The 206,301-nt window shown below is 62.9% G+C and carries 195 protein-coding genes and 1 pseudogene (1 of these 196 cut by a window edge); 89 read left to right on the top strand and 107 right to left on the bottom strand.

Annotated features, from left to right (window positions below):
- From JKL46_RS03525 to JKL46_RS03510, 4 genes are all read right to left on the bottom strand, one after another.
- On the bottom strand, positions 1 to 1,359 hold a 1,359-nt coding region (locus JKL46_RS03525; protein WP_201830024.1), incomplete at its 3' end, for a tripartite tricarboxylate transporter permease.
- Between the two features lie 25 nt (positions 1,360 to 1,384).
- Positions 1,385 to 1,864: a tripartite tricarboxylate transporter TctB family protein gene (locus tag JKL46_RS03520; RefSeq protein WP_201830023.1), complete on the bottom strand. Its 480-nt coding sequence runs from the start codon at positions 1,862 to 1,864 to the stop codon at positions 1,385 to 1,387.
- Between the two features lie 79 nt (positions 1,865 to 1,943).
- The gene (locus JKL46_RS03515; protein ID WP_201830022.1) at positions 1,944 to 2,939 is read right to left on the bottom strand and encodes a Bug family tripartite tricarboxylate transporter substrate binding protein; all 996 of its coding nucleotides are present in this window, start codon (positions 2,937 to 2,939) and stop codon (positions 1,944 to 1,946) included.
- 60 nt (positions 2,940 to 2,999) lie between these two features.
- Positions 3,000 to 4,022 (bottom strand): 4-hydroxythreonine-4-phosphate dehydrogenase PdxA, encoded by a 1,023-nt coding sequence (locus JKL46_RS03510; protein WP_201830038.1) that lies wholly within the window; start codon positions 4,020 to 4,022, stop codon positions 3,000 to 3,002.
- 211 nt (positions 4,023 to 4,233) lie between these two features.
- Here JKL46_RS03510 and JKL46_RS03505 point away from each other — a divergent pair, with 211 nt between their 5' ends.
- The 6 genes from JKL46_RS03505 to JKL46_RS03480 all read left to right on the top strand — a co-directional run bounded on the left by JKL46_RS03505 (position 4,234) and on the right by JKL46_RS03480 (position 10,217).
- Positions 4,234 to 4,923, top strand: coding sequence for a GntR family transcriptional regulator (locus JKL46_RS03505; RefSeq protein ID WP_201830021.1), 690 nt, complete (start codon positions 4,234 to 4,236; stop codon positions 4,921 to 4,923).
- A 45-nt stretch (positions 4,924 to 4,968) separates the two neighbouring features.
- Entirely contained in the window at positions 4,969 to 5,688 is a 720-nt protein-coding gene (otnC, locus tag JKL46_RS03500; protein WP_201830020.1) for a 3-oxo-tetronate 4-phosphate decarboxylase, read from the top strand.
- A gap of 4 nt (positions 5,689 to 5,692) precedes the next feature.
- Positions 5,693 to 6,499: a hydroxypyruvate isomerase family protein gene (locus JKL46_RS03495; RefSeq protein ID WP_201830019.1), complete on the top strand. Its 807-nt coding sequence runs from the start codon at positions 5,693 to 5,695 to the stop codon at positions 6,497 to 6,499.
- On the top strand, positions 6,496 to 7,761 hold the full coding sequence (gene otnK / locus JKL46_RS03490; RefSeq protein ID WP_201830018.1) for a 3-oxo-tetronate kinase: 1,266 nt from the start codon (positions 6,496 to 6,498) through the stop codon (positions 7,759 to 7,761). Before JKL46_RS03495 ends, otnK begins: the two co-directional genes overlap by 4 nt.
- 78 nt (positions 7,762 to 7,839) lie before the next feature.
- Positions 7,840 to 9,246, top strand: coding sequence for an NAD(P)H-dependent oxidoreductase (locus JKL46_RS03485; RefSeq protein ID WP_201830017.1), 1,407 nt, complete (start codon positions 7,840 to 7,842; stop codon positions 9,244 to 9,246).
- Between the two features lie 11 nt (positions 9,247 to 9,257).
- Positions 9,258 to 10,217, top strand: coding sequence for a bile acid:sodium symporter family protein (locus tag JKL46_RS03480; protein WP_201830016.1), 960 nt, complete (start codon positions 9,258 to 9,260; stop codon positions 10,215 to 10,217).
- Between the two features lie 22 nt (positions 10,218 to 10,239).
- Here the strand turns inward: JKL46_RS03480 and JKL46_RS36235 are convergent, their stop codons facing one another.
- The gene (locus JKL46_RS36235; RefSeq protein ID WP_281399829.1) at positions 10,240 to 10,374 is read right to left on the bottom strand and encodes a hypothetical protein; all 135 of its coding nucleotides are present in this window, start codon (positions 10,372 to 10,374) and stop codon (positions 10,240 to 10,242) included.
- 232 nt (positions 10,375 to 10,606) lie between these two features.
- Between JKL46_RS36235 and JKL46_RS03475 the strand changes: the two genes are divergently transcribed.
- The 8 genes from JKL46_RS03475 (at position 10,607) to JKL46_RS03440 (ending at position 18,413) form a co-directional block, all read left to right on the top strand.
- Positions 10,607 to 10,774: a hypothetical protein gene (locus JKL46_RS03475; protein ID WP_201830015.1), complete on the top strand. Its 168-nt coding sequence runs from the start codon at positions 10,607 to 10,609 to the stop codon at positions 10,772 to 10,774.
- Between the two features lie 544 nt (positions 10,775 to 11,318).
- Positions 11,319 to 12,839, top strand: a complete 1,521-nt coding sequence (locus tag JKL46_RS03470) for an ABC transporter substrate-binding protein (protein WP_201830014.1) — start codon at positions 11,319 to 11,321, stop codon at positions 12,837 to 12,839.
- A gap of 66 nt (positions 12,840 to 12,905) precedes the next feature.
- Positions 12,906 to 13,847 carry an ABC transporter permease gene (locus JKL46_RS03465; RefSeq protein WP_201830013.1) on the top strand — a complete coding sequence of 314 codons (942 nt, stop codon included), beginning with the start codon at positions 12,906 to 12,908 and terminating at the stop codon, positions 13,845 to 13,847.
- Positions 13,847 to 14,710, top strand: a complete 864-nt coding sequence (locus tag JKL46_RS03460; protein ID WP_201830012.1) for an ABC transporter permease — start codon at positions 13,847 to 13,849, stop codon at positions 14,708 to 14,710. Before JKL46_RS03465 ends, JKL46_RS03460 begins: the two co-directional genes overlap by 1 nt.
- A gap of 4 nt (positions 14,711 to 14,714) precedes the next feature.
- Entirely contained in the window at positions 14,715 to 15,938 is a 1,224-nt protein-coding gene (locus JKL46_RS03455; protein ID WP_201830011.1) for an amidohydrolase/deacetylase family metallohydrolase, read from the top strand.
- Positions 15,935 to 16,948, top strand: coding sequence for an ABC transporter ATP-binding protein (locus tag JKL46_RS03450; protein WP_201830010.1), 1,014 nt, complete (start codon positions 15,935 to 15,937; stop codon positions 16,946 to 16,948). The genes JKL46_RS03455 and JKL46_RS03450 overlap by 4 nt, the downstream gene beginning before the upstream one ends.
- On the top strand, positions 16,945 to 17,928 hold the full coding sequence (locus JKL46_RS03445; RefSeq protein ID WP_201830009.1) for an ABC transporter ATP-binding protein: 984 nt from the start codon (positions 16,945 to 16,947) through the stop codon (positions 17,926 to 17,928). Before JKL46_RS03450 ends, JKL46_RS03445 begins: the two co-directional genes overlap by 4 nt.
- Positions 17,925 to 18,413, top strand: coding sequence for an Atu1372/SO_1960 family protein (locus JKL46_RS03440; RefSeq protein ID WP_201830008.1), 489 nt, complete (start codon positions 17,925 to 17,927; stop codon positions 18,411 to 18,413). Before JKL46_RS03445 ends, JKL46_RS03440 begins: the two co-directional genes overlap by 4 nt.
- Positions 18,414 to 18,433: 20 nt before the next feature.
- Here the strand turns inward: JKL46_RS03440 and JKL46_RS03435 are convergent, their stop codons facing one another.
- Positions 18,434 to 19,237, bottom strand: a complete 804-nt coding sequence (locus JKL46_RS03435; RefSeq protein WP_201830007.1) for an IclR family transcriptional regulator domain-containing protein — start codon at positions 19,235 to 19,237, stop codon at positions 18,434 to 18,436.
- Positions 19,238 to 19,362: 125 nt separating this feature from the next.
- Here JKL46_RS03435 and JKL46_RS03430 point away from each other — a divergent pair, with 125 nt between their 5' ends.
- Positions 19,363 to 20,562, top strand: a complete 1,200-nt coding sequence (locus JKL46_RS03430; protein ID WP_201830006.1) for an aminotransferase class V-fold PLP-dependent enzyme — start codon at positions 19,363 to 19,365, stop codon at positions 20,560 to 20,562.
- Between the two features lie 21 nt (positions 20,563 to 20,583).
- On the opposite strand, the gene JKL46_RS03425 is transcribed toward JKL46_RS03430, so the two are convergent.
- The 4 genes from JKL46_RS03425 to JKL46_RS03410 all read right to left on the bottom strand — a co-directional run bounded on the left by JKL46_RS03425 (position 20,584) and on the right by JKL46_RS03410 (position 25,397).
- Positions 20,584 to 21,567 (bottom strand): ABC transporter permease, encoded by a 984-nt coding sequence (locus JKL46_RS03425; protein WP_343074004.1) that lies wholly within the window; start codon positions 21,565 to 21,567, stop codon positions 20,584 to 20,586.
- Positions 21,564 to 22,583 (bottom strand): ABC transporter permease subunit, encoded by a 1,020-nt coding sequence (locus JKL46_RS03420; protein WP_201830036.1) that lies wholly within the window; start codon positions 22,581 to 22,583, stop codon positions 21,564 to 21,566. The genes JKL46_RS03425 and JKL46_RS03420 overlap by 4 nt, the downstream gene beginning before the upstream one ends.
- Before the next feature lie 73 nt (positions 22,584 to 22,656).
- Positions 22,657 to 24,183 carry a sugar ABC transporter ATP-binding protein gene (locus JKL46_RS03415; RefSeq protein WP_201830005.1) on the bottom strand — a complete coding sequence of 509 codons (1,527 nt, stop codon included), beginning with the start codon at positions 24,181 to 24,183 and terminating at the stop codon, positions 22,657 to 22,659.
- 83 nt (positions 24,184 to 24,266) lie between these two features.
- Positions 24,267 to 25,397, bottom strand: a complete 1,131-nt coding sequence (locus JKL46_RS03410) for a sugar ABC transporter substrate-binding protein (protein ID WP_201830004.1) — start codon at positions 25,395 to 25,397, stop codon at positions 24,267 to 24,269.
- Positions 25,398 to 25,738: 341 nt separating this feature from the next.
- Between JKL46_RS03410 and JKL46_RS03405 the strand changes: the two genes are divergently transcribed.
- The 3 genes from JKL46_RS03405 to JKL46_RS03395 are packed head-to-tail and all read left to right on the top strand — an operon-like array spanning position 25,739 to position 31,078.
- Positions 25,739 to 26,488: an ImuA family protein gene (locus JKL46_RS03405; RefSeq protein ID WP_201830003.1), complete on the top strand. Its 750-nt coding sequence runs from the start codon at positions 25,739 to 25,741 to the stop codon at positions 26,486 to 26,488.
- On the top strand, positions 26,406 to 27,911 hold the full coding sequence (locus JKL46_RS03400) for a Y-family DNA polymerase (protein WP_201830002.1): 1,506 nt from the start codon (positions 26,406 to 26,408) through the stop codon (positions 27,909 to 27,911). Before JKL46_RS03405 ends, JKL46_RS03400 begins: the two co-directional genes overlap by 83 nt.
- Entirely contained in the window at positions 27,908 to 31,078 is a 3,171-nt protein-coding gene (locus JKL46_RS03395) for an error-prone DNA polymerase (protein ID WP_201830001.1), read from the top strand. Before JKL46_RS03400 ends, JKL46_RS03395 begins: the two co-directional genes overlap by 4 nt.
- A gap of 95 nt (positions 31,079 to 31,173) precedes the next feature.
- Here the strand turns inward: JKL46_RS03395 and JKL46_RS03390 are convergent, their stop codons facing one another.
- The 6 genes from JKL46_RS03390 to JKL46_RS03365 all read right to left on the bottom strand — a co-directional run bounded on the left by JKL46_RS03390 (position 31,174) and on the right by JKL46_RS03365 (position 41,620).
- Positions 31,174 to 33,354 carry a CHASE2 domain-containing protein gene (locus JKL46_RS03390; RefSeq protein WP_201830000.1) on the bottom strand — a complete coding sequence of 727 codons (2,181 nt, stop codon included), beginning with the start codon at positions 33,352 to 33,354 and terminating at the stop codon, positions 31,174 to 31,176.
- Between the two features lie 126 nt (positions 33,355 to 33,480).
- Entirely contained in the window at positions 33,481 to 36,180 is a 2,700-nt protein-coding gene (locus JKL46_RS03385; RefSeq protein WP_201829999.1) for an Ig-like domain-containing protein, read from the bottom strand.
- A gap of 310 nt (positions 36,181 to 36,490) precedes the next feature.
- The gene (locus tag JKL46_RS03380) at positions 36,491 to 36,922 is read right to left on the bottom strand and encodes a PRC-barrel domain-containing protein (protein ID WP_201829998.1); all 432 of its coding nucleotides are present in this window, start codon (positions 36,920 to 36,922) and stop codon (positions 36,491 to 36,493) included.
- 158 nt (positions 36,923 to 37,080) lie between these two features.
- On the bottom strand, positions 37,081 to 37,980 hold the full coding sequence (locus JKL46_RS03375) for a DMT family transporter (RefSeq protein WP_201829997.1): 900 nt from the start codon (positions 37,978 to 37,980) through the stop codon (positions 37,081 to 37,083).
- Between the two features lie 6 nt (positions 37,981 to 37,986).
- A complete protein-coding gene (locus JKL46_RS03370; RefSeq protein WP_201829996.1) occupies positions 37,987 to 40,377 on the bottom strand; it encodes a PIG-L family deacetylase in 2,391 nt (796 codons plus the stop codon).
- Positions 40,367 to 41,620 (bottom strand): ROK family transcriptional regulator, encoded by a 1,254-nt coding sequence (locus JKL46_RS03365; protein WP_201829995.1) that lies wholly within the window; start codon positions 41,618 to 41,620, stop codon positions 40,367 to 40,369. Before JKL46_RS03365 ends, JKL46_RS03370 begins: the two co-directional genes overlap by 11 nt.
- A gap of 169 nt (positions 41,621 to 41,789) precedes the next feature.
- On the opposite strand from JKL46_RS03365, the gene JKL46_RS03360 reads away from it, so the two are divergent.
- From JKL46_RS03360 to JKL46_RS03335, 6 genes are read left to right on the top strand one after another with little or no spacing between them, the layout of a single operon-like run.
- Entirely contained in the window at positions 41,790 to 43,043 is a 1,254-nt protein-coding gene (locus JKL46_RS03360; RefSeq protein WP_201829994.1) for a sugar ABC transporter substrate-binding protein, read from the top strand.
- A 22-nt stretch (positions 43,044 to 43,065) separates the two neighbouring features.
- Positions 43,066 to 43,995: a carbohydrate ABC transporter permease gene (locus JKL46_RS03355; protein ID WP_201829993.1), complete on the top strand. Its 930-nt coding sequence runs from the start codon at positions 43,066 to 43,068 to the stop codon at positions 43,993 to 43,995.
- Complete coding sequence (locus JKL46_RS03350; protein ID WP_201829992.1) at positions 43,995 to 44,846, top strand: carbohydrate ABC transporter permease; 852 nt, start codon at positions 43,995 to 43,997, stop codon at positions 44,844 to 44,846. Before JKL46_RS03355 ends, JKL46_RS03350 begins: the two co-directional genes overlap by 1 nt.
- 5 nt (positions 44,847 to 44,851) lie before the next feature.
- Entirely contained in the window at positions 44,852 to 46,360 is a 1,509-nt protein-coding gene (gene argH / locus JKL46_RS03345; protein ID WP_201829991.1) for an argininosuccinate lyase, read from the top strand.
- Positions 46,360 to 47,427 carry an ABC transporter ATP-binding protein gene (locus JKL46_RS03340; protein ID WP_201829990.1) on the top strand — a complete coding sequence of 356 codons (1,068 nt, stop codon included), beginning with the start codon at positions 46,360 to 46,362 and terminating at the stop codon, positions 47,425 to 47,427. Before argH ends, JKL46_RS03340 begins: the two co-directional genes overlap by 1 nt.
- Positions 47,427 to 48,326 carry a carbohydrate kinase family protein gene (locus JKL46_RS03335; protein ID WP_201829989.1) on the top strand — a complete coding sequence of 300 codons (900 nt, stop codon included), beginning with the start codon at positions 47,427 to 47,429 and terminating at the stop codon, positions 48,324 to 48,326. Before JKL46_RS03340 ends, JKL46_RS03335 begins: the two co-directional genes overlap by 1 nt.
- A gap of 39 nt (positions 48,327 to 48,365) precedes the next feature.
- Here JKL46_RS03335 and JKL46_RS03330 read toward each other — a convergent pair whose 3' ends face one another.
- Complete coding sequence (locus JKL46_RS03330) at positions 48,366 to 48,842, bottom strand: MarR family transcriptional regulator (protein ID WP_246529108.1); 477 nt, start codon at positions 48,840 to 48,842, stop codon at positions 48,366 to 48,368.
- A gap of 409 nt (positions 48,843 to 49,251) precedes the next feature.
- On the opposite strand from JKL46_RS03330, the gene JKL46_RS03325 reads away from it, so the two are divergent.
- From JKL46_RS03325 to galE, 12 genes are all read left to right on the top strand, one after another.
- Entirely contained in the window at positions 49,252 to 50,982 is a 1,731-nt protein-coding gene (locus JKL46_RS03325) for a type I secretion system permease/ATPase (RefSeq protein ID WP_201829987.1), read from the top strand.
- Positions 50,979 to 52,370: an HlyD family type I secretion periplasmic adaptor subunit gene (locus JKL46_RS03320; RefSeq protein WP_201829986.1), complete on the top strand. Its 1,392-nt coding sequence runs from the start codon at positions 50,979 to 50,981 to the stop codon at positions 52,368 to 52,370. Before JKL46_RS03325 ends, JKL46_RS03320 begins: the two co-directional genes overlap by 4 nt.
- A 371-nt stretch (positions 52,371 to 52,741) precedes the next feature.
- Entirely contained in the window at positions 52,742 to 53,482 is a 741-nt protein-coding gene (locus JKL46_RS03315; protein WP_201829985.1) for a calcium-binding protein, read from the top strand.
- 85 nt (positions 53,483 to 53,567) lie between these two features.
- Positions 53,568 to 55,802: a glycosyltransferase gene (locus JKL46_RS03310; RefSeq protein ID WP_201829984.1), complete on the top strand. Its 2,235-nt coding sequence runs from the start codon at positions 53,568 to 53,570 to the stop codon at positions 55,800 to 55,802.
- Complete coding sequence (locus tag JKL46_RS03305; RefSeq protein WP_201829983.1) at positions 55,799 to 56,635, top strand: class I SAM-dependent methyltransferase; 837 nt, start codon at positions 55,799 to 55,801, stop codon at positions 56,633 to 56,635. Before JKL46_RS03310 ends, JKL46_RS03305 begins: the two co-directional genes overlap by 4 nt.
- Positions 56,632 to 57,918 (top strand): glycosyltransferase family 4 protein, encoded by a 1,287-nt coding sequence (locus tag JKL46_RS03300; protein ID WP_201829982.1) that lies wholly within the window; start codon positions 56,632 to 56,634, stop codon positions 57,916 to 57,918. Before JKL46_RS03305 ends, JKL46_RS03300 begins: the two co-directional genes overlap by 4 nt.
- Positions 57,915 to 58,685, top strand: a complete 771-nt coding sequence (locus JKL46_RS03295) for a hypothetical protein (protein WP_201829981.1) — start codon at positions 57,915 to 57,917, stop codon at positions 58,683 to 58,685. The genes JKL46_RS03300 and JKL46_RS03295 overlap by 4 nt, the downstream gene beginning before the upstream one ends.
- Before the next feature lie 40 nt (positions 58,686 to 58,725).
- Positions 58,726 to 60,912: a glycosyltransferase family 2 protein gene (locus JKL46_RS03290; protein WP_201829980.1), complete on the top strand. Its 2,187-nt coding sequence runs from the start codon at positions 58,726 to 58,728 to the stop codon at positions 60,910 to 60,912.
- A gap of 5 nt (positions 60,913 to 60,917) precedes the next feature.
- A complete protein-coding gene (locus JKL46_RS03285) occupies positions 60,918 to 62,225 on the top strand; it encodes a glycosyltransferase family 4 protein (protein ID WP_201829979.1) in 1,308 nt (435 codons plus the stop codon).
- Between the two features lie 34 nt (positions 62,226 to 62,259).
- Positions 62,260 to 63,447, top strand: coding sequence for a polysaccharide pyruvyl transferase family protein (locus tag JKL46_RS03280; RefSeq protein ID WP_201829978.1), 1,188 nt, complete (start codon positions 62,260 to 62,262; stop codon positions 63,445 to 63,447).
- Positions 63,447 to 64,664 (top strand): hypothetical protein, encoded by a 1,218-nt coding sequence (locus JKL46_RS03275; protein WP_201829977.1) that lies wholly within the window; start codon positions 63,447 to 63,449, stop codon positions 64,662 to 64,664. Before JKL46_RS03280 ends, JKL46_RS03275 begins: the two co-directional genes overlap by 1 nt.
- Positions 64,665 to 64,713: 49 nt before the next feature.
- A complete protein-coding gene (gene galE, locus JKL46_RS03270) occupies positions 64,714 to 65,709 on the top strand; it encodes a UDP-glucose 4-epimerase GalE (RefSeq protein WP_201829976.1) in 996 nt (331 codons plus the stop codon).
- A gap of 96 nt (positions 65,710 to 65,805) precedes the next feature.
- Here galE and JKL46_RS03265 read toward each other — a convergent pair whose 3' ends face one another.
- Together JKL46_RS03265 and JKL46_RS03260 are read right to left on the bottom strand one after the other, a co-directional pair.
- Positions 65,806 to 66,663, bottom strand: a complete 858-nt coding sequence (locus JKL46_RS03265) for a transporter substrate-binding domain-containing protein (protein WP_201829975.1) — start codon at positions 66,661 to 66,663, stop codon at positions 65,806 to 65,808.
- A 49-nt stretch (positions 66,664 to 66,712) separates the two neighbouring features.
- Complete coding sequence (locus tag JKL46_RS03260) at positions 66,713 to 68,152, bottom strand: amidohydrolase (RefSeq protein ID WP_201829974.1); 1,440 nt, start codon at positions 68,150 to 68,152, stop codon at positions 66,713 to 66,715.
- Between the two features lie 261 nt (positions 68,153 to 68,413).
- Between JKL46_RS03260 and JKL46_RS03255 the strand changes: the two genes are divergently transcribed.
- Positions 68,414 to 69,013, top strand: a complete 600-nt coding sequence (locus JKL46_RS03255; RefSeq protein WP_246529107.1) for a GntR family transcriptional regulator — start codon at positions 68,414 to 68,416, stop codon at positions 69,011 to 69,013.
- A 7-nt stretch (positions 69,014 to 69,020) separates the two neighbouring features.
- Here JKL46_RS03255 and JKL46_RS03250 read toward each other — a convergent pair whose 3' ends face one another.
- On the bottom strand, positions 69,021 to 70,184 hold the full coding sequence (locus JKL46_RS03250; RefSeq protein ID WP_201829972.1) for a mandelate racemase/muconate lactonizing enzyme family protein: 1,164 nt from the start codon (positions 70,182 to 70,184) through the stop codon (positions 69,021 to 69,023).
- Between the two features lie 135 nt (positions 70,185 to 70,319).
- Between JKL46_RS03250 and JKL46_RS03245 the strand changes: the two genes are divergently transcribed.
- From JKL46_RS03245 to JKL46_RS03190, 12 genes are all read left to right on the top strand, one after another.
- Complete coding sequence (locus JKL46_RS03245) at positions 70,320 to 71,213, top strand: LysR family transcriptional regulator (RefSeq protein ID WP_201829971.1); 894 nt, start codon at positions 70,320 to 70,322, stop codon at positions 71,211 to 71,213.
- Positions 71,214 to 71,440: 227 nt separating this feature from the next.
- Positions 71,441 to 72,334: a non-homologous end joining protein Ku gene (ku, locus tag JKL46_RS03240; protein ID WP_201829970.1), complete on the top strand. Its 894-nt coding sequence runs from the start codon at positions 71,441 to 71,443 to the stop codon at positions 72,332 to 72,334.
- Between the two features lie 16 nt (positions 72,335 to 72,350).
- Entirely contained in the window at positions 72,351 to 74,963 is a 2,613-nt protein-coding gene (gene ligD, locus JKL46_RS03235; protein ID WP_201829969.1) for a DNA ligase D, read from the top strand.
- Between the two features lie 122 nt (positions 74,964 to 75,085).
- Complete coding sequence (locus tag JKL46_RS03230; RefSeq protein ID WP_201829968.1) at positions 75,086 to 75,400, top strand: DUF6894 family protein; 315 nt, start codon at positions 75,086 to 75,088, stop codon at positions 75,398 to 75,400.
- Entirely contained in the window at positions 75,381 to 75,590 is a 210-nt protein-coding gene (locus JKL46_RS36805; RefSeq protein WP_201829967.1) for a GcrA family cell cycle regulator, read from the top strand. The genes JKL46_RS03230 and JKL46_RS36805 overlap by 20 nt, the downstream gene beginning before the upstream one ends.
- Before the next feature lie 614 nt (positions 75,591 to 76,204).
- On the top strand, positions 76,205 to 76,756 hold the full coding sequence (locus tag JKL46_RS03220) for a sigma-70 family RNA polymerase sigma factor (protein ID WP_201830035.1): 552 nt from the start codon (positions 76,205 to 76,207) through the stop codon (positions 76,754 to 76,756).
- A complete protein-coding gene (locus JKL46_RS03215) occupies positions 76,749 to 77,510 on the top strand; it encodes an anti-sigma factor family protein (protein WP_201829966.1) in 762 nt (253 codons plus the stop codon). Before JKL46_RS03220 ends, JKL46_RS03215 begins: the two co-directional genes overlap by 8 nt.
- Before the next feature lie 20 nt (positions 77,511 to 77,530).
- Positions 77,531 to 78,247, top strand: coding sequence for a Bax inhibitor-1/YccA family protein (locus JKL46_RS03210; protein WP_201829965.1), 717 nt, complete (start codon positions 77,531 to 77,533; stop codon positions 78,245 to 78,247).
- Between the two features lie 109 nt (positions 78,248 to 78,356).
- Positions 78,357 to 78,944 carry a DUF2076 domain-containing protein gene (locus JKL46_RS03205; RefSeq protein ID WP_201829964.1) on the top strand — a complete coding sequence of 196 codons (588 nt, stop codon included), beginning with the start codon at positions 78,357 to 78,359 and terminating at the stop codon, positions 78,942 to 78,944.
- Positions 78,945 to 79,320: 376 nt separating this feature from the next.
- Positions 79,321 to 80,076 carry a TerC family protein gene (locus JKL46_RS03200; protein WP_201829963.1) on the top strand — a complete coding sequence of 252 codons (756 nt, stop codon included), beginning with the start codon at positions 79,321 to 79,323 and terminating at the stop codon, positions 80,074 to 80,076.
- A 73-nt stretch (positions 80,077 to 80,149) separates the two neighbouring features.
- Positions 80,150 to 80,599 (top strand): hypothetical protein, encoded by a 450-nt coding sequence (locus JKL46_RS03195; RefSeq protein WP_201829962.1) that lies wholly within the window; start codon positions 80,150 to 80,152, stop codon positions 80,597 to 80,599.
- A gap of 48 nt (positions 80,600 to 80,647) precedes the next feature.
- Positions 80,648 to 80,899 carry a hypothetical protein gene (locus JKL46_RS03190; protein ID WP_201829961.1) on the top strand — a complete coding sequence of 84 codons (252 nt, stop codon included), beginning with the start codon at positions 80,648 to 80,650 and terminating at the stop codon, positions 80,897 to 80,899.
- 25 nt (positions 80,900 to 80,924) lie between these two features.
- On the opposite strand, the gene JKL46_RS03185 is transcribed toward JKL46_RS03190, so the two are convergent.
- The 8 genes from JKL46_RS03185 to JKL46_RS03150 form a co-directional block, all read right to left on the bottom strand.
- A complete protein-coding gene (locus JKL46_RS03185) occupies positions 80,925 to 82,112 on the bottom strand; it encodes a mandelate racemase/muconate lactonizing enzyme family protein (protein WP_201829960.1) in 1,188 nt (395 codons plus the stop codon).
- 6 nt (positions 82,113 to 82,118) lie between these two features.
- Positions 82,119 to 83,030: a dihydrodipicolinate synthase family protein gene (locus tag JKL46_RS03180; protein WP_201829959.1), complete on the bottom strand. Its 912-nt coding sequence runs from the start codon at positions 83,028 to 83,030 to the stop codon at positions 82,119 to 82,121.
- Entirely contained in the window at positions 83,027 to 83,863 is an 837-nt protein-coding gene (locus JKL46_RS03175; RefSeq protein ID WP_201829958.1) for a carbohydrate ABC transporter permease, read from the bottom strand. The genes JKL46_RS03180 and JKL46_RS03175 overlap by 4 nt, the downstream gene beginning before the upstream one ends.
- A gap of 1 nt (position 83,864) precedes the next feature.
- Positions 83,865 to 84,806 (bottom strand): carbohydrate ABC transporter permease, encoded by a 942-nt coding sequence (locus JKL46_RS03170; protein ID WP_201829957.1) that lies wholly within the window; start codon positions 84,804 to 84,806, stop codon positions 83,865 to 83,867.
- 76 nt (positions 84,807 to 84,882) lie between these two features.
- Positions 84,883 to 86,169: an ABC transporter substrate-binding protein gene (locus tag JKL46_RS03165; RefSeq protein WP_201829956.1), complete on the bottom strand. Its 1,287-nt coding sequence runs from the start codon at positions 86,167 to 86,169 to the stop codon at positions 84,883 to 84,885.
- Positions 86,170 to 86,242: 73 nt separating this feature from the next.
- Positions 86,243 to 87,049: an SDR family NAD(P)-dependent oxidoreductase gene (locus tag JKL46_RS03160; RefSeq protein ID WP_201829955.1), complete on the bottom strand. Its 807-nt coding sequence runs from the start codon at positions 87,047 to 87,049 to the stop codon at positions 86,243 to 86,245.
- Positions 87,046 to 88,143: an ABC transporter ATP-binding protein gene (locus JKL46_RS03155; protein WP_201829954.1), complete on the bottom strand. Its 1,098-nt coding sequence runs from the start codon at positions 88,141 to 88,143 to the stop codon at positions 87,046 to 87,048. The genes JKL46_RS03160 and JKL46_RS03155 overlap by 4 nt, the downstream gene beginning before the upstream one ends.
- Positions 88,144 to 88,171: 28 nt before the next feature.
- The gene (locus tag JKL46_RS03150; protein WP_201829953.1) at positions 88,172 to 89,902 is read right to left on the bottom strand and encodes an SMP-30/gluconolactonase/LRE family protein; all 1,731 of its coding nucleotides are present in this window, start codon (positions 89,900 to 89,902) and stop codon (positions 88,172 to 88,174) included.
- 114 nt (positions 89,903 to 90,016) lie between these two features.
- On the opposite strand from JKL46_RS03150, the gene JKL46_RS03145 reads away from it, so the two are divergent.
- The 6 genes from JKL46_RS03145 to JKL46_RS03120 all read left to right on the top strand — a co-directional run bounded on the left by JKL46_RS03145 (position 90,017) and on the right by JKL46_RS03120 (position 97,153).
- Entirely contained in the window at positions 90,017 to 91,168 is a 1,152-nt protein-coding gene (locus JKL46_RS03145; RefSeq protein WP_201829952.1) for a mandelate racemase/muconate lactonizing enzyme family protein, read from the top strand.
- A 12-nt stretch (positions 91,169 to 91,180) separates the two neighbouring features.
- A complete protein-coding gene (locus tag JKL46_RS03140; protein ID WP_201829951.1) occupies positions 91,181 to 92,092 on the top strand; it encodes a 2-dehydro-3-deoxygalactonokinase in 912 nt (303 codons plus the stop codon).
- Positions 92,093 to 92,261: 169 nt separating this feature from the next.
- Positions 92,262 to 92,936 carry a hydrolase gene (locus JKL46_RS03135; RefSeq protein ID WP_201829950.1) on the top strand — a complete coding sequence of 225 codons (675 nt, stop codon included), beginning with the start codon at positions 92,262 to 92,264 and terminating at the stop codon, positions 92,934 to 92,936.
- 84 nt (positions 92,937 to 93,020) lie between these two features.
- Positions 93,021 to 94,985 carry an amidohydrolase gene (locus JKL46_RS03130; protein WP_201829949.1) on the top strand — a complete coding sequence of 655 codons (1,965 nt, stop codon included), beginning with the start codon at positions 93,021 to 93,023 and terminating at the stop codon, positions 94,983 to 94,985.
- An 11-nt stretch (positions 94,986 to 94,996) separates the two neighbouring features.
- Positions 94,997 to 96,610: an MFS transporter gene (locus JKL46_RS03125; protein ID WP_201829948.1), complete on the top strand. Its 1,614-nt coding sequence runs from the start codon at positions 94,997 to 94,999 to the stop codon at positions 96,608 to 96,610.
- 105 nt (positions 96,611 to 96,715) lie between these two features.
- Positions 96,716 to 97,153 carry a DoxX family protein gene (locus JKL46_RS03120; protein ID WP_201829947.1) on the top strand — a complete coding sequence of 146 codons (438 nt, stop codon included), beginning with the start codon at positions 96,716 to 96,718 and terminating at the stop codon, positions 97,151 to 97,153.
- 49 nt (positions 97,154 to 97,202) lie between these two features.
- Here the strand turns inward: JKL46_RS03120 and JKL46_RS03115 are convergent, their stop codons facing one another.
- The 4 genes from JKL46_RS03115 to JKL46_RS35350 form a co-directional block, all read right to left on the bottom strand.
- On the bottom strand, positions 97,203 to 98,099 hold the full coding sequence (locus JKL46_RS03115; protein WP_201829946.1) for a DMT family transporter: 897 nt from the start codon (positions 98,097 to 98,099) through the stop codon (positions 97,203 to 97,205).
- 150 nt (positions 98,100 to 98,249) lie between these two features.
- A complete protein-coding gene (locus JKL46_RS03110; RefSeq protein WP_201829945.1) occupies positions 98,250 to 99,560 on the bottom strand; it encodes an HlyD family type I secretion periplasmic adaptor subunit in 1,311 nt (436 codons plus the stop codon).
- On the bottom strand, positions 99,557 to 101,299 hold the full coding sequence (locus JKL46_RS03105; RefSeq protein ID WP_201829944.1) for a type I secretion system permease/ATPase: 1,743 nt from the start codon (positions 101,297 to 101,299) through the stop codon (positions 99,557 to 99,559). The genes JKL46_RS03110 and JKL46_RS03105 overlap by 4 nt, the downstream gene beginning before the upstream one ends.
- Before the next feature lie 119 nt (positions 101,300 to 101,418).
- A complete protein-coding gene (locus JKL46_RS35350; RefSeq protein ID WP_246529106.1) occupies positions 101,419 to 108,594 on the bottom strand; it encodes a peroxidase family protein in 7,176 nt (2,391 codons plus the stop codon).
- A 411-nt stretch (positions 108,595 to 109,005) separates the two neighbouring features.
- Here JKL46_RS35350 and JKL46_RS36540 point away from each other — a divergent pair, with 411 nt between their 5' ends.
- The 3 genes from JKL46_RS36540 (at position 109,006) to JKL46_RS03075 (ending at position 111,955) form a co-directional block, all read left to right on the top strand.
- On the top strand, positions 109,006 to 110,424 hold the full coding sequence (locus tag JKL46_RS36540) for an ATP-binding protein (RefSeq protein ID WP_201829943.1): 1,419 nt from the start codon (positions 109,006 to 109,008) through the stop codon (positions 110,422 to 110,424).
- Positions 110,414 to 111,067, top strand: coding sequence for a response regulator (locus JKL46_RS03080; protein WP_201829942.1), 654 nt, complete (start codon positions 110,414 to 110,416; stop codon positions 111,065 to 111,067). Before JKL46_RS36540 ends, JKL46_RS03080 begins: the two co-directional genes overlap by 11 nt.
- A 222-nt stretch (positions 111,068 to 111,289) precedes the next feature.
- Complete coding sequence (locus tag JKL46_RS03075; RefSeq protein WP_201829941.1) at positions 111,290 to 111,955, top strand: LuxR C-terminal-related transcriptional regulator; 666 nt, start codon at positions 111,290 to 111,292, stop codon at positions 111,953 to 111,955.
- Positions 111,956 to 111,969: 14 nt separating this feature from the next.
- Here the strand turns inward: JKL46_RS03075 and JKL46_RS03070 are convergent, their stop codons facing one another.
- The 8 genes from JKL46_RS03070 to JKL46_RS03035 form a co-directional block, all read right to left on the bottom strand.
- A complete protein-coding gene (locus JKL46_RS03070) occupies positions 111,970 to 112,755 on the bottom strand; it encodes an HpcH/HpaI aldolase family protein (RefSeq protein ID WP_201829940.1) in 786 nt (261 codons plus the stop codon).
- A 39-nt stretch (positions 112,756 to 112,794) separates the two neighbouring features.
- A complete protein-coding gene (locus JKL46_RS03065) occupies positions 112,795 to 113,514 on the bottom strand; it encodes a ribonuclease activity regulator RraA (RefSeq protein ID WP_201829939.1) in 720 nt (239 codons plus the stop codon).
- A 144-nt stretch (positions 113,515 to 113,658) separates the two neighbouring features.
- Positions 113,659 to 114,354, bottom strand: coding sequence for a LuxR C-terminal-related transcriptional regulator (locus tag JKL46_RS03060; RefSeq protein ID WP_201829938.1), 696 nt, complete (start codon positions 114,352 to 114,354; stop codon positions 113,659 to 113,661).
- A gap of 51 nt (positions 114,355 to 114,405) precedes the next feature.
- On the bottom strand, positions 114,406 to 114,741 hold the full coding sequence (locus tag JKL46_RS03055; RefSeq protein WP_201829937.1) for a DUF1236 domain-containing protein: 336 nt from the start codon (positions 114,739 to 114,741) through the stop codon (positions 114,406 to 114,408).
- A 121-nt stretch (positions 114,742 to 114,862) separates the two neighbouring features.
- Positions 114,863 to 115,621, bottom strand: coding sequence for an anti-sigma factor family protein (locus tag JKL46_RS03050; RefSeq protein ID WP_201829936.1), 759 nt, complete (start codon positions 115,619 to 115,621; stop codon positions 114,863 to 114,865).
- A 31-nt stretch (positions 115,622 to 115,652) separates the two neighbouring features.
- Positions 115,653 to 116,144, bottom strand: a complete 492-nt coding sequence (locus JKL46_RS03045; RefSeq protein WP_201829935.1) for an RNA polymerase sigma factor — start codon at positions 116,142 to 116,144, stop codon at positions 115,653 to 115,655.
- 179 nt (positions 116,145 to 116,323) lie between these two features.
- Positions 116,324 to 116,731: a DUF1236 domain-containing protein gene (locus JKL46_RS03040; RefSeq protein WP_201829934.1), complete on the bottom strand. Its 408-nt coding sequence runs from the start codon at positions 116,729 to 116,731 to the stop codon at positions 116,324 to 116,326.
- A gap of 413 nt (positions 116,732 to 117,144) precedes the next feature.
- Positions 117,145 to 117,492, bottom strand: coding sequence for a hypothetical protein (locus tag JKL46_RS03035; protein WP_201829933.1), 348 nt, complete (start codon positions 117,490 to 117,492; stop codon positions 117,145 to 117,147).
- A gap of 315 nt (positions 117,493 to 117,807) precedes the next feature.
- Here JKL46_RS03035 and JKL46_RS03030 point away from each other — a divergent pair, with 315 nt between their 5' ends.
- The gene (locus JKL46_RS03030) at positions 117,808 to 119,013 is read left to right on the top strand and encodes a S8 family serine peptidase (RefSeq protein ID WP_201829932.1); all 1,206 of its coding nucleotides are present in this window, start codon (positions 117,808 to 117,810) and stop codon (positions 119,011 to 119,013) included.
- Positions 119,014 to 119,031: 18 nt separating this feature from the next.
- On the opposite strand, the gene lpdA is transcribed toward JKL46_RS03030, so the two are convergent.
- From lpdA to JKL46_RS02975, 11 genes and pseudogenes are all read right to left on the bottom strand, one after another.
- Positions 119,032 to 120,429: a dihydrolipoyl dehydrogenase gene (lpdA, locus tag JKL46_RS03025; RefSeq protein ID WP_201829931.1), complete on the bottom strand. Its 1,398-nt coding sequence runs from the start codon at positions 120,427 to 120,429 to the stop codon at positions 119,032 to 119,034.
- A gap of 3 nt (positions 120,430 to 120,432) precedes the next feature.
- A complete protein-coding gene (locus tag JKL46_RS03020) occupies positions 120,433 to 121,758 on the bottom strand; it encodes a dihydrolipoamide acetyltransferase family protein (protein ID WP_201829930.1) in 1,326 nt (441 codons plus the stop codon).
- A 1-nt stretch (position 121,759) separates the two neighbouring features.
- Positions 121,760 to 122,773: an alpha-ketoacid dehydrogenase subunit beta gene (locus tag JKL46_RS03015; protein ID WP_201829929.1), complete on the bottom strand. Its 1,014-nt coding sequence runs from the start codon at positions 122,771 to 122,773 to the stop codon at positions 121,760 to 121,762.
- Positions 122,774 to 122,776: 3 nt separating this feature from the next.
- The gene (locus tag JKL46_RS03010; RefSeq protein ID WP_201829928.1) at positions 122,777 to 124,009 is read right to left on the bottom strand and encodes a 3-methyl-2-oxobutanoate dehydrogenase (2-methylpropanoyl-transferring) subunit alpha; all 1,233 of its coding nucleotides are present in this window, start codon (positions 124,007 to 124,009) and stop codon (positions 122,777 to 122,779) included.
- 129 nt (positions 124,010 to 124,138) lie between these two features.
- Positions 124,139 to 124,429, bottom strand: a complete 291-nt coding sequence (locus tag JKL46_RS03005; protein WP_201829927.1) for a hypothetical protein — start codon at positions 124,427 to 124,429, stop codon at positions 124,139 to 124,141.
- Between the two features lie 81 nt (positions 124,430 to 124,510).
- Complete coding sequence (locus tag JKL46_RS03000) at positions 124,511 to 124,894, bottom strand: SPW repeat protein (RefSeq protein WP_201829926.1); 384 nt, start codon at positions 124,892 to 124,894, stop codon at positions 124,511 to 124,513.
- A 41-nt stretch (positions 124,895 to 124,935) separates the two neighbouring features.
- Positions 124,936 to 125,769, bottom strand: coding sequence for a universal stress protein (locus tag JKL46_RS02995; RefSeq protein ID WP_201829925.1), 834 nt, complete (start codon positions 125,767 to 125,769; stop codon positions 124,936 to 124,938).
- An 87-nt stretch (positions 125,770 to 125,856) separates the two neighbouring features.
- On the bottom strand, positions 125,857 to 126,582 hold the full coding sequence (locus JKL46_RS02990) for a DUF2270 domain-containing protein (protein ID WP_201829924.1): 726 nt from the start codon (positions 126,580 to 126,582) through the stop codon (positions 125,857 to 125,859).
- A 68-nt stretch (positions 126,583 to 126,650) separates the two neighbouring features.
- Positions 126,651 to 127,529: pseudogene (locus JKL46_RS02985) on the bottom strand (MBL fold metallo-hydrolase); the annotation flags it as partial.
- 115 nt (positions 127,530 to 127,644) lie between these two features.
- Entirely contained in the window at positions 127,645 to 128,307 is a 663-nt protein-coding gene (locus tag JKL46_RS02980) for a peroxiredoxin (protein WP_201829922.1), read from the bottom strand.
- A gap of 109 nt (positions 128,308 to 128,416) precedes the next feature.
- Positions 128,417 to 129,133 (bottom strand): GntR family transcriptional regulator, encoded by a 717-nt coding sequence (locus JKL46_RS02975; protein ID WP_201829921.1) that lies wholly within the window; start codon positions 129,131 to 129,133, stop codon positions 128,417 to 128,419.
- 127 nt (positions 129,134 to 129,260) lie between these two features.
- Here JKL46_RS02975 and JKL46_RS02970 point away from each other — a divergent pair, with 127 nt between their 5' ends.
- The 10 genes from JKL46_RS02970 to JKL46_RS02925 all read left to right on the top strand — a co-directional run bounded on the left by JKL46_RS02970 (position 129,261) and on the right by JKL46_RS02925 (position 139,323).
- A complete protein-coding gene (locus JKL46_RS02970) occupies positions 129,261 to 130,256 on the top strand; it encodes a sialic acid TRAP transporter substrate-binding protein SiaP (protein ID WP_201829920.1) in 996 nt (331 codons plus the stop codon).
- A gap of 70 nt (positions 130,257 to 130,326) precedes the next feature.
- The gene (locus JKL46_RS02965) at positions 130,327 to 130,911 is read left to right on the top strand and encodes a TRAP transporter small permease (protein WP_201829919.1); all 585 of its coding nucleotides are present in this window, start codon (positions 130,327 to 130,329) and stop codon (positions 130,909 to 130,911) included.
- Positions 130,911 to 132,317, top strand: a complete 1,407-nt coding sequence (locus JKL46_RS02960; protein WP_201829918.1) for a TRAP transporter large permease — start codon at positions 130,911 to 130,913, stop codon at positions 132,315 to 132,317. Before JKL46_RS02965 ends, JKL46_RS02960 begins: the two co-directional genes overlap by 1 nt.
- Before the next feature lie 43 nt (positions 132,318 to 132,360).
- Entirely contained in the window at positions 132,361 to 133,878 is a 1,518-nt protein-coding gene (locus JKL46_RS02955) for a UxaA family hydrolase (RefSeq protein ID WP_201829917.1), read from the top strand.
- 890 nt (positions 133,879 to 134,768) lie between these two features.
- Complete coding sequence (locus JKL46_RS02950; protein ID WP_343074003.1) at positions 134,769 to 135,230, top strand: Tat pathway signal protein; 462 nt, start codon at positions 134,769 to 134,771, stop codon at positions 135,228 to 135,230.
- 10 nt (positions 135,231 to 135,240) lie between these two features.
- On the top strand, positions 135,241 to 135,927 hold the full coding sequence (locus JKL46_RS02945) for a MotA/TolQ/ExbB proton channel family protein (RefSeq protein ID WP_201829915.1): 687 nt from the start codon (positions 135,241 to 135,243) through the stop codon (positions 135,925 to 135,927).
- On the top strand, positions 135,927 to 136,373 hold the full coding sequence (locus tag JKL46_RS02940) for an ExbD/TolR family protein (protein ID WP_201829914.1): 447 nt from the start codon (positions 135,927 to 135,929) through the stop codon (positions 136,371 to 136,373). The genes JKL46_RS02945 and JKL46_RS02940 overlap by 1 nt, the downstream gene beginning before the upstream one ends.
- A 17-nt stretch (positions 136,374 to 136,390) precedes the next feature.
- Positions 136,391 to 137,293, top strand: coding sequence for an energy transducer TonB family protein (locus JKL46_RS02935; protein ID WP_201829913.1), 903 nt, complete (start codon positions 136,391 to 136,393; stop codon positions 137,291 to 137,293).
- Positions 137,294 to 137,494: 201 nt separating this feature from the next.
- A complete protein-coding gene (locus tag JKL46_RS02930; RefSeq protein ID WP_201829912.1) occupies positions 137,495 to 139,099 on the top strand; it encodes an FAD-dependent oxidoreductase in 1,605 nt (534 codons plus the stop codon).
- Positions 139,096 to 139,323 (top strand): DUF2783 domain-containing protein, encoded by a 228-nt coding sequence (locus JKL46_RS02925; protein ID WP_201829911.1) that lies wholly within the window; start codon positions 139,096 to 139,098, stop codon positions 139,321 to 139,323. Before JKL46_RS02930 ends, JKL46_RS02925 begins: the two co-directional genes overlap by 4 nt.
- Before the next feature lie 187 nt (positions 139,324 to 139,510).
- Here JKL46_RS02925 and JKL46_RS02920 read toward each other — a convergent pair whose 3' ends face one another.
- From JKL46_RS02920 to JKL46_RS02900, 5 genes are all read right to left on the bottom strand, one after another.
- On the bottom strand, positions 139,511 to 140,215 hold the full coding sequence (locus tag JKL46_RS02920) for an ATP-binding cassette domain-containing protein (protein WP_201829910.1): 705 nt from the start codon (positions 140,213 to 140,215) through the stop codon (positions 139,511 to 139,513).
- Complete coding sequence (locus JKL46_RS02915) at positions 140,208 to 140,990, bottom strand: ABC transporter ATP-binding protein (protein ID WP_201829909.1); 783 nt, start codon at positions 140,988 to 140,990, stop codon at positions 140,208 to 140,210. The genes JKL46_RS02920 and JKL46_RS02915 overlap by 8 nt, the downstream gene beginning before the upstream one ends.
- Positions 140,987 to 141,934: a branched-chain amino acid ABC transporter permease gene (locus JKL46_RS02910; RefSeq protein WP_201829908.1), complete on the bottom strand. Its 948-nt coding sequence runs from the start codon at positions 141,932 to 141,934 to the stop codon at positions 140,987 to 140,989. The genes JKL46_RS02915 and JKL46_RS02910 overlap by 4 nt, the downstream gene beginning before the upstream one ends.
- Position 141,935: 1 nt before the next feature.
- Positions 141,936 to 142,808, bottom strand: coding sequence for a branched-chain amino acid ABC transporter permease (locus JKL46_RS02905; RefSeq protein WP_201829907.1), 873 nt, complete (start codon positions 142,806 to 142,808; stop codon positions 141,936 to 141,938).
- 77 nt (positions 142,809 to 142,885) lie between these two features.
- Positions 142,886 to 144,007 (bottom strand): ABC transporter substrate-binding protein, encoded by a 1,122-nt coding sequence (locus JKL46_RS02900; protein WP_246529121.1) that lies wholly within the window; start codon positions 144,005 to 144,007, stop codon positions 142,886 to 142,888.
- A gap of 272 nt (positions 144,008 to 144,279) precedes the next feature.
- Between JKL46_RS02900 and paaG the strand changes: the two genes are divergently transcribed.
- Genes paaG through JKL46_RS02880 form a run of 4 tightly spaced genes read left to right on the top strand, consistent with a single transcriptional unit; the run spans position 144,280 to position 147,537 of the window.
- Entirely contained in the window at positions 144,280 to 145,071 is a 792-nt protein-coding gene (gene paaG / locus JKL46_RS02895) for a 2-(1,2-epoxy-1,2-dihydrophenyl)acetyl-CoA isomerase PaaG (RefSeq protein ID WP_201829905.1), read from the top strand.
- The gene (paaI, locus tag JKL46_RS02890; protein WP_201829904.1) at positions 145,071 to 145,532 is read left to right on the top strand and encodes a hydroxyphenylacetyl-CoA thioesterase PaaI; all 462 of its coding nucleotides are present in this window, start codon (positions 145,071 to 145,073) and stop codon (positions 145,530 to 145,532) included. The genes paaG and paaI overlap by 1 nt, the downstream gene beginning before the upstream one ends.
- 26 nt (positions 145,533 to 145,558) lie before the next feature.
- The gene (gene paaK, locus JKL46_RS02885) at positions 145,559 to 146,893 is read left to right on the top strand and encodes a phenylacetate--CoA ligase PaaK (RefSeq protein ID WP_201829903.1); all 1,335 of its coding nucleotides are present in this window, start codon (positions 145,559 to 145,561) and stop codon (positions 146,891 to 146,893) included.
- An 8-nt stretch (positions 146,894 to 146,901) separates the two neighbouring features.
- Positions 146,902 to 147,537, top strand: coding sequence for a TetR/AcrR family transcriptional regulator (locus JKL46_RS02880; RefSeq protein ID WP_201829902.1), 636 nt, complete (start codon positions 146,902 to 146,904; stop codon positions 147,535 to 147,537).
- 14 nt (positions 147,538 to 147,551) lie between these two features.
- Here JKL46_RS02880 and JKL46_RS02875 read toward each other — a convergent pair whose 3' ends face one another.
- From JKL46_RS02875 to JKL46_RS02845, 7 genes are all read right to left on the bottom strand, one after another.
- On the bottom strand, positions 147,552 to 148,355 hold the full coding sequence (locus JKL46_RS02875) for a Phenylacetic acid catabolic protein (RefSeq protein WP_201829901.1): 804 nt from the start codon (positions 148,353 to 148,355) through the stop codon (positions 147,552 to 147,554).
- Positions 148,356 to 148,372: 17 nt separating this feature from the next.
- Positions 148,373 to 149,449 carry a 1,2-phenylacetyl-CoA epoxidase subunit PaaE gene (gene paaE, locus JKL46_RS02870; protein ID WP_201829900.1) on the bottom strand — a complete coding sequence of 359 codons (1,077 nt, stop codon included), beginning with the start codon at positions 149,447 to 149,449 and terminating at the stop codon, positions 148,373 to 148,375.
- A gap of 17 nt (positions 149,450 to 149,466) precedes the next feature.
- A complete protein-coding gene (gene paaD / locus JKL46_RS02865) occupies positions 149,467 to 149,982 on the bottom strand; it encodes a 1,2-phenylacetyl-CoA epoxidase subunit PaaD (RefSeq protein WP_201829899.1) in 516 nt (171 codons plus the stop codon).
- Positions 149,983 to 149,995: 13 nt separating this feature from the next.
- Positions 149,996 to 150,754, bottom strand: a complete 759-nt coding sequence (paaC, locus tag JKL46_RS02860) for a 1,2-phenylacetyl-CoA epoxidase subunit PaaC (protein ID WP_201829898.1) — start codon at positions 150,752 to 150,754, stop codon at positions 149,996 to 149,998.
- On the bottom strand, positions 150,754 to 151,044 hold the full coding sequence (gene paaB / locus JKL46_RS02855; RefSeq protein ID WP_201829897.1) for a 1,2-phenylacetyl-CoA epoxidase subunit PaaB: 291 nt from the start codon (positions 151,042 to 151,044) through the stop codon (positions 150,754 to 150,756). The genes paaC and paaB overlap by 1 nt, the downstream gene beginning before the upstream one ends.
- A 14-nt stretch (positions 151,045 to 151,058) precedes the next feature.
- Positions 151,059 to 152,054 (bottom strand): 1,2-phenylacetyl-CoA epoxidase subunit PaaA, encoded by a 996-nt coding sequence (gene paaA, locus JKL46_RS02850; RefSeq protein WP_201829896.1) that lies wholly within the window; start codon positions 152,052 to 152,054, stop codon positions 151,059 to 151,061.
- Between the two features lie 231 nt (positions 152,055 to 152,285).
- Entirely contained in the window at positions 152,286 to 153,179 is an 894-nt protein-coding gene (locus JKL46_RS02845) for a PaaX family transcriptional regulator C-terminal domain-containing protein (protein WP_201829895.1), read from the bottom strand.
- A 200-nt stretch (positions 153,180 to 153,379) separates the two neighbouring features.
- On the opposite strand from JKL46_RS02845, the gene paaZ reads away from it, so the two are divergent.
- From paaZ to JKL46_RS02830, 3 genes are read left to right on the top strand one after another with little or no spacing between them, the layout of a single operon-like run.
- The gene (gene paaZ / locus JKL46_RS02840; RefSeq protein WP_201829894.1) at positions 153,380 to 155,407 is read left to right on the top strand and encodes a phenylacetic acid degradation bifunctional protein PaaZ; all 2,028 of its coding nucleotides are present in this window, start codon (positions 153,380 to 153,382) and stop codon (positions 155,405 to 155,407) included.
- The gene (locus JKL46_RS02835; protein WP_201829893.1) at positions 155,404 to 157,479 is read left to right on the top strand and encodes a 3-hydroxyacyl-CoA dehydrogenase NAD-binding domain-containing protein; all 2,076 of its coding nucleotides are present in this window, start codon (positions 155,404 to 155,406) and stop codon (positions 157,477 to 157,479) included. Before paaZ ends, JKL46_RS02835 begins: the two co-directional genes overlap by 4 nt.
- Positions 157,480 to 157,533: 54 nt before the next feature.
- Positions 157,534 to 157,959 (top strand): PaaI family thioesterase, encoded by a 426-nt coding sequence (locus JKL46_RS02830; RefSeq protein WP_201829892.1) that lies wholly within the window; start codon positions 157,534 to 157,536, stop codon positions 157,957 to 157,959.
- Between the two features lie 211 nt (positions 157,960 to 158,170).
- Here the strand turns inward: JKL46_RS02830 and JKL46_RS02825 are convergent, their stop codons facing one another.
- Positions 158,171 to 158,626 carry an Lrp/AsnC ligand binding domain-containing protein gene (locus JKL46_RS02825; protein WP_201829891.1) on the bottom strand — a complete coding sequence of 152 codons (456 nt, stop codon included), beginning with the start codon at positions 158,624 to 158,626 and terminating at the stop codon, positions 158,171 to 158,173.
- A 162-nt stretch (positions 158,627 to 158,788) separates the two neighbouring features.
- Here JKL46_RS02825 and JKL46_RS02820 point away from each other — a divergent pair, with 162 nt between their 5' ends.
- Positions 158,789 to 162,259, top strand: a complete 3,471-nt coding sequence (locus JKL46_RS02820; RefSeq protein WP_201829890.1) for an indolepyruvate ferredoxin oxidoreductase family protein — start codon at positions 158,789 to 158,791, stop codon at positions 162,257 to 162,259.
- 274 nt (positions 162,260 to 162,533) lie between these two features.
- Here the strand turns inward: JKL46_RS02820 and JKL46_RS02815 are convergent, their stop codons facing one another.
- From JKL46_RS02815 to JKL46_RS02805, 3 genes are read right to left on the bottom strand one after another with little or no spacing between them, the layout of a single operon-like run.
- Positions 162,534 to 162,971, bottom strand: coding sequence for a response regulator (locus JKL46_RS02815; RefSeq protein ID WP_246529105.1), 438 nt, complete (start codon positions 162,969 to 162,971; stop codon positions 162,534 to 162,536).
- A gap of 46 nt (positions 162,972 to 163,017) precedes the next feature.
- A complete protein-coding gene (locus JKL46_RS02810) occupies positions 163,018 to 163,440 on the bottom strand; it encodes a response regulator (protein WP_201829889.1) in 423 nt (140 codons plus the stop codon).
- Positions 163,441 to 163,485: 45 nt separating this feature from the next.
- Positions 163,486 to 163,893 (bottom strand): response regulator, encoded by a 408-nt coding sequence (locus tag JKL46_RS02805; protein WP_201829888.1) that lies wholly within the window; start codon positions 163,891 to 163,893, stop codon positions 163,486 to 163,488.
- A 105-nt stretch (positions 163,894 to 163,998) separates the two neighbouring features.
- On the opposite strand from JKL46_RS02805, the gene JKL46_RS02800 reads away from it, so the two are divergent.
- On the top strand, positions 163,999 to 164,496 hold the full coding sequence (locus tag JKL46_RS02800; protein WP_343074002.1) for a response regulator: 498 nt from the start codon (positions 163,999 to 164,001) through the stop codon (positions 164,494 to 164,496).
- 21 nt (positions 164,497 to 164,517) lie between these two features.
- Here the strand turns inward: JKL46_RS02800 and JKL46_RS02795 are convergent, their stop codons facing one another.
- On the bottom strand, positions 164,518 to 166,188 hold the full coding sequence (locus JKL46_RS02795; protein WP_201829887.1) for a methyl-accepting chemotaxis protein: 1,671 nt from the start codon (positions 166,186 to 166,188) through the stop codon (positions 164,518 to 164,520).
- Positions 166,189 to 166,375: 187 nt separating this feature from the next.
- Here JKL46_RS02795 and JKL46_RS02790 point away from each other — a divergent pair, with 187 nt between their 5' ends.
- Positions 166,376 to 166,969 (top strand): hypothetical protein, encoded by a 594-nt coding sequence (locus tag JKL46_RS02790; RefSeq protein WP_201829886.1) that lies wholly within the window; start codon positions 166,376 to 166,378, stop codon positions 166,967 to 166,969.
- Positions 166,970 to 167,050: 81 nt separating this feature from the next.
- Here JKL46_RS02790 and JKL46_RS02785 read toward each other — a convergent pair whose 3' ends face one another.
- Positions 167,051 to 167,587 carry a transglutaminase-like cysteine peptidase gene (locus tag JKL46_RS02785; protein WP_425493234.1) on the bottom strand — a complete coding sequence of 179 codons (537 nt, stop codon included), beginning with the start codon at positions 167,585 to 167,587 and terminating at the stop codon, positions 167,051 to 167,053.
- 343 nt (positions 167,588 to 167,930) lie between these two features.
- Positions 167,931 to 168,068, bottom strand: coding sequence for a hypothetical protein (locus tag JKL46_RS02780; protein ID WP_201829884.1), 138 nt, complete (start codon positions 168,066 to 168,068; stop codon positions 167,931 to 167,933).
- A gap of 199 nt (positions 168,069 to 168,267) precedes the next feature.
- Here JKL46_RS02780 and JKL46_RS02775 point away from each other — a divergent pair, with 199 nt between their 5' ends.
- A complete protein-coding gene (locus tag JKL46_RS02775) occupies positions 168,268 to 168,756 on the top strand; it encodes a hypothetical protein (protein ID WP_201829883.1) in 489 nt (162 codons plus the stop codon).
- Here the strand turns inward: JKL46_RS02775 and JKL46_RS02770 are convergent.
- The 21 genes from JKL46_RS02770 to flgF all read right to left on the bottom strand — a co-directional run bounded on the left by JKL46_RS02770 (position 168,688) and on the right by flgF (position 186,495).
- Positions 168,688 to 169,473, bottom strand: coding sequence for a DUF1217 domain-containing protein (locus JKL46_RS02770; RefSeq protein ID WP_201829882.1), 786 nt, complete (start codon positions 169,471 to 169,473; stop codon positions 168,688 to 168,690). The genes JKL46_RS02775 and JKL46_RS02770 overlap by 69 nt on opposite strands.
- Positions 169,470 to 170,108, bottom strand: a complete 639-nt coding sequence (locus tag JKL46_RS02765) for a hypothetical protein (protein ID WP_201829881.1) — start codon at positions 170,106 to 170,108, stop codon at positions 169,470 to 169,472. The genes JKL46_RS02770 and JKL46_RS02765 overlap by 4 nt, the downstream gene beginning before the upstream one ends.
- A gap of 76 nt (positions 170,109 to 170,184) precedes the next feature.
- Complete coding sequence (locus JKL46_RS02760; RefSeq protein ID WP_201829880.1) at positions 170,185 to 171,342, bottom strand: flagellin; 1,158 nt, start codon at positions 171,340 to 171,342, stop codon at positions 170,185 to 170,187.
- Positions 171,343 to 171,736: 394 nt separating this feature from the next.
- Positions 171,737 to 172,588 (bottom strand): CheR family methyltransferase, encoded by an 852-nt coding sequence (locus tag JKL46_RS02755; protein ID WP_201829879.1) that lies wholly within the window; start codon positions 172,586 to 172,588, stop codon positions 171,737 to 171,739.
- The gene (locus JKL46_RS02750) at positions 172,585 to 173,700 is read right to left on the bottom strand and encodes a protein-glutamate methylesterase/protein-glutamine glutaminase (protein WP_201829878.1); all 1,116 of its coding nucleotides are present in this window, start codon (positions 173,698 to 173,700) and stop codon (positions 172,585 to 172,587) included. Before JKL46_RS02750 ends, JKL46_RS02755 begins: the two co-directional genes overlap by 4 nt.
- Before the next feature lie 4 nt (positions 173,701 to 173,704).
- Entirely contained in the window at positions 173,705 to 174,088 is a 384-nt protein-coding gene (locus JKL46_RS02745; RefSeq protein WP_201829877.1) for a response regulator, read from the bottom strand.
- A gap of 55 nt (positions 174,089 to 174,143) precedes the next feature.
- Entirely contained in the window at positions 174,144 to 174,593 is a 450-nt protein-coding gene (locus JKL46_RS02740; protein WP_343074001.1) for a hypothetical protein, read from the bottom strand.
- Positions 174,590 to 174,928, bottom strand: a complete 339-nt coding sequence (locus tag JKL46_RS02735) for a magnesium transporter CorA family protein (RefSeq protein WP_201829876.1) — start codon at positions 174,926 to 174,928, stop codon at positions 174,590 to 174,592. The genes JKL46_RS02740 and JKL46_RS02735 overlap by 4 nt, the downstream gene beginning before the upstream one ends.
- Before the next feature lie 49 nt (positions 174,929 to 174,977).
- Positions 174,978 to 175,439, bottom strand: coding sequence for a rod-binding protein (locus JKL46_RS02730; protein ID WP_201829875.1), 462 nt, complete (start codon positions 175,437 to 175,439; stop codon positions 174,978 to 174,980).
- 50 nt (positions 175,440 to 175,489) lie between these two features.
- Complete coding sequence (locus tag JKL46_RS02725; protein WP_201829874.1) at positions 175,490 to 175,888, bottom strand: hypothetical protein; 399 nt, start codon at positions 175,886 to 175,888, stop codon at positions 175,490 to 175,492.
- A gap of 6 nt (positions 175,889 to 175,894) precedes the next feature.
- Positions 175,895 to 176,650, bottom strand: a complete 756-nt coding sequence (fliR, locus tag JKL46_RS02720; RefSeq protein WP_201829873.1) for a flagellar biosynthesis protein FliR — start codon at positions 176,648 to 176,650, stop codon at positions 175,895 to 175,897.
- Positions 176,647 to 178,722, bottom strand: a complete 2,076-nt coding sequence (flhA, locus tag JKL46_RS02715; RefSeq protein ID WP_201829872.1) for a flagellar biosynthesis protein FlhA — start codon at positions 178,720 to 178,722, stop codon at positions 176,647 to 176,649. The genes fliR and flhA overlap by 4 nt, the downstream gene beginning before the upstream one ends.
- Positions 178,723 to 178,822: 100 nt before the next feature.
- Positions 178,823 to 179,089, bottom strand: coding sequence for a flagellar biosynthetic protein FliQ (locus JKL46_RS02710; RefSeq protein ID WP_201829871.1), 267 nt, complete (start codon positions 179,087 to 179,089; stop codon positions 178,823 to 178,825).
- Between the two features lie 2 nt (positions 179,090 to 179,091).
- Positions 179,092 to 179,493 carry a flagellar hook assembly protein FlgD gene (flgD, locus tag JKL46_RS02705; protein WP_201829870.1) on the bottom strand — a complete coding sequence of 134 codons (402 nt, stop codon included), beginning with the start codon at positions 179,491 to 179,493 and terminating at the stop codon, positions 179,092 to 179,094.
- Between the two features lie 16 nt (positions 179,494 to 179,509).
- Entirely contained in the window at positions 179,510 to 179,920 is a 411-nt protein-coding gene (flbT, locus tag JKL46_RS02700) for a flagellar biosynthesis repressor FlbT (RefSeq protein ID WP_246529104.1), read from the bottom strand.
- Entirely contained in the window at positions 179,917 to 180,264 is a 348-nt protein-coding gene (gene flaF, locus JKL46_RS02695; RefSeq protein ID WP_201829869.1) for a flagellar biosynthesis regulator FlaF, read from the bottom strand. The genes flbT and flaF overlap by 4 nt, the downstream gene beginning before the upstream one ends.
- Positions 180,265 to 180,280: 16 nt before the next feature.
- Positions 180,281 to 181,342, bottom strand: a complete 1,062-nt coding sequence (locus JKL46_RS02690; protein ID WP_201829868.1) for a flagellar hook-associated family protein — start codon at positions 181,340 to 181,342, stop codon at positions 180,281 to 180,283.
- Positions 181,343 to 181,345: 3 nt separating this feature from the next.
- Positions 181,346 to 182,812 (bottom strand): flagellar hook-associated protein FlgK, encoded by a 1,467-nt coding sequence (gene flgK, locus JKL46_RS02685; protein WP_201829867.1) that lies wholly within the window; start codon positions 182,810 to 182,812, stop codon positions 181,346 to 181,348.
- A 34-nt stretch (positions 182,813 to 182,846) separates the two neighbouring features.
- On the bottom strand, positions 182,847 to 184,343 hold the full coding sequence (locus JKL46_RS02680) for a flagellar hook protein FlgE (protein WP_201829866.1): 1,497 nt from the start codon (positions 184,341 to 184,343) through the stop codon (positions 182,847 to 182,849).
- 95 nt (positions 184,344 to 184,438) lie between these two features.
- Positions 184,439 to 185,761, bottom strand: coding sequence for a flagellar protein export ATPase FliI (fliI, locus tag JKL46_RS02675; protein WP_201829865.1), 1,323 nt, complete (start codon positions 185,759 to 185,761; stop codon positions 184,439 to 184,441).
- Positions 185,762 to 185,769: 8 nt separating this feature from the next.
- A complete protein-coding gene (gene flgF / locus JKL46_RS02670; protein WP_201829864.1) occupies positions 185,770 to 186,495 on the bottom strand; it encodes a flagellar basal-body rod protein FlgF in 726 nt (241 codons plus the stop codon).
- Positions 186,496 to 186,690: 195 nt separating this feature from the next.
- Here flgF and motA point away from each other — a divergent pair, with 195 nt between their 5' ends.
- The 8 genes from motA (at position 186,691) to JKL46_RS02630 (ending at position 192,642) form a co-directional block, all read left to right on the top strand.
- Complete coding sequence (motA, locus tag JKL46_RS02665; protein ID WP_201829863.1) at positions 186,691 to 187,572, top strand: flagellar motor stator protein MotA; 882 nt, start codon at positions 186,691 to 186,693, stop codon at positions 187,570 to 187,572.
- Between the two features lie 2 nt (positions 187,573 to 187,574).
- The gene (locus tag JKL46_RS02660; RefSeq protein ID WP_201829862.1) at positions 187,575 to 188,504 is read left to right on the top strand and encodes a flagellar motor switch protein FliM; all 930 of its coding nucleotides are present in this window, start codon (positions 187,575 to 187,577) and stop codon (positions 188,502 to 188,504) included.
- A complete protein-coding gene (locus tag JKL46_RS02655) occupies positions 188,485 to 188,799 on the top strand; it encodes a hypothetical protein (protein WP_246529103.1) in 315 nt (104 codons plus the stop codon). The genes JKL46_RS02660 and JKL46_RS02655 overlap by 20 nt, the downstream gene beginning before the upstream one ends.
- 111 nt (positions 188,800 to 188,910) lie before the next feature.
- Complete coding sequence (fliN, locus tag JKL46_RS02650; RefSeq protein WP_201830029.1) at positions 188,911 to 189,186, top strand: flagellar motor switch protein FliN; 276 nt, start codon at positions 188,911 to 188,913, stop codon at positions 189,184 to 189,186.
- 32 nt (positions 189,187 to 189,218) lie between these two features.
- Complete coding sequence (locus JKL46_RS02645; protein WP_201829861.1) at positions 189,219 to 190,229, top strand: flagellar motor switch protein FliG; 1,011 nt, start codon at positions 189,219 to 189,221, stop codon at positions 190,227 to 190,229.
- A gap of 131 nt (positions 190,230 to 190,360) precedes the next feature.
- Entirely contained in the window at positions 190,361 to 191,425 is a 1,065-nt protein-coding gene (flhB, locus tag JKL46_RS02640; protein WP_201829860.1) for a flagellar biosynthesis protein FlhB, read from the top strand.
- Entirely contained in the window at positions 191,422 to 191,922 is a 501-nt protein-coding gene (locus JKL46_RS02635; protein ID WP_201829859.1) for a hypothetical protein, read from the top strand. The genes flhB and JKL46_RS02635 overlap by 4 nt, the downstream gene beginning before the upstream one ends.
- Before the next feature lie 3 nt (positions 191,923 to 191,925).
- Positions 191,926 to 192,642 (top strand): AprI/Inh family metalloprotease inhibitor, encoded by a 717-nt coding sequence (locus tag JKL46_RS02630; RefSeq protein ID WP_201829858.1) that lies wholly within the window; start codon positions 191,926 to 191,928, stop codon positions 192,640 to 192,642.
- Positions 192,643 to 192,669: 27 nt separating this feature from the next.
- On the opposite strand, the gene JKL46_RS02625 is transcribed toward JKL46_RS02630, so the two are convergent.
- The 16 genes from JKL46_RS02625 to flgB form a co-directional block, all read right to left on the bottom strand.
- Positions 192,670 to 193,179 (bottom strand): transglycosylase SLT domain-containing protein, encoded by a 510-nt coding sequence (locus tag JKL46_RS02625; RefSeq protein WP_343074005.1) that lies wholly within the window; start codon positions 193,177 to 193,179, stop codon positions 192,670 to 192,672.
- Between the two features lie 52 nt (positions 193,180 to 193,231).
- Positions 193,232 to 194,623: a flagellar hook-length control protein FliK gene (fliK, locus tag JKL46_RS35340; RefSeq protein ID WP_246529101.1), complete on the bottom strand. Its 1,392-nt coding sequence runs from the start codon at positions 194,621 to 194,623 to the stop codon at positions 193,232 to 193,234.
- 14 nt (positions 194,624 to 194,637) lie between these two features.
- Positions 194,638 to 195,882, bottom strand: a complete 1,245-nt coding sequence (locus tag JKL46_RS02620) for a chemotaxis protein MotC (RefSeq protein WP_201829856.1) — start codon at positions 195,880 to 195,882, stop codon at positions 194,638 to 194,640.
- A gap of 5 nt (positions 195,883 to 195,887) precedes the next feature.
- A complete protein-coding gene (locus JKL46_RS02615) occupies positions 195,888 to 197,090 on the bottom strand; it encodes a MotB family protein (RefSeq protein ID WP_201829855.1) in 1,203 nt (400 codons plus the stop codon).
- 6 nt (positions 197,091 to 197,096) lie between these two features.
- Entirely contained in the window at positions 197,097 to 197,741 is a 645-nt protein-coding gene (locus JKL46_RS02610) for a hypothetical protein (RefSeq protein WP_201829854.1), read from the bottom strand.
- Entirely contained in the window at positions 197,741 to 199,384 is a 1,644-nt protein-coding gene (gene fliF / locus JKL46_RS02605) for a flagellar basal-body MS-ring/collar protein FliF (protein WP_201829853.1), read from the bottom strand. The genes JKL46_RS02610 and fliF overlap by 1 nt, the downstream gene beginning before the upstream one ends.
- Positions 199,385 to 199,483: 99 nt before the next feature.
- Positions 199,484 to 200,206, bottom strand: a complete 723-nt coding sequence (gene fliP, locus JKL46_RS02600; RefSeq protein ID WP_246529118.1) for a flagellar type III secretion system pore protein FliP — start codon at positions 200,204 to 200,206, stop codon at positions 199,484 to 199,486.
- A 68-nt stretch (positions 200,207 to 200,274) separates the two neighbouring features.
- Positions 200,275 to 200,784 (bottom strand): flagellar basal body-associated FliL family protein, encoded by a 510-nt coding sequence (locus tag JKL46_RS02595; RefSeq protein ID WP_201829851.1) that lies wholly within the window; start codon positions 200,782 to 200,784, stop codon positions 200,275 to 200,277.
- A gap of 24 nt (positions 200,785 to 200,808) precedes the next feature.
- Complete coding sequence (gene flgH, locus JKL46_RS02590; RefSeq protein ID WP_201829850.1) at positions 200,809 to 201,507, bottom strand: flagellar basal body L-ring protein FlgH; 699 nt, start codon at positions 201,505 to 201,507, stop codon at positions 200,809 to 200,811.
- Positions 201,504 to 202,004, bottom strand: a complete 501-nt coding sequence (locus tag JKL46_RS02585; RefSeq protein ID WP_201829849.1) for a MotE family protein — start codon at positions 202,002 to 202,004, stop codon at positions 201,504 to 201,506. Before JKL46_RS02585 ends, flgH begins: the two co-directional genes overlap by 4 nt.
- Before the next feature lie 11 nt (positions 202,005 to 202,015).
- Positions 202,016 to 203,113, bottom strand: a complete 1,098-nt coding sequence (gene flgI / locus JKL46_RS02580; RefSeq protein ID WP_201829848.1) for a flagellar basal body P-ring protein FlgI — start codon at positions 203,111 to 203,113, stop codon at positions 202,016 to 202,018.
- The gene (flgA, locus tag JKL46_RS02575) at positions 203,113 to 203,577 is read right to left on the bottom strand and encodes a flagellar basal body P-ring formation chaperone FlgA (RefSeq protein WP_201829847.1); all 465 of its coding nucleotides are present in this window, start codon (positions 203,575 to 203,577) and stop codon (positions 203,113 to 203,115) included. The genes flgI and flgA overlap by 1 nt, the downstream gene beginning before the upstream one ends.
- A 24-nt stretch (positions 203,578 to 203,601) precedes the next feature.
- Positions 203,602 to 204,390: a flagellar basal-body rod protein FlgG gene (gene flgG, locus JKL46_RS02570; protein WP_201829846.1), complete on the bottom strand. Its 789-nt coding sequence runs from the start codon at positions 204,388 to 204,390 to the stop codon at positions 203,602 to 203,604.
- Positions 204,391 to 204,400: 10 nt separating this feature from the next.
- Positions 204,401 to 204,727, bottom strand: a complete 327-nt coding sequence (gene fliE, locus JKL46_RS02565) for a flagellar hook-basal body complex protein FliE (protein WP_201829845.1) — start codon at positions 204,725 to 204,727, stop codon at positions 204,401 to 204,403.
- Position 204,728: 1 nt separating this feature from the next.
- On the bottom strand, positions 204,729 to 205,145 hold the full coding sequence (flgC, locus tag JKL46_RS02560; protein ID WP_201830028.1) for a flagellar basal body rod protein FlgC: 417 nt from the start codon (positions 205,143 to 205,145) through the stop codon (positions 204,729 to 204,731).
- Positions 205,145 to 205,531, bottom strand: a complete 387-nt coding sequence (flgB, locus tag JKL46_RS02555; RefSeq protein WP_343074000.1) for a flagellar basal body rod protein FlgB — start codon at positions 205,529 to 205,531, stop codon at positions 205,145 to 205,147. Before flgB ends, flgC begins: the two co-directional genes overlap by 1 nt.
- Before the next feature lie 336 nt (positions 205,532 to 205,867).
- Between flgB and JKL46_RS36535 the strand changes: the two genes are divergently transcribed.
- On the top strand, positions 205,868 to 206,301 hold the 5' portion of the coding sequence (locus JKL46_RS36535; RefSeq protein ID WP_201829843.1) for a PAS domain S-box protein. The gene runs 2,314 nt beyond the window's last position; 434 of the gene's 2,748 nt are visible here — the first part of the coding sequence; it begins with the start codon at positions 205,868 to 205,870; its stop codon lies beyond the right edge, outside the window.

Genomic DNA, 206,301 nt, shown 5'->3' with positions numbered 1-206,301 from the left:
TTGGCGGAAGGCATCCTCCGCCTTGTCGCCGAGCACCATCGCCAGCACGAGCGGCGCGATCGGGTAATCGAGCTTCTTGAACAGATAGCCGACGATGCCGAAGGCGAGCGCCAGCCACAGGTCGAACGGACGACCTGCCACGGTGTAGGCCCCGACGAAGCACACGACCACGATCACGGGCCCGATGATGGCGAACGGAATGCGCAGGATCGAGGCGAAAAGCGGGATGGTGGCGAGCACCATGAGCACGGCGACAATGTTGCCGAGATACATGCTCGCGATCAGGCCCCACACGAAATCCGGACGCTCGATGAACAGCATCGGCCCCGGGTTGAGACCCCAGATCATCAGGCCACCCATCATCACGGCAGCGGTCGCCGAGCCGGGAACGCCGAGAGCGAGCATCGGCAGGATGGCGCTGCTGCCGGCGGCATGATCCGCCGTCTCCGGAGCAATGACGCCTTCCGGCTCGCCCTGCCCGAAGTTGTCCTTGCGACGGGAGAGGCGCTTGGCGATGCCGTAGCTCATGAAGGATGCGGCGGTCGGCCCGCCCGGCGTGATGCCCATCCAGCAGCCGATGGCGCTGCTGCGCAGGAGCGTGACCCAGTAGCGCGGCAGGGTCGCGATGGTCTTGAGGACGTCGCGAACCTTGACCCGGGCACGGATGCCGTCGAAGCGAAGCCCCTCTTCCATGGTGAGCATCAACTCGCCGATGCCGAAGAGGCCGATCACCGCGATGAGGAAGCTGATGCCGGACAGAAGCTCGTTGAAGCCGTAGGTGAGGCGCAGGCCGCCGGACACGGTATCCATGCCGACCGCCGCGAAGGCGAAGCCGAGGCCCATCGAGACGACGGTCTTGAAGGGCGATGCGGCTCCAAGGCCGATGAAGCTCGCGAAGGCCAGGAAGTAGACGGCGAAATATTCCGGCGAGCTGAAGCGCAGCGCGAACTTGGCGACCCAGGTCGAGAGCACGGTGATGAGGATGACGCCGACCAGAGCGCCGAAGCCCGCCGACAGGAAGGCCAGCGTCAATGCCTGCGTGGCCTGACCCTGACGCGCCATGGGATAGCCGTCGAACGTGGTTGCGACCGATGATGGTTCGCCTGGAATATTGAAGAGGATGGATGTGGTCGAGCCGCCGAAGAGCGCGCCCCAGTACATGCTGGTGAGCAGAATGATCGCGGCGACCGGATCCATGGTGAAGGTCAGCGGCAGCAACAGCGAAACGCCGTTGGGAGCGCCGAGTCCCGGAAGCACTCCGACGAGAATCCCCAACAGGACTCCGATCATCATCAGTGCAACGTGATAGGTCGACAGCGCGACGCCGAACCCATGAAGAAGAGATGCAAAATTTTCCACGGCCTGTCCCCGTCAGGTTTAGAGGCTAGTAGAGGCCCAGAGCAGCTTCGAGCGGGCCTTTCAGGAGCGGAACCTGGAACGCCACTTCGAGCACGAGATAGAAAGCGATGGCTGCCGCAATGCCGGAGGCAACGGATATGACGAGGCGATACTTGCCCTGCGCCCACATGACGAAGGAGATGTAGAGAGCCGTCGCCACATAAAGTCCGAGCAGACGGGCCACGATCACGAAAGCGAGCATCGGCAGGAAGAAGGATGCGACGCGCTTGGCTTCCTCGCGATGGATGAAGACGGATTGCAGTCCGCGGCGGCCGATGGTCGCCTGGACCAGAGTTCCCATGCTGGCAGCGATGACGAGAAGTCCGATGTAGAAAGGAAATGCGCCAGGCTCGGGCCCGGCATCGCCCCATCCGATCCCGAATTCCAGTGCGCCGACAACGGCGGCAAGACCGAGGCCCGCCGTCAGAGTCGCGGTTCCGATTTCAGCCGTAAAACGAGAAATCATGGCGTCCGTTCCGGTTCCGTGGGTGCCGCAAAGAGAAATGCCGGCGGAGAGAACTCCGCCAGCAATGAGGGTCTCGCAATCAGCGGACGACCCAGCCTTCCTGCTCGAAGACCTTGCGGTTCTTCGCATCGTCGGAAGCGATGAAGCTCTTCAGCTCGGCGCCTGCGATGAAACGGTTGGTCTGGGAAGTGCGGTCGATATATTCCTTCCACTCCGGCGTCTCGCTCACTTTCTTGAGCACATCGGCATAGAAGGCGACAGCCTCGGCCGGCACGCCGCCGGGCAGCCACACGGTGCGCGGCATCTGGAACTGATCGATCGGAATGCCGGCTTCCTTGCAGGTCGGGATATCGGCCCAGCCCATGGTCGCCGTGACCTTCGGGCCTTCCTGCAGACGCGACGGGCTGAACACGCAGAGCGGCGTGACGGCACCGGCCTTCCACTGCCCGGCATTTTCGTTCGGGTTGTTGGTGTTCGAGTCGATGTGCCCGCCGGCCAGTTGCACGCCGGCCGCGCCACCGCCCTGGAACGGCACGTAGATGAACTTGGTGCCCGTGGCATCCTGGATCAGGCTGGTAAGGGTCTGGTCCGTGTCCTTCGACTGGCTGCCGCCCATCTTGAACGAATCCGGCTTCGCCTTCACGGCTTCGATATAGCTCTTTGCATCCTTGTAAGGGCCATCCGCCTTCACCCAGAGCAGGAACTCGTCCAGCGCCATGGCGGCGACCGGTGTCAGCTCATCGGGCTTGTAGGCGAGCTTTGCCACGTAGGGCAGGAGATAGGCATTGTTCGTGCCGAAGGTGAGCTTGTTGGCGTCGCCCGCCGCCACCTTGGCGTAGATGAAGCCTTCCGCACCCGAGCCGCCACCCTTGTTGGTGACCACGACCGCCTGGTCCATCAGCTTGTGCTTGGCGATGATCGACTGCACGACGCGGGCGAAATTGTCGGTGCCGCCGCCGGGAGCCGACGTGACGACGAACTCGACGGGCTTCGTCGGCTTCCAATCGGCCTGCGCCGCTCCTCCGAAAGCCACCGCGAGGGCCGTGGCTACCAACAGGGACGTCTTTTTGAGCATCGTTCTTTCCTCCATTTTGATATTTCCGACCGATGGCGTCGGTCCTGCGGAACGGAATGTTTAGGAATTGACGGCCGACAGACGAGGCTCGCTCTGAGCCTCTGACCGACGGGCACGCACTTCCGTGCCCATGCGGATGGCGAGCAAGAGTGCCTCGCGGCTTGCGCCGAGATTGGCGATGCCGCGGCCGGCGATCTCATAGGCGGTGCCGTGGGCAGGCGTGCAGATCGGGAACGGGAAGCCGCCGATCATCGTCACGCCGCGATCGAAGCCCATCAGCTTCATCGCGATCTGGCCCTGATCGTGATACATGGTGAGAACCGCATCGAAATCGCCGTTCTTGGCGCGCAGGAACACCGTATCCGACGGGAACGGACCCTCGACGGTGAAGCCCTTTTCCTTCGCCTGCAGAACCGCCGGCTCGATGACGTCGATTTCCTCGGTGCCGAAATTGCCGCCATCGCCTGCATGGGGATTGAGCCCGGCGACGGCGATGCGCGGAGGATTGAAGCCCGCAGCGCGCATGCACTGATCGGCGAGCGTCAGCGAGCGCAGGATCGATGGCCCGGAGATCGCAGCGGAGACCTGCGACAGCGGGATATGCGAGGTCACGCGCGCATTCCAAGTCTTGCCCAGAACGTTGAACTCGCTCGCGGCCACCGATGTCTTGAGCACATCGCGCACGAAGCGGATCTCGTCGTCGTAGCCGTCATAGGCGAGGCGCATGGCCTTCTTGTTGAAGGGCGTGAAGAACACGGCATCCGCGCGGCCCGACTGGGCGAGAAGCAGCGCGCGGCGGAAATTCTCGGTCGCGAAAAGACCGCCCTCGAGGGTCGCCGTCGCCGGCGTGACCTGATCGGGACTCAGATTCTTGAGATCGACGAAGACGGGACGGGCAGAGCCTTCCGGAACCTCATTCTCCGACGCAACCACCTCGACGTCCACATCGACGCCGGCGACCTTGGCGCCCTGCTGCAGGATCCGCAGATCGCCGAAAACGACGAGATTGGCCCCGGCGCGAAACTCTTCGGCGGCAAGAAGCTTGGCAGCGAGCTCAGGGCTGATGCCGGCGGGATCGCCCATTGCGAACGCAACAGTGGGCTTTTCTGACGTGGTCGATGACGTGTGGGCGTTCACAGCAGCCTCATTCTCAAGATGACGGAGGGACACTAGCAGTCCGGAATGCCGTACACAAGTATGCTGTATGCAGAATTTTGTTTGCATGGATTTAGGAAAGGGTTGTATAAAAATCCGGCGCCCGTCCGACACGGGAGAACAAACAACGGAACCAGTCATGGCACTTGAGGCTGCAGACCTGCCGATCGGCGACTTCGATACGCGCGGTCCGATCCTCCGCCCGACGCTTCATGACGCCATCGTGGCGCGCGTCCGCGACATGATCATCGAGGGCGAGCTCGCCCCCGGCACCCGGCTCCATGAGGGCAACCTCGGCAAGATGCTCGGCGTCTCACGCACGCCTCTGCGCGAGGCGGTCAAGTTCCTGGCAAGCGAAGGCCTGCTCGAGCTGTCGCCAGGCAAGGGCGCCGTGGTGCGCCAGTTCACTGCGAAGGACGTCCACGACAGCCTCATCGTGCTTGGCAACATGGAAGGACTTGCCGGGCAGCTCGCCTGCCAAAACGCCAGCGACGCCGACATCCGCGAGGTGCGCAACCTGCACGACCGCATGATGGACATGTACGCAAAGCGGGACCGCCTCCCCTATTTCAAGCTGAATCAGAACATCCATTCAGCCATTCTCCGGCTGTCGAAGAACGAGGCGCTGATCTCGGTTCACAACATCCTGCAGGCTCGGCTGAAGCGGATCCGCTACATCGGCAACGAGGGGCCGGAGAAATGGGCCGGCGCGGTGGCGGATCACGAGGAGATGATCGAGGCCCTCGAGGCACGGGACGGCGAGCGCCTGTCCAAGGTGCTGATTGCGCACATGGACAAGACCTGGGAGCGGGTCAAACACGCTGTCTGACTCACAAACCTAACTTGCCACCTTTAGCATTCAGAGAGCCTCGACATGAGCGCTGAGAGCGAACTTCGAGAGATGATCTGCCGGTTCGGGCGCTCCCTGTTCGAGCGCGGACTGACGGCAGGATCCTCAGGCAACATCTCGGTCCGGCTGAGCGACGGGGGTTGGCTCGCAACCCCTACCAACTCTTCGCTCGGCTTTCTCGACCCCGCGCGCCTGAGCAAGCTCGACGATGAAGGGCGGCTTCTGTCGGGCGATGCTCCGACGAAGGAGCTGCCGCTTCATTCGGCGCTCTATGCGACACGCCAGGGTTCCGGCGCCATCGTCCATCTGCATTCCACCCACTCCGTCGCGGTCTCGATGCTGCCGGATGTCGACCCCGTCAATGCGCTTCCACCGATGACGGCCTATTATGTCATGCGCGTCGGCCGCACCGCGCTCGTGCCGTATTACCGGCCGGGAGACCCGGCGGTCGCCGACGCGATCCGCGGGCTTGCAGGGCGATACAGCGCCGTTCTCCTCGCCAATCATGGACCCGTGGTCGCCGGCAAGGATCTCGAGGCCGCCGTCTATGCCACGGAAGAGCTGGAGGAGACGGCGAAGCTGCGTCTTCTCCTGCATGGGCTCAATCCCCGTCTCTTGAGCCGGGCGCAGGTTCGGGACCTCGTCTCGCATTTCAATCTCGACGAGGCGATCGCCGAGGATAGCCCCGAGGACGAGCGGAATTGCTGCGCTCACGCCCATCACCCTTCCCACACATGCGGATGAATTCATGCCCCGCTTTTCGGCCAATCTAGGCTTTCTGTTCACCGAGCATCCCGAAATCGAGCGCGTTGCCGCGGCTGCGGCATCGGGCTTCAAGGCCGTTGAAATGCACTGGCCCTATCAGGTGCCGGCGGCGGAGATGCGCAATGCGCTCGAGCGCAGCGGGGTCACGATGCTGGGGCTGAACACGCCTGTCGGCAATGCGGCCGCAGGCGATTTCGGGCTCGGTGCCTTGGCCGGACGGGAGAGCGAATTCCAGCAGGCAGTCGACCAGGCGGTCTCCTACGGCCATGCCATCGGAGCATCGGCGGTTCATTGCATGGCCGGTGTCGCATCCGCCGATGCCGCGGCCGCTGCAGAGCGCACCTTCGTCGAAAACCTCAAGTCGGCAGCGGACAAGGCTGCCCAGGCGGGGATGATTGTTCTGCTCGAGCCGATCAATCACCGCGATCGGCCGGGCTATTTCCTTCACACGATCGAACATGCGGCGGCGATCATCGGTCAGGTGGGGCGGCGGAACGTGAAGATCATGTTCGACTGCTATCACACGCAGATCATGCAGGGCGATCTGACGCGGCGGCTCAAGGATCATCTCGACCTGATCGGCCATGTGCAGATCGCCGCGGTGCCGAGCCGTGCCGAGCCCGACGAGGGCGAGATCGACTACCGCACCATTTGCCAAACCCTCGACCGCATCGGCTACGACGGCTGGATCGGAGCGGAATACAAGCCTCGCGGCCGGACGGAAGACGGCCTCGCCTGGCTTTCCGCATGGACCGACGATCGATCGATCTCCCGCGGAGACGCAGCATGAGACTTGGATGCATCGCAGACGATCTGACCGGCGCCTCGGATCTCGCCCTCATGCTGGCCCGTGAAGGGCTGCGGACGATCCAGACGATCGGCGTGCCGCGCGAGGATCTCGATCTCTCCGGCGCGGATGCCGTGGTCGTCGCCCTGAAGTCCCGGACGATCGCTCCGCAGCAGGCCATCGAGCAATCACTTGCGGCGGCGACGGCCCTGCGCAAAGCCGGCGCCTCCCACCTGTTCTTCAAGTACTGCTCTACATTCGATTCGACGGACGAAGGCAATATCGGCCCCGTGACCGAGGCGCTTCTCGCCTTCACCGGCAGCGATTTCACCCTCGCCTGCCCTGCCTTCCCAGCCAATGGCCGCACAATCTACAAGGGCCATCTGTTCGTGAACGGCGTGCCGCTTCACGAGAGCAGCATGAAGGATCACCCGCTCACGCCGATGCGGGATTCCAACCTCGTCCGCGTCCTGCAGCGACAGACGAAACTCTCCGTCGGCCTCGTCGCATATGAGGATGTGGAGGCAGGCCCGGATGCCATCCGCTCGGCATTCGCGCGTGAGCGTGCGGCCGGACATCAGGTCGTGATCGTCGATGCGGTGAGCGATGCGCATCTCCGCTCCATCGGCGCGGCGGCAGCCGATTTGCCACTGATCACCGGTGGCTCTGGCGTCGCGATGGGGCTTCCCGCCGCTTATCGGCAGGGCGGCACATCCTCTGTTGCTCCGAGCAGCGGTGGATTTGATGCACCCCAAGGGAGACAGATCATCCTGGCAGGTTCCTGCTCCAGCGCGACGCAGGGCCAGGTCAAGGCGGCCATCGACGCCGGCGTTCCGGCTCTCCGGCTCGACCCGATGGAGCTCGCATCCGGCGATACCACTGCGCAGACCGCACTCGACTGGCTGGCGGACCAGCAAACGAGCGGCCCGGTTCTGATCTATTCCACATCCACGCCAGACGATGTGCAGGCGGTGCAAGGCAAGCTCGGTCGCATGAATGCCGGCGAGATCGTCGAGAATGCCCTCGCGGACATCGCGCGCGCTCTGCCCGGCCTCGGCTTCACGCGGATCATCGTCGCAGGCGGCGAAACATCCGGTGCCGTGGTGAATGCGCTCGAGGTTCAGGCGCTCACCATCGGCCCCGAGATCGATCCCGGCGTGCCGTGGACCCGCTCCCTGGGCGGCACCGATCTCGCGCTCGCCCTCAAGTCTGGCAATTTCGGCGCCCCGGACTTTTTCCTCAAGGCCTGGACCATGCTTCGGTAGGGCCGAAGCGACAGGCCTTCACATCTCGCAGACACGACAACCGGTGACGCCCTGCACACCGGATGGGAGAGACATGCCATGAACTACCACGACCATTATGCGAAGGCTGATCGCCCCGTCGAAACCTGCGTCGTCGGCACCGGCGGGTTCGGGCAGAGCTTTCTTGCTCAGGCGCGGCATGTGCCTCTGATGAATGCGCGCATCGCGGTCGATCTGACCGCGGAGGCCGCCGCCGCGGGCCTGAAGGCGGCCGGCATCGATCCGCGCATCATCCGGATCTGCGAATCCGCGAGCGACGCGAAAGCCGCCTGGGACCGCGGAGACTTCCTCGCCGCCAGCGATCTCGCGCTCGTCACTGAACTTCCCTTCGATGTGGTTGTCGAAGCGACCGGACGCCCGAGAGCGGCCGCCCGCCACGGCCTCCTTGCGATCGAGGCCGACAAGCATCTCGCCCTCGTGACCAAAGAAGCCGACAGCGTGATCGGCCCTGAATTGAAGGCCCGTGCAACCGAGCGTGGCCGGGTCTCGACCACCGTCGACGGCGATCAGCCGAGCCTGCTCATCGGGCTCGCCACCTGGGCAGAAGTCATGGGCTTCCACCTGGTCGCGGCGGGAAAGTCGAGCGAGTACGACTTCGTTTTCGATCCTGCGACCGGCCGTCTCAGCAGCAATGAGCGCTCCGCCGACAATGTCGACCTCGCTCCTCATTGGGATCTTGGAACGAGGAAAGTCTCGGAGCTTCTCGAAGCCCGCCATGCCGCGATCTCCGGCTTCCCTCAACGGGCCGTGCCGGATCTGTGCGAGCTCATGGTGGTCGCCAACGCCACCGGCCTGCAGCCGGACCGCCTCGATCTCCACGCTCCGCTTGCCCGCATCGGTGAAGTGCCGACGATCTTTTCTCATCGGGAAGGAGGCGGCATCCTCTCGGGCGATCGCCGCCTCGACGTGTTCCACTGCCTGCGCAAGCCGGACGAGATCAGCTTCGCGGGGGGCGTCTTCGTGGTCGTGCGCTGCGACGATGCGACGAGCTGGGAGATGCTGGCACAGAAGGGCCATATCGTGAGCCGCACCGGCGACACCGCTATGATCTTCCTGCCGCGCCATCTGCTCGGGCTCGAGGCTGCCACAAGCATTCTCGACGCCGCAATCCATCGCCAGTCGGGATATGGTTCCGACTACCGGCCGCGCTATGACCTCGTGGCCGTGGCGACGGAAGACCTTGCGGCCGGCACCGTGCTTTCCATGGGCGGGCATCACCACACGATTGCCGGCGTCACCGCAGAATTCCGACCGGCGCAGTCTCTTGTGCCCTCCGCGCCGGCGCCGTTCTACCTCGCTTCCGATTGCCGGCTCGCCGCACCTGTTGCGAGAGGACAGGAGATCCGCATGCGCGATCTTGAGATGGAAGACGGACTGGCGCTGATGCAACTCCGCCGCGACCAGGACTCGCGGTTCTTCGGACATCGTGCACAGGCCGCGATGTGAGTTCACGGGCGATGTCAGTGCTGTCCCTTCTGCGTCCCGACCGCTTCACACTCGCTCTCGTGGCGACGGCGATCGCCGCCACGATCCTGCCGGCAACGGGAGTGGGCGCTCCTGTCCTGAAGGTCGTGATCGCAGGCTCGATCGCTCTCCTGTTCTTCCTGCAGGGGGCTCGCCTCTCCCGCGAGGCGATCATTCAGGGCGCCGTCCACTGGCGCCTCCATCTGATGGTGTTCGCCGCGACCTTCCTGCTCTTTCCGGTTCTGGGACTGCTGACCAAGACCTACCTGCAATCCTACCTCGCGCCCGGCATCGCCCTTGGCGTCCTCTATCTCTGCCTTCTTCCGTCCACGATCCAGTCCTCGATCACCTTCACGTCGATTGCCGGCGGGAATGTCGCCGCAGCCGTATGCAGCGCGTCCGCCTCCAATGTCATCGGCGTTTTCCTCACCCCGCTCCTCATGGGATTTCTCACGCAGACGCAGGGCGGCGTATCGCTCAATGCCATCGGCGAGGTGGTAATGCAGCTCCTCGTGCCGTTCCTCATCGGGCATCTCATGCGTCCCTGGATCGGAAGGTGGGTGGAAAGCCAGCGGGCTTTGACGAGCATCGTGGATCGCGGCGCGATTCTTCTGGTCGTGTATTATGCGTTCGGCGAAGCGGCCATCGCCGATCTGTGGCACCAGCTCGCCCCAAGCGATCTGATCGTTCTCGTGGTTCTCAACTGCGTGCTCCTCGCTCTCGTCCTGATCATCACGACCGGGGCAAGCCGTCTGCTCGGCTTCTCGAAGCAGGATGAGATCGCGCTTGTCTTCTGCGGCTCGAAGAAGAGCCTGGGCAGCGGCGTGCCGATCGCGAGCATCCTCTTCCCGGCAAGCATGATCGGCGCCGTCATCCTGCCGCTGATGCTGTTTCATCAGATTCAGCTCCTCGTCTGCGCCGTCCTGGCCCGGTCTTACGCCGAGCGCCGCTGATCGCGAGGCGTTTGCTCGCGTTTCAGCCGGTTTGAGCGGCAGCACCTGTCGGCGTATCGCGCTGAACACGATCGAGGAGCCTCCGCAGCATTGCCTTCACGTGCTCTTTAATGGCCTGGCTACTCGGTTCGGCGGCGTCCGGCTTCGGTTGTGTCATGCCCCGCCCCCCAAGATCTGCAGCGAGTTGATGATCTCTCAAAGATAGATGGGCATAGAAGCCTAGCTGTGCTGCAGCACACATACTTTGGGGTTAGGCCTCACCGGGATGCCGGAAACTATCCCTTCGGTCGTCGGGCTACCACCTCCGGAATGCTGCAGATGCGAGATCATACTGTTACGCTACTGGGACTAAAGGGGGACGGGATATGCAGCGTTTTGAAGTCGTTCAAATGCGTGAAGATCTCTGGTCTGTGATTTTCCAGGGGCAAACTCTGTACCAGTATACGACCGAGGAAGAGGCCCGTTGGGCCGCTTTGGCTCTTGCGACGAATTCCTGCGAGACCGGATCCCAGGCATCGGTCGTCATTACGCCGTCCGGCATGAGCGATCGGATCTAGCTCCCGCACAGTCCCTCGCCGATCAAGCCTCATCGGCATGGAGTACGAAGGTGCGGGGCTTCCTGCGTCCTAGTCCACTCATCACGCGCCTTAAAGCGCCGTGAAGCGGGTCGTTTGCACGGATCACAGGACCGCTTCGCCGACGTCATAAGAGTATCGTTGCCATGAAACTGGTCCATGCCGATGTCTTCGAACTGCTTTTCCAACTGGTCCTGGTCGTCAGCGGCGTGGCAGCGTTTGCGATGATCACCGTGGCTGGCTACATGGTTTAGAACGCAGCTGCTATCTCCACGTCCACAATCCTCACATTGACCGCTACCTGACCGGCACAGCCGAAGAACCGGGTCGCGATGCGTGCTGAGCAGCACCCCGCGCCGGCGCCAATACTTGCCTTTGGCAGCAAGGCACAGAGCCTTCCCCACACAATGATGCGCACAGACCCCATGCCCGACGGCTATGGGAACTCTTGACCTTGCCCTCGCACTGGCTCACTATCTCATAACTAAAGCAACTAATCCATAATTATAGAGCAAGAGGGTGAGAAATGAGGATCAAGGAAGTGTTGCTGTCCAGCCTGGTCATCCTTGGATCAGGACCAGTCCTGGCTCAGTCAGGAGGCGTCATCAACGTGGCGACGATCGGCGAGCCGCCGACCCTCGATCCGATGGTTTCGACCGCGGATCTCGTCGGGATCGTCACCCAGCACTTCTTCGAGACTCTGTTCACTTTCGACAAGGATTGGAAGGTCACGCCCCTCCTTGCAGCGAGCATGCCCGAGGTTACCGACGGCGGAAAGGTCTATACGATCAAGCTGCGGGACGGCATCAAGTTTCACGACGGCTCGGACATGACCTCCGAAGACGTGATTGCCTCGCTGAAACGCTGGATGGAACAGGGCTCCCGCGGCAAGCAGGTCGCCGGCAATGTCGATAAGCTGGAAGCGGTCGACCCCTCGACCGTGCGGCTGACGTTGAAGACGCCCTACGCTCCTCTGCTGGCCCTTCTGGCGTTCAACAACTCCGCGGCAGTCATCATGCCTGCGGAGAAGATGGACGTTCCGATGAAGGACCCGGTCGGGACCGGCCCCTACAAGCTGAAGGAGCGCAAGCCGGATCAATACATCCAGCTCGTTCGCAACGAAGCCTACAAGCCCCTCGAGGGCGCCGGCAATGGCTATGGCGGAGCGCGCAAGCCCATCCTCGACGAGATCCGCTTCGTTCCGGTTCCAGATCCCAATACGCGCGTCGAGGGCGCGATTTCCGGGCAGTTCGACTATGTGGATTCGCTCCCGGTCGAAGCCTATGATCGCATCAAGAACCTGCAGACATCGAAGCCCGTCATTCTCAAGCCGTTCGGCTGGCCGGTCTTCGTGATGAACACGAAGCAGGGTGTGATGGCGAATGTCGACGCGCGCATGGCCGTGCGGCTTTCGCTGAGCATGGAAGACATGCTGGCAGCTGCCTTCGGCAATCCCGAATTCTATTCGCTCGACGGCGCCATGTATCCGAAGGGCTATGTGTGGAATTCGGATGCGGGCGTCGACGGCCGCTACAATGTCGCCGACCCCGACAAGGCCAAGGCGCTGCTGAAGAAGGCCAATTATTCGGGCGGGCCGCTGCGCATCCTCACCAGCCGCCAGTACGAGTTCCACTACAAGATGGCGCAGGTCGCGGCGGAGTATCTCAAGCAGGCCGGCTTCGCGGTCGATCTTCAGGTCGTCGATTGGGCGACCCTGACGCAGCGGCGCGGCGATCCGGCGCTTTGGGACATCTACATCACGCACAGCCCGTTCCTGCCGGAGCCGGCTCTCATCGGTCAGCTGTCCGAGAGCTCCCCCGGCTGGTGGTCGTCCCCGGAACGCAAGAAGGCCGTCGATGCCTTCAACACCGAGAGCGACCCGCAGAAGCGCCCCGCTCTCTGGGCCCAGGTTCAGAAGGTCATTTACGACGAGACGCCCAGCGTCAAGATCGGCGATTTCAACGCTCTCTCGGCACAATCGCCGAAGCTTGAAGGTGTCGTGCCCGCACCCTGGCCGTACTTCTGGAACGTATCGGTCAAGAAGTAACACCACAGCAAACCGGGGAGCGCATCTGCGAGCGCTCCCCGACTCCTCTTTTATGCATATGGACGCATGAGCCGTTACGTCATTCAACGCTTTCTCGGCATGCTCGCCGTGATGTTCGTCGTGGTCACGATCGTCTTCATCATCGTGCGCATCGCCCCCGGCGATCCCGCGGCCGTCATGCTCGGGCCGGATGCCACCGCACAGGATGTTGCGTCCCTGCGCGCCCGCCTCGGCCTCGATCAGCCGCTCATCGTGCAGTACGGCATCTTCTTCGGCCAGCTGCTGCAAGGCGATCTCGGCGAATCGATCTTTCTCAACCGCCCCGTGCTCTCCGCATTGGCGGACCGCGCGGAGCCGACCTTCTTTCTGACGCTGTTCTCCATTTTCATTGCGGGCCTGATCGCCATTCCGGTCGGTATCCTGTCGGCATATTGGCGCGGATCGCTCTTCGATCAGGTCTCAACGACCTTGGCCATGCTCGCCGCATCCGTTCCGAGTTTCTGGCTCGGATTGCTGCTGATCCAGTTCTTCGCGGTGCGCCTCGGCATCTTCCCGGTCTCCGGCTATGGCGGCCCCGGCGCGAGCCTCGCCACGCGGCTTTCGCATCTCGTCCTTCCCGCTCTCTCGCTCGGCATCGTCTCGTCCGCGCTGATCCTGCGCTTCACCCGGGCCAGCATGCTCGACGTCCTCAATGACGATTATGTCCGCACCGCGCGCTCCAAGGGCATGGGCGAGTTTCGCGTCGTCATGAAGCATGCCTTCAAGAACGCACTCATTCCGGTTCTCACGGTCATCGGCCTGACGGCGGCGCTTCTCGTCTCCGGCGCCGTGGTGACGGAAACCGTGTTCGGCCTTCCCGGCGTCGGCAATCTCGTCGTCTCTGCCGTCCTGCGGCGCGACTATCCCGTCATCCAGGGCGCTCTTCTGATCGTTGCCGCACTTTATGTGCTCATCAACTTCCTGATCGACATGCTCTATCTGCTCGTCGACCCGCGGGTGCGCTACTGATGGCCGCCGTCAGCTCCCCTGCCATTACTGAGGCCAGCTTCGTCTCGCGGCTGATCACGCGCAGGACGGTCATGGCCGGCATTCTCATCCTGCTGATTGTTGCGACGCTGGCGATCCTGGCGCCCTTGATCGCGCCCTACTCGCCGAGCCGCCTGTCAGTGGTGAACCGTCTGAAACCGCCGAGCGGAATCTACTGGTTCGGCACGGACGAATTCGGCCGGGACGTCTTCAGCCGCACCATCTATGCCGGCCGCCTTTCCCTGCTCGTCGGCGTTTCGGTGGTGGCGTTCGCAGCAATCTTCGGCGTCACGCTCGGCCTCGTCGCCGGCTTCTTCCGCCGTCTCGACACGCCGATTGCCCGCATCATCGATGCGATGATGGCCTTTCCCGACATTCTCCTGGCGATCGCGCTCGTTGCCGCATTGGGCCCGTCCCTCGTCACGGTCATCGTAGCGCTCGGGATCGTCTATACGCCGCGCCTCGCCCGCATCGTGCGCGCCTCGACGCTCGTGATCCGCGAGTTGCCCTATGTGGAGGCTGCCCGTGCGCTCGGAGTGCCCACATGGCGCATCATGAGCCGGCACGTTCTGCGCAATCTCGTGTCTCCCATTCTCGTCCAGGGCACCTTCATCTTCGCCTACGCGATGCTGGCGGAAGCAGGCCTGTCGTTCCTCGGGCTCGGCGTAAGCCCGGAGATTCCGACCTGGGGCACGATGATTGCCGCCGGGCGGCAATATATCGGACAGGCCGACTGGATGACGCTGTTTCCCGGCATTGCCATCATCCTCTCCGTTCTTTCATTGCAGATGGTCGGCGACGGCTTCCGAGACCTTCTCGATCCGCGCCTGAGAAAGGATCTTTGATCTCATGACTTTTCATGCGGACGCATCTCCCCTGCTGATTTCTGGCGCAAAGCCCGTCGGCTTCGGCAAGGGTGTGCCTCAGGAAGCGACCGACATCCTGGTCGGCGCGGACGGCAACATCGCCGGCGTCGGCTCGTCGCTCGCTGCACCCGATGGAACTCGCCGCATCGACGCCAGGGGCGCCTATGTCTCGCCCGGCTGGGTCGATCTGCATGCCCATGTCTGGCACGGCGGCACCGACATCTCCATCAAGCCGCAGGTCTGCGGCATCGAGCGGGGCGTGACCACCATCGTCGATGCCGGATCAGCCGGAGAAGCCAATTTCCATGGCTTCCGCGAATACATCATCGAGCCGGCCAGGGAGCGCATCAAGGCATTTCTCAACATCGGCTCGATCGGCCTCGTCGCCTGCAATCGCGTCAGCGAACTGATCGACATGCGCTCCATCGACATCGACCGCACCATCGCCTGCGTCGAGGCCAATCGCGACATCATCATCGGCATCAAGGTGCGTGCGAGCGGCGTCATCGTCGGTGCGTGGGGCATCACGCCCGTGAAGATCGCCAAGAAGGTCGCCAAGATCCTGAAGCTGCCGCTGATGGTGCATGTGGGCGAGCCGCCTCCGGTCTTCGACGAGGTTCTCGAGGTTCTGGGGCCGGGCGACGTGGTGACCCATTGCTTCAACGGCAAGGCGGCCGCCAACATCATGGAGGACGAGGACCTGTTCCAGCTCGCGCAGCGCTGCGCGAAGGACGGGATCCGCCTCGATGTCGGCCATGGCGGCGCCTCGTTCTCGTTCAAGGTCGCCGAACTTGCGATCCAGCGCGGCCTTCTGCCCTTCTCGATCTCGACCGACCTGCATGCGCGCTCCCTCGACAACCCTGTCTGGGACATGGGCACGACCATGTCGAAGCTTCTGTCGGTCGGGATGCCGTTCGAGGCGGTCATCGACGCCTCCACGCGTGCGCCGATGGAGGTGATCGGGCTTCCCACTGAGAACCTGCTCTCCCCCGGCACCCGCGCCGAATTCACATTGTTCGAGGTCAACGACAGCGATCTGCGGATCGTCGACTCAATGGGCTACAACGCGCATCTGCCTCGCCTGATCGAGCCGATCTGGACGATCCTCGGCCAGGAGGCCGTCAAGGCGAGCCGCTATGCCCCGCCGCGGAAATCCGCTCTGGAAAGCTCCGCCTGTCCGCATTGCGGGTGGATCAACGCCCGATGACGGTGCTTCCCGACGATATCGTGCTCAAGGTCTCGGATCTGCAGACGCATTTCGAGCTCGGCGGCCGTGTCGCCAAGTCGGTCGACGGGGTGAGCTTCGACGTGCGGCGCGGCGAGACGGTCGCGGTCGTCGGCGAATCCGGATCGGGCAAGTCCGTCACCAGCCTGTCGATCATGCGCCTCCTGTCATCGCCGGGGCGGATCGTCGGCGGCAGCATCCTCTATCGCACGAGCCAGGGCCAGATCGTCGACATCGCCGCTCTGCCTGAGAGGAAAATGCGTGCCATCCGTGGCCGGGAGATCGCCATGATCTTTCAGGAGCCGATGACGAGCCTCAACCCGCTCTACACGGTCGGCGACCAGATCATGGAGATGATCCGGCTTCACGAGCCTGTCTCGGCAGCCGAGGCGCGCCAGCGCGCAAAGAAGATGCTGGATCTTGTGGAGATTCCGGCGGCAGACCGTAGATTGGACGAGTACCCGCATCAGATGTCGGGCGGCATGCGCCAGCGCGTGATGATCGCTCTCGCACTCTCCTGCAATCCCAACCTGCTGATCGCGGACGAGCCGACGACCGCACTCGACGTGACCATCCAGGCCCAGATCCTCGATCTGCTGCGCAGGCTGCAGCGCGAGATCGGCATGAGCATCCTGTTCATCACTCACAATCTCGGCGTCGTGGCGGAGATCGCTCACGATGTAGTGGTGATGTATACCGGGCGCGTGGTCGAGAAGAGCCCCGTCTCGGGCCTCTTCGCACATCAGAAGCATCCCTATACCCGCGGCCTTCTGGCCTGCATCCCCAATGCATCGCGGGACCGTGGCGCCGCCGGTGAAAGGCTTCGGCTCAATCCTATTCCCGGAAACGTGCCGAGCGTGACCGCCCTGCCGCCGGGCTGCAGCTTCGCGCCACGCTGCTCCTACCGCATTCCGCATTGCGATGAGGCCCCCCCACTCATGACGGCCGGCCCGTCCCATCTGAGCCGATGCTGGAGGCATGAGGCCCTATGAGCACGGAAACTCTCTTAAGCGTCCAGGGGCTCACCAAGCAGTTCCAGACCCGCAGCGGCACCGTCAGGGCTGTCGATGGCGTGAGCTTCGACGTGAAGCGCGGCACCATCGTCGGCCTCGTCGGCGAATCCGGATCGGGCAAGACCACGGCGGGCCGCTGCACGCTCCGGCTCGTCGAGCCGAACGAGGGCCGCATCGTCTTCGACGGTGTCGATCTGCGCACGTTGCCGGAGCGGGAGATGCGGGCCTATCGCAGCCGTCTCCAGATCATCTTCCAGGATCCCTATTCCAGTCTCAATCCGCGCTTGCGCATCGACCAGATCATCGGCGAAGCGCTGGATATCCACCGACCCGTCAAGGGCAGCGCCCGGCGAGACCGCATCGCGGAACTGCTCGAGCGGGTTGGCCTCAACCCGGATGCGGCGCGCCGTTTTCCACATGAGTTCTCCGGCGGGCAGCGCCAGCGCATCGGTATTGCGCGGGCGCTCGCCGTGGAGCCCGATTTCATCGTGGCGGATGAGCCCGTCTCCGCGCTCGACGTGTCGGTGCAGGCGCAGGTTCTCAACCTGATTCAGGATCTGCAGCAGAGCTTCGGCCTGACGATGCTGTTCATTGCGCACGATCTGTCGGTGGTGGAATATCTCTGCGACGAGGTCGTCGTCATGTATCTCGGGCGCGTCATGGAGCGTGGGCCGAGCCGCGAGATCTATGCCATGCCGCGCCATCCTTATACGCAGGCGCTTCTCTCCGCGGCTCCGATCCCCGACCCGGCGGCGAGCCGACAGCGCATCGTTCTGAAGGGCGATATTCCAAGCCCGATGAACCCGCCATCCGGCTGCGTTTTCCGCACGCGCTGCCGCTATGCGGTCGAGGCCTGCGCCGAGATCGTTCCTCCCCTAGAGGATATCGGATCGGACCATCACGTCGCCTGCATTCGGCAGGGCGATTCTGAAGTGATTTCTCAAGGACTGACATTGTGAACGAAGTTCAATATCTGACTACGTCGAACCCTTACGAGCGCCTAAGGGAGCTGGGCATTGCCCTGCCGAAGCCCCCGAGCCCGATCGCCAATTTCGTGACCCATGTGCAGGAAGGAAACCTCCTGTTCCTGTCGGGACAGGGACCGCAGGAGATCGATGGCTATCTCCATACCGGAAAGGTCGGCCTCGACGTCGATCCCGACGAGGCCTATGAGCACGCCAAGCTGACGGGGATCAATCTACTTGCGGTCATGCAGGATGCGCTGGGCGACCTGTCGCGGGTGAAGCGCGTCGTCAAGCTGCTGGGCATGGTGAATGCGACGCCGGAATTCGGCGAGCACCCCAGAGTGATCAACGGGTGCTCCGATCTCATGATGGCGGTGTTCGGAGAGGCCGGGCGGCATGCCCGCTCCGCCGTCGGCTTCGGCTCTCTGCCCAATAACATCACCGTCGAGATCGAAGCCATCGTCGCCGTCGAGGAATGAGGCTTTTCCTCATGCGTGGATCAGCGCCAGCCCAATGTTGCCTCGATCCTTTCGGACGCCGTGCGCACGGCCGTGGTGTAGCGCTCGCGGTCCTGCACCACGCGATGCTCAGGCAACACGATGGAGATCGTCGCGATGCATTCGCCGGAAGGCTGACAGATCGGCGAGGCAATGCAGGCCACCGAGAAATCGGATTCGTTGATCTGGATCGACAGGCGCTCCCGCAAGGCAGCCACCGAGGCTTCCGACAGGGTTTCAGGATTCGTATTGGCGCGGCCGGTGGGCGACACTTTCGCCGCGTGCCTGAAGACACCGAGGCGCTCCGCATCGGGAAGGTGGCCCAGGAGAAGGCGCCCGGAAGCCGTCCAGTTCAGCGGCACCCGCGAACCGACCTTGGACGTCACCCGGAAATGCCCCGGTCCGTCGGCCATGGCCATCACGACCATATGGTCGCCGTCGCGCCCGCAGATCTGGATGGTTTCCTCCACCTCCCGGCACAGGTCCTGCATCTCATGCGTCGCGATGTTGAGAAAGTCGAGGGACTGGGCATAAGCGAGGCCGTAATGATAAAGCCGCGGCCCGAGCCAGACTGTCCCGTCGCTGCGGCGCTGCAGAAGCCGCTTCTCGACCAGGTCCTCGATGATCACATAAACCGTCGAGAGCGGCGCCCCGACGGCCTTGGCCACCGCATAGGCGCCGACCGGCTTCATTTCCGCCTGCAGAAAATCCAGGATCTGCAAGGCACGGTCGATGCCGCTGACGCGCGCCCCACGGCTGCGCTTCTCGGGCGCGGCCTTCGCAACATCGGGGAACTTGGTGTCCACTGGATCTCCTCCGAACTTCGGGAATTGCGACCCGCCATCACGCTTGGCTGCGTCCCGTTACATACTTCCTCAATAGTGGAATAACCGCCATTCCGGCAACATAAAATGTAGAGACAAAGAGCCCCATGACCCAGCAAGACATCCGCCCTGCCCTCGGCCTTCGCCCCATCATCAACGTCTCCGGCACGATGACGTCCCTCGGCGCCTCCATCGTCGTCCCCGAGGCTGTCGCGACCGTCTCGGGGATCCTGCCGCAATTCGTCGAAGTCGGCGATCTTCAGAAGAAGGCGAGCCGCACGATTGCCCGCCTGTGCGACACCGAGGCCGGTTTCGTCACGGCGTCCTGCTCGGCGGGAATCACGCTGGCCGTTGCCGGCGCCATGACCGGCTGCGACCTGGCGGCCGTCGAGCGGCTTCCCAATACGGAAGGCCTCAAGAACGAAGTGCTGATCATGACCGGCCACATGGTCGGCTATGGCGCGCCGGTCGAGCAGGGAATCCGCCTGTCGGGCGCGAAGGTCGTGCCTGTCGGACAGGCCACATCGGCCCATGGCTATCAGCTCAACGGAGCCATCAACGAGCGGACGGCTGCTGCGGTTTATGTGGTCTCCCATCACACGGTGCAATACGGGCAGATCCCGTTGAAAGAATTCGTCGAGATCTGCCACGCGCGCGGCGTGCCGGTGATCGTCGACGCGGCGTCGGAATACGACCTGAAGGGCTTTCTCGCCACCGGCGCCGATATCGCGCTCTACTCGTCCCATAAGTTCCTCGGCGGTCCCACTGGCGGCATCGTGGCAGGACGAACCGAGCTCGTGCGTGCAACCTACATGCAGAACATGGGCATCGGCCGCGGCATGAAGGTCGGCAAGGAGGGCATCCTCGGCACCATCGTTGCGCTCGAAGCCTGGGAGAAGCGCGACCATGCGGCCGTTCGCGAACGCGAGACGCGCTATCTCGAACTCTGGGAGCAGACACTTTCCGGCCGCCCCGGCGTGACGCCGATCCGCGAGGCAGACCCGACCAACAACCCGCTCGACCGTCTTAAGGTCGCCATCGAGCCGAAGGGCGCGCATATCACGGCCTGGGATCTGGCCGATGCCCTCGCAACCGGTCAGACACCGATCATCGTGCGCGACCACGAGGTCGAGCATGGCTACTTCTATCTCGATCCCTGCAATCTCCATCCCGGTCAGGAAAGAATCGTCGCGGAGCGCATCGTCGAAGAGTTGGAGAAGGCCCGGCGGTCGAACGAGATCATCGCGACCCCACTCGAGGGCCGGCGCAATAGGGCTTCGCAAGCCATCATGCGCTGGCCGGACTGATTGGAAGGATAGCGGGCGAGCCTATCCGGTTACGCGCTCGCCCCTTCCGTAGACGAGCAGCATCGCGATGATGACGGTGCCGTAGATGATCTGGCGGCCGGCCTCGGGCATCTGCATGATCGAGAGCACCGAATTGAGGAGCACGATCAGGATGACGCCCACGAGCGTGCCGAGATAGCGCCCGCGCCCACCGAGGATGTTGGTGCCGCCGATCACGACGGCGGCAATCGCCGGCAGCAGGTACGGATCGCCCATGCCCTGATAGGCCTTCGTGGAATAGCCGGCGAGAAGGACGCCGGCGAGGCCCGCCGCAGCGCCCGAAAGGGCAAAGGCGATGAGGATCACGCGGTTCGTGTCGATGCCTGAGAGATAGGCGGCACGCTCGCGATTGCCGATGGCATAGATCGCACGCCCGAGGGTCGTGCGTGTGAGAATGACGACGACCAATGCCGAGACCGCAAGCCAGACGAGGAGCGCGACCGGGATCACGCCGCCGATGCGCGCGACCGCGAGATACTGCATCAGGTCGGTCGCCGCCGTCTGCGGTGCGAAACCGCCCGTATGAGCCACCATGAGGCCGCGCATCACGGCGTTCATTCCAAGCGTGAAGATCATGGACGGCACCCGCAGATACGCGACGCCAAGCCCGTTGACGATGCCGACGAGAAGACCGATTCCCAGCCCAACAGGAATGGCCCACGGCCCGCCGACGGCGGTTGCCATCATGGCGGCCGCGGTCAGGGTCCAGGGCACCGAGAGATCGATATGGCCGAGCAGGATCACCAGCATGAGGCCGGCCGCTACGATGCCTAGGAAAGATCCCACCTGAAGCTGCTGCAGGAGATATTGCGGCTGCAGCAGCGGCGCGCTGCCCTGCGTCAGCATGGTGTAGCCGGTCCCGACGAGCAGGATGAGCAGCACGAAACCGGCTGCGAAAATGACAGGCTTATCATCAGGCTTCAGGCGGAAGCCCTGCGGCGCAGGTATCGTGGCGGTCTTGCTCACCGGAACACCTCGAGCTTGTTCCTCAGGCGCAGCAGCTTCAACCCGCCGAGGCTCACGGCGGCGAGAAGGACGAGGCCCTCGAAGAGCGGCTGGAGAAGAGGTGCCACGTCGAAGATGCGGAAATTGAACGAGATGGTGCGCAGCACCAGCGCACCGATCACGGAGCCGATGGCGCTTCCGCTGCCGCCCACGAGGGACGTGCCGCCGATCACCACGGCAGCGATGGAGTTCAGCGTATAGGCTCCCGCCTGCGGGATGTCGGCATTGCCGGAAGATGTCTGGAGCGCGAGAAAAAGTCCTCCCAGCCCGGCAAAGAGGCCCGCCAGCGTGAAGGCAGCGAGCTTTGCTCGGTTGATCGGCAGGCCCGACATATAAGCCGCGCCCTCGGCGGATCCGATGGCATAGACTGTGCGCCCTGTGACGGAACGGGTGAACGGCACCCAGACCAGAAGGATGATGAGGGCGAGCAGGATCAGCGGCACCGGAATCCACGCGAATGGCTGCAGCCAGACGGCCTCGCCATCGGAAAAGAGCCCGAAGGTTGCCGCGAACTCCCTCACGTCGCTCGTGACCGCCCAGGACAGGTCCTCGTGCACCTTGCCGCCGGGCGTCGGCCGCAGGATGAGCGCGAAGCCCATATAGATCGCGCTCGTGGCAAGCGTTGCGATGATCGGCTGGATCCGTCCATAAACCACCACGCAGCCATTGGCGAAGCCGCAGGCCGCGCCTGAAGCGATGCAGATGACGATGCCGAACGCGATTTCCGCTGGGCTGCCGTTGACGAGATGGCTCGCGATGCAGCCGACGAGCGTCATCACCGCGCCGACGGAGAGGTCGAGGCCCGCCATGAGAACGGGCACCGTCTGAGCCATGGAGACGAGAGCCAGTGCGAAGGCCTCGTTGGCGTTCTGAATCAGGATCTGCCCCGTGAAACCGCGAGGATGGTTCGCCTGATAGAAGAGGTAGAGCGCAAGGAAGAGCGCAAGTCCGCCGAGGATGCCCGCATGCTGCCGCATCCGCGCGCCGAAGCCCCAGCGCCTTCTTTGAGCTTTCTCCAACGGCTCCGCTGCATCGGAGGTAAGGGCCACATCAGCCATGAGCCGGCTCCCGCTGACCGACGATGTTGAGCGCGCTCGCGATGAGATTGCGCTCGTTGATGGCCTCATCCTCGAGGGCGCGAACGATGCGGCCGTCATACATGACGCAGACCCGGTCGCAGCAGCCGATCAGTTCCTCGTAATCGGTCGAGTAGAACAGAATGCAGGCACCCGCGTCGGCAAGCTCGCGCATGAGGCGGTAGAGCTCCTGCTTCGTTCCCACATCGATGCCGCGGGTCGGATCGTTGAGAAGGATCACGTCAGGCCCGGTGGCGAGCCATTTGGCGATCACCACCTTCTGCTGGTTGCCACCCGACAGGGTCGCGACCGGATCGCCTGCATCGCCGATCTTGATCCGCATCTGCTCGATGGCCTCCTGCACGACCGCGCGCGTGCGGCGCGCACTGAGGAAAGGACCGCGGGCAAGGCGATCGAGAGAGGCCATGGCAAGGTTGTCGGCGATCGACATCGAGAGAATGAGCCCCTCGCTCTTACGGTCCTCCGGCACCAGGGCCATATGGGCACGGCCGCTCTTCGCCGCGCGCGGCGAGGACATGGCCATGGTCCTGCCCTCCACCGTCACCGTACCGCGTACGCCGCGCAGCACACCGAAGAGAGCAAGGAGCAGTTCCTTCTGTCCCTGCCCGTCAAGACCGCCCAAGCCGACGATCTCGCCGCGTCCGGCTTCGAGCGTCACGCCATTGAGGCGGCTTTCCCATGAGAGATCGCGGATCTCGATGAAGGGTGCCGGGCGCGGCCGCTCGGGCTTTGGCGGGAACTGCCCTTCGATCTCGCGGCCGATCATGAGGCCGATGATCTCGTCGCGGCTTCGCGTCCCCTTCGTGAAGGTCTCGATATGCCGCCCGTTGCGGAAGACGGAGCAGCGATCCGCCAGAGCCTCGATCTCGTGCATGCGATGGGAGATGTAGAGAATGCTCAAGCCCCTCGCTTTCAGGTCGAAAAGCATGCGGTAGACGAGGTCCACGTCGGCCGCCGTGAGTGCGGAGGTCGCCTCGTCGAGAATGAGAAGCTTGGGGTTGCGCCCGAGAGCCTTCGCGATCTCCACCATCTGCCGGCGGGACAAAGGCAGATCCGCAACACGCGCCGACGGGTCGATGTCCTCGCAGCCGACGCGGGCGAGCAGTTCCTCCGATCGCCGGCGCTGTGCACGGCCGTCGATCAGCCCGAAGCGACGTGGCGGGCTCGACAGAGTGATGTTGTCGGCCACCGTGAGCTCCGGCATCAGCGAGAGCTCCTGAAAGATGCAGACGATGCCGGCGCGGTTCGCCGCCGCCGGACCGGGAAACATCACAGGCGTGCCCTCGAGGGTCATGCGACCTTCATCGGGCTGCACGACGCCGGCCATGATCTTCATGAGCGTCGATTTGCCGGCGCCGTTCTCTCCCAGAACCGCGTGGATCGAGCCGCGGCTGCATGCGAAATCCACATCCCGCAAGGCATGGACGCCTCCATATCGCTTGGAGACGTTCTCGAGGGCGAAGAAGGGCGCAGGTTCCATAGGACCCCTTCGATGCTCGGAAGCTGAAGCTCCCTCCCCGACATATGCCGGGGAAGGAACGGATGCGCGTTGGCCTTGTGGCTCTACTGGGTGTTCTTGGCATCCTTCGCCATGATTTCCGGTGCGGTGACATTCACGCCGCAGGCAGGAAATTCATTGGCCGCGAAGAAGTTGTCGGTGAGGTTCGACCAGAAGTTCACATTGTCCTTGAGCGTCGTGTAATCGACCGCGGGGATCGGGACCGAGATGAGCTGAGGCATCGGATTGCCTTCCAGCGCCGAGATCGCGGCCTTCATGGAGATCGACACGAGCCCAGGCGACTGGCTGTAGGAGTAGCCTTTGAGGCCGTCGCCCGCATGCTTCGCGATAAGCTTGCGATAGCCGTTCTCACCCTCTCCCGCCATCGGCACGAAGGGATGCTTTGCGTCCATCATGGCGCGTACGGAGCCCGTGGAGCCTCCTTGCGTGAACACCGCCTCGAACTTGCCGTGCACGGCGAGCGCATCGGCGGTGGCCTTCTGCGCCGTGCCGTCGTCCCAGTTGCCGACGACTTCGACGATCTGGAACTTGCCTTCCTTCTCCATCAACTCCCTAAAGCCGAGATGACGGTCGCGGTCGACCGAGTTGCCGGGCAAGCCACGCACCTCGAGAATCTTGCCGTCGCGCTTCTGACCCAGCTCCTTCAGAAGGAAGCGTGCAGAGGAGCGGCCGATCTCGAGCTGATCCTCGTTCACCTGCATGACCTTGTCGGTATCGAGCACGTTGTCGAACGGGACGATCACCACATTGTTGCGGTCGGCTAGGCGAATGACGCGGTCGAAGCCGTCGGGCGCCACGGCGATGGTGATGATCGCGTCGAAGCCCTGATTGATGAAGTCCTCCATGGCGCCGAGCTGCGCGGCCACGTCGGTGCCGGTGGAGACGACCTTCAGCTCCTTGATCTTGTCCTTGATCCCGGCCTGCTCGGCAAAGGCCTTGGCCGTCTGGATCATCTGGATGCGCCAGGTATTGCCGACGAAGCCGTTGACCACCGCGATCCGGTAGGGTCCGGGCTTCTTGTCCCATTGCATGTACTTGGTCTGAGCGTTCCAGGGCTTGAAGCAGTTCGGATCCGGTCCTGGGCCGGAGACCGATTTCGGAGCCGCGACGGCGGCAACGGATGAAAGCAGGAAGCCGGTGAGTGCGAGAGCGGAGAGGCGAGCGACACGAGTCATCTGATCCTCCTAAGGCAACGTTCTTCCCTGGTCCGGTTCGTCTGTCGCGAACCCGAACCAACTAGCATGTTAGGGCATCGCAGAGGTGGGACAAGCGGGGCCCTTCCGCGATCGACCATATAGTCATCGGTGGAAAGCGGGCCGGTTCTTGGTAAGGGAGAAGCCCTGCAGTGATGGCCTCGCTTTGGTGCTGACAGGAGGGTCAGCCAGTAAGGCCATTGACCTCACGAAACATTCTTCTCCCCAAAATCCACAGCTACCGCTGCGTGCATTTGACTCACCCTCGAATGAGAACATAATAGGAACATCATCAACACGAGATTGGCTATTGGCGCGGATCCATGGAACCCGGGCGACAGGACAGGCTTGCCGATTTGCGGCTGCAGATTGCCCGGCTGGAAAGGCCTCACAAGGCCAAACCCCTGCCCTTCGGTCTGCGCCCTGTCGATGGCCATCTGCCCGGAGGCGGCTTGGCCCGAGGCGTGCTCCACGAGATGATCGAAGCGGGGCCTGCTTCCGAATTCGCCGGCTGCACAACGCTTTTCACGGCCGGCATCGCCGCCCGCCTCAAAGGGCCGGTCCTCTGGTGCCTGACACGCCGTGATCTGTTCGCTCCCGGCCTCATGCGTGCCGGACTGCATCCGAAGCAAGTGATCTATGCCGAAGCCCGGCGCGAGCGGGAAGTCCTTCCCCTCATAGAGGAAGGCCTGCGCGAGAAGGGGCTTGGGGCCGTCATCGGCGAGGTTTCGCGCCTGGGCCTGACAGCCTCGCGCCGCCTGCAACTTGCCGCTGAATCGACCGGCGTGACCGCGCTGGTCATCCGGCGCTGGTGGACGGTTTCCGAAAAGGAGCTGGTCGACAGCCCAACGGCTGCCGTCACCCGCTGGCGCATCGCCCCTGCCCCGTCCGAAGCCATCCCCACCCCCGGCATAGGCCGGGAGCGCTGGCAGATCGAGCTTCTGCGCTGCCGCAATGGTGAACCCCATACCTGGATCCTGGAGGCCTGCGATGAGAAGGGTCGTCTCGCTCTACCTGCCGACCTGGCCGACCGACCGGATCAGGCGCCGCAAAGGCGCGCCGCCGCAGGATGAGCCCCTTGTCACCGTAAGAACCGAAGGCTCGCGGCGTCTGGTCGGCGCCGTCGATCAGGCCGCGCATGCTCTCAGCCTGCGCCCCGGACAGACCATTGCCCATGCTCAGGCCATGGTGCCGGGTTTGCACATCGTCGATGCGACGCCGGAGGAGGATGAGGCTTCTCTGCATGAACTGGCGCGCTGGTGCATCGGCTATTCGCCCATCGTCGCCCCCAACCCGCCCGACGGCATCTGGATCGATATCGCTGGCGCATCTCACCTCTTCGGAGGCGAGGAGCAGCTCGTTACCGATCTCGTCCAGCGTCTCCGCTCGCAGAGCATCAAGGCCGATGCCTGCGTCGCCGATGCACCGGGCACGGCCTGGGGCATGGTGCGGTATGGAAAGCAGGCCATCGTTCCGCCGGGGCGCTCCATCGAAGCGGTCGAGGGACTGCCGCTTCCGGCTCTGCGCCTGCCGCAGGCGACGGTCGAGGCGCTTCATCGTCTCGGGATCGAGCGGATCGGCCAGCTTGCGGCAATGCCGCGTGCGCCAATCGTCCGACGTTTCGGGAAAGAGATCGTGCTCCGGCTCGATCAAGCGTTCGGGCACGTCGTCGAGCCGCTCAACCCGCTCTTGCCCAAGGATGTGCCGGCGCGACGTGTCACCTTCGCCGAGCCGGTCGGGCGGCTCGAGGATCTGCAGAGCATCGTGAGGCGGCTTGCAGATGGGCTCTGCCGCGATCTCGAACGGCTCTCCCTCGGCATACGCCGCCTCGATCTGGTCTTCGAACGGATCGACCGCTGCAGCGTCGCCCTCCGTATTGGAACCGCAAGAGCGACACGCGAAGCAGATCATCTCGCCAGGCTCTTCGATGAACGCCTGCAGACAATCGATCCCGGCTTCGGCATCGAAGCTGCCGTGCTCATTGCCGGCAAGGTCGAGCCGTTGAGCGAGCGGCAGATCGAAGCGAAGGAGTTGAAGGAAGGTGATGCGGACCGGGTGGATTTGAGCCGTCTCGTCGACCGGCTCAGCGCACGTCTCGGGCCGAAGCGTGTCTATCGCCTCGCTCCGGTCGAAAGTCGCGTGCCCGAGAGGACGATGAAGCGCATTCCGGCTCTCGCGCCCGCGCCGGATGCCCATTGGCCTGAGGATCTGCCGCGACCGGCCCGCCTCCTCGATCCGCCGGAGCCCGTGACGGCAATGGCCCTTCTGCCGGATCACCCGCCGGCCTTCTTCGTCTGGCGCAAGGTGCGCCATCGCGTGGTCAGAGCCGACGGTCCGGAGCGGATCACCGGGGAATGGTGGACATCCGAACGCGAGCGCTCGTCCTTGCGCGATTACTACCGCGTCGAGAGCGAACAGGGCACGCGCTTCTGGCTCTTCCGCGACGCGCCGACCGCCGAGGGCGGACGCTGGTGGATGCACGGGTTCTTCGCATGAGTTATGCCGAGCTGCAGGTCACCACGCATTTCTCGTTCCTGCGCGGCGCATCAAGCCCGCGCGAGCTGTTCGAGCAGGCCAAGCTCCTCGGCTTGTCCGCGCTCGGGATCGTCGATCGCAATTCGCTTGCCGGAATCGTGCGCGCCTATGAGGCGTCGAAGGAAACCGGCGTGCGGCTCGTGGTCGGTTGCCGGCTCGATCTCACCGACGGCACGTCGCTTCTCGTCTATCCGACCGACCGTGCCGCCTATTCCCGGCTCTGCCGGTTGCTGAGCCTCGGAAAGAGCCGGGCGGGCAAGGGCAAATGCAGCCTCGATTGGGAGGATGTGGAAGCCTGGAGCGAGGGCCTGCTCGCAGTGCTGCTGGGAGATCATGTCGATGAGGCCATGCAGATCAATCTGCGGCGACTGAAGCGCGCGTTCGGGAATCGCGCCTACATGGCCCTGATCCGGCGCTTTGCTCCCAACGAGCATCTGCGCCTGTGGCAGGTCGAGCAGGCGGCTCAAGTCGCAGGCGTGCCGAGTGTCGCGATGGGTGATGTTCTCTATCACCATCCCTCGCGCCGCATGCTGCAGGATGTCGTTTCATGCATCCGTCAGGGCTGCACCATCGACGAGGCCGGATTCCGTCTTGAGCGGCATGCGGACAGGTTCCTCAAGGATCCGGCCGAGATGGCGCGCCTTTTCGAGAGACATCCGGAAGCTCTGGCTCGCACGGGTGAAATCGTCAGGCGCTGCCGGTTTTCTCTCGATGAGCTTTGCTATCAATATCCGAGCGAGACGGAGCCTGGCGAGACTGCACAGGAGAAGCTGGAGCGCCTGACCTGGGAAGGTGCCAAGGGGCGTTATGGCGAGGACCTGCCGAAGGAGGTGACCCAGCAGCTGAAGCACGAACTCGCTTTGATCAGAAACCTGAACTACGCTCCGTATTTCCTGACCGTCCATTCCATCGTGAACTTTGCTCGTAGCAAGGACATTCTGTGCCAGGGGCGGGGCTCGGCGGCGAACTCCGCTGTCTGCTACGTACTCGGCATCACCTCCATCGATCCCATTCAATCCGGACTTCTCTTCGAACGCTTCATCTCCCAGGAGCGCAACGAGCCGCCCGATATCGACGTCGATTTCGAGCATGAGCGGCGCGAGGACGTGATTCAGTGGATCTATGACACCTATGGCCGCACGCGGGCCGCACTCACCGCAGTCGTGATCTGCTACCGCACCCGCGGTGCTGTGCGCGAGGTTGGCAAGGCGTTGGGAGTGCCGGAGGATGTAACAAGTGCTCTGTCCGGCCTCGTGCGGGGCTGGAGCACGGAGGGCGTCAGCGCCAGCGACCTCAAGGACTTGAACCTCAACCTGGACGACCCGCGTCTTCGCCTCACATTGGAACTTTCGCGCGACCTGATCGGCGCCCCGCGCCATCTCTCGCAGCATCCGGGCGGCTTCGTCCTGACGCAGGACCGGCTCGACGAGCTCGTGCCGATCGAACCGGCAGCCATGGAGAACCGCCAGGTCATCGAATGGGACAAGAACGACATCGAGATCCTCAAGTTCATGAAGGTCGATGTGCTGGGCTTAGGCATGCTCGGCTGCATGCGCCGGTCGTTCGAACTCCTGCAAAAGCACAAGAACGTCGGTCACGATCTGGCTTCCATTCCTCCCAACGATTCTGCAACCTACGACATGATCTGCCAGGCAGATACGCTCGGCGTGTTCCAGATCGAGAGCCGGGCGCAGATGGCGATGCTACCGCGGCTGAAGCCGAGAGAATTCTACGATCTCGTGATCGAGGTCGCGATCGTCCGGCCCGGTCCGATCCAGGGTGACATGGTTCATCCCTATATCCGCCGGCGTGAAGGTCGTGAGGAGGTGTCTTATCCAACCGAAGAGCTGGAACGGGTGCTCGGCAAGACGCTGGGCGTGCCGCTGTTCCAGGAGCAGGCCATGCGTGTCGCCATCGTTTGCGCAGGCTTCACGCCCTCGGAGGCCGATCAATTGCGCCGGGCCATGGCAACCTTCAAGGCCAAGGGCGATGTCTCGCAGTTCCAGACCAAGCTGCTCCAGGGCATGCGGGAGCGCGGCTATACGCAGGAATTCGCCGAGCGCATTTTCAAGCAGCTCGAAGGTTTCGGCTCCTATGGCTTTCCTGAAAGCCATGCTGCTTCCTTTGCCTTGATCGCCTATGCCTCGTCCTGGATGAAATGCCATCACCCCGATGTGTTCGCTTGCGCCCTCCTCAACTCGCAGCCCATGGGGTTCTACGCCCCAGCGCAGATCGTCCGCGATGTCAGGCAGCACGGCGTCGAGGTTCGACCCGTGGACATCAATCTCTCGCATTGGGACTGCACGCTGGAACGAACTGGTTTTGAGAAGTATCTCGCTCTCCGCCTCGGGCTTCGGATGACAAAAGGCCTGTCCGAAGCTGATGCCGATGCGATCGTTCAGGCCCGCCAGGACAAGCCATTCGCATCGGTCGAAGATCTATGGCTCAGGGCGAAGCTGCACATCGCTCCTCTCGAACGCCTGGCCGAGGCCGATGCGTTCGGCTCCTTGAGCCTCAATCGACGGGATGCTCTGTGGAAGATCAAGGGATTGAGCGATACACAGCTTGCACTCTTCGGAGCCGCGGACGAGCGCGACGAACAATTCCGCCCGGAAGCGATCGAGCCGGATGTCTCCCTGACGCCGATGACAGCCGGACGTGAAGTCGTCGAGGATTATGTCTCGAAGGGCCTCACGCTGAGGCGTCATCCCATCGCCTTCCTGCGCGAAGAGCTGACACGCCGCCGCATCGTCCCCTGTGCCGATCTCAAGAGCATTCGCCCCGGCCAGCGCATCACAGTTGCCGGGCTCGTTCTCGTGCGTCAGAAACCGGGCTCCGCCAAGGGCGTGATGTTCATGACCATCGAGGATGAGACGGACGTCGCCAATCTCGTGATATGGACATCCCTGTATGAGAAGCACCGCCGCCTGATCCTGTCATCCGGCATGATCGGCTGTCGCGGCCAGCTTCAGCGCGAAGGCGATGTGATCCATCTGGTAGCCGAGTACCTGATCGACCTGTCGGATCTTCTGCGCTCGGTCGCCAATCGTGACGATACACTCCATCTGCCTCAAGGCCACGGCAGCAAGGAGCCTGTCATTAAACTAACCACACGGGACTTCAGGTAACAGAGGACAAGGGTACAGGTCGCCGATGATCAGAAAGTCGGCTCTTGTGACCGCTGCCATCGATTTGGCTCAAGCTTCGGTGCAATGAAGGGAACTCAGCTGGACGAGACCTGCGTATCGATCAGGTGCCGGATTCGCTGGACATAGAGATCGTAATAATCGTCGAGCCCGAAGCTCTTGCCGAGTTCCTTGCAGAGCAGGATCATTTCGAGCGCCTGTGACCATTCTGCCGCGCGATAGGCCGCAAGCATCGTGTTGTTTCTCTCATTCAATGTCAGGTAGGCAGCGCTCTCGGCCACTTCCACGCGTCCTAGGAGTGTGAAAATGCGCTCCAGTTCCCACTTTCCCCGCACCTGAAGATGATCGATTTCGAGAACGGCGAACTGACCCCGCACAGCCTGGGCAGTTCTCTCTCCAATGATGATGGGAACGCCGTAATGCTTCGTCAGCCCTTCGAGGCGGGAGGCCAGGTTGACCGTATCTCCGATGACGGAATAGTTGAAGTGAAGCTCGGATCCGAAATTGCCGACGACACATACGCCTGTGTTCAGGCCGATTCCGATCTTCATCGGTGGAATGGATTCACTCTCCTCGCTCTGGCGCTCTTCGTTGAGCTCGTTGAGGCTGTCCAGCATCGCGAAGGCGGCCTCGCAGGCGTTTATTTCGTGAATTGGGTCGTCCAGCGGAGCGTTCCAGAACGCCATCACCGCATCGCCCATATATTTGTCGATCGTCCCGCGATGCTCGATGATGTCCTTCGTCAGCGGCGTGAAGAGCCGGTTGATGAGGGTGGTCAACCCCTGAGGGTCGTCCTTATAGTGTTCCGATATGGTCGTGAACCCACGGACGTCGGAGAAGAGCACCGTCAGCTCGCGCTGCTCTCCGCCGAGCGTCAGCTTCTCCGGCGAATGCGCCAGCTGCTCGACCAGATCGGGCGAGAGGTACTGGTTGAAGGCCGACCTGATCCGATAGCGATCAGCCGATACGCTCACGTAGTTCGTGCACACGAGAACGGCATAGACCAGAAGGCTTGCCATCAACGGGAAGGTACAGTCGATGAGGAGATCGCGGAACGTGAAGAAATACCAGGACAGGCTCAAGGTCACGACCGCGGTCGTCCCACCGAGGAGGAAGAGCGTACCCGCATTCAATCGCGGTGCAAAGGCAATCAGGATCAAACTCAGCACGGTCGCCAGAACGAGTTCGATCACGGCGGTGTAGCTCGGCCGGCTCAGCGTCGTTCCGGTCAGAGCACTCTCCAGAAGTTGGGCGTGCAATTCGACTCCGGGTAGCGCCGGATGGATCGGAGTGACCTTGAGATCGAGCAGACCGGCGGCCGAGGTCCCGATCAGAACCATTTTCCCGGCAAGGCTGCCAGCCGGTATTCTCCCCTGCAGCAGATCGATCGCCGAGACGTATCGTCCCAGATTGGGAGGCGAGAAGTGGACCCAGACGCGCCCTTTGCCGTCGGTGGGAATCTCGATCGCGTCGACGCCGACACTCCGGACGCCGCTGGCATCGGTTTTGATGAGAACCGCACTCGATCCGGTCAGGACGCGCAGCATCTCGAGCGAAAGGGATGGCACGATCGTGCCGTCTGCAACCGCAACCACGGGCACGCGGCGGACGACGCCGTCTCGCTCGGGTATGATGGAGAAGATGCCATGTCCGTCCGCGGCCCCATCGAGGAGGGGTAGATTCCGCAACAGGTGCGGAAAATCGACGAGGTAGAGGCGCGGATCCGGGCCAATGGTCGCGATCCCGGTCTGGATCGGCGGATGCGCGATCGGCGCTCCTCCCGCGACACGATAACCCGACTGCCCGAGCACAACCTTTGACCGGCGAATGGCATCCGCGAAGATCGCGTCGTTGCCGGGCAGACGACTGAGCGCTTCGCGCATCGCAGGGTCGAGACCTTGGAATGTCTCGGCGGCAACTTCCGGAGAGCTGCGGTCCGGCTCCGGAAAGAGAACGTCGAAGCCGATGACCGTGCCGCCCTGCTCGGCGATCTTCGAAACCATCTCCGCCATCACCGTGCGCGGCCATGGCCATTGCCCCAAGGCCTGAAGGCTGCGCTCGTCAATATCGATGACTGCAACCAGCTCCTGCCGAGCCACGCGCGGATACATCAGCTGATAGATGTCGAAGGACTTCAGGCGCGTCGTCTCCGTGAGACCCGGGTCCCAGATTCTCAACGCGAGCAGGCTTAAGAGGAGCAGGAGGCCGAGAATTCTCCCGCCCCCGAATTGGCGCGTCCTCTTCAGAAGATCGATCACAACGGCCAATCCAGAAAGCGATAGGCCCGCTCCGTATCGGCCCGAGATCCGCGCGGCGAATGTCGCTTCTCCTGCTGGACGAACCCTCTCATACTAAGCGGATACGCCATGCGATGCATCGTATCCTCACAAGATGAAGTCGGTGGAACGGGGCAGTGCGCCCGCGATGTTCAACTGCGTCGAAAGCGTTTCCCCGCTCGTGAAAGTGATGGTCGCTGATACGACATTTGCGTCTCCGGCAAGTCGCCTGAGCTCGCCGATCGGAGCAATGAGGACCAAGCCATTGGGCGTTGCGACAAGATCCTCCGGTCCGATCTCGATGATTTCCCTTCCATTGACGAAGACATCGATATCGGCCACGGCCCCACTCGAAAGCGGCCGTCCGAGAACCGAGATATCGATCTGTTCGGGCGAGGTGAGAACGGAGGCTCCGCCCGTATTATCGATCTCGTTCAGCCGGGAGAGGTTGGCATTCTCGCCGACCCCAAGGGCGGTGATCTTCGCTCCATACACGTCATTCAACGTTGCAAGTTCGCCCCCGATCGCACCCTGCCCGGCACCGTCGGACAGGAAGTACAGGAAGTTGCTTTCCCCACCCTGATCGAGGATTCCCAATCGATCATTGGCTGCTCTCAGGGCATTGGCAAAATTCGTTTGTCCTCCCGCATCGAGGCCTCTCAGGTAATCCGCAATCGCAGCATCACCCGTTTGGCCGAGACTGAACGTCGCCGCGCTTACATTTCCTTCCGCCGCGGCATTTGCGGGGTCAGAGGCACCGTTGAAGGGAATTACGGTGACGGAGACGTCGGAGGGCGAGAATCCCAGTCCCCGGACCCTGTCCGTCAAAGCGATCAGGCTCGCGATTTCGGCGTCGAGGATCGTATTGGACCTTCCGTCGCCGTTGAGATCGCCGACCGGTGCACCGTCGAAGACGGCGGAAGTGCTGCCTGAGATGTCGATCAGGTAGACGATGTTCATCTGCGGCTGCAGAACCTGCCCGAGACCGATGGCCAGACCGAGATTTGCCGTCGAGGTTGTCGTCGCCGTGGGTGCGTCGACCGTCAGCGAGACCGACTGGCCGTTGAAGCCGAGAACGGCATTGTCCGAATCCGATTGACTTGGCGATGTGAAGGTTCCCGTGCCGCGGACCTGCAGGGTGACGCTCGCGGTATCCATCGCTCCATGAGCATCGGAGAGCGTGTAAGTGAAGGACACCGTCGCGGTTTGTCCGGCGCTGAGAGCCTGAAAATCGTCGCCGGGATCGAAGACCAGATCGCCGGAGGAGTTTCGAATGAGGGAGCCTTCGAGCAGAGCCGTCCAAGCAACGACGCGAACCGAATCGCCGTCCACGTCGCGATCGTTGCTCCTCAATGCAAGGAGCGTGCGCCCCGTCTCGCCGATCGCAGCGATATGATCGGCTGCGGCAACGGGGGCATCGTTCTGCCCCGTCACGGTCCAGGAGGCCGTAGCCGGAACGCGGGTGCCATCTTCACTCACCAAGGTATAGGAGACAGTGACAATCTCCCTCTCACCTGCACCGAGATGCTGATAGGCCGGATGTGACGGGTCCAGGGTGAAGCTTCGCGTGCCGGCCATATACCGTACGCCGGGAGGCAGGTCCGCCGACAGGAGAACGATAGGGGCGGCTGATGAAGAGGCCGCATCCGTCAGGGCGCTCAACCGTATCAGCGGACCGTCTTCGATACCCCTGCCGCGGATCGTTTCCGTGACCGACGGCTGCAAGGGCAGGACGATATCTCGGGGCGCTGCCGTCTCTCGGATGAAAGGCGAAACGGCCAGTTGCGAGGGATCGAGCGGATTGAGCTTCTCTAGCAGATTGACAGGGATGATTGATTTATCGCTGGGATCGCTGCTGCCGCGCCTCTGAGGCTCAGGCGAGAAGACCTGAAAGAGATCCCTTACCAGGTCGTTCTCGCCGCGGATTTCGTCGGTGGATTTCGTGATTTGCGTGATGCGCGGATCGGTGCCCGCGACAGGCGTCAGGAGCGTGGAGACCCGGGCATCAGAGATCGACGTTATCACCCGCGAGGGGTTCGTTCTGTCCAGCAGAAGGAACGACCCCACGGTCCCATCCGGCTCGGTGAGGAGGGAGAAGCGGGTCTCTCCGCTGAACGCCGAGATCTCTGTGTGAACCGCCGTGCCCCTGATCGCCATAGTGGCGACGGGGGTATCGACCTTGAGGTCGCCGGTCTTGGCGATCCGCCCGGCGACGAACCCGATGACGCCCTGGACAAGTGTGAACAGGGCCGAGTTCGCGCTCGAATCCGCAGCGTAGACCATGTCGTTCAGCACCATGCGGGCATTGGACGACAGGCTGAAGACCGTTCCATCGTTGAACTTGATCGTCAGGGACGAGCCAGATCCCGTCTGGACGACGTCGCCCTTGGCAACAGCATCGCCGAGACGCAGCTCAACCGATACGCCATTGCGCATGACCGTGACGGCACCGGATGCTTTCTCAACGCGCCCAATGACGATCCGCCCGTCCGGAACGCTTGTTATCTGAGCATATTGTCCTGGCGTCTCGGACCCCGCCAGAGCATCCACCGTCGCCCCGGAGAGACCCGACCCTTCGCGCGTTGCAAGGCCAGGGCGCCGTTCCTCCTTGTAGTAGCCAAGAATGACAGCGTTCTTCTCGGGGCCGAGGAGCAGAAGATCGTCACCCGATTTTTTGTAGTCAGCTGTGAAAAGCAGGTCTTTGTCGGGAAAAAGGATCGAGGAATCCGGGTCAGCACCACGACTCGACGCGTCTGCAGCATCGATCTGAATGTCGAAGGCGCCGGCGCCGTCCCCGGATTGGTACACAGCGGATCCCTTGGGTTTCCAAAATGATATCCTTTTCGCTGCGCCATTCCTACCGGAATGAAATCTCAACTCGCTAAGTAAATCAGGAATGATACCTTAAAATTTCTGAAAGCGAGAAGTATTATACCACGTTAGAGGTAAGCCAATAGTAGAGCACGCAGTGTTTTTGCTCGCTCCCACCTGCGGATATGCGGCACGAATTGTCTCGCGCTACTTTGCTACTATTCTTCCCGGAGCAGCCCAAGCGGAAGGCTTGGTACAATGGCACCCTTGTCCTGCTCGACCTTCCTTAGCACGGCACATGGTAAGATCAGGCCGTCGGCGTGATCCGATAATAGGCGTCGACGCGGGCGCCATACTCGTCGTCCGTGAAAGGATCCTCATCGGCTCCATATCGAGGCGCACCGGCGAGACGATCTTTATCGATGTCCACCACATAGCCTCCAAGCCGCGTGTCGTAGGTCAGCGCCCGCCAGGGTAGCGGATGATAGCTCTCTCCAATGCCGAGAAACCCGCCGAAGCTCATGACGACGTAGGCGACTTGGCCCGAAACCTTGTCGACCATGAAATTATACACCGTTCCAAGCTGCTCCTCTGCCCGGTTGAACACCGGCGTGCCTTCGACCTTGCTGGAAGCGATCAACCGCCGCGTTTCCTCGATGGCGACACCCTCGCTCGACGGATCGAGTTCCATGGATCCCGGCTGGCGCATCTCTCTTTCGTTCGGCAGCTTTGTCGGCATAACGTTCTCCTCCGGTGAGAACGCCACGGCGCTGGAACCCGTTCCGATGTCCCGACGCGACAATGTTTTGGCTCAAGCCAGCAAGACTGCCCCTTTGCCTTTCTTTATTGGGCCGCATGGGGGATGGCGATGTTCTGCGTACCCCTTATCCACCTCGCTTAAGCGCTCCGCCTGCCCTTGAGCCACCTCTCGGCGGGCGTTGCCAGCATCGTGGTCAGGATGACGATCACGGCGCCGATGCACAGAGACAACGACGGGATTTCGGCGAAGAAGAGCCAGCCTGCCAAGCCCGAAAAGATAATCGAGAGATAGCCCAAAGGTGCGAGGAGCCGCGCCTCCTGCTTCTGGTAGGCTTGGAGCCAGCAATATTGACCAAGCTGTGCAAGCACGCCGACAAGGATGATGCTCGGCGCTTCCGACCACGGGATCGGCACCCAGACGAGAGCTGCAGGGATCGACGTCAGCAGCGTCAATCCCACCGTATAGAACAGCATCAGGACAACGGTGTTCTCACCGGCGAGGCGTCGCGTCTGTACCACGGCAAGAGAACCGAAGAGCACCGATCCGAAGGCGGCGAGCAATCCCACGTCCCATGAAATCGCATCCGGCCGCACCATGATGATGACACCGATGAAGCCCAGGACCGTGAAAAGATAGCGTATCCTGCTGACGCTCTCCCCCAGCATGATTGCGGCCATGACCAGAAGCATGAGTGGCCGGGTAAACCCGATCGCCGTCACCAGTGCGAGCGGCAATGCGGCAAAGGCGGCAAAATTGAGGGTCAACGCGATCGAGTTGAATCCGACGCGCGTGAGATGTCCGCGAATGTTGGACAAGTTGGTCAGCTTCGCGCGATGACGCCATACGAGCGGTGCCACGGAAACGAACCCGACAAGCGACCGGAGAAACACAAGCTGGATCGCGGGATAGGTCTCGCCTTCTGCCTTGACGATCGCCTGCATCACGGTCACAAGCGCCATGTCGAGGAGCAGCCACCCCGCACTGCTCCACAGCGGCACGGGAGGCCGAATCGGGCTCGTTTCGGCTTCGGTCGTCATGTCCTCTCAGGCAGGCTGAACCAGATTGGCGAGAAGACGGAACGCGCCAGGCACCAGCTTGTCCAGCTGGTGATGCAGCACGAGCGCCACATGGGTGTGGCGGCCTTGGCCGATGCGGGCGGAGATCAACGCACCCTTGAGCGGCTGCTCGCCTGCGTCGTTCATCGACAACAGCTCTTCATATGCAGCGTCATACTCAGAGGCGAAATACAGGCCTCTCTCCTTGTCCCATCCTTGCCAGTCACCGGCCTCGATGCGGTTCGGATAGGCCAGCAATGAATTTTCCGGCAGAAGAACCGTGACGGGCGCGTCAGGATCGGTCACGCGCCAGCGAAGCGAGGGCGAACCGATGACGAGACGGCGAGGCGGCGTGCGCTCCGGATCCCAGGCATCGGTCGGGCGGTGATAGAGCGTCACCAGATGGCCACCCTCCTCCACGAACCGGTGCAGCCGCTCGGTTGCGACCTTGAGATCGCGCCTCAGACCAAATGCGAAGGTGCCGACGACAATGGTGGTGAAGCCCGCAAGCGATCCCGCAGTCAGGTCCGCCTCCCCGAGCTCCGTGACGTCGAGACCGAGGCGACGCATATGCGCGCCGACATTGTCGCTTCCGCCTCCGACATACCCGATGCGTGCGCCGAGAGGCAGAGCGACGTCGAGCGCCAGAATCCGGAGATCCGCTAGCGCAATGAAAGCGCGCTGCTGAATATGAGGATAGGCGATTGTCCGCACGGCGTTTGCCGGCCGGCCATCCACCATCGGTACCAGCGTGGCAAGACCAGCGACGCCCTGCTCGGGCGGCTCGACAATCCACTGTTCCTCATGCCGCCGCACAGTCCATCCGTCAGGTGCCTGCCAGCCTGATATCTCCGTGCCGACGGATCGAAGAGAGATGCTCGACCGCGGCGCTCCGACCCTGACGATCACAGTCGATGGATCGAGGGATAGGGATTGCGAAGGTCCGATGATGAACGGCTCCTCCGGATCGAGATCGACCCTGACGATGCGTCCGTCGATCTCGCCGGAGACGCGGATGCCAGCAGCGCCGTTTCCCCTCAACGAGTCGAAGGCTGGAGGATAATTCCCGGTCAGGGATACCGATGCGGGAATCTCGATTGCATAGTCGGTATTGCTGTCAGAAAGCGCAGTGGCTGACACCCCATCGGGAAGTCGTGGACTAATCGCCAGGTTTGCCAGAGTGGGCGCATCGATGCGAACTTCGAGCACAGGCCGGGATCCCGGATGAGACGAGCCCTTGAAGACCGCACGAGCTTCGTTGACGCTCGCCTCGAATATTGCGACATTGATCTCCCGCAGCTTGCGCTCGAGCCGATGCCTGATCTGATCGATTGCGTTCGGAGCAATCCCGTCTCGTGTCTCTTCGATAAGGGACGCGGCCCAAACGAGTGCCTTGACGATTTTCGTTCGATCAGGAAATGCCGCAATGGCGGCATCGATATGCTCCTGAGCCTCCCGCAACTTCACGGCAACCGCATTCGGCATATTATAGGTGGCGGCGAGATCGGCGAGCGTCCCGGGCAGATGATCGCGGATATCTCGCTCTTCGACGGGTGAACCGCCTGCCCGCAGCTTCACGTGCAGGCTCCATCGGTCAACCGGGTTGTCGCGCCATACGCCCATCCCCTGGGATGCATGCGCCGCGCGAGACCATTCGCCAAGCTGTCGGTAGGCGAGGCCGGTCACCTCGTCTCGGCCGGACGCTTGAACGATCAGCGTTGCCGGCGGAGGCGGCACCTCGTCATCATAGGCATAGCCGGCGCCCGACCAGGCAGGGAGATAGAACTTGCAAACCTGCCACGGCCGAAGCCCCAACTTTTCATGCTCTGGAAACGCCGCGGCATCGGCTGCCATGAAGAATGCCTTTTCAGCGGCGCGCGTCATGGCACGGTGGTGGCCGTGCTGCCCTGGAACATCCAGAAATGTCGGGATGACGATGTCGGGTCGATACTGCCGATAGGCCCGGACGAGACGCTCAACGATACGCTCTTCGCCCCATCGCCGCAGCGTGTCCTCGCCGTTCTTCGAGAAGCCGAAATCGTGAACAGGGTCATCAGGTCCGTGGCCGAGCCATGCCACATCGGCATCCATGCGCCGGGCAGCCTCCTCCATTTCGGCGGTTCTGAGCACGCCAAGCGCCGCACCGCGCTCAGCCCCCAAAGCATTCTGCCCGCCCTCCCCGCGCGTGGAACAGGCAACGACGACACGCATTCCCATTGCAAAACGCAGCGCCGACAACATGCCGTTGATCTCGTCATCCGGATGCGCACCGGTATTCATGACGGTCAGCACCGACCGCAGGCGGCTCAAGGAACGGTGCAGACGGACGAGCGCCGGCTGATGAACGGCACGGGCCAGACGGCGATGATCATCCAGCAAGAGACATCTCCTCATTCGGTTGTTCACGGCGAGCCGCATGAGCGGTGTCGAGCCGGGGGGTCATGGTTTCCAAAAGCGGCAGGGCGGCGGCTCCAAGGGCAGCAGTCAGCCGGCCCGTGCGCCCTTGGATGAGGCGAGCTTCGTTGCGATTCCTACGGCTCGCGACGGACAAGGGGAGCGGCTGCATCGCCTGGATCAGATCGTCCAAGAGGCTGGGCGGTAGAGCACCGCCAATCACGATGGCTTCAGGATCGAAAAGGTTTTCGAGCATCGCGACCTGAGGCGCGAGATAGCCGGCGGCCTCCTGAACCCACGTAGCAATGACGGGATGCTTCTCGCGGTGAAGCTGCTCCAGCCGCGCATAGTCGAGATCCGTGACCCCGGCCGCAGACAGCTTCTCCGTCAGCGCCTGAATGGACGCATAGGCCTCGAGGCAACCATGCTGCCCGCATGAGCAAAGGTTGCCTCCCTTCTTCACCAGCACATGACCGATTTCGCCCGCATTGCCGTTGGCGCCACGGAACGGACGCCCGTCGATCATGATGCCGAGACCGAGCCCTTGGCCGAAATAGATGAGACAGAAATTCTTCAGATCCTTCGCCGCGCCATGCAGCCGCTCGCCAACGGCGGCGGCAGTCGCGTCGTTCTCGAGGGTAATAGGCGCGCCCATCATGTGCCCGATGCTGCCGGCAGCATCGAAGTCCAACCACCCTGATAGAGTCGTCGGGCCGACCGACGACATTCCCTCGACATTGAAAGGGCCCGGCATCACGACACCGATCCCGAGGAGTTGCGGCACGGGAGGGTTCAATTGCGCCTGTGCCGCTTCGATCTCTGCCTTGATGACCGGAAGGACCGCCTCGGGATTATTGCGTCGGATCGGAACGCTTCGCTGCGCGCGAATACGGCCGCCGATATCGACGAGAAGGGTGCAGATATGGTCAGCGGCGATCTCCACGCCGGCGGTCATGCCCCCATTGGGATTGACGGTGAATTGCATCGGCGGCAGGCCACGGCCTGCTCGCAAGCGTCCGGCCCCAATCAGCAACCCGTCGGCGACGAGTTCCTCGACGATATTGGACACCGCCTGCGTGCTGAGATGCGCGTGCCGCGAGATCTCCATGCGTCCGACCGGCCCGAATTGGCGAACGACATCGAGCACCACCCGACGGTTGTGTGAACGGTTGCGCTCCGGGTTGCTCCCGATTGTCGACGGCGTTCCTGCTTTCGATTTTCTGGGCATCACCATCACTCCAGGGCCCAACGATGGCGCGCCTCAATGAATAACTCAAGTGAATTATCTTATTGACAGGCCGCCGAGTCTGGTGGAGCCTTCAGGCCGGAACGGTCCTTCGGGAGGCCGCTGCCAGAGAATGATGGGTGTCCAGAGCCCAGCAATAATGGAGAGGGATATGCGTTTTCGTCACATGCTAGCGAGCGTCGCAATAGGCGTCGCAACTCTCGCTTCGACCGGCGTCAAGGCCGTCGAGATCGAATACTGGCAGTATGTCTTCGACACCCGCGTCAAGGCGATGACCCAGCTGATCGCCAAGTTCCAGGAAGCCAATCCGGATATCAAGGTCAAGCAGACGACCTTCCCCTATGCGGACTACCAGACCAAGGTTGCCGCAGCGATCCTCGCGGGACAAGGCCCCGACGTGGTGCAGCTCTTCTATGGCTGGACCGACACTTTCATCGCCGGCAAGATGATCCGCCCCTTGCGCGCGGAAGCCTTCCCCTCGGCCGACATCGAGCGTGACTTCTTCCCGATCGTGAGCGCGATGAAACGCGGCAACGATTATTACGGCCTGCCGACCGCCGTGCGCTCCCTGGCGCTGTTCTACAACAAGAAGATCTTCAAGGATGCGGGCCTCGATCCCAATAATCCGCCCAAGACGCTCGACGAACTCGTCGCGGCAGCCGAAAAGACCACGAAGCGCGACGGCAGCGGCAACATCGTCTCCGCCGGCATGACGCTCGACATGGGCGGGCAGGATCACCAATGGTGGCGCGAGGTGCTGATCCGTCAGTTCGGCGGGACGCCCTACACGGACAACGACACGAAGGTCACCTACAACGATGAATCCGGCCTGAAGGCCCTCACCTTCTACACAGATCTGCAGAAGAAGCACAAAGTCGGCCAGACCGGATTCATGGACGAAGGCCAAGCGGCCTTCCGGGCCGGCCTCGCCGCAATGACCATCGACGGCACTTTCCGCCTCGGCTCCTTCGGCACGATCAAGGCCTTCGAGTGGGGCGTGGTCGAACTGCCCGCCAACGCCCAGGGACTTCGCAGCAACTATGCCAGCTATTTCGCCAACGCGATCACCAGCAAGGCGGAAGGCGAGAAGCTGGCGGCGGCCGAGAAGTTCCTGAAATACGTCTCCTCTCCCGAAGCCATGAAGGTCTGGATGGAAGTGGTCGGCGAACTGCCGGCCCGTCGCGCCGCGGCGCTCACGCCTGAAAACGCCGCTCACCCGATCTATGGTCCCTTCCTCAAGGGATTGGAATACGCCCACACCACCCTGTTCAAGGACGAACTCGCCCAGCGGCAGGTCGCTATCGATATGGTCAACCGCGTCATCATCGGTGGCGAGGAGCCCAAGGCGTCGCTCGCCAAGGCCGCCGAGGCCGAGCAGGCGATCCTCGACCGCGCCAAGCGCTGATCCACGTCGCGAGGATCGAACCATGTCCGTCGTCGCACATCGGGAGGTCGCCGCACCAGGCGGCCTCTGGTCTCGGTTGAGCCTGGGACAGAAACAGGTGATATGGGCGTGGGGCTTCCTCGCGGTTCCTCTTGTCTTCTATGTGGTGATCCGTTTCTGGCCGACCTTTCAGGCCTTCTATCTCTCGGTCACGGACTGGACAATCACGAAGCCTGCCTCCTTCGTAGGTTTGGAGAACTACAAGCGGCTTCTTGCCGACCCGCTCTTCTGGCAGGTGTTCCGCAACACCTTCATGTATCTGATCCTCGGCACGCCGATCAGCCTGCTGATCTCGTTCGTCATCGCCTATTATCTCGATCGGGTGCGGTTCATGCACTCCTTCATCCGCGCCCTGTATTTTCTCCCGTTTCTCACGACGGCGGCGGCGATGGCATGGGTCTGGCGCTGGTTCTATCAGCCGGTTCCGATCGGCGTGATCAACGATATTCTGTCCTCTTTCGGTATTCCGCAGCAGCCCTTCCTCCGCTCCACCACGCAGGCACTTCCGGCGGTGCTGGCACCGGCGGTCTGGGCGGGACTCGGCTTTCAGATCATCATCTTTCTCGCCGGCCTGCGCGCGATCCCGGTCACCTATTATGAGGCGGCGCGGATCGATGGCCTGTCGGAGGGAGCCATTCTGCGGAAGATCACGCTTCCGCTGCTCAAGCCGACGCTCGTCTTCCTGGTGGTCTTTTCGTCGATCGGCTTCCTGCGCATCTTCGATCAGGTCTACAACATCAACACGAACGATCCCGGCGGGCCGCTGAATTCGACGAAGCCCCTCGTGCTGATGATCTATCAGACGGCCTTCAGCTCCTACGAAATGGGATATGCAGCGGCTCAGACCGTCGTGCTGTTCGTCATCCTGCTCGTAATCTCCCTCGTCCAACTGCGCATCATGAGAGACCGCTGATGAAGGAAGCCGCATCCTCCCCGGCTCTTGTCCTGTCGCGCGTACGGCCCGGCAGAATTGTCGCCTGGACGCTTTTGTTCATCGGCGGCGTCATCATGGTGACGCCCCTCCTCTTTATGCTATCCACGTCGCTCAAGGATGCTTCGCAGGTCTACGATCTGCGGGTGATCCCGGCAGCGCCGACGCTCGACAACTACGTCGAGATCCTGGGAGACGGCCGCTTCACGCGCTGGTTCATCAATTCGACGATCATTGCCGTGATCGTTACTCTCTCGAACGTCTTCTTCGACAGCCTCGTCGGCTACACGCTGGCGAAGTTCCAATTCCGTGGCCGCTACATCGTCTTCATCGCCATCCTGTCCACCTTGATGATCCCGACCGAGATGCTGGTGCTGCCCTGGTACCTCATGGCCAGCCAGTTCGGATGGATCGACAGCTATTGGGGCATCATGTTCCCCGGCATGATGACGGCCTTCGGGACCTTCCTGATGAAGCAGTTTTTCGAAGGCGTACCGGACGACTTTCTGGAAGCGGCCAGGATCGACGGGCTCAACGAGTTCACCATCTGGTGGAAGATCGCCATGCCGCTCGTGACCCCCGCCCTGTCGGCGCTTGCGATCTTCACATTCCTCGGCAACTGGACGGCCTTCTTCTGGCCGCTCATCGTCACCACGAGCGCGGAGCTCTATACCCTGCCGGTCGGCCTCTCCAGCTTCGCGGTGGAGCAATCCATCCAATGGGAGAAGATCATGACCGGCGCGAGCATCGCGACGCTTCCCACCCTCATCATCTTCCTGTTCCTCCAGCGCTACATCGTCCGCGGCGTGATGCTGGCCGGACTCAAGGGCTAAAGCCGATGATTGCAGGCACCTTCAACGACACCTCCGTCTTTCCCGATCCGGTCTACAAGGAAACCGTCCTCCGTCCTCTCTTCGACGGGGCGAAGGATCACCATGTGGAAGGCTTTCGCCTCATCGACCGCGCCCATCTGGTGATGCTGCACGAGACGGGCATCCTGACCATCGAGCAGGCAAGGCCGATTGCGCAGGCGCTGGAATCCATCGACCGCGAAGTCGACGTCGGCACGCTGACCTATACCGGCGAGGTGGAGGATTTCTTCTTCCTGATCGAGAAGGAACTGCGCAAGCGCCTTGGACCGGATCTCGCAGGCCGTCTTCATACCGCACGCTCCCGCAACGACATCGACCACACCCTGTTCAAGCTCGGTCTCAAGCATCGCATCGATCCTCTGCTGGAACGGATGACAAAGCTTGCGGAGACACTGGCCGCGGTGTCGGAGCGAGAGAGCCATACGCTCATCGTCGCCTATACCCACGGACAACCGGCGCAGCCGACCGTCTTCGGCCATTACCTCTGTGCCGTCCTGGAGACGCTGCTGCGCGATATCGCCCGGCTCGAAGCCGCGCGGGATATCGTCGACCGGTCTCCCATGGGTGCGGCCGCCATCACCACGAGCGGTTTTCCCATCGACCGGGACCTGGTGGCCCATCTCCTGGGCTTCAGCCGGCCGTTGCAGAATTCCTATAGCTGCATCGCCTCGATCGACTACATCACTTCGACCTATTCGGCGATCGAGCTGACGTTCCTGCATCTCGGCCGCTTCATTCAAGACCTGCAGTTCTGGACGAGCTTCGAGGTCGGTCAGGTCTATGTGCCCAATGCGTTCGTGCAGATCAGCTCGATCATGCCGCAGAAACGCAATCCCGTTCCCATCGAGCATATGCGCCATCTGGCGTCGCAGACTGTCGGACGGGCACAGGCGATGCTCACGATCCTGCACAACACGCCCTTCACCGACATGAACGACAGCGAGGGCGAGAGCCAGGGCTTCGGTTACGGCGCCTTCGAGAGCGCCGGGCGGGTTCTCGACCTCCTCGCGGCGCTTGTTCCAGCCTTGCGGATCAATCCGGATCGCGTCCGGCAGAATATCCGCCGCAGCTGCATCACCGTGACGGAGCTCGCCGACAGCCTCGTTCGCCTGGAAGGGCTGTCCTTCCGCGAAGCGCATGAGATCGCGGCGGAGGTCGCCCGCGCCGTGGTCGCCATCGAAGGCGATATCGCGGCCGACGGATATCAGGCCTTTCAGGAGGCTTTCGAACGCTGCGCGGGCCGGCGGACGCAGGTCGACCCGGAACGTTTCGCCACGATCGTCTCGCCGGAGAATTTCGTCGCCGTTCGAGACCGTTTCGGCGGCCCCGCCCCGAAGGCGCTTTCCTCCGCAATTGACGGATACAATCGCGAGCTCTCGGATATCCGCAACCGGGTGCGAAACATCGAGCAGCGTGCCGAGGCCTCAGCGCAGGACCTTCAATCCCGATTCACCGCCCTTCTCGGAGCCCGCTAATGGCCACCATCGAGCTCGACAGTCTTGTCAAACGTTACGGACAGACAACCGTCGTCCACGGGATCGACCTTGCGATCCAGGAAGGCGAGTTTGTGGTCCTGGTCGGTCCTTCCGGATGCGGAAAGTCGACGACCCTGAGGATGATTGCCGGACTTGAAGAAATCAGCGGTGGTCAGATCCTGATCGACGGGCGTATCGTCAACGAGCTGCAGCCGAAGGACAGGAACATCGCCATGGTGTTCCAAAACTACGCCATCTATCCCCATGTGACGGTGGCCGACAACATCGCCTTCGGTCTCTACCGCTCGAAGCTTTCGAAGAGCGAGAAGCGGCAACGCGTCGAACAGGCCGCGGAAACGCTCGGTCTCTCACATCTCCTGGAGCGCCGGCCCTCGGCTCTCTCTGGCGGACAGCGCCAGCGCGTCGCCATCGGCCGGGCGATGGTTCGCGACCCGGCCGCCTTCCTGTTCGACGAGCCCCTCTCCAACCTCGATGCTCAGTTGCGCACCCAGATGCGCATCGAGATCAAGCGTCTCCATCACCGGCTCGGCACCACCTCGGTCTTCGTGACCCACGATCAGGTCGAAGCGATGACGATGGCCGACAGGATCGTCGTGATGCGGGACGGGCGCATTCTTCAGGTCGGAACGCCGCTGGACCTGTACGAGAAGCCGGTCGATGTCTTCACCGCTCGCTTCATCGGCAGCCCGACGATGAATCTGGTACCCGCCACTCTGCGTGATGGCCGGGCCGATTTGTCATCAGGCGGATCCGTTCGTGTTCCGCCGTCATCCGCCAAGACGCCGGATATCCTGGTCGGCGTGCGTCCGCAGGACCTCGTCCCGACGCAGGCGGATTCGGCGGGCCTCACCGTGTCAGGCCCGGTCGCCGTCGTGGAGACCCTGGGCTCGGAGACGCTGGTTCATATCGAGACCGCGGGTCAGACCCTCATCGGTTCTGCGCCCGGGCGGCAGATCCCGCAGATCGGCGAGCATCTGACGCTTCATGCTCCGTCCGAGCGGCTCTATTATTTCGACAAGGTCACAGAAAAGGCATTGGCAGCCTAATGATCGGGAAGCCAGCGGGGCGGCACAAGGTTTTGTGCCTTGGACGGACCTATTGCGACATCATTTTCACGGGCCTGCAGGATATGCCGGTGCTCGGCCGGGAGCGTTTTGCCGAGGATGTCGCGATCGCGGCAGGCGGCGGCGCCTATATCACGGCGGCTCATCTGTCTTCCCTTGGGCGACCGGCGGCACTTCTCACGCGCCTTGGAACCGATTCTCTCTCGCGCAGCCTTGATCCCGAACTCGAAGCCAGCGGAATCGATCTCTCCTTCATCGAGCGCTCCGAAGATGCCGGCCCACAGCCGACCGTCGCGCTGAGCAAGGGCGGCGAAAGAGCTTTCATCTCCCGACGCGCCGGCACCTCCCGCCCTGCCACACTGGAAAGGGCCCTGTCGGCATCTGATATCGCTCACCTGCATATCGCGGAGTTTGCGACGCTTCGGGACAACCCGGATGTGATCGCACTGGCGCGCGACAGAGGCCTGACGATCTCGCTCGATCCGAGCTGGGACGATCAGCTGATCCGGCGGGATTCGGATTTCTTTCGACTTTGTGAGGGAATCGACATCTTCCTCCCGAATGTCGAGGAGGGCGAGGCTCTGACCGGCGAGACATCTGACGACATGATTCTGCGCCGGCTGAGTGAAAGCTATCCTCTCGTCGTGCTCAAGCGCGGTGAGCAGGGAGCCTTGGCCTGTCATGGATCGACCGTTGCCAGTGCCGGCGCTCGCCCTGTCGACGTGGTCGACACGACAGGCGCCGGCGATGCATTCAACGCCGGTTTTCTCCATTCCTGGCTAGGCACATCCAATCTCGAGGCGAGCCTGGCAGCCGGCGTCGAAGCAGGCTCCCTCTCCGTGCAATCGGCCGGCGGCGCTCCACCAAGACGACGCGACTGAGTACTTTGTCCGAGCTGCCGTCACACGCTGGTGACGGCGCTACTCATCCGACGGAAGCTCCCGGTAGCGCAACGCACTGCTCCATGCCTGCTCGAGCCGTTTGAGCGTGCGGAAGGTGGATTCCAGTTCCCGGGCTTCCGCCTCGTTCCGCACGACGAGCTGGTAGTAGCCCTTGTCGATCTGCCGAATGAGGTCACAGAGTTGGCGGCCTTTTTCCGACAGGCGAATGCGGGCCGAGCGCCTGTCTCGCTCAGAGGCGGTTCGAATGATGTAATCGGCTTCGACGAGCCGCTTGAGGCTGTATGAGGCATTCGAGCCCAGATAGTAGCCACGCTCGATCAGATCCCGAACCGACAGCTCGCCCGGTCCGATCGTGAACAGCATCATCACCTGCGAAGGGCTGAGATCGTCGACACCCGCCTGGATCAGATCGGCTCGGATCAGATCGAGCGATCGCCTGTGCAGGCGCTCTATGGCGCGGACGATGTCGATATGCGTAACGCCGGACGTATCCATGCGAGGCAACCCCTGACTCGAAGCCGAGGTCCAGGATGCCATGTCCCCGGTCGAACCGGACCGGGGCACATCGGCACCTCGAACTTCTCTATTGTCAGATTCCCGCCCAGATCCGGCAGTCAAGACGTCGAATGGATCTCGCATCTTAATTCCCATGATTTCTGAATAAAAAATAGTTCGAAATTCGAATTAAATTCAGTCACGGGTCTGTAACATAGTTATTCATGACACTGCCCCTATATAATACGCTGCATTTACAGCTCTCTTTTTATTCGAAACTTTCATTTAGTTTTCGAATCATACTTTATGGGTAGACGCTTTACCATTCTTGTCTCATAACTCACTTCGAATAAGTTTTAGGCAAAATTTAGATTTGCCGGAAAATTGCCTCTTTTGGAGTCAGCTTTGCATGACCAAGCCGGCCAATACGGAAACCATGGATCTCCTTCATCAGGGGCGTAAGGCATTCGTCTCTGGTCTTGCTTACGCGGCCATCCTCAGTGCGATCATCAATGTGCTTCAGCTGACGGTGCCGCTATTCATGCTGCAGGTCCATGACCGTGTCGTGAACAGCCAGAGCACCGACACGCTCATCATGCTGATCGTCGTGGCGGCGGTCGCGCTCGCGACCTATTGTGCCCTCGATTATGTCCGCGCGCTGACCTATCAGGTGATGGCCAGCAAGCTGGTGCGCAAGCTGAACCTCCCCATCCTGCAGGCTGCGGTATCTGCCTCCGTGAACCAAAGCGTGACGCAATCGGCTCAGGCGATCCGCGACCTCAACGACATCCGTTCCTTCGTCGTGGGAAATGCCATCAGCGTCCCGCTGGAGGCGTTCTGGGCCCCAATCTTCCTCGGAGTGCTTTTCGCCCTTCACTGGCTTTACGGCCTCGTGGCCCTGATCTCGGCGATCATCATCCTTTCGTTCAGCCTGCTCTCCGATTTCCTGACACGGCGGGCGACGAAGCGCGCCAACGAATCCGCTCTTCAGAACATCGGCGAGATCAGCGGCAGCCTACGTCACGCCGAGGCGATCGAGGCGATGGGCATGCTGCCCGCCCTTGCCAGCCGGTGGCGCCGCAGCCAGCTCCACACCCAGGATCTTCTCGACGTCACGACGCGCCGAAGCCGCGCTCTCGCATCGGTGACTCGCACCTGCCGCTACATGATGCAGATCGCCGTCCTATCGGTCGGCGCGATCCTCGTCATCAACCAGGAAGCCAGCGCCGGCTCGATGGTGGCCTCGAGCATCATCATGGGTCGGATGCTCCTGCCGTTCGACTCGATGGTTGACGGCTGGCGGCAATGGGTCATCGCCATGACAGCATGGAAGAACGTGCAGGACCTCCTGCAGAACCAGGCCCCCAAGCGGGAGACAAAGCCTACGCCGAGAACTCAAGGAGATCTCAAGGTCGACCGCCTCGTCTTCGCACCGCCCGGTTCCGACGTCCCCGTGCTGAAGGGACTGTCGTTCCAGCTTTCTCCTGGAGAGGTTCTCGGCATCGTCGGCCCCTCGGCCGCGGGAAAATCGACCCTGGCGCGCATGCTCATCGGCGTCACGAAGCCCACGACAGGCGGCGTCTACCTCGACGGCAACAATGTCTATCTCTGGGAGAGAGGCTCTTTCGGCGACATGGTCGGATACCTGCCGCAGAGCGTTTCGCTGCTCGACGGAACGATCAGGGACAACATCGCCCGCATGCGTGATGCGGATCCCCGTCTCGTTCTCGATGCGGCACGGCAGGCCGACGTCCATGACATGATCGGACGCCTGCCGCTCGGCTACGACACCCGCTTGGGCGACGGTGGCTACCTCCTGTCCGGCGGCCAGCGGCAGCGCATCGGCCTCGCCCGTGCCATCTATGGGCGGCCGCGGCTCGTCGTCCTCGACGAGCCCAACGCCAATCTCGATACGGACGGCGAACGGGCTCTCATTCGCGCCATCGAGGCCCTTCGGGCCGATGGGGCGATCATCGTCCTGATCGCCCATCGCCCGTCGATCATGCAGGCGGCCGACAAGATCATGGTCCTGCAGGAGGGCAAGATCAGCCAGTTCGGCCCGCGCAGCGCCATCGCCGGCATGATTGCGCCAGGGGAAAAGAGCGTCGCCGCCGTGACCAATCTCAGGGGGACCGCATGACGAAGGCTGTCGAAATCGTCAGAAAGCCTTCGTCGAGCGTGATGCCGTATGTGAAGGTCGAGCCGACACCTTGGACGGACCGCATCGTCGAAAACGACTTGCGTGAGCCATCCTATCGTGGACCGCTGATCGCCGGCTTGGCAACGATCTTCCTTGGCATCGGCGGACTGACCACCTGGAGCTTCTCGGCCCAGCTCGACAGCGCGGCGGTGGCATCCGCGACCGTTGTGGTGGATTCCAAGCGCAAGACGATCAGCCATCTGGAAGGCGGAATCCTCAAGTCACTGATCGCGCATGAGGGCGCTGCGGTGAAAGCCGGCGAACCATTGCTGCGGCTCGACGATACGCGGGCGAAGGCTGACTTGGAGCAGTTGCGCTCGAAGCGGATCGGCCTCGAGGCGCGCCTTGTCCGCCTTCGAGCCGAGCAGGCGAACGAGACGGGCAGTTTGAATTTCCCCGCCGACCTCCTCACCTCCGGCGGCCTGACGGCAGCAGATATCCTCAATGCCGAACGGCGTTACTTCGTGGCGCGGCGTGAGATGTTCGAGCGCAAGGTCGATATTCAGCGCAAGACCATTGAGCAGCAGATTGCCGAGCTCGATGCCGTGAAAGCTCAGACCGACGCCAATACACGGCAGGCGGAACTGCTCGATCGAGAGCTAAAGGCCGTCGCGTCCCTGGTCGAGAAGGGCTACGCGCCCCGGCCGCGTCTGACGGAAATGCAGACTCGGGAGAGCCAACTGGCGGGACAGGCCGGCGAACTCGCCTCTCGCCGCGCCAAAGCCGATCAGGCCAGGGCCGCCGCAGAACTTGAGATACTCTCCCTAGGCAACGACTTCCAGCAGCAGGTCGCTTCTGACATCCAGACCGCACAGCTCGAATTGGCCGATACGCTCGAGCGCATGAACGCCGCCAGAGACGTCCTGCGCCGCATCGAGGTGGTTTCGCCCGAAAATGGCATCGTCACGAATATCCGCTATCACACGCCGGGCAGCGTGATCACCGCCGGCCAACCGATCCTGGATATCGTGCCGGAAAACGAGCCGCTCATCGTCGAGGCAAAGGTGGGCCTACGAGATATCGACTCGGTTCATGTCGGCGCTCCGGTGCAGATCCGGCTTACCGCCTACAACAATCGGAGCACTCCGCCGCTCGCCGGAAAGCTAACCTACCTCTCTGCCGACCAGCAGATCGACGATCGCTTGAACGCTGCCTATTTCGTCGCGCGGGCGGAAATCAATTCCGAAAGCCTCAAAGCCAGCCCGGCCACGAGTCTCTATCCGGGAATGCCGGCGGAGATCCTGATCCTCAACAAGCCGCGGCGCGCCGTCGACTATCTTCTGGCTCCCATCACCGAGAGCTTCAACCGCGCTTTCCGCGAGGAATAAGCGCAGCTTCACTTAACCCTTATTGTCAAATTTCCAAGGTCGTGCGAGAGCAATCGCACGACCTTATTGCATTTATATCGGTTGAAACAAATTTGAATTTCGAACTAAATTAGTTACTCATAAAATTTAAATACAAATACATTTGCTACTACTATTTCAATACGCTCCAATCCCGTCATTTAATCTATAATTTGTGCGTTGCGAACATTTACAAGACGCAATTCTACATTTACTAATATGTTTGTTCGGCACTGCAACATGCAATTTCTACCGCCGGACCTCTCCTCTGCGCAGTCAGCGCTTCAACAAAGCTCGATGACAAAACCGGGCGTGCGGTCGCGCGCTTCGGTTGAAAAACAAGGATACGAGACATGGCAACAATTGGAGGCGGTGCTTTCGACGACACCCTGCACGGAACGTCAGGTCCGGATGTGGTGTTCGGTAATGCCGGTGATGACTTGATCTTTGGTGGCGGCGACAGCGATGCGCTCTCCGGAGACGACGGCAATGACATCCTGTTCGGCGGTAACGGCGACGACTGGATGTCCGGCGGCAACGGCGACGACATCCTGTTCGGCGGCGTTGGAGCCGACGTGCAGCAGGGTGGCGCCGGTGACGACATCCTGTTCGGCGGCAACAGCGACGACATTCAGCTCGGTGGCGCCGGAGATGACTATCTTCGCGGCGGCAACGGCAACGACATCCAGCTCGGCGGCGACGGCAACGACGTGATCGAAGGCGGCTCCGGCGACGACATCATGCAAGGCGGCGCTGGCGACGACATCCTGCGCGGCGGCTCCGGCGACGACATGCTCAGCGGTGGCGCAGGCGACGATGTTCTCCACGGCGGTTCGGGTGGCGACACCTTCGTCTTCACCGGCGGCGGCGGCAACGACGTGGTGCTCGACTTCAAAGTCGGCCAAGACATTCTGCAGATCTCGAAGGGCATCAACGGCACCGATATCGCATCGGCCGAGGATCTCGCGAGCCGTGTTCATCAGGTTGGATCGAACACCCTCGTCGATCTTGGAAATGGCGACAGCGTCACTCTGGTGAATATCGACGCCGACGACGTCAACACCAACCCGAACGACTACTTCTTCGTCCACTAGGGTCGTCGGCGCGCTCCGAATCATGGATGCCGCGGCCCCAAAGCCGCGGCATCGCTTTTTTCAAGGCTAGCTTGGCAGTAAATGCATGTCCGACTGTGCCACGATGACCACGCCGACGGATCACATCACGCGTCCAACGGTTTCCAGCCTGGGCCGGGATGCAATCCTTATCGCATGGGATGTGCCGCAATCAGCCCGCTTCACCTCTCCGAAACTGAGCGGAGATGCCGATTGGATTTCTCCGCTCGCCTCCCTGAAGCTCTCGCGCAGCGATGGCGGATTTCGGTTGCTCTGGGTTATCCGCCGTCCAAAGCACGAGCAGCTCGACATCGAGCTCGCAACCGGGCCTGTCGGCCTGCGTACAGACGTCGTAGTCGCAAGCGACACGATGGTCCCCACCGTCGCTGCCGACGATCTGCTCGAAGATCTGACCGATTCGAGCCGCGTCGCGCTCATCTCCGCACTGTTCAACGTGTGGAGCGCCATGTTCTCCCTGCAGAGAAACGCGACATTTATCCGCATTCTGAACGAGATTCTCGCGCAGGCCGCGCCGCATCCGGGAGCGGCTTCGGCAGTCGCCGTCGTGGCCGACGATCTGATCCTGCTCGAGACCGCAATCTCCAAATCGTTCGGCAAGATCGACGCCATCTATATCCTTGGATCGAGGGGGCCCGAACGCGTAAAGTGCCGTTCACACAAAACCGCTTCCGGGCGAGGCGAGCGGGAAGCCGTTCATGTTCTGGCCGAGCGTGCTCTCGTTCCCGCGCATGGCGCCCTGCTGATTCTCATCGGTCCGGACGGCCTTTCCGTTCGCAGGCTGCAGCAGAGCGCCACGCGGCTTCCGTCGATCGAGCATTGGTTCCGAGCTCACGCATCCACCGCTTCAGGCCTGCGTGAGTCTCTGCTTTCCGATATCGCCTCGCGCTCCGCGTCGGGGCGCGCGCTGGCACTTGAACTGCAGCTACGGTCGCCGCTCAAGCCGATCCGTGTCTCGAGCAGCCTCAACACGCCATCCGCGGAAATCGTATCGGCTCTGTCGACGGCGACAGGGACGCTCGTGACGGGATGGTATCGGGATCCCGCCGACCTGTTGGCAGGAGTCGAATTCATCGATCCAATTCTTGGACCTCGGGATCTCACGAACGAGCTGCACCGTTTTCCCGTCGAGGTCGCAGGCCCCAAGAAAGGATCGCGCCTTCAGGCGACAGGCTTTGCCGTGCTGGCGCCCGCTGCCGAGATCTCGGTCCCGCTCCTTCAACCTCGCTTTCGCCTGCGCCTGAAGTCCGGATCGTACCATTCGCTCGTACCGCCGGTTCAGCCTTCCGACCCTGTCGAGGCGAGAGCGTCGGCCCTGCGAGCCGTACCGCCGCAGCATGTGAATGATCCCATCCTGACAGACGTTCTCTCGCCCGTGATCGCCAGCCTGCACACGCAGGCTCGGCAGCGCATCGGAGCGCCTATCGTGCATGAGATTGGGCCACCGGTTGCGCGCCCACGTGTATCCGTCATCATTCCTCTCTACAGAACGTTGGAATTCCTCCGCTTTCAGATCGCCGCCTTTGCGACCGATCCCTGGCTTCGAGCCAATGCTGAGGTGATCTACGTTCTCGATTCTCCGGAGCAGGCACAGGAAGTTCAGCACCTTCTGGGTGGATTCCATCTGATCTATCGCCTTCCGATCACGCTTGTGGTCATGGAACGCAACGCCGGCTATGCGCGCGCCAACAATGCCGGCGTGTCGCAGGCTCGTGGTGACGTGTTGGCCCTCGTCAACTCCGATATCATCCCCACGGGACCCGGCTGGCTCGAGATCTTGACGGCCCGCCTGAACGGTCGCCGCCGCATCGGAGCCGTCGGTCCGAAACTCCTCTTCGAAGATGACTCGATCCAGCACGCAGGGATGTACTTCTCGAAGGATCATCGCGGGCGCTGGCTGAACCAGCATTTTCATAAGGGCATGCCGCGCGATTACGCACCTGCCTGCGAGGAGCGGCTCGTGCCGGCGGTGACGGGGGCTTGCCTTGTGACGCTGCGCAGCGTGTTCGAGGCCGTTGGCGGCTTTACCGAGGATTATGTGGTCGGCGATTACGAGGATAGTGACCTCTGCCTCAAGATCGCCATGACTGAGCGCAAGATCGCCTATGTACCGGATGTCGAGCTCTATCATCTCGAGCGCAAGTCGATGTCCCTCAATGCCGAATACATGCGCGGCATCGCCTGGCAGTACAACTGCGCCCTGCACACAGAGCGGTGGGATTCTGCGATGACCGCAACCATGCATGTCAGCCGCCAGCGCAAGACGAGGAATGCAGCAATATGAATGCCCATTTCGATGCCAGAACGGGAACGCAGGAAGTCACGCCGCCTGCCGACGATATGTCCCAACTGGCGGAATTGATGCAGAAAATCGCGCAGGACGATTCGCTTCCGGCACCCGCTCCCGAGAGCGTTTTCGTCGGAGATGGCGACTATCGTGCCATCGGCCTCGAATATCTCGGACATTACGTCAATATAGGCGGCCTAAAGCCGACCGATCGTGTGCTCGACATCGGCTGCGGCATTGGCCGCATGGCCGTTCCTCTGACGCAGTATCTCGATCCCGACACCGCTTTCTACGAGGGCGTAGATCCCGTCAACGAAGGCATCGAATGGTGCGTTCAGAACATCACCTCGGATCATCCGCATTTCCGGTTCTGCCGCGTGGACGTCGCGCATGAACTCTACAATCCGGGCGGAATGATTCCCGGACGCGAGATCGTCCTCCCGTTCGCGGGGGCAAAGTTCGACTTCATCACCATGGTCTCGGTGGCAACCCATCTGCCCGCCGACGAAATCGCTGCTTATGCCCGCGAGGTCATGCGGCTTCTGGCCCCTGGCGGCCGTCTCTTCCTAACAGCCTTCCTGGTCGCCCCCGAGGATCTGGACCGTGCGAATGCCCGTCCTCGCTTCCTGAAAGGCAAGGATGCCGGCAGCTGGATCGCGGATCCTGCGGCGCCTCTCGGCGCCATCGGCTTCGACGCCGGTCTCGTCGAATCGCTTGTTCGGCGGGCCGGTCTCGACATCAGCCGCATCAGCCTCGGCCATTGGCGCGGGATCGAGAGCTCGCATTACCAGGACATCATCATCGCCGTGAAGCCGGAGGATATCGCTTGACCTTGCGTGTCCTCGTCGTCGCTCACAACCATCCCGACTTCCACCCTGGAGGAACGGAAATCTTCGCGCACGATCTCTTTCGCGAGTATCGTGGCCGCGCGGATGTGGAGACGCTCTTTCTGGCAGCGACGAACCGCCTTCATCGTGAGCAGCGGCCTGGTACGAGCTTCCAGGCGGTGGGGCAGGCAACCGACGAGGTCATTCTCTGGAGCGGGCATTTCGACCGCTTCTACATGAGCCAGATCGACAGCTACGGCACCGTACCGCATCTCGTGAGCCTCCTTGAGGAGTTCCGGCCGGACGTCGTGCACATCCATCACATGCTGCTGATCGGTGCCGAGTTCATCGCTCTGGTTCGACGCGTCGTACCGAATGCACGCATCGTGATGACCCTGCACGACTATTATGCCATCTGTTCGCATGACGGACTGATGATGCGAACGAAGGGCCGCGAGCGCTGCGACCGGGCGAGCCCGACCCGCTGCAGCACCTGTTTCCCCGACATCTCCGCCGACAAATTCCTGCTCCGGGAGCGCTTCCTGAAAACGCTTCTCGGCCAGGTCGATCTCTTCATCGCGCCGAGCCGGTTCATCAAGGAACGCTTCGTGGAATGGGGATTGCCGGCCAATACCATCGATGTCCTGCCGAACGGCCGTCCCGCAGCCGAACCGGCGGCACATCGACCGTCGCCCGATGGACGCCGACAGGTCTTCGGATATTTCGGCAACCTCAATCCCTGGAAGGGAGTCCCAAGTCTTCTCAAGGCGGCTCAGAGGCTGATCGCGACAGGCAACGAGGATTTCGAGCTGCGGCTCCATGGCGGCGCGCCGTTTCAGGCGAAGGATTTCGTCGACAGCATCGACTCTCTGATCGAGGACACCGATCCCCACGTCGTGCGCCTGGGCCCCTACCAGCGCAGTGAAATCCCGAGCCTCATCGCTGCCGTCGACTGGGTGGTTGTTCCGTCGATCTGGTGGGAGAACGCTCCACTGGTGATTCAGGAAGCCTTTCTCCACCGCCGTCCGGTTATCACCAGCAATATCGGCGGCATGGCCGAGGCGGTCCGGGATGGGATCGATGGCCTGCATGTCAGGCCGGACGACCCGATCGCCCTCGCCAACACCATGCGGAGAGCCATGGATTCTCCCAAGCTTTGGGACGACCTCGTCTCCGGCATCAAGCCTCCGGCAACGATCACTGAGATCGCCGACCGACATCTTGCAGCCTATCGCGGCATCGGGCGGCGCGGAGAAGTCATCCAATTGAAGGCGAACGCGGCATGAGCGCATCACCGTCCAAAAACGTCGTTGCAGTCAACGATACGCCGTCCCCCTCTCAGATCCAGGGACGGCTCGACGCCATCGAAGGGCGCAGGCTCTTCGGCTGGGTCTGGGATCGCGCCTATCCCAACGAGCGTCTCCTCGTGCGCATTCTGCTCGAAGGACGAATGGTGGTTTCGGCGACGGCGGACCTGCCCCGCGTCGATCTGCGCCGCAACGGCATCGGCGATGGCGGCCATGCCTTCGAGGTCGAGCTGCCCGAAGCCCTGGCCGGCGTCACGGAAAGCCTGACGGTCGTCGCCGTGTCCTCCGTCACCGGCGAGGAGATCGTGCTTCGTTCGCCAAGCCAGGATGAGCGCGCGGCGGAGGCGGCTGTCAGCGGCCCCCTGAATCGGGTTCTCGACCGTCTCGAAATCCTGATCGAGGCGCAGCGCCGGTCTCAGATCCTGCAGCGCGACGTCGTCGAATCGATCCGCACGACGTCCAAGCAGGTTGACGAGATCGTCAGCCAGGAAGACGGCATCGGCGCGGCTCTGGAGCTGGTGCGATCCAGCCAGACGGAAATCACCGAGAAGATCTCGGGCATCGAAGTGTTCCATATGCGCTTCGACAAGGTTCTCTCGGATTTCGACAAGCGCATCGGGGAGCTGACGACGGCAGCCGATCGCCCCATGCGCCGCGCCGTCGCGCTTCTGATCGCCTTCGGCGGCCTTTCCGCCGTCAGCACCATTATCACCCTCGTGGTCGTTCTCCGCCACGGGCTGCGATGAACATTTGAGAGAGATCCCGAACCGGGACCGAGGAAGAGAGATGGACGGGGCAGTGTCAGTGGAAAGCCAACTTCACCTTCCGATCGATGGCGAAACCGCGCTCGCCACGCCGATCGGCGACGATCTCGCGCTGATCGCCGGCGTTGCCGATGTCATGTCGGACAATGTCGAAGTTCTTCTGAACGGCGATCCTTCCATGACGATGCGGGCGCGGGTCATCAGCTGGACGCGTCACGACGCGCCTGCGGAGGCCGCAATCGGCTTTCTTGCCGTCGTGCCCATCCGGCTGGTGGGGCGGGTTCGCCTGCGCTCCATCGTCATGCGCCGGAATGGCCAGCCGGTGCGCTACACGCTCGTGCGCTCGGCCCTGTCCCTGGCCGGCCTGATGCAGATCGTATCCGAGGATGCGGCAACGCAGTTCGCGGACATCACTGAGGACGTCGTGCAGGCGCTCGCCCTGGATCGGACGAATCAACGTCGGATGGCAGCTGCCCTGTCGATTCTAACGGATGTCGCCAGGAACGACGGTTGGATCGAGGTCATGGGTTCGATCGATACGGGCGAGGTCTTCCTTCAGGGCTGGGCTGTCGACCTTCCGTCGGAACAGGTGCGCGTGCTCGTGGCGCATGACAGTGTGCTGCCCGCCGAGTTTCGGGCCGCCTCCGTCGAGCGAAGCGACCTCTTGGGCAAGGGCCGCGGCTTCATCGGAATGCTCGATACGGGACGCACGACGCTCGACCCGGAGAAGATTCAAAAGCTGTTCTTCCGCGCGAAGGACGGCTGGCGATGCCTCGATGTCTACAATCGCCGCGTGCTTCTGCCGACCACGGATGTTCCGGCCCATGTCCGCGACGGGCTTGCCCGCGCATCGGCCAGCCCCGAGACTTTGCGCATCCTTCGCCAAGCCGGTGAGCGCTTTGACGGGCGCGACACGGTGTCGGTTCTGAAACAGCCTGTGCGGATCGGCATGGACATGGTGGTCGAGGTTCCAGGTGGCGGCTTCCTCGTCGCCGGCTGGATCCTGGACCCGGAGGGCCATGCGGAATCGATCTCCCTGCGAACCGGCTCGGACAGCGCCAGGATAGACGACAGCTGGACGCGGCTCCCGCGACACGACGTGACCGCAGCCTTCCTGCACCATGAGCTGTTTGCCGGACGGCTCGACCCGCAACGAGGCGACCACGGTTTCCTCGCCTTCGTGCCGGATCTCTCGCGAGCGGGCGATGCGCCGGTCTATTTCGAGTTCAAGATCGGCGAAAGCGCTGCATTCTATCCCCTGAACCCTGCGCGCAACCTGTCGCGGCGTTCCCTCGAGCGTCTCATCGCACCGTTGGATCCGCGAACTGCGGCGGCCGGTACGGCGATCGAACGACACATCGGACCGATGATGCAGGCCCTGGCGGCGCCCGCGATCAGCATCGTCGAGATCCGGGATTTTGGCTTCGACGATACCGCGGCCTCCAAGGCGATCGTCGTGGGAGCAGGCTTCGATGTAGAAGAGGTCAGCGCCGCACTCGTGCTGCTGGCACTCGACCCGGAAACCTGCGGCGTCCCCATCATCGTCTCGGCTCCGGTCGAGGTCTTCGGCAGCATGGCGCCGGAGGTGGAGCGGCTGACGCGCTTCTACGGGCTCACCGTACGGATGATCGGAGCCGAGGGCGTCCAGGACCCCTGCGATGCCCTCGAGGCCGCCGTTCAAGCGACGAGAGCGGATGCGCTGGTGTTTCTGTCGGCGGGTGTCCTGCCGCGCCAGGCCGGTTGGCTGTCGGTTATGGAACGGGCCTATCGGGCACGGAACGGAAAGGCTCTGGTCAGCCCGACCATCGTCTTCGAGGACGATTCGATCCGGTTTGCGGGAACGTGGTTCGACAACGAAGAGCAGAAGCTCGTCGACCGCTTCATCGGATATCCGCGCGACGTGGTGCATGGTTCCGAGCCTTCGGAGGTCATGGCCGGCTCCACGGCCTGCTGCATCGTCTCGAAGAGCGCCGTCGAGGCGGCAGGCGGTTTCACCCGGTCCTATCTCGGGGTGAGCGACAAAGGGCGCGATCTCTGCCTCAAGCTGCGGCTTGCCGGAACCATGTCGGTGTGGCTGCCGGACGTCGAGATGATTTCGGCAGAGGATGAAGCCAGCGGACCCAACCTTCCCATGCGCCGTCTGGCGCAGCGGATCGACCGCTGGAGCTTCGATCGGAAGTGGTCCCTTCTCGTGAACAACATGCGGTGACAACCATGCCCAAGACCTTCCCTCGCGTTCTGGTCGTGTCGCACGGCCACCCCAGCTACTCCCTCGGCGGCGCGGAGATCGCGGCCTACAATCTCCACAAAGGCCTCAATAAGATCGAAGGCGCCGAATCCCGCTTCCTGGCCCGCGTCGGCTATCCGGTCGTGCGCCACAGCGGCACCGCGCTCATGAGCCTGCGCCAGAATGGCGGAGACATCCTCTACCACGCCGATGAATACGACCACTTTCTGATCTCGAACCGGAATACCGAGGAAATCGAACGTGACTTCCTGCGTGTCCTGCGCGATCTCAAGCCGGACGTGGTCCATTTTCATCACTTCATCGGTCTGGGTCTTGAGACCATCTATGCGGTTCGCCGCGCTCTTCCGGACTGCGTGATCGTGATCACGTTCCACGAGTTCCTGTCCATCTGCCACCATCACGGGCAGATGGTGAAGACCGGCGGCACGAAATTGTGCCAACGATCCTCGCCGGCGGATTGCAACAGCTGCTTTCCCGAAATTTCCCCGGCCCGGTTCCTGCGTCGCGAGCACTTCGTGCGCGGGCTCCTGGAGGTTGCGGACTACTTCGTCTCGCCAAGCCAGTTTCTCGTGGACCGCTATGTCGACTGGGGACTCGATCCGTCGCGGTTCATCGTGATCGAGAACGGTCTAGACATCGCGGAACCGACGCCTCCGCGTCCCCTGCCGACGAAGAAGGATCGCCGGTCCCGCTTTGCCTATTTCGGCCAGATCACCCAGTTCAAGGGCGTCGACGTGCTCCTCGATGCAGTGGCGCGAATTCCTGACGCCATCTGGGGCGACGATGCGCAGCTGATGATCTTCGGCGGCAACCTCGAGCGGCAGCCCACCTCCTTCCAGGAGAAGATCGAGAAGCTAGTGGAGCGGGCAGGAAACCGCGTCCGCTTCTACGGCGCCTATCAGAACAGCGAGATGCCGCGGCTGATGCGGTCCATCGACTGGACGATCATTCCCTCCATCTGGTGGGAGAATTCGCCCATCGTCATTCAGGAATCCTTCTTCCACGGCCGCCCGATGATCTGCAGCAATATCGGCGGCATGGCGGAAAAGATCACCGACGGTGTCGACGGCCTGCATTTCCGCGTCGCCTCCTCGGAAGACCTTGTCGACCGGATGTCGGAGGCGCTCACGAATCCGGGGCTTTGGGATCAGCTCCGGGCCGGCATCAAGACCCCAATCAGCTACGAGGAATGCGCCCGGCAGCACCTCGCCCTCTACCACGATCTTGCAGCTCAGAAGGCGAAGGGAATTCCCACAGCCGCCCTGACCGCTTGAGACACATTGAAGACACTTAATTGGAGATCAACCCATGAAGCGCGTTCTCGTCATCAGCCCCTCCGGTGAAGTCTACGATCACGACAATGTCCGTTGGTACAACTACAAGGATGTTCAGCGGAGCATCAATCACTACCACAACATCGGCGACGCCTTCGTCTTCGATTCATCCCTCAAGCTCTTGAACTTCAGCAAGCTCAGCGCGCTTGAGATCATCAATCCCAAGCTCGAGGACACGGACCGCATCAACGCGGAGTACGACTTCGTCTTCCTGCGTGGCTCGAACTACGTTCACAAGGACATGCGCTGGAGCCAGACAGCCGAGGTGCTCAAGCGGCTCAAGATCCCGGTGATCGCCTGGGGTATCGGAGCCCAGGCACCGGTGAAGGGCAAGATCGAGTTGTCCGACGAGACGAAGACCGTCCTGCGCATGATGGCGGATTCCACGACCTCGATCGGCGTCCGCGGCGCCTATTCGGCTCAGGTCCTGTGGGACATCGGCATCAGGAACGTCCGCATCGTCGGCTGCCCGACCGCGTTCCGCCGCAACAACCCCGACCTCAACATCCAGCTTCCGTCCCTCGACAAGATCCGGACGGCAGGCATCACTCTTCGCCGCGAGGTGTCCTCGACCTATGCGCAGGACATCAAGCAGTATCTCACCTTCCACCGCGATCTGGTGAAGGATCTCGCCAACCGCTTCGACGTGGTGCTGATGGCGCAGGGCGAGGTCGAGGAGAAGAAGATCGTTTTCGGCACGCCGGAGCAGAAGGAAGAGGCATTCGCTGCACTGAAGGCCAACAAGACCGTCAAGGACTGGTATCTCGACGAGACGATGGAGAAGCTGCATCGCGAGCGGCTGTTCTATTCCGACGTCGTGGCGGATTACGAGAACCTGGTTCAGCAGAAGGATCTCGTGCTCGGCTATCGTCTGCACGGCAACCTGATGGCTCTGGCGAACAACGTCCCGTCGATCTACTTCACCTACGACAGCCGGACGGTCGAATTCGCCGAGACCTATCAGATCCCGAGCTTCGACGTGTTCTCGGGCAAAGAGTTCCGGCTCGAGGATTACTGGGATCAGTCCCTCTTCGACAAGTTCAACCGCGCCTACCACCACACCTACCGCGAGATGCGCCAGTTCCTCGTCGAGAACGGCGTCGACACCAAGATGGTCGACGCGATGGCAAAGCCTGAAAAGGCTCAGCTGAAGGCGGCGTAATGGCTTTCCCGCGCAAGGAGAAGCGAGGATATCTCGTCGCCATGCTCCTGGCGGCGGGATGCCTTTTCACCTCACAAATCAGAGCGGAGGGAGGCGGCCCGCCTCCCCTCGCCGTCAAGCCGTCCGGCGCCATGGAGACCGTGTTCGACTGGTCCCAGGATGCCTGCGTCAAGTCTCACGTGCCTGATGCACCGGCGCGTGCCTTCCGGGATGCGCAAGGTAAGATTCATCTCATCATCAGCCACAACGACAACCGGGCCCATATCGGCCCGACCCTCGATACGGTCGAACGCAACTGTTCCGTGATCCACGAGGCGCACCGCTCGCCCGTTCTGGCGCAGTTCGACGATCTGAGCTGGATCAGCGGGGTCTATACCAAGGACGGAAAGACCGTCTACGCGCTGGCCCACACGGAATTGCGCGGCGAGCGGATTCCGGGGCAATGCCCGGCGGGCAAGTATTCCGCCTGCCTCCTGAACACGGTAACCGGCCTCGTGTCCACCGACGGCGGCCGTTCCTTCCTACCTGCCAGTAATGGTGGACGTCCTCCGGTCGTGGCGACTTTGCCCTATGCCTATCCCACCGACCGGACCTCTCGGGTGGGATATGCCAATCCGACGAACATCATCGAGCGGGACGGATGGTACTACGCCTTCATGTTCGCCGACGCATACAGGGGGCAGAAGCGCGGCAACTGCCTGATCCGCACGAAGACGCTCGAGGATCCTGCCTCCTGGCGTGCCTGGGACGGCAAGGGTTTTTCCGTGCGCTTCGTCGACCCCTTCCGCGATACGGCGCAGGATCCCGAAGCCCATGTCTGCGCTCCCGTCGCACCGCAGGTCATCAACCGCATGATCGGCGGGCTCGTGACCCATAGGGCGAGCGGAGCGGTCATCGCCATCTTCGGCGACAAGCGACCGCAACCGGATGGGCGCGTCGTCGAAGGGATCTTCACCACCACCTCCCGCGACCTGCTGACCTGGAGCAAGCCTTCGCTCGTCATGGAAGCGGAGCTGCTGTGGGATCTGGGGTGCGGAGAACGAGAGGTCTTCTTCTATCCGAGCCTGATCGATCCGGCAGCCAGGACGCCGTCTTTCGAGGATTTCGGCGAGAGCGGATTTCTCTACCTCGCTCGCTACCAGAACTTCAAGAACTGCAAGGTGACCTGGGACCGGGACCTCGTCCGAGTGCCTGTCCGCCTTCAGCAGAACCCATAAGCGACATCTCCTCCCTGCTCTGGGCTCAGAGCCGAAAACAAGGTGAAACATGACCGTATTGGTGACCGGCGGTGCCGGCTATATCGGAAGCCACATGGTTCTTGCTCTCGTCGATGCCGGCCAGAGCGTCGTCGTGCTCGACAACCTGAGCACCGGGTTTCCGTGGCTGGTCCATCCCAAGGCCCATTTCGTCAAAGGTGATTGCGGCGACGAGGGCCTTGTTGCCGAGATCATCCAGGAGCACGGCATCGACGCCATCGCGCATTTCGCAGGCTCGATCGTCGTTCCGGATTCCGTCACCGATCCGCTGGGCTATTACTTCAACAACACCGTGAAATCGCATGCCCTGATCCGGACCGCGGTCCGCAACAAGGTCGGCCGTTTCATCTTCTCGTCGACGGCGGCGGTCTATGGCGATGCCAAGGACAACCCGATCAGGGAATCCTCGCCTCTCAATCCGGTCTCGCCCTATGGCACATCGAAGCTCATGACGGAGCTGATGCTGCGGGACACCGCGGCTGCCCATGCGCTGAACACCGTGGTGCTGCGTTACTTCAATGTGGCAGGAGCCGACCCGCAGGGACGCAGCGGGCAATCCAGCCAGCGAGCGACACATCTCATCAAGGTTGCGACGCAGGCCGCTCTTGGCGAGCGCAGCCACCTCGACGTGTTCGGAACGGATTATCCGACGCCTGATGGAACATGCCTGCGGGACTATATCCACGTCTCGGATCTCGCGCACGCCCATATGCTGGCGCTCGACTATCTTCGGGCCGGGGGTGCCAGCACGACACTCAATTGCGGCTACAGCCGCGGCTATTCCGTGCTTGAGGTGATCGAGGCGGTGAAGCGAGTCTCCGGCGTCGATTTCGAAACGCGCCTGCAGGACAGGCGCGCGGGCGATCCGGCGATGCTGATCGCCGGCGCTGAACGGATCCAGCAAACGCTTGGATGGAAGCCTGCTCTGGACGACCTCGAAGCCATCATCGCTCATGCGCTCGCCTGGGAGGCCTCCCTGAAGAAGCGCACGACGCAGGCGGCGTAGCACCCGGCTCCAAACGCAATGCGGCGCCGGAGTGGCTTTCGCTCCGGCGCCGCAATGGAAATATATCGTTCTACGTCAGGCTTTCAGGCCGCTCGCTCAGCGAGGCGTGACGTCGAACCCAAAGTACTTCATCGAGAGCTTCTCGATGGTTCCATCGGCCTTCGCTTCGGTGATGGCCTTGTCGAACAGGGCCTTCAGCTCCGGATCGGACTTGCGCAGGCCGACCGAGCTGCCGCGACCGAGCATGCCGCCCTGGAAGCGCGGTCCCACGAGGGTCATTTCCTCGTTGCCGGATTTCGCGGCCGAGCCGGAGAGATAGGCGGTCGACGCCATGATCGCATCGATGCGGCCAGCGGTGAGGTCGAGATCGTGCTGCTCGGTGGTCTTGTACTCGCGGATCTCGGCCGTACCCTTGAGATACTTGTCGAGGAAGTTCGCCGCGATCGACGAGCCCTGCACACCGATCGTCTTGCCTTTCAGGACCGGCTTCAGCTCCTCGATGGCAGCCGCGGCGCCCGCTTCGTTGGTCGCCAGCGAGAAGACCTTGCCGTTCAGGGGCATCTTCGCAAGCTCGCCGGTCTTCAGCACGGCGAAGGTCTGGCCGGTCGTGCCGTAGGCCTGGGTGAAGGCCATCACCTCTTCGCGCTTGGCGGTTGCTGACATGCCGGCCATGATCGCATCGAACTTACCGGCGTTGAGAGCCGGAATGATACCGTCGAAGGACTGCGCCTCGATCGTGCACTCGACCTTCATGCGGGCGCAGAGGTCCTTGTAGAGATCGATCTCGAAACCGTCGAGCGTGCCGTCCGGCTTGGTGAAGTTCCAGGGTGCGAAGGCGCCCTCCGTGGCGATGCGAACCTTGGTCCAGGTCTTTTCCTGCGCGATGGCGCCCGATCCGAGTGCGAGCGTGGCGCCGGTGAGCGCGAGTGCGAGAATCTTGCCGATGGTCTTCATGGAGTGCCCTCTGTTGGTCGTGTCATGCAAAAGGTTGAGATCGGTGTTCTTAAGACGCGAGACGTTCCGCCTGGTCAGCGACCGGCGGGTTCACATCGTCGGGAATCGGATTGACGAACGGCGTGCCGGCGAGCCGCTCACGGAAATCGGCCTTGGCGGCATCGATCAGAGCGGGATCGCGGAGGAGATCGACGGCCGTGCCGGCCATGACCTTGGCGGCGTGCTCCATGCCCTTGTGCGCGGCAGGCGCCTTGCCCTGCGCCACGAGCTGCCAGGAATGGCCCGGCGTCCCGATGGCGTAGGTGGCGCCACGCATCTGGACGGTGGGCACGACCCAGCTGACAGTGCCCACATCGGTGGAGCCGACGAGCGTTCCATCACCGCTTTCCGGCGGGAAGATCGTGTCGCAGAGCGAAACACCCATGCGCGGCTTCAGGCCGAACCGGGCGAAGGAGGATTTGATGTCCTCGTCGGTCAACGTCTTCTGAATCTCCGCCGCGAAAGCACGATCCTGATCGTCGTAGACCGGCGGGCCGAGGCGCTCGAGGTTCTGGTGCATCAGCTGCTCGAGCGGCGTATTGCCGACGAGATTGGCATCGCCGCTGACGATCTCGCTGCGCACGCTCGTTTCCGTCATCAGCGCCGCGCCCTCGGCGATCTTCTTCACCCGGCGGAGCAGCCCCTGCATCTCCGGCAGGTCGCGGGCGCGGATCAGGTAGCGCACCGTCGCATTGGCCTGCACGACGTTCGGCGCCGATCCACCCGTATCGGTGATCGCGTAGTGAATGCGGGCCGTGCTCGGCATGTGCTCGCGCATGTAGTTGACGCCCACGTTCATCAGCTCCACTGCGTCGAGCGCGCTGCGCCCCAAATGGGGCGATGCCGCCGCATGGGAGGCGCGGCCGCTGAAGTGGAAGTTGATCTCGTTGCAGGCGAGCGAAATCGGGTTGTTGACGCCGGCAAAAGGCGCGGGATGCCAGGAGATCGCGACGTCGACGTCGTCGAACACGCCAGCCCGCACCATGAAGCCCTTGGCGGAGCCGCCCTCCTCGGCCGGGCAGCCATAGTAGCGCACGCGCCCTTTCAGGCCGTGAGCCGCGAGATAGTCCTTCACCGCCGTGGCGGCCATGAGGGCGCCGCTCCCGAGCAGGTTATGGCCGCAGCCGTGACCGTTGCCGCCGGCGACGATGGGCTTCTGCTCGGCCGTCCCTGCCTCCTGGCTGAGACCCGGCAGGGCGTCGTATTCGCCCAGGATGGCGATCACCGGTCCGCCCTCCCCCGCTTCGCCCATCACGGCCGTCGGGATGCCCGCCACCCCGTGCACGATCCGGAAGCCCTGCTGCTCGAGCATTGTCGTGTGCTCGGCACAGGAGCGGTGTTCCTCGAAATTGAGCTCCGGCATCTCCCAGACCCGGTCGCTGAGAGCGAAGAAGGCCTCTCGCTTGGATTCGACCAGATCCCAGATTTCCGAGGAATTCTTTGCAGACACGATGGAATCTCCATTAGCCGGACGACGGCCTCTTCCCTCCGAGATGAGCGCGGGAGGCGTGAAGCGGCTAGATGTTTGCCAAAATTGGTGCCAATATGATGCACGCTCAAAAACGGAGGCGCAAGGGGCTTCGCGCCGATTGATTTGCGGTCCTTGCAGACTTCGCCTCATGATCGGCCTTCCCCGGGAGTCGCAGGGATCGATGGATATAAAGTATCGCCCATGGACGCATTGACGGACGCACCTCGGAAGAAGGCATGGATGGACGTCGCGGACGATATCGCCCGCGACGTCAGGTCCGGCGTCTTTGCACCCGGCATGTGGCTGAAGCAGATCGATCTGGAGCAGCGCTACGGATGCGGACGGACGGAGGTGCGGCGCGCATTGGACTATCTGGCGCAGAAGCGCCTCGTACAGCATGTTCCCAATCGCGGGTACCACGTCTTCCTGCCGGATGGCGACCGCGCCGCCCATATCCTGGAACTTCGCGTCATCCTGGAAACGGCCGCCGTCGACAGCGTCATCGCGCAGTCGACGGCGGCCGAGATCGAGCGCATCCGCGGCTTGGCCCGGCAATTCGACGAAGCGATCCTCAACGGAACGATTTTGGATCAGTACGAGGCGAACCTCGCCTTCCATCGCGGGCTTCTCGGCCTTTGCCCCAACCCGGAACTCCTCAATCTCGTCACGGAGCTTCGCGGCCGAACGTCATCGGCTCTGGCCGGGCAATGGAGCACGCGGGCCCGCGTCGAGCAATCGAGCCGCGAGCATCATGACATGGTCGATGCGCTCGCGGCCGGAGATGCGGAGCGGCTGAGAGACGTCATCGCCACCCATATCCGCCAGCCGCAGCGAAAGTGAGTGCGCCTCACTCCGCCAGTTCGCGCATGACCTTGATCAGGTCCGACTTGCCTTCGAAGCCGATGCCGGGCAGTTCCGGCATGATGATGTGGCCGTTCTCGACGCGTACGCTGTCCGGGAAGCCGCCATAAGGCTGGAATAGATCCGGATAGCTCTCATTGCCGCCGAGGCCGAGGCCGGCCGCGATGTTGAGCGACATCTGGTGGCCGCCATGCGGGATGCAGCGCGAGGGCGACCAGCCGAACTGCGCCAGCACATCGAGCGTGCGCAGATATTCGACGAGGCCGTAAGCCAGGGCGCAGTCGAATTGCAGCCAGTCGCGATCCGGGCGCATGCCGCCATGGCGCAGCAGGTTGCGGGCATCCTGATGCGAGAAGAGGTTCTCGCCCGTCGCCATCGGGCCGGGATAGAATTCGGTAAGCGCTGCCTGAAGCGAATAGTCGAGCGGGTCGCCCGCCTCCTCGTACCAGAAGAGCGGATAGTTGCGCAGCATCTTGGCATAAGCGATGGCGGTTTCGAGATCGAAGCGCCCGTTCGCATCGACCGCGAGCTGCGCCTGGGATCCGATCTCGGCGAGCACCGCCTCGATGCGGCGCTGGTCCTCGGCGATCGAAGCGCCGCCGATCTTCATCTTCACGACATTGTAGCCGCGATCGAGATAGCTGCGCATCTCGGCGCGCAGGGCGCCGTCGTCCTTGCCGGGATAGTAGTAGCCGCCGGCCGCATAGACGAAGACCTTTGGGTTGGCCTCGCGGCCCTGGCGCTCGGCCAGCAGGCGGAACAGGGGCTTGCCGGCGATCTTGGCCGTGGCATCCCAGATCGCCATGTCGAGAGTGCCGACCGCCACCGAACGCTCGCCGTGGCCGCCCGGCTTCTCGTTCTTCATCATCGTCGCCCAGACTTTGTGCGGATCGAGGTTGGCACCGCTCTCGTCGAGCAGACTCTCGGGAGCGGCCTCGAGGATCCGGTCGCGGAAGCGCTCGCGAATCAGCCCGCCCTGGCCATAGCGTCCATTCGAGTTGAAGCCGTAGCCGACGACGCGACGCCCGTCGCGGACGACGTCCGTCACCACGGCGACGAGGCTCGTGGTCATCTTCGAGAAATCGATATAGGCGTTGCGGATCGGGGATGCGATCGGCTGGGTGATCTCGCGGACGTCGACGATGCGCATGGGGACTCCCTTGATGTGATGTTGTCTGCAAGGTCTTTCCCGACCCCGCTCCATTGCCGGAAACCGCGATACCCCTGGACGCAGCCGTCTGGCCAATGCCAAGATCGGTTCGCGTCATGCGTAATCGGCATCGGTATGGATCTCGACTGGCTCAAGGACTTTCTCGCACTGGCCGAGCAGAGGAGTTTCTCCCGCGCGGCGGAGGTGCGGAATGTGACGCAACCGGCCTTCAGCCGCCGCATCCGCGCCCTGGAGGACTGGATCGGCACGCCGCTCTTCGTGAGAAGCGCTCAAGGAGCGAGCCTGACGCCGGCCGGCACTCATTTCCAGCCCATGGCCGAGGATCTGCTGCGCAGCCTGCAGCGCATCCGCCGCGAGACGAGGACGGTGGGCGAGCGCGCGACCGGCGCCCTTTCCATTGCAGCGACGCATGCGCTCTCCTTCACGTTCTTCCCGGGCTGGATCCGCCGGCACATGCAGTTCGAGGCGCTCGGCGCCCTCAACCTCATCTCGGACAGCATGGAGGCCTGCGAGCAGATCATGCTCGCGGGCGAGGTGCATTTCCTTCTCTGCCACCATCACCCGGAGGCTCCGACGCGGTTCGAGGCCGGCCGTTTCGAGAGCATATCCGTCGGGCAGGATAGCCTGATACCGGTTTGCGCGCCGGATGCGGACGGCCTGCCACGCTGGTCGCTTCAGGACGGGGCGACGCCGCACCTCGCCTACAGCCAGGCCTCGGGCCTCGGCCGCATCCTCGCCGCCCGACAGGCGGAGAACGAGGAAGCGCTCAGGCTCGAAACCGTCTTCACCTCGCATCTTGCCGCCACGCTGATGACCATGGCCCGCGAAGGGCATGGCCTCGCCTGGCTTCCCCAGAGCCTGGCCGAGGACGATCTCACGCGATTGCGTCTCGTGCGGGCCGCGCCGGGAAACTTCGACATCCCGGTCGAGATCCGGCTGTTCAGGTCCCCCGATTGTCGCAACCACGCCGCCGACGAATTGTGGGATCGGCTTCGGAGCCGGGACTGATCTCGGCCGCCACGCTTCGGCATTAAGAGCACGGCTCGGCCCGTCAGAATTCACCATCCGCCGCCGTCGCCCCGAAGAGTCCCCGCAAGTATTCGCCCATGAGCCGAGAGTCGAAAATGATTCGGAACGACTCGTCGAAGAGTCGCGTTTGAGTCGAACCCGAGGCCGCTCGACTCAGGCACGAGCCGAAATGACTCTGGGATCAAAGTATTCTTCAGGAGTTCATCATGGCGCCGCGCGCAAATTGGAAGGGATACTTGAAGTTATCTCTGGTTTCCTGCGCAGTCGCACTGTATCCGGCGACCTCGGCATCGGAGAGAGTCCGGTTTCATACGCTCAACCGGGAGACGGGAAACAGGGTAAAACGCCAATTCATCGATGCCGAGACCGGCGAAGTCGTCGAATCCGACCAGCAGGTCAAAGGTTACGAGATCGGCAAAGGCTCGTTCATCATCATGGAAGACGAGGAACTGGAAGCCATCCGGATCGAGAGCACCCATACCATCGACATCGAGAGCTTCGTGCCGCGCGAGCAGGTGGATGAACGCTATCTCGATACGCCGTATTATATCGCGCCGGACGACAAGGTCGCGCAGGAGGCCTTCGCCGTCATCCGCGACGCCATGCAGGAGAAAGGGCGCGCCGGAATCGCCCGCGTGGTCATGGCCCGGCGCGAGCGGATGATCCTGCTCGAACCGCTGGGCAAAGGCATCGTGGCGACGCTGCTGCGCTACCCTTACGAGGTTCGCAGCGAGGATGCCTATTTCGAGGGCATCCCGTCCCTAAAGCTGCCGGCCGAGATGAAGAACCTCGCCGGACACATCATCGAAACCAAGGCGGCCGATTTCGACCCGTCGCAATTCGAGGATCGCTACGAGAAGGCGGTCGTCGACCTGATCCAATCGAAACAGGGCGGCCGCGCCCCGAAAACACCCCAGGCCCCCAAGCCCTCCAATGTGGTCAACCTCATGGACGCTCTGCGCAAAAGCGTCGATGCGGACCGGCCCAAGGGCAAGACGAAGGAGACCGCGCCTCAAACGAGCGCGCGCCGCGCTCCTGCCAAGTCGGCAGCCCGCAAAAGCCGCACGTCTGCGCGTGGCCAAACCCGGAAGGCAAGCTGAAGGTTGAGTCCCGTCGATGGCCCGCGCAAAGAAGACTGCATCCTCGAGCAAGACCGCCTCGCGACGCAGTGCCGCCGATCCTGCACGGCACTCCGCCCCGCTCGAAGCCTATGCGGCGAAGCGAAATTTCGCGGAAACCTCCGAGCCGAAGGGCAAAGTCGCGCGACAGCGAGCGAACCGCTTCTGCGTTCAGCGACACGATGCCCGCCGCCTGCACTTCGACCTCCGGCTCGAGCTCGACGGCGTCTTGAAAAGTTGGGCCGTGACGCGAGGCCCGAGCCTCGTTTCAGGCGAGAAGCGTCTCGCCGTGCACACGGAAGACCACCCGATTGAATACCTCACCTTCGAAGGTGTGATCCCGCGCGGCGAATATGGCGGCGGCACGATGATCGTATGGGATGAGGGAACATGGAAACCGATCGGTGATGCGCATCGAGGCTATGCGAAAGGGCATCTCGAATTCGAGCTGGCCGGGCAGCGGTTGAAGGGCCGCTGGCATCTCGTTCGCATGCGCGCAAAGCCCCGCGAGAGCAAGGAGCAATGGCTTCTGATCAAGAGCGACGACGAATATGCGAGGACCAAAGACGATCCGGAGATCGTCTCCGCCGAACTGACCTCCGTCCTCACCGGCAAGACGAATGACGATCTCGCCAAGGCCGATCAGATCAGGCCGGACCATGCGGCGCGCGCGAAGGCAACCGGCACGAAGCCGAGGCCGCTTCCCGCACTCGCACGCCTTCCGAATGCGCGCAAAGGGCTGCTGCGGACCTTCCTCGAACCCAGCCTCGCCACTCTGGTCGATGAAGCTCCCGATGGGGATGAGTGGATTCACGAGATCAAGTTCGACGGCTATCGCCTGCAGGCGCGGATCGATGGCAAGGGCATCAAGCTCCTGACCCGCAAGTGTCTCGACTGGACCGCAAAATTCAAGCCGGTTGCAGCCGCGCTCCGAAACCTGAAGCTCGGCTCGGCACTCCTCGACGGGGAACTCGTCGTCGAGGAGGAATCCGGACTCTCGAGTTTCGCATCGCTGCAGGCCGATTTGAAATCGGGGCGCACGGATCGGATGGTGTTCTACGCCTTCGATCTGCTTTATCTCGACGGATTCGATCTGACGAGAATGCCTCTCATCGAGCGGAAGACGCTTCTTGCGACGCTGCTGGAGGACGCGCCTGCCGGCGGGATCCTGCGCTACAGCTCGCATCTCGAGGGTGACGGCGAAACCATGATCCGCCACGCCTGTCGGCTAGGCCTGGAAGGGATCGTCTCGAAGCATCGCGACAAGCCCTATCTCGCCGGTCGCGGCATGCACTGGCAGAAAACCAAATGCACGCAACGACAGGAATTCGTCATCGCAGGCTACGTGCCCTCGACCGTGTCGCCGAAGGCCATCGGCTCTCTCGTTCTAGGCGTCTATGAGGACGTTCGCCTTGTGCATGTAGGACGCGTCGGGACCGGCTTCTCCGCCACGCTCGCGCGCGATCTCTGGGCCGATCTGGATCGATTGAAGCGACCCGCCTCCCCTTTCTCGGCGGCGCTCTCGCGGGACGCCGCACGCGGCGTTCGCTGGGTGAAGCCGGAATTGGTGGCAGAAGTCGAGTTTCGCGGATGGACCAATGACGGCATCCTGCGCCACGCGTCCTATAAAGGTCTCAGGGAGGACAAGGAGCCGAGCGAGATCGTTCGCGAGACGGCGAAGTCTGCCCCGCCCCACGCAAACTCCCTGCCAACATCGTCGTCGTTTCACCTTACCCACCCAGACCGGGTGCTCTGGCCCGATACGGGTCTGACCAAGCAGGGGCTCGCCGAATACTACGCGGATATCGCGGGGTGGATCCTGCCTCACGTCGCGAACAGACCCCTTTCGCTGGTCCGCTGCCCGTCCGGAACAGGAGGATCCTGCTTTTTTCAGAAGCACGCCTGGAACGGCATGAGCAAAGCCGTGCGCCACAAGATTGTCGCCGGCGAAGAAGTCCTGTTCATCGACGACGTGGAGGGCCTGATCGCGCTGGTGCAGTCCGGCGTTCTCGAGATTCATGCCTGGGGCTCTTCGATGCAAAAGCCCGAGGCGCCGGATCGGATCGTCATGGATCTCGATCCGGCAGAGGATGTGCCCTGGACGGATCTGATCGACGCCGCCCTGGAGGTTCGCAAGCGGCTTGCCGATGCGGGCCTGGAGAGCTTCGTCAAGACGACCGGAGGCAAGGGACTGCACGTCGTCGCGCCGCTCCGGCCCAAGGCTGGGTGGGACGACGTGAAATCCTTCGCGCAATCTCTTGCGGTCGCCATGGCGGGCGACAGCCCCGACAGCTATGTCGCCACCATGTCCAAGCGCGCCCGCGCGGGAAAGATTTTCGTCGATTTTCTGCGCAACGGGCGCGGCGCGACGGCCGTCGCGCCCTATTCCACACGCGCCCGCTCGGGTGCCCCCGTATCGACACCGCTGGCCTGGAACGAGCTCTCCGCCTCGCTCCGGCCGGATCACTTCACGGTCTCCAACATTCCGACCAGCCTTGCCCATCTGCGAGATGATCCTTGGGCAGGTTTTCTGGAGCTGGATCAGAAGCTTCCGTTACGAAATGCCTCATCTCGGAAGCGCGATCGGAGCGGTTCAGGATCGAAGAATTGATGTGAATCCAGTGGAAAACGGGGATAAGGCTCCGGCCGAGCGAAACCACCCTGACCGTTTTGCCGACGAACAACGTTGCAGACTCGATGGCACAACGTCTAGGGGGCCGGGGGAGCACATCGATGCGTTATCATTTTCATTGTACCGACGGCAGGGAGCTGATCCTGGATCGCCGCGGCCGCCCTCTCCGCACCGATGGCGATGCGCAAAGGCAGGCCGAGGCGGTCGCGCGGCGCCTCATGGCCGAGCTTCTGATCGCGGCCGATTGGCGCCGCTGGATGGTGTGCATCCATAACGAGCTCGGCGAGCAGGTTGACATCGTGCCGTTTCCGACGACCTCATTAGACGATCAGGAATGGAACGCGATCTCGGATTATTCCAGTTCAGCCAAGCGGCTGATCCTTCGAGGAGGGATGAATGACAATCCAGTCCGTTAGCCTTCTGGACCTGTCGACCGACTCCTGCCGGTGGCCCATCGATGACGGTTCCGCCACCTTGTTTTGCGGCGATACCGCGCTGGTGGGCTGCTCCTACTGCACCACACATCGAGCCCTTGCCTACACGCCGGATCGGAAACGGCAGGCTTCCGGCCTTCATGGAGGGAGTGCGAGCCCGAGCCGCTCTTAAACACCCGTCTTCAGGCGGCCTTCTGAGCAGTCTATCTACGACTTTTGGCGTAAGGACTTTCCGCAGTTTAAGTGTTGCCCAAGTGGCGCTGCGTGAATACTCTCTCGCCAAGAAAAAGGGCCGCTCACGAAAGCGGCCCGAAGTTTAGGGAGGAAACGCCCTAGAAAGGGCGGCAGACAGATAACGCCAATTACCTGTGCTGCATTGCAAAAAGATACTTCTTGCCGCAAAAAGCGGCAAGTATAAACAGGCGGCTTAGCCGCCTTTCTTTTTGGGCTGTATCTCTCCCGCAACAGTTTCTCCGGCCCGAAACCGCGACGCGGCCCATTGCACCGCGAACGCGTAATCCCTACTTCAGCTTTGCCTTAGGGTCCGGGCCCCTCTGGCGAGCGGGTCGCCGCTCGCGATGTCGGACGCCTTCTTTTGCCCTTGCGCCCACGAGCGCGACAGCAACGGGAGGATCCGCTTATGGATTCCATCTCTCGAAGAGCATCCGATCCGGCCGTCTTCGCGGCTCGCCTGCCCTCCCTCCGCGTCCACCTGACATGACGGAGGAGGCGAAAAATTTTGGCATGCGTCCGGATGAAGATCCCGTCGGGCTTCGTATACCTGCCATGAACGACAAGAAGCATACGGATGTCATCGGCCTGCTCGGCCCGCTGCGCCGCTATGCGCGATCGCTGACCCGCGACGAGACCCAGGCGGAGGATCTCGTGCAGGATGCGCTCGTGCGCGCCTATGAGCGGCAGGGCTCGTTTCGTTCGGGCGGGAACCTGCGCGGCTGGCTGCTCTCGATCATGCACAACACCTTCATCGATGGCCGGCGCCGCCATCGGGCAGAGGCGCGCCGCGTCGAGCAGGCCGCAGTCACGGTCGAGTCAGCGGTGCCCCCGGAGCAGGAGAGCCGGATCCGGCTTCAGCAGATCCAGGCCGCCTTCATGGGTCTGCCCGACGAGCAGAGAGCGGCTCTGCATCTCGTTGCGATCGAGGGGCTGCCTTACCAGGAAGCCGCGACGGCTCTCCGCATTCCGATCGGGACATTGATGTCCCGCCTGGGCCGGGCCCGCGCCGCCCTGCGCGCCTTTGAGGCCGACAATGCGATTCCGCAGACGCATCAGGGCACTGCGAGGCCCAACTTACGCATCATCGGAGGATCCGATGTCTGATCCCATCACCGAAACCGATCTCCTCGCCTATGTGGACGAGCAGCTGGATGCCCCGCGGCGCATCGAGGTCGAGGATTACCTTGCCCACAATCCGGAAGCTGCCATGCAGGTCATGGCGGACCTGAAGGACCGCGATGCCCTCCGGCTGGCCTATGCCGCCCCGCTGCCGCGCCCCTCGGAAGCCATGCTTCACGCCGCCCGCCGGCTGGAGCGGGGCCTTGCCTGGCAGGGGATCGGCTTGAAGCTCCGCCGGATCGCCGCCGTCGCCGCGCTGATTGGGTTCGGCTGGTTCGCCCATGGGCAGGTTGGCCTCGGCATCACGGACAGCGAGGCCTCGCCCAAGCCGCCCGCCTTCGTCGAGGATGCCCTGCATTCGCACGAGACAGCCCTGCTGCGCGCACGCATGACCTCGCAGCCGCAGACGGCGGCCTACGACCCCGCCGAAATTCTGTCCGAGACGGGCATCCAGCTCCCGCAACTGCCGAAGGAATGGCGCGTGCTCGATGCGCAGGTTTTCCCGTCCCGGGACGGCCACAGCGTCGAGATCGCCATCGAGGCCGGAGATATCGGACGCGTCTCGCTGTTCGCATCCCGCGTGCCGGTCTTCAACGTCATCGCCCCGACGCTCGCCCGTTTCGACGGCGCGACGGCGGCCTACTGGCAGACGGGACCGCTCGCCTATGCCCTCACCGGCACGGGCAGCGACAAGACCATCGAGCGGGCTGCGATCCAGCTCTCCCGCAAGCTTCAGTAAATCCAACAGGAGGACCAAGGATGAATTCACCCTATGCCTGGCAGGCCGCGACGGCCCGCCCCAGCGGCGCGATCTTCGACGAGGGCCTGCGCCAGCACATGCTGCGGGTCTACAACTACATGGGCATCGGCCTGGTGGTCACGGGCCTCGTCGCCTTCTTCGTGGCTTCGACCCCGGCCCTTTACGTGCCGCTGTTCCAGACGCCGCTCAAATGGGCCGTGATGCTGGCACCGCTCGCCTTCGTGTTCTTCTTCTCGTTCCGCATGCACGCCATGACGGCCTCTGGCGCCCAGATGGCCTTCTGGGCCTTCTGCGCCGTGATGGGCCTGTCGCTCGCCTCCGTGTTCCTGGTCTTCACCGGCACGAGCATCGCGCGCACCTTCTTCATCACCGCCACCATGTTCGGCGCCACCAGCCTCTTCGGCTACACCACCAAGCGCGACCTGTCGAAGTTCGGCTCGTTCCTGATCATGGGCCTGATCGGCGTCATCATCGCCTCGCTGGTCAACATCTTCGTCGGCTCGAGCGTGCTGCAATTCGCGATTTCGATCATCGGCGTGCTCGTGTTCACGGGACTGACCGCCTACGACACGCAGGCGATCAAGGAGCAATACGCCGAAGGCTACGGACACGAGGCCAACAGCAAGATGGCCGTGTTCGGAGCGCTCTCGCTCTACCTGAACTTCGTCAACATCTTCCAGCTCCTGCTCAGCCTTACGGGCCAGCGGGAGGAGTAACCGGCGCATCTTGCGCCAGCCAACAGTAGGAGCATCGGAATCGATCCCGAAAGTGGGTTCACTTTTGGGGCCGATGCTCCGGCGTCCATTTCAGAAAGGATCGATTTTCATGGACCATCAGGATCGTCAGGCCATCGAGCAGCTCTTCGGCAAGATCTCGCAGGTCGAGCGCCAATCGACGGCGCCGGATGCGCAGGCTGCGGATTTCATCCGCTCCCAGATCAACCAGCAGCCGAACGCGCCCTACTACATGGCCCAGACCATCGTGGTGCAGGAGCAGGCGCTGAGCGCCGCGCATGGCCGCATCCAGCAGCTCGAGCACGAAATCGCCAGCCGGCCCGCGGGCGGAGGCGGCTTCCTCTCCGGCCTCTTCGGCGGAGGCGCCCCGCAGCAGCGTCGCGCACCGCAGCCCAACCCGATGATGCAGCCGGGGCAGCCATCCGGTCCCTGGGGCGGTGCTCCGGGCGGCCATCCGCAGGGCATGATGCCCCAACGCGCAGGCGGCGGCTTCCTCGCAGGCGCAGCGCAGACGGCCATGGGCGTCGCGGGTGGCGTGGTCCTCGGCAACATGCTTGCCAGCGCCTTCTCCGGTGGGGATGACGCGAAGACAGCCGATTCCGGCCAAGCGGAGCCGCAGCAGGCGGCAGCCGACGATTTCGGCGATGGCGGCGACGATTTCGGTTTCGACGAGGCTTGAGTTTCGATGACTACGGGACCGGGCGCCGACAGGCGCCCGGTCCCGCACCTACCAGACACGCGTTGCCAACCGAAGCGGACGCAACACGCCGCCTCTTCCCGCTTCTCACACTATCCCGGGATCTAGACGCGCTTTAGGCTGTTGGATGGTACGGACCTGAAGGCAAGATCGCACCATGAAGGCTGCCCCATCTCCCGTCCGATCCAGAGAGGATCTTCGCGCGCCTCCGCCTGTCCGGAGCGCCGCGCTCCCGGCGTCGCGCATTCTCGCCGCCCGACCGCGGGACGGCGATAGAGTGCCGAGCAGGCAGGACTTCTCCCCCTATCCACCGACCGAACCGATGTCGTCCGGCCTCCGGACCGAAAGGAACATCTGAATGGACTTCTCCTGGCTTTCCGATCCGACGGCCCTGGTGGCGCTCGCCACCCTGGTCGTGATGGAGGTGGTGCTCGGCATCGACAACCTGATCTTCATCTCGATTCTCACCAACAAGCTGCCCGAGCATCAGCGCTCGAAGGCCCGCCGCATCGGCATCGGCCTGGCGCTGATCCTGCGCCTCGGATTGCTCGGCACCATCGCGATCATCGTGACCCTGACAGAGCCGATCTTCACCCTCTTCGGCCATGCCTTCTCCTGGCGTGACCTGATCCTCATCGGCGGCGGCCTCTTCCTGGTCTGGAAAGCCACGAAGGAGATCCACCACAGTGTCGACCCGATTCCGTCCGACGATGTGTTCGACACAGCCAAGGCGACGATGACCTTCGGAGCGGCGATCACCCAGATCCTGCTGCTCGACCTCGTCTTTTCGCTGGACAGCATCATCACCGCTGTCGGCATGACCGATATCGTGATGATCATGGTGATCGCGGTCGTTGCCGCGGTGACGGTGATGCTGCTCGCCGCCAACCCGCTCGCGACCTTCATTCACAACAATCCGACGGTCGTGATGCTGGCGCTGGGCTTCCTTCTGATGATCGGCATGACGTTGATCGCGGAAGGTTTCGGCGCCCATGTGCCGAAGGGCTACATCTACGCCGCCATGGCGTTCTCGGCGCTGATCGAGGGCCTGAACATGCTCTCGCGGCGTGCCTCCCGCCGCAAAGCACCGGGCACGACGGCGCCGAAATCCTAAACGGCAGACGGAGGCGCAATTCATTGCGCCTCCTCCTCGTCCCATCAGATCGCTTCTACAAGGAAACAACTCGATGTTTTTCCCGAAGTCTCTCGGCATGGTTGCCGCATGCGCATTTGCCGTCGCTCCGCTCGGGACGGGAGCCGTTGCGCAAAACAACACCACCCACCGGAGCGCGGATGCCGTCGCCGGCAAAGTCCATCGGCTGGGTGTCTACGGCAATGTGCAAAAGGATTGCACCGCGGGCTCGCTGCCGACAATTCGCGTCGTCACACCTCCCAAGAATGGCGAATTGAACGTCAGGAGTGGAAAGCTCAAGGCCGGTCGCATTGCCCGCTGCCCCAGCCTGCAGCCGACGGCACAGGGGGTCTTCTACAAGGCCCATGCCGGCTACAAGGGAACGGAAGAGGTCAGCTACGAGGTGAAAACCGCCAGCGGCAAGGTCGAGTTGCACAATGTCAGGATCACCGTGGCTGCGGCATCCCCCGCAGAATCCAAGCCCGACCAGGACGGCGAATTCTGATGCCTGTATGCGGCTGCGGCTCGATCGCTCCTTGACGGTGCAGGACGCATGCCCGAAGCATGGGACGTCAAACTGCGAAGCACCATGATCGCTCTCGACCTCGACAAGGATCAGCTGCGTGTGCTCAGGCGGGCTCTCGAAGCGCGGGTGCGCGACATGCAGCTGCGTCTGGGCGGCGACCCCGGCGATGACGGGTTTCGGCGCGAAGTGGCCCTCGCAACAACCCTTCTCAGACGGGTCGAGGCCCTGGAGCGACGCGCGGGACTGAGCCGATGGAGCGCGGGCGACAGCGAATCCTGACTGGCGGTGTGCAAGTCCAGCGCCGTCAGCGCCGGCCCTCGGCGACCACGTAATCGAACAGGCTGTCCTTGGGCTCGACACCGAGCCCAGCCCCGGTCGGCACCGTGTAATGCCCGTCGGCGCAGCCCATATCCCCGGTGGTGAAGCTCAGATTGCGGTCGAAAACCGAGTGCTGGTACTCGTGATAGGGAACCCGCTGAAGCGCCGACGACGTCACGAGGCTAGCCGCCATGAAGATGCCGACGCTGATGGAGGCGTGCGGGATCGTGTTGATGTGGAAGGTCTGCGCCATCCGGCCGATCTGGATGAATTCCGTTATGCCGGTGTGGCCGATCTCGGGCTGGATCACGCCCATGCAGCGCGCTTCCAGCCGGGGGCGGTATTCATAGACCGTCCGCCATTCCTCGCCGAGAGCCAGCGGCACGCCGATCCCGCGCGCCACACGGGCCTGGCCTTCGAGATCTTCCGGCTGGCAGGGCGCCTCGGCGAAGTAGAGATTCGAGGCTTCGAGCCGCCGGATCAGGCGCACCGCTTCGGATGCCTCGAATTTCCAGTGCAGGTCGACCATGAGATCGATGTCGGGTCCCACGGCTTCGCGCAAAGCCTGCATCTCGCGGACGATGCCCTCGTCCGACACCACCGCCGCGAACTTGATGCCGCGATAGCCCTTCTTGACCCATTCGACGGCGAGGTCGCAGCGCTCCTGAAGGGTGGCGCGGGGCAGGCCGGAAACATAGGCCGGAATGGTGGAGTGCCGCCGCCCGCCGAGCAGCGTCGAAACCGAAACGCCGAGATTCTTGGCCGCAAGATCCCAGAGCGCGAGGTCGACGCCGGCAAGCGCATCCACGTAATAGCCGCCGAAGAACCCGCGAACCCGCATGAGATCGTAGAGGTCTTCATGGATCACGACCGCATCTCCAGGGTCGCGCCCGATGATGACGGGGCCGAGCACATCGTCGATGATGGCCTTCGTCGCCTCCGGTGCCACGATCCCATAGCACTCGCCCCAGCCGACGTGTCCGCTCTCGCCCGTCACCTTGATGAGCAGGGTCATGTCCGTCGAGGGATAGATCGTGCGGTTGCCCTTGCGCACCAGATAACCGCGCTCGTTGATCCGCTCGCCGTCCTTCAGAGGTCCGAGATACGGCACCTCGCGCGGGATCGAGATGATGAAGGTTTCAACCTTGACGATGGAATCGACCGAATTACTCATGAGCGTTCAGACCGGGCGGTGATGCTTGTAGGGAAGCAGCGCCTCCTGAAGAAGAAGTGAAAGCTCGGCGCGATCCCCGTCGTCGAATTTCGGCCCCTTTCCGCGAACGAAGGTGTTGCGGATGACGCCGCGCCGGCGCAGGACTTCCTTGGTCATGTGCATGCGGAAGATCGCCTGGAAGTTCAGCAGCGGCAGCGAGGCGGAATAGAGCTTGCGTGCGGTTGCGATGTCGCCCTCGCGCCATGACTTCATCATCATGGCATGAATGTCGGCAAGCTCGCAGGCCGGCATGGTGCCGGCGGCGCCGCGCGCCATCTCGTCCATCACGTAACGCCCGCCGGCACCGCCGAAAATCGCATCGACGGAAGAGCCGGCTGCGTTCTTGATGCGCGTGAGGTGCTGGCCGCAGGGAGGCGTTTCCTCCTTGACGTAGCGGATCATGTCCACGGCGGAAGCCACGGCCGCGACCTCCTCCGGCGTCAGGCCAGCGCCGATGGGCTTCGGCTGGTTCTGCAGCATGATCGGCACGCCGGCATCGGCTGCGACCTGCTGGAAATACTCCGTCTGGGCCGCAATCGAGTTGCCGAGATGCCCGGGCGCCATCACCATCGCCGCAGCGGCACCGATTTCAGCCGCATGGGCGACGTGACGGGCGGCGATGGCGGGATCGGGATCGCTCGCGCCGATGATGATCGGGATCCGGCCGTCGATCTCCTTTGCCAGGAGGTTGACCTGGCTTCGCCGCTCCTCCTCGCTCAAGGTATCCACCTCGCTGGCGACGCCCGGATAGACGACGCCGTCGACGGCGCTGTCGACTGCGAATCGAATGAGTGCGATGAAGTCGGTCTCGTCGATGGCCCCGTTGGAGCGGAAGGGCGTGGGAAGAACCGGAAAGGCTCCGGCAAGCGGGGTCTTCATTTAACAGCTCCTGCTGTAACGCCTTGAATGAAATAGCGCTGGAGAAAGAGGAAAGCGGCAACGATGGGAGCAGATGCTAAGAGCGAAGCCGCCATGGCGCCACCCCAATCCGAGTTGACCTCGTTGAGATAGGTGAGCAGCAGGCCCGGCCCGATGGTACGCTTGTCGTCGGAGACGATGAGCGTCATCGAATAAAGGAGATCGTTCCACGACCACATGAAGGAATACAGGAATACGGTCACGATGGGCGGGATCGAGATCGGGATCACGATGGTGTGGAAGATGCGCAGGTCACTCGCCCCGTCCGCCCGCGCCGCCTCGATCAGCTCGTCCGGCACCTGCGAGAAGTAGCTGTAGAGCATGTAGGTGGAGACCGGCAGCGCAAAGACGATGTAGCTGAGGATCAGGCCGGGCCTCGTATCGAGCAGGCCGACTTCGCTCATCAGCGGATAGATGCTGATCAGTAGCAGTCCGAACGGAAACATCTGCGCGGAGAGCATGAAGAGCATGACCGGCTGACGCCCTGTGAAGCGGTACTTCGCGAAGCTGTAGCCAGCATAGAGCGCCAGCAGCGTGTTGAGGGCCGCGCTCGACCCCGACGCGATCAGGCTGTTGACCAGATACATCGGCAGCTTGCCGGTCGTCAGGGCGGTGATGAAATGCGTCAGCGTCGGCGCCAGCGGGAACGGCGTCGGGACGATGCTGTAGAGCTCGGCATTCGACTTCACAGAGGAGATGATCAGCCAGTAGAGCGGGAAGAACAGGAAGAGGCCGATCAGCGCGAGCAGCAGGCCGAAGACCACCTTGGAGACGGTGCTGGACAGATCGAACATGTTAGGCGCCTTTCACCAGCATGCGCAGATACAGGAAGGCCGGCGGCAGCAGGGTCGCGACCCAGAGCACGCCGATGGCGGACGCAAAGCCGATATCCCACTGCTCGAAGGCGCGGCGATAGACCTCGACCGAGAGAACCGCGGTGGCGCGGACCGGCCCGCCGCCAGTCAGGGCATAGATCGTGTCGAATTGCTGCAGGTTGCCGATGACGCCGAGAACCACCACCACGATCAGCACGGGACGCAGATGCGGCAGCACGTGATCGCGCAGGATGGCCCAGTTATTCGCGCCGTCGACGCGGGCCGCATCGACCTGCTCGCGGTCCATGTTCTGCAGACCAGCCAGGAAGAACGCCATGAACAGCGGGATCGACAGCCAGATCTTGGTGATGATCACGGCGATCATGGCCCCGGTCGATGTGGACAGCCAGGCCTGCGGCATGTCGATGAAGCCGAGTTCCAGCAGAAGAGCGTTGAGCACGCCATAGCGGCTGTTGAAGATCCAGCCCCAGATGAAGGCGCTCACGGTGCTGGGCAGTACCCAGGGCAGCAGCGACATGGAACGCAGCAATCCCCGGCCTCGGAAAGGCTGGTTGAGAATGAGCGCCCAGGCGAGACCGAGGATCAGCGTCCCCGTCGTCGTGAAGAACACGTAGATCGCCGTGGTGGCGAAGGCCTGCCAGACATCGGGCGTCGCCGCGATCTTGGCGAAGTTGGCGAGGCCGGTGAAGCGCGGCGCCGGGGTCTCGAGCGTGTACTCGAAGAGCGAGAGCGCCAGCGCCTGCAGGAACGGATAGAGGATGACGAGACCGAAGGCGATGGCCGCCGGCAGCAGCAGCAATACGCCGATGCGACGCTGGCCGGCCTTCAGCCCGCCACGCACCGCGTGAGGGGAAACCCTGGCCGATGAAGGCGCTGTCGTGATGTCGGCGGCTAGGCTCATGGGATCATCATCTGCAAAGGAAAACTGCTTGAGGAAGTCGGCTGGCCGCACCGGAGAGCGCAGCCAGCCGAGAAGATCAGTTCTGCTTGTTGACGTTGGCCATCGACGTCTCGAGGCGCTTCTGCATCGCCTGGATCGCATCGTCGGCGCTCTTCTGGCCGAGCAATGCGCCCTGCACTTCCTCGCCGATGACCTGCGTCAGCTCGGCGGCGTTCGACCAGATGCCGACTTCGTTGCGCTTCGGCTTGCCGGCGGCCTTGGCCCAGGCGGCGAGGAATGAATCGCCCGTCACCTTCGGATTGGCTCGGCCCGATTTCGTCACGGGCAGAGCGCTCTGCTCGAGCGGGAACGTGGCCTGCGCCGCATCGGAGGTCAGGTACGAGATGAACTTGCTCGCCGGCGCATCGGCATTCGCCTTGCCGTCCGCCGCGAACTGAACCAGCAGGTGACCCCACTGGATCGAGGCCGGCTCCTTGCCATTCGCCGTTACCGGGGTCGGCATCGGCAGAACATTGGCATCGAAGGCAGCGCCCTGGCCGGAGAAGCTGCGCAGGTGCGTCCTGGCCTGCGGCGCGTCGAAGAAGAAGGCGGAGGCGTTCTGCGCCACGAGACGACGGGCATCCGGCCGGTCGATCTCGGGAGCAGCCAAGCGGTCCTTCATCAGGCCGACCATGAAACTGAGCGCCTGCTTGCCGGCATCACCGTTGCCGACCTTCACCTTGCCCTGCTCGTCTATGATCTCACCGCCGAAGGTCCAGTTCCAGATCATGAAGTCGAGCAGGATCGAGCCGTTGTTCTTGGTCGCCATCGTGTAGGGCACCGAGTTCGGCACCTTGTCGCGAACCGCGACCAGCGCCGTGCGGAATTCATCGACCGTCGTCGGCAGCTTGGTAATGCCGGCCTTTTCCAGCACCGCCTTGTTGCCGATGAGGCCAATGGAGCCCGAGATCAGCGGCAGCGCATATTGCTTGGAGCCGATCTGCCCCATGGCGAGCGCATCGGGAGCGAAGATCTCGGCGAGCTTGTCCTTGCCATAGACCTCGTTCAGATCGACGAGGCCGGCGACATTGGCGAAGCTCGGTAGCCAGCGCTCGGAGAGCTGCGCGACGCCAGGCAGCGTCTTGGAGCGTGCGCGCAGAAAGATATTCTTCTGCATGTCGCCCCAGGCATAGCCGAGCGGCTCGACCGAAAGCTTGGTCTGGGCCTCAAAACCCTTCAGCAGCGCCTCGACGGAAGGCTTGGCGGCCTCCTCGGCATAGCTGAAGCTCATGAAGCTGACATCGGCCGCCTGCGCGGCCTGGCCGGAGAGGCCAAGTCCCGCGGCTATCACGACGGCTGATGCCATCGACTTGAAGTTTTTCATCGTTTGTCCTCCCGATACGGAGCCTTGACTCCATATTCCCGCACACGCTTTTTCCCTTGAGGGCGGCCGTGCGCTACACCACCCCTCCGTCGACGATGAAGGTCTGCGCGGTCACGAGACGTGAGTCGTCGGCAGCAAGCCAGAGAGCCATCCGGGCGATGTCAGGCGGCAGAAGATGTTCCTTGAGGCACTGCACCTCGAGATATTCGGCGAACTTGCCTTGATAGATGCGCTTGGCGCGCTCGACCTGGCGCTCGGTGAGAACCCAGCCGGGCGCGATGGAATTGACGCGGATGTTGCGCTCGCCGACCTCGCGCGCGAGCGACTTGGTCAGGCCCATCACCGCCGATTTCGCCGTGGTGTAGAAGATGAGGCCGGCGGCGCCGCGCATCCACGAGATCGAGCCCATATTGACGATGGAGCCGCCGCCCGCCTGGGCCATGGCGCCGATCACCGCCTGCGCGGCGAAGAACTGGTGGCGCAGATTGGTCTGGAAGCGCTCGTCCCAGTAATCCGGCGTCACGTCCTCGATCGGCAGCCTATCGTCGTTGCCGGCATTGTTGACCAAAACACGAATGGTCCCGATGCGCTCCGAGAGCGCGCTGATGGCGGAACGCAGCGCGCCGATGTCGCGAAGGTCCACGGCCTCATAATGCGGCCGGTTGCCCGTCCTCGACTCGATGAGACGGGCGGACTCTTCCGCATAATCCCGGTTGAGCTCGATGAAGCCGACATGGGCCCCTTGCGCGCAGAAGTGCTCGACGAGCGAGGCTCCGATCCCCGATCCGCCGCCTGTGATCAGCACGCCCCTGCCCTTGAGGCTCGGATAGACCGCGCCTTCCACCGATACGCGCGGGATGAGTTCCTGATGTACGGTCATGCCGCATTCCTCGCCATCGGCTTGGCGGAAACGAGCGTCCTTCCATCGGCGGAGAACACGTGCACCGCATCGGGATTGACGAACACGCCAACCTGCTCGCCCTGCCTGATCGAGCGCTCGCCTTCGAGGCGGACGACAATCATCTCTTCGGCTCCCTCGAGCGACACATAGGCGTAGGTGTCGCTTCCCAGATGCTCGGTCATGGCGATCCGACCATCGAGAGCGTTGCTGCTTCCCGGCGCGCAAAGCTGCAGATGCTCGGGACGAACGCCGATTTCGCTCGGCGTGTCGTGCGGAAGCGTGTTCAGGCTCACCGTCCCGCCATTCACCCGGACGCGGCCACCCTCGTGACGCCCGCCGTGCACGGCGAGGAAGTTCATCCGCGGCGAGCCTATGAAGCCGGCAACGAAGCGGTTGACCGGGGCGTTGTAGAGGTCGAGCGGCGATCCGATCTGCTCCACTTTGCCGGCATTCAGCACGACGATCTTGTCGGCGAGGGTCATGGCCTCGATCTGGTCGTGGGTGACGTAGATCATCGTGGTGCCGAGCCGCTCCTTCATGCGCGCGATCTCGATGCGCATCTCGACCCGGAGCGCGGCATCGAGATTGGACAGGGGCTCGTCGAAGAGGAAGATCTGCGGTTCGCGCACGATGGCGCGACCGATGGCGACGCGCTGGCGCTGGCCGCCGGACAATTGCCGGGGCTTGCGCTTGAGATAGTCCGAGATGCGCAGGACCTTCGCGGCCGCCTCGACACGGCTTCGGATCTCCTCCTTCGACGTCCCGGCGAGCTTGAGCGCGTAGCCCATGTTGTCGGCGACGGACATGTGCGGATAGAGCGCGTAGGACTGGAACACCATGGCGATGCCGCGCTTCGCCGGCGGCACGTCGTTCACCACCTGCCCGTCGATGATCATCTCGCCGGAGCTGATTTCGTCGAGTCCGCAGATGAGACGGAGAAGCGTCGACTTTCCGCAGCCCGAGGGGCCGACGAAAGCGGTGAACTCGCCGTCTTCGACGGTCAGGTCGATTCCCTTCAGGACATCGACAGGGCCGAAGGATTTGCGGATCTGTTTCAGCTCGAGCCTGGCCATTTCGGTTGCTTTACCCTCGCAATATGTCTCAGCCGCCGAAGAGGTTTTCGGGCAGGCCCTTGATTCCGGTGTCGATGGCGAAAACGCTGCCCGACATCGGCGCATCGGCGATCTGCGCGGCGGACAGCCTGATGCGCGCGGAGGTCACGAACAGCGTCTGCATGTCGGCGCCGCCGAACACGCAGCTCGTCGGGCGCGGCACGGGCAGATTGATGACGCGCTCCACATGCCCCTCGGGGTCGTAGCGCGTGACGCACCAGCCATCCCAATGCGCACTCCACACGAAGCCTTCGGCATCGATGGTCAAGCCATCCGGCTTGCCTTCGCTTTCCGGCACGGTCACGAAGACGCGGCGGTTTTCGATGGCGCCCGTTTCGCTGTCGAAATCGTAGACGTAGATCGTCTGCTTCGCCGTGTCCGTGAAGTAGAAGAGCTTGTCGTCGGGGCTCCAGCCCAGGCCGTTCGACACGTGGAAGCCACGATCCATCTCGTGCACCTTGCCGTCCGGATCGAGCCGCCAGAGCGAACCCTGGCCCGGGGTCGTGTCGATGGCGAGCGTGCCCGCCCATAGCCGGCCTTTCCGGTCGCACTTGCCGTCGTTGAAGCGGTTGCCGGGCCTGCTGGTTTCGGGCCTGACGAGCGCCACGCTCTCGGTCATGGATGGGCTGATCGCCCGCAGCTCGCTCTGCATGCCGGCGACGAAGCCGCCTCCTTTCCGCGGAATGAGGAAGCTCGTGAGCTCCGGCATGGCCCAGGACCGGTAGGATCCTTTTTCCGGATCGCCGATGCAGACCGACGGCGCGAGGATGTCGACGAAGGAGAGCTGCTGATCCTGCACGGACCAATGCGGCCCCTCTCCGAGGAAGAGGCTGGCAGGAATGGCGCAACGCACGTCCTCCCGGTCGGGCCCGAGCGGACGCGGGTTGATATTCAGCGACATCGCCACCTCGCCAATATTTCCGGAAATCCGCCGGGCCGCCTCGATGACGTCGCGCCCGAGAGCATGCAGGCGCTCCGGCGGCAGCCGGAAGGACGGACCGATGACGCCGATCGCGCCGAGAGGCTTGGCCTCGTGATCCAGGATGGGGGCTGCAACGGAACTGATGCCGACATTCTGCTCGTCGATCGAGACGGCATAGCCGCGGGCCTTGGTGAGATCGAGCTGGCTGATCAGCTCGCCGAAATCAGCGATCGTGTGCGGCGTCAGGCGCGCCAGCTCCGCATCGCCGAGAAGCTTGCGGCGCATCTCGAGGGAGAGATGCGCCAGGATCGCCTTGCCGAGGCCGCTGGCATAGGGCTTCGCCCGGCTGCCCACCCCGTTGCTGAGGCGCACGGGCTGCGGCACCTCGCGCTGATCGATATAGAGGATCTCGTCGCCGTCGAGGATGCCGAGACGCACCGTTTCGCCGGTGAGATCGCGCAGACGCTCCAGCTCGGGCTCCGCCGCCCCGCGCAGGTCGAAATCGTCCCAGACCCGGTGCGCCCACTGGAACAGCCGCGAGCCGAGCCGGTACGTCTGGTCGCGCCCGTCGAGCTTGAGCAGCCTCTCGTCGACGAGCGCCTGGAGGATCCGGTGCAAGGTGCCCTTCGGCATGCCGGTGAGGTCGAGCAGGTCCGTGAAGCGCGGCGGCGTGGCGGCCGAGGCGACGAGATCGAGAAGCTGGATGCCCCGCGTCAGCGCCTGCACGCCGGGCACGGGCCCGGAGGCGCCCGAATCGGCATCCTCGTCGATTTTCAGCTCTGCCTGCGTGCGTGCCATCGAAGCTCCGTCCAAAGGATGATCCGGCTGCCGGATTGACCCTTCGTGATGGCTGCGATTATGTTGGAACTCAGTTCCAAGTCAACCCGCCTTTCGTTGAAGAGGCTTTTTGCGATGAAAATCACCGCCATCCACCACACCCTGGTCAGGGTCCCGTTCACGGAAGATATTCTCTGGGGATCCGGCCGGCGGATCGGGACCACGCGGCTCATCTGCCGCATCGAGACCGATGCCGGGATCGTGGGCTGGGGCGAGACGATCTCGCTCATCGCGGCCGTTCCGGCGGTCTTCTCCGACATCGTCGCCAAGGTCGGGCTGGGCTATCCGGTCGCCGACGTGGAGCGCCTGCACCGGCATGTGCTCGGCGCCGGCTATTACCACCACAAGCGTGCGGCCGTGATGGCGATCGCGGCGCTCGAGATGGCCATGTGGGACGCTCTCGGCAAGCAGGCGAAGCTGCCTCTGTCGAGCCTCTGGGGCGGGCGCTGGCGCAAGGACGTGGAGGCCGCAGCCTATCTCTTCACCAAGGATACGAAGCAGCTGAAAGACCGGATCGGCCGCTTCCTCGATGCCGGCTACGAGACCTTCAAGGTCAAGATCGGCTTCGACGAGGGAAGCGACATCGCGCTGGCGCAGGCCTCCCGCGAGGCCATCGGCTCACGGGCCTTGCGCCTCGACGTGAACGGCGCCTGGACGCCGGGCACCGCCAAGCGGCAGATGGAGCACCTGCGCGCTTTCGATCCGGCCTATGTCGAGCAGCCGCTCGAACTCGACGATCTCGCCGGCCACGCGCTCCTGCGCCAATCCACATCGATCCCGATCGCCCTCGACGAGAGCGCCTACACCCTGTCGGATATCGGCAACATCGTGCGCGCCAATGCGGCCGATGTGGTTCTGCTCGACCCGCATGAGGAAGGCGGCTTGTGGCAGACGATCAAGGCGGCCGCCATCTGCGAAGCGGTCGGCATTCCCGTCACCCTTCATTCCGGCGCTGAGCTTGCCCTGTCGCAGGCGGCCTATATTCACCTCGCCGCCTCGATCCCCAACATGTCCCTCGCCATCGACACGGAGCGCGCCTATCTCGGCGGCGACATTTCTCCCGCACCGCCCGCGATGCTCTCCGGACGCTTCCAGGTACCGGATGCACCCGGCCTCGGCGTCGAGGTCGATGAGGATGCCGTGCGCCGCTACGCCGTCGACGGCATCGTCGGCGCCTATCTCGACGGCGAGCGGCAGGACTGGTTCCCCGTCAAACCGGCTTATTGAAGGAGCCTCCTCGTGATTCTTGCCATCGAATGGACGTCCGCAGCCTTTCACGCTTTCCTTTTCGGAGACGATGGAACGCTGATCGCTCAGCGCCAGCATGCGCGCGGCATCAACCACATCACGGACGGCGCCTTCGAGGCAGCATTGAGGGAGATGGCCGGCGATTGGGCGGCGCAGGCAAGCCGTGTCTATCTCGCCGGCATGATCACCAGCCGCAACGGATGGGTCGAGACGCCTTATGCGCAAGCACCAGCATCGCTCAATGACATACTCGCGAAGGCTGTCACGAAAAAGGTCGATGGCCTGGCGCCGCTGATCTTCCTTCCTGGCGTGTCCGTGCAGCATCCGCTTCCGGACATGATGCGCGGCGAGGAGCTCAAGATCATCGGCGCCATGGCCCAGGGCAGCGGGCTCGTCACGCTGCCGGGAGCCCACACCAAATGGGCGATTGTCGAGGATGGAGCCATCGCACGTTTCGCCACCTACATGACGGGTGAGATCGGCACTCTGCTCAAGGCGAATTCTCTCGTCGGACGCCTCATCCCGGCGCAATCCGCCGACAATCCGGAGGCTTTCCTGCGCGGCGTGAAGCTTGCCGGGAATCGCGGCATCGGCGGCAATGTCCTGCGCCGGATTTTTTCGGCTCGCAGCATGGTCCTCTTCGACGAGCTCGCCCCCGCCGACATCAGCGATTATCTCTCAGGTCTTCTGATCGGCGCGGAGATCGATGAAGTTCTTCAGGAATTCGGGCATCCCGACAAGCACGTCACTCTGATCGGCCCTGCCGCTCTCTGCAGTCGCTATGCCCTTGCCCTCCATGAGGCAGGCATGACGTCGACGATTGTGGAGAATGCGGGCGCATCGGCTTTTCGAGCCCTTGTTCTCCGCGAACGGCAGCTCCAGGCCGTTGCTTCGACGGTGTGATGCTTCGGGGATGGCGCCTCGCCTTGCTTGAGCGATTTCACTGACGCTAAGATGGCGGGATCGCCTGCTCGTCTATGATCGCACCTATTTGACTCTCGCTTTGCAGAGGGGTGCGCTACATCGGGCTTTCAGTGAATCGCTGCGTTCGCACGTCAACAAGGGGAAGGCCATGCCCATCAAAGCGACACCGACACCGGGCTCGACGCTCATCAATCCTGACGATCACGTTCTGATTCTCATCGATTTCCAGTCGCAGATGGCCTTTGCAACGAAGTCCATCGACGCCGTCGCGCTGCGCAACAATGCTGCGCTGATCTCCCATGCGGCGGCCGGATTCGGCGTTTCCACTATTCTCACCACCGTGGCGGAGAAGAGTTTTTCCGGGCCGATGTTCAGCGAGATCACCGAACCGTTCCCGCAGCAGGCACTGCTCGACCGCACCTCGATGAACACCTGGGAAGACGCCGCCGTGATCGAGCGCGTCAATGCCATCGGCAAGGGCAGGATCGTTCTCGCCGGCCTCTGGACTTCCGTCTGCATCGTCGGCCCGGCCCTGTCGGCCCTCGATCAGGGCTTCGAAGTCTATGTCGTCACCGATGCCTGCGGCGATGTCTCGGAAGAAGCACATGAGCGCGCCGTCGAACGGATGATCCAGGCTGGCGTGCGCCCGATGACGTCGCTGCAATACCTGCTCGAACTCCAGCGCGATTGGGCGCGGGCCGAGACCTACGATCTCACCACCGGCATCGCCAAGAAATACGGCGGCGCCTACGGTCTCGGCATCATCTATGCCAAGACCATGTTCGGCGCCAGCGAAGGCGGGCACGCACAGGCGGCCGAATGAATGCCCGGTTCGGCAGCGGACAGGACACGTCCGCTGCCGAACGCCTGCTTTCCATCCCGGCACATGCTGCGCAGGAGACCGACCATGGCGAGCACACCTGACCGGCGGAGCATTGTCGGCGGGCTCGGCGCCTTGGCAGGAGGCCTCGTCTTTCCCGATTATCCGAAGGCACAAGCGATGAACGAACCGGCGGATCTGATTCTCTACAACGGCAGGATCACGACCCTGAACCGGCAGCAGCCGGAGGCCTCGTCGGTTGCCATCCGCGACGGCCGCTTCATCGCGGTCGGGACCGAGCAGGAGGTCATGCAGCTTGCCGGGCCCGAGACCCGCCGCATCGATCTCGAAGGACGGCGCGCCATTCCCGGTCTGATCGACAGCCACATGCATATCATCCGCGGCGGGCTCAACTACAACATGGAGCTGCGCTGGGACGGCGTACGCTCGCTCGCAGACGCCATGCGCATGCTGAAGGAACAGGTCGACCGCACGCCGGCACCGCAATGGGTGCGCGTGGTCGGCGGCTTTTCCGAGCATCAATTCGCGGAAAAGCGCTTGCCCTCCCTCGACGAGATCAATGCGGTCGCTCCAGATACGCCGGTCTTCATCCTGCACCTTTACGATCGCGCGCTGCTGAACGGCGCTGCCCTGCGTGCGGTAGGCTACACCAGGGACACGCCGAATCCACCCGGCGGCGAGATCCAGCGCGATGCGGCGGGCAATCCCACGGGCCTGCTGATCGCCCGGCCCAATGCCACGATCCTCTACGCGACGCTTGCGAAAGGCCCCAAGCTTCCGCCCGAATACCAGAAGAATTCGTCGCGCCATTTCATGCGCGAGGTCAACCGGCTCGGCGTCACCGGCGTGATCGATGCCGGCGGCGGATTCCAGAACTATCCGGACGATTACACGATCATCGAGGAGCTGCACCGGGAGGGGCATCTGACCGTGCGCCTCGCCTATAACCTGTTCACCCAGAAGCCGAAGGAGGAGCTCAAGGATTTCGAGACCTGGGCAAAGCAGGTCAGGCCGGGCCAGGGCGACGATCTCTACCGCCACAACGGCGCCGGTGAGATGCTGGTCTACACGGCCGCCGATTTCGAGGACTTCAAGGTCGAGCGGCCGGAGATGCCGCCTTCCATGGAAGGCGATCTCGAGCCCGTCGTGCGCCTGCTCGCCGAGAACCGCTGGCCTTGGCGGATGCATGCCACCTACAACGAGACCATCACCCGCGCGCTCGACGTGTTCGAGACGGTGAACCGGGATGTGCCCTTCGACGGCCTGCATTGGTTCATCGACCATGCCGAGACCATCGACGAGCGCAATATCGACCGCATCGCGGCTCTCGGCGGCGGCATCGCGGTCCAGCATCGCATGGCCTATCAGGGCGAGGATTTCGTCGCCCGCTACGGCAGCCGCGCCGCCGAACGGACTCCGCCGGTCCGGCGCATGCTGGAGGCCGGCGTGCCGGTGGGTGCCGGCACGGATGCGACCCGCGTCGCCTCCTACAACCCTTGGGTCTCGCTCTCGTGGCTCGTCACCGGCAGGACCGTCGGCGGATTGGCGCTCTACCCTGCCGCAAACCGTCTCGACCGCGAAAGCGCCCTGCGCCTATGGACGGAGGCCAACACCTGGTTCTCGACGGAGCAAGGCAAGAAGGGCCAGATCAAAGTCGGGCAGTTCGCCGACCTCGCCGTGCTCTCCGACGATTACTTTGCCGTCCCCGAAGACCGGATCCAGGACATCACCGCGGTTCTCACGCTGCTCGGCGGCAAGCCGGTTCATGGCGATGGCGCGTTCAAGAACCTCGCGCCGCCCCTGCCCCCGCCCATGCCCGACTGGTCGCCTGTCTCCCGCTTTGGCGGCTACCGGCAGAGAGCAGAGGCAGACGAACGGCAGAAATACGCCTTCGCGGCAGCGGCCTGTGGCTGCGCCAGTGCCTGCGGCGTCCATGGCCATGCCCATGCGGGTGCCTGGGGCAGCAGCCTGCCGGCATCGGATGCACGAAGCTTCTGGGGCGCCCTCGGCTGCTCCTGCTGGGCGTTCTGAGGGAGGCTGGCATGAGCGGCGTGGCTGAGACGGCATCGCCTCCCCCATCGGGCACCTTCACGCCTCTCCGCCACCGCCTGTTCGCGGTGCTCTGGGCCGCGACCGTTCTCGGCAATATCGGCACCTTCATGCGCGATGTGGCATCCGCCTGGATCGCGACGGAAATTTCGTCGTCGCCGGCGGCGGTCGCCATGATTCAGGTTGCTGGCACATTGCCGGTCTTCCTATTGGCAATTCCTGCCGGCGTTCTATCAGATATCCTCGACCGCCGCCGGTATCTCATCGGCATTCAGATCGCGCTCGGATGTGTCAGCTCGCTCCTGGCCCTTCTCGTCTTGACCGGCGGCATCTCCATCGAGAGCCTCGTCGCCCTCACCTTCCTAGGCGGCATCGGCGCCGCATTGGCGACGCCCGCGTGGCAGGCGATCACTCCGGAACTCGTGCCGCGATCCGACCTGAAGGGCGCCATCGCGCTCAATTCACTGGGTATCAACATTGCCCGCTCCATCGGGCCGGCTCTCGGCGGCTTTCTGCTCGCCGCGCTTGGCGCTGCAGCTGTCTATGGCATCGACGTTCTCACCTATGTCGTCGTGAGCTTCGCTCTCCTGTGGTGGCGCCGTGCAGCCGATGCCGATGACGGTCTGCGGGAGCAGTTCGGGGGCGCGCTCCGCGCCGGCCTGCGCTATGCCCGCGCCAGCAGCGATCTTCACCGCATCCTGTGGCGGGCCGTTGTATTCTTCGCCTTCGCCAGCGCCGTCTGGGCTCTCCTGCCCATCGTGGCGCGGCAGGAAATCGGCGGCGGCCCGGGCTTCTATGGCCTCATGCTCGGCAGCGTCGGCGCAGGCGCCATCGCCGGCGCGATCCTGATGCCGCGCGTGCGGGCGAGGCTCGGACAGGATGGTCTCGTCCTCGCCGCAACGCTCCTGACCGCCGCATCGACGACCCTGCTCGCCCTCACGAACTCGGCCATCCTCGGAATCGCATCGACATTCGCCCTGGGCATCGCGTGGATCGCGATGCTGACCACTCTCAACAGCACCATGCAGGCCATCCTGCCGAACTGGATCAGAGGCCGCGGCCTCGCGATCTACCTCACCGCCTTCAATGGCGCGATGGCGGCCGGCAGTCTCGGCTGGGGTCTTCTCGCTCAGGAGATCGGGGTCGACATGACCCTGGTTGCCGCCGGCCTCGGCCTCGCCGTCGTCGGCGTGCTGGCCCATCGTGCGCCCCTGCCGAGCGGGGAAGGCGATCTGACGCCCTCGATGCACTGGCCGGAGCCTGCCGTGTCCGAGCCGGTGGCGCATGATCGCGGGCCGGTCATGGTGATGGTGACCTATCGGATCCAACCATCCGACAGAGAGGCCTTCCTCACGCTTCTCAAGCGTCTCTCTGAGGAGCGCCGGCGCGATGGCGCCTATGCCTGGGGCGTGTCGGAGGATGCGGCGGATCCGGAGCACATCGTCGAATGGTTTTTCGTCGAGTCCTGGGCGGAGCATCTGCGCCAGCACCGGCGCATCTCGAAAGCAGATGCGGATATCCAGGCCGAGACGCGGCGCTTCCACCGCGGCGATGAGCCTCCCGCTGTCCAGCACTTCCTGGCCCTTGCCCCACGCCGCGACAGTTAATTTGCAATAATGCAATTTAAGTGATGCGATCATCACCGTTGAATTGCACAACGGAAAAGATCAGGTTCTGCCCAAGCGGACCACAGGGGTCCCGGAGACAAAACCATGATCGACACCCGTCTTGCTCCTTACGGCGCCTTCGCCATCCGTGCGGCTCTGGGCGTCATGTTCATCGCCCACGCCTATCTGAAGATCGCCGTGTTCACCGTTCCCGGCTTTGCCGGCTTCCTGACGCAGACCGGCTTTCCCGCCTTCCTCGCCTGGCCGATCATCCTGGCCGAGCTGATCGGCGGCATCGCCATCCTGCTGGGGGTCTATGGCCGTGCCGTATCCGTGGCGCTGCTGCCGGTTCTGCTCGGCGCCGTTATGGTGCATGCCCCGAACGGCTGGCTGTTCAACGCTCCCAATGGCGGCTGGGAATATCCCGCCTTCCTGGCGGTGGCGGCCATCGCTCATGTGCTGATCGGCGACGGCGCCTGGGCTTTGAAGCCCCTCGCGTCTTCCATCCAGCCTGCCGTCTCGCTGCGGCCGCGGGTCGGCTAAATTTCGTACAATCTCAGAAATGGCCGCGCCTCGCGCGGCCATTTCCGTTTTAGCGAAACCGATCCCAGACCAAAGCCGCGAGAGGCATGACGTGGTTTCGCCTCAGGGCGATGATCAGGACGCCACACAGCGCGATGCTCGTGCCGAGAGCCATGCGGCCATCGAACTGATCTCCCGTCACCAGAATGCCCAGGACGACAGTCAGCAAGGGATTCATGATGGTAAGGGGTGCGATCAGGTTGGCAGGGTACTTGCCGATAAGGCCGTAATAGATCGAGTGGGCGATCAGCGACACGATCAGGGCGGAAAACAGCAGGGCCGCCACGAAGGTCCATCCCGCCTCCGTCGCCTTCGATATCTGTCCCGTCTCGAGACTCAGGGTCAAAGCGGTCAGGGGCACGACGGAGGCCATCCCGATCCAGGCCTGGAACTGCAGCGGGCGGACGCCGCCGATCTGCTTCATCATCACCGCCGCGAGCGAGCCCGTGAGCGCGGAGCCGAGGATGAGGATCAGCCCGAGCGAGAGCGGGAAGCCGCTGCCCGGATCCCACATCACGATCACGCCTCCGATGAAGGTCAGCACGATTCCGAGGCCGCGCCGCCAGAAGATTTTCTCTCCCAGCATGAAGACCGACAGAAGCGTGGTCATCGGAAGCCCGAGCTGGCTCACGACGGCCGCCGTCGACGGACTCGCCGTCTTGATCCCGAGGAAGAACAGGGCAAAGCCGCCGCCGCCCATCAGGAACCCGACGACGAGGATGCGCCAGCGCGGCCTCGGGGCAGGCAACAGCCAGGGAATTGCGAGGAGCGCCACGATTCCGAAGCGGATGGCCGCATAGAACAGCGGCGGGATTTCCAGATCCGACACGACGAGCTTGCTGACGACGGTATGCGCCGCCCAGACAAAGCAGACCAGAATCATCAGAAGGAAATCGCGGAGGGCCATCGCTCTCCCGATTACTGCAACTTTGCAGCGAGTCGCAAATACCGGAACCGGAGGTCTGGTATGACACCCATGCCGCCGGTCGCCGGCCCTTGTTCATGTACCGTTAGGAAAGAATCGGAGCGCGCCCCGCTCCGACTCCTTGGAAAACGATCACTCTTCGCGGAAGGCTCTCGCCATGTTGTCCGCGACCGGCTTGGTCAGGTAGGAGAACACGGTGCGATAGCCGGTCTGGATCAGGCCCTCGACGGGCATGCCCGGAACGAGCTTCACGGCGCCGAGTCGGTCCCGTTCGCCCGCGGCGAAGGCCACGCGCACCGGGTAGTACTGAACGCCCGAGCGCTGATCGGTCACGAGGTCGGCCGCGATCAGGCTCACCCGCCCCTTCAGTTCCGGCGTCGTGCGCTGGTTGAAGGCCGACAGGCGCAGCACCGCGTCCAGACCCGGCTGCAGCTGGTCGATATCCTGCGGCAGGACCTTCACCTCGATCGAGAGCTCGTCGGATTCTGGCACGATCATCATCAGTGGCTCGCCCGCATTGATGACGCCGCCGACCGTGTGTACGATCGACTGGTGCACGAGGCCGTCCTGCGGCGCGCGGATGTCGATCCGCTTCAGCTGGTCCTCGGCCGCGACCCGGCGTTCCACAAGCTCGGCGACCCGCCCCTGGACCTCGCGCAGCTCCTTCGAGACCTCGCTTCTGAGATCCTGGTCGATCTGCATGACCTGCAGCTCGGTCTCGCTGATCTTGCCCTTGGCCTGGGCCACGTTCGAGATCAGCTGCCCGCGCTCGCCGCGCAGCCGCGTCTCCTCGCGCCTGAGCGCGGTGACGCGGGTGATCGGCACGAGGTTCTTCTTCCACAGCTGCTCGACCCCGGTCAGCTCATCCTGGATCAGCTGGATCTCGTCGCCCTTCGCCGAGGCCTGGAGCTTGAGGCCGTCGATCTGCTCCTGCAGCTGCGCGATGCGCTCCTTGAGCTGCGCCTTCTGGCCGGCCCGCGCCTCGCGGCGGGTCTCGAAGAGATGGCGCTCGCCGCCGACCAGACCGGCGAGCTCCGGCTCGGCGAGACGGCCGGTCAGGGCCGGCGGGAACGACACCTGATCCCGGCCGTCGCGCTCGGCCTCGAGCCGGCCCTGGCGCGCGGCGAGCTCGTCGAGGCTCTTGGCCACCATCGCCAGGTTCGCCCGGGCGACCGTCTCGTCGAGGCGGATCACGATGTCGCCGGCCCGGACGCGGTCGCCGTCGCGGGCAAGGATGTCGCCGACGACGCCGCCGGTCGGGTGCTGCACCTTCTTGACGTGGCTGTCCACCACGACGGCGCCGGGCGCGACGACCGCGCCGGACAGTTCGGTGATCGCCGACCAGCCGCCGAGACCGACGACGAGGAAGAGAGCGGCGGACAGGCCGAGCCGAGTGTGGCGGCGGATCGAGGAGCGGGCGCTCATGCTCTGTTCGGTCTTCATGATGCAACTCCCAGATCTTCAACCACCTTCAGAGGCGTGACCGCCGCATTGCGCGCCGGCACCGGCCGCAGCACCTTGCTCAGAACCTCGTCCTTGGGACCGAAGCTCTGCATGCGTCCGTCGCCCATCACCAGCACCAGATCGACGCCGGCAAGGGCGCTCGGCCGATGCGCGATCACCACGACGATGCCGCCGCGGGCCCGCACATTCATGATCGCGGCGGTGAGCGCCTGCTCACCCTCGTTGTCGAGGTTCGAGTTCGGCTCGTCGAGCACCACGAGGAACGGCTCGCCGTAGAGCGCGCGGGCCAGGGCGATGCGCTGGCGCTGGCCACCGGACAAAGCCGCTCCGGCCTCGCCGACCTGAGTCTCGTAGCCGTCCGGCAGCTGCAGGATCATCTCATGGACATTCGCTGCCCGGGCGGCCGCGATCACCGCCTCGGCCTTCGGCTGCGGCTCGAAGCGGGCGATGTTCTGCGCCACCGTTCCGGCGAACAATTCGACATCCTGCGGCAGGTAGCCGATGTGCCGGCCGAGATCCTCGGGCAGCCATTGCTCGATCGCCGCGCCGTCGAAGCGCACCTTGCCGCGCCAGGTCGGCCACACGCCGACGAGCATGCGGGCAAGCGAGGACTTGCCGGAGGCGCTCGGGCCGATGATACCGACGCCGCTGCCGGCCTTCAGCTCGAAGGCGACATCCTGGATGACGAACTTCTGGGCGCCGGGCGCGCCGACGCCGGCATTCTCGACGGAGAGAACAGCCTGCGGTGTCGGCAGCTTCAGCGGCTCGTCGCCGCGGGCCTTGCCGTCGAGCAGCGTCGTCAGGCGGGCCCAGCCCTGACGGGCGGAGACGAAGCCCTTCCAGTTGCCGATCGCGAGCTCCACGGGAGCGAGAGCGCGTGAGGTCAGGATCGAGGAGGCAATCATGATGCCGCCCGTGGCCTGGCCGTCGATGACGAGATAGGCACCGACCGCGAGCACGGTCGATTGCAGCAGCATGCGCAGCACTTTCGAGATGGCGCCGAAGCCGCCCGACACGTCCGAGGCCTTCTGCTGGAACGCCAGGTAGCGGGCATTGGCATCGCCCCAGCGCGTGCCGATGCGCTGCGCCATGCCCATGGCATGAACCACTTCCGCATTGCGGCGCGCGCCCTCGGAGATGCCGTTGCGGGTCAGCGCCGCGCCGACGGCGGATTTGGAGGCCTCGCGCGTCATGAATTCGGTGAGGATGGTGATCGTCACGAGGATGAGCCCGCCGCCGAGCGCGACGATGCCGAGCCAGGGATGGAAGGCGAAGCACATGAACAGGTAGAGCGGCATCCACGGCAGATCGAACAGAGCCGAGGGACCGCCGCCGGCGAGAAAGGCGCGGATCTGATCGAGATCGCGCAGCGGCTGCTGGCCGTCGCCCTCGACACGGCCGTCGATCGGCGCGCGCAGCTGGCCCTGGAAGATCTGCTGGCTCAGGTCCTCGTCGAGCGCCGCGCCGACGCGGGCGAAGATGCGGCCGCGCAAGGTGTCGAACAGGCCCTGGAACAGGTAGAGCACGACGATGATGACGGAGAGGCCGACCAGCGTCGGAATGCTTCGGCTCGGCAGCACCCGGTCATAGACCTCCATCATGAAGATCGAACCGGAGAGATAGAGCAGGTTGATCAGGCCGCTGAGCACGGCGACGCCGAGGAGCGCACCGCGACAGGAGGCCATGATGCTGAAGCTTTTGTTGAGGGAGCGGGCCATGGACGTTGCCTCGAAGGAGTGCGGCGCCTCTGGTGAGCGCCGCGTTTCTGCTGTCTGGGATCCCGCCGGGAGCAAGGGGGAATGCTCCCGGCGGGCCATCCAATCTCAAGTCAACCGCATCAGAAGATGAAGTCTGCGTTGTCGAGATCGGATACGTTGACGCCCTTGAGGACGAGGATGTCGGTGCCGTGCTCGATGACGGTGTCGTTGTCGACCTGCATGACGCGGAGATCCGCCATGCTGTCCACTCCGGCAAGCCGGCTCGCGTCGATCCGGTCGTGATCGGCCCGGAAGTCCGTCACCACGTCGCGGCCGCCGCCCTTCTGGAAGACGAAGGTGTCCTCGCCGGTACCGCCCGAGAGGGTGTCGTTGCCGGCACCGCCCTTGAGCACGTCATTGCCGCCACCGCCGGAGAGACGATCATCGCCGGAACCACCCGCCAGCTTGTCATTGCCGGCGTTCCCATAGAGACGATCGTTGCCGTTGCCGCCGTCGAGGTTGTCGTTGCCGCGACCGCCCTCCAGTCGGTCGTCGCCCGCCCCGCCTGAGAGACGGTCATCGCCCGCCCCACCGGAGAGCTTGTCGTGGCCCTTGCCGCCATCGAGGCGGTCATTGCCGGCGCCGCCGTCGAGACGGTCATTGCCATCGCCACCCTTGAGCGTGTCGTTGCCGGATCCGCCCAGGAGCTTGTCGTGGCCGCGTCCACCATCCATCCGGTCGTTGCCGTCGCCGCCGCGCAGCGTCTCGCTGCGGCCATTGCCGGTGAGGACGAGATTGGCCGGCGAGACCGGGCCGGAATTGGCCGGCGGGATCGGATCGGCCGGGGTGACCGGGTCGACCGGGGTCACCGGACCGGGCTCCACGGGATCCACCGGATCCGTCGGCTGCTGCGGCTCCTCGGGGACCTGGAGGTCCGGCCGGCCGCCCTCACACTTGAAGGTCACCTTGTGGGTGCCGCAGGTGATGGTGGTGGTGCCGTCCTCGTTGTCCTCCCACTCGTATTCCTCGACCGTGCGGCCGGGCTCGAGCTCGATCACGTCCTGAGGCCGCAGCGTGCCGACGATGGTGTCATTGCCGCCGCGAGAGCGGAACACGATCCGGTGCGCCGAGGTCAGATGCGAGATGTCGACCGTGTCATCACCCGCATCGCCATCGATGGTGATGGTGCTGAGGGCAAGGCTCGTCTGATCGAAGTTGCCGAAGATCCTGACGGTATCGCCGGGACCGGCACCGCCGGGGACGGGATCGGTCGTCTGCGTGCCAATGCGGATCTCCTCGATGTTGTCGAGCTCGGCGATGATGGTCGCCGGCCCCTCAGTACCGTTGGTGACGACGGCACGGGTGATGACGATCTCCGTGTCGCCCCTCAGATCGGTGAAGCCGGCAGCGACGGCTGCGGCATAGGTATAGACGCTGTAGACTTCGTTCTGACCCTGACGGGTGTTCACGTCGAAGGTGTCCGTTCCCGCCTGACCGTCGACATAGTCCCGTCCGTCGGTGTTGCCGTTGGCGTTGGCATTCCACACGATGGTGTCGTTGCCGGCGCCGGCGAGGACGATGTCGTTGCCCGTGCCGCCGTCGAAGGTGCTTGCAGAGCCGTCGCCGACCAGGATGTTGTTGCCCGTCGTGCCTTCGATCGGGTTGGTGTCGCGGGTGACCGTGACATTGGCCGTGTCAGTGCGGACCGGGCTGCCGCCGTCGCTGACGGTGTAGGTGAAGGAGCCGCCGGCCGTTCCCGTATCCGTGAAGGTCACGGAGCCGGGGTTGGTGGTCAGCGACAGGCTGCCGAGGCCATTGGCATTGCTGAGACCAGTGATATCCAGAGTCGGCCCATCGGCATCGGTGTCGTTCGCGAGCAGCACCCATTCCGGGATCACGATCGAACCGGTCGTGATGTTGGTGATGATGCCGTCATTGCCCGCGTTCGGAGCATCGTTGACCGAGACCACGTTGACGGTGGTGACGGCGACGTTGCTGTCCATGAAACCGTCGTTCACCGTCACATGGAGGACGCGGTCGACCGTGCTCGGATTCTGCGACGTGCTGGTGAATTCGACCTGCTGAAGGGCGGATTGCCACTGGGCGATCGTGCCGGTCCCGGTCAGATTGACGATGATCTGGCCCGGCACCGAACGGTCGATCGCGCTGTCGATATTGCCCGGCAGGTTGTTCGGGATATCGAAGTCGTCGCCGTCCTGAGCGTTGGTGAGCACGATCCGGGCCGAGACGATCTCGCCGCTATCCTCGACGATCAGCGGATTGACGGCGATGTCCTGATCGGCACCGTCTTCCGTATAGGTCGTCTCGTAGTTCACGACGGGTGGAGCGGTCGGGAACTCGATGGAGAGATTGTCGATGATGACGATCTCGTTGGTGTTGTCCATCGCACTGCCGACGAACCGGATCTTGGCATTGGCGGCGAACGGTCCGCTCAGCACGTGCTCGTAATCCACCGCGCCGCCGTTGCCGGTGATCTCGTTGAGCGACACGAAGTTCACGCCGTCGGCGGCGAACTCGACCCGGACATACTCACCCGCATCGAGGTTGTCGGGATTGGCCGAGTAGCGGATGGTCGCAGTCGAGCGGCCCGACAGGTCGACGTCACGGGTGATCGTGGCGCCGTCGCTGGTGGCACCGCCCACGAAGCGCAGCTGGTTGGTGGTGAAGAAGATGAGCTGCGTCTCGTCGATGCGGATCTGACCGCCTGTGACTGTGTTGCCGGTGGTCGTATCGCCGCTCTCGACCCAGTCCGGCCCCCAGTTGACGGTGCCGTTGGAGTTGCCCCAGCTCGCCGTCTCGAAGTTGTCCGCATAGCGACCAACCGTCGGGCCCTGCAGATAAAGCTGAGGAGGCGTGAGTTCCACATCCCCGTCGGCAAAGCGCAAGACCTCGATGTTCCAGAGCTTGTCCGTGCCGTCGGAGATCAGGTTTGCGCCATCCGGGAGGTTGTTGGGATCGAAACCGGTATGAGACACCAGGATCGAGCCATCGCTGTCGCGGGTGATCGTGTACTCGTCGCGATTGCCGGAGAACACGGCGACGTCCTTGTCGCCCACACCGTCGTCCTTGACGACCTCGCGGACGATGGAGAGCTGGCCCGGGTTGAGGGTGCGATCGAGCATCAGGGCATCGAGCGTCTTGCCGCCGAATTGAGCCACGGCTCCGGCCCTGACCACGCCCTCCACGAAGTCGCTCGCCAGATACACCTTGCCCGCCATGCTCTCGGCGCTGTAGATGCCCCCGTTCGCATCGATCCGGATGCGGACGTTCAGCCAGCTGTCGCCGTCGATCACGTCGTTACCGCCGCGACCTTCGATGATGTCGGTGCCGCCGCCGCCGAGCAGGATGTTGCCGTCGTCGAAGGCGATCTGAGCCTCGCGGTCACCTGCCGCCGGCGCACTGACCCAGCTGCCGAGCAGTTCGCGCATGCCGTCGATGCGATCGACGCCGGCCTGGGTCAGTTCCTGCTTGACCATGGTGGCTTCGGCGCCTGCAAGATCCGGATTGCCTTCGACCTCACCGCCCTCGGCCGGAGCTGCGGAGCCACGATCGTCGCCCTTCAGGACGTCGTTGTGGTTCCAGCCCGACAGGCCTTCGACCTGATCGTAGCGGTTGCGCAGGATATCCTGTTGATCGGTGGTGAAGATCGGGCGCTTGAGATCTGCGTCGGCAGCCTTCGTGGTTCCTTTATGGATGGCCCAGTCGAAGCCCCACATGCCCTCGTTGCGCATGACGCTGTCGCCCTGGACCATGATGTCGTCGCCGGATTCGGCGTCGAAATCATGTTCGTTCTGGCCAGCGAACATCACGTCGTGGCCGATGATCGTGGAGTTGAAGAACAGCTCCGAGTTGTCGCCGGCCGTGGTGTCGAAACCGTTTCCGGCCTCGAGCCAGTCGTCGCCCTCGTTGCCGAGCAGGAAGTCGCCACCCTCGCCGCCGAGGATGAAGTCGTTACCCGTGCCGCCAAACGCCTCTTTGCCGTCGGGGCCGGTGATGATGAAGTCCTGCCCCTGGTTGCCGAAGACCAGTGCGAGGCCGCTGCCGCCATGGATGACGTCGTTGCCTTCCTCACCATGCAGCATGTCGACTTCGCCGATATCCGTGCCGGAATTGGTGATGATGTCGTCACCCTTGCCGCCATGGATCTTGTCGACGCCGTAGCCGGCCTCGATCCTGTCGTCGCCGTCCCTGCCCCAGACCGAGTCGTCGCCGCCGCCGGCCACGATATGGTCCGCGCCATCGGTGCCCTGAATCAGGACGTGGTCGTTGGTGTTGACGCGAATGTACTCCGCGATCCCATCGTTATTGGCGTCGATGCGCTCCACGAGCTTGGAGATCGCCTGGAGGTAGGGATCGTCATGGACCGGATCGGCATGGCCGAAGCGGACCTGCATGTTATGGTCGACATAAAGGACGTGGTCCGGAACCGAGAAGATGTCGCCGGGCACCGCGTAGCCGGTCTCGCCCAGATCGGTGTTGTTCAGCACCATCTTGGCGAAGGAGTTGTTCTCCAGCTCGTTGAGCAGGTTCAGGCCCTGGACGCGCGAGAGGTAGTAGAACCGGTCGCCGTTCTGCAGGTTTTCGAGCTGCAGTTCGAAGACGAACGAGAAGGTGGAGCCCAGCATGCCGCCGAATGCCATCTTCTTCTCGGCGAGGCCGCCGACCCAGAGGTCCACGTCCTCGAGGCCGCCGAGCTTGCCGCCGGCATAGGCACCGGTCGCATTCAGGAAATCGAGACGATCGGTATAGGTCACGCCATTGATGGTGATGCCGTCGGCATCGCTGCCATCGCCGAACACCAGCGCCATGGCCGCATCGCGCTTCGCCTCAGCCGTCGTCGCGGACGTGATCGATGCATGCGTTCCATAGGCGGCGATGAAGTTGACGATGGAGGCAGGGTTCTTGAGATTGAGGGCAAAGTCGGTCCAGCTCGTATAGGGATCGAGCTGAGTATCGCCATTGGCCGCCTCCTTGAACTGGCGGCGCGCCTCGTTGAGCGGCGGGATTCCGGTCTCGCGGCCGCGAGCGATGTTGATGGCGGCAAGGTCGAGTGGAATGCCGACGAGCTGGTTGCGCAGAACGTGAGTGACGAACTCGTCGATCTCGTTGCCGCGCTGCGCCGTCATGCCGCGCACGATGGCGCCGGCGGCGGCGGCGTGATCCATCGTTTCGGATCCGAAGGCCAGCGGATTCAGGAAGGCATCGAACAGCGTCATGCTGCTGTCGGAGCCATCCACATTGATGCGGTCCACCGTTTCGTTCAGCATCGAGTGGCCGAAGCGGTAGATTACGTGGGCGAACTCGGCGAAGATCGCCGGGTCGATGTCCGTCGACGGGTTGAAAACGAAAGCGTCGACGTCCGGCTGCACCTTACGGGCGAATTCCTCGAACACCAGGTGCTGATACTGCATCTCGGTGGTGAAGCGCGCAGCCTGGAACAGGCGCTCGCCGTCCCAGACAAGGCCCGCAGCCGATGTCGGGAAGGTGGTCACGTCGACGGCGAGCCACTCGTTCAGGAAGGCAAGATCGCCCGACTCGAGCGCCTGTGCCTTGATCTGGTCGACCGTGTGGTTGTGCTCCGAGTGGAAGACGTGGTGGACGGCCGAGAGACCGATATTCTCGTTGCCGCGCCCATCGCCCGTGATGTAGTGCGCATCGAGCATCTCGTTATCGTAGAAGCGGTTGGCCGCCAGATATTGCGGATTGCTCGCGCTGATCGGATTTGCGCCGTTGAAGGCCGGATTGGCCGCCACGAACTGCGTGGTCTCCATCAGATAGGTCGGCGCGCCGACATGCGCCGGATTATAGTTCGGGTTCTCGACGAGGGTCACGCCGACACCGATGGCATTGTCGCTGTCCGCGTACATGACTTGGCCGCGATCGTTCACGGTCTTCGCAGCATGAGCGATGTCGTCCAGGAAGGCGTGGCCGGTGCGGATCGCGCCGGTATAGGTGACGCCATTCACCACCGTCGACACGGTCCAGGGATTGACCGGAGCTGCCGGGTTCCCTTCGACCATCACGTCGTCACCGCCGCCGAACTTGCCGTCGGCGCCGAGGCCCAGGATCAGCTGCGGATAGCCGTTCGGGCCGCGGATGAATTCGCCGTAGGCGTCCATCGCGAACATCGGGACATTGCCGACATCGGCATCGGTCAGATCGATGCCGAGCATGGTGCGGGCCTGCTCCTTGACATCGGCCCATGTCGCAAGGCCGCGGTCGCCCTCGAGCAGTCTGCCGGTTGAGACGGGCTTGCCGCTCGCATCAAGCGCGTATTCCCGCAGAAACATCTGGTGCGAGGCATTCGACGTGTAGGTCTGGTTCTGGTCGACGTAAGGCGTCGTCAGGTTCTCGGCATCGGGATCGGTGCGGGTCAGCACCATGAAGTTGGTGCGCGGGCTTGCCGGGTTATACAGTGGATCGTCCGGGCTGAGCGGAATGTAGATCGTGCCGCCTTTCTTGGCGACCAGATCGAGACCGTGATCGAAGAACTGGCCGAACAGCGTGAACCAGGAATTATAGGGAGCGGACAGGCCCTCGTCCGGCGCCACGTTCGGAATCAGGATGCTGTTGCCCTGCATCTCGATTCCGTAGCCTGCGGCAACGGTCTTCGCGTTTTCGAATGCGGCAGGAGCAGCGGATTCCAGCGCATCCGCCGCGGCATCGAGCGCTGCCCACGCGACCGGATCGATGGGCTGGCCGGTGGCGGGGTTCGTCGCGGCATTGGCTGCTGCGCGGGCGATGGCGGCGTCCTTGACCGGTTCGTAGGCCGCGATGATCGCGTTCATCGCGGTCGTCAGCGCAGCGCCGGATAGGCCGGCATGCACGAGACCCGCATAGATGGCAGCGGGATTGCCCAGGGTCTGGTCGACGATCAGGTTGGAGATGAGGCGCGGATCCGCGTCGACGACGCCGCCCGCCTGGCCGTAATTGTTGTTCTGGTCGTTCGGGCCACTGGGAATCGTGTTGTCCGCAGGCACGTAGCCCGGAAACGGCATCGCGTCGTCGTCCTCGTCGCGCCAATACGGATCGGTGATGCGCGGGAACGGCTGGTCGGAGGAACCCCATTGATCGCGGTCGGCCGTGAGATTGTTGTAGCTGCCGTCGACCGTGCGCAGGCCGTAGGGAACGAGCGGATCGCTGATCGCCAGCACTGCGCCGGGTGTTCCGGCCGGTACCACATTGCCGTTTGCATCGATATAGATCTCCGACAGCGGCGTGCCGGCCGAATGCGCCTCGGCAATCTTGATCTGCTTGAGGATGAATTCGAGGTCGTGTTTGACGAGACTTACCATTGTCGTTCCCTCCAAATGACTGCCGCAATGTCGACGGCACCTGGACACATTCTGGGCAGATTGAGGGGGGCTTAACTATACGGGCTGAAGTCCCAGTGGCGGAGGGGGCACCAAGGTCTCGGGCCGACCTCGGACTTTGGTCGGGCTACCGACGATGGTCGCATGAGCCTCGTCGACTTGCCTACGAATGGCTCCCGTAACGCCGCGCGATATGAGACTTTAATCCGCAAACGCCGCTCGATGTACGATGCATTTGGCGTGAATTTTCGGGCATCGCACCCGTTTGCTCCGGAGGCACTACCTCCTTGGTATAGGCTTTACCTGTTTGTGACAGGAGAATTACCTTAGAATGCCTCCAGCTCCCGGCGTCACGTGACGGCTCAAGGGTTGGCGGCCGGGGGGATAGTTACAGTGTATGCTTCTTATGACGTGGCGCTCGGTTCGTCTTCGGAAGCGCAGCCGCGGAAAAGAAGAAGCCTCGCCAGCCAGTTCCTGATGGTGGCCTTCGCGGTCATGCTGCTCGGCATGCTGGCTTTGGGAACTCTCGTCTCATGGCAGATCGAGAAGAGTGTGGCCGAGGTCAAGGCCTCCTCGACGGCGCTCTATATCAACACCGTGCTTGCGCCGCATCTGCAGGAGATTGCGCCGGACGACGCCCTCTCCGATCAGACCATCGATGAACTGCGCCTCGCCCTGAGCCGCCCGGACCTCCAGGCCCTCGTCGCCTCGGTCAAGGTCTGGAACAAGGCCGGACTGATCGTCTACAGCAGCGACAGGGATGTCATCGGAAAGGCGTATGCTCCCGGCATTCCCCTGAAGCGGGCCTGGGCCGGCATTATTTCCGCGCAGTTCGACGAATCCTATGACGAGGCCGATGCCGGCCCGCATTCGACCGGCCGTCCGATACTCAGAGTTCTCGCTCCGATCCGCGATGTGAACACCGGCAATGTGATCGCGGTCGTCGAGTTCCACGAACGAGCCGATGCGCTGAAGGCGGAACTGGCGGCATCGGAATGGAAAGCCTGGCTTACGACTGCGCTGATCACCCTCAACATGATGGGCTGTCTCTTCGTCATCGTCGCCAACGGCAGCAAAACGATCGACCGCCAGCGCGAGGCCCTGAGGCGGCGCGTGGCGCAGCTCTCCGAGCTACTGCATCAGAACAGCGTCCTGCAAAGGCGGATCGAGCGCGCCGCACGCAATGCCACGGAAGACAACGAACGCCTTCTGCGCCGCATGGGCTACGATCTGCACGACGGCGTCGCGCAGCTGATCAGCCTCGCGCTTTTGCGGATCGACCGCGTCAAGGGCACGAAGAGCGACCACGATAACCTGGAGAAGATCCAGAAGGCGCTCTCGGACGCACTCAACGACACGCGCAACATCTGCAGGGGCCTTCTGCTGCCGGAAATCCAAAGGATGACGCTTCAGGAAGCGCTGATGTTCATGATCCGGCAGCACGAGCGCAGGACCAATGCCGATATCGCCTGCAACATCCGCACACCCTTGCCGGATCAGGCGCCGCAATTCGTCAAGATCGCTCTGTGCCGCCATATTCAGGAGAGCTTGAACAACGCCTTCAAGCATGCCGGCCGGCGCGGGCACGAGGTCAATATCGAATGGGACGGCACGGCCATCTCGGTGGAAGTGGCCGACAAGGGCCCTGGCATCTGCAGTGCCGGAACGAGGCATGACGAGCCGCGGCTGGGATTGTCCGGTCTCCGCGACCGCATCGAAAGCATCGGAGGGGAGTTGAGCATCAAGAGCGCACCGGATGCCGGAACCCGGATCCGAGCATCTCTACCCCTTGGAGGACAGGATGCCGCCTAAGATCCGGGTCGGTGTCGTCGACGATCATTCCCTTTACCGGGACGGCGTGGTGTTCGCACTGGAATCGGAAACCGATATCGAGGTTATCGGCCAGGGCGAGACGGCAAGCGACGCCATCCAGATCGCCCATGAGCACACCCCCGACGTGCTCCTGCTGGACATGAACATGCCGGGCGGCGGGGTCAATGCGGTCTCCAAGATCGCGCTCAAATATCCCTCGACGAAGACCCTGATGCTGACGGTCGTGGACGACGAGGACGAGGTCCGCAGCGCCCTGAGGAAGGGCGCGAAGGGTTACCTGCTGAAAGGCACCAGCAGCTCGGAGCTGGTGAATGCCGTCCGTCTCGTCAGCAAGGGACAGAACTATGTATCGCCGAGCTTCGCCGCCAAGCTCATCGTGTCGAGGCGGGAGGAAGCCGATCCCGCCAGCATGACGCGCCGTTTTCCCGAACTGACAGTGAGGGAAGAGCAGATCCTGATGCTGATCCTGCGCGGCCTCAGCAACCGGCTGATCGGCGAAGAGCTGGGCCTGTCCGAGAAGACCGTCAAAGGCTATCTGACCGCCATCATGGAGAAGCTCCATGTCCGCAATCGCGTCGAGGCGGCCATGCTCGCCTCCGAGCGCGTGTCGGAGAAGCGCTGATCCGGGCAACCCTCCCCTATCGGATAAGCGCCCTACCCCTTCCGTGATAACACCCAAGAGGCCCCTAAGACAGGTTTCCCCTCACCTTGGAGACATTGCCTAACGGAAAGTAAATTCAGTATTCTTACCTAAGGCACTAGAGCTTCATGGAAAAAGCTGTAGCGCCAAGGACAATTTAGCGCCGCTCTTGCGGTGGGACGTGATTGGATCTGGGGGGCTCCAATGGCAGGGGGAATTCGTGTCGGTGTTGTGGACAGACACCCGCTCTATCGCGACGGGGTTGTCCTGGCACTGAACGCCCAGCTGGATATCGATGTTGTCGCGCAGGGCATCTCGGTCTGGGACGCGTTGGAAATCGCTCAGGAGAAACAGCCTGACGTGATCATTCTCGATGCGGGCACGCTCGATCGCAGCATGGGCGCGGTGGAATCGATACTCCAGCAGCATCCGAACATCGGTATCCTGATCGTTGCCGAGACCACCGACGAGGAGCAGGTCTATGCCTCCCTCAAGCGCGGCGTGCGCGGCTATCTGCTGAAAGGCACGAGCGCCGGCGAACTGGTGCAGACGGTCCGCGTGATGAGCCAGGGCCAGAGCTACATCGCGCCGAACCTCGGAGCGAAGCTCCTCATGCGCTCCGCTCCTGCTGCCGCCCGGGACGCAACGAGCGAAGGCCGGCTCCCGCATCTCACGCCGCGCGAGCAGCAGATCCTATCCATTCTTGCTCAGGGACGCTCGAACAAGGAGATCGGCAACAAGCTGGAACTCAGCGAGAAGACGATCAAGCATCACCTCACCAACATTCTTCAGAAGCTGCGGGTTCGCAATCGCGTCGAAGCCGCGCTCTTCGTTTCCAACCACATGCCGAACGGCCTCCTGGCCTCCTGATCGGCTCCCTATCGCTATCCCTGCGCAGCGATCAGTCGGCGTGCATCCGCAACGCTGGCGCTTGCGGCATTGGCAAGAAGCCTGACATCGTTGGGGAGCGTGACCAGGTCGAAGCCCCAGCCGACCGCCTTCGCCGCATAGGCGGGAGAGCCGCAGTGGAGTGCGGCGCGGATGCCGGCCTGATGCGCTTTCGCCAGGATCGCATGGATGGCTTCGAGCATCTCCGGCTCTTCCCGATCGAAGCCGACGGGATGGCGCTTTCCGGTCAGGCCGAGCGTCAAGTCGGCCGGGCCGATATAGACGCCGTCCAGCCCGGGCGTCGAAACGATGTCGTCGAGATTGCGGAAGGCTTCAGCCGTTTCGATCATCGCAAAGCAGAGGATCTCGCCGTCGGCCTCGGCCGCATAGTTCGAACCGGCCGAAAAATTGGCGCGCGTCGGTCCGAGGCTTCGCGTTCCGTCCGGCGGATAGCGCACATAAGAAACGAGCTTCGCCGCTTCCGCGCGATTGTTGATCATAGGACAGATCACGCCATAGGCACCCGCATCGAGTGCCCGCATGATCGCGGCAGGATCGAGCCAGGGCACGCGAATCAGAGGCGTGACGTCGCTTGAGCGCATCGCCTGCAGCATTCCGACGGCCTCCTGATAGCCGATGACGCCGTGCTGCAGATCGATCGTGATCGAGTCGTAGCCCTGCTCCGACAGAATTTCTGCCGTGAACGCGTTGGCGATCGACAACCAGCCATTCAGCACCGGCTTGCCGGATGCCCATTGCGCCTTGATCTTGTTAGGCTTCATTTCGTCTCCTCGAGTGCGATCGGAACCTCGTGCTGATGATCACCGGCCCGTCGCCTTGCGCCAGGCTGCAAAGTCGACATGGGTCTGCTCATCCGTCGGCGGATAGAGGCCGAGAATCGAGCGACCCTTCAGCACCTCCTCCTGCACGAAATCCTCGAATGCGGTCATCTCCACCGCCTCGGTCGCAATCTCGTCCGCCAGATGTGCCGGAATCACCACCACGCCATCACCATCGCCGACAACGACATCGCCGGGCCAGACCGGAACGTCGCCGCAGCCGATCGGTACGTTGATGTCGAGCGCCTGGTGATGCGTGAGGTTCGTGGGGGCGGAGGGACGGTTGTGATAGGCAGGGATCGCGAGTTTTGCGATCTCGGGCGAGTCGCGGAAGCCGCCATCGGTCACGACGCCCGCAACACCCCGCTTCATAAGGCGCGAGACCAGGATGCCGCCGGCGGAGGCGGCCCGGGCATCCTTTCGGCTGTCGATCACCATCACCGCGCCGGGAGGGCACTCCTCGACCGCCTTGCGCTGCGGGTGGGCGCGATCCTGAAACACGCTGATCGGATTGAGGTCCTCGCGGGCCGGGATGTAGCGAAGGGTGAAGGCCTCGCCCACCATGGTGCCGAGATCGGGATTGAGAGGGTGCACATCCTGGATGAACTGATTGCGCAGGCCGCGCTTGTAGAGAGCCGTGCAGAGCGTCGCGGTGCTGACGCTCTTGAGCTTCTTGCGGGTTTCCGGCTTCAGCGTGGTCATCGTTCTCTCCCTGTCCCGGTTTGCCCGGATTAAGGGAGGATCACCATAGGATTGCCGCGCTGTCCAGATTCCCGCTCAAGGTCCTGGCGGAGGCCGGACGATGTAACGCTCCGCCGATCCAATACCGGAGGCAGGATCGCCGGATCAGGTTGCCGCCAGTTCTATGCCAGCATATCTGCGTGCCCACAGCGCCGCCTGCGTGCGGTTGCAGACCCCGACCTTCCTCAGGATGGCCTTGATATGGACCTTGACGGTGGCCTCGGACAGATTGAGCCTGCGCGCAATGACCTTGTTGGGCGACCCTTCCTTCAGGAGGGCGAGGATTTCCACCTCCCTGTTGGACAGTTTCCCGCGTTCCAGATGGACGTCTTCCTCATGCTCGCTCGCGATCGCGAGAGCGATTTTGGAGGGAAGAATGGACTCTCCCAGCATCACCAGCTCAAGCGACGTGACGAGGATGTCGTGCGGATAGGTGGACAGACAGAAGCCATCTGCTCCCGCTCTCCAGGCAGCGGACACGAGCGCAGGATCGAATTGATCGGCCAGCAGAACGATCTTCGCCTCGGGAACGTGCGCCTTCGCCTTCCTGATCAGATCGACTGCCCCTTCGGCAAAACGGTTGGCATCGATAACGAAAAGAACGGGCGATTCCGTCGGAACCTCCGGTAAGCCAGTATGATCGTCGATCATATCGCGATGGACGACATAGCCAGCATCCGTCAGGGTCGTCTCCAACCCCAGACGAAGCAGCGGGCTTGTGCAGATTGGGAACACGGCGACCTGAGCCACCTGCTCATTGGCAGCCATCAGCCTGTGTCCGTTCAAGCTGTGCAATGACATGAGTTCCTCGCACTTTCTCCAGCGGAGCGCCTGGTCTCGAGCGCCCGTCGTTTATCGGATGACGTAGACGACTTTGCGGGACATCGCGTCGACGACGAAGCGATGGTCGTCGACGACGGCGTAGCGATAGGTTTCATGGTTCGGTATGGAATGCAGTTCGACCGTATCAGGCAGGCTCTCACCGACCGACAGGCCCCTGCCGAAACCGGCCTCGGACGCGAGTTCCCTTGCATTGAGCCTCGCCGAGAAATCGGCAGCGATATTGCGAACGGCCTCGGGTATTTCGGTCAGGGATCTCGCCGTGTTGGTCGCGTTCGGCGCCGTGGTGGGCATCGCAGCGGCGCCGAGGGAGAATACGGCAAAAGCCAGATAGGACGCGGCTCTCATTCTCATTCTCTATCACTCGCCAAGTTGAACAGAGAACGGAACGGCGAGCGGGTTTATTCCCCTCACCCTAGAAAAATTCTCAAAGCTGCGAAGGCCTGGAAAAATGCAGCTTTCCGTGACCTTACCGGGCAATGTCCATCATTGCTTTGGTCTCGGCTTCGTCCACGAGCGGCTCCCCTGCTCCGACCGATTGCAGATAGGCCGTCATCGCATCGCCGCCGCCGTCGCTCGGCACATAGCCTGAGCCGGCGGTCTCACCGGTCAAAGCGAAGGTCACATTCCATCCGTCCCGGCGGCAGGCGACGGCATCGGCAGCCTCAGCAGTCTGGGTGAGTTTGAACTCGCGACAAAGAACACCATCCTCGAGCCGATAGGACGAGATTACGCGCAGGCGGCCGAACGGCAGATCGACCTCGTTCCCGGATGCAACCCTGCTCAGTTCGCGATGGACGGCAGGATCCTCCAGCCGCGCCATGAGAGTGTCGGTTCGCTTGCTGGCGTACGAACCTGTCCAATAGCCGATGCCGGCCGCGACGACGGCGAGCGAAGCTGCCAAGGCCATGGGCGGAAACGAGAGCGCTCCCCAACGCCTGGTATCACGTACCTTTCCTATGTCCGTGACGACGGCCCGAGGCTGCTTCGCCTCATAGGCTTCGATCTGGGCCGACACGGCGGCATGCAAGGCTGGCGGGACCTCCGGCATAAGCGCGCCGGAAAAGGCAGACCGCATGAGCCGTCGGCTCTGTTGGAAATCGACGATCCGGCGCGCGATCCCCGGATCGTCCACCATGGCCTTTGCAACCGCCGCCGCGACGGGTTCGTCCAGCTCGCCATCGGCGAAGGCCATCAGGATCTCATCAGTGAGATGCAGCTCTGACATGATCATGGCTCCATGCCTGCGTACCCGGATTCTAGGCCGCCGCCGTCAGTTCCACGAGCCGCTTGCGGGCTCGCGCGAGGCGGCTCATCACCGTGCCGATGGGAACGTTCAGAATTTCTGCTGCCTCCCGGTATGTCAGGTCTTCGCCGCAGACGAGAGCCAGCACCTCACGCTGGTCCTGAGGCAGGCTGTCGATGGCGCGCTGCACCTCGGACAGAACCAGCCTGCTGAGGATCGGCCCCTCACCGGGGTCGCCGATCAGTTGCGTCTGGGTTGTGACATCTTCCGCCATGCCTTCGGCTCTCATTCGTCTCAGGTGGTCGATCCAGTGATTACGGAGGATACGGAACATCCAGGCGTCGAACCGGGTCCCCGGCGTCCAGCTGTCCGCATTGGCCAGCGCGCGCTCGCATGCCCCCTGGACGAGATCGTCGGCAAGAGATTGAGAACGGCAGAGCACCAATGCGAAACGCCGCAGCCGCGGCAGAAGCGCCACCAGTTCCTGTCCTATGGCTGTCGGCATTCCTGCTCCGCCTGGCCCTTTGGTATCATAACGGAAGAGCCGGCGGTTTTATTCCACATTCGGGAGAAGAGATCGACGCGGACGCAATAGAAACATGGGCCTCGCGATTTTGAGACCGTGGAAAGAGAAATGGACGGCCCGAAGGCCGTCCACCCATTCAACCTAGGATCTTTCGATCGTTAGCGGATGATCTGTACGATCTTACGGCTGCCCGGCTCGACCAGAACGGGGGTGTTGTTGACGACCGTATAGCGGTAGCCCTTCACCTTGTACTGGGCAGGAACCTCGTGATAGGTCACGCCGGCCTCGGGGAGGACCGCACCGACGCGCACCTCTTCGCGATAGGCGTAGGACGGCACTTTCTGCGTGGTGACATACTGGCGGAACTCAGGCTGCTGCTGGTCGGCGATGCCGCCCACGATCGCGCCCGTCACGCCGCCGACGGCAGCACCGACCGGGCCGCCGACGATGGCGCCACCCACCGCGCCCGTCGCGGCGCCGGCGGCGGCACCACCGGACTGAGCGAAGGCAGCAGCAGGCGTAAGCGCAGCAATGACAATACCGGCGAGAAGGATCTTCTTCGACATAAGCTTACTCCTGTATGAACATGTGGGCTTGTCGCCCCGCAGCAAACAACGCGCAATCATCGGAGTGGTTTCATAGCAAGAGGCGACATTTACACGTAACGTGGCAGGTTATTTTCAACATGAATGGAAGATGAATATTTATTTTCTCCAACATTCACCTTCCATTCACAAAACACTGCTTGGCAATATAGCGCACCGCCCGACGATCCCGTTAATATGGACGCTGACATACCCTCTGGCTTTCCGCGCGTTTATCGAACAAACCCGCCGCTCAACGATTGTCTAGAACTGAAGGCATTTTCCGGATCCCCACTGCTGAACCCGTTGCGTGTTGGAGAGCGACCGGCGAAGGACGAGCATCATCGATGATGGCGAGACGACGGCCCCTCCTGATTGCGGTTTCCTGCCTCGCGTTAGCCTGTCCCGTCAGGCTTCAAATCGATCTCGGCCAAAGCTTGAGCATTGCAGTCGCGGGATCCGCCGCCACGGCCAAAGAGGGCAATAACGGCAACGGGAATGAAGGCAACGGAAACGGCGGCAAGGGGAATGGCAACGGAAACGGGAATTCCGATAATAACGGCAACGGAAATGGGAACGGAGGCTCGAAAGGTAACGGGAACGGAAATAATGGCAACGGCAACGGGAACGGGGCCAAAGGCAGCGCGGGTGGGAACGGCGCCGACAACGGAAGTGGCAAGGGTAATGGGAATGGCAACCAGGGCAACAGCTCGAATGCCGGGCAATCGAACGGAAAGGGCCAATCTTCGGGACAGAACAGCTCGTCCAACGGCGGACAATCGTCCGGTCGGAAAGCCTCCAATTCACAAGGCGGTCTCCGCTCGTCGCAATCACCTGTAACCGGATTGTCGGCGCTCTTCGGCGCCATCGCCGCAAGCCTGCGCACGCCTCCCCCTGATCCCGTGACGTACAAGCGGACGAGCACGCGCAAGACCGAAAAAGCCAAAACCGCACGGACCAGATCCGCCTCTGCCAAGGTCGGTTCTCAACAGGCACCCGCGCGCCGGGAGATGCAGGAGAATCGAACGAAAGCGGGCAGAGCCGTCGATCGATCGGGCATGATGGCAGGTGGCGCGGGCGCCGCATCGTCGGGGCCGGCTGCCGCCTACACGCCTGCCGGCTCGGCTTTGCCGAAGCCTGCACGGGCGGAGCGCTCGATCATCGCGGCGGAACTTTCGCCGCTGGGATTGAATCGTCTGAAGGCTCAGGGCTTCCACGCGGACCTGCAGACGCGAGGAACGCTCGCCAGCGTGACCCGGCTGGTTCCCCCGCGCGGCATGTCGCTGAATGAAGCGCGGCGCAGGGTTCTTGTGACCGATGCGGGAGCGACAGCCGATTTCGATCATTTCTATTACACCGATGAAGGCTCAACCTGCACAGGACCCGGCTGCGAGGCGGTGTCCCTCGTCGGCTGGAACATGCCGCCTCAGCAATGCGGCCCCGTTCCCACCATCGGCCTCATCGACACGGGCATCGACCAAAATCACGAAGCGCTGCAAGGCCAGTCGATCGATGTGCTGCCGATGCCGCAGTCGCGTGGCGCCCCATCGCAGCGCGATCACGGCACCGCGGTCGCAGCGCTGCTCGTCGGGCGAAGCGGCAGCAGCGCTCCCGGCCTTCTCCCCCAGGCCGATCTCATCGCAGTGGATGCATTCTATCGCGATGGCGGAACCGCCGACCGCACCGATGTCGCGACCCTCGTCGCGGCGCTGGAAGCCTTGAGCGAACGCAATGTGCGGATCGTCAACCTGAGCCTGTCGGGTCCTCCGAACGAGGTGCTGAAACGCGCCATCGCATCGGCCCAGGAGAAGGGCATGATCATCGTGGCTGCCGCAGGCAATAACGGCCCGGGTGCAGCGCCTTCCTATCCCGCGGCCTATCCCGGCGTCATCGCCGTAACCGCTGTCGACCGCAAACTCGCCATCTACAGCCGGGCAACGCAGGGCGAATACATTGACCTTGCGGCACCGGGCGTGGATCTGTGGGTTGCCGTCCCGGGCGGAGGCGGCACGGCGAAAAGCGGCACGTCCTATGCGGTGCCCTTCATCTCCGCTGCCGCGGCCATCCTGAGCGTCTCCGATACCTCACCGGATGCTGCGAGCGTGCGGAGAACGCTTGAAGGCAGAACGCTGGATCTGGGCAAGCCGGGACGCGACAAAACGTTTGGATACGGCCTGCTTCAGGCAGCGGACCTGTGCCGGCCCAGCCAAGACGAGACTCCGGTGGCGCAGTCGACGGCAGCACCGGGCATCGAGGTCCCCTGACGCCGCGTTCTTCGGCAGTCAGATATGGAGCTCTTGGCCCAAGGCCTTGAGGGCAGCTTCCTGGAAGGCCTCGCCTTCCGTCGGATGGGCATGGATGGTCCCGGCAATGTCTTCGAGCCGCGCGCCCATCTCGATCGCCAGCCCGAAGGCCGCCGCCAACTCAGAGACTCCCTGCCCCACGGCCTGGATGCCGAGCACCAGGTGATTATCGGCGCGGGCAACGACGCGCACGAAGCCGTCCTCGCCCTGCTTGGTCATCGCCCGGCCGTTCGCAAGGAACGGAAAGAGGCCCAGCTTGGTCTCGCCGCCGGTCTTCTTCGCCTCGTCCGGGGCCAGCCCGACCGAGACGATCTCCGGGTCGGTGAAGCAGACGGCCGGGATGGCGCGCTTGTCCCACGCCCGTTTATGCCCGGCAACGATCTCCGCAACCATCTCGCCCTGGGCCATGGCGCGATGGGCCAGCATCGGCTCACCGGTCACATCGCCGATGGCGTAGATCCCGCGCATGGAGGTCTGGCATCTCTCATCGATCCGAATGAAAGCTCCTTCCATATCGAGGACCAGTTCTTCCAATCCCCAACCCTGGGTAACCGGCCTGCGACCGACGGTGACGAGGATCTTGTCGGCCGGGAGCGATATCTCCGTGCCGTCCTCCGCCTCGACCAGCAAGGCTCCGCCCGACTTCGCCAAACCGCGTGCCTTGGCACCGGTCATCACTTCGATACCAAGGGCCTTCAGCCTTTTCGAAACGGGGCGGGTCAGTTCGGCATCGTATTGCGGCAGGATACGGTCCTGCGCTTCGACGATGCTGACCTTTGCGCCCATCTTGGCGAACGCGGTCCCGAGTTCGAGGCCGATATAGCCACCGCCGACGACGACAAGGCGGTCAGGAACGGCGCTCAGCGACAGCGCCTCGGTCGAGGAGATGACCGTGCCTCCGAAGGGCAGGAAAGGCAGTGCGACCGGCACCGATCCGGTCGCGATCACCACATTCTCCGCCCGGATGATCTGGCGGCCCGTCTCCGTCTCAACCTCCACCGTCTTCCCGTCGCGGAAACGCGCCCGGCCTTGCACCACCTTCACCTTCGCCCGCTTGAGCAGACCCGAGACGCCGCCGGTGAGACGGCCGACGATGCCGTCCTTCCAGGCGATGGTCTGAGACAGATCGATCGCAGGCTTCGTTGTCGTGATACCGAGCGCATTTCGACCGGACGCGAGGTGCGCGATCTTGTCGAATTCCTCCGCCGCGTGAATGAGCGCCTTGGAAGGAATGCAGCCGATATTGAGGCAGGTGCCGCCGGGCTTCGCCATCTCGACGATCACCGTGTCTATGCCGAGTTGTCCCGCGCGAATGGCGCAGACATAGCCTCCGGGGCCGGCGCCGATGACGAGGAGCTTGCAGGAAATGTCCTTCATCGGTCAGGCCTCTACGAAGATCATGGCAGGTGTCTCCAGGAGCGTCTTGATGCGCTGTATGAAGACGGCCGCATCCCAGCCGTCGATGATGCGATGATCGAAGCTGGATGACAGGTTCATCATCTTGCGCGGAACGAAGGTCGAGCCATCCCAGACCGGCCGGACCACCATCTTGTTGACGCCGACGATGGCGACCTCCGGATAGTTGATCACAGGCGTCGTCACGATGCCGCCCATGGCGCCGAGCGACGTGATCGTGATCGTCGAGCCGCTCAATTCCTCACGGCTTGCCAATCCGGCCTTGGCGGCTTCCGCAAGCCGGTTGAGCTCCGCGGCGCACTCCCAGAGATCACGTGCCTCCGCATGCTTCACCACCGGTACCATGAGGCCCGATCCCGTCTGCGTCGCAATGCCGATATGCACCCCGCCATGCTGATGCACGATGCCGGCATCGTCATCGTAGATCGCATTCAGGTGCGGCTGCTCGGCGATGGCCTTCACCATCGCGCGCATCAGGAACGGCAGCAGCGTCAGCTTCGGACGCTCGGAACGCTTGTTCGCATTGAGCGCGGCGCGCAGCTCCTCGAGCGCCGTCACATCGATCTCCTCGACATAGGTGATGTGAGGGATGCGCGACTTCGCAAGCGCCATCTTCTCCGCAATCTTGCGGCGCAGCCCAATGACCTTGACGTGCTCGACCGAATTGTTCTGAGCAAGGCCCGGCGCCTTGGCGACCTGCCGCCCATGGGTGAAGAAGACGTCCAGGTCCTCATGGGTGATCCGGCCCGCCGGGCCGGAGCCGGGAACCTGGCGCAGATCGATTCCAGCCTCGCGTGCCCTCAGCCGTACGGCGGGCGAAGCGATGGGCCTCTCGCCCTCCGCGCGTGCAACCGACGGCAGATGCGTGCGCACCGGAGGTCTCTGCGGCGGCTCGGGCGGGCGCGGTGGCGGGGCGCTCTTGCCCTGCCGTTCGACGATGGCCTCCGATGATTTCACGGCACCATCGGCCTGAGCTTCGATGTCCTTGGGCCTCGCGGGAGGCTCGGCCGCCTTCTCGTCCTGGCCGGCGGGAGCGACGCTATCCTCTCCCTCCACCTTCAGGCGGATCAGGGGCGAACCGATCGCCACCACGTCGCCGATCTCCGCGCCGAGCCAGAGCACTTCCCCATCGACGGGAGAGGGAATCTCGACGGTGGCCTTGTCGGTCATGACGGCGGCCAGGACCGCATCTTCACGAACGAGATCGCCGACCTTGACGTGCCACTCGACGAGTTCGGCCTCGGCGATGCCTTCACCGACATCGGGCATCTTGATCAGGTGCTCGCCCATGTCAGGCCTCCATCGTCTCGACCAGAGCCCGCCCGACACGCGCAGGCCCCGGGAAGTAGTCCCATTCCTGGGCGTGCGGATACGGCGTGTCCCAACCCGTCACGCGGACGACCGGCGCTTCCAGATGGAAGAAGCAGGACTCCTGGACGAGGGCCGACAATTCCGCGCCAAATCCGGAGGTGAGCGTCGCCTCATGAACGACGACGCAGCGCCCGGTCTTGCGGACCGATGCGGCAATCGTCTCCATGTCGAGCGGCAACAGGGTGCGCAGGTCGATGATCTCGGCGTCGATACCGGTTTCCGCGGCCGCGGCCTGCGCGACATAGACCATCGTTCCATAAGTCAGCACGGTCACGCCCGCGCCCTCGCGCACGATCGAGGCCTTGCCGAGCGGCAGACTGAAATGGCCATCCGGCACCTCGCTCAGATCGCTCTTCGACCAAGGCGTCACAGGTCGGTCGTGGTGGCCGTCGAAGGGGCCGTTATAGAGCCGCTTGGGCTCGAGAAAGATCACCGGATCCGGATCCTCGATGGCCGCGATCAGAAGCCCCTTGGCGTCATAAGGGTTGGAGGGAACCACCGTTTTCAGCCCCGACACATGGGTGAAGAGCGCCTCCGGGCTCTGGCTGTGCGTCTGCCCGCCGAAGATACCGCCGCCGGTCGGCATGCGCACCACCATCGGGCAGGTGAATTCACCGTTCGAGCGGTAGCGCAGGCGCGCCGCCTCGGACACGATCTGGTCATAGGCCGGATACATGTAATCGGCGAACTGGATCTCGATGCAGGGGCGCAGGCCATAGGTTGCCATGCCGATGGCGGTGCCGACGATGCCGGCCTCGCTGATCGGCGCATCGAAGCAGCGCGTCCTGCCGTATTTCTGCTGCAGGCCCGCCGTGCAGCGGAAGACGCCGCCGAAATAGCCGACATCCTCGCCGAAGACCACGACCTTCTCGTCGCGCGCCATCATCACGTCCATCGCATCGCGAATGGCCTCGATCATCGTCATGCGCGCCATGGATCAAACCCCTGCCTGCTGACGCTGCCGGCGCAGATGCGGCGGCATCTCGGCATAGACGCCCTCGAACATCTCGCGCGCGGACGGCTTGGCGCCCGCATGAAGCGTGCCGAAGCTCTCCGCCTCTTTCTGAGCGGCGATCACCGTATCGAGAATTTCGGCCTCCGCCTGCTTATGCCGTTCCTCCGACCAGGCGCCGCGCAGGATGAGATGGTTCTTCAGGCGGATGATCGGATCGCCGAGCGGCCAGGCATCGGATTCGGTCTTGGGACGATAGGCTGATGGATCGTCCGACGTGGAATGCGCGCCGACCCGATAGGTGACGTATTCGATCAGCGTCGGCCCGAGATTGCGCCGGGCGCGCTCCGCGGCCCATTTCGCGACCGCGTAAACGGCAAGATAATCGTTGCCGTCGACCCTCAAGGACGGGATGCCGAAGCCGAGCCCTCGGGCGGCAAACGTCCCTGCCCCGCCCCGGGCGATGCCTTGGAAGGTGGAGATCGCCCATTGGTTGTTCACGATGTTGAGGATGACCGGGGCCTTGTAGGTCGAGGCGAAGACGAGAGCGGCATGGAAGTCCGATTCCGCCGTCGAGCCGTCGCCGATCCAGGCCGCAGCGATCTTGGTGTCGTTGGAGATGGCGGAGGCCATCGCCCAACCGACGGCCTGCACGTATTGCGTCGCGAGATTGCCGGAGATCGTGAAGAAGCCGTGCTCCTGCGAGGAATACATGACCGGCAGCTGGCGGCCTTTGAGCGGATCGCGGGAATTGGAATAGATCTGGCACATCATGTCGACCATGGAATACCCGCCCGCGATCAGCAGCCCCGCCTGCCGATAGGTCGGGAAATTCATGTCTCCCGGCTGCAGCGCCATGCGGAAGGCGCAGCTGACCGCCTCCTCGCCCAGATGCTGCATGTAGAAGGAGGTCTTGCCCTGGCGCTGGGCGATCAGCATCCGGGCATCGAAGGTGCGCAGCGTCATCATGTGCCGCATGCCCGCGACGAGCTCCTCGTCGCTCAAGAGCCCCGCCCAGGGACCGACAGCCTCGCCGTTGCGATTGAGGACGCGGATGATGGAGAAAGCGAGATCGCGGATGGTTTCCGGTTCCACGTCGATCTCCGGCCGGGGCACGGCCCCGGCCTTGGGGATCTTCACGTTCGAGAAATCGGGCGTTCCTCCCGGCCGAACGGCCGGTTCCGGCACATGAAGCGTCAGCTTTCCGTCTGTGGTCATGGTTTTTCGCTCTCCCGCGCTAGAAACTAGAAGCGAAACACCATCCGGCCATAGGCTCGGCCGTTTCTTATCCACGAGGATCTCGCTTACCGCTCCTTCACACCGACAGGTTCACACGAGCGAGAATAGCTATGGCTTCACGCTGGCCAGGACCTCGCCGACGGTGATCTGCGGCTCTCCTTGGATCAGGTCCGCTAGGCTGGCACGGATCCAGGTCATGGCCTTCTCGTTGGCGGCGAGAGCGGCCTCCTTGCTGTCGAACAGGGTGATCGACCCGCCGGTGCCGTTGCCACTGTCGAACACGTGATAGCCCTGAAAGCCTGGAGACTTCCGCAGGATCTCGCCGAGCCCGCTTTCGGCCCGGCGCGCAGCCTCGGGGACGGACCGCATGTGGTCGAATTTCCGAATGACGACATACATCGATGCCTCCCATCGCAGTCGACGATCGCCCCTGGCGCCCCATTGTCGTTGAAGCTTCCAGCCTTTGTGATGCAGATCCTGCTAACGAGTCCGGCGGCCTTCTGCCGCCGGTCGATCGGGCGCGTGGTAAAGCCGATAAAGTTCGAAAGCGGCGATCCCGACGATGCAGAACCCGACGGCGACATGAACCCAGCGCGCGGCGAGCACGCCGTCGAACCAGAGGAGCCAGGGCGCTCCGATGATCCAAAGACCCGCGATCACGTTGAGCCATTCCTCCCAATCGTAAGCGCGGACCGTTGCGAGGAGCGCGAGCAGGACTACGAAGCCTCCGGCGAGCCGCGCGTTCAGGACGGCCCATGGCTCGCTGCTGAAGCCGAACAGCCACGGCGATATGAACAAGATGATTCCGAGAACCATATTGGCCGAGTTGATGGCCATGTCGGAACGGTTGTTGGCGATGTTCATCGACGCCTCCTCTCGACGCGCCGTCTCAGCAGGCCCCGGGCTTAGTGAGCCATCAGGACCGGGAGCTCGGCATGGGCGAGGATATGGCTCGTCGCTCCGCCGAAGATCATCTGTCTCAGGCGGCTCTGGGTATAGGCGCCCTTGACCAGCAGATCCACACGAAAGCCCGCCGCCTCCTCCAGAATGGCCTCGCCCGGGTTGCGCGTGTTCAGCCGGCGTGTCACGGCCTCCGCCCGGATGCCGCTCCGGGAGAGGCGCGAGGCCAGTTCGGCGCCGCTCGGCCCGTCCACGTTCCAGCCGTCCAGGGTCAGCACGATGACGCGCTCGGCCCTGGTCAGGATGGGCATCCCGAGCGCTACCGTCCGGGCCGTCTCCGTGCTCGCGTTCCAGGCGATCATGACCGTTTCGCCGATGACTGCCGGAGATCGGGGCGGCACGATCAGGACGGGGCGCCCGCCCTCGAACAAAGCCGACTCGAGGGCGCTCTGGCGCGGCGGCTCATCGTGCGCCCCCGGCCGCCCGAGAACGATCAGGTCGAAGACCCTGCCATAACTTCCGATGGAACTGTCGCCGAAGAGCTGAGGCCCGACCCAGCTGCAGGAAGGATCGTCTGGCCCCCTGCTCTCCCGCGGCACGGCGCAGGACGCCATGAACTCCTCGAACAATTGGCGGGAGCGCTCGATGAGCTCACGCTGCTCCTTCTCGCTCAAGAGAGTCCAGCCGACCGGAACGTCGAAGGCGATGATGTCGGGGATGTCAGGGCCGAGTGCGAGACCTTCGATGTGGCTCCCGAAACGACCTGCGATCAGCACCGTCGCGTCGAGGACCGAGCGCATGAAACCGTGTTGCTCGACTGGAACCAGAATGGCCTTCATGGCAACCACCTCGGCAGCCGTTTAGCCCTCTACAGGAAACACTATACTCCCGAAACCTGGATCAAGCATGTCTATTCTTCGGTATCGTCAGACATGTACATTGCCGAAGGCCAGCTCACCCTCCCCGACCGGCTTGCGCAGGCTGGCATAGAGGATCCAGCTATAGAAAACTGCCACGGCGGCAATCACGAACCATCCTGGCAGTGGACCAATGGCGGCGTTTCGCATCCATTCCCCGACCGACGTGACGAGATGGGCATCGACGGCACTCTCCTGCATCCGGATGAACGTGGTCTTGACCAGCCAAGCGAAGAGAAGAATCAGAAACATCCAGCAATAGTTGCGCCTCAGGCGGCGCGACAGAGCCTGGCTGGTCGATGTGAGGAACAGGGGCTGCCTGAGATCCTCGCCGAGCTTCACGATCCAGTCGTTCGTCGTGCCGTCCTCTGGCGCGAAGATCTGCGCGTAATAGTTGCGTTCCAAGCGGCGCACGCGATTGCGGTAAACGTCGAAGAAGCGATAGCGGCGCGCCTCGATCACGAGGAGCAGCAGGACCAGCACCATCGCGAAGATCAGCACGCCATGATGCGCGGTCGGTGTCGACAGGGAAACCGACAGCATGGCAGCGACCACGGTGATCGCCCAATTGGTCGTCCTGTCGATCCGGTCGCGCCAGCCTGCCATGCGAGCGATCTCGGCGCGATGGTAGTGCGCCAGGACGTTGATGAATTCGGTCGAGGTGCTGGGAAAGACCGGCGCCGTGATCGGCGGGCGGAGATTTTGGACGACGTTCTGATCGTTTTTCGGCAGCATGGCATCGCTCCCTGCGGAGACAACGTTCCGGCAGGGGCTTCCGATCCCACAGATGTCCGACTATGAGGCTAATCCCAGACGGCGTAGGGCAGTGCGTCGAGAGGAATCTTGAGATAGCGCGTGCCGTTCGCCTCGGGCGCCGGCAAATGTCCGCCGGTGATGTTGACCTGGAGGGCGTGCAGGATCAGCTTCGGCATCGGCAGCTTCGCATCCCGCGCCTGACGCAGCGCAGCAAACTCGTCCTCGTTGCAGGCCTGCGCGAGATGGACATTTTGGGCCTTCTGGCTGGCGACCGTGCTCTCCCAGGCCGGCGGACGGCCTCCCGGCATATAGTCATGGCCCGAGAACAGGCGGGTCTCGTCCGGCAGGCCGAGAATGCGCTGGATCGTGCGCCATAGGGCTCTCGCATCCCCGCCGGGGAAGTCGCATCGGGCGGTACCGAAATCCGGCATGAAGAGCGTATCGTGGATGAACGCCGCATCCCCGACGACATAGGTGATCGAGGCCAAGGTATGGCCCGGAGAGAAGATCACGCGCACATCGATCTCGCCGATATGAAAGATATCGCCGTCGGCGAACAGATGGTCCCATTGCGAGCCGTCCGCCTTCAGGGAATCGAGATTGTAGATCTCCTTCCAGAGCTTCTGGACATCGACGATCCGTTCGCCGATGCCCGTTCTCGCGCCTGTTCGCTCCTTCAGATAGGCGGCCGCAGACAGATGATCCGCATGCGGATGCGTGTCGAGGATCCACTCGACAGTGAACCCCCGGTCGCGCACGAAAGCCAACAGGGCGTCTGCCGATGCGGTCGCGGTGGATCCCGACTTCTCGTCGTAGTCGAGAACGGGATCGATAATGGCGCACATCCCCGACGCGGGATCGGAGACCACATATTGAACGCTGCAGGTCCGCTTGTCGAAGAAGGCTTCGACAAGCGGCCTGCCTCGCGAATGGTCGGCCGTCGATTGCGGGAAAGCCGCTGTACTCATTGCTCCTGCTCCCTGGAGACGCACGTTTGCGATCGCATCGGCGTTGAGCCGTTCGGTTCGAAGAAACGTCCCGTCAGCCCTGAGGATGCGGCACAATTCGGATATAGGGTTTCGGCGCTTTCCAGCCCTGCGGATAGATCTTTTTGGCCTCGTCGTCCGACACCGAGCCTGCAATGATCACGTCCTCGCCCTGCTTCCAGTTGGCAGGTGTCGCAACGCGATGCTTGGCGGTCAACTGGAGCGAGTCGACGACGCGAAGCACCTCATCGAAATTGCGACCCGTGGTCATGGGATAGACGAGAACGAGCTTGATCTTCTTGTCGGGCCCGACGACGAAAACATTGCGCACGGTCTGGTTGTCCGCCGGCGTCCGGCCCTCGGATGTCCCGCTCGTGCTCGCAGGCAGCATGCCGTAGAGCTTGGAGATCGTGAGATCGGAATCGCCGATCATCGGATAGTTCGGCGCAGTCCCCTGCGTCTCCTTGATATCCTCCGCCCATCGCGCATGATTGGAGACCGGATCGACGCTGAGCCCGATGACCTTCACGTTGCGCCGGTCGAATTCGGGCTTGATCTTGGCCATGTATCCCAGCTCCGTCGTGCAGACGGGCGTAAAATCTTTGGGATGAGAGAAGAGCACGCACCAGGCATCGCCGACCCAGTCATGGAAGCGGATTCGCCCTTCGGTCGTCTCGGCTTCGAAATCCGGCGCAACTTCGCCGATCTGGAGTGTCATTGGTCATTCTCCTGCAAGCGAGGTCCCTTACCGGCCGATAGGTATATACCCGAAGAAATCTGCGGTGAAGTGTCGCTTCCGAGGGAGAAATCACCGAATTCAACCGGCTTCAAACGTGAACGAAGACCTCTGCGTGCTCGACTGAGAAGCGCCCCAGTTCCTCCATGACGGCCTCCAGATGCGCATCGACCGCGCGCCGTGCCGCCTGCGCATCGCGAGCCTCCAGCGCTCGGAAAATCTCCCGATGTTCGGCGAGCGTCACCGCATGGCGGCGAGGCGAGGACAGCAGACGCCGCACACGGTCGATATTGGCGCGTGACGCATCGATCGCTGCGGCGACGCGCGGCAGCTGCAGCCCCTGGACGAGGATCATATGGAAATCGAGATCCAGCACGTAGAAGCCGGGACGGTCGCCACGCGAAACAGCCTCCTGCTGTGCCTCGAGGTTGCCGCGGAGCGCCTGAAGAGTCTCGGGCGGCAGGCTCCTCGCAGCGATCTCGGCCACCATGCCCTCCAGGGCCTGGCGGATCAGCATAGATTCCTTGATCTCCGACAGGCGGATGCGGGCGGCGCGTGAGCCACGCTGCGGCAGGATCTCCACAAGCCCCTCTGCCGCCAGGCGGGCCAGAGCCTCGGACACGGGAAAGCGGGACACCCCGAGCGCGGCACAAACCGCCCCTTTGTCGATGAATTCGCCGGGTGCAAAATCAAGGGCCACGACCGCGGCGCGGAGCGAGCGCTCCACCTGCTCGGTTGTATTGCCCCTCGGCCCGCGCTCCAGGGGAGCGAGGAAAGCGTAGTTTTTTCTCTTGTCGAGCGCGTCCATTTGCCTAACATGTTAGTCGAGCCGATGGGCGAACGCCACCAGCCTGTCGGATCTCTTAAGCGAGCACAGCCGCTCGTGGGAACTCGAAATCCGGCCCCAAAGCCGGAGCTTTGGGAGGATTTTCGATATGATACACCATACGAGACGCTTTCTGCTCGGATTATCCGCTGCTGCCGTGCTCGCCCTGCCTGCAGTCCCAGCTGTGGCACAGACCAAGCTCAAATGGGCTCACGTCTACGAGACATCCGAGCCGTTCCATACCCAATCCGTTTGGGCAGCGCAGGAAATCGGCAAGCGAACCAACAACCGTTACCAGATCGACGTCTTTCCCGCCTCCCAGCTCGGCAAGGAGAGCGATATCAACCAGGGCCTGTCGCTCGGCACCGTCGACATGATCATTTCCGGGCCGAGCTTCGCCGCCCGCAGCTACCCGCCGATCGGCATCGGCTATTACCCCTACATTTTCCGCGATGCAGCCCATCTGCTGGCCTTCGCCAAGAGCGACGTGTTCAAGGAACTCAGCGCCGGATATACGGACAAGACCGGGCACCAGATGCTGGCGCTGACCTATTACGGCATCCGCCACAGCTCCACCAACAAGCCCTTCAAGACCTGCGCCGAGATGAAGGGACTGAAGATCCGGGTGCCCGATGCGCCGGCCTATCTGGCAATGCCACGTTCCTGCGGCGCCAACACCTCGCCGATCGCCTTCGCGGAGGTCTATCTGGCGCTCCAGAACGGAACCGTCGATGCGCAGGAAAACCCCCTGACCACGATCGAGGCCAAGAAGTTCTACGAGGTCCAGAAGAACATCGTCCTCACCGGCCATATCGTCGATCATCTTGCCACCATCGTCTCGAAGCAGCTCTGGGCAAAGCTTTCCGATGAGGACAAGAAGATCTTCGGCGCCGTCGCTCAAGAGGCGGCCGCCCGCGCCTCGGCCGAGATCCAGGCGAAGGAGAAGGAGCTGGTCGAGACATTCAAGCAAAAGGGCCTGACGATCACCGAGGTCAACAAGGACGACTTCAAGGACGCGGTGATGAAGAGCGTATCCCTGGAATCGCTCGGTTACCGCAAGGCCGATTACGACAAGATCCAGGCCTTGAAGGCGGAAGGTCTCTGAGGCTTCACGAGCGGGCCGCCCCAGGCGGCCCGCATGCCGTTTCAAGCCCCAAGGGTGACCGACATTGACCATGAAGACCGAAGTCCATACCCAGGTCAGCGCCGAGGAACTGGCGCACACCTTCGACGAGAGCGAACATGCGCCGGTCGACCTTTCCGGATACGCCTTCGAGGATTGGCTGGCCCTCGCCCTGTTCTGGGCGATGGCGCTCGCGGTATTCGTCCAGTTCTTCTCCCGCTATGTGCTGAACGATTCCTTCGCATGGACCGAGGAGATCGCCACCAACCTCAACGTCGCTCTCGTCTTCGTCGGCTCCGCCATGTGCGTGCGCATGAGCCGGCACATCCAGGTCGATTTTCTCTACCGCTATCTCTCGCCCGGCATCGGCCGCTTTTTGGCGACTTTCATCGACCTCGTCCGCATCGCCTTCTTCACCTACGGCGCCATGCTGATCTGGCAGTTCATGAGCATCGTCGGCGACGAGAAGATGACGACGATCGAGCTGCCGAAAAATCTCAGCTATGCCTTCGTCTTCATCGGCTTCGTGCTGATGTGCTTCCGTTCCGTTCAAGTCGCCATCGCCAACTGGCAGCGCGGATATTCCGTGCTCGAACGTCCTGAAGCCTTCGATGCTCCTTTACCGGCGGAAACCTGATGCTCATCCTGATCGGCTCCTTCCTCGTCCTGATGATCCTCGGCCTGCCAGTGGCGCTGTCGATGGCCGTCGCCTCCCTGCTCTACATCCTCGCCAGCGGCACCGTGCCCGACGTGATCGTGGCGCAGCGCATGATCGCCGGTGTGGAGAGCTTCCCGCTCCTCGCCGTCCCGTTCTTCATCCTCGCCGGCAATCTGATGAACATCGCCGGCGTGACTGGCCGGATCTACTCGTTCGCGGTCGCTCTCGTCGGCTGGATGAAGGGTGGTCTCGGGCAGGTGAACATCATCGGCTCGGTGATCTTCTCCGGCATGTCGGGAACGGCGATCGCCGACGCCGCCGGCCTCGGGACCATCGAGATCAAGGCCATGAAGGACCATGGCTATTCGACGGAATTCGCGGTCGGCGTCACCGCAGCCTCAGCGACGCTCGGGCCGATCATTCCGCCCTCGCTGCCCTTCGTGATCTACGGGATGATGGCGAATGTCTCCATCGGCGCGCTCTTCCTAGGCGGTCTCATCCCGGGCATCGTGATGACGCTTTTAATGATGGCGACCGTCGCCTATTTCGCTTACCGGAACGGCTGGGGCGCGGATACGCCCTTCTCCTGGCGCCAGCTCGGCAATGCCAGCATCGAGGTGATCATCGTCCTCGCCTTTCCCGTTGCCGTGTGGCTGATGATTCAGGCCGAGATCTCCCCGAACGTTGCTATCGGCATCGCCCTTGCCGTGCTGCTCGCGCTCGACTGGTATTTCGACTTCTCCGCCGTGATGGCGCTCATGGCACCCGTCATCCTGATCGGCGGGATGACCTTGGGCCTGTTCACCCCGACGGAAGCCGCCGTCGCGGCAGTCATCTGGTCGCTGTTTCTGGGTCTCGTCCGCTATCGCTCGATGACGTTCAGGAGCCTTGCCAAGGCAACCTTCGACACGATCGAGACCACCGCCTCCGTGCTCTTCATCGTCACGGCGGCGTCGATCTTCGCCTGGCTGCTGACCGTCACGCAGGCGGCCCAGACCCTGTCGGATGCGATCCTGGGATTTACGCAGAACAAGTGGGTGTTCCTGCTTCTCGCCAACATCCTCATCCTGTTCGTCGGCTGCTTCATCGACACCATCGCAGCTATCACCATCCTCGTGCCGATCCTGCTGCCCATCGTGCTCAAGCTCGGCATCGATCCGATCCATTTCGGCTTGATCATGACCCTGAACCTGATGATCGGCCTGCTTCACCCGCCCCTAGGGATGGTGCTCTTCGTGCTGGCACGGGTCGCAAGGCTCTCGGTCGAGCGCACCACGATGGCCATCCTTCCCTGGCTCGTCCCCTTGATGCTCGCACTCATCGCGATCACCTATATTCCGGAATTGACACTGTGGCTTCCGCAGAAGATGGGTTTGGGACGGTGATGGCGACCTCTATCAACCCATCCATTTGAAACATGTGACACCCATGAGCACTCCGCGCACCATCCGCCTTTCGCCCGATGACAACATCGTCATTGCCATCGACCTCGTGAACCAGGGCGCCGATGTCGCCGGTCTGACCGCCCGCGAGCGGATCCTGCGCGGCCACAAAATGGCCGCTGAGCCGATCCGCGAGGGCGAGCCGATCCGTAAATTCGGCCAGATCATCGGCTTCGCCAAGACGCATATCGCGCCGGGCGAATGGGTGCATGAGCACAATGTAGGCCTGCACGATTTCGAGCGCGACTATGCCTTCTGCGTCGAGGCGCGAGACGACGACCTGCTCGCGCCGGACCTGCGCGCTACCTTCCAGGGCTACCGTCGCGCTTCCGGACGCACCGGCACCCGCAACTATATCGGCATCCTCACCTCCGTGAACTGCTCAGCCTCCGTTGCGCGCTTCGCGGCCGCCGAGGTCGAGCGCTCCGGCATCCTGCGCGACTATCCCGGCATCGACGGAATCGTGGCGATCGTCCACGGCACGGGCTGCGGGCATGCGGCCTATGGCGAAGGTTTCGACATTCTCCGCCGCACCCAATGGGGCTATGCGAGCCATCCGAACTTCGCCGGCGTGATCATGGTCGGCCTCGGCTGCGAGGTGTTTCAGATCGGGCGGATGAAACAGGAATACGGCCTGACGGAAACGGACACCTTCCGCACGCTGACGATCCAGGAGACGGGCGGCACGCGGCGCACCGTTCAGGCCATCGTCGATGCGGTGAAAGATATGCTCCCGATCGCGGCGAAGGCGCAGCGCGAAACCCGTCCCGCCTCCGAGCTTGTGCTGGCCCTCCAATGTGGCGGCTCTGACGGCTATTCGGCGCTCACGGCGAATCCTGCTCTCGGCGTCGCCTCGGACCTGTTGGTCCGGCATGGCGGAACATCGATCCTCTCCGAGACGCCGGAAATCTATGGCGCCGAGCACCTGCTCACCCGCCGCGCCGCCACCCGGGAGATCGGGGAGAAGCTAGTCTCGCGGATCAAGTGGTGGGAGGATTACACCGCCCGCAATGGCGGCGAGATGAACAACAATCCCTCGCCCGGCAACAAGGCCGGCGGGCTCACCACGATCCTTGAAAAGTCCCTGGGTGCCTCGGCCAAGGGCGGACGCTCGACGCTTCGCGCCGTCTATGAATATGCCGAGCAGGTCAGGGACCACGGCTTCGTCTACATGGACACGCCCGGCTACGATCCCGTGGCAGCGACCGGTCAGGTCGCCGGCGGGGCGAACCTGATCGCCTTCACCACCGGGCGCGGGTCAGCCTTCGGTTGCAAACCGGTGCCGTCCCTGAAACTCGCCACGAATTCCGACATCTATCGCCGCATGACGGACGACATGGACATCAATTGCGGCGATATCCTCGACGGCATTTCTCTTGAGCAGAAGGGCGAGGAGATCTTCCAGATCCTGCTGCGCGTCGCATCCGGCGAGCATACCAAGTCGGAGACCCTCGGCTACGGCGATCTCGAATTCGTTCCCTGGCAGGTCGGCGCCGTCATGTGATGGCGCCGCAATAATAGATCGCGACAGAAGCAGGCTATGCACGGGTCTGCGCTCGAATATTCCCTAGAGGAAGATTCACGTTAACCGATTGTTAACCGTGCCTGGCCGATCATCCTCTCGACCGATCCGGCAAGGGGGTCGGGGACTCTCCCAAATGCGAGCGGGGCGCGGATGTACCGCCTCGTTTCGCTTTGGGATGCAGGCCAGCTAGAGCATCGGACCCAAAAGTGGGTCCGCTTTTGGGATCCAATCCGATACTCCACTCTTTGACGAGCGCATCGTTGGGTGCGGACCCAGCGGGTCGCGCACGCGAAAACCGGATCCACTTTGTGCACGATGCGCTAGCTTTCAGCCAAGGACGTAGTACGCCGCTCCGACGGCGGCGACCGCAACGGCGAAAGCGTAGGGAAACCAAGAGGGAAAAGGTCTGTCGTGACCGTCGAAGCTCACGCGTGATCTCCTGACTTCTGGATCGGAAACTCCTCCTCTCGCGGCAAAACGGTATTTTCGTGGAATTCGTTCGCGCCGCTCACAAACGATTGATCGCAGGTGTGGAATAGCTGTTCAGACGACCCATTAGCCGTGCGCCTGCCACAGGCGGGGACAGTCAAGACAAAGAAAATTACTTTCAAATCCTTTTAAAGAGGCGAATTCTTCGCCGATCTCAACGCTATAGCACCTGTTTTAGAACGCCTCTTATTTTTCTCTAAGCCCTTGATCTATCTGAATTCTTTCAGATATCTGATCCCGTTGCCCGCGGGAAACCTCCCGGCTTTGGGCGAGGCTGGACGTGCTGATCGGTTCCGATACCGGCGCCCTCGTGAGAGGCCCGGATATGCGTATCGCGTCCGGCCGCCGTTTGCCTGCACGAGGAGAAAGAGCGCATGGGCATGAGCACATGGAATGAGCCTGGATTTGCCGTCGGCAGCGTCTTGACCTGCCTGACGCTGCTCCTGCCCTTCAGCGGGACGGCTCTGGCTCAGGACAAGGCTCCGGCTCAAAGCCCCCTGCGCATCGAGTTGAACAAGGTCGAGGCGGCGGGCGAGAGCTGCCGGACTTACTTTCTCATCGACAACCAGAAGGGCGAGAACTGGAAGTCTCTGAAGCTCGACCTGTTCGCCCTCGACACCGACGGCATCGCGGCCAAAAGACTCGCCGTTGAAGTCGGTCCCGTGCCGTCCCGCAAGACCCTCATCAAGCTCTTCGATTTTCCCGGTCTCCACTGCACCCGTTTCGGGCGCGTTCTCCTCAACGACGTCCTGACCTGCGAAGGCACGACGGCCTCGCGGGAGGATTGCCTGTCGGCGATCGAGACGGCGTCCAAGATCGACGCCATTTCCTTTGTGAAGTGAGATTGCCCTCATGAACGAAATTGCTCCCGCAGCAGCGCACGACATGTCGTTTCTCGGCCTCTTTCTGCAGGCCGACCCGATCGTCAAAAGCGTCATGATCCTGCTGGTGCTGGCCTCCCTCGGCTGCTGGACCATCATCTTCGAGAAGCTCCTGCGCATCCGCAGCATCCGCCGCCAGGCGCGCGCCTTCGAATCCGCCGCGCGCACGGGCGAGAAGCTTCATCCGCAGATGGGCGGAGCCGCAGGGCGGATCGTTGCCGCAGGCCACGAGGCCTGGCGCGATCAGGATGCCTCCGAGAGCCGCGCCGAGCGGCGCGAGCGGATCGAACGCGCGATGCGTGGGGCGCTCTCCGCCGACATGCGCCAGCTTCAGGTCGGCCTGCCGTTTCTCGCGACCACGGGATCGGCCGCGCCCTTCATCGGCCTGTTCGGCACGGTCTGGGGCATCATGAACTCGTTCTCGGCGATTGCCGCGAGCCAGGATACGAGCCTCTCGGTCGTGGCGCCGGGCATCGCGGAAGCGCTGTTCGCCACCGCCATCGGCCTCGTCGCGGCGATCCCGGCAGTGATCGCCTACAACAAGCTGACGACGGATCTCGGCCGCCTCCAGCAATCCTTCGGCGCCGGCATCGTCGTCCTCGGCGATCGTCTCGCCCGCGACCGCAAGCCCCATGTCCGGGCGGAGGCTGCCGAATAATGGGCATGGGTTCTTTCCAGTCGCAGGACACCGACGACGAGTTCGGCGCGGCGCCCCTGTCGGAGATCAACGTCACGCCACTCGTCGACGTGATGCTCGTGCTGCTCATCATCTTCATGGTGGCAGCCCCCCTCATGACGGTCGGCGTCCCTGTGCAGCTGCCGAAGACGGCTGCCGCGAAGGTGTCGCAGCCGAAGCAGCCCGTGGTGGTCAGCATCGATGCGCAGGGCCAGCCCTTCCTCGACAAGGAGCCGCTCGCGCCCGAGACCATAATGCCCCGTCTGCGCCAGCTTGCGGGCGTGGACCCGAGCCAGGTCGTCCTGGTTCGCGGCGACAGGGCTGTGCCCTATGGGCGCATCGTCGAGATCATGGGGCAGATCAGCGCTGCCGGATTCAGCAAGGTCTCGCTGATCGCGCAGGCGCCGAGCGGTACCCCCGCCCCGTAGGATCTGCAGCACATCCAATGTCCGTTCAGACCCTCAGACCGCCGCAGGAGCCAAGCCGTCTTGGATTGGCCTTTCTGACCGCCCTGCTTCTGCATGCCGGTGCGCTGACAGCCGTGACCCTTTGGCCGCACGACAAGGCAGACCTGCCGGGCGAGCAGGAGATCACGATCGATCTTGCTCCTGCCATGGAAGAGCTGGCGGCCACTGCCCCCGACGCGCTGGCCGCGCCGGAAATTCCGCCCGTCGAGACAGAAGCCTTATCGGTCGAGGCGGAAGCAATCGAAACGAAGCCGCCCGAGGAGATTGTCGAGGTCCAGCCTAAGGAGCCGGTCGAGGTTCAGGAGCCCGAGCAAGTGACGGAAGCAGCGCCCGTCGAAGCACTTCCGCCCGAGCCTGAAGCGCAGGAGACGGAGATGGCCGTCATTCTTCCTCCGCCGGATGCCGTCGTTGCAAAGCCGCTTGAGGAGCCTCCGCCACCCGAGAAGAAGCCGCCTCCGAAGCCGGTGGAACGCAAGCCTCCGCCGCGCCCCACCGTCGTCGAACGCAAGCCACCTCCGTCTGAGCTGCGCCAGGGGCAGGTCTCGTCCTCGCGCGAGAACACCGGCGGCCAGGCGGCCGCGGCCGATCCGAATGTCCTGAACCGCTACAAGGCGAGCATCGTCTCCGCCCTGCGGAGCCGGCTGCGCTATCCGAACATCGCGAGCAGCCAGGGCGTCACGGGCATCGCGACAATCAGGTTCACCATGAGCCGTTCGGGGCAGGTCATCAGCGCGACTCTGGTCGACAGTGCCGGTCATCCCCAGCTGGATCAGGCAGCCTTGGCCGCGGCGCGGCCGGGCTCGTCCCTGCCGGCCGCGCCGGATGCGATACCGCAGCAGCAATTCACGTTCTCGGTGCCCCTGCGCTTCAACCTTCGCTGAGCCTCGGTTCAGGCGTGATCGCGCAAGGTTGACGGTTACATATTCGCGCCCGACCCTGCCTCTCAACAATGGGAGCCATCCGCTTTAAGATCCGACCCGGGCACAAGGGCCGGGCTTGGCTTCGCATCTCGCGAGAGGGAGAAACGCCATGGCTGAAATTCTGTCAGCGTTGCCGACAACATTGGTGTCGGGAGCGACGTCGTGAACACCCGCAAGATTCTCTACCAGTTCGGCTATCAACGCTGCCGCGATCAGGACAGCCCCTCTCCCGTCCGTCATCCCATCGTCGTCGTCGGGGCAGGCCCCGTCGGGCTCTGCACGGCCATCGATCTGGCGCAGCGCGGCGTGAAGGTGGTGCTGCTCGACGATGCCGACCGGATCGGCGAGGGATCGCGCGGCATCTGCTACGCCAAGCGCACGCTCGAAATTCTCGACCGGCTCGGTGTCGCGGAACCATGCCTCGAGAGAGGCGTGACCTGGAAGCTCGGCAAGGTCTTTCAGCGAGACGAATTGCTCTATGCCTTCGATCTGCTGCCGGAGGACGGGCATAAGATGCCGGCCTTCATCAATCTGCAGCAATATTATCTCGAGCACGCTCTCGTCGAACGCGCGGCCGAGCTGCCCAATCTCGACATACGCTGGCGCAACAAGGTGATCGCCATCGAACGCCGGGACGATGGCGCCATGCTTACCATCGAGACGCCCGAGGGTGCCTACAGCATCGATGCCGATTGGGTCGTGGCTGCGGACGGAGCGCGCTCGGCCCTGCGTGACATGCTCGGCCTCGCCTTCCAGGGCGAGGTCTTTGAAGACCGCTTCCTGATCGCCGACGTGAAGATGCAGGGCGACTTTCCGCCCGAGCGTTGGTTCTGGTTCGATCCGCCGTTCCACGAGGGACGCTCGGCCCTGCTGCACAAGCAGCCGCACGATGTCTGGCGCATCGACCTGCAGCTTGGATCCGACGCGGATGCGAAGGCCGAGCAGGCGCCGGAGCGCGTGATCCCCCGCATCCGGCAGATGCTGGGCCATGACGATTTCGCGCTCGAATGGGTATCGGTCTATACGTTCCAATGCCGGCGCCTGGAGCGCTTCACGCATGGCCGCGTGGTGTTCGCAGGCGATGCCGCGCATCAGGTTTCGCCGTTCGGCGCACGCGGCGCGAATTCCGGTATTCAGGATGCGGAGAATCTCGCCTGGAAGCTTGCTCTCGTCGTGAAGGGCGAGGCAACGGAAAGCCTCATTGACAGCTACGATCTCGAACGCTCCGCGGCAGCCGATGAGAATATCGGGCATTCGACCCGCTCGACCGACTTTATCGCCCCGCGCTCCGCTCAGGAGCTGCGCTTCCGCGATGCCACGCTTGCACTCGCGCGCCATGCGACCTTCGCCAAGCGGATGGTCAACTCAGGCCGGCTGTCGATGCCCTCGACTTACGAGACGCCTTTGTCGACACCGGATGTGGATGACTGGTCGGGCTCGGCTTGCCTCGGCGCTCCGCTTCCCGATGCGCCGATGCGCGATCGCGACGGCCAGCCTGTCTGGCTGCTCGAGGCGCTCGGCAACGAGGAGGTTCTTCTGCATGTGCCGAACGGCGAACCGCCGCCGGCAGGCTCGAACGTCATCGTCATCGGCAGGGATCTTATCGACGAGACAGGGCTGTTCGCGCAGCGCTTCGATGCACGTCCGGGCAGCACCTATCTCGTGCGCCCCGATCATCATCTCGCCGCGCGCTGGCGGCATGCGACGCCCGCTCTGATCGCAAATGCCTCCCGTCGTCTCCGGGGTTTTGAGGGAGAACAAGCATGAATGCGCTCGTCACGGAAAGCCGCTTCGCCGATCCCGACCGGGCCTATCGCGGTCTCATCGAAGCCCATCGCGGGCTGACTGATGAACAAAGCGCCGCCCTCAACAGCCGCCTCGTGCTGATCCTCGCCAATCACATCGGCGACCACGCCGTGCTGCGGGAAGCGCTTGAACTGGCGAAGCGCCATGACGATTCAGGGACGGGAAACAGTTGGGACGGCTCGTAGCGATCACCTATCCGCGTATAGCGCGGGTTCACCTCTCCTTGAGGGAGAGGTCGACGCGCGTCAGCGCGGCGGGTGAGGGGTTACAGGTCTATCCGGATAGGGCGGTACCCCCTCACCCGCCGCGCTCGACCTCTCCCCACCGGGGAGAGGTGAAGGCTATGCCAGCGTCCATAGACTCCGAAGCGTCTCAGTCGATACCCAGATAAGCCGCCTTGACCTGCGGATCGGCCAGCAGCGCGGAGCCCGCTCCGCTATAGGCGACCTTGCCGGTCTCCAGCACATAGCCACGATCGGCGATGGCGAGGGCAGCAGAGGCATTCTGCTCGACGAGAAGCACGGTGATCCCGTCCTTCTTGAGCGAGACGATCGCGTCGAGGATCTGGTCCACGAGAAGCGGCGACAGGCCGAGGGACGGCTCATCGAGCAGCAAGAGCTTGGGCTTACCCATCAGCGCGCGGCCGATCGCCAGCATCTGCTGCTGGCCGCCCGAGAGACCGCCGGCCAGAAGGCTCCGCTTCTCCGCCAGCACGGGAAACATGGTGAAGACGCGGTCGCGGTCCTCATCGATGGCCTTGTCGCGCCGGCGATAGGCGCCGAGCCGCAGATTGTCCTCCACAGTGAGCGGCCCGAATACCTGCCGGCCTTCCGGCGATTGCGTGATGCCGAGCTGCACCCGTTGATGCGGCGGCAGGCGATCGATGCGCTGGCCGTTGAAGCGGATTTCACCGCCCGTGGCTGGCTGGACGCCTGAGAGCGTGCGCAGCAGCGTTGTCTTGCCCGCACCGTTCGAGCCGACCAGCGCCACGATCTCGCCGGCCTTTACGTCGATGCTGACGCCCTTTAACACCTCGATGCGACCATAGGCGCTTTTCAGGTTGGCGACCTCAAGCACGCGCTGCCTCCCGCGCTCCATGCTGTCCGAGATAGGCCTCAAGAACCCGCGGGTCGTCGCGCACCTCGCGCGGCGTCCCCTCCACAAGCGGCCGGCCGCGCTCGAGAACAAGAATCCTGTCGGAAATCTTCATGACGAGCTTCATGTCGTGCTCGACGAGCACGACCGCCACGCCCCTATCGGCGACCTGCCGGATCAGATGATCGATCTCTTCCGTCTCGACCGCATTGCAGCCCGCGGCCGGTTCGTCGAGAAGGAGCACGCGCGGTTCGGCAGCGAGCGCACGGGCGATCTCGAGACGCTTGCAGGCGCCGTAGGGGAGCGAGCCGGCGGGAATGTCGGCTGCATCTTTCAATCCGACATCCTCCAGAAGCGCGAGTGCCGCCGCGCGCGTCTCACGGTTCTGGCGCGTGACGGAGGGCGTTCTGAACAATGCGGGCAGAAGACTGCATCGTTCCCGCAGATGGCGACCAACCATCACGTTCTCGCAAGCGGTCATGCGCTGGAAGATCTGCAGGTTCTGGAAGGTCCGCGAAAGACCGCGCTCCGCCAGCCTGTGCGGGGCAAGACCGGTCACGTCCTCGCCGGAGAGGCGGATCGCGCCGCGGCCCGCCGTATAGACGCCGGACACGACGTTGAACAATGTCGTCTTCCCGGCACCGTTCGGACCGATGATCGAGAGGATCTGCCCCGGGCCGACCGAAAAGCTTACGCCGTCGACAGCCTTCACGCCGCCAAAGGAGATGCCGATATCCGTTGCTTCGAGGATGATCATGAGCGCGCCTTCCGGACAAGCAGGCTTGAGAGGCTCGGCACGATGCCGTTGCGCATGAAGATCATCGCCACGATGATGATGAGGCCGAGCAGAAGGTGCTCGTATTCCTGGAACACCGTGAGCGCCTGCGGCAGCGTTATCAGAACGGCCGCGCCGACGATGCTGCCGAGAACCGATCCCAACCCGCCGAGCACGACCATGGTGACAAGCTCCACCGAATGCAGGAAGCCGGCCTGATCCGGATTGATGAAGCCGTTCATGAAGGCAAGGGCCGATCCCGCGAGCGAGGCATAGACGGCGGCGATCACGAAGGCCTGCAGCTTGAACCGGGCAACATCGACGCCCACGACCTGAGCCGCCACTTCGCTGTCGTGCAGCGCGCGAAAGGCCCGCCCGGTCGGCGTCTCGTCGAGATTGAGCGCAATCCAGGTGCCGACGAGGAGAAGCCCGCCCGTCACCCAGTACCAGGTGGAGGATCCGCTGACGCGCCAGCCGAACAGGGTCAGCCGCTCAACCGGCATGCCGTCGGGCCCACCGGTCCAGCTGCTCTCCGTGGTAATGACGAGCGCGACGAGAACGCCGAGGCCCAAGGTGGCGATGGCGAGATAATGCCCTTTGAGCCGCAGGATCGGGCGTCCGACGAGATAGGCGAGAACCGCCGAGAGCAAGGCTCCGATGAGCAAAGCGGCCCAGGATGGAATGCCCAGATGCGCCGGACCGATCGCGACCGCATAGGCCCCGATGCCGAAGAAGGCCGCATGCCCGAGGCTGACCTGCCCCGCCTGTCCCATGAGAATGTTCAGGCCCACCGCTGCGAGCGCCGATACCCACACGAGCGATGCCACGCGGAAGTAATAGCTTGAGGGAAAGACAAACGGGAGTACGGCGATCACCACCGCAAGAATGGCGAGCGTGAGGAAGCGCTGATTTGCAAGAACGCGCATCTTACACCCTTTCCACGACGCGGCGTCCGAAGAGGCCTTGAGGTGCGGCGAACAACACGATGAGGATTACGAGGAAGGCAAAGGCATCCTTGTAGGTGGAGCTGAGATAGCCGGCGCCGAAGGCTTCCAGCAGTCCCAGCAACAGCCCGCCGACGACCGCGCCGACGGGGTTGCCCATGCCGCCCAGCATGGCGGCGGCAAAGCCTTTCAAGGCGAGCAGCGTGCCGACATCGTAGCTCGTCAACGTGATCGGCGTCACGAGAATGCCGGCGATCGCGCCGATGGCGGCGGAGCCGCCGAAGGCGAGCGCCATGATGGTGGTCGTATTGATGCCGACGAGGCGCGCCGCGAGCCGGTTCGCAGCGGTGGCGAGAACGGCCTTGCCCGTGATCGTGTGTTCGAGGAAGACGTAGAGCGCCAACACCACGACCGCCGTGCCGCCGAGCACCCAAAAACTCTGCGGCTGGACGGCCGCGCCCATGATGTCGATGGGGGTATCGCCCGTGAAGGCCGGGAGCTTGTGGAACTGCTTGTCGAAGACGATGGCCGCAAGCCCGCGCAGCAGGATCGATGCACCGATGGTGATGATGATGAGCGTCACCGCGGATGCGCCCCGGGCCGGTTCGATGGCTAGGCGATGCAGCAGGAGCCCGATGGCTACGGCAGCGGCGATGGCAATAAGCGCCGCAAGCAGTAGGGGAATGCCGGCGGCAGCGGCGAAGACAGTGACCATGCCGCCCAGCATCACGAACTCGCCCTGCGCGAAGTTGACCACGCCCGATGCGTTGTAGATCAGCGTGAAGCCGAGCGCCACCAGCGCGTAGACGGCGCCCACCGTCAGCCCGGAGAAGAGGAACTGGAGGAACTCGGCCATGCTGCTGTCCCAAGACCTTCAGGTTGCCCGACGGGAGACGCTATACGGCCTCCCGTCCGATAAGTTCTCGTGCGAAATCAGCTTCCCGATGCCGCCAGGTTCCAGTCGCCACCCTTGATCTCGAGCATGCGGAACGCCGAGAGATCGAGGCCGAGATGGTCGGTGCCCGTCATGTTCACGATGCCGCCGGTGCCGACGAAGCCCTTGGTCTTCTCGATCTCGTCGCGGATCTTCTGCGGGTCGGTGGAATTCGCGCGCTTCATCGCCTCGACGAGGATGAAGAGACCGTCATAGGCATGGCCGCCGAAGGTCGAGACAGGCTGCTTCGTGGCGCCTTCATAGGCCTGCTTGTACTCCGTCACGACCTTCTTCTGCGGATCGCTGTCAGGCAGCTTGTCACCGACGAGAAGCGCCGCCGCCGGTAAGCGGACGCCTTCGGCCGCAGCACCCGCGAGCTCGATGAAGCTCTTCGAGGCGACGCCGTGGCTCTGGTAGAACGGGATCGCGTTCATCCCGAGCTGGGCATAGTTGCGAGTCACGATGGCCGGGCCCTGGCCGAAGCCCGGATTGACCACGGCCTGCACGCCGGCGGTGTTCTTGATCTTCGTGAGCTGAGCCGTCATGTCGCTGTCGCGCGGGCCGTAGGTCTCATCGGTGAGGATCTGCATGCCGTAATTCGGCGCAACCTTGACACATTGCGCGCGCATCGAAGCGCCGAACCCGTCGGTGCCGGAGATCATGCCGATCTTGGTGAGATTGCGCTTCTTCAGATCCTCAAAAATCTTCTCGCAGGCCATCTTGTCGGTGTGCGGCGTCTTGAAGACGAACTTGCGGACGGGGTCGACCACCTCGATGGCGCCGGCAAGCGAGATGAACGGAACCTTGGCCTCTTCGAAGACCGGGATCATCGCCATCGTCGAGCCGGTGGTCGTGCCGCCGACCATGGCGATGACCTCGTCGTCCTCGAGAAGGCGAGTCGCGAAGGTGCGCGCCTTGTTGGCATCGCCACCGTCGTCATAGATCACGAGCTCGATCTTCTTGCCATTGACGCCGCCCGCCGCGTTGATCTTGTCGACATAGAGCTTGAGCGTCTTGTCTTCCGGCTCGCCGAGGAACGAGGACGGCCCGGTAACGGAGAGAACCGATCCGATCTTGATCGTGCCCTGCGCGAGCGCGCCTTGGGAGACGCCGAAAGCCATGACACTGGCAGCCAGCAGGGTTTTGAGATTTGCCTTCGCGTTCATCCGTTTCCTCCAGGTTTCGTTGTCGTTTGTCGTTCTTATTGTTGCGCAACGGACCGAACGGCCAAGAGCCGGCCGATCATTGCGGGTCGAGCGCCGCGCCCCGAAGGGCCGAGCTTTGGCTCATTGACGCCATTTCGCTCATCAATATAATTGACCGGACGGTTGGTCAATAGTAAACAAGTCGCAACAGAAGCCGCTTGCTTCAACGAAAATCCCGGGAGGACTTGGTGGAGAACGACGTCATCCTCATCGAACGGCGGGACGGATATCGGGTCGTCACCCTCAACCGACCGGATCGACTGAACTCGTTCAATGAGACGATGCACGAGGCGCTGATGAATGCGCTCCTCGATGCGGAAGCCGACACCGATTGCCGCGCGCTCGTGCTGACCGGCGCCGGACGCGGTTTCTGCGCCGGCCAGGATCTGTCCGACCGCGTCTTCAGCCCGGGCCAAGTGCCGGACCTCTCCTCCACCATCGAGCGGTTCTACAATCCGCTCGTGCGCAAGCTCCGGGCGCTGCAAATGCCGGTGATCGGCGCCGTCAACGGCGTCGCGGCCGGGGCGGGAGCCAATATTGCTCTCGCCTGCGACATCGTCATCGCCTCCCGTTCGGCCAAGTTCATTCAGGCCTTCGCGAAGCTCGGCCTCGTGCCCGATTCGGGCGGAACCTGGTTCCTGCCCCGCCTCGTCGGACCGGCGCGTGCCCGCGCCCTCGCGCTTCTGGCCGAGCCTGTCACCGCCGAGCAGGCGGAAGCCTGGGGCATGATCTGGAAATGCGTCGACGACGCGGTTTTGATAGACGAAGCGCACCGCCTCGCCGCGCATTTCGCAACGCAGCCGACGATCGGCCTTGGCTTCATCAAACAGGCTCTTGATGCATCCGAGACGAACGATCTCGACCGCCAGCTCGATCTGGAGCGGGACCTGCAGGGACGTGCGGGCCGCACGCCCGATTACCTGGAAGGCGTCACCGCCTTCTTCGAGAAGCGGCAACCAAAATTCAGCGGGAGAAATTGATGGACGCGCGGCCAACATCTTCGAGCAAAGACCCGCTCGACATCGCCGAGGCCTGCGCGGAGGCCATGTGGGCCGAGGACCGGGCGAGCCAGGGTCTCGGCATGACGATCGAGCGCGTCGCCCCGGGGGAGGCGATCATCACCATGACGATCCGCGCGGACATGACCAACGGCCACGGCATCTGCCATGGCGGCTTCATCTTCGCGCTGGCCGACTCGGCTTTTGCCTTTGCCTGCAACACCTATGATCAGCGCACGGTCGCTCAGCATTGCGCCGTGACGTTCCTGCAGCCGGGACGGCGCGGCGATACGCTGAAAGCCCATGCCGTGGAGCGCAATCGGTCCGGCCGTTCCGGCATCTACGACGTGACGGTGCGCAACGGAAAGGGCGAAGCGGTCGCCGAGTTCCGCGGACATTCGCGCACCATTTCCGGCACGCTTCTTACGCCAAAAGACGATTAATCAAGAAAAACGATTGGGAGGTTTCCGTGCATCAGATCCCACTTCGCAAGCTTTCCGAACTCAAGCCTCAAGCTGCTATTCTCGACGGCACCGAACTGGCGTCCCGGGACGAACTCGCCAATCTGCAGCGCGAGCGCCTTGCCTGGACCCTGCGCCACGCCTACGAGAACGTCCCTCACTACAAGGCGAAGTTCGACGCAGCCGGCGTTCACCCGGACGACTTCAAGGAGCTGAAGGATCTCGCCAAGTTCCCGTTCACAAGCAAGGCCGATCTGCGCGACAACTATCCCTTCGGCATGTTTGCCGTTCCGCAGAACCAGATCGCCCGCGTGCACGGATCGTCAGGCACCACCGGCAAGCCGACGGTCGTCGGCTACACCAAGCGCGACATCGATACCTGGGCCGATGTGGTGGCCCGCTCGATCCGCGCCAGCGGCGGACGCCCGGGCATGAAGGTGCATGTGGCCTACGGTTATGGCCTCTTCACCGGCGGATTGGGCGCGCATTACGGCGCCGAGCGACTCGGCTGCATGGTCATTCCCATGTCGGGCGGCATGACTGAGCGGCAGGTACAGCTTATCCAGGACTTCCAGCCGGACATCATCATGGTGACGCCGTCCTACATGCTCGCGATCCTCGACGAGTTCCGCAAGCAGGGCCTCGATCCGCGAAAGTCCTCGCTGAAGGTCGGCATCTTCGGCGCGGAGCCGTGGACGAACGCCATGCGCGGGGAGATCGAGGAAGCCTTCGACATCCACGCGGTCGACATCTATGGTCTCTCCGAGGTCATGGGGCCGGGCGTCGCCTGCGAATGCGTCGAAACCAAGGATGGCCTCCACATCTGGGAAGACCATTTCTATCCCGAGATCATCGACCCGCTTACAGGGGAAGTCCTGCCTGACGGCGAGGAAGGAGAACTCGTCTTCACCTCGCTGACCAAGGAAGCGATGCCGGTCATCCGCTACCGCACCCGCGACCTGACGCGTCTCCTGCCCGGCACGGCCCGGACCATGCGCCGCATGGAGAAGATAACCGGCCGCACCGACGACATGATGATCATCCGCGGCGTGAACGTTTTCCCCAGCCAGATCGAGGAAAAGCTCCTGGCGATTCCGGCCCTCTCGGGGCATTACCAGATCATCCTGACCCGCGACGGACGCATGGATCAGATGGAAATCAAGGCGGAGATCCGGCCCGACTCCGATTATCCGGAGACCCGCAAGGCGGCGGCCGAGCGGCTCGGACAGGCGATCAAGGATACCATTGGCATCACGGCTCGGGTAAATGTGCTCGATCCCGAAGGTATCGAACGCTCTCTCGGTAAGGCGAGACGGGTGATCGACCACAGACCGAAAGAATAGACGAACCCATGGCCCGCACCCGTGCCACCGATTACGGCGACAAACGCCGGGCGATCCTCGATCGCTCGGCCGAACTCTTTGCCGAACATGGTTACGACCGTGCCTCGATGAGCAAGATCGCTGAAGCCTGCGGCGTCTCCAAGGCCAACCTCTACCACTATTACAAGGACAAGGAAGAGCTGCTCTTCGACGTCATCCGGTTCCACCTCGAGGAATTGCTCGAAGCGGTGGAAGCCGCCGACAGACCCGACCATGCCCCGGAGGCCCGCCTCAAGGAGCTCGTCACCGCCCTGCTCGAAGCCTACCGCGATGCGGACGCCCAGCACAGCGTGCAGATCAACGGCTTGCGGCTTCTGCCGAGCGACCGTCAGGGCGAACTGAAGGCAATGGAGCGCGATCTGGTGAAGATCTTCTCCGATGCGGTCGCCGGCGTGGCGCCGCAGATCAAGGGAACCAAGCTGCTCAAGCCGGTGACCATGTCCCTCTTCGGCATGATCAACTGGCACTATCTCTGGTTCAAGAGCACCGGTGAGGTGACGCGCGCCGATTATGCCGAGCTCGTCTCGCAGCTCATCGTCGACGGCACCCGCAATCTCCGAGCGGAACCCGCTGCGCCGTCACGGCAGGTCAGCGCCGCCGAATAGCTTTCCTTCGCACATCACTGCAGAGACACTTGCTCGCCGATCTCGGACGGTTTGTGTCCGGGAACGTTCAGGCCGAACCGCGAGAGGATCGGGTGAACGCGGCTCTGCCATTGGGCGATGAGCCCGTCCCGGCCCTTCTGGCGCAGGCCGTATTTCCGATGCTGCGCAAAATGATCCGATGTGCTGCTGCCGAAGCTGTCGGCGACGCGCGGATACCAATAGTTCACCGAAGCCTGGGCATCGATCGGGTCATGTCCCCTGTCGAGGGCCGCCTTCAGCCCGTGCTCCCCAAGCTCCGCGTGACGCGTTTCGGCAGGCAGGATCTCCGACAGCGCATCCGCGAGAGGCTGATAGGAGCCGCGGGTCAGCTCGTCGAGCTGCACCACCGTCGCCTGCCCCATCAGGCAGTTCATGACCACGGAATCGACCCAGCCATTGATCGGGTAATGAAATACGTTGAGGCGCATGTCGCCATCGATGCGCCTGGTGCCGAGATCGACGCTGCGGTCGAGGCGCGCCGCCCAGGGATGGGCGCCGACATACTGCGTGGTATTGGCGCCGAACTGCTCCATCAAGTCCAGGATCCGCCGCGCATGGTTGAACTTGTCGAAGACGATGCGCGTCGCCGTGATCCGCTCCTTCAAGCCGGGAGCGAGATTGATGCAATCGGCGAAACCGGAGGCGCCGGCCATTTCGGAATCGACGAAGATCGCCATCAGGCGCATGAGCTCGCCGCGATAGCGCGGCGTGACGTTGTCCGGCGCGCTCAACCGGCCGCCGCCGACCACGAAGCTGACGAGGCTCTCTTCATCGACCATGGGATCGTCTCCCCTTATCACTTGTCGAAATCGACCAGGATCTTGTCGCTCACCGGATAGCTCTGGCAGGTCAGGATGTAGCCGCGCGCGATCTCATAATCTTCGAGCGCGAAATTCGCATCCATGTCGACCTCGCCCTCGACCAGCATCGCGCGGCAGGTGGAGCAGACGCCGCCCTTGCAGGCATAGGGCAGCTCCATCCCCTCGTGCATGGCGGCATCGAGCACCGAAGCCGTGCCTTTCTCGAAGGACAGGGTGCGAGAGCGCCCGTCGATGACGATGGTGGCTTCGCACAGATTCTTATGGTCTTCCGCAGCCGTCTCCTCCGGCCTGCGCTGGCGGCGGCTCGGGGTCGAGGTGGCGAAAAGTTCGAACTTGATCTGCCGCTTGTCGAGCCCGTGCTCCTCCAGGCTCTGGGCGACGCCCAGCATCATGTCCTGCGGCCCGCAGATGAAAGCCGTGTCGATGGACGACACGTCGATCCAATGGTCGAGGAGCTGGTCGCACTTCTCCCTGCTCAGGCGCCCGTTGAACAGATCGATGTCCTGCTGCTCGCGGCTCAGAATATGGATGAGGCTGAAGCGTTCGAGGTGTTCGTTCTTCAGATCCTCCAGTTCCTCGCGAAACATGATCGAGCTCGAGGCGCGGTTGCCGTAGAACAGGGTGAAGGAGGATTGCGGCTCGGCGACGAGAGTCGTCTTGACGATGCTGAGCAGCGGCGTGATTCCGCTGCCGGCGGCAAAGCCCACGAAATGCCGCTTGCGGGTCTGATCGAGCGGCACGAAGAAATTGCCCATGGGCGGCATCGCCTCGATCGTCTGACCAGGCGACAGCTGCTCGCTAGCCCAGTTCGAGAAGGCACCGCCCGCGATCTTCTTGATGCCGACCCGCAGTTTTCCTTCCATCGGAGCGGCGCAGATGGAATAGGAGCGCCGCACCTCGTCGCCGTCGATCTGGGTGCGCAGGGTCAAATACTGTCCCGGCGAGAAATGGAACGCGTCCTTATGCTCCTCCGGCACGTTGAGGGTGAGAACGATGGCATCTCGGGTCTCGCGCCGCACATCGGCGACGGTGACGGGATAAAACCTGGTCATGGAGCGTCCGCTCGTTGTCAAATGCACTTGAAATAGTCGAAGGGCTCGAGACACGCACGGCACTGGTACTGCGCCTTGCATGGGGTCGAGCCGAACTCGCTGATCCGAGCCGTGTTCTCCGAGCCACAGCGCGGGCAGGCGATCGTCAAAGGCTTGCGCAGGAAGCGGTCGAAGGGCGACGGCTTGTCCGCCTTCTCCTCGGCCGGCGGTGCGATGCCGTAGGCCTGCAACCGCTGCCGACCTTCCTGCGTGATCCAGTCCGTCGTCCAGGGCGGCGAGAGGCGCCGCTCGATCCGCAGGTTGTTGAGGCCCTTCGCCCGCAGCGCCATCTCGATGTCGAGCGCGATGACGCTGGTCGCGGGGCAGCCGGAATAGGTCGGCGTGATCGCGACGACAAGCTCGTCGTCGTCCCAGCGCACATCGCGGACGATCCCGAGATCCGTCACCGAGACCACCGGTACTTCCGGATCGGGGACGTCATCCAACCAGGTCCTGATCTGATCCAGGTTCGGGCGCGTCAGGCTATCCGTCATGGCATCCCGCTCCTTACCATGTCGCGTTAGGATAGGCCCGCTGCAGGAACTGGAGATCGGCGAGAATATAACCGAGATGCTCGGAATGGAGGCCCTGCTTGCCGCCCTTCTGCGCCCAGCCCGGCTGCGGCAGGCTCAAGGTCGCCTCCTCGGCCGTCGCGCGCACGAGGCCGAGCCACAGATCGCGCAAGCTCGCAGGATCGGGACCCAATCCGTCGCGGATGATCGCTGCGTCGACCGCATCGGCGTCGAACAGCTCGCCGGTATACACCCAGAGGTCGTCGATGGCTTCCTGCATGCGGCGATGGCTCTCCTCCGTGCCGTCGCCGAGGCGCAGCACCCATTCCTGGCTTCGCTCCAGGTGATAGGTGACTTCCTTGAGCGCCTTTGCCGCGATCTCCGCGATGCGACTGTCCGTGGAGCCGGTGAGTTCGCGCAGCAGCAGGTAATGCCAGGCGTCGAAATAGAACTGGCGTGCCATGGTCACGGCGAAATCACCGTTCGGCTGCTCGACCAGAAGCACGTTGCGGAAGTCGCGCGCGTCGCGAAGATAGGCGAGCTTGTCGGCATTTCGCCCCTTTCCTTCGACCTCGCCCGCAAGGTTCAGCCAGAGTTGCGTTTGGCCGATGAGATCGAGAGCGACATTGGAGAGCGCGAGATCCTCCTCGAGCGCCGGCGAATGACCGCACCATTCGGACAGGCGGTGCCCCAGGATCAGGGCATTGTCGCCGAGGCGCAGCAGATACTCGAAAAGCGCATCCTGTCCGGCCATCACATGTGCCCCAGCTCTTCAGGGATGTCGTAGAAGGTCGGATGGCGATAGACCTTGCTGTTGGCGGGATCGAAGAGCGGACCCTTCTCGCTCGGCGAGCTCGCCGAAATGTCGGACGCCCTCACGACCCAGATGCTCACGCCCTCGTTGCGGCGCGTATAGACATCGCGCGCATTCATGATCGCCATCTCGGCATCCGGCGCATGCAGGGAGCCCACATGCCGGTGAGACAGACCATGCTGGCTGCGGATGAACACCTCCCAGAGAGGCCATTCCTTCTTGTCGGTCATCGATGCTCTCCCGCTTATGCCGCCTTGGCCTTCGCCCGTGCCGCCTTCTTCGCCGCATAGGCGTCCGCGGCATCGCGTACCCATTGGCCCTCTTCGTAGGCCTTCACCCGCGTACGCAGGCGCTGGCGGTTGCAGGGGCCGTTGCCGGCGATCACCTGATAGAATTCGTCCCAGTTGATCTCGCCGAAATCGTAATGCCCGCGCTCCGCGTTCCACTTGAGATCCGGATCGGGAACGGTAAGGCCGAGATACTCGGCCTGCGGCACGGTCTGGTCGACGAATTTCTGGCGCAGTTCATCGTTGGAATTGATCTTGATCTTCCAGCGCATGGATTGCGCGCTGTGAACCGATTCCGCATCGGACGGCCCGAACATCATCAGCGACGGCCACCACCAGCGGTTCAACGCATCCTGCGCCATCTGCTTCTGCTCGGGCGTGCCCTGGGCGAGCTTGGTCAGCGCATCATAGCCCTGGCGCTGATGGAAGCTCTCTTCCTTGCAGATGCGGATCATAGCGCGCGAATAGGGACCGTAGGAGCAGCGCTGCAGCGGCACCTGGTTCATGATCGCAGCACCGTCCACGAGCCAGCCGATGGCGCCGATATCGGCCCAGGTCAGGGTCGGATAATTGAAGATGCTTGAATACTTTGCCTTGCCGTTGTTAAGCTGCTCCAGCAATTCGTCGCGGCTCACGCCCAGCGTCTCGGCGGCGCAGTAGAGATAGAGGCCGTGGCCGGCCTCGTCCTGCACCTTGGCGAGCAGGATGGCCTTGCGCTCGAGGGTTGGCGCGCGGGTGATCCAATTGCCCTCCGGCTGCATGCCGATGATCTCGGAATGAGCGTGCTGGGAAATCTGCCGGATCAGGGTCTTGCGGTAGGCCTCCGGCATCCACTCCTTGGGCTCGATCTTGATGTCGGCATCGACGCGCTCCTGGAAGGCACGCTCCTCCGGAGACATCTCTTCCTTGGACTGAATGTGATCGACGCCCGTCTTCACCATCTGTGCGTACACGGCGCTTCTCCCTGTCTTCTTGAAACCTGTTCCGTCGCTCCGGCGCGGGTCGGGATCCGCTCAAAGGCCAAGTTGGCCCCAAGGGCACGTCCCATCAGCCTTGAGACTAGCTATTCAACGCAAATCGGGCGTCCGTCGCCTCATCCGCGCGCAAAATCCCTTGCCGAATCCTATATCGAGCTCAATATGTCACAAAAAAATTTCTTTTCAATATTTTTTGTAACGCTTTTATCAGACAGCCTGTCGTGGAGCCAAAGGGCGGATCGCCGCAAACCTTTGCCTGAAGTCCCGATCGACCTCCGGTAAAGGTCCCTGATCGTTCTGGGCATGGGCATCGAGCCACCGCTCTGCGGCCGGAAGCAGGGTCTTGTAGATCGCGCCGCAGAGGTCCCGCGCGGCACTTCCCGCCCACGGGTCCGGCAGAAGCTGGGCAGGCAGCAGCGGATCCTTCAGAACCGCCCTGCGGTAATCGTGGATCAGGAGGATTCGAACGAGGAGCGCGTCGAGGGTGGTGAACGAAGCACCCCGTTCGAGTGCAGCGAGCGTCTCCGAATAGGTGTCGATGAAGCGCCTGTAGCGGCTCTCGATCTCGGCAAGGGGCCAGGCTCGCTCGGCGAGGCGCCGGGCGGTTGGGAGATCGGATGGGATCCCCGACAGGCGCAGGAAGGCGCCGTTCTCGGCCGCCATTGCAGGAGCAATCAGAAGGTCGGGACCGAGAGACCCGTAGCCGGCCACTGACAATTCACTGCGAAGGGGACCTCTGTCCTGGCCATTGTCGAGCAGAAGGAGATCGAAGGCGCCCTGCCAGTCCTGTGGCGGATCGGCATAGATCCGCAGGGTTGCCCGTGCGAAGGCTTCATGTCCTTGGCCCGTGAGCCGGTAGTAGCTGTTGCGCCCCACCTTCCAGCGCTCGAACCAGCCGTCACTGACGAGGCGAGACAAGGCCGTTCTCACAAGGGTGTCGCTGATGCGGAAGGCACGCATGATGTCGTGCAGGGAGCTTAACGACAGCACCCCTCCCCTCGGAACCACCGCGTCGCCGAACACGGTGACAATCAGGGAACCGGCCCGGATCGGCGTCCGCTCGTGGAATGCGTCCAGGAGAGTTTCGACAAACGCGGCCATTCGGCCTCACTCCAGTTCCTCAGTCCCTGACGCTCCAGGCGCCAAGCCCAACCCCGTCTATCCGCAGCCGACTGCAACTGTCGAGCCGAACACCGCTGCGGGCAACCCCAAAATTCCTTGACTAACCGGCCGGTCGGTCAATAATACGGCGAGGACGCAGCATCGCCCACACGGCTGCGCATAAAACGCCAAGGTGCCCCATGAGACTTGAAAGCTTCATTCGCGGAAGTTGGATGTCGCCCGGCCAGGATCTGGCCCAGATCCACAGCGCCGTCACCGGCGACGTGGTCGCAGAGGTGGCGAGCGGTGGTCTCGATATGGGCGAGGTGCTCGCATACGCCCGGCAGGTCGGTGGCCCGGCCCTGCGGCGGATGACCTTCCATCAGCGCGCGGAGATGCTGAAGCGTCTCGCCGTCTACCTTTCGGAGCGCAAGGACCAGCTCTACACGCTGTCATTCCAGACCGGTACCACCCGCATCGACAACTTCATCGACGTGGACGGCGGCATCGGCACCCTCTTCGTCTATGCCTCCAAGGGACGGCGTGAGCTGCCCAATACCACTTTTCTCCTGGATGGCAATGTCGAACCTCTCTCCAAGGAAGGCACTTTCGTCGGCCAGCATGTGATGACGCCGCTCAACGGCGTCGCCGTGCACATCAACGCCTTCAACTTCCCCTGCTGGGGCATGCTCGAAAAGCTCGCGCCGGCGATCCTGGCCGGTGTGCCGGTGGTGACGAAGCCGGCGACGATCACCTCCTATGTGGCGCATGCGCTCGTCCGCATGATCGCCGAATCCCGCATTCTCCCCGATGGCGCGCTTCAATGCATCGTCGGCTCCACCGGCGATCTCTTCGATCACCTGACCTGCCAGGATGTGGTGTCCTTCACGGGTTCCGCCGACACGGCGCAGAAGCTGCAGCGGCATCCGGTGATCGCGCGCGAGTCGGTGCGCTTCATCGCCGAGCGTGACTCGCTCAACGCGGCGATCCTCGCGCCCGATGCCGGACCGGGCACGCCGGAATTCGACCTCTTCATCAAGGAGGTCGCCAAGGAGATGACGGTGAAGGCCGGCCAGAAGTGCACCGCCATCCGGCGCGCCATCGCGCCGAACGAGCATGTGCCTGCCGTGATCGCTGCTCTCGGCGAGCGACTCTCCAAGATCAAGGTCGGCAATCCGGAACTCGAGAGCGTTCGCATGGGCCCGGTCGTTGGCCTCGGCCAGCGCCGCGATGTGCTCGCTCAGTTGGCGAAGCTGCGCAGCGAAGCGGATATCGTCATCGGCAATCCCGACGACTTCACCGTCGAAGGGGCCGATCGCGAGCGCGGTGCGTTCCTTCCGCCGCTCGTGCTGCACTGCCCGGATCCGATCCGCGCCACCAACGTGCACAGCGTCGAGGCTTTCGGTCCGGTTTGCACCGTGATGGGCTATGACGGGCTCGATCAGGGCGTGGCGCTCGCCAATCGTGGCGACGGCAGCCTCGTCGCCTCTCTCTATACCTACGATCCCGCCGCCGCGGCCGATCTGGTCTTCGGTGTCGGTGCCTTCCACGGCCGCCTTGTGCTGATCGACCGCGACTGCGCCAAGGAGCAGACCGGTCATGGCTCGCCGATGCCGCACATGGTCCATGGCGGCCCGGGTCGCGCCGGCGGCGGCGAGGAGCTAGGCGGCATCCGCGGCGTGCATCATTACATGCGGCGCACCGCGCTGCAGGGCTCGCCGGCCATGCTCTCGCGCGTGACGAAGACCTGGATCAAGGGCGCGCCGACCATCGAAGAGGGAAAGCATCCTTTCCGCTATTATTTCGAGGATCTCGCCATCGGCCAGACCTTCGTCTCGAAGGAGCGCACGATCACCCTCGAAGACATCGAGCACTTCGCCGAATTCACCGGCGACACCTTCTACGCGCATATGAGCGAGGAGGCGACGAAGAACCATCCGTTCTTCCCCGGCCGCGTCGCCCATGGCTATCTGCTTATCTCCTTCGCGGCAGGCCTTTTCGTCGATCCGGATCTCGGACCGGTGCTTGCCAATTACGGTCTCGATTCCTTACGGTTCATCAAACCCGTGCAGCCGGGAGAGACCATCAAGGTCCGGCTGACGGCGAAATCGAAATCACCGCGCAACGAGCAATACGGCGAGGTACGCTGGGACGTGGAGATCATGACGGACAAGGGCGAGACGGTTGCAACCTATGAGCTCCTCACGATGAACGCGGTGCGTCCATGACCGCGGGCGACGGTCCCGTCCGGCTCACAAGCACCTCTCCTGTGGCGTTGATCGAGATCGACAACCCGCCCGTCAATGCCACGTCGCAGGCGGTCAGAGCGGGATTGCTTGCAGCGATTCAGGAGGTCGAGCGCAATCCGCAGATCGAGGCCGCCGTGATTGCCTGCGCCGGACGCACCTTCGTGGCCGGCGCAGACATCCGCGAGTTCGGTCAGCCTCCGCGCGAACCGCATCTGCCCGACGTGATCGACGCCATCGAGGACAGCTCCAAGCCGGTCGTCGCAGCCGTTCACGGCACCGCACTTGGCGGCGGCTGCGAGATCGCCCTTGCCTGCCATGCCCGCATCGCCGAGCCGAGCGCAAGTTTCGGGCTTCCCGAAGTCAAGCTCGGACTGGTTCCGGGAGCGGGCGGAACGCAGCGCCTCCCAAGGCTCGTCGGCCTCGAGGCGGCTCTCGATCTCGTCTCCAGCGGGCGCATGGTGAAGGCGGCGGAAGCCTTGCGTCTTCGCCTCATCGACCGGATTTCCTCCCGCGATCTCCGTCAGGAGGCGACGGAACTCGCACGGGAGCTGATCGGCAAGCCGATCCGACGCACCGGCGAACAGGTTGTTGCCGGCATCGATAGCCAAAGCGCTTCCGCAAAAGTCGCGGAGATCCGCCGCAAGGCCAGAGGCGCCGAAGCGCCCGGCAGGGCAGCGGAACTCGCTCTGCTCGCTGCGGACCTGCCGCTGAAAGAGGGGATGGCGCGCGAGCGCGAAACGTTTCTGGCCCTGCGGGGATCGGAGCAGTCGGCGGCCCTGCGGCACGCCTTCTTCGCTGAGCGGGAGGTCACGCGACTGCCGGGCCTCGATGGGGTTGAGCCGCGCCCGGTCCAGAAAGTGGGCATCGTAGGCGCCGGAACCATGGGTTCCGGCATCGCCATCGCCTTTGCCGATGCGGGTTTCGACGTCAAAGTCGTCGAGACGAGCGAACAGGCGCTCTCCGCGGGTGAGGCGCGCATTACCGACACCTATGAGAAGCAGTTTGCGAGCGGCCGGCTCTCGGCTGCGGCAAGGGGTGAGCGCCTGCAGGCCATCGGGTATGCGGTTGGAACGAGCTCCCTGTCGGATCGCGATCTCGTCATCGAGGCGGTGTTCGAGGATCTGGACGTGAAACGGGCGCTTTTCCGCGATCTCGATACGATCCTGAAGCCTGGAACAATTCTGGCAACGAATACCAGTTACCTTGATATCAATCTGATAGCCGCTGCCACTTCACGGCCGGCCGATGTGGTGGGGCTGCATTTCTTCAGCCCTGCCAACGTCATGAAGCTGCTCGAGATCGTGCGGACCGATGCGACGGCCGACGATGTCGTCGCCACGGGCCTCGCTCTCGCCAAGCGTCTGCGCAAGATCCCCGTTGTCTGCCGGGTTTGCGACGGCTTCGTCGGCAACCGTATCCTGTCGCGTTATCGCCAGCAGGCGGAGTACCTGCTCGAGGAAGGCGCGCTGCCGCACGAGGTCGATGCGGCGCTCGAATCCTTCGGCTTCCCGATGGGTCCCTTCGCCGTGTCGGACCTCGCCGGCCTCGATATCGCCTGGGCGCGCCGCAAGCGTCTGGCCCCCAACCGCGATCCGCGCGAGCGCTATGTCGACATCGCCGACCGACTCTGCGAGGCAGGACGTTTCGGTCGCAAGACGGGAGCGGGATGGTATCGCTACGAGGGCGGCAAGCGGGAGATCGATCCTGTCGTGACGGCCCTCGTCGAGGAGGCCTCGCAGCGGCGCGGGCTGACGCGGCGCACGATCTCGGCGGAGGAGATCCAGTCCCGCATCCGCACCGCCATCGTCAACGAGGCCTGTAAGATCCTGGACGAGCGCATCGTCGAGCGGCCGCTCGACGTCGATGTGGTGATGATGAACGGCTATGGCTATCCGGCCTGGCGCGGGGGCCCTCTGTTCGAAGCGGATCGCGTGGGGCTGCAATTCATCCTCGATCAGGCGAAGGAACGGGCCGAACTGGACGGTCCCGGCTGGGAGGTCGCCGAGGGCCTTGTCAGGCGCGTGGCTTCGGCGGAAAAATTCTATCCGTAAACCCGCGCCTCGAGAGCGCCGGATGAACCACAGAAGCAATGGCTGGGGCAAGACATGACCACGTTCGACCGCGCGACCGCCGAGGAGATGATCACCGGCGTCTTCGCGCCCTGGGTGCAGGAGCTCAACCTCTCCATCGAGGCTCTCGACAAGGACGGCGCGACCTTGCGCATGCGGTTCTCCGACAGACTGTGTCGCGACAACGGGGTGATCTGCGGGCAGGCGCTCATGAGCCTTGCCGACACGGCGATGGTGTTCGCCGTGTCGTCCGCGGCCGGTGCCTACAGGCCCATGACCACGGTCGACCAGACGATGCATTTTCTCCGCCCTGCCATGAAAACGGACGTGCTGGCCGAGGCGAAGGTCGTGCGCCTGGGGCGCACCATGGCCTTCGGCAGCGTGACGCTTACAGCCGAGGGCGATCCGCGCCCCGTGGCGATGGCGCAGCTCGCCTATGCGCTTTTGTCGGAGAACAAGTAGCGTCTCAGGAACGCCGTCGCGATGGGCGCCATTCCCATCCACTTCGCTTCAATCGGGAAGGACAGTGGCGTACCGCCTCCCACGTCATGGCCGAGCTTGTCCCGGCCATCTCGATAAGAAAAGCCCGGCGCTTCACAGCATCGGGATCACCGGCACAAGGCCGGTGATGACGTAGCAGTGTAAGTATTGATGATATTGTTGGGCACCGCGCTCAAAACGGCAGCGCCACGCTGGTCTTGATCTCCTTCAGGATCACGTTGGTGCGCACATAACGGATGCCGGGCAGGCGGAACATGAACGCGTCGAGAAACTCGTTGTAGGCCTTCATGTCGCGCACCACGACGCGCAGGTGATAATCGGCATCGCCAGTCGTCGCGAAGCATTCCATCACCTCGGCGCGTGCTGTTACACGTGAAACAAATTCGTCGACGAATTTCGCGTCGTGCCGCTCGAGCGAGACATGCAGGATGGCGGAGGTGGTGAAGCCCGCCTTTTCACGATCGACCAGGGCCGCATAGCCGACAATCACGCCCGTCTCTTCGAGCGCTCGCACGCGCCGCCAGCAGGCGGAGGTGGACATGCCCACATCATCCGCCAGCTGCTGGTTGGTGGTGCGGCCCTCCTTCTGCAGCTGGGCCAGAATGTGCTCGTCCTGCTTCTCGATCACAGCGGCCTCCCACTTCGGTAATTTCTACCATTTATAATGCCCTTTTGCTGAATTTCTACCGAGAATGGCCGGAGGAAGGGATAGATAGGAAACTCCTACCAGCAGTTCAGGATTATTCTAGAGAAGCCGGCAAATGGCGCTTTTCGTTCCGGGAACAGGCTCATGGACCACGCCCCCTCACTTGACTCCTATCGGCTCGCCGACCGGTACAACCGCGACACAGGCAGGGTCTTCCTGACAGGCACCCAGGCCCTCGTCCGCATCGTTCTCGATCAGGCCAAACGGGACAAAATGGCTGGCCTCGACACGGCGGGCTTCGTTTCCGGCTATCGCGGCTCGCCGCTGGGCGGGGTCGATCTCGAGCTCTGGCGCGTGAAGGATCAGCTCAAGGAGAACCGCATCGAGTTCCTGCCCGCCGTCAACGAGGATCTTGCCGCAACCGCCGTGCTCGGCTCGCAGCAGGTCGAGACCAATCCCGACCGGCAGGTCGACGGCGTATTCGGTCTCTGGTACGGCAAGGGGCCCGGCATCGACCGTTCGGGCGATGCGTTGAAGCACGGCAACGCCTATGGCTCCTCGCCTCATGGCGGCGTTCTGGTGATCGCCGGCGATGACCATGGCTGCGTCTCCTCCTCGATGCCGCATCAATCCGACGTCGCCTTCATGAGCTGGTTCATGCCGACGCTGCATCCGGCGAGCGTCGCGGAATATCTCGAGTTCGGCGAATACGGCTATGCGCTGAGCCGCTTCTCCGGCATGTGGGTCGGCTTCAAGGCCGTGTCGGAAATCGTCGAATCCGGCGTCTCGGTCGAGCTGCATGCGCCGCGCCAGTTCGTCGAGCCCGAATTCACAGCCCCGCCCGGCGGCCTGCATTATCGCTGGCCGGATCTGCCGGGACCGCAGATCGAAGAGCGCATGGAGGCGAAGAAGCACGCGGTCTATGCCTTCGCCAAGGCGAACCCCATCGACCGGCGCATCTACGACATCCCGCAGGCGACCTACGGCATCGTCACCGCCGGCAAGGCCCATCTCGATCTGATGGAGGCGCTCCGCCTCATCGGTCTTAACGAGGTCGCCTGCCGCGCGCACGGCATCGACATCTACAAGGTCGGCATGGTCTGGCCGCTCGCCCTGCACGACGCGCTGGAATTCGTGAAAGGCAAGCGCGAGATCCTCGTCGTCGAGGAGAAGCGCGGCATCATCGAGAGCCAGTTCAAGGAGTACTTTTACGACTATCCCGGCTCCAAGCCCGAGCGCATGGTCGGCAAGCACGACGAGGCGGGCAAGCGGCTCATTCCCTGGACTGGCGAATTGTCCCCGCGCTTCCTCGCCGGCGTGCTGGCGCAGCGCCTCGATGCCATCTTCCCCGATCTTAATCTCGCGAAGCGCGTGGCGGCGCTTAACCCGGATCCCGAGCGCACCATCGTTGTGCCGGGCGCGACCCGCACGCCCTATTTCTGCTCCGGCTGCCCGCACAACACCTCGACGAAGGTGCCGGAAGGCTCGAAGGCGCTCGCCGGAATCGGCTGCCATTTCATGGCGAGCTGGATGGACCGGGAGACCTCGTCGCTGATCCAGATGGGCGGCGAGGGCGTGAACTGGGCGGCATCCTCGCGATTCACCGGCCAGGGCCACATCTTCCAGAATCTCGGCGAAGGCACCTATTATCATTCGGGATCGATGGCGATCCGGCAGGCCATCGCGGCGGGCGCCAACATCACCTACAAGATCCTGTTCAACGATGCGGTCGCCATGACCGGCGGGCAGCCGGTCGACGGCCCCGTGAGCGTGCATGCCATCGCTCATAGCGTGCGCGCGGAGGGCGTGTCGCGGATCGCGCTCGTGTCGGATCATCCGGAGAAGTTCGAGCTCGCCGATCTGCCGAACGGCGTGACGATCCATCCGCGCGAGGATCTCGATGCGGTGCAGAAGGAACTGCGCGAGATCTCCGGCGTCACGGTGCTGATCTACGAGCAGACCTGCGCCACGGAAAAACGCCGGCGCCGCAAGCGCGGACAGATGGAGGATCCCAAGCGCTTCGCCTATATCAACGACCTCGTCTGCGAAGGCTGCGGCGATTGTTCGGTGGCGTCGAACTGCCTGAGCGTCGAGCCGAAGGAGACGCCCTTCGGCCGCAAGCGCAAGATCAACCTCTCCACCTGCAACAAGGACTTTTCCTGCCTCGAAGGCTTCTGCCCCAGCTTCGTCACTGTGGAGGGCGCCGCACGCAAAGCGAAAACGACATCCGGTTTCGATGCGCATGCCCATGCCGCAACGCTCCCATTCCCTGCTCTACCCGCTCTCGGCAAGCCGTTCGATCTGCTTGTCACCGGCGTCGGCGGCACGGGCGTGGTCACCGTCGGCGCGCTCATCAGCATGGCGGCACATCTTGAGGGCCGCGGCGTGTCGGTGCTGGACTTCACCGGCTTCGCCCAGAAATTCGGGCCTGTGCTCAGCTACCTGCGTATCGCGGCAAAGCCTGACGAACTGCATCAGGTCCGCATCGATCAGGGCGCGGCCGATGCGCTGATCGGCTGCGATCTGGTGGTCAGCTCATCGCCGAAGGCGTCCGGCACCTATCGGCATGGCACGCGCGCCGTGGTCAACACGGCGGAGATGCCGACAGGCGACGTGGTGCGCTTCCGCGATGCCGATCTTGCGAGCCGCACGCGGCTTCGCGCCATCGAACGCGTCATCGGCAACGGCAACATGGCAACGGTCGATGCCAATGCGCTTGCCGATATGCTGCTCGGCGACACCGTCTATGCCAATGTGATGATGCTCGGCTTCGCCTGGCAGCAGGGATTGGTGCCCGTATCCTTCGAGGCGCTCGCGCGCGCGATCGAGCTCAACGGCGTCGCCATCGAGCGCAACCGCCAGGCCTTCGCCTTCGGCCGGCTGCTCAGCGCCGATCCCGACGTGGTGCATCGGGCTGCCGGCGACAAGCCCGCGGAACCCGAGACCCTCGACCAAATCATCGCGCGCCGTGCCACCTTCCTGACCGCTTATCAGAATGCCGCCTATGCCGCCCGCTTCGAGGCAATGGTGGCGCGCGTTCGCAAGGCGGAAGCCGTCATCGGTTCCGAGACGCTGACCGACGCCGTGGCACGTTCCCTCTTCAAGCTCATGGCCTACAAGGACGAATACGAGGTCGCGCGCCTGCACATGGAGACCGGCTTCCTCGATGAGCTGAAGCGCGAGTTCGAGGGCGATTACACGGTGCATTACCACCTCGCGCCTCCGCTGCTGCCGTCCAAGCTCGACGCGCGCGGCCGTCCGAAGAAGCGGAGTTTCGGTCCATGGATCCAGACGCCGATGAAAGTGCTCGCCCGCCTGAAGGGCTTGCGCGGCACGCCTCTCGACATCTTCGGCTACACCGCCGAGCGGCGCACCGAGCGGGCGCTGATCGGCTGGTATGAAGAGCAGGTCGAGACAATCCTCGCCGGCCTCACACCGGAGCATTTCGGCGAGCTTCTGGCGATCGCCAAGGCACCGATGGACATCCGCGGCTACGGCCCAGTCAAGGAGGCTGCGATCCACAAGGTGAAGACGGAGGTCGAACGCCTGTGGGAACGCGTCGAGACGGAGACGACCGTCATAGATTCGCGCAGGCCGCAAGCAATACGTGTCTGAGGCAGGCGGCCGCCGCATTGTGTCATCCCCGGCGCACGAAGTGCGGGAAGGGGATCCGTAGCGCTGAGCATGCGGGAGGATTCTCTTTCCTCGCTCCGCTCGCCGGGAATGACACCCTCCACCGTCATCCCCGGACTTGTTCCGGGAACCCACGTCTTTACAGCGTGACGGCTCCAAGACGTGGGTGGCCGCAACAAGTGCGGCCATGACGGCGAGTTGGCATTCTTGTCGGCCTTTAGGACGCGAATGACACCGATCCCAACGAATGGCCTGACTACATCTCCGAAGTCAGCGACCCTTGCGAATGCGCCGCCATCACCTTCCGAAGCGCGGCGACGAGATCATCTGGCAGGATCGGCTTGTGAAGGAAGTCGACATTGGGCGGCAGATCGCCGGGGCCCGGCCCGGTCTTGCCGGAGATGACGAGGACGCCGACCTCGGGCCAGCCCTGGCGGACGAGGCGGGCGAACTCGAAGCCGTCCATGGATCCCGGCATGTTCACATCGGTGAGCACGGCTCGAATGTCGGGCCTGGTCTTCAGGAGCTCGAAGGCCTCGTCCGCATCCTGTGCCTCGACCACCCAGATCTCCGCCTCACGCAGGATATCGACCTGGGTGAGACGAACGAGCGTCTCGTCTTCGACCAGAAGGACGACAGGCTGGTTCACGATGCGGCGGTGCGGCTTCATGTAGCGGAAACGAGCGTGCCACAATCCAGTTCCCGCCTGTCGTCAAGGCGTGAAACTTTCGGCCAAGCTTTCAGGAGCGCTTCGCCCTCGCGGCGAGTTGCCGGATGCGATCGACCACATCCTGCGAGGCATAGGGCTTCTTCATCAGGGGGCCGGCTTCGCACAGGGTGGCAGCGATATCCGCCGAACGCTCGGCTCCCGATGTGAGGATGACCTGCAGTCCCGGCTTGTTGGCCCGGACCCAGCGCGCCAGGGCGAAGCCGTCCATGTCTCCCGGCATCTCGACGTCGCTGAACACCACATCGATGGACACCTCCGGGGCCTGGAGGATCGCGATCGCCTCCTCCCCGCTTACCGCCTCGTGGACCTTGTAGCCGCACTCGCGCAGGTAATCCGCGATGACGAGACGGATCAGCACCTCGTCCTCGACCACTAGAACGGTCGGCGCGGGCGCGTCGGCCCGAAGGGGGATATTGGTCGATGTCGTGCTCACGGCAACCTAACCGCAGAGCTTCAATCTTTGTTCCACCGATCCGCGTCAGGCCGGCGCTTCCGGCCAATTGAGCGTTCGGATGACGAGTTCGACGATGTCGGACGTCTGATAAGGCTTGCTGAGGATGAGGCCGAAATCCTCCGCGGCCGCCTTGGCGAGCATGCCGTCGCCGATGGCGAGGATGACCCGGGTCGGCATTCGCCGCATGCGGACGAGACGAGCCACCTCCAGGCCGCTTTGCTCTCCGGAGGGGTCGAGCGCGATGAAAAGGAGGTCGATCCGGACGGCATCGAGCACCGTCAGGGCATCCTCGGCATGGCTCGCCTCGAGCACCTTGAAGTCGGAGGCCCGCAATTCGTCGCTCACGAGGCACCGGATCCGAACATCGTTCTCGACCACGAGAATAGAGGGTGGAGTCCGGCGTGGGAGGACCGTGACGGATGCGGCGTTCATTCTTGCCCCTGCGTGCTTCGACACGCGGACAACGTGTAGCGGCCGGAGGGGTTCTACCGAAAATCATGCGCCGGGACGTCGCCAGGCTGGCCCGATCGGGCGAATGTGTATAAGGAAGACCCTCGCCCCGTTCCCGACACCGAACTGGCCATCGTGTCCGATCAGCAATCCGCAGGCGTCATTCTTCTCGTGGAAGACGAGCCCTTGGTTCGGCTGGTGGCGGCCGACCTGCTCGCCGATTCGCATTTCCAGGTGATCGAAGCCGCCAGTGCGGAGGAGGCCCTGACCGTCCTCAGAGCCGGGGTCGCGGTGGACGTGCTGGTCTCGGATGTGGAGATGCCGCCCGGGATCGACGGCTTCGACCTTGCATGGGAAGTCCACCGGCGCTGGCCCACGATTGCGATCCTCATCGCCTCGGGCCGCAAATGGCCGGCGGAGGGCGATCTTCCGCCGGGCGCCGGCTTTCTGGCGAAGCCCTATTCGAACGTCACCCTGGTGACCCGCGCTCTGGCCGCGGCGAAGACGGCGCAGGCCGCCCGGGCCGCGGCGGAAGCGAACGGCCCGGACGGCGATGCCGATGGCACCGTGCCGAAGACGGCCTGAGGGCCGCGCTCCGGCATCGGCTCAGGCCGCTCTGACGCCCTGAAGGAAGCCGTCGACCTCCCGCGTCAGGGCATGGGAGTTGGCCGTGAGCTCGCCGGCGGCGGCCAGCACCTGCGACGCAGCCGAACCGGCATGAGTCGCAGCGCCCTGGACCTGGACGATGCTTTCGCTCACATCCTGCGTGCCGCGCGCCGCCTCGCTCACATTGCGGGCGATCTCCTGCGTAGCGGCCTGCTGCTCTTCCACAGCCGCCGCAACGCTGGTCGCGATCTGGTGCACCTCCTCGATGGTGAGGCCGATCTCGCGGATCGCTTCGACGGCGCCCGTCGTCGATTGCTGGATCTGGTTGACATAGGCGCTGATGTCTTCCGTCGCGCGCGAAGTCTGGTTCGCGAGTTCCTTTACCTCGGCGGCGACGACCGCGAAGCCCTTGCCGGCCTCGCCAGCGCGTGCCGCTTCGATGGTGGCGTTGAGCGCGAGAAGGTTGGTCTGGCTCGCGATGGTGTTGATCAGCGCGACCACCTCGCCGATCTTCTGCGCGCCCTCGGCCAGGGTCTCCACGAGCGCGTTCGTCTTGCGCGCATTGGCCACCGCCCTCGCCGCCGCGCTTGAGGTCTGGGCCACCTGCGAGCCGATCTCGTTCGAGGATGCCGCCAGCTCCTCCGCCGCAGCTGCGACCGCCTGCACGTTGCTCGAGGTTTCCTCCGCAGCCGCGGCCACGGAATTCGACTGCTGATTGGTCTGCTCGGCGGTCGTCGCCATGGAGCGGGCTGTCGCTTCCATCTGCTGGGCCGCGACGGAGAGATGCTGCACGAGGCCGCCGACGCTGCCCTCGAAGCTCTGCGCCAGCGCCATCATCTCGTGCCGGCGCCGCTCGACCGTCTGCTTCTCGGCATCGGCCTGCGCCTGCCGCAGCATCTCGGCCTCCTGCATGGCGCCCGCGAAGACCTGCGTCGCCTTCCAGATGTCGCCGATCTCGTCCCGGCCGACGTTCGCCTTGGGCAGATTGTAGTCGCCGGAGGCAAGCCTCTGGATCGCTTCCGTCACCGCCTTCAGCGGCCGCGCGATCTGCCGGTGACCGACGAGCCATCCGATGAGAAGCGAAACGAGCGTGCCGCCGAGCGCAATAGAGACGAGCAGCGTGAAGCGCTGATCCTGCAACGCGGTCGCGTGCCGGTTGACCGCCTCGATGTCCTCGCTTCCACGCTTCGTGAGCGCATCGATGCTGACCTGGAAAGCTTTTCGATTGGCGCGGTTGGCGTCGTTGTTGCCCTGCGCATTGGCCGCTGCGGGCGAAACCTCTGAGCCGAGGCGAACCGTCTCCGACCTGAAGGCCTTGAACTCGGCGGCGTCCTTGACGACGGCATCGAACAGGGCCTTGTTGGAGGCAGGAACCAGGGGCTCCCACTCCTTGAGCAGGCCATCGATGTCCTTCAGCGTCGCGACAAGCCCCTCGCCGAACTTCTGAGCTTCCTTCGTGTCCTTCGAAGCGTAGATGCCGCGCGCCTCCATGACGACATGCGTGACCAGACGGTTGAGGCGCTCGCCGTAGAACGCGCGGGCGGCTGCATGCCTCACGTCATCCACAGCTTGATTGTAGGCCTGCAGGGTGTTGATGCCGACGGCAGCGGTGACGATCGCAACGAAACTCAACATGGCAACGAGCGCAAAAATCTTGGTTCTAATCTTCATTGATCACCTCAAAGGAGCAGCGCCAACGCAATACCCATGACTGGCACTTCCCTCTTAATGCGCGAATGCTTGTCCGAGGCTTGCTTCGTTTCGCGTCATAAGGCCAAGTTTCTCTGCACCGAGTGACGGAATGTTAAGCATAGCAGCCTAGGAATGATTGCACCCGATTCTAGTTGCGGCGGTTTCCATGGGCATTCGGTTCGATAAGGTGTTGGAGCAGGTGGCCCGCGCGGCCAATGCGAGAGGAGACGCCGTCGATCGAAGGGCGCAGAAGGTTCAGCGGCTCGAGGAACTCATCCGCGCCAAGGAGGCGATGGGCGACCGCATCGTGATCTGCCTCGGCCTCGTCCTCGCGCTCTCCGCCGTCGCCCTTCCCGTCTATGCGGTGCATTTCAGCGACGGCCAAAGCTATCTCCACATCGCCGACAGCAGCACCGCGACCGGCAAGGGCACGAACACGACGCAGGCCCGTACGATCGAAGCAAATCCCGCGACCACGGGTTCGCTGAGCAGGCAGGCCAGGGAATCGGATCTCGCACCGGGCAACAAGGGCGAGACCGCACCGCGAATCCTCGCCCGGGCCGCGCCGTTTCAGCGCTACGTCATTCATCGTGCGACGGGAGAATCCGCGCTGATCGAAGGACCTGAAGGTCTGTGGTGGGTAACGCCCGGAATGACGCTTCCGGGTATCGGCCAGGTCATCTCGATCGAGCGTTCCGACGCTGGCTGGGTGGTGCTGACCACCGAGACGATGATCACGCAGCCGTCGACGTCGAGCTGATACGCTTGAAATCATTGCGAGCATCGGATCGATCCGATGCTCGTCGCACTGTGATGAAGCCGAGCCTTTCGCGGATGCGATCTACTTCGTCGCCGTCATGATCGGCGCGGAGAGATTTCCGAGCCAGACCCAGGCTGCATTGTCCGAGCCTTCCCGCTTCACATAGCGATAGCCCGTCTCCTGCCAGGGCAGAACGGCCTTGCGCTTGTTGTCGAGAATGAAATCGCCGCGGTCGGTCCGCGCCATGAGAACGGCATGCCCCGCTCCCAGCTCGTCGATCACGACCGTCATGCGCAGGGCCCGATGCGGCAGGCCTGCTTCGGTGAGCAGGCGGCGCTTCAGGAGCTGGATGTCCTCGCAGTCGCCGAGGCCGTCATCCGGATAGTCCCAGCGGTCGGCGACGCCCCAATGATCCTGATCGGTGACCGGGATGATGGTGTCGTTGACGCGCTCGTTGATCTCGACGATCGCCTTCCAGGTTGCCGGATCGAGAACGATGGTGGCCGGCTCGGACATGTCATAGGCGCATTCGTTCGGCATTTGCGCGCAGAAGGCGATCCATGCCGGCGTCGGCCCGGCATGGCCGGCGGTGTGGATCGCATCGGCCGAAACCGGCATCACGGTCTGGGCGGTGGCGGAATTGATCCCTGCCGTGCCGACGAGCATCGCGGAGGAAAAAGCCGTCAGTGCGAGGAAGCGATTGAAGCGCCCTTGCCACTTTGGAGAAATCTGAGAAATCATCCCGCACATGCCCCGCACCTGATCGCTTTTTCTTTTTTTACAAAGTTGTCAGCAGCGGAACCTCTCGGCAAGGGAGAACTCGAGGTAGACAATACGACGTGTCATTACTGTTGAGTTCAAGCAACAGAACGGGAAGTGCACCCCTTCGAATGGAGAGGTCTTCTCATAAGATCGGTTCGCCGAGGGGACGGCGATGGCAGACGGAAAGCTGCGGGAGGCTTCAGGAGCGGCTCTGTACCATGCTGCGGGATCTCGCCCAGTCGCGGGCTCGCGCCGACGAGACCATGAGACGGATCGCGGGCGTTCCGATCAGCCCGACGAGCGACGCGGCAATCACCGGCACCAGAACGACGGACATCGAAGCTCTCCCTCTCTCCTGCGGGATCATGAAGATCCGGAGAACATCATGACGCGCCAGGCTTGCGCGAGACTGACGGGACAGAAGCTTCGCTCCAGCGACATGATTCACCATGATCGCGCGAAGTCCTCAAGTGAACTCAAATTGAGATTATACTCGCAGACGATTTCGACTGGGGTTTCGCTTGAAAAAGCTTGTCATGATGTTAGCGATCACCGCCGGTGCCGCCGGATGCGCTCCGACCGTGCAGGATGCCGTCGCCCTGTCATGCTCTGACCATATCGGGAAGCCGATCAGCACCCGCATTGCCGCCCTCGGCCCGCCGCGAACCGTCTATCGCATCGATCCGCTGCAGGTCGGCTATGTCTTCGAGAGCCGCGAGACGACCTTCATCGGTGGGGAACCCTATTACACCGTGAACTACCTGATCGGCGCCGACAAGCATCGCACACCGATCCGTCCGGTCACGACCACCTGCACGGGCGTCGTCTTCGTGACCCGGGCCCCTTCGAACGCCACACCGGTTTCCGAGCGGATCATCGTCGACGTGATCCCCGCTGATGAGCCGCGCCGCAAATATGGGACGCTAAGGGTGCACCCGCTTCTTGGGACTGGTAACTCAGCCCCCGAGCCTGAGCTTTGCGATGCTCATCATCAGGTCGACGCTGAATCCCTCCTGCACGGCTGACTGATCGAAGAGGGTGAGCACCGGCGCAGCCATGGTCGTGCTGGCATTGTTGACGTCCCACATGGCGCTGAAGCGCTGAATGAGCTTGTCGACCTTCTTGGGGTCCTGAAGATCCTTGATGTTCAGATGCTTCTCGAGGTTCCTGACCTGGATGTCGAGATCGGCCCTCGATGCCGCCTCGGGGATGCCGAACGTGGTCTGAACGAATTTCAGCAGTGCCTTGTCGGCAAGGAAGCCCATGGTCGTGGTGACCGACGAGGCTTTGCGCTTGAAGTACATGGCGATCTGAACGCCCTGGTTCTGATCGCCCTCCTTCTTTTCGAGCGTGATCTGGACAAACTTCGCGACCGCGTCGGTGGTTGCGCCCGCGGCCGAGGTCGCCGCCGCACCCTTGGCAGCAAAATCGAAGGCCTTGGCGAACTCCTTGTAGAGCGGGTTGGACATCTTGTTCGCCATGCTTAAGGGATTGCTGACGCCCTCCTGAAGCAGCTTCTTCATAAGGCCCTTGCCATACGCCATGTCCTCGAGGCCGTAGGCTTTCATGGCGAACTTGAAGAGACGATCGTTCTTGATGAACTCGTCGATGGTTTTGATGTTCTTGATGTTGGCCTGATAATACTCGATCTCGCGCTTGGTCACAGGCTCCTTCTCGACCAGAGCCTTGGTGCGCGCGAGATCTTTCGTGACGATCTGATAGCGTGTCGATGTGCTGATCATGGCGCGGCTTCCCAAGGCTCGATTGCGAGAGAACCGGACGTCGAGATTTGAGACGATTCGGCACTCTCGCGAAGGATATCCCCGCAATCCTTCCTGAACCTGTCGGCGACGTTCTTGGTGTCTGTTGTATCGAGCTGGAATTCGAGCTTCTGCGTCTCAAAGCGATAGTTCGACAATTCCACCGTCAGGCTGCGCGCTCCGGAGAGCTTCTCGACGAAGGTGCGTACCTCTTCGGCTTCCGGAATTTGCCCATATCGGTCGCGATAGAGCCAGTGGCCGACCTCCGGCGTTCCCTCATCGAACCAATAGACTGTGCTTCTGCCGCGGGAATCGCTGCGGCCGAGATATTGCCTCTGGGCAATGGCGACCGTGCTGAAGCGAACCGGGGGCTGATCGCCGTCCAGAGACTGGCGCTGGCACGTGAGCCATAGAAGCGAGCCCTTCTCGCCGCGCAGCCGGGCGAAGGCGGCCTGGGGCTGGCCCTCGACGTCGTGCCGAAGAACGTAGTCCCAGGATCCGAGCAGAGACGCCGCCGCCTTCGCGTCGGCATTCAGCGTCGAGGCCAGGGCGGCGACCGATGACGCGGCCAAAGCTGCCGCGCGGCAGCGGCAGAACAACGATCGTGTGTTCACCATCGTCAAGACCCTTTCCAACGAAAGAAGCCTCGCCTTTCACAAGGCGAGGCTCCCTTCAGGTCCGATGCTGGAACTCTTACTGGAAGAGCTTCAGGATCATCTGGCTGTTCTGGTTCGCCATGGAGAGAGCCTGCACGCCGAGCTGCTGCTGGGTCTGCAGAGCCTGGTTGCGGGTCGAAGCCTCGTTCATGTCGGCGTCGATGAAGGCGCTGACGCCAGCGGTGAGCGAGTCGGACAGGACGCCGATGAACTCTTCCTGGGTCTCAAGCAGAGCCTTGTTGGCGCCGAGCATGGCCGAGCCGGCGCGGAGGTCGTTGATGGCCGTGTCGACTGCCTGGAGAGCGGCGCCGACGGTGGTGCCTGCGCTCGCCGAGCCGGTCAGGGTGGCGTTGACGTCGGTGCCTGCGGCGACCATGTCGGTCGTCGCTGCGGTGAAGTCGACACCGGCAGCCTTCGCGGTCAGGCGAAGTTCGCCGTTGTCATTGATCGTGGCCTCGACCAGTTCGCTCAGGACGCTGTCGCTGTTGATGCTGGCAGCGATCGCGGACTTGGTGGTTTCGCCGGCGACCGTGAAGGTCGAGACGTTGCCGCCCAGAGTGAACGAGATCTCGTCGCCGGTCTGGATCTGAGCATTCGTGAACACGAAGTCAGCCGTAGCAGCCGTGCCGGAGATGTTGATGGAAGCGACGGAACCGAGCTTGCCGCCCGTGCCGGTGCTGGCATCCACGAACAGGTTCACCGCGGTGGTGTCGATGTTCAGGGTGTTGACCTTGGCGGTGGAGCCGGAACCCTCGAACGAGGTGACGAGCTTCACGGTCGAGGCAGTGCCCTCCAGCCAGTTCTGGCCGTTGAACGTGGCCGATCCGGCAGCGCTCTTGAGGCCTTCGATGCTGGCCTTCAATTCGAGCTGGATCGCAGCCAAGTCAGCGCCCGGGTTCGAGCCGGCGGTGAGCTTGGTCTTCATGGTGTCGAGGTACTTCAGGCTCTTGTCGATCGCCGACGAATAGGTGTCGATCATCGCCTTCGACTGCTTGATCGAATCCTTCACAGCGCCAAGAGCGCCGTTGTCGGACTTCATCTTCGTCGAGATCGACCAGTAGGAAGCGTTGTGCGAAGCCTCGCCGACGCGCAGACCCGTGGAGATCTGGTTCTGGTTCTTGGTCAGAGCGGACTGCGTCGACTTCAGCGACTGCAGAGCGGTCATGGCGGAGAGATTGGTGTTAATCGAAGACATGTGCTTCTTCCGTGAATGATGTGATTGTTCAGGGAATGTCGGGATCTAACCGACCCAGCGAAGTGGCTTCATGCCTCGGGAGAATTCCCGATCCGCTGCTCACATGACATCCGGGCTCGTACCGGCAAAATGGAGTGGCATCATGCCTAGCCTTCGGGTGAAGGCGTACCATAGTGCTTGTGGCACCTGGAACATCGGTTCCGTATCGGTGCCTGTAACTTCTGTTTACTGAGGTCGTGCCCCTTCGTCAAGGACAACGTGGACGATTTCGGCAAAAAACTCCGCTTTTACTTTTTGTTAACTATAAGCGGCATGCCGGGTGAAGAAGAAAGAACGTCCGATGCAGCATCGGAGCGCCTCTCTTGAAGAATAGTGCGAGACGCTGAAGCAACAGCTAGCGAGAACCGACTGCAAACAGCTTCGTGACATTCGCGGGCGCGGTTTTCGCATAGAGACCGCGATGGGCCGGATCGAGGGCAAGCGCATCGGTCACACCGAGAACGGTCTCCGATGCGCCGAGCAGGAGGGAACCGTCCGCCGCCATGGTATTCGCGATCCTGCGGAGCACGTCGGCTTTCAAGGCCGCGTCGAAATAGATCAGGACATTGCGGCAATAGACGATATCGAACTGGCCCAGACGGCTGAAATCGTCGAGAAGGTTCAGATACCGGAAATCGACCATCGACCGGATCTCCGGCGAGATCTGCCATTGTTCGCCCGTTTGCGCAAAATACTTGACGAGGAGCCGGATCGGCAGGCCGCGCTGCACCTCGAACTGGTTGTAGATGCCCGCCTTCGCCTTCTCCAGAACCTCCGTCGAGATGTCGGTCGCGACGATGTCGATATGCCATCCCGGCATCCGCGCGGATGCCTCCTTGAGAAGCATCGCCAGCGAATAGGGTTCCTGACCGCTGGACGCCGCCGCGCACCAGATTCGCAGGCGACGGCTCGCCGCGCGCTCCTTCAGATATTTGGGAAGGAGGACGTCCTGGAAGAGGTCGAACGGGGTCTTGTCGCGAAAGAAGAACGTCTCGTTCGTGGTCATCGCCTCGATCGTCGCCTTCTCGAGGGCGATCGAGCGACCGGTTCTGATCTCCCTGATAAGATGCGAGAGGCTGTCGAGTTTGAAGCGCGTGCACACCGCCGAGAGTCGGCTTTCGACGAGATATCTCTTGTCAGGCGAGAGCGCGAGGCCCGAGCGGGCTTTCAGAAAGACGCGCAGCGCTTCAAATTCGGCTTCCGTCATTTCGAGGATCCGCTGATGAGGCCTTTCAGGGAACGGCCGATGGATTCCAGGGGCAGAATGTCATGGGCGAGACCCGCTTTCACGACGCTGCCCGGCATGCCCCAGACGATGCTGGTGGCTTCGTCCTGCGCGATCACGGTCGCTCCGGCCTTGGCGAGATGGCGCGCGCCATGGGTCCCGTCGGAGCCCATGCCCGTCAGAACCACCGCAAGGGCCGATGCGCCGAAGACGGCGGCTGCTTCGCGAAACAATACATCGACCGCGGGACGGCAGAAGTTTTCCGGCGGTCCGTCGTTGAGCCGGATCGTTGCTTTGCCTCCGGACGACACGACACCCATATGGCGTCCGCCAGGAGCGACGAGGATGGTTCCGGGAATAACGGCGTCCCCTTCCCTCGCCTCGCGCGCCGGCATGCCGAGCAGGCTGTGCAGATGCTCGGCGAAGACGGCGGTGAACATCGCCGGCATGTGCTGAACGATGAGCACGGGAATGCTCGCGAGAGCGGGCTTCATGTCGAGGAGCACCCGCTCCACCGCCCGCGGGCCGCCGGTCGAGGAACCGATCAGGAGGCATTGCGGCTTCGCGGAGCCTGGTCTCCGCGTGTTTTGTAGAGGCGCGGGGGTGGATGGCGAAGGCACCGGCGCGAGAACCCTGGCCGGACGAACCCGCGGCGCGCCCAGCGCGCGCAGCTTCTCGACGAGATCGCGCCGGAAGTCGGCCGCCGCTCCGGCGGCGCGCGCGCTCTCGGGCTTCGCCAGATAATCGACCGCGCCGAGGGAAAGGCACTTCAACGAGATCTCGGCATTTCTCTGCGTGAGCGTCGAGATGACGATGACCTTGCTCGCGGGATGCGCCTTCAGAATCAGGGGCAAAGCCGCAAGCCCGTCGATCTCGGGCATCTCGATATCGAGCAGGATAATATCGGGCTTCGAGCGCGCGGCCGCATCGACGGCCATCCGGCCGTTGGACGCTGTCGCGACGACCTCGAAACCGCCCGCCTCCGTGAGCCATCGGCCGATCATGCCGCGAATGACGGCACTGTCGTCGACGATCATGATCCGCGTCGGGTTGCCCTGTGCGGGAGCGGAATGGGACAAGGGAGCGATGGACATGGGATCACAATGAATGCGAGGCGGGCAGAACGCCCAGCTCTTGAAATTTGGCGGTCAGAATATCTTTGTCGAACGGCTTCATGATGTATTCGTCGGCCCCGGCATCGAGGGCGCGCGAGATATAGGACAGATCGTTCTCGGTGGTGCAGAATACCACCTTCGGAGCGCTGCCCTCGGGCATGCTGCGCAGATGCTGTAGGAAGCTGTACCCGTCCATCACCGGCATGTTCCAGTCGAGCAGGATCACATCCGGCATTTCGGCCCGGCAGGCCTGGATCCCCGCCTCGCCGTTCTCCGCCTCCGCGACCCGGAAATCGAGGCTCTCGACGATCTCCCGCGAAATTTTTCGGATGACCCGTGAATCATCGACGATCAGGCAATAGCTCATAACATGTATCCCGGTATCGACCGTTCTCAAAACTCTCAAAACAGGAACTTGCCGCTTAAGAGCGGATGTCCGACTTATCGACGAAGTTGAAATTCTCGACCAAGATCTCCTTGACGATCTCGGCGCCCAGACGCTTGTTGATCTTCTCGCGAACGCTCGCGATCATTCCGTTGACGTTGTAGCGGGACAACCTCTTGAAATCGAGCGTCTCGTCGGAATAGACGTGACGGAAGATCTCATCCTGAATGAAGGCCTCCGGTGGCACTGAAATTTCCCGAAGGGTCTTCGCATCGGCCGTGAAGACCAGATTCGCGATCACATAGCCCTGGACGGCGCCTTCCGCGACGATCGGAATATTCATGGCCGGCAGCTTCTTGTACTGCAGGCCCTCGTAGTGGACCTGCTCGTCAGCAGGCGCTCTTCCAACGATCCAGGTCACAGCCGCGTAGCAGGATGCGAGCGTTACGGCGCAGACCCAGAATCCGGCCATGACGTTCTTCATCATGCGCCGTAACCCATCTTGGCCGAATAGGCGGAATAGGTGCTGTCAGATTCGGCATGCTGGATCGCGTTGGAGATGATGCTCGCGACTTCCTGCACCGCATGCATGTGGCGTTTCAGGATGTCCTGGTTGCGCTCGATCTTGACCTGGAGATCCTGAAGGCGCTTCGTCGCCTTCACGTCCAGGTTCTGGATGTCCGCCGTCCGCACGATCCGGCTGATCTCCAGCAGGCACTGGCTTTTGCGACGGTTGAACTCCTCGAGATTGGAGAGATCACGCGTCATGAGAGCCGCGGTCTCCATGTCCAGGGTTTCTTCAAGGCGATCGAGCGATTTCATCAACATTTCCTGTTTCCTGCTTTCGAACTGCGTATCGACCTGAAGTGATTTAGACCTTATCGGGTGCCACGGTGATCTTCGGAACGCCGAGGATGTGCTTGGCGATGCCGATGCCGCCGGCACGCGACAGCTGCGCGCCGATCTGCTCGGCCATCATGGATTTCCAGATCGAACCCGCGCTGCCCTTGCCGTAGGTGTTCTCCGCCCCCTTCGGCAGCATCGACTCGACGAAGGTCTGGAGAACGAAGGCCTCGAAATCCTGGTGCGCCTTCTTCGACTTGGCCGCTTCAGCGGATTCTGCATCGCTGCGGAGGGAGTTGCGCAGCGTATAGATGTCGGCGCCGGACGCCATCAGCGGCTGTCCCGAAACAGCCTTGACCGCGTCCTCGAAGCTTGCCCCATCGACCGGCGACGCGCCGTCCAGCAGCTTCTGGGCTGCGGCCTGATAGCGCGCGGGATCGGCCGCCCTGGCGACGTCGTTGATAATATCTGAGGGCGGGCTGATCGCCATCTCGCATCTCTCGGCTATGTCCACTTAGGACAAGCTGTAACCCGGCTAGCTTACGGGAAGCTTGTGCCGTCTCTGCTCGCAAGGCTCTCGAGGATGGCGACGAGGCTCTTCTTTTCCGTCTGCTGACGGTCATCATCCTTGAGACCGGACAGCATCTTTTCCGTGCGCTTCGCCTGCATGGCCTTGTCGAACGTCACCGCCTTCTGGGCGACCTTCGCCGTATCGACCCTGCTCGCCTGCGCCGACAGAACCTGAAGCCGCTTTGCCGCGACATCGACGAACAATCCGTGCAGGGTCTCGTGATCGTTCATCGTATGGATGAGCACCTCCTGAGCGCTCTTGATCTCCCGCGACTCCCTCTCAAGATCGGACAGCTTGAGCTCGGCCTCCCGCTGGAGATGCTGCTGCACTTTCAGGATACGCTCGATCTTGCGGATTCTCTGCTTCATCGGCGCTCATCCATTCCGCAGCCAGGTCGAGAAAGCCTCCATGAAGAGGAGGACATAATCCGTCGCGGCGAAGTACAGGACCAGCAGGCCGCCGATCATGATGAAGGGCGTGGCGAGGAAGTAGACCGGAATCTGCGGCGTCAGCTTGTTGGTCAGCCCCACCGCCAGGTTTACCACCACGGAATAGAGAATGAACGGCGCGCTGATCCGAAGGGCGAGGACGAAGGCCACTCCGATCTGATCGACGAGCTGCGTCAGGGAAAGCCTTGCGCCGAAGCCCTCGCCGAGAGGAAGCCGGTCATAGGATGCGATGAGCCCGCGGAAGAACTCCCAGTGAAGATCAGAGAGGAAGAGGATGGCCGTGGCGACCATCATGATGAACGAGCTCACGGCAGGCAGCGGCTCCGCGTCGTCCACCGGCGCCCCCGGTATGCCGCCGAGGCCCAGCGCCATCGCTACGCCGTTCACCATGGTCTGGAGCGAGAGAAAATAGACGCGCGCCAGAAGACCGATCAGGAGCCCCGTCAGCATTTCCGAGGCGATATAGAGAAGGATGACCGCGGGAGCCTGAGAGTCGATTCCAGGACGGATCTTGTCGAACAGGACGGGTGCGAGAGCAAGGCTCGTGGTGAGAGCGATGAACAGGCGGACCTGAACCGGGATCCTGTTGCTCGAGAAGCCCGGGGCGATCATCAGACATCCGCCGATCCGGCAGAATATCAGGAAGATCGCCAGAAGGACCTGGGCGGCCTCCTGGCTCACGCGACCGTACCGAGGGAGTTGACCTCGACGCCGCGCGCAATTTCGAGATGGGACAGGACCGGCAGCGACGAGAACATGCGCTCGATGATCATGCGCACGTAGGGCCGCGCGTCGGGCGCCGTCACGATCGCGAAGGTCTTCACCTGCCCCATGCGGGTCTTGATGGCATCGGAGGCCTCCGCTCCGAACTGCTCGACAAGGCGCGGATCGATGTCGAACTCCACCACATCGCCTTTGGGATCGCGCTTCAAGCTCTGGTGGAACGCGATGTCCCATCTGTTGCCGAGGCGAAGGACATTCAGCGCACCGCCCTCCGCAAGATCGCCGCAGATCTGCTGGGCGATTCTCACCCGGACATGCTCGACCAGCTGCTCGGCGCGCCGTGCATGCGGAGCGATCTCGGCGATGGCCTCGAGGATGAGGCTCAGGTTGCGGATGGAAACGCGCTCGGCGAGGAGGAGCTTCAGCACCGATTGGAGGCCGGAATAGGAGATCTGCGACGGGCAGATGTCGTCGAGCAGCCGCTTGTACTCGGAATCGAGGCCGTCGAGCAGGTTGCGCACATCCTTGTAGGAGAGCAGCTGGGGCAGATTGTTGCGGATGACCTCGCTCAGATGGGTGAGAAGCACCGAGGCGCCGTCGACGGCAGCAAAACCCTGCCGCTTGATCTCGCTCACATAGACGTCCGACACCCACATCGCCTTCATGCCGAAAGCAGGCTCGCGCACCTCGTCGCCGGGGACATCAGGATGAGGGCCGTCGCCGAGCACCACCAGCAGATCGCCGGGACGGATCTCCTGCGTTGCGACGACGGTTCCGTGAATTTTGATCTGATAGCTTTTCGGCGGGATGATGAGGCTGTCGGAGAGCTTCACGTCCGGAAGCACGAAGCCGTAATCCTGCGCGAACTTCTTGCGCATCTTGCTCACCCGGTGCGCCAGGTCGCCATGCGAGCTTGCCAGATGCGAGGCGAGGTGCTTGCCGAGACAGAGCTCGATCTCGGCGAGCTTGAGGGATTCCTTGACCGAGTCGCGCGATTCGAGAAGGTTCTGCTGCTGCTCCTGCGCCAGCTTGGCCTTCTCCTGCGCCTCCTGATCGGCCCTCTGCTTCGGGATCGAATAGGCGATGAAGCCCATGCAGCATCCCAGCGCGAGGAAGGGGATCATGGGAAGGCCCGGCACGATGGCGAAGACGAACATCAGGGCCGCCGACACCATCAAGGCGCGGGGATAGGCGCCGAGCTGGCCGAGCACCGCCTGTTGCGCTTGTCCGCGCGTGCCGCCCTTGGACACCAGAAGACCGGCGGCGAGAGACACGACGAGGGCCGGGATCTGGCTGACCAGACCGTCGCCGACGGAGAGCTGAACGAAGACATCGGCCGCCTTCGAGAGCGGCATGCCGTGGCGGGTCACGCCGATGATGATGCCGCCGAAGATGTTGACGGCGATCGTGATCAGGCTCGCGACGGCCTCGCCGCGAACGAACTTGGAAGCACCGTCCATGGAGCCAAAGAAGGCGCTTTCCTCCTCAAGCTCGCGGCGTCGCTTCTGAGCCTCCTTCTCGTCGATCAGGCCGGCGGACAGATCGGCGTCGATCGCCATCTGCTTGCCGGGGATCGCATCGAGGGTGAAGCGCGCGCCGACCTCGGCGATACGGGTCGCGCCCTTCGTGATCACGAGGAAGTTGACGGTGATGAGGATGATGAAGACCACGATGCCGATGACGAAGTCACCGCTCATCACGAACTGGGAGAAGCCGCTGATCACATGGCCGGCGGCGTTGATGCCCTTGTGGCCGTCCGACAGGATCAGACGCGTCGACGCGATGCTGAGCGCCAGGCGCAACAGGGTTGCGATCAGGAGGACGGTGGGAAAGGCCGAGAACTCGAGGGGCTTCTGAATCCAGAGCGCCACCATGAGGATCAGGACGGAAAGGGCGACCGAGAAAGCCAGCCCCATATCGATCGCCAAAGGCGGAATGGGCAGGAAGAGGATGGCAAGGATGCCGACCACGGCGCCGGCGAATGCCAGATCCCTGCCGCGGCCCTGTTTCGAGACTTCACTTGAATCCATGTGCCTGTCAGCTCAGCAAACGAATGTTGAGACTGAGAGATGGACCATGAAGCTTGCGCGAGGGTCGCAAGGCTTTCGCTCGCGGGCGAGCGGGCTCCCGTCAGAACCCTGTTACGATCCGCCCGTAGACCAGCTCCGTAAAGGCGAAGATCTGCGAACCGACGAAGGTTCCGGTGACCAGGGACACGACCAGGATCGCGATGATCTTCGGGATGAAGGTCAGCGTCACTTCCTGGATCTGGGTGAGCGCCTGAACGAGTGCGATGACGATACCGATGATCATCGCGGCGGCAACCGCAGGCCCTGCCGCGATGATGACAGTCCAGATGGCAGCCCGAACCAGTTCGAGGGCGTCGACTTCGTTCATGATCAGCTCACGACGACGCCAGGCCCGAGAAGAACCGCCTCGCCGCCCTTGAGCTTCGCGACGGCGCCCTCGTTGGTGATCACGACCGACGTCACTTCGCCGGAGATCGTCCCGTCGAGGGTGGAGACCGTGCGGCCGATGACGCCATCGACCTGCGTAAGTGCGGCCGATGTTAGCAGGGCATCGAGCTTGGTGTTGGTTTTGACCGTCTGCTCGACCTGCGAGAACGTCGCGAGCTGAGACATGTATTCCGTCGACTTCATCGGCTCGGTCGGGTCCTGGTTCTTCATCTGAGCCATCAGAAGCTTCAGGAAGTTCTCATAAGTGGCCGTCGCCGTCGAGGATGTCCCGGACGTACCGTTGCTCTGGGCAGAGTAGGAGTTATTGACGGAACTGACATTCATGGTTCTGCTCCTAAAATCACGCGGCCTGTTCGGAGGCGACGGGGGCTTGGGCAGCCTCGGGCTCGAACAGCGTCCTGATGGCTTTGAGCGCCTCGAAGGTCCGGTTCTTCGCGACCAGCTCGCCTGCGCTCAGGAGCGCTTGCTTGACCGTCTCGTCGGTTGCGGACTGGACAAGCGATTCGTGCAGCTTCTGGAAAGCCCCCATGACCTTGTCGGCCTCCTGGGGATTGATCAGCAGCGACTGCACGACGAAGTACAGCTGGCGCATCGGCGTGGTTGCCTCGGACAGTTGCAGGACGTGGCTCTCCAGCAGGAAGCGCGCCTCGTTCAGCAGGCTCAAGGTGACCTTCTGGCTCACCGTCAGGACGGCGCCGTTGATGAAGATGCGCTCGCCGGCCTTGAGGGAGAATCGCATTTTGGCTTTCATTTCAGGCCCTCCTGAATCATGGCGTTGATATCGATCAGAGCCTCCAGGCTCCGCTGCTCTCCTCTGACCACGCGGTCGGATTCGCGCATGACCCAGAGTCCGATGGAAATGAGCTGGCCCTTCAGATTGTCGGGCAAACCGTTGTCCGGATGCCCCAGATCCTTGATCAGGAATGTCCAAAGCCGCTGAACGTAGACGATCGCTTCGATCATTTCCTGCGATTGGGCCGGCCTTCCCTCAGCGCCCTTCATCAGCTGAATCGCCTGTTCGAAAAGCTCGAATTCGCGCTGCCGGCATTCGGCTGAGGAGTCTTCAATCACTTCGGCATAAGAGAAACGATACATTACTCGACTCCAACAATCAGATGTAGTTGATCAGGTTCAGGCCCTTGAGCTGCGCCGTCAGCGAATATGACGTCTGAATCTGCGTCATCAGCTGATCGACCCTGATCTTCGCCTCGGCGGGATCGACGGCTTCCAGATGGGTGACCTTTTCATCCAGAATGTCCTTCTGGAGGCTCATCCGCTCGTTGGCCTGCTCGATCTTTTCCTGTGCGGCCCCGATCTTCGACTGGATCCCGGTCAGACCCGTCGTCGAATCCGACAACGTTTCCACCACCCTGTTGACAAGAACGGCGCGCGTCTCGGCATTGAGGTTATCGATGCCGAGATCGAGGATCATGGTGTAGGCCATGGTCAGTTTCTGGAACGCTTCGTCGTTCGCATTGACGGAAGTTTCGATCTTCTCCTGCGGCGAGATTCGGCTCTGCACATTCTCGCTGGAGGCGGACGACCAGTTCTGCCAGTCGGTTCCCTTGAAAAGATCCGCAAACGGTCCGTCCAGGAACGCCGTCATCTGGTCGGGGGTGATGGCCGATACGCCGGCCGCATCCTGAGCCATGCCGAAGCCGAGCGGCGGAGCTGCCGCGAACGCCGCATCGGTGGCTGCTTTCGCTGCCGACGGCGCGGGATTGCCGAAATAGTCGTTCAAAGGCTTCTTTTGCGAGTTCAGCCCACCGAAGATGAACTGATCGCCGGTGCTGCTGTTGAGCGAGGAAATCGCGCCTGCAAGATTGACCTGGGCCTGGTACTTGAGGGCGGCAATGCTCGATTCGCCGATCGGAGTCGCGATCAATGCATCCCTGAACTTGTCGGCATTGGTCCTGATCTGGTTCAGGCCCGTCGTCGCGGATTTGATCCGCAGGAGCGCAGTCGCATTGCTGTCCGTCAGCGCGTCGAGCTCCGCCCGGTCCTGACGCAGGGACAGGGTCTTCCCGGTCTTGTAGCCGAGCTTCAACCCGACATCGGATTCGCGGCCGGACACGAGTTCCTTGTTGGCCTTGATCAGATTGGTCTGAAGCTTGTCCAATGTCGACTTGGACGAATTCCAGAGGGACATTGTGGAGACGAAGGTCGTTCTCATGGCTTAGCCTACGATGCCGAGGAGGGTTTTGAGCATCTGATCGATGACCGACAAAAGCTTCGCCGAGGCGGAGTACGATTTCTCCAGCTGCAGCATGAGGGCCGTCTCGTCATCCATGTTGACGTCCGTCGCATTCGAAAGCGCTTCCGAGGCATGGCCGAGAAGCGTGTTCTGATACTCGACGCTCTGACTGGCGCTCTGGCGCGCATTCTCGATCCAGCTGCCCGAGAGGGACGCCAGGTTCTGCAGGGATGCGGTGGGACCGAATCCAAGCCCCGCAGCGATGGGGCGCTGAGCCGTCATCGCATCAGCCAAAGCGTAAAGGCGCTGGGAGAACGAGGCATTCGCGCCGCCGGCGGGGTTATAGACGTAATCCGCGCCGTTGACGCCGCCGTCCCGGATCTTATCGAAACTGCCGCCCTTGTTCGGATCGACCGCATCGTTGACCTTGATGAGGCCCGCAAGCCCCGCGGAGGCCGGCATGGTGGGAACGCCCGTGGCGCCGGCAAAGGTGAAAATTCCGGGCATGTCGGGCTGCGCCGCGCCGCTTTGATCGCTCTCGGCAAAGGCCGCGATGAGATTGCGGGCGATTTCATCGAGCTGCGCCTGGTAGTCGATCGTCACCTCGTCGCGCAGCTTCGCAAGGCCGACGAGATTACCGGAATTCAGAGGCATCAGCGCCCCTTCTCCCGTGACGCGGATCCCATCGATGAGCACGTCGCCGCCCGTCGTTCCGGCCCCAAAGACGGTCGTCGGTTTGAACGTCACCGGACGTGCGGTCCGGTCGAAAAGCGGCACGCCGCCATCCGTGTAAAGCGCGATGTCGTTGCCGGCGCGCGGAACGACCGTGATGCCGATTTCTTCGGACAATTGCGCGATCAGCCCGTCCCGCGTGTCCATGGCATCGCTGACATCGGCGCCGAGCGCCGTGCCGCTCACCACCTGCTGATTGGCCTTCTCGAACTTGGCGAGGAGATCGTTGATCCGCGTAACGGAGGCCGCCATGCCGCCGTCTGCCTCCAGGCGGACGGCCTGTATCGCGGCAGTCGCCTGGTTCAGCGAATCGGCCAGGTTCGAGGCCGCCTTGATGAAGGCCTGCGCCATCGCGGTGCTGTCGGGCGCATTGGCATATTGCTGGAGCGCGCTGTTCAAGGCGCCCACCCGCGCCGCAGGCGATTGATCGAGCTCGGGATCGCCGATGGTGGTCTGGCTCAGCTTCTGCAGCCCTTCGAGCAAGGCCTTCTGGGTTGCCGACGCGGAGGTCGTTTCCAGCATCTTCGTCAGAAGAGCCTGATCGCTCGCGCGCAGAACCGTGACCCGCGCAAACCCGCCGGTGGTCGTCAGAACGCCCAGCTTGCGGGAATAGTTCGGATCGGACGCGCCGGACGTGTTGCGCGACACGACCGCCATCTGCGATTGCGACGCCTGCAGCGACGAGCGTGCCGTGTTATAGGCGACAGACAAGGACATGGATCATGGACCCCGGAGCAAGAGAGGATAAGAACTACCGCTTCAGGTTCATCAGCACGTCGAGAAGCTCGGAGCCGGTCTGGAACACCTTCGAGTTCGCCGTGTAGCTCGTCTGGGCCTCGATCATGGCGGTGAGCTCCGTGCCGATATCCACGTTCGAGCCTTCGAGCGCGCCGGATGCGATGGAGCCGAAGCCCGACATCTCGGGGAAACCCACCTGATAACCGCCGGAACTCGCCGTCGTCTCGTAGACGTTGCCGGCGCGCGGATCGAGGTTGTCGGGACTCGGAACCGTCGCGAGCGGAATGCGGTAGGCGCCGACGCGGGTGCCATCCTCATAGACTGCATAGACGGTGCCGTCGGCCGCGAACTCCACATCCTTCACTGCGGACGGGGCGTTGCCGTTGGAGGTGCCGGTGACATTGTACTCGCCGGCAAGCTGCGTCATGCTGCCCATGTCGAGAGCGAATGTTTCGCCGCCGGGAATGCCGAAGCTGAGAACCGAAGGCCCGGTCAGTTGACCGTTCGCGTCGAAATTCAGATTCATCGTCGTTGTCCCGGTCAGCGGGCTGGCGGGGTCAGTACCGTTGAGGACCGTGATGCTCCACTGGGTGTCGCTGAGCTTCGACAACGCGATGTCGATTTTTACCGGATTGCCGACCTTGTCATAGACCTGAAGCGACGAGGCCTTGGTCACGCCGGTGTAAGTGCCCGCGACGTTCGTGTTGTTGAGAGGGTCCGTCGAGGTCAGAACCAGCTCCCCGGTGGGAGATGTCGAGGCACTGACTCCGCTGAGCGTGCCGGCTGCCACGGCCGCATTGATGCCCGCCGCCAGCTCGGCGCCGGTCTTTTGCGTCGTGACCGTGAACGTCTGCGTTGCTCCGCCACCGACGGTGAAGCTGATCTTCTCGCCGCTGTTCATGCCGGGGGCTGGGAAACTTACGCTTCCAGGCACGGCCGGAGGTCCGACGGGATCTGCGGCCGTGGCCGTACCCGTCGCCACTGCTGCTGGCGCGCTGTCCGGCAGATTGCCCTTGAAGGTTCCCTTCGTCGATCCCGTCGCCTGCATGGCGAAGGACGACATGTTGACCGGCACGACGCCGTCGAGGCTGTTGAGGGATGGATCGACCGCCCCCGCACCCAGCTTGTAGCCCATGAGCGTGAAGCCATAGGCGTTGACGAGATTTCCCGTCCGCCCGTCTTTGACGAAGTTGCCGGCGCGGGTCAGGTAAGGCGATCCGCTCGGGTCCGTCACGACGAAGAAGCCGTTGCCCGAGATCGCGAGGTCCGATGCCGAGGTCGTGTAGGCGATCGGTCCCTGATCGGCGATCGTGTAGCGAACCCTGCTGGTGACGGAGCCGGAATTGTAGCTGCCCTCGCTCGACGGCAGGATGAGAGACGAGAACTCCGTCGAAGCCCGCTTGTATCCGGTCGTGCTCGAGTTCTGAATGTTCTCGGCGACGGTACCCAGCTTGTTCGACTGTGCGTTCATGCCAGAGACGCCGCTACGAAGAACGCCATAAAGACTCATGAGAAACTCCTAGGGTTTCGAGCTGAACCTAACATCACCACGCTTGTGCGAGGCTGTGTTGCGATCCGGAACCACTTTGCATGGCGCCGGCATTTCTATTGTTTGAGGGCCTGAGCCAGATCCATGAAGGCATCGCGGCTCACGGGGCTGGAAGGATCCTGACGCAGCGCCTCGTAGATCTTCGGCACGAGGACGACGGCCTGATCGAGCTCGTGATCGTTGCCGGGATGGTAGCCGCCCATGAGCCGGAGATCCCTCGTGTCCTCATAGCGCGCGATCAGTCCGCGCAGGCGCCGCACGAGTTCCTTCTGATCCGGCGACCAGACATGGTCGGCGAGGCGCGAAATCGATCCTAGGACGTTGATCGCCGGATAGCGCCCCTGATCCGCGATCGACCGGTCGAGGACGATGTGCCCGTCGAGCGTGCCGCGGATGTTGTCGGCGACGGGGTCGTTGTGATCGTCTCCGTCGATGAGGACGGAGAAGATGCCGGTGATCGATCCCTGCCCCTCCTCGCCGGGTCCCGCCCGCTCGAGAAGGCGCGGCAGGTCGCTAAAGACGCTGGGCGTGTAGCCGCGCGCCACGGCTGGCTCTCCTGCGGCAAGCGCAACGTCCCGGGCGGCATGGGCGTAGCGCGTCACCGAGTCGACGATCAGCAGCACCGAGTCGCCGCAATCGCGGAAATATTCCGCGAGCGTCACGGCCGTTCTCGGCGCCTGGCGGCGCATCATCGGGCTCTCATCACCCGTGGACACCACCATGACCGACCTGGACAGGTTGGCGTGGATCGGACCTTCCAGGAACTCGCGCACCTCGCGGCCGCGCTCGCCTACGAGCGCAACGACGATGGTGTCGAAGCCTTCGCATTTCGCGAGCATCGTCAGGAGAGTGGATTTTCCGACGCCCGAGCCGGCGAAGATGCCGATGCGCTGGCCCTGACAGATGGGTGTGAACAGATCGATGGCCTTGACCCCGGTTCGCAGGGGCGTCGTAACTCTCGCCCGCGTCATCGCCGAGGGAGGCTCGGCATCGTTCGACACCGTGCGATGGCCCGGCACGAGGGTGCCGAGACCATCGAGCGGCTCACCGAGGGCGTTGATGACGCGCCCCTTCCAGCTCCGGTCGGGACTGAGCCCCGTATCGCCGACGATGAACGCCGGCATGCCGATCGCCGCGTCGATCCGGCCGTTGAAAGGTTTGACCGTGATGCCGCCGTCGTCGATACGCACGACCTCGCCGATCTGGGTCTTCTCCTGTGAAGAGAAGCCGACCCGGTCGCCGAGCCGGACGAACGGGGACAACCCTGCGACGCGATAATAGGTCGGGCTGACCTCGCGGATCGTGCCGCTGATCCTGACCCGGCGCTGTCCCGCCGTTTCGGTCAGGACGAATTCCTCAAGCTTCTGAAGGGCGTTCATCGCTGCCATCAAGAGCTGGGCCCAAGGGTCCGGATGGCATCCATGAAGGTCGACTCGCTTTCCTGAACCATTGTCGCGGCGCTGTCGAAGCTTCTTTGGACTGCGATCATCTTCGTCATTTCCAGGACCGGATTGACGTTGGATCCCTCACTGAATCCCTGCTGGATCCCGTTCGACGTGAAGTCCTGGACGACCTCGCCGGGGACGCTCGACAGGACGCCCGAATTCCCGAAACGCGTCAGCTTGCTCTCGTCCCTGAGGTTGAAGACGCCGATGGTTCCAGCCTGATTCGTGCCCTGGGTGATGGTTCCATCCCGCCCGATGGTTGGAGATCCCTCCATCGGATCGAGGGCGATGGGTGAGCCGCCGGCATCGAGAACCCGGTAGCCGTCGACGGTGAGAAGATCGCCGTTCTCATTCATCTTGAACCGACCGTCCCGCGTGTAGACGGGACCACCTGGACCCTGGAATGCGAACCACCCGTCGCCCTGGATGGCAACATCGAGCGGATTGTCCGTCTTGGTCATCGGGCCCGTGCGTCGGGAGACGAAGTTCTGTCCCGAGGAGGCGAACGAAACGTTCTCCTTCGCTGCAAGGGAGAGAATCTCCTCGAACTTGACCTCGTCGGCACGAAAGCCGCCCGTGTTCATGTTCGCAACATTGTTCGCAATCGTGTTGAGGCGTCTTTCCATGGCCACTTGCGCGGACAACGACACGTAAAGCGAAGATTGCATCGAGAGCTCCGGCTATCCACCGATCCTGCCGTTCAGCCTGGACCGGGCCTTTTGCGCGGCATCTGGCTGCCGCCTGTCATGCATTTCGATAGCGGGACAGCCTTGCATGAGGCTTGCTCTTCCGTTTCCAGCTTCGCGCAAGCCTCCGCGATTAGGACATCATCAACAGATTGGAATCGCAGAAGGACCACAGCTTTGGGCGTCTTGATCGGACTGGCTGTTGCCATCGGCTCGCTTGTCAGCGGCTATGTCGCCATGGGCGGTCACCTGGCCGTCATTTGGCAGCCTTGGGAATACGTCATCATCTGCGGCATCGCGATCGGCACGTTCATCATCGCCAACCCGATGGCGTTAGTGAAAGACACGGGCCGTGCGGCGCGGGAGGCGATCTCCGGAACGGTGCCGAAGAGGGACCACTACCTCTCGATCCTCGGCCTTCTCTATGCGCTCATGCGCGAGCTGAAGAACCGCCCCCGCAACGAGGTCGAAGGCCATATCGACCAGCCGGAAGAGTCCGAGATCTTCAAGGCCTTTCCGAGCGTGATCAAGGACAAGGACCTCACGCTCTTCATCTGCGACTATGCCCGCCTGATCATCATCGGCAACGCCCGCCCCCATGAGATCGAAGCGCTCATGGAGGAAGAGATCGCAACCCTCAAGCGCGACAAGATGAAGCCCTATTACTCCATCAATACCGTGTCGGAGGCCCTTCCCGCCCTCGGCATCGTGGCCGCCGTGCTGGGCATCGTGAAGGCTCTGGGCGCCATCGACCAATCGCCCGCAATCCTGGGTGGATTGATCGCCTCGGCGCTGGTCGGAACCTTCGTCGGCATTTTCATCTCCTATGCCTTCCTGTCGCCGCTCGCCAACAAGGTGAAGTCGACCCGTGAGAAGCAGACCCGGGTCTACGTCATCGTCAAGCAGGCACTCATCGCCTACATGAACGGCGCCCTCCCCCAGATCGCCGTGGAGCACGGGCGCAAGGGCATTTCCGTCGAATACCGCCCGACGATCGATGAAGTGGAGGCTGCCACCACCTCCGGCGGGCGCTCCGAAGAGCTGAAAGAGGCAGCCTGATCATGAGTGCAGCCCATAGCGCCACCGATATCCGCGACATGCTTCTGGATGCGGCCGGCCTGTCCATCGACCGCCTGCCGATGCTGCATGTGATCTTCGACCGCATGTCGACGAGCTGTGCCGAGCACCTGCGCCACATGGCGGCCTCGCCCATGTACTATTCCCTGAGCGGGATCGAGAGCGGGCGCATCACCGAGATCCTGGAGATGTACGAGGCCAATGCGGTCGCCGGCATCTTCCACGCTCCCGAGTGGGACAGCCACATCCTGATCGGCTTCGACCGCGACTTCATCTATACGATGGTGGAAATCCTGTTCGGGTCCGACGGTTCGGAGCCACCCGTCGAGGAGGCGCGCGGCTTCTCGAACATCGAACTGCGCATGGCGCAGACGCTTTTCGAGCAGGTAGCGAAGGCGCTTCAGGCCTCCTTCTCCCTGATCGTCGACACCAAGTTCAAGCTCGAGCGCATCGAGACCCGCATGGACTTCGCCATCATCGGGCGGAGAAACAACCAGGCGGTTGCGGCAAAGTTTCTCCTCCAGGCGCTCAACCGCGGCGGCGAGATGTTCGTCATCATCCCGCAATCGGTTCTGAACCCGATGCGGAAGGCTCTCTCCCAGGTCGTCACCGGCGAATCGTCGGGTCGCGATCCGCGCTGGATGAAGCAGATCGCGACGGAGGTGAAGAAGACCGAGGTCACGCTGAAGGCCGTTCTCGAAGAGCGCTTCCTCTCCCTCGGCGAGATCGCGGATCTCAAGGTCGGCGACGTGATCGAATTGCAGGCGACGCCGCGCAGCAGGATCAAGCTCGAAGGCAACCAGCAGGGCCTGTTCTGGTGCCATATCGGACAGTCCGAAGGATCCTACGTGCTCAAGGTCGACGAGCATATCGACCAGGAAAAAGAGTTTCTCGATGATGTCCTCCCTCGCTAACACGATTCTCTTCCTCGCCCTCGTGACGACCAGCGTCATGGTCGCCGTGATGTATGTGAAGCTGCGGAAGCTCGACCGGTACCATGCCGAGTATCAGCAGATCTTCGACAAGACCGGCACGGCGCTGACCGCGGCGCAGAAGGCGGTCGTGGGCTTCGGCGCCGAGGGCAAGGAAACCCTATCAGCACTGGCCCAGCGCATCGAAGAAGCGCAGGCCGTCGCACGGCAGCTTGAGGCTCTGACTCAAGAAGCACGCCAACAAATCCATTCCCGTTCCGGCATCGTCCGTTCGTAAGGCAGCTTTCCGATGACAAATCCCTTCGAGACCAAAGGCCAAGACAAGGCAACCTGGCAGGACAGCGCTTTCGGCAAGGGCGCCGACGGCTCCTCTCTCCAGGACGAAAAGCTGGGCAGCGGACGGAATCTGGACTCCATCCTGCGCATTCCGGTGACGATCCAGGTCGTCCTCGGCTCTGCTACCATGCCGGTTGCCAACCTGATGAAGCTGGGACGCGGGGCGATCGTTCCCCTCGATCACAGGGTCGGCGAGCCGGTCGACGTGGTCGTGAACGGCCGCATCATCGCGCGAGGCGAGGTGGTCGTGGTCGAAGACGACAATTCGCGCTTCGGCATCTCGCTGACCGAGATCGTCGGACCCCCGACGAATGATATGAACGGCTGAAGTGGCACTCCTGCATGGTCGCGCATGTTCCAATGAAGGCAAACGGCACCAAGGTCCTCAAAGGGCCTGAGCGCGTCGCCACACTCCTCTTCGCCATGGGGAAACCTGCGGCCAGCAAGATCCTCAAGCACTTCTCCGAAGAGGAAATCCGCCTCGTCACCAAGTCGGCCGCTCAGCTGGGGCCCGTATCGCCGGCGCAGATCGAGCAGCTGGTCGAGGAATTCGCCTCGAATTTCTCCGACGGCGCCGATCTGATCGGCGGCGCGGCGCATATCGAGAAGCTTCTGACGGGCATCTTAAGCCCGGAACAGATCTCCAACATCATGAGCGAGGTTGTCGGAAACGCCAACCGCAGCATCTGGGAGCGGATCTCCACCGTGTCCGAGAGCGCCATCGCCTCCTACCTGATGAAGGAGCATCCGCAGACGGCGGCGCTGATCCTGTCGAAGGTGAAGCCGTCCTGCGCAGCCAAGGTCATGACGCAGCTGCCGCAGCCGTTGCGCAACAATCTCATGCGCCGCATGCTGAGCATGAAGCCCATCGTCGACGAGACGATGAAGAATATCGAGAAGACCTTGCATGAAGATTTCATGGCAAACTTCTCCAAGAATGCCGGTGCCGATACGCACGCGAAGATTGCGGACATCATCAACAAGATGGAACGCGATCACATGGAGGACGTGCTGACCAGTCTCTCGACCGTGCGTCCGAAATCGGCCGAGATCCTCAGGGGCCTGCTCTTCACCTTCGACGACATCGTGAAGCTGACGCCCAAGGACCGCACGACCCTCTTCGATCAGGTCCCGCCGGACCGCGTCGTCCTTGCCCTCAAAGGCACGAACGAGGAATTCCGCAAGGTCGTTCTCTCCGCCCTCTCGTCGCGCGTGCGCCGCATGATCGAGCACGAACTCAACAGCAAGGAGCCTTCGGCACATCGCGATATCGCGGAAGCAAGGCGGACGATCACCGATCTGGCGCTGGAAATGGCCGGAAGAGGAGAAATCGTCATCAATTCAGAGGCCGAGGATGAGGCCTACTTCTAGAGCATCGGACCCAAAAGTGGGTCCACTTTTGGGGTTGAATCCGATGCTCCTCCTCTTGGCTAGCGCATCGTTAGGCGCGGAAAGCCGGATCCACCTTTCCGCACGATGCGCTAACACGCGAACTCCGGTCGATGTCTGATACCGACGATAAGGACAGCAAGACAGAAGCGCCGTCCGACAAGAAGGTCCGCGACGCCATCGAGAAGGGAAACATTCCCTTCTCGAAGGAAGCGCCGATGTTCGCCTCCATCCTCGGCATCCTCCTCGTGCTGGCCTTCGCGGCTCGCAGCGCCACGAAGGGGGTGACCGAGAAGCTGTCGCTGTTCGTCAACCGTCCGGAAGATTTTCGCCTCGAGACCGGCGCGGATGCCGCCGCCCTGATCCATGCGGTGGCGCTCGAAGTCGGTCAGTTCCTTGTTCCCACGATCTTGATCCTCGCCGGCTGCAGCCTGGCGGCATCGATCCTGCAGAACGTCCCATCCATCGTCGCGGAGCGGATCAGGCCGCAATGGAACCGGATATCGCCGGTCGGCGGCTGGAAACGGATCTTCGGTCGCCAGGGTCTGGTGGAGTTCCTGAAGTCGCTGTTCAAGTTCGGAACGGTATCTCTCGTCTGTCTTCTGCTCCTGAAGTCGGAGCAATACAAGGTCTTGAATGCCATGCTCAGTGATCCCTCTCTCCTGCCGGAGCTGATGTTGACCATGGCGATGCGCCTCGTATCCGCCATCGCGATCGCCACCATCGTCCTCGTGGCCGCGGATCTTCTGTGGGCTCGCTTCAAATGGCATAGCGATCTGAAGATGACGAAGCAGGAGGTCAAGGAAGAGTACAAGCAGATGGAAGGCGACCCGATGGTCAAGGCGCGCATGCGCTCGCTGGCCCAGGACCGCACCCGCAAGCGCATGCTCGCGGCTGTTCCGAAGGCCACCTTCGTGATCGCCAACCCGACCCATTTCGCCATTGCCCTGCGCTATGAGCGCAGCGAGGCGGCCGCGCCCATCGTCGTCGCCAAGGGCAAGGACCTTATCGCACTGAAGATCCGCGAGATCGCCGAGGCGAGCGGTATCCCCGTGATCGAGGACAAGCCTCTGGCAAGGTCCATGTACGACCATGTGGAAATCGATCGGATGATTCCTCCCGACTTCTACAAAGCGGTCGCCCAGATCCTGTTCTACATCCTCACGAGGTCGAAATGAGAAGCCTGTGCAGCGTCGACATGGCAGCACTGTTGAGAGGCCATTGGGACATTCAAGCCTTCGAGGAAGTCCTGGCCTGCAACATCAAGGACGTGATCGCCGAATTCTGCCTGACCGATGCGGATATCATCAGGTTCTACGCTGACAACCACCTGCACGGCAACATGGGCGACATCATGATGTCCTCGGCGGAGCTCTTCTTCAAGGGAGAGACTCTGTCATATGGCTGTGCCGCCAATACCGGAACCGATCAGGGCGATTCCTCCATCGTCTTCGATATGGAATTCGTTCATGGCGCCGTCACCGTGTTCTTCCAGCTGATCTTCGGCAACCGGGACATCGGCGTGACGATCACCCGAATCATCCTCGATGACAGTCTCGATGAGGCCGATTTCGACCCCTCGTCATTCGCGCGCATCCTCTCCTCCGCTCGTTTGCGGCCGCTGCCGTTGCGGTTCATGTCGTCCTATTGCCAGGACGAGACCGTTCGGCACTGAGTCATGCAGCGTAGACACCCCATCATCGTAGTTCTTCTCGGAGTGTCGGGCACGGTCTCGGCTTGCAACTCGACCGACATGCTTTACAGCCAGGGCCCATGGGGGCCTGCGCAGGTTCGCAGGTCCTATCCGGAATATGCCGCCCCCTGGGGTCGACGAACCGTCGTCGTGACGCAGCATGCCGTCGAGGGACCCGCTATCCTCTATCCGGACGGAGCCGTGATCGAGGCTCCCGGAGTTCAGCCACGGCGCTACGAGGTGTTTGCGGAAGTCGACATGCCGCCGGCTCCAGGCTTTCACGTCCCGAAGGGTCCGGCCGAACCCCTCCTCGATCCGCGTGCGATCGCCACGCCATCGCCTTTGCCCGCAAGCCCGCCGATCCTCGCGGACGGTCAGGCTGCCGCTCCGGTCCAGGCGAGTCCGCCCGGCATGTTTACGAGCCCCAAGCGCGCATCGTCCTATGCAGGATCCTGGAGCGCCACAATCGGCACGTCGCGCTGCAAGGTCCAGCTCTCGAGCGTTCCCTCGCTGGATCTCTACAAAGCCTCGACGCAAGGGTGCTCGCAGGACGCAATGCGGGGCGTGAACGGTTGGAGCTTCCGCGACGATCAGGTCGTTTTGTTCTCACGCGGCCAGCCGGTGGCACGCCTGTCCGGCGCAGAAGCGTCGCTGAGCGGCAGTTTAAGCAATTCGAGCGCCGCTATCACAATGACACGCTAGGATGTGGAGCCCGTCGGAGGCCGGCGCTCAGCCGTCCGACGAGGCCGTCTGCCCCTTGCTCAGGCCTGGCGCATCGGCGCAGAAGCCTCGTGCGGCGGGTGTCCATTGTCCGAAGCCGGTCGCGACCATGTTCGTGATGACGCGGCAGACATAGCGCTTTTGCGCCGGATCGTTGTTCGGACCGGCGTGGTAACGGGCAACCGCCATGGTCCAGGTGTCGTGACGGGACTTCAGCTCGCGCAGAAAGCGGGCGGCATATTCCACGTTGGTGCGTGGATTAAGCATTTCCCCGAGAGAGCTGAAGTTCTCGCGGTGATAGAGATGATTGATCTGCATGCAGCCAAGATCGATCAGCCTCGCACCGGATCGGCTGGCTGCCTCGAATTGCTGGATCGCCTCGGCCGCGCTCGTGGCAAAGACGGCGCGTCCTTCGATGTTCATCGCATAGGGTTGCAGGCTGCCGCGCCGGCCGGTTTCCGTCAATCCGACCGAGTAGAGCATGCCGAGGGGCACACCGTATTTGGCCGAGGCGCGCATCATTTCGCGTTCGCATAGGCCCGAGGGCGATTGGGCTGCAGCCGGCTGAAAGCTAAAGATAGACCCCGCCAGAGCCGCTGCTGCCAGAAGCGTGAGCCTGGTCCGAGCCTTTGCGGATGTCCGAGCTGCCTCGCTCCTGCTGATCCTGCCGATGACGGGAGGAATCGCCCTGCCCCGATGCTGCGCCCTGCTCGAAGGATTGGCCTTGCGATTGCGATCCCTGCTGGGGACGCTGGAAGGAAGAACGGTCATTTGCAGCAGCTTCAGTGGAATGAATGGTGATCGCGTCCGGGCGATATCCGGAGACCCGCAGGAGGCTCGACAGCTTCTCTGCGTCGTTTCTGAGTAGTTCGGCCGTCTCCTCGCTCTCGGCCTGGATTTCCATCTCAAGGCCATCGCCGGCAAGCCGCATCTTGATCGTCACGAGGCCGAGTTCGGCGGGTTTCAGCTGAAGATGAAGGACCCGGAGAGCACCGGCAGAGGCTTTCGCGGTGGCAACCCGGTTCAGGCCGTCACTCGGCATCGACGAGTGTTGAACTGTCGACAGGCTCTCGACATCGTCGAGAATCGCCCCGGCGATCTGCTGGAGCGTTCCGGCCGGCAGCGAGGTGGCTTCCGCCTTCGAACTGCCCATCTGCTGCGCTCCCTGCGTTTCGGAACGATCTTTGCGCGGCTCAACCGCAATCGTCTGCGCACCCTCCGCCTCCTTGGAGGCCTCTGAAACTACGGGAGCTGGCGCATTGCTCGAGACCGCTTGCATGGTGGATGGACGATCGCTCTGCGGAGTTCCAGCGGATCTTGCCGCTTTGAGCGTATGGGCCAAGATTTCGTTCGTGGCCGATCCGGGCTCTGCTGCACCACCAGCTTCCGGACCCGCGGGCGCGAGATCAAATCCCTCGACGATCGGCCTGAAATGGGTTTCCTGCTTCTGGACGCTGATCGGAAGTCTCGCTCCCAGCCCCGGATTCGTCAGATCGATTTCGCTGCCGCTCTGCTGCGACAGAAGCAGGTTGAGTGCTCCCCCGGATGAACCCGATTGCCTGTCGCCCACTCGTTCACCGTTGCCCGCCTGTTCCAGAATGCGGGGCAACAGCCCTTCGATGACGGAGATGGCAGAGCCTGCGGTCTGCAAACCTGTCGCATCGCCAAGGCCGTTGTCCGACAGCGCATTCGAAAGCAGCGCCTGCAGCGAATCGCTTTCATCCGACGAGAGGTTCGTTTCCGGCCCGTCAGTCTCATCGCCTGGAAAAGCGAAATCCTGAAGAGCGGACGTCTTACCGTCCTTTTGGAGATTGCCCGACAAATTCTCCAGGAGAGCATCGAAGCCCTGCGCCGCGGAGTTGCCGTTGCCCTCGTGCCCGTCCGGAGAGACCGAGCGGCTTCGAGCCGATGAGGCGTCAGCAAGTCTCGGGGAGGGTTGCGGCAGAATGTCGAGCCGGCTCATGGTCTCATCAAGCCCTACTTCTTGATCAATTTGTCGACGCGGCTGAGCGCGTCACGTGCTTTGGATAGCGATTGAAGCTGTTCCAGTCCTTGCGCGGGTTGGTTTTCGGCCACTTTCGTCGCGACGGGCTTTGCCTCTCTTGTTTGGCTCTCCGCCATGCCGGGCAGGTTGCGTATCTGGCCTGCCATTGCGAGGGCAGAATCCAGCAGGCTCACGTCGCTCACCGCCAGAATGGAACGGTCGAGTCCGCGCAGTTCGTCGACGGCGCCGGCGATGCCCTCCGGCGAGGTGATCGCCGATGCGGCCCGGTAGAGTTTCGCCCTGGCAGCGCTCGCCTTGTCCTGCCCGACCAGCTCCTGGGCCTTGTCCGCCATCATCCGAGCCGAAATTGTCAATCCCTGCTCGATCGAGGCGCGGGCGGCCAGAAGATAGAGTTCGAGCCGCGCGCTTGGCTCAAGCTCGGACATCATCGCCACGATGCCGTCGAACCGCGCCGATTCCTTTCCGAAGTCGATTCGCGTGAGGGCGGAGGCGAGGCGCTGCCGGAAATTGCCCGCATAGATGGAGTGCCTGTAGCGGCGCAGGTATTCGGTTGCCAGGGACTGGAACTTTTCGACATTGTTTGTCTGGCTTGCGACGAAGACCTGTCTTCGCAGCGCCGCCTCCTCGAGAAGCGTTCCAGGCGCCTGCAGGCGAACGAAATCGAGCAGCTCGTCGGATTTCGCCGCGCTCTTGCGCACGACGAGTGCCGATTGAACCAGTGCCAGCTGCGCACCGAGCGTCGGAGGGAGCGCGCGGGGATCGAGAGCAGCCAGCGCATTCTGCGCTGCCTCTTCCCGCCCCTCCACATAGGCGAGTGCTCCTTCGATCAGGGGACGCTCTGTCTCCGACAGAACCTCGGAACCCTGCTCCAGAAGCTTTCTCAGAATGTCCGGCTTGCCGCCACTCAGGACGAGAGAAACGGCTGCGCGGACATTCCTGCTGTTGTGCCAGGTTTCCGGCGGCAGGCTCATGAACCGGTCGTCGAGAATTCCGAGAAGGCCGCGCTGTCCCAGATGCGCCTCCGTCGAGCCCACGGCAATCTGATCCTGCATCAGGTGCAATGTCCGCACGAGCTGGACAGGACCGGGTACGCCCGGCGCAATAGCCTCCTGCTCGACTTGCGGTTCCGCTGCGGATGATTGCTCCGTCTCGGACATTGCCGCGGCGGAGGAAACCGTGAGCGAGAACGCGAGGATCGCCTGTAAAAGTCCTTTCACCGCGATCACTCCTGCAAAAGGATCTCGACCCGGCGGTTCTGATCCGCCTTCGGATCGCTCGGGATCTTCGGGTCCCTGTCGGCATGACCTTCGACACGCACGATCCGGCTTTCGTTCAATCCGCCCCGCACGAGCATGTACAATGCCATCTGAGCTCGTGCATGGGACAGACGCCAGTTGTCGTAATTGGCCGATTTGAAGGGCCGCGCATCCGTATGACCGCGGATCACGATCTTGCCTGGGCGCGACTGAAGGATCTTGGCGATTTCCGCCATCGCCTTCACGACCTTCGAATGCGGCTCGGCCGAGCCGACTGCGAACATCGTAAAATCAAAGTCGTCCGTCAGGCTGATGAGCGTTCCTGCTCCCGTGCGCCGCACCTCGACATGGGGTTGCGGCGAGGCGTCCTTCGATGTCTGGACGGCTTTGAGAATCTCTCTCTTCAGCTCGGCAGCCTTCCGGTCGGCATCCGTCAACGCATCAGCAGCCTGGGCATTGCCGGCCGCTGCTGCGTCGGTTGGGACGCTCTGTCCGTCCCGAGCAGCTGTAGCAATCTTCGAATCCTGCTTGCCTGCTGTTGCCTTCAAGGCAGCGACGGCGTCCATTACCGCCTTCGGCGGTGCGGGAGCGGCGGTTCCAGGCTTTGCCGGCGTCTCCGTCTTCAGCTCGTCGATGGGGGCGACCTGCCAGTAGAGTGGATCGAACGGATCTCTGAAGGCTTCGCCCGCTTTGAGGCCCGGCATGTCGCTTTCGCCAGGCGTGACGTCGGCCCCGAGGGTGTCGTGCGGGTTAGGTTCGACTTCGTCGGCAATGCGCGCGAGCACCGCGTAAGGATCCTGGAAGAGCGCGCCCTCCTTGAACCGCGGCTTGCGCAGCTGGTGGGACTTTCCGCCGGTCCCCTCGCCGCTTCCCTTTTCCTTGCCGTCCTTGGTGTTGTCCGTCTCGTTGTCCGGCGGCACGTTTTGCGGGTCGTCGAGCCCCTTCTTGTTCGGAGTCGATTCGGCGAGCTGGACAGGATTGAAATAGTTGGCGACGCCGCTGCGTGTCTCTTCGTCCGTCAGGCTGATCAGCCACATCACGAGGAAGAAAGCCATCATGGCGGTCATGAAGTCCGCATGAGCGATCTTCCACGCGCCTCCCTTGACGACATCCTCGCCGTCGCCGCCTCGGCGGACGATGACGATTTCCTGCTTTTCCGCGGTAGCCATGACCTGTCAGCCTTCCAGGGCCTGCTTCAGGCGGCTCGACCACGAGTCAAACTGCGTCCGAAGCGTTGTATCGCGGGCGACGACGCTGACTTCAACGTGCTCGCCCGGACAAAATTCGATTGCCTCTCCGTGGGATCCCATCCGCTCCTTCATCGACAGCAGCAGGTCCTCAGGTCCCGTGATTTTGAGGAGCTTGGGCTCGCCTCCCGACAACACGGTTGCCAGAGCCTCCTCAAGTTCCTCAAGCGTCTTCTGACGCATCGCATCCGACACGAAAGGTCTGAGAATGCTGGCGACCCGTTCGGACAGGAGCGCCTCGATGCGCCCAAACCCTTCCAGGAGCTGTGCCGCGATCTGCGTTGCCTGCTGATCGACCCACGCCTCGCGCTCGGCCTGCATCTCGCGCTCGAAGCGCTTCGCCTCCGCCGTTACCGCCTCCTCGACGGCGAGGCGGGCGCTTTCCCTTTCCTCGGCGCGCACCTTTGCCTCGACCGCTTTGAGCAGCTCTGCCTGCCGGTCGATCACCGGCGGTGGCGGCTCCGGCATCGGTTCGGGCGAAGCCTTGGCGGCTCTCAGAAGTCCGATCCCGAGTGCGTCGCCGGCTGACTTGGGCGAGAAATCCGCCAGCAGGCTGGCGATCGTCACGGCCATCACGCAGCCTCCCGCCCGAGCCACTGCTTGAGCACGGCTGCGGCCTGCTCCTCGCTGAGCTCGACGATCTGTTCGAGCTTGCGCTGCGGCGTCCGCGGCATCTCGATGAGGTTCTGACCGGCCTCGGCATCGGCGAGCTGCAGGGCAGTTCCAGCCTCCGCGCTGTGCTCGAGAGCTTCCTCGGCCTCTGCTGCGGCGATGGCAGCCGCCTGCTCCCTTTGGAGCTCGAGATCAGCCTGGTGGCGCGCCACGAGCATTCTGACTGCGGGGCGCAGCCCGAACCAGATCATCATGGCGCAGAGTGCGAGAATGGTCAGGGCATTCACGACCGTTCCGAACTGGCGCATGAGAATCTCGCTGAGCGACGGCCCGGCAACCGGCTGCAGCATGCCCCCGTCGTCGACGAAGCTCACGGCAGCAACCTTGATCTGGTCGCCGCGGGGCTTGTTGAATCCGGCAGCAGACGACACGAGCTGCTCGATCTCCGCGATCTTGGCATCCATGTCCGCCGGGGTCGCCTTCTCCCCGAGCAGGGATGCGATGCGAGACTTGTTCACCAGCACGGCCACCGACAGGTTCCTGATCTGGTAGCCGTCGCTGATCGTCTGGATCGTCTTGGAGGAAATTTCGTAGTTCGTCAGCTCCTCACGGCGCTGATTGTCCTCGCTGGCACTCTCGCCCGATTCGGCGCGGACGTTCTCGTCCGGCAGGTTCTGCTGGACCGTCGTAGGCTTCTGGCCGCTTCGGTTCTGCGAGACCTCGGTCTCCTTGATCGTCCGGGTCGACCGTTCGACCTTCGATTCCGGATTGTAGATCGTCTCGTTCGTGCTGACCTTGTCCGTGCTCAGGCGTGCCGCGACGCTGACCTCGAAATTGCCCGTTCCGAGATAGGGCATGAGGGTACGCCGCACATTATCCTGGATCTCGAGGCCGACAGTCTTTTCGAGGCGGGCCATCTTACCGGTCGAGGCGTTCGCCGCGTCGTCGCCCGACATCAGCAGCGTGCCGTCGGTGTTCATGACGGTCACTTTGTCGACGGCCATTCCGGGGATGGCTGCAGCGACGAGATGCCGGATCGCCTGCGCCGACGACGCATCGTCCGAGGGAACCGTGCGGATGACGACGGAGGCGGAAGGCGGCTGCTGCTCGCGGCGGAAGGAGCCGCGTTCCGGCAGGACGATGTGAACACGGGCAGCCTTGATGCCCTTCATCCCCTGGATCGTTCGGGAAAGCTCGCCTTCCAGCGCCCGCACCTTGGTCACCTCCTGCATGAAGGAGGTCAGGCCGAGGGAACCCAGATCGTTGAAGAGCTCATAGCCGGATTTCGTGCTGTGCGGCAGGCCCTTCTCCGCAAGAAGCATGCGGGCCTGGGCCGTGTTGCCGTAGCTGACGAGGAGCGCCGTTCCATCCGCGCTCACATCGAAGGGGATGCCGGCATCCTTGAGGACGGCACCCATGCGCCCGACATCCTCGCGGTCGAGACCCGTATAGAGCGTCTCCTGCGCGGGACGGCTCAGGTAATAGGCACCGATGCCGACCGACAGGAAGACCGCGAGACCGATCGCCGCCAAGGCTGCGAGGCGGCGAGCGCCCAACAGCATCAAACTAGTCCATAGTCTTTCGGCATGTTGACGACCGGGCATAGGAAATCTCGATATTATGAGTCTTGTCGAGATCAGTTTTGCGCCGTCAACCTTGTGCGAGGGTTGCTGGCCGTCGCGCGGCCGGGAAAAAGTGGGTCATCAGAAATACGACCGGACCAGTCCGCTCACGAGAATATTCCAACCGTCGATCAAGACGAAGAAGAGGATCTTGAACGGCAATGCGAGAACGGTCGGCGGCATCATCATCATGCCCATGGACATCACCAGGGTGGCAACGATCATGTCGATGACGAGGAACGGAAGCGCGATCAGGAACCCTATCTCGAAGCCGCGGCGGAGCTCGGAGATCATGAAGGCCGGAATCAGGATCCTGAGGTCGATCTTCTCGCCCTCGCTGGGCTTGGGATAGTTCACCGCCGCAAGATCGCTGAACATCTGCAGGTCCTTCGGCCGCACATGGGTCAGCATGAATTCACGGAACGGCTCGGTCGTCTTGGTGAAGGCCTCGGCCTCCGAAATGCGGTTCTCCGTCAGGGGCCGGACGCCATCGTTCCATGCCCGGTCGAAGGTCGGCCCCATGACGAAGAACGTCATGAACAGCGAAAGGCTGATGAGGAAGATGTTGGCCGGAGTGCTCTGAAGGCCGAGGCCCGAGCGCAGGAACGAGAAGGCGACGACGAAGCGGGTGAAGCTGGTCACCATGATCAGAAGGCCAGGTGCCAGCGACAGGACGGTCAGCAGAACGACGAGTTGGATGATTCGCCCGCTGACGGCCCCGTCCCCAGCGGGAATGAGCGATTCGAGGCTCGGGACCTGGGCGCTGGCGCTTGTTGCGAGGAGCAGAAAGGCGCCGAGGGTCATGAAGCGAAACGGCATGAATCAAATGGCTTTCGGATAAGTGGATCTCAAAAACGCAAACTGAAAACGGGTTACTGAACGATCAGGGTCTCGAGGACCAGCTCCTGAATGGCGCCCTTCGAGCGCAGTTTGACGCGCTCGTTGAGATCCTCCCGCAGATGAAGCAGCCCGCTCGGCCCCTGGATCTGGGCGAGCGACAGGGTGCGAACATAGGCGAGAATGTCCTGCCTCGTTTCGGCCGCAACCACGTCGGGGTTCTGCTCTCCGCCGGCCTTGTAGACGATCGAGGCCTCCAATCGGACCCAATCGCTCTCCGAGCCCGTCAGATTGGTCACGACGGGAGCGAGCTTCTTGATGGCGATATCGCCGGTATAGGGGCTGACGACCTCAGGCTTCTTCGGGAGGGCCTTGTACTTCTCCTCGACCTGCTTCTGGATTCCCGACACCATGACGAGGCCGAACCCGCCGCCGATGGCGGCCGAGAGCAGCGTCAGGAGACCGAGCGTCAGCAGCCACCGCAGCGAGCCCTCTTTGGGTGTCGCGCGGTCGGAAGGTGGCGGGAGCGCCAGAGCCTTGGCCATCGGGTTCGCGTCCTGTGGTGTTCGCTAGAAGGGCGCCACGATGTCGTAGAGCTGCTGTCCGTAAGCCGGCTGCTGGACCTCCATGAGGCGCCCGCGGCCACCATACGATACGCGCGCTTCGGCGATCTTGTCGTAGCTAATGGTGTTTTTCGGCGAGATATCGCGCGGGCGCACGATGCCGGCGATGTTGAGAACGCGCACCTCGAAGTTCACGCGAACCTCCTGCGACCCGCTGATCACAACGTTGCCGTTGGGCAGAACCTCGTTGACCACCGCCGCCACGGAGAGCCGCAGCTTCTCGGAGCGATCGATCGTGCCCTGTCCTTTCGAGGAGGAGGAGGAATCGACGCCGAGATCGCCGGTGCCCTCCGCGTTCCAGCCCTGGAAGGAAAATGCATAATCCAGCCCGGCGCCGATCGAAGAGCGACGCGACCTGTCGCTCGCATTGTCGAACTCGGCCTTGTCGTCGATCTGGATATTGACCGTGACGATGTCACCGACCTGCCGCGCACGGGGGCTGGTGAAGAGATCGGCGCTGGCATTGCTCCATGTCGAGTTCGGAGCGGAACGCCCCGCCGCCTTGAACAGATGCGGAAGCGGCTCGCGCTCCACCGCGATTCCGGAGCCGACCGGCGTCATGCCCGGCTCACGCCCGAAATCCTCAGGTCGCGTTGCGCAGGCGCCAAGAAAGCACAGGCCGGCAATGACGATAAGGTTTTTCAATTTTGCCTCACAGCGTTCTTGTCCCGCTTGGGAGCATCGGTGATGACATTGGCCAGTTGAGCCGCCCGCGCGGGCTCCATCTCGTTCAGCACCGCGCTCGCCACTCTGGGGTTCAGCCTGGCGATGACGGCGGCTGCGATTTCCTCGTCCATGTTGGTGAGCTGGAGAGCCGCTGCATCCGGGCGCATGCGGGCATAGATCGAGACCACCGTCTCGTCCGCCCTCTCGAGAACCTCGTTGCGGCGACGGAGCCACTCTTCATACTCGGCGCGCTTGGCTTCGAGCACCTTGATGCGGCTCTCGATTTCCTTCTCCATGTCGGCGAGCGCCTGCTTCTGGAGGGCAAAGCGGGCATCCGCCGCGGCATCGGCAATGTTGGCACAGAACTGGTTGCTCTTGGGCGCGGCTTCGGCATTCTGGGCCAGAGCAGCGCCCGGCATTGCGAGAGCGAGGGTGAGACCCGCAAAAGCCGCCGCTTTATGAATTGCCTTGATCATCGTGGCACCTCTCACTGGATCACCAGCTCTGCCTGCAGCGCTCCCGCGGTCTTCACCGCCTGGAGGATGGCAATCACATCGGACGGCTTGAGACCCATCTGGTTGAGACCCTTCACGAGGGTCTGCAGATCGGCTCCCCTCACGATTGCGAGAGGCACGCGCTCCTCCGCAGCCGTGATCTGAGTGCGTGGAACGACAACGGTCTGGCCCATCGTGAACGGGTCCGGCTGCGAAACCTCCGGCGCCTCCGTCACGCGGATCGTCAAGGCGCCATGCGTGATCGCGACCGTGGAAATCTGGACGTTCCTTCCGATGACGACCGTGCCCGTGCGCTGATCGACCACAATCCTGGCGGGCGTATCGGGCCGGATCTCGAGATCGCCGAGCTCGGCGATGAAACGCGTCGCGGCGATGGTCTTCGGCTTCTGCAGAACGACGGTCCGGTAGTCGCGCGGGGACGCCACGCGGAGGCCGAAGCGCTGCTGAGTATACTGATTGATGGCGTCGGTGATCAGCGTGGCGGTCTTGTAATCGGGGTTCTTGAGCTCGAACGCCATGGGACCGGAAACGTTGAACCCACCCGGAACCTCGCGCTCGATGAGAGCCCCATTCGGGATCCGCCCCGCCGTCGCGACGCCGGACGTCAAGGTTTCGGCCTGCCCCTGTGCGGAGAATCCGGAGACGGCAAGCGCCCCCTGCGCGACTGCATAGACTTGGCCGTCGCCCCCCTGGAGCGCGGTGAGCATCAGGGTGCCGCCTTTGAGAGAGGTCGCATCGCCCATCGACGTGACCGTCACGTCGATGCGCGACCCTTGTCCGACGAAGGGAGGAAGATCAGCGGTCACGATCACCGCCGCGACGTTGCGCGTGCGCAGGTTGAGATCGCGAACGTTGACGCCCATGCGATCCAGCATCGATTGCAGGGACTGCTCGGTGAACTGCGAATTGCGGAGCGTGTCGCCCGTTCCCTGCAGGCCCATGACGAGCCCGTATCCGATCAGCTGGTTGTCGCGGACGCCCTGAACCGAGGCCACATCCTTGATGCGGGTCGCGGCCTGCGCCTGGACGGCGATCAGAGCGAAGAGAATGGAGGCGAGGATGCGGAGCATTACTGGACTCCGATCCGGATCCGGCCGTCGGACTGGACACGACCGGTGATGATCCGGCCGCTATCCACGTTCTTGACCTGGATCGTCTCGCCCAAGGTTCCCGATTGAAGCGGGATACCGATCCCCATGATGGACAAACCTCCCTCCTCGAAAACGATCTGGGCCTGGGTGCCGCGCGTCACGAGCTTCGGGTCGTCCACCGCATTCATAGGAATGGGCTCGCCGGGCAAAAGCGTACGGCGCGCCATCTTGCCTGCGAGAACCCGCGGCGACTCGACCACGGCGGTGCGATAGCGGTAGTTTTCCGGAAAGGTCCGGTCCTTCAGCATCGACTCGTTGATCGTGTCGCCGGGATAGATGGTGATCGCCGGAACCGGAAGGATGCGCTCTTCCGCCAGAGCGCCCTGGCCGGTTGCCAACACCAAAGCAAAAGCCGCGAGAGCGATTTGAGAAAGAGACTTCATGATGCGTTTGCTCGGACCCTGATCTTAGCGGATGCCCTTCGAGACCGTTCCGGCCATGTCGTCGGCGGCCTGAATGACCTTGGAGTTCATCTCGAACGCGCGCTGAGCCGAAATCAGGTTCGTGATCTCCTTGATCGGATCAACATTGGATGCCTCGAGATAGCCCTGATGGATCTTGCCGTAGCCGGGATCCGACGGAATGCCGACTGCCGGCGCGCCGGACGCGATGGTCTCGCGATAGTAGTTGCTGCCGATCGGCTCGAGGCCGGCATCGTTCGCGAAATTGGCGAGCGTCAGCTGCCCGAGATTTTGCTGCTGCGCCTGTCCATCGATCTTGGCGAAGACCTCACCCGATTCGTTGATCGTCACGTCGACGGTGTTCGGCGGGATGATGATCGGCGGATTGAGGGTGTAGCCGTCGAGGGTGACGAGCTGTCCGTTGCCGTTCTTGTTGAACGAGCCGGCGCGGGTATAGACGACCTCGCCGCTCGGGGCATCCACCTGAAACCAGCCGCGGCCGTTCAGGGCGAGATCGAACTGGTTCGACGTGTTCGTCAGGGATCCCTGGCGATGCAGGTTCCGGATCGCCGCGGTCCGCACGCCGAGGCCGAGCATGGCTCCTTCGGGAACCGGGCTCGACCCGGCCTGGTTCGGAACCGCCTGCGAACGCTCGGTCTGATAAAGCAGGTCGGTGAACTCTGCCCGCGCTCCCTTGAACGCGGTGGTGTTGACGTTCGAAATGTTGTTGGCAATCACTTCGACGTTCAGCTGCTGTGCATTCATGCCCGTTGCAGCAATCGCAAGCGCCCGCATCGTATCCTCCTTAGATCGCCATCCGCGCAATTTCCTGGTAGGCGGCAACCACCTTGTCGCGGATCGCGATCGCCGTCTGGAGAGTCTGCTCGGCCGACATGACGGCTTCCACCACCTGCTGGACCGAGGCCTTGCCCTGCACGCCGGAAATCGAGGCGGCCTCGCCGGCTTTCATCGTGTCGATGGCGTTTGTCGCAACCTGGGACATCACGTCGCCGAAGCTGACCGGAGAGACGCCTGATGCACCAGCGCCCGGCGAAATGCCGAAGGAGGAAACGCCCGCGACGCCCGCAGGACGTTCGATCATCGAGGAAATCGAGGAAACTGCACTGACCATATCAGCCTCTCATGAGATCGATTGTTGCAGAGATCATGGCTCTGGCCTGCTTCATCATCTGAAGGTTGGCCTGATACGAACGGTTGGCTTCGCGCATGTCGGCCATCTCGATCAGCATGTTGACGTTCGGCTTCTTGACCATGCCGTTCTCATCGGCGGCCGGATTCCCCGGATCGTATTCGACCGGAAAGGCGGCCTGATCCTCGCCGACATCCTTCACTGCGACCGATGCCGCTCCGAGCGCTCGATCGAGTTCGGAGCGAAAGGTGATCGTCTTGCGGGTATAGGGATCGGACCCGGGCGTGCGCCCCGTCGACTGCGCGTTCGCGATGTTCTCGGACACCACGCGGAGCCGCGCCGACTGGGCCTCGAGGCCCGAGCTCGATAATTTGCTGGATGCAACCAAGGGATCAATCATCACGAAGTCCTCACGCTCGACAGCAGCATCCGGTGAAATGACTTGACGATGCTTGTGTTCAAGGAATGCTGCCGGTTGACCTCACCAGCCTTGATGAGTTCCTGCTCCAGGCTGACCGAGTTCTTGGAATAGACGGTGTCCCAGCTCTCGGACTTCTTCACCTTCGCGGCTTCCGCCCGCGACGGCTCGAAGCCGATATGGCCACCATTCGTCGCCGCCATCGTCAGCTTGGTCTTATCCAGCACGTCGGCGAAAGGCTCGACGTCCCGGGCCCGGTATCCGGGCGTATTGGCATTGGCGACGTTTCCGGAGATCGTGGTCTGACGCGCGGCGAGCCACTGCGACTGTCGCGATGCCAGATCGAACAGGTAGACAGGTGACGTCACGGGGTTCTCCAGGCAGGTATGGTAAAGAGGCATTTAACTCTTCAACCTTGCCCGAGGCTGACCTCACCGACCGGAGCTCGCGCTACGGGCGCTACCGATGACCGGAAATTTCTACGCTACTTAATATCATTATAGAATGCTTGAACCTGCCATAGGTTCTCGCCGCTACGATGTCGCAACCGAATCAGTTGCTTTTCAGATGCTTGGCTTCGAGAAGTGCGATAGGCCGAAACATTGATTTTTTGTTACCGGGCAAGCCTATCGACTATGCTGCTTTCGTGATCTTAGGCTATTAAGTTCATTGTTGCATGCAACGCAGCCGTGGGTTGGGGGATAATGACTCATACTTCTGCGTTAGAAGACGGATTCGACGTGCGCGCCGACCGGAAGGCGATTTCGGGCGCGGACGCAGGACGCGTGCTCAATTCCATTCGCGACTTCGCACTGATTACGCTCGACGTGAAAGGAAATATCGTATCCTGGAACGCTGGTGCCGGGCACATCTATGGCTGGGAATCCGCAGAAGTTCTGGGCCGACACTTCTCCCTTCTGTATCCGGCTGATCAGCATGTGCAGGAAAAGCTGTTCCGTGATCTGAAGAGTGCAGAAAGTTTGGGCCATTCGGCGGACCAGGTTCGCTGCGCGAAGAAGAATGGCATCTCTTTCCTCTGCCGCATCACGATCGATGCCGTCGAAGACGATCTCGGCAATCTATGCAACTTCGTTCTGACCGCCCGCGACATCAGCCGCTTCATGGTTGCGGAAGCCGC

Source organism: Microvirga zambiensis WSM3693 (assembly GCF_016735695.1).
Lineage (GTDB): Bacteria > Pseudomonadota > Alphaproteobacteria > Rhizobiales > Beijerinckiaceae > Microvirga > Microvirga zambiensis.
Note: the sequence above shows the minus strand (reverse complement) of the source record. Positions and strands in the feature narration are given on the sequence as shown.

Coding starts and splice junctions, on each gene's coding strand:
- JKL46_RS03520 (WP_201830023.1), bottom strand. CDS start 1,864: ATGATTTCTCGTTTTACGGCTGAAATCGGAACCGCGACTCTGACGGCG.
- JKL46_RS03515 (WP_201830022.1), bottom strand. CDS start 2,939: ATGCTCAAAAAGACGTCCCTGTTGGTAGCCACGGCCCTCGCGGTGGCT.
- JKL46_RS03510 (WP_201830038.1), bottom strand. CDS start 4,022: ATGGGCGATCCCGCCGGCATCAGCCCTGAGCTCGCTGCCAAGCTTCTT.
- JKL46_RS03505 (WP_201830021.1), top strand. CDS start 4,234: ATGGCACTTGAGGCTGCAGACCTGCCGATCGGCGACTTCGATACGCGC.
- otnC (WP_201830020.1), top strand. CDS start 4,969: ATGAGCGCTGAGAGCGAACTTCGAGAGATGATCTGCCGGTTCGGGCGC.
- JKL46_RS03495 (WP_201830019.1), top strand. CDS start 5,693: ATGCCCCGCTTTTCGGCCAATCTAGGCTTTCTGTTCACCGAGCATCCC.
- otnK (WP_201830018.1), top strand. CDS start 6,496: ATGAGACTTGGATGCATCGCAGACGATCTGACCGGCGCCTCGGATCTC.
- JKL46_RS03485 (WP_201830017.1), top strand. CDS start 7,840: ATGAACTACCACGACCATTATGCGAAGGCTGATCGCCCCGTCGAAACC.
- JKL46_RS03480 (WP_201830016.1), top strand. CDS start 9,258: ATGTCAGTGCTGTCCCTTCTGCGTCCCGACCGCTTCACACTCGCTCTC.
- JKL46_RS36235 (WP_281399829.1), bottom strand. CDS start 10,374: ATGACACAACCGAAGCCGGACGCCGCCGAACCGAGTAGCCAGGCCATT.
- JKL46_RS03475 (WP_201830015.1), top strand. CDS start 10,607: ATGCGTGAAGATCTCTGGTCTGTGATTTTCCAGGGGCAAACTCTGTAC.
- JKL46_RS03470 (WP_201830014.1), top strand. CDS start 11,319: ATGAGGATCAAGGAAGTGTTGCTGTCCAGCCTGGTCATCCTTGGATCA.
- JKL46_RS03465 (WP_201830013.1), top strand. CDS start 12,906: ATGAGCCGTTACGTCATTCAACGCTTTCTCGGCATGCTCGCCGTGATG.
- JKL46_RS03460 (WP_201830012.1), top strand. CDS start 13,847: ATGGCCGCCGTCAGCTCCCCTGCCATTACTGAGGCCAGCTTCGTCTCG.
- JKL46_RS03455 (WP_201830011.1), top strand. CDS start 14,715: ATGACTTTTCATGCGGACGCATCTCCCCTGCTGATTTCTGGCGCAAAG.
- JKL46_RS03450 (WP_201830010.1), top strand. CDS start 15,935: ATGACGGTGCTTCCCGACGATATCGTGCTCAAGGTCTCGGATCTGCAG.
- JKL46_RS03445 (WP_201830009.1), top strand. CDS start 16,945: ATGAGCACGGAAACTCTCTTAAGCGTCCAGGGGCTCACCAAGCAGTTC.
- JKL46_RS03430 (WP_201830006.1), top strand. CDS start 19,363: ATGACCCAGCAAGACATCCGCCCTGCCCTCGGCCTTCGCCCCATCATC.
- JKL46_RS03420 (WP_201830036.1), bottom strand. CDS start 22,583: ATGCGGCAGCATGCGGGCATCCTCGGCGGACTTGCGCTCTTCCTTGCG.
- JKL46_RS03415 (WP_201830005.1), bottom strand. CDS start 24,183: ATGGAACCTGCGCCCTTCTTCGCCCTCGAGAACGTCTCCAAGCGATAT.
- JKL46_RS03410 (WP_201830004.1), bottom strand. CDS start 25,397: ATGACTCGTGTCGCTCGCCTCTCCGCTCTCGCACTCACCGGCTTCCTG.
- JKL46_RS03405 (WP_201830003.1), top strand. CDS start 25,739: ATGGAACCCGGGCGACAGGACAGGCTTGCCGATTTGCGGCTGCAGATT.
- JKL46_RS03400 (WP_201830002.1), top strand. CDS start 26,406: ATGAGAAGGGTCGTCTCGCTCTACCTGCCGACCTGGCCGACCGACCGG.
- JKL46_RS03395 (WP_201830001.1), top strand. CDS start 27,908: ATGAGTTATGCCGAGCTGCAGGTCACCACGCATTTCTCGTTCCTGCGC.
- JKL46_RS03380 (WP_201829998.1), bottom strand. CDS start 36,922: ATGCCGACAAAGCTGCCGAACGAAAGAGAGATGCGCCAGCCGGGATCC.
- JKL46_RS03375 (WP_201829997.1), bottom strand. CDS start 37,980: ATGACGACCGAAGCCGAAACGAGCCCGATTCGGCCTCCCGTGCCGCTG.
- JKL46_RS03365 (WP_201829995.1), bottom strand. CDS start 41,620: ATGCCCAGAAAATCGAAAGCAGGAACGCCGTCGACAATCGGGAGCAAC.
- JKL46_RS03360 (WP_201829994.1), top strand. CDS start 41,790: ATGCGTTTTCGTCACATGCTAGCGAGCGTCGCAATAGGCGTCGCAACT.
- JKL46_RS03355 (WP_201829993.1), top strand. CDS start 43,066: ATGTCCGTCGTCGCACATCGGGAGGTCGCCGCACCAGGCGGCCTCTGG.
- JKL46_RS03350 (WP_201829992.1), top strand. CDS start 43,995: ATGAAGGAAGCCGCATCCTCCCCGGCTCTTGTCCTGTCGCGCGTACGG.
- argH (WP_201829991.1), top strand. CDS start 44,852: ATGATTGCAGGCACCTTCAACGACACCTCCGTCTTTCCCGATCCGGTC.
- JKL46_RS03340 (WP_201829990.1), top strand. CDS start 46,360: ATGGCCACCATCGAGCTCGACAGTCTTGTCAAACGTTACGGACAGACA.
- JKL46_RS03335 (WP_201829989.1), top strand. CDS start 47,427: ATGATCGGGAAGCCAGCGGGGCGGCACAAGGTTTTGTGCCTTGGACGG.
- JKL46_RS03330 (WP_246529108.1), bottom strand. CDS start 48,842: ATGGATACGTCCGGCGTTACGCATATCGACATCGTCCGCGCCATAGAG.
- JKL46_RS03325 (WP_201829987.1), top strand. CDS start 49,252: ATGACCAAGCCGGCCAATACGGAAACCATGGATCTCCTTCATCAGGGG.
- JKL46_RS03320 (WP_201829986.1), top strand. CDS start 50,979: ATGACGAAGGCTGTCGAAATCGTCAGAAAGCCTTCGTCGAGCGTGATG.
- JKL46_RS03315 (WP_201829985.1), top strand. CDS start 52,742: ATGGCAACAATTGGAGGCGGTGCTTTCGACGACACCCTGCACGGAACG.
- JKL46_RS03310 (WP_201829984.1), top strand. CDS start 53,568: ATGTCCGACTGTGCCACGATGACCACGCCGACGGATCACATCACGCGT.
- JKL46_RS03305 (WP_201829983.1), top strand. CDS start 55,799: ATGAATGCCCATTTCGATGCCAGAACGGGAACGCAGGAAGTCACGCCG.
- JKL46_RS03295 (WP_201829981.1), top strand. CDS start 57,915: ATGAGCGCATCACCGTCCAAAAACGTCGTTGCAGTCAACGATACGCCG.
- JKL46_RS03290 (WP_201829980.1), top strand. CDS start 58,726: ATGGACGGGGCAGTGTCAGTGGAAAGCCAACTTCACCTTCCGATCGAT.
- JKL46_RS03285 (WP_201829979.1), top strand. CDS start 60,918: ATGCCCAAGACCTTCCCTCGCGTTCTGGTCGTGTCGCACGGCCACCCC.
- JKL46_RS03280 (WP_201829978.1), top strand. CDS start 62,260: ATGAAGCGCGTTCTCGTCATCAGCCCCTCCGGTGAAGTCTACGATCAC.
- JKL46_RS03275 (WP_201829977.1), top strand. CDS start 63,447: ATGGCTTTCCCGCGCAAGGAGAAGCGAGGATATCTCGTCGCCATGCTC.
- galE (WP_201829976.1), top strand. CDS start 64,714: ATGACCGTATTGGTGACCGGCGGTGCCGGCTATATCGGAAGCCACATG.
- JKL46_RS03265 (WP_201829975.1), bottom strand. CDS start 66,663: ATGAAGACCATCGGCAAGATTCTCGCACTCGCGCTCACCGGCGCCACG.
- JKL46_RS03255 (WP_246529107.1), top strand. CDS start 68,414: ATGGACGTCGCGGACGATATCGCCCGCGACGTCAGGTCCGGCGTCTTT.
- JKL46_RS03250 (WP_201829972.1), bottom strand. CDS start 70,184: ATGCGCATCGTCGACGTCCGCGAGATCACCCAGCCGATCGCATCCCCG.
- JKL46_RS03245 (WP_201829971.1), top strand. CDS start 70,320: ATGGATCTCGACTGGCTCAAGGACTTTCTCGCACTGGCCGAGCAGAGG.
- ku (WP_201829970.1), top strand. CDS start 71,441: ATGGCGCCGCGCGCAAATTGGAAGGGATACTTGAAGTTATCTCTGGTT.
- ligD (WP_201829969.1), top strand. CDS start 72,351: ATGGCCCGCGCAAAGAAGACTGCATCCTCGAGCAAGACCGCCTCGCGA.
- JKL46_RS03230 (WP_201829968.1), top strand. CDS start 75,086: ATGCGTTATCATTTTCATTGTACCGACGGCAGGGAGCTGATCCTGGAT.
- JKL46_RS36805 (WP_201829967.1), top strand. CDS start 75,381: ATGACAATCCAGTCCGTTAGCCTTCTGGACCTGTCGACCGACTCCTGC.
- JKL46_RS03220 (WP_201830035.1), top strand. CDS start 76,205: ATGAACGACAAGAAGCATACGGATGTCATCGGCCTGCTCGGCCCGCTG.
- JKL46_RS03215 (WP_201829966.1), top strand. CDS start 76,749: ATGTCTGATCCCATCACCGAAACCGATCTCCTCGCCTATGTGGACGAG.
- JKL46_RS03210 (WP_201829965.1), top strand. CDS start 77,531: ATGAATTCACCCTATGCCTGGCAGGCCGCGACGGCCCGCCCCAGCGGC.
- JKL46_RS03205 (WP_201829964.1), top strand. CDS start 78,357: ATGGACCATCAGGATCGTCAGGCCATCGAGCAGCTCTTCGGCAAGATC.
- JKL46_RS03200 (WP_201829963.1), top strand. CDS start 79,321: ATGGACTTCTCCTGGCTTTCCGATCCGACGGCCCTGGTGGCGCTCGCC.
- JKL46_RS03195 (WP_201829962.1), top strand. CDS start 80,150: ATGTTTTTCCCGAAGTCTCTCGGCATGGTTGCCGCATGCGCATTTGCC.
- JKL46_RS03190 (WP_201829961.1), top strand. CDS start 80,648: ATGCCCGAAGCATGGGACGTCAAACTGCGAAGCACCATGATCGCTCTC.
- JKL46_RS03185 (WP_201829960.1), bottom strand. CDS start 82,112: ATGAGTAATTCGGTCGATTCCATCGTCAAGGTTGAAACCTTCATCATC.
- JKL46_RS03180 (WP_201829959.1), bottom strand. CDS start 83,030: ATGAAGACCCCGCTTGCCGGAGCCTTTCCGGTTCTTCCCACGCCCTTC.
- JKL46_RS03175 (WP_201829958.1), bottom strand. CDS start 83,863: ATGTTCGATCTGTCCAGCACCGTCTCCAAGGTGGTCTTCGGCCTGCTG.
- JKL46_RS03170 (WP_201829957.1), bottom strand. CDS start 84,806: ATGAGCCTAGCCGCCGACATCACGACAGCGCCTTCATCGGCCAGGGTT.
- JKL46_RS03165 (WP_201829956.1), bottom strand. CDS start 86,169: ATGAAAAACTTCAAGTCGATGGCATCAGCCGTCGTGATAGCCGCGGGA.
- JKL46_RS03160 (WP_201829955.1), bottom strand. CDS start 87,049: ATGACCGTACATCAGGAACTCATCCCGCGCGTATCGGTGGAAGGCGCG.
- JKL46_RS03155 (WP_201829954.1), bottom strand. CDS start 88,143: ATGGCCAGGCTCGAGCTGAAACAGATCCGCAAATCCTTCGGCCCTGTC.
- JKL46_RS03150 (WP_201829953.1), bottom strand. CDS start 89,902: ATGGCACGCACGCAGGCAGAGCTGAAAATCGACGAGGATGCCGATTCG.
- JKL46_RS03145 (WP_201829952.1), top strand. CDS start 90,017: ATGAAAATCACCGCCATCCACCACACCCTGGTCAGGGTCCCGTTCACG.
- JKL46_RS03135 (WP_201829950.1), top strand. CDS start 92,262: ATGCCCATCAAAGCGACACCGACACCGGGCTCGACGCTCATCAATCCT.
- JKL46_RS03130 (WP_201829949.1), top strand. CDS start 93,021: ATGGCGAGCACACCTGACCGGCGGAGCATTGTCGGCGGGCTCGGCGCC.
- JKL46_RS03125 (WP_201829948.1), top strand. CDS start 94,997: ATGAGCGGCGTGGCTGAGACGGCATCGCCTCCCCCATCGGGCACCTTC.
- JKL46_RS03120 (WP_201829947.1), top strand. CDS start 96,716: ATGATCGACACCCGTCTTGCTCCTTACGGCGCCTTCGCCATCCGTGCG.
- JKL46_RS03115 (WP_201829946.1), bottom strand. CDS start 98,099: ATGGCCCTCCGCGATTTCCTTCTGATGATTCTGGTCTGCTTTGTCTGG.
- JKL46_RS03110 (WP_201829945.1), bottom strand. CDS start 99,560: ATGAAGACCGAACAGAGCATGAGCGCCCGCTCCTCGATCCGCCGCCAC.
- JKL46_RS03105 (WP_201829944.1), bottom strand. CDS start 101,299: ATGGCCCGCTCCCTCAACAAAAGCTTCAGCATCATGGCCTCCTGTCGC.
- JKL46_RS35350 (WP_246529106.1), bottom strand. CDS start 108,594: ATGGTAAGTCTCGTCAAACACGACCTCGAATTCATCCTCAAGCAGATC.
- JKL46_RS03080 (WP_201829942.1), top strand. CDS start 110,414: ATGCCGCCTAAGATCCGGGTCGGTGTCGTCGACGATCATTCCCTTTAC.
- JKL46_RS03075 (WP_201829941.1), top strand. CDS start 111,290: ATGGCAGGGGGAATTCGTGTCGGTGTTGTGGACAGACACCCGCTCTAT.
- JKL46_RS03070 (WP_201829940.1), bottom strand. CDS start 112,755: ATGAAGCCTAACAAGATCAAGGCGCAATGGGCATCCGGCAAGCCGGTG.
- JKL46_RS03065 (WP_201829939.1), bottom strand. CDS start 113,514: ATGACCACGCTGAAGCCGGAAACCCGCAAGAAGCTCAAGAGCGTCAGC.
- JKL46_RS03060 (WP_201829938.1), bottom strand. CDS start 114,354: ATGTCATTGCACAGCTTGAACGGACACAGGCTGATGGCTGCCAATGAG.
- JKL46_RS03055 (WP_201829937.1), bottom strand. CDS start 114,741: ATGAGAGCCGCGTCCTATCTGGCTTTTGCCGTATTCTCCCTCGGCGCC.
- JKL46_RS03050 (WP_201829936.1), bottom strand. CDS start 115,621: ATGTCAGAGCTGCATCTCACTGATGAGATCCTGATGGCCTTCGCCGAT.
- JKL46_RS03045 (WP_201829935.1), bottom strand. CDS start 116,144: ATGCCGACAGCCATAGGACAGGAACTGGTGGCGCTTCTGCCGCGGCTG.
- JKL46_RS03040 (WP_201829934.1), bottom strand. CDS start 116,731: ATGTCGAAGAAGATCCTTCTCGCCGGTATTGTCATTGCTGCGCTTACG.
- JKL46_RS03030 (WP_201829932.1), top strand. CDS start 117,808: ATGATGGCAGGTGGCGCGGGCGCCGCATCGTCGGGGCCGGCTGCCGCC.
- lpdA (WP_201829931.1), bottom strand. CDS start 120,429: ATGAAGGACATTTCCTGCAAGCTCCTCGTCATCGGCGCCGGCCCCGGA.
- JKL46_RS03020 (WP_201829930.1), bottom strand. CDS start 121,758: ATGGGCGAGCACCTGATCAAGATGCCCGATGTCGGTGAAGGCATCGCC.
- JKL46_RS03015 (WP_201829929.1), bottom strand. CDS start 122,773: ATGGCGCGCATGACGATGATCGAGGCCATTCGCGATGCGATGGACGTG.
- JKL46_RS03010 (WP_201829928.1), bottom strand. CDS start 124,009: ATGACCACAGACGGAAAGCTGACGCTTCATGTGCCGGAACCGGCCGTT.
- JKL46_RS03005 (WP_201829927.1), bottom strand. CDS start 124,429: ATGTATGTCGTCATTCGGAAATTCGACCACATGCGGTCCGTCCCCGAG.
- JKL46_RS03000 (WP_201829926.1), bottom strand. CDS start 124,894: ATGAACATCGCCAACAACCGTTCCGACATGGCCATCAACTCGGCCAAT.
- JKL46_RS02995 (WP_201829925.1), bottom strand. CDS start 125,769: ATGAAGGCCATTCTGGTTCCAGTCGAGCAACACGGTTTCATGCGCTCG.
- JKL46_RS02990 (WP_201829924.1), bottom strand. CDS start 126,582: ATGCTGCCGAAAAACGATCAGAACGTCGTCCAAAATCTCCGCCCGCCG.
- JKL46_RS02980 (WP_201829922.1), bottom strand. CDS start 128,307: ATGACACTCCAGATCGGCGAAGTTGCGCCGGATTTCGAAGCCGAGACG.
- JKL46_RS02975 (WP_201829921.1), bottom strand. CDS start 129,133: ATGGACGCGCTCGACAAGAGAAAAAACTACGCTTTCCTCGCTCCCCTG.
- JKL46_RS02970 (WP_201829920.1), top strand. CDS start 129,261: ATGATACACCATACGAGACGCTTTCTGCTCGGATTATCCGCTGCTGCC.
- JKL46_RS02965 (WP_201829919.1), top strand. CDS start 130,327: ATGAAGACCGAAGTCCATACCCAGGTCAGCGCCGAGGAACTGGCGCAC.
- JKL46_RS02960 (WP_201829918.1), top strand. CDS start 130,911: ATGCTCATCCTGATCGGCTCCTTCCTCGTCCTGATGATCCTCGGCCTG.
- JKL46_RS02955 (WP_201829917.1), top strand. CDS start 132,361: ATGAGCACTCCGCGCACCATCCGCCTTTCGCCCGATGACAACATCGTC.
- JKL46_RS02950 (WP_343074003.1), top strand. CDS start 134,769: ATGAGCACATGGAATGAGCCTGGATTTGCCGTCGGCAGCGTCTTGACC.
- JKL46_RS02945 (WP_201829915.1), top strand. CDS start 135,241: ATGAACGAAATTGCTCCCGCAGCAGCGCACGACATGTCGTTTCTCGGC.
- JKL46_RS02940 (WP_201829914.1), top strand. CDS start 135,927: ATGGGCATGGGTTCTTTCCAGTCGCAGGACACCGACGACGAGTTCGGC.
- JKL46_RS02935 (WP_201829913.1), top strand. CDS start 136,391: ATGTCCGTTCAGACCCTCAGACCGCCGCAGGAGCCAAGCCGTCTTGGA.
- JKL46_RS02925 (WP_201829911.1), top strand. CDS start 139,096: ATGAATGCGCTCGTCACGGAAAGCCGCTTCGCCGATCCCGACCGGGCC.
- JKL46_RS02915 (WP_201829909.1), bottom strand. CDS start 140,990: ATGATCATCCTCGAAGCAACGGATATCGGCATCTCCTTTGGCGGCGTG.
- JKL46_RS02910 (WP_201829908.1), bottom strand. CDS start 141,934: ATGCGCGTTCTTGCAAATCAGCGCTTCCTCACGCTCGCCATTCTTGCG.
- JKL46_RS02905 (WP_201829907.1), bottom strand. CDS start 142,808: ATGGCCGAGTTCCTCCAGTTCCTCTTCTCCGGGCTGACGGTGGGCGCC.
- JKL46_RS02900 (WP_246529121.1), bottom strand. CDS start 144,007: ATGGCTTTCGGCGTCTCCCAAGGCGCGCTCGCGCAGGGCACGATCAAG.
- paaI (WP_201829904.1), top strand. CDS start 145,071: ATGGACGCGCGGCCAACATCTTCGAGCAAAGACCCGCTCGACATCGCC.
- JKL46_RS02880 (WP_201829902.1), top strand. CDS start 146,902: ATGGCCCGCACCCGTGCCACCGATTACGGCGACAAACGCCGGGCGATC.
- JKL46_RS02875 (WP_201829901.1), bottom strand. CDS start 148,355: ATGGTCGATGAAGAGAGCCTCGTCAGCTTCGTGGTCGGCGGCGGCCGG.
- paaE (WP_201829900.1), bottom strand. CDS start 149,449: ATGACCAGGTTTTATCCCGTCACCGTCGCCGATGTGCGGCGCGAGACC.
- paaD (WP_201829899.1), bottom strand. CDS start 149,982: ATGACGGATAGCCTGACGCGCCCGAACCTGGATCAGATCAGGACCTGG.
- paaC (WP_201829898.1), bottom strand. CDS start 150,754: ATGGCCGGACAGGATGCGCTTTTCGAGTATCTGCTGCGCCTCGGCGAC.
- paaB (WP_201829897.1), bottom strand. CDS start 151,044: ATGACCGACAAGAAGGAATGGCCTCTCTGGGAGGTGTTCATCCGCAGC.
- JKL46_RS02845 (WP_201829895.1), bottom strand. CDS start 153,179: ATGGCCGCGTTTGTCGAAACTCTCCTGGACGCATTCCACGAGCGGACG.
- paaZ (WP_201829894.1), top strand. CDS start 153,380: ATGAGACTTGAAAGCTTCATTCGCGGAAGTTGGATGTCGCCCGGCCAG.
- JKL46_RS02835 (WP_201829893.1), top strand. CDS start 155,404: ATGACCGCGGGCGACGGTCCCGTCCGGCTCACAAGCACCTCTCCTGTG.
- JKL46_RS02830 (WP_201829892.1), top strand. CDS start 157,534: ATGACCACGTTCGACCGCGCGACCGCCGAGGAGATGATCACCGGCGTC.
- JKL46_RS02820 (WP_201829890.1), top strand. CDS start 158,789: ATGGACCACGCCCCCTCACTTGACTCCTATCGGCTCGCCGACCGGTAC.
- JKL46_RS02805 (WP_201829888.1), bottom strand. CDS start 163,893: ATGAACGCCGCATCCGTCACGGTCCTCCCACGCCGGACTCCACCCTCT.
- JKL46_RS02795 (WP_201829887.1), bottom strand. CDS start 166,188: ATGAAGATTAGAACCAAGATTTTTGCGCTCGTTGCCATGTTGAGTTTC.
- JKL46_RS02790 (WP_201829886.1), top strand. CDS start 166,376: ATGGGCATTCGGTTCGATAAGGTGTTGGAGCAGGTGGCCCGCGCGGCC.
- JKL46_RS02785 (WP_425493234.1), bottom strand. CDS start 167,587: ATGCCGGTTTCGGCCGATGCGATCCACACCGCCGGCCATGCCGGGCCG.
- JKL46_RS02780 (WP_201829884.1), bottom strand. CDS start 168,068: ATGTCCGTCGTTCTGGTGCCGGTGATTGCCGCGTCGCTCGTCGGGCTG.
- JKL46_RS02775 (WP_201829883.1), top strand. CDS start 168,268: ATGATGTTAGCGATCACCGCCGGTGCCGCCGGATGCGCTCCGACCGTG.
- JKL46_RS02770 (WP_201829882.1), bottom strand. CDS start 169,473: ATGATCAGCACATCGACACGCTATCAGATCGTCACGAAAGATCTCGCG.
- JKL46_RS02765 (WP_201829881.1), bottom strand. CDS start 170,108: ATGGTGAACACACGATCGTTGTTCTGCCGCTGCCGCGCGGCAGCTTTG.
- JKL46_RS02760 (WP_201829880.1), bottom strand. CDS start 171,342: ATGTCTTCGATTAACACCAATCTCTCCGCCATGACCGCTCTGCAGTCG.
- JKL46_RS02755 (WP_201829879.1), bottom strand. CDS start 172,588: ATGACGGAAGCCGAATTTGAAGCGCTGCGCGTCTTTCTGAAAGCCCGC.
- JKL46_RS02750 (WP_201829878.1), bottom strand. CDS start 173,700: ATGTCCATCGCTCCCTTGTCCCATTCCGCTCCCGCACAGGGCAACCCG.
- JKL46_RS02745 (WP_201829877.1), bottom strand. CDS start 174,088: ATGAGCTATTGCCTGATCGTCGATGATTCACGGGTCATCCGAAAAATT.
- JKL46_RS02740 (WP_343074001.1), bottom strand. CDS start 174,593: ATGATGAAGAACGTCATGGCCGGATTCTGGGTCTGCGCCGTAACGCTC.
- JKL46_RS02735 (WP_201829876.1), bottom strand. CDS start 174,928: ATGAAATCGCTCGATCGCCTTGAAGAAACCCTGGACATGGAGACCGCG.
- JKL46_RS02730 (WP_201829875.1), bottom strand. CDS start 175,439: ATGGCGATCAGCCCGCCCTCAGATATTATCAACGACGTCGCCAGGGCG.
- JKL46_RS02725 (WP_201829874.1), bottom strand. CDS start 175,888: ATGAAGCAGAGAATCCGCAAGATCGAGCGTATCCTGAAAGTGCAGCAG.
- flhA (WP_201829872.1), bottom strand. CDS start 178,722: ATGGATTCAAGTGAAGTCTCGAAACAGGGCCGCGGCAGGGATCTGGCA.
- JKL46_RS02710 (WP_201829871.1), bottom strand. CDS start 179,089: ATGAACGAAGTCGACGCCCTCGAACTGGTTCGGGCTGCCATCTGGACT.
- flgD (WP_201829870.1), bottom strand. CDS start 179,493: ATGAATGTCAGTTCCGTCAATAACTCCTACTCTGCCCAGAGCAACGGT.
- flbT (WP_246529104.1), bottom strand. CDS start 179,920: ATGAAAGCCAAAATGCGATTCTCCCTCAAGGCCGGCGAGCGCATCTTC.
- flaF (WP_201829869.1), bottom strand. CDS start 180,264: ATGTATCGTTTCTCTTATGCCGAAGTGATTGAAGACTCCTCAGCCGAA.
- JKL46_RS02690 (WP_201829868.1), bottom strand. CDS start 181,342: ATGAGAACGACCTTCGTCTCCACAATGTCCCTCTGGAATTCGTCCAAG.
- flgK (WP_201829867.1), bottom strand. CDS start 182,812: ATGTCCTTGTCTGTCGCCTATAACACGGCACGCTCGTCGCTGCAGGCG.
- JKL46_RS02680 (WP_201829866.1), bottom strand. CDS start 184,343: ATGAGTCTTTATGGCGTTCTTCGTAGCGGCGTCTCTGGCATGAACGCA.
- fliI (WP_201829865.1), bottom strand. CDS start 185,761: ATGAACGCCCTTCAGAAGCTTGAGGAATTCGTCCTGACCGAAACGGCG.
- flgF (WP_201829864.1), bottom strand. CDS start 186,495: ATGCAATCTTCGCTTTACGTGTCGTTGTCCGCGCAAGTGGCCATGGAA.
- JKL46_RS02660 (WP_201829862.1), top strand. CDS start 187,575: ATGAGTGCAGCCCATAGCGCCACCGATATCCGCGACATGCTTCTGGAT.
- JKL46_RS02655 (WP_246529103.1), top strand. CDS start 188,485: ATGATGTCCTCCCTCGCTAACACGATTCTCTTCCTCGCCCTCGTGACG.
- JKL46_RS02645 (WP_201829861.1), top strand. CDS start 189,219: ATGAAGGCAAACGGCACCAAGGTCCTCAAAGGGCCTGAGCGCGTCGCC.
- flhB (WP_201829860.1), top strand. CDS start 190,361: ATGTCTGATACCGACGATAAGGACAGCAAGACAGAAGCGCCGTCCGAC.
- JKL46_RS02635 (WP_201829859.1), top strand. CDS start 191,422: ATGAGAAGCCTGTGCAGCGTCGACATGGCAGCACTGTTGAGAGGCCAT.
- JKL46_RS02630 (WP_201829858.1), top strand. CDS start 191,926: ATGCAGCGTAGACACCCCATCATCGTAGTTCTTCTCGGAGTGTCGGGC.
- JKL46_RS02625 (WP_343074005.1), bottom strand. CDS start 193,179: ATGCGCGCCTCGGCCAAATACGGTGTGCCCCTCGGCATGCTCTACTCG.
- fliK (WP_246529101.1), bottom strand. CDS start 194,623: ATGAGCCGGCTCGACATTCTGCCGCAACCCTCCCCGAGACTTGCTGAC.
- JKL46_RS02615 (WP_201829855.1), bottom strand. CDS start 197,090: ATGGCTACCGCGGAAAAGCAGGAAATCGTCATCGTCCGCCGAGGCGGC.
- JKL46_RS02610 (WP_201829854.1), bottom strand. CDS start 197,741: ATGGCCGTGACGATCGCCAGCCTGCTGGCGGATTTCTCGCCCAAGTCA.
- fliF (WP_201829853.1), bottom strand. CDS start 199,384: ATGCCCGGTCGTCAACATGCCGAAAGACTATGGACTAGTTTGATGCTG.
- fliP (WP_246529118.1), bottom strand. CDS start 200,206: ATGACCCTCGGCGCCTTTCTGCTCCTCGCAACAAGCGCCAGCGCCCAG.
- JKL46_RS02595 (WP_201829851.1), bottom strand. CDS start 200,784: ATGGCCAAGGCTCTGGCGCTCCCGCCACCTTCCGACCGCGCGACACCC.
- JKL46_RS02585 (WP_201829849.1), bottom strand. CDS start 202,004: ATGATCAAGGCAATTCATAAAGCGGCGGCTTTTGCGGGTCTCACCCTC.
- flgI (WP_201829848.1), bottom strand. CDS start 203,113: ATGCTCCGCATCCTCGCCTCCATTCTCTTCGCTCTGATCGCCGTCCAG.
- flgA (WP_201829847.1), bottom strand. CDS start 203,577: ATGAAGTCTCTTTCTCAAATCGCTCTCGCGGCTTTTGCTTTGGTGTTG.
- flgG (WP_201829846.1), bottom strand. CDS start 204,390: ATGCGGGCGCTTGCGATTGCTGCAACGGGCATGAATGCACAGCAGCTG.
- fliE (WP_201829845.1), bottom strand. CDS start 204,727: ATGGTCAGTGCAGTTTCCTCGATTTCCTCGATGATCGAACGTCCTGCG.
- flgC (WP_201830028.1), bottom strand. CDS start 205,145: ATGATTGATCCCTTGGTTGCATCCAGCAAATTATCGAGCTCGGGCCTC.